Genomic DNA, 230686 nt, shown 5'->3' with positions numbered 1-230686 from the left:
CCGGCCGGCCGCTCCGTAGGACAGTTCGAGCCGAAGGAGCTTGCGCCGCTCGAGTTCCGACAGGTATCGCTGCGCGGTGGGGCGGCTGATCCCGAGGGCACGGGCCACATCTGTTGCGCCGAGCGGTGTCTCGTTCGACGTGACCGCCTGCAGGACCTTCGCCATGGTGACGGGAAGATCGTCGCCGGCCGGCCCGGTTGCGGCCGGGCGGAGCAGATTGAACAGCGAATCCACCGTCGCCTGGTCGGCCTGCGCCCCGACTTCCGACGTGAGCTGCTCGTGCCACCGCCGATAGGCCAGCAACTGCTGGGCCAGCGCGGGGAATCCGAACGGCTTGACCAGGTAGTACACCGCCCCCAGGCTCATCGCGGACCGGACCGTGGCCAGGTCCCGGGCGGCCGTGATGACAATGGTGTCCGGCGCATCTCCCTGCGCGGCAAGCTCTCTGAGCAGGGTGAGACCGTCCGTGTCCGGCAGATAGATGTCCAGGATCATCAGGTCCGGCCGGGTCGCGGTGACGGTCTCCGCCGCTTCGGCCGCGGTGTGAGCCTGTCCGATGCAGGTGAATCCGGGCACTCGCTCCACGCTGGCCGCGTGGATCCGGGCGACCTGGAAGTCGTCGTCGACGACCAGGGTCCGGATCACCGGTCGGCCCCGACCTTCGGCAGGTGTACCTCGAAGCGGGCGCCCGGCCCGGTGTTGACCACGATGCTGCCACCGGCCCGGGTCACCAACCGCCGGACCAGAGCCAAGCCGATGCCGCGGCGCCGATCGGACTGGGCGGCCTTGGTGCTGAAGCCGTCGTCGAAGATGCTCTGCCGGTGGACAGCGTCGATGCCAGGACCGTTGTCCTGCACCACGATGGTCAGAGCCTCGTCATCGGTGATCGTCACCTCGACCGCCCGCGGCGCGGGCCGCTGGGCCACGGCGTCGAGCCCGTTGTCGATCAGGTTGCCCAGTACCGTCATCACGTTCTGGGCGGTTGGGCCACTCGGGAGGTCCAGCCGTGAGTGCTCGGCGATGGTCAGGCTGATGTCGCGCTCGGCGGCGATGGTCTGCTTGGCCAGGAGCAGCGCGGCGATGATCGGCGGTGAGATGCGGGCCCGGAGATCCTCCCCGGTGCCCGTGTGGCCGGACGCGACGACGCCGTTGACGTAGCTCCGGGCTTCGGCGAACTCCTGCAGGTCGAGCAGGCCACCGATCACGTGGAGCCGGTTGGCGAACTCGTGCTCCTGCGCGCGGAGTGCCTTGGCCAACCCGGTCGCCGAGTCCAGTTCCCGGATCAGCCCTTCCATCTCGGTGCGGTCGCGCAGGGTGACCACGCTGCCGGCCGGCCGGCCGGCGATGACCACGGCCCGGTGGTTGACCACCAGGAGCGAATCGTCGGTGAGCACGACCAGGTCCGGGCCGCGCACCTCGCCGGTCAGGACGTCGCGCAGCCGCCCGGCGGGCACCTCGGCCGTGAGTGGCCGGCCGATCACCTGGGTGGACAGGCCCAACAGGCGCCGGGCCTCGTCGTTGAGCACGGTCACCCGGCCCCGGGCGTCGAACCCCAGCACTCCCTCCCGGACGCCGTGGAGCATGGCCTCACGCTCCTGCAGCAACGAGCTGATCTCGTTCAATTCCAGACCGAACGTCTTCCGTTTCATGGCCCGCGCCAGCAGCAGGGCAAGCGTGACCCCCAGCGCGAGCGCGATGGCGAGGTAGGTTGCGATGCTGCCCACCTGTGAGGCCAACGCGGCGCTGACCGTCGTCTCCAGGACGCCGACCGAAACCTGCCCGATCACCTCACCGGACGGCGCGAACACCGGCGCCTTACCGTTCGCCGATCGGCCCAGACTGCCGTTGTTGATTCCGACGTGGGTCTGCCCGTCCAGGACCTGAACCGGCTCCTCGAGGTACCGGCCGATCATGGCCGGGTTGGGGTGGGAGTACCTGCGGCCTGCGGCATCGGTGATCACCACGTAGGCGGCGCCGACGTCGTGCTGCAGACGCCCGGCGAGGCTCTGCAGACGGTGGTCCGGGTCACGCGCGATCAAATCCGCCCGGACCTCGGGGATGTCGGCCACCGCGCTGGCCGCGACGCGGGCCTGCTGCTCGTACTCCCGATCGAGCGCGGCGCTGGTCTGGCGCGTCTCCAGGACGCCGCCGATCACGGCCGTGAAGACCAGGACGCCGACCACCGACCAGAGCATCCAGGAGGCGATGGATCGCATGGGCGGGCCTCCGGTCAGTGTGCGTCGTCGCTGCGCGGATGCTGCCCGCGCCACCGTTCGCCCGAAGTGAATCACAGTTGCCAATCGGCTCCAAGCGGGGCTGAGCAGAATGCGCAGAAGTCCGACAAACGCGCAAATGGGCGAGCAGAACGCGTCATTTCCGTTCCGAACGAGCAAAACGACGAGTAGGGCGCAGAAACTTCCCCATGCCGGGCGACCACGCCATTGTCCTACCCAATCGGATCCACGAAGGAGAAACCGACGGTGACAATGACGACATCGAACGCAGGCCGGACAGTTCCGGCCATCGAGATCAAGGGCGCGACCAAGCGGTTCCGCACGCCCAAGGGCGGCATCTTCACGGCGCTGCAGGACTTCGACCTGACCATCGCACCGGGTGAGTTCTGTGCCGTGGTGGGACCGACCGGTTGTGGCAAATCGACCACCCTGACCCTGGTGTCCGGATTGGAGAAGGCCTCGGCGGGCACCGTCGAGGTCGACGGGCGAAAGGTCTCCGGCATCACCCCCGGAGTGGGATTCATGTTCCAGCAGGATGCGGTGTTCCCCTGGAAGTCGGTGCTGGACAACGTCGCCGCCGGTCCGAGATTCCGCGGCCAGTCGGGCGGTCAAGCCAACACGCTGGCCCGGGACTGGCTGCGGCGGGTCGGCCTGGCCGGCTTCGAGGACCGCTACCCACACCAGCTGTCGGGCGGGATGCGCAAGCGGGTGGCGTTGGCCCAGAGCCTGATCAACGAGCCGCGCGTGCTGTTGATGGACGAACCGTTCTCGGCGCTCGACGTGCAGACGCGGTCGATCATGTCCGACGAACTGCTCGGCCTGTGGGACCAGACCAGGCCGGCCGTCATCTTCGTGACCCACGATCTGGAGGAGGCGATCGCGTTGGCCGACAAGGTGGTGGTCCTGACCGCCGGCCCGGGCACGGTCAAGGCCGTGTTCCCGGTGAACCTGCCCCGGCCCCGCAGGGTGCAGGAGATCCGCTTCGACCCGGAGTTCATCGCGATCTACGAGAACATCTGGGAAGCGCTGCGCACGGAGGTCGAAACGGCCTACGCCCGGACCACCGCGGCGGTGACCGCATGATCGGGTCGGGACACGACGTCCGGACCGGCCGGGTGGACGACGCCTCGGACGAGCCCGGTTCGCCGCCGCCGGCATCAGTCGAGCGGCCCGCGCGGTCGGCGCGCGCACAGAACGTTCGGCGGCGGGTGTGGATGATGATCGCGCGGCTGGGCCTGGTGGCCGTCCTGCTCGGCTCCTGGGAGTGGGCCGTGAACAGCGGCCACGTCGATCCGTTCTTCTGGGGTCAACCGAGCCAGGTGTGGGCCACGCTCCGCGGTTGGATCACCCAGGGCACCGACCACGGATCGCTGGCCGAGCAGATCTCGATCACCCTCCAGGAAGCGGTGTACGGCTTTCTGATCGGTGTCGCGCTGGGTGTCGTGCTGGGCATCGGGCTCGGGAGCAACCGCTTCCTGGCCGATCTGCTCTCACCGTTCATCAAGGTGGCCAACTCCATCCCCCGCATCGTCCTGGGATCGATCTTCACGGTCGCCTTCGGGTTCGGGATCGAGTCCAAGGTCATCCTGGCCGCGGTGCTGGTGTTCTTCGGGGTCTTCTTCAACGCGTTCCAGGGCACCCGGGAGGTGGACCGGAATCTGGTCTCCAACGCCCGGATCCTGGGCGCGTCCCGGCTGCAGCTGACCCGCCAGGTGGTCCTCCCGTCGGCCTTCACCTGGATCCTGGCCAGCCTGCACATCAGTTTCGGTTTCGCCATGATCGGTGCGATCGTCGGCGAGATCCTCGGCGCCGACAAGGGTCTGGGCTTGCTGATCCGTAGCTCGCAGAACAACTTCGACATGAACGGCGTCCTCGCCGGCATGGTCGTCGTTGCCGTGATCGCGCTGGTCGCCGAGCTGGCGATCACCCTGCTCGAGAAGCGCATCCTGCGCTGGCGCCCGCCGGCCAGCTCGGCCGCCCAGGTGTCCGTCTGACCCGTTGATCCGGCCGCAATCCGCCCGCGGCCGGACGACCAGGCCGGGTTGCCCGCCCAATGCGGGCCACCCCGGCCGTCCGTACCACCCACCCCTCGAAAGGAACACAACGATGTCCTCCCCACGATGGAAACTCCTCCTGGCACTGACCGCGGTCGGGGCGCTGACCGTCACCGGCTGCGCGACCAAGTCGACCAGCTCCGCGGCCGCGGCCCCGGCCTCGTCACCGGCCGGCGCCTCCGGGGCCGCTCCGGCCGGCAGCTCGGCCGCGGCTGTCGCCAGCGCACCCGGTGTGAGCAGCTCCCCGGACCTGACCATCATGGTCGGCGGCATGTCCAAGCAGATCTATCTGCCCTACATGCTGGCCAAGCAACTGGGCTACTACGCGAAGGTCGGCATCAACGTGGCCCTCGTCGACGAGTCGGCCGGTGGGGATGCGACGACGAACATGCTGGCTGGCCAGGTCCAGGGCGTCGGCGGCTTCTACGACCACACGATCGTGTTGCAGGGCAAGGGGAAGTCAGCCGAATCGGTCGTCTCGATGTTGCAGAACCCGGGCGAGGTGGAGCTCTGCCGCACCGACCTCAAGGGCACCATCAAGTCGGCCGCCGATTTCAAGGGCCGCTCGCTGGGCATCACCGACACCGGTTCGTCCACCGACTTCCTGACCCAGTACCTCACCACCAAGGCCGGGGTCGACCCGTCCACCACCGTCCGCCGCGGCGTCGGAGCGGGCCAGACCTTCCTGGCCGCGATGAAGCAGAAGGCCATCGATTGCGGAATGACCACCGAACCGACCGTGTCCCAGGCGGTTTCGTCCGGTCTGGCCTACATCCTGCTGGACATGCGCAGCTCGGCCGGCGCGGTGGCCAACCTCGGCGGTAACTACCCGGCGACCTCGTTGTACATGCCGACTGACTACGTGAACTCGCACAAGGCGCTCGTCCAGAAGCTGGTCAACGCCTACGTGGCCACGCTGAAGTGGATCCAGACCCACAACGGGAGTCAGATCGCCGACGTCATGCCGTCGTCCTACTACGCCGGCGTCGGGAAGAAGGCCTACTCGGCCGCCCTGGACAGCGAGAAGGGCATCTTCAACCCGACCGGCCTGATGCCGACCGGTGGCCCGGCGACCTGCCTGGCCGTGCTCTCCGCGTTCAACCCGTCGGTCAAGGGCAAGACGATCGACACCAGCAAGACGTTCACCGACGAATTCGTCAAGGCGGCCACACCGATCAGCTGATCATCTTCCCACGGCGCCTCGCGCCCCCACCGGGAGTGAACCACCCAGCCTCGGGTGGTTCACTCCCGGTTGTTCGTCCCACCCGCTCCGGTGCCCGCGCGGACCAGGGCCCGGGGCAGCCGTGGTCCGGGTCAGTCCGGTCCGGGTCAGACCGCGGGCTCGGCGGACAGGTCGGCCAGCAGCCGGAGCAGGGTCCGCGCACCGAAACCCGTTGCCCCGTCGGAGGAGGCGTCGCCGATCCAGGCCGGACCGGCCATGTCGCAGTGAACCCACGGCACCGTGTCCGGGACGAACTCGCCGAGGAACAGCGCGGCGGTCAACGCCCGTCCCGAGTCGCGCAACGGATGGTTCCGCACGCCGGACGATGTCCGGACCTGGTCGAGGTACCGGGGGGCCCACGGCAGGCGCCACATCGGCTCCCCGGCCGCAGCCGCGGCTCGCAGCAGTTGGTCGGCCGCTCGGCCGTCGCGGGCCAACACCGCTCCGATCTCCGGCCCGAGGGCGACCTCGGCCTGGTAGGTCAGCGTCGCCAGGTCGACCAGCAGATCCGGCCGATCGGCGGCGGCCAGCGCGAGGGCATCGGCCAGGATCACCCGGCCCTCGAAATCGGTGTCCAGGATCTGGATCTCGGTCCCATTCCAGGCCGTCACCACGTCTCCCGGCCGGGCGGCCCCGGGGCCGGGCAGATTCTCCGCGAAGGGCAGCACCGCGTGCACGGTCAGTTCGCAACGGGCCCGCGCCAGGGCGCCCATGACGGCGAGAACCGTCGCCGCGCCGGCGACATCCAGTCGCATCGACTGCATCGCGGCCGGCGACTTGAGGGACAGCCCGCCGCTGTCGAAGGTGATGCCCTTGCCGACCAGGCTGACCACCGGCCGGCCGGCCGATCCCTGGTGGGTCAGCCGCACCATCCGCGGTCCGTTGACCGAACCGGCACCGATCGCGGTCAGCGCTCCGAACCCCTGTTCCGTGAGGTCCTGTGGGTCGAGAGTCTGACATGACAATCCGGTACGCGCGGCCAGGTCGGCCGCCCAGATCGCCGCCTGCTGCGGGGTCAGCACGTTCGCCGGTGCGCTGACCAGGCGGCGGGCCAGCCGGACGGTGTCGGCCGCGAGCAGGCCGTCGCCGGCGGCGATCGCGTCTCCGGGGGCGATGGCGAGCTGCATCGCCGGCTCGCCCGGGTAGCCAGTGGCCAGGCCGTCGACGACCGGTGCGGCCAGTTCTCCGGCGGATGCGCCGAATTCCAGCTGGTAGGCGCCGCCGGTCAGTTCGCGCCCGGCGATGGCTCCGGCCCGCCGTGCGGTCTCGCTGTTCGAGTCGTCGATCGGGCCCAGCCCGACGGTCAGGGTCCGGCCGGAGGCGTTGAGCTGACCCAGTTCCCCGGTGAAGGGCATCCAGATCGAACCCGGGTCGGTGACCTCCTCGGCGTGGACGAACCGGATGCGCCGATGCACCGGATCAGGCGCGGTGAGAGTCACCGGAGGGGCCGATCCGGCCAGCGCCGAGATGGCGTCCTCGATCTCGGCCGCTCGGTCTCGGGCCGACGACTTCATGGTCATGGTGGTCTCCACGGACTCGGTGCTGCACCGACCGTATCTCGATGCGGTTGAGCCGCAGTCTCTCGCGACCGAACGCGGGGCCGCTCGTGCGCATCGCACGCACCCGGACTCCCGCGGTATGCGGTGCGCACATCGACCATCGGGGTGCCCGTCCTAGCTTGAGCGCAATTCCAGCTCAGGCTTGAGCGCCAACGTCGACGGGGAGAGCTATGGCCCGATACCGAGTTTCGATGGACATCGGTGGCACGTTCACGGACGTGGTCACCTACGACGACAACACCGGGGTGTTCGCGGCCAGCAAGGCCTCGACGACCCCGGGCAATCTGAGCCAAGGGGTGCTCGCGGGCCTGGATTCCGTGGTGGACCAACCGTCCGACATCGGCTTCCTGGTGCACGGCACGACCCAGGGCCTCAACGCCTTCCTGGAACGGCGGGGCGTCCCGGTGCTGCTGCTGGCTACGGCCGGGGTGGAGGACAGCTACCACATCGCTCGCGGGCCGCGCACCCGCCTGTACGACCTGCACTACCGCAAGGCAGAACCGTTGGTACAGCGGCGGGACGTGCTCGGCATCGCCGGCCGGATCGCCGCCGACGGTTCGGAGCTGGTGGCGCTGGACGAGGACGCGGTGCGAGCGGCCGGCCACCGGGCCCGGTCGCATGGATACGGCGCGGTGGCGGTGGCGTTCCTGTTCAGCTACAAGAATCCGGCCCACGAGCTGCGGGCCAGGGAGATCCTGCTGGAGGAACTCGGCGAAGACTTCACCGTCTCCCTGTCGCACCAGGCGGCGAAGGAATGGCGGGAATACGAGCGGACCTCCTCGGCGGTCGTCGAGGCCTACACCGGGCCGATTGTCCGCCGCTACCTCAGCGAGCTGGAGGGCAAGCTCGTCGAGCGGAAGCTGGCGGTACCGCTGCACGTCATGCAGTCCTCGGGTGGCATCCTGACCGCCGAGTCGGCCCGCGCCCGGCCCTTGCAGACGCTGCTGTCCGGCCCGGTGGGCGGGGCCATCGCCTGCGCCGAACTCTCCCGTCAGACGTCGCGGCCGAACCTGATCGGGATCGACATGGGGGGCACCTCCTTCGACGTCTCGCTCATCGTCGACGGCGAGCCCGACGTCTCGGCCGAGGCGCACCTGGAGGGCCTGCCGATGCTGATGAGCGTGGTCAACATCCACACGGTGGGTGCCGGCGGCGGTTCCGTCGCCTGGTCCGAGGCGGGCGGCCTTCGGGTCGGACCCCGCTCGGCCGGTGCCCGGCCCGGGCCGGCCTGCTACGGGCGGGGCGGGACCGAGGCCACCGTCACCGACGCCAACCTGGTGCTGGGCCGGATCGACCCGAACGGATTCGCCGGTGGCCAGATGACGCTGGACACCGGGCTGGCCACCAAGGCGGTGTCGGACCTGGCCGAGCAGTTCTCGCTGTCCACCCTGGCCATGGCCGACGGCATCTGCGACGTGGCCAATTCCAAGATGGCGCAGGCGATCCGCACCATCACCGTGTCCCGTGGCATCGAGCCGCGTGACTCGGCGCTGGTTGCCTTCGGCGGGGCCGGACCGATGCACGCGGTCTTCCTGGCCCAGGAGCTGGGGATCGCCGAGACGATCGTGCCTCGGTTCCCGGGTGCCTTCTCGGCCTGGGGAATGCTGCAGACGCAGATCCGTCAGGACTACACCGAACCGTACTTCTTCCTCGATGAGGATCTCGATGTCGACGACATGGCGGCCGCGCTGACCCGGACCGAGCAGCTCGGGCTCGAGGCTCTCCTGCACGAGAGTGTCGAGCAGGACCGGCGTTCCGCCTCGCACGCGGTCGACATCCGTTATGCCGCACAGGAGTACACGCTCACCGTTCCGTTGCTGGGCGCACTCGAGCCCACCGAGCCCGGTTTCGTCAAGACGATCGGCGAGCGGTTCGCCGAACTGCACCAGGCCCGCTACGGCCACGCCAATCTCGGCGCGCCGATCGAATTCGTGATGCTGCGAACCACCGCGTTCGGCGACCTGGGCAAGCCGGCCCCGCAGCTGTGGCCGTCGGCCACCGGCACCGAATTCCCGCACGAGATCCGCCCGGTGACCTTCGGGGGCCGGACGCGGGATTCGATTGTGGTGCGCCGGGACGACCTGCTGGTCGGGCACACCCTGACCGGACCGGCCGTCGTCACCGAGGACACCGCGACCACCGTCGTCCCACCGGGTTGCACGGTCACCGTCGACGGAATCGGCTCGCTCATCATCAAGTCGCAGGAGAGCAAATGACCATCGCCACCGCCATCGACCCGGTCACCGTCGAGATCATCCGCAATGCGCTGAACTCCAGTGCGGACGACATGAACGCCACGCTGATCCGGTCCGCCTACACCCCGATCATCTACGAGGCGGGGGACTGCGTGGTCGCCCTGCTGGACGCGCAGCACCGGGTGCTGGGTCAGTCGGCCGGGCTGCCGATCTTCCTGGGCAACCTGGAGACCTGCACGCTGGCCACCGAGGAGCGCTTCGGTCGCGAGGTCTGGCAGCCGGGTGACGTCTGGATCCTGAACGACAGTTATCTGGGCGGAACTCATCTCAACGACGTGACGATTTTCGGGCCGGTGTTCGTCGGCGCGACGCTGGTCGGGTTCACCGCCTCCCGCGCGCACTGGATCGACGTCGGCTCCAAGGATCCGGGAGGCTCGATGGACTCGGTGACCATCTTCCAGGAAGGCCTGCGGATGGGGCCGCAGAAGCTCGTGTCGGGCGGCGTCGACGAGCGGTCGATCATTGACATCATCGTCACCAACGTGCGGTTCCCCTACCCGACGAGCGGTGACATGCACGCCATGATCGCCTGCATCAAGATGGGTGAGAAACGCCTGCAGGAGTTGGTGCTCCGGTTCGGCCTGGAGACCCTGGAGCAGGCTCGGGACGAGATCTTCCGACAGACCGAGGTCCTGGAGCGCGCGGTCATCGCTGCCATCCCGGACGGCAGCTACGCCAGCGAGGGCGTGCTGGACAACGACGGTATCGATCTGGACACCCCGGTTCCCATCCGGCTGACCATCACGGTGGACGGGGAGAACATCGACTTCGATGTCACCGAGTCCGCCGACCAGACCGTCGGGCCGGTGAACTGCGGTGTGGCGCAGGCGGTCTCGGCGCTGCGGGTGGGTTACAAGCTCCTGGTGAGCCCGGACCTGCCGGGCAACGGCGGGTCGTTCCGATCGATGACGACCCAGGTCCGACCGGGATCGGTGCTGGGCGCCCGCTCGCCCGCGGCCTGCCAGTGGTACTTCTCGCATCTGGGCCTGCTGATCGACATGGTGGCCCGGGCGCTGGCTCCGGTGCTGCCGGACCGGGTCGCCGGGGCCAGCCACGGCGACTCGATGATCATCCTCACCGCCGGGACCGACCCCAGGGTGCAGCGCGAGTTCGTCAGCCTGGAGGCCACCGTCGGTGGGTGGGGCGCCTGGGAGGGCTCCGACGGCGAGAGCGCGCTGATCAACAACGTGAACGGCTCGCTCAAGGACATCCCGATCGAGGTCTACGAGACCCGGTATCCGTGGCGCATCAACGAGTACCGCATCCGTCCGGATTCCGGCGGATCCGGCCGGTGGCGGGGCGGCAACGGCGTGATCCGCGAGTACGAGGCGCAGACCGACATGACGGTCTCGCTCTGGTTCGAACGGTCCCGGCAGCCGGCCTGGGGTCTGTTCGGCGGAGAGGACGCGGTCGGCCCGGACGTCGTGATCAACCCCGGGCGGCCCGACGAGCGGCGGATCCTCAAGGTCAACGGGATGAAGGTGCGCAAGGGCGACGTGGTGCGCTGCGCGACCGGCGGTGGCGGCGGGTACGGGGATCCGGTGGAACGCGCCTCGGCCGAGGTCAACGCCGACATCCTGGACCGGCATGTCAGTGCCGAGGCCGCCCGCAGCCGCTACGGGTTCGACCAGGAATAGACGCCGGGGCCTGCACCCGCACCGTGGGTGCGGGCCCCGGCCCTAGCGGGAATCGGACGCGTGCAGAGCGGCCAGCGCGTAACAGAGGACGTGCAGCGCGAGGCGCTGGCTCGGATCGTCGAAGACCAGGCCGAGTTGCTTGGCCCGCATGATCCGGGCCAGCACGGTGTTGCGGTGCACCCCCAGACGATGGGAGGCCTCGACCAGCGAGCCACCGCAATCCATCACGGCCAGCGCCGTGTCCACCAGGGCGACCCGATCGTGCGCGGCCATCAGATCACCCAGGCACAGGTCGGCGACCTTGGCGATCTCAACCGTCGGGAGCCAGGCCAGCGCGGCCGGCGCGCCGACCCCCTCGAACCACTGCACCTCCTGACGTCCGGACTGCCGGGCGACGTGTGCGGCCAGCCGGGCCTCGGCCACGGACCGCATCAATCCGGCCACGCCCGGATGGGCGCGGCCGACCCCGACGGCCAGGGCGAAGGTGTCGGCCGAGCCGGAGAAGCTGGAGAGAGCCTTGCGCAGCGGGGCGACGTCGGCCGGATCGGAACTGCTCTGCCAGGAGATCCAGCCGTCGTCCTCGGCGATCAGCGGCCAGGTCGGGCGGCCGCGCTGCCAGGCCGACCGGACGAGGTGGGTGAGCTCCTCCGGAGGGGGTCCGACCGAACGCAGCGGAGCGATCCAGACGGCCCGGTTCATGCCCTCCACCTGCCAGCCGAGATCGGTGCTCCACGAAGGAGTCTCGACCTCGGCCTCGACCTCGGGGGCGGGGAGGACCGCGGTACCGGCCAGCCGGCGCAGCATCCCGAAAGCGGCCGCCTCCTGCGCGGCGTGGGTGGCCGAGTTCAGCCGGGTCTGGGCCCAGGCGGCCAGCAGTGACGGCCGGGCCAGCTTGAGCAGGGCCTCGACCTGTGGCACCGGGACCGAGGCATTCACCGGCACTCCGGCGACCAGGGTGGCCCACGGTTCCCCCGGTCCGTTGACCGGTACCGTCACCTGCACCACGTCGGGCCGCTCATGCGTCGCGCCGGCCCGCCCGGCCAGCACCGCGTCACCGGCCACCAGGGCCACCGGGGTGCTGCCCAACTCGGCGTTCAGGACGCTGAGCACCCCCCGGATGCTGGTCTGCTCGGTCAGCTTCTCCGCGCACAATGCCTGACGCAGGGCGCGGGCGGCGGCCGGGGCGCTGATCTGCCCGGCCAGTTGCAGCGCGACGTCGACCGGGTCGGTGTCGATCAGCAGCAGGGACATGTTGAGCCGCGTGGCCAGCGCCGCACTGGAGGCGCCGGCCACCGCGGACGTGACGACGACCCCGGCGAAGTTGCGCTCCCAGGCCAGGTGCAGAGCCGCGGCGAGTGACCACCCGCCCGTCGCGGCCTCGGCGTGCAACACGACCAGCGAATGCGGGGGAGTGCGGCGCAACCGGTCGAACGTCTCGGCCAGCACGACCTGCGACACGGTCCGGGTTGGACCGGCCAGGTGCAGGACGGTGGCCGAGGCCAACGGCTCGATCCGCAGCAGGTCGGCCAGCATCAGAGGCAGGGTCGACGGACGCGGGCTCATCGTCGCCTCGGGTGCGGCAGCGGAATCCCGTGGGAGGCCAGGCCGACCATCGCCATGCCCTCCGGGGAGTACCAGATCGCGTCGGCCGGGGTGGCCAGTACATCGACCAGATCGCCCGGCTCGAGGCTGTCCAGGGTGGCCAGCACGCCCCGAGACGCGTCGAACAGGCAGAGCAGGTCCGGCGCCGCCGCCACCAGCTCGCCGTCGGCGAACACGGCGACGATCTCACTGCGCAACTCGATGCGCAGCTGCCGTCCGAGGCCGCCGATCTCCTGCACCACCAGGCTGGACGGGTGCGCCGGGATGGTCCAGTCGGTCGGCCGGGACAGGTGCTCGAGTTCCACGATGCGGCCCCGAGCGATCCGGCGGCACCCGATGATGGCGGCCAGCCGCACCAGCAGCTGGTCGGGGTCGGTGTACTGCAACAGGACGCGACCCACGTTGATCAACCGCGAGATGGTGCCGGGCAGCGCCGCGGTGCGGAGCACCCCGACGGTGGTCGGATAGGCCGCCAGCGCGGCCCAGCCGCCGAGCGCGTCCACGTTTCCGCGCAGGAGCCGGTCGGCCCGCGGGCCGGCCGGCGTCTGCACCAACACGCTCTCGCCGGTCGGTCCCTGGGCGACCAGGGGGGTCGCCGAGACGCCGGCCAGGTGCATGGACGTGTGGTGGATCAGCGCGAAGGTCCGGCCCATGCCGTCGGCGTCGATCAGGGGCACACCGAGCTGGGAGGCCGCCACCACCGGGACGAGGGCGCTCACCGTCGCCGCCGCGAGCGGATAGATGGCACCGAACCGGGTGTGGGTGACCCGCTCGATCTGCCGGACGGCCATGGCGAACTCGTTGCCGGACGGCGGTAGATCGGCCATCGCCGACCCGGATCCGATCACGCACAACGAGACGCAGGGGGTGCTGCGGGCCATCACCTCGGGTCGACGCAACGACACCGGACCGTTGCGGTCGAGCAGACCGATCAGCCAGGACGTCAGGGACGACTTGTTCGCATCGCCCACCGCCGGCGAGTAGAACTTCGCCCCCTCGAACAGGGCGGGCACGTCCTCGGACGAGATCGACGCGATCGCCCCCACGTACCCCGACGGTCGAACCTCGGCCGCGCTCACGGCGCCATCCGGTCGTAGACCTCGACCCGTCGCGGGTCGGTGTCCGGCGCCCCGGTGACCCTGACCCGGATCCGGACCGTGCCGGGCGGGCTGTACGGCACGGCGACGGTCGAGACCTCGGCCACGCAGGCGGTGCCGGGCGCGGCCCCGTTGGCCACGACGATGGCGTTGGCCCGTTCCTGCGCCTCCTCGCGCACCCGATCCAGTTCGTCGGCCGATTCGATGAACGCGAACTCGTCCAGCCACGAGGACGGTCGGCCGACCGCCGCCCCCACGCAGGCCAGCTCCACCGGGTCGCGCCCGGCCCGGATCACCGGCACGTCGGTCAACCGGCCGAGCCCGTCCTGGGAGGCGTCGCCCGGGTCGGGGGTGAGCACGGCGGTCGGAACGACGAGTTCGACGCCGAAGCCCGCCAGCTGTCCCGACCGGATGGCCACCAACCCGTTCCGGACGTCCCCCGCGACCTGGCCGGAGGGACGGGGGAGCAGGACGCGGCAGTCCGTGCGGCCGGCCAGATGTGCCGCGCCGGCGACCTGGATGGCGTCGGATGCGCCGAGTGCCACCACGGGCAGCGCGCGGACCCGCGACGACGTGCTGTACCCGCCGTCCCCACGGGCCACCCGCAGCGGCACCCCGGGCGCGCACCGGGACAGCACCTTCTCCCATCGGGAGAGCAGCAGCTCGGTGAGCGGGCCGAGAGCGCAGTCCAGAGCCGCGGTCGCTTCCCTGGCCACCAGTCCCTGCCCTCCGAAGTCACTCGCCACGGAGATCCTGGCCTGCGGCACCATGGCCTGGATCACGTTCGCCGCCTCCCGCTCGTGCAGCGGGCTGGCCTGCGACCCGGCCCCGACGATGGCGACGTCACGCAGGCCGACCTCGGCCAGCCGGGCCGCGATCAGGGCCAGGCCGGCGCGGTCCAGCGGGCAGAGTTCGTGGCCGAGCAGATCGTGGCCGCCGGCCACGCTGAACCGGTGCGCGATCAGCTGTTCCACCAGGCGGGCGGGCGAGCTGGCCAGGGCCGGATCGGTGGCCGGCACGGGCACGATCCGGACCACCGCCACGTGAGGCAGTTCCATGTCACCGTGCAGGACGGCGTCGAGCAGCACCTGCGAGAGGTCGATGGTGACCGCCTCCAGCGCGACGCCGGCCACCTCGACGATCCTCCCGACCAGTTCGGGGGCGTCACCGGGACCGTCGGGTACCGAACCGACGCTCACGACCTGTTCGTCGCGCAGCACCACTGCGTGGGATCGGCCCAGCTGCAGGCTGATCCCCGCATAGGCAGGGCCGCCGGCCCGGGAAGGCATGCCCTCGACATTAGCGTGCCCGATCGCCGGTCACCGGTTCCGTTTGCGCAGCAGACGGTCGACGGTCACCGCGAACAGGATCAGCGCACCCTGCACCACCTGCTGATAGGTGGTGTTCCAGCCCAGGAGGTTGAAACCGTTCCCGATCAGCGTGAGCAGGAAGGCTCCGACCACACCCCGCCAGATCGCACCTTCACCACCGAGGATGCTCGTCCCGCCGATGACGGCCGCCGCGATCGCGGTCAGTTCGATCCCGGTGGCCATGCTCGACTGGGCCGAACCGGCTCGTGAACACAGGATCAGGCCGGCCAGGGCCGAGCAGATGCCGCTGATGACGTAGGCCGACACCTGGACCGAGCCGACCCGGATACCCGAGAGCCGGGCCGCTTCGATGTTGCCGCCGACGGCGTACAGACGCCGCCCGAAGGTGGTGAACGCCACGGTCACGCCGATGATCACCACGACGACCGCGAAGACGATGGTGGCCCAGGTCAGACCGAAGATCGAGCCGGTGGTGAAGACGGAGAAGGCATCGGTCTGCGTTGCCAGTGGGTAGACGATCGCCCCTGAGGTGAGGATCACGGCCAGCCCGCGATAGATGATGCTGGTGGCCAGGGTGGCGATGAACGAGTTGACGCCGCTGCGGACCACGATCATGCCGGTGATCCAGCCGATCGCCGCGCCGACCAGGACCGAGGTGGCGAAGCCGAGCGTCACGGAGGTCATCCGGACGACCTGTACCCCGATGATGGACGAGAGGGCGAGCGAGGCACTGGCGGTCAGGTCGAACACTCCGGCCAGGATGCAGACGGTCGCGCCTGCGGCCAGCAGGCCGACGACCGCGCACTGGTCGAGCACGTTGATCGCGTTGGCCTTGCTGAAGAAGGTGTCGGTGCTCAGCGAGAGGGCGACGACGATTGCGACCAGGGCGATGACGATGCCGTAGTCGCGGAGCCGGACTCCCCGGCGCAGGGCCACGTCGGGCCGGGCCGACGTCGTCTCTTCGGTGGTGGACTGGACGGTCACGCTGGTTCTCCTTGGTCTCCGAAGGCTGCGGCGATGAGGACTTCGCGGGGTGTGCCCCGTGGGAACTCGGCCACCGCCCGTCCGTGCCGCATCACCATCACCCGATGCGACAGGCCGAGCAGTTCCTCGATCTCGGAGGACACGCAGATGACGGCCATGCCCTGCGCGGCGAGATCGACGATCAGTCGGTGGATCTGGCTCTTGGCCGCGACGTCGACGCCGCGGGTCGGTTCATCGATCAGCAGTGCGCGCGGCGAGCGCAGCAACCACTTCCCGAACAATGCCTTCTGCTGGTTGCCGCCCGACAGGGTGTCGATGGTGGCGTCGGCCCTGGCCGCGCGGACGTCGACCGAGGCCGACATCTTGGCCACCGCCGCCCGCTCGGCCGGCAGCCGGACGAACGGGCCGGTGCGGCGGGAGGCCAGCGATGCGAGGGCCATGTTCTCCCGCACCGACCTGACCATCACCAGGCCCTGCTCCTTGCGTGACTCCGGCACCAGCGCTATCCCGGCGGTCATGCTGCGGCGCGGGGTCGGCCGACCGAGGTTCTTGCCGTCCATCTCCACGGTGCCGGCGGTCGGACGGTCGGCACCGAAGAGCATGCGCAGGGTCTCGGTCCTCCCGCTGCCGACCAGCCCGGCGATACCGAGGATCTCGCCCGCCCGCACCTGCAGGTCGATGTCGTGGACCGGGCCCCGGGACAGGCCGCGGGCGGCGAGCACCACCGGTGCGGAGTCGGCCACCGGCGCCGGTTCCGGGTACAGCACATCGATCTCGCGACCGACCATCTGTTGCACCAGGCTGCGCGGGGTCTGACCGGCGGAGGGGCCGGTGGCCACCAGCGCGCCGTCCCGCAGCACCGTGATGCGGTCGGCCACGCCGAGCACCTCGTCCAGGAAATGGGAGACCAAAATGATGGTGGTGCCGCTGGCGGCCAGACGCCGGATCAGCGCGAGCAGGTTCTCCTTCTCGTGCTCGGCCAGCACGGCGGTCGGCTCGTCGAGAGCCAGTACGCGCGCCCCGCGGGCCAGCGACCGGAGGATCTCCACCTGTTGCTGGACGCCGTTGGGCAGCGTGTCGACACGAGCCGCGGGGTCGATGTCGAAGCCGGTGATCCCGATCAGCTCGTCGTACCGCTGACGATCGAGGTGGCTCTGCCGGAACCCACCGCGCTGCGACCACCGGGCGAGGAAGACGTTCTCCAGCACCGGTCGGGCCGGCACCAGCGTTCCCTCCTGCGAGATCAGGCTGACCCCATGGGCGATGGCGTCGCGCGGCCGCCCCAGTTGGACCCGTTCACCGTCGAACTGCACCGTGCCCTGGTCGGCGCGAACCGCACCGCCGAGGATCTTGAGCAGCGTGCTCTTGCCGGCGCCGTTCTCGCCCACCAGGCCGTGGACCTCGCCGGGTGCGATGTCGAGATCGATGTCGTGCAGGACAGTGACACCGCTGTAGCTCTTCCCGATCCCGCGGATGGAGATCTCGGGGGATCGCGTGCCGGACGCGTTCAAGTTTTCCGCTCCTGCCGTTGGTTGGACAGACGATGACCGGGGTGGGTATCGGGACGGCCGATACCCACCCCGGGGCGATCTCTCGCCGATCAGTCGGAGTAGTCCGCGGTCAGTCCGGCCAGCGTGGCCTTGGTTCCGAGGCATTCGAACGTGGTCAGCACGGTGCAGGCGTTCGACGCCACCGGCGGGTTGCCGCCGCGGGCCTTGAGCAGCCCGAGCTCGGCCGCCTTCGCGCCCTCCTTCTTCTCCGGCACATCGTAGGTGCCGAACCAGGTACCGGCCTCGACAAAGGCGAAGGCCTGGGTCGAACCGCCGTTGCCGACGAACTGGATGTTCTTGCCCTTGGCCAGCGGTGTGGCACCCTCGAGGGCCTGTGAGGAGCCGACCACCACGTTGATGTCCGGGTTGGACTGCAGCAGGTTCTGCATCGCGGTCCGGCCGGCGTCCGGGGTGTAGCCGCCGACCAGGTTGGAGACGACCTTCGCGGCGCCGCCGGCCTTGAGCGCGGCCACTGCGGCGTCGGTGCGGGCGCCGTCGAGCGGGTAGTTGGCGAAGCCCTGGAGGTAGGCGACCTTGCAGTCGGTGGCGTGACCGCCCGCCTTGCAGGCCTGCAGGGCCAGCTTGGCCAGGCCGACACCGTTGACCGTCGGCGGATCGATGATGTTGATGGTGCCCGGGATCTGCGGTTCGATGGTGTCGAACTTGCCACCGACCGGTGTGAATTCGATGACGACGGTGATGCCGGCGGCCAGGGCCTGCTTGACCGGGGTGGCGATGGCCGTCCCGTCATTGGCCTGGATGATCACGACGTCGAATCGCTTCGAGGTGACGGCGTCCTGGAGCTGGTTGACCTGGGTCGGCCCGTCGAAGTTGGAATCCAGGAACTCCGATGACGCATTGTGGGCGTTCGCATAGGACTGGACTCCGGCCCAGGCGGCCTGGGCGAACGAGTTGGCCTTGGCGAATCCGAAGAATCCGATCCGCAGCTTCTTGGATTCGTCGACCGACGTCGCGGCCGAGGAGCCGGCCACCGCGCTGGACACGGCACTGGTCATCGCACCGGAACTGCCCGCTGCGCCCGACGGTGCGGCCGAGGACGCAGAGGACACCGGGGCCCCGGCGGCGCTGGACACGACAGAGCTGCTGGACGAGCTCGACGAGCTGGACGTTGCGGTCGAGCTTGAGGAGCCGCAAGCGCTGAGCGTCAGTGCCAGGGCGGCAGTACCTACCGCCATCAATTTTGTGGTTCGGTTCACGCGGGTCACTCCTTGGCCGGTGGGTGGGCGGGTAACTGGATGGGCTGGGCGGCCCGATTCGGGTGGAAGTTCAGACGAACTCGTACAGTCTGCCAACGACAGGTTCGTCCGGCCCGATGTCCAGCAGTGCGACAAGCTGTTGGGACACAACGGATCGCCATGGATCGTCGATCCATCGCTGGTAGTCGGCCGCCGAGTCCCAGTCGGCGGTCACCAGGTGGGTCGAACCTGCGTCGTCGACGGATCGCAGCAGTACCGCCTCGCGGCAACCGTCGAACTCACGGGCCCGCTCGAGGACCCCTTGCTCCGCGTAGAAGTCCTCCAGCGCCTGGGCTTTGCCGGCTGCGGCGCGGAGGGTGAGAAGGCTGCGGATCACATGCACTCCCGGAGGGTGAGGTCATCGAGTGGGCAAATGCTGACCTGCCGCCCGCGTCGATCCATGTGCGCCGAGCACACTGCTTGCCGGTGCGGCTGTGCGCAGGCCGACCTGCTGGCTCGGAGGAGCGGCGGCCGGGTCACTCCGTGGCCGCCGGGCCGGGCCCGATGCCGGTTGACAGCCCCGGAAAACGTGTGTCACGGTGTGCTCCATTCCCCGCCGTGCCAACCGGTCGGGATGTTCTGCCGACATTCGGCGCGCTTCGGGCAAGCGCTTTCAACTGCTCTCGATCATTGATGCGGCACAACGGCTTTCCTCCTTGTGTCGACTCTGATCACGTGATTGGACAATCAGGAAGGCCTGTCAGCGATGAATCGCACCAGCCGGATCGCCATCGATGTCGGCGGCACGTTCACCGACGTCGTGGAACTCTCGTCGGATACCGGGGAGATCACCTTCGACAAGGTGCCGACCACCCCCGAGGAGCCCACCACCGGAGTACTCGCCGCATTCGGGGTGACCAAGGCGGCGCTGGACGAGGTGACCATGTTCACCCACGGCACCACCCTTGGCCTCAACGCCCTGCTCACCCGCAACGGTGCGCGGATGGCGGTGATCGGCACCCTCGGATTTCGAGACGTCTACCTGCTCGGACGGACCGACCGCCGTCCGATGTACAACCTGACCTATCGGCCGCCGACCGCCCTGCTCGAGCGGTACGACACGTTCGAGGTCCCGGAAAGGAGCCTGTTCGACGGCTCCGTGCACCGACCTCTGGACGTCCAGGCGGCGCGCCAGGTGGCCGCGACGGTGGCCGAGCGTGGCTACGACTCGGTGGCCGTCGCCTTCCTGCACTCCTACGCCAATCCGGCCCACGAGTTGCAGATGCGGGAGATCCTGGCCGAAGTAGCTCCGGACGTAGTGGTCTCGCTCTCGCACGAGCTGTCGCGGGAGTACCGCGAGTACGAGCGCACCAGCACCGCCGTGCTGGATGCCTACGTCAAACCCATCGTCCGGCGGTATCTCACCGCGCTGCAGGACCGGCTGGCCGACGGCGGCTTCGCCGGGCGCTTCCTGATGACCAGGTCCGGCGGTGGGGCGATGACCGCCCTGGCCGCTCGCGAGCAGCCGGTCAGCCTCATCCTCTCCGGCCCGGCCGGCGGCGTGATCGGCGCCGCCGCCTTCGCCCGGCTGATCGGCCAGCCCAATCTGATCACCATCGACATGGGTGGGACCAGCCTGGACGCGTCGTTGATCGTGGACAACGAGCCGGTGCTGCATCAGGGCGCCGAGTTCGAGTCACTGCCGATCAACACGCCCTCGCTGTACATCCACACCATCGGTGCCGGTGGCGGCTCCATCGCCTGGCTCGACGACGCCGGAGCGCTCCAGGTCGGTCCCCAGAGTGCCGGTGCGGCCCCGGGGCCGGCCTCCTACGGGCGAGGCGGGACCGCCGCCACGTTCACCGATGCGGCGCTGGCCGTCGGCTACATGGGGGCCGGAACGCCGCTGGGTGGTCGGCTCACCCTGGACGCCGATCTGGCCATCGGCGCCATCGCGCCGCTCGCGTCACAGCTGGAGATGGAGCCGTTGCAGCTGGCTCGCGGCATCGTCCGGATCTCGACCACGAAGATCATGGGTGCCGTCCGGGCCATCACGGTCGAGGTCGGCCGCGACCCGAAGGACTTCGCCCTGCTCTCGTTCGGTGGCGGTGGGGGCCTGGTGGCGCTCGACGTCGCCCGCGAACTCGGGATCGGCACCGTCGTGGTGCCGCCCGGCCAGGGCGCGTTCTCCGCCTTCGGCATGCTGATGGCCGATGTACAGCACGACTTCTCGCGGACGGCGGTGGTCGCGTTGGCCGACCTGGACACGTCGCTGCTGGACGCCGGCTACGGTCCGATGACCGAGCAGGCCCGGGCCGTCCTCACGGACGAGGGCTTCGAGCCCGCCGGTCAGGTGCTCCTGCGCAGTGTCGACGTGCGGTACAGCGGTCAGGAGCACACCGTCACCGTTCCGCTGCCGGAGGTCCCGGCCGCGCAGGTGGCCGCCTGGATCGAGAAGGAGTTCACGCAGCTGCACGAGCGCCAGTACGGACACGGGATGGACGACCCGATCGAACTGACCACGATGCGGCTGCGGGCCACCGGTCTGGTGGACAAGCCCACCCTGCCCAAGGTGGCCGTGCGGACATCGGGTGGTCCACTGGCCGCGGGAGCACGGGCGGTCTACCTCTCGCCCGAGGATCCGGCCGTTTCGTATGCGCTGTACTCCCGGGAGGATCTGCTGGGTGGCGACGAGATCGCCGGGCCGGCCGTCATTTCCGAGCACACCGCGACCACCGTCATGCACGTCGGCGATCACCTGCGGGTCGGTGAGTACGGCGAGCTGGTCATCACCGTCGCGCAATCGTCCACCGTCTCCGAACCGGCTGGGAAGGCCTGAACCACCATGAGCGATGCCATCACCACCGAGATCATCCGGCACGGCCTCCTCGCCGGCGCCGACGAAATGGCCCGCAATCTGTGTCGGACCGCCTACAACACCGTCGTCTACGAGATCCACGACTACGGGATCGGGATCCACGACGCGGCCGGCGACGTCGTGGCCGATGCCCCCGGTATCGCCGTGTTCACCCGCGGCAACGACCACGGCATCAAGGAGGCGATCAACTTCCTGGGCAAGGCGAAGATGTTGCCCGGCGACGTCTTCCTGCTGAACTACCCGTACTGGTCCTCCGCCCACACACTCGACCCGCTGGTCTTCGCGCCGGTCCACGTCGACGGGGAGATCATCGCCTTCGCCTCCTGCCGGATCCACGTCCTGGATCTGAAGCAGAAGGACCCCGGCTACGTGCTCGACTCCACCGACATGTACCAGGAAGGGCTGTTCTTCCCGGCCAGCAAGCTGTACCGCGAGGGTCAGCCGAACGAGGACATCTTCAACATCGTGCGGTACAACTCCCGGCTGCCCGAGCGGACCATCGGCGATCTCCAGGCCCAGGTGTCGGCCTGCATCACGGGGGTCCGGCGTACTCAGGAGATCGCGGCCAAGTACGGCACCTCGACCCTGGTGCAGGCGATGGAGGCGATCAACGACCACGGTGAGCGTCTGGCCCGGCTGGCCCTGGCCAAGTTGCCCAAGGGCACCTGGACCGCTCACGACTTCGTGGACTCCGACGGTATCGACCTCGATCGCCTGGTGAAGATGAACGTCACCGTCACCGTCACCGACACCGAGATGATCATCGACTGGACGGGCAGCGAGCGTGATGTCCGTGGCCCGATCAACCTGCCGGTCGGGCAGACCGAGGCGTTCTGCAGCCTGATCTTCAAATCACTGACCACGCCGGACACGTCGGTGGTGGCCGGCAACTTCCGGCCGCTGCGGGTGATCACCGAGCCGGGTTCGGTGATGCACGCGGTTCCGCCCATGCCCACCTTCACCCTGTGGACGGCCCTCATCGGCGGCGAGGTCGTCCTCAAGGCGCTGGCCAAGGGGATGCCGGACCTGGTGCCGGCCTGCTCCGGCGGTGACGTCTGCTCGATGATGGGCCTGGGGGTGAACCCCCGCAACGGGGAGTCCTGGCTGGAGGCGACCAACGAGGCGGTCGGGTTCGGCGGGCACGCCGGCGGTGACGGTTCCGACGGCATCATGCACCTGAGCGAACCCGGATGCCGGAACAACCCGGTGGAGGTGCTGGAGACCAAGTCGCCGATGTTCATCGAGTCCTACGGATACCGGCCGGACAGCGCCGGGGCCGGGCTGAACCGCGGTGGCGTCGGTGTGGGCCGGGTGTACCGGTTCACCGCGCCGTCCATCGGGATCTGCCTGGTGTACAAGACCAAGACCAAGCCGTGGGCCATCGGCGGCGGCCTGGAGGGCGACAACAACCACGTGATCCTCAACCCCGGCACGGACCGGGAGGTGCGGCAGGGCGGCAGCTACAACCACATGGGGGCGGGCGAAGTCCTGGTCAACAACACCGGTGGCGGCGGGGGCTACGGAAACCCGCTGCTCCGGGAACCGGCCCGGGTGGCCCGCGACGTGCGCAACGGGTTCGTCTCGGTGCTGGCGGCGGAACGTGACTACGGTGTGGTGGTGGATCCCTCGAGTTTCGCGGTCGACAACCTGGCCACGGCGGCGAGTCGGGCGGCGCGCCGGTGAGCACCCTCTCCATCGTCAACGGGCTGGTCTTCGACGGTGTCTCCAGTGAACTGATCGACGGCCCGGTGCATGTGGTCGACGGTCGCATCGCCTCGGTCGGCGGGCCGGTCCGGCCCGCCGACCGGGTCCTGGACGCCCGCGGCGGCACGGTGCTCCCGGGCCTGATCGATGCCCACTGCCACGCCTACGGCATCGATCTGAACATGCTGGCGCTGGAGTCGTTGCCATTGAGCTACGTCGCGCTGGCCGGGGCCCGGCGGCTGGCGGCGTCCCTGGCCCGCGGCTTCACCACCCTGCGCGATCCGTCCGGCGGCGACGCCGGACTGGCCCGGGCCATCGCCGAGGGTCTGATTCCCTCACCCCGCTACCTGTGGCTGGGGGCCGCCCTCAGCCAGACCGGCGGGCACGGCGATGCGCGGGGCCCGGACAGTGACGTCTGCGGGTGCGCCGCGCACACCTGTGAGGTGGTCGACGGCGTCGATCCGCTGCGCCGGGCGGTCCGGGATCGGTTCCGCCGCGGAGCGCACGCCATCAAGATCATGACCTCCGGCGGCGTGGTGTCGTTGACCGACCCGATCCGGATCCCCCAGTACTCGGCCGAGGAGATCCAGGTAGTCACCGCCGAGGCCGGCCGACGGGGAAGTTACGTTGCGGCGCATGCGTATTCGCCCGAGGCGATCCGGCACTCCATCGACAACGGCGTCCGGACCATCGAGCACGGAAACCTGCTGGACGCCGAGACCGCCGCGGCCATGGCGGCGACGGGGGCCTTCCTGGTGCCGACCCTGGTCACCTACGAGGCGATGGAGCGCCGGGGCGGCGACCTGGGCATGGCCGCGGTCTCCCGGCAGAAGAACAGCGAGGTGCTCGAGGCCGGTCGCAAGGCCGTGGAACTGGCCCGCGGTGCCGGTGTGCGGGTCGGCTTCGGCACCGACCTGATGGGGCCGCTGGAGGACGAACAACTCAACGGCCTGCGGGTCCAGGTCGAGGTGGACGGAGTCTTCCTGGCCCTGCAGTCGGCCACCTCGGTCAACGCCGATCTGATCCGCCGTCGTGACCTCGGGCGGGTCCAGGAAGGTTGCGTCGCCGATCTGCTGGTCGTGGACGCCAACGTCATGGACCAGCCGTCCGTGCTCTGGGCCGGTCCCGAACACCGCACCGTCATCCAGGGCGGCACCATCCTGACCTGACCCCGGGCTCGCGGACTCAACGGCCTGAGCTGACCCGAGTTTGGTGCCCGGCGACCCCGGAACGCCGGTCAGCTCAGGCCATGGGTGGCGAGGACGGCCGGGAGTGCGCTCCGCGGCACGCCGAGACCGTCGGGGCGCGGCCAGTGCACCGACACCTCGTCGAATCCGAGCCGGCCGAGGTGGTCCACGCACTCGGCGTAACGATCCCCGCTGGCGAACGGCCAGGCCTGGTCGACGCCGAACTGCGCGATCCGCCGGACCGAGCCGGCGGATCGGCCGGCCGCGGCCAACGCCTCGGTCAGACGCCGACTCTGATCCGCCAGGGCCTGGAACCAGTCCGGCTCCTCCACCTGGCCGCCGTACGGGCCGTAGGTCACCCAGGCCGCGCCGTGCTCGGCGACCAACGCGAACGCGCGGGGTCCGGCCGCGGCCACCGTGAACGGCACCCGTGGTTGTTGCACGCATCCGGGAAGCTGGAGCGCGTCGACGGCGGAGAACCGCTCGCCGCGGACGGTCGTCACCGGGTCACGCAGCAGCCGGTCCAGCAGGCCGATCCACTCGACGAACCGATCGGTTCGTTCCCGGCGGCTGCGTGGCGGGTCGCCGAGAACGGCGGCGTCCGGGCCCTCCGTCCCCGCGCCCAGCCCGATCTCCAGGCGACCGCCGGTCAGCTGGTCAAGGGTCATCAGTTCCTTGGCGAACGGAACCGGGTGCCGGAAGTTGGGCGTCGCCACCTGGATGCCCAACCGGACCGTCTGGGTCGTCACGGCCGCCGCGGCCAGGAGCGGAACACTTCCGTACCAAGGGTTGTCGCGCAGCAGCGGCCAGGTCAGATGGTCGTAGGTCCAGACGGTGCGCACGCCGGCGCGTTCGGCGTCGCGCACGTCGGCCAGGAACTCGGCCGGTGGATGCCGGTCCGGCAGCACGATAGCGGACAGGGCGGGGGTGGTGGTCATGCGTTGACTACAGCACGAATCCGCGCGGGAACGGGTCCCGCGGGTCCAACATGTACTGTGCGGTGCCGGTCACCCAGGCCCGGCCGGTGATCGTCGGGGTGACGGTCGGGATGCCGTTCAGTTCGCCCTGCTCGACCAGTCGACCGATGAAGTGCGTACCGATGAACGATTCGTTGTCGAAGTCGGTGTGCAGCTCCAGCTGCCCGCGGGCGTGCAGCTGGGCCATCCGGGCGCTGGTCCCGGTGCCGCACGGGGAGCGGTCGAACCACCCCGGGTAGATGGCCATGGCGTGCCGCGAGTGTTTGGCGTCCGAGCCGGGCGCGGCCAGGTAGACGTGATGGCAGCCGCCGATCTCGGGATTGCCCGGGTGCACCGGCCGGTCCTGCTCGTCGATCGCGGCCATGATCGACAGCCCGGCCGCGAGCATCTCGTCCTTGTTCCCCCGGTCGAACTCGATCCCCAGGTCGGCCAGATCGACGATGGCGTAGAAGTTGCCGCCGAAGGCCATGTCGTACCGCACCTTTCCGAACGGAGCGACCTCCACCGTGCGATCAAGGCCCAGTACGAACGACGGAACATTCGTCAGGGTCACCGATTCGGCGGCGCCGTCACGTACCTGGACCTCGGCGATCACCAGACCGGCCGGAGTGTCCAACCGGATGGTCGTGACCGGCTCGACGACCGGCACCATGCCCGTCTCGACCAGCACGGTCGCCACCCCGATGGTGCCGTGTCCGCACATCGGCAGGCACCCGGACACCTCGATGTAGAGCACGCCGAAGTCGGCGTCCGGGCGGGTCGGAGGCTGCAGGATGGCGCCGCTCATGGCGGCGTGGCCACGAGGTTCGTTCATCAGCAGTTCGCGCAGATGATCCAGATGCTCCAGGAAGTACGCCCGCCGCTCGAACATCGTGGCCCCGGGGATGGTGCCGACTCCACCGGTGATGACCCGGGTCGGCATGCCTTCGGTGTGCGAGTCCACGGAGTGGAACACTCGGCTGGTGCGCATCAGTGGCTGTCCTTCTTCTCGGGTTCGGATTCACGTGCGGATTCGGGTGCGGGATCGGACCGACGATGGTGTTGCGCCGCAAGCTCTCCGAGGGTGATCGGGGCGGCGATGGGCCGCCCGGCCACGCCCTGCAGATCGGAGGTACTGGGGGTACCGCCGGCCGCGTGGGCGACCAGGCAACTGGTGGCGTAGCCGCAGACGCGGCCCTGGCACAGGCCCATGCCCGGCCGCGCGTAGAGCTTGACCGCCCTGGAGTCGCCGGCGCCGAGGTGGGTCACGGCGTCGTCGATGGTGCCTCGGGTGACCTCTTCGCAGCGGCACACGATGGTGTTCCGGTCGGACCAGCTCATCCAGCCCGGCCGTACCGGATAGGCCAGGGCCAGCGCGGCGGCGAACCGGCGTTGGGCGGTCCGCCGGCGGCGCAAGCGAGTCAGGTCGGTCGCAGCGGCGAAACCCAGGTCTGCGGCGGCTTCCCGTCCGGCGATCTTGCCCTCGACGACGGCCAGGGCCGCGCCGCCGATGCCGGTGGCCTCTCCGGCCAGGAACACGCCGGGACGGCTGCTGCGTTGCCGGTCGTCGACGTCGGCCACCAGGCTGCCGTCCTGGTCCACCCTGGTCCGGCAGCCCAGCTGCACCGCGAGTTCCAGCTGCGGCGTGAAACCGTAACCGACGGCGAGGGTGTCGACCTCAAGGGTTCGTTCGGTGCCCGCGACGACCTCCCATGCGCGGTCCAGCCGCGCGACCCGCACCCCGGTGACGTCGCCGTCGCCGTGCGCCGCCACCACAGCCGTGTGCAGCCGGTACGGGATCCGGTGGCGGGCCAGGATCCTGGCGTAGTGCGCGCCCTCGGCCAGCTTGGCCGGATTCCCCAGAACGGCCAACGGGTGCCGGGCGAAGGCGGTCGGCGCCCCGCCCGCCTCGAAGACACCGACCACCCGGGCACCGGCCTCGGCCAGCCCCGCGGCGACGGCCAGCAGGAACGGACCGGTGCCCGCGACCGCGATCCGGGAGCCGGGCCGCACCCCGTGACCCTTCACGAGTGCCTGGGCCGCACCGGCGGTGAACACGCCGGGAAGGGTCCACCCGGGGAAGGGCAGCTGACGGTCGTAGGCACCGGTGGCCACCACGACCCGGCGGGCCAGCAGGGTGCGCAGCCCGGAGTCGGCCCTGGTGTTGACCCGGAACGTGCCGTCCGGCAACGTCTCCACCTGCCAGACCTGTTGGCCCGGCAGGTGCCGGACCAGTGCCTGGTACTCGTGCAGTTGTCGCGACAGCCGTTGGTACGTCGGCCATCCGGTGTGGTGGGAGCCGTCGTCGTCGGCGCGGTGCCGCCAGTACTGGCCGCCGGTGCGGGCGGCGGCATCGATCAGGGCCACCCGGGCCCCGGCCCGAGCGGCGGCCCCGGCCGCAGCCATTCCGGCCGGGCCGCCGCCCAGCACCGCGACGTCGAACGGACCGGACGCCTCGGCGTCAGCAGGTGAGGTCGGCATGACCGGCTCCGGACTGGCTGCTGATGCGGTCGTCGGGCTGGACCTCGACCAGACAGGCCCGTCTGTTGGGCACGTCGTTGACCGTCACCAGGCAATCGAAACAGATCCCGATGCCGCAGAAGATGCCGCGGGGGGCGCCGCCGATCCTGGTGGTGCGCCAGGACCGGTACCCGGCGGCGACCAGGGCCGCGCCGACGGACTGTCCGGGCGTGGCCGGAATCGGGCGGCCGTCGAAGGAAAAGTCGAACGGCGGCGGGGTCATAGCTCTACGGCCTCCGGAAACCTGTTGGGGCGGAACGGATCCAGCGACATCTCGGGTTCGGCCCCGGTGATCACCTGGGCGATCAGGCGGCCGGTCGCCATGGAGAGGCCGATGCCCGCCCCTTCGTGCCCGGTCGCCTGGATCAGGCCCGGGGCCCGTGGATCCGGGCCGATGACCGGTAGGTGGTCGGGGCAGTACGGCCGGAATCCGAGGTAGGTGCGGAGCAGGTTGACCCGGGCCAGGAAGGGGAAGACCTCCACCGCCTGCGCGGCCAGCTGCCGGATCACCGGAAGCGATATGGTCCGGTCGAACCCGACGCGCTCCCGGCTGGCCCCGATCAACACCGATCCGCTCTGCGTTCCCTCCACCACGACCGATGTCTCCAGCCCGGCGTCGCTGCTGGCCACATTGGCCACGTAGTCGGCGGTGTAGACCTTGTGCCGCACCACTCGGGGCAGCGGCTCGGTGACCAGGATGAAGCCGCGGCGGGGGAGTACCGGGATCGTGGCGCCGGCCATCTCGGCGATCCGGTCGGCCCAGGTCCCGGCGGCGTTGATCACCCACTTCGCCGACAGCTGGGGCAGGGTCGGCGAGTCGGTCCGCACACCGGTGACCGCCCCGTCCCGTCCTCGCGTCACACCGGTGACCGATGTCCCGGGTACCACCCGGACCCCTCGGTCCCGGGCGTACCGGACCAGCTGCGCGGTGGCCAGCATCGGCTGGACCTGGCTGTCCTGCGGGTAGAACGCCCCGCCGACGGCCGCTGCACTGACGTTGGGTTCCAGTTCCCGCAGCGACGCGGCGTCGAGGTCGACCGATTCGATCCCGGCCGCCCGCTGCTGCGCCGCGAGGTCACGCAGAGCGGTGGCGCTGTCGGTGGTCAGGGCGACCACCACCCCTCCCTTGCGCTGGTACTCGAACTTGTCCGCGCCCACCTCCTGCGCGACCTCCGACCACAGCCGGGACGACAGCAGGGCCAGGTCCAGTTCGGGCCCGGGTTCCTTGTCGGACAACAGGATGTTGCCCTCGCAGGAGGCGGTGGTACCGCCGCCGATCGGCCCGCGCTCGATCATCGTGACCGACAGTCCGGCCGCCGAGCAGAAGAACGCGCAGGCGGCACCGACCATCCCGGCCCCGATGATGACGACATCCGTGGTCGCGGTGGTCAATGGGCACCACCCGGGGTGGACGCGGCAGCCCAGGCGGTCTGCGCCGCCTGGGCGACGGCCAGATCCTGCCAGCCCATGCCGACGCTCTTGAAGACCGAGATCCCCGGTACCCCCGATTCGTCGAGAATCTCGGCCAGGCCGAGCAGATCCTGCGCCGCCAAGGCACCGGCGGCCACGGCCATGATCACGTCACCGGCCTCGCGGAGTGCCGTCGCTTTGTCCTCGACCACCACGGTGGAGGCCCGGCGGAAGACGTCGTCGTCGAGTTCACGCAGGGTGCTCTGGTGCGATCCGATGGCCACCACGCAGGCCCGTGCCGGTAGCTGGTCACCATGGAACAGCGGAGTCGACGCGGTGGTGGCACACAGCACGATGTCGCTGTCCCGCAACGAGTGTGCGGTACCGATCCCGGCCGGAACCCCGGCCGCCCGCAGCGCGTCGACCAGGCCAAGGGTGCGGTCCGGGTCGCGGCCGATGATCCGGACCGCGGACAGGGCCCTGATGCTGCCGATGGCGTGGACGTGAGCTGCCGCCTGGGGTCCCGTCCCGAACACGGTGAGCACCGCGGCATCCGGCGCGGCCAGTCGCGAGATCGCCAGCGCCGACACGGCCGGGGTCCGCAGGGACGTGAGGGCCGCTCCGTCGATCAGCATCTTCGGGGTCAGCGTCGCCGCGTCCAGCAGCAGGTACAGGCCCTGGATGCGGGGGAGGCCGGCAGTCGGATTCTCCGGCGCGATGCCCAGGATCTTGACGCCGACCGCCTCGGGTGACTCGGCCGGCATCAGGAGAAGCTCACCGGCACCGGCCCGAAGTACGCTGCGTGCCATCGACTTCGCCGGATCGAGACCGGCGCGCAGGGCATCGGCCAGGGCCTGCACGGCCACCGGCCAGGACAGCAGCGAGTGCAGGGTGGGTGAGTCCAGGTAGGGCAGAGCGGTCATGGTCAGGACGCGGCCTGTGTTGACGGGGCGTCGGTCGTGGCCGATCCCCAGTCCGTACGAATGTGCTCCAGGTGATCGACCATCAAGTGCTGCAGTCCTTCCGCGTCGCCGGCCACCATTGCGTCGAGCAGGAGCAGGTGCGACCGGGCCGTACGGGTGAGTTCGGCGCTGCCCAGCTGGGCCGCCAATTTCAGTTGCCGGGTCTGATCGCGCAACGACTTCACGGTGGCCGTCAGGCGCTCGTTGCCCAGGATGCGCAGCAGGTCGAGGTGAAAGGCCAGGTCCGCCTCCAGGTAGGCGACCATGTCCCCGGCCGCCACGGCCTCGACGATGTCGTCGGCCTTGGCCCGGAACTCAGCTTCCCGGGCCAGCACGGCCGGATGCCCGGCCAGGGACACCATGCTGGGGATCTCCAGGAGCGACCGCATCTGATAGATCTCCTGACGGTCGCTCTCGCCCAGCGGCAGCACCCGGTACCCACGGTTGCGGACCGCTTCCATCACACCCTGGTCGACCAGGGTCAGCAATGCCTCACGCACCGGGCTGGTGGACACGCCCAGCTCGCTCGCGATCGCGGCGGCCGAGTACAGCTCGCCCTCGACCAGGTCGCCGGTGATGAGGTTCTTCCGCAGGATGGCGAGCACCTTGTCCTTGAGACTGGACTGCTCGATGCGGCCGCCGAGGTCGTGCATCAACTGTCCCCGAGCCGGAGTTGGCCATCGATCCGGCGCGGGATGCCCAGGGTGTTCGCGTCGTCCAGGGCCGTGGGCAGTAGCTCGACCGGAAACCCTTGGTAGGCCACCGGTCGCAGGAACCGGTTGATGGCCGCGGTGCCCACTGAGGTGGTGGTGGGGGCGGTGGTGGCCGGGTACGGGCCGCCGTGCTGCTGGGCGTGGGTGACGCTGACCCCGGTGGGCCACTGGTTCCACAGCAGCCGTCCGGCCTTGGTGGTCAGTACGGCCATTAGGTCCGGCACCACGGCGTCGTCGGGCTCGCCGTGCACCGTGGCGGTGAGTTGGCCGTCGAGAATCTCGGCCGCCGCGAGCATGTCGGCATCCGTGCGGTAGGTGACCAACAGCACGGTCGGGCCGAAGCACTCGGTCAGCAGGGTCTCGGGATCGCTCAGCAGGGCGTCGACGGTGGTCCGCAGCACCGTCGGCGCCGGTGCGGTGTCGACCGCTCCCGATGTGAGTATCTCGACCTGCTCGTGGGTGGACAGTTGCTCGAGCACCTCGCGGTAGTGACTCTCGATGCGCGGGTTGAGCAGGGTCGCCGCCGGCGGCAGGTCGGCGTGCCCGAGGGCGTCGAGCAGGGCGCCGTGCCCGGGCAGGAACACAACGCCTGGCTTGGTGCAGAACTGCCCGGCGCCCAAGGTGAACGAGGTGACCAGACCGGCGGCGATGTCCGCCGGCCGGATCGCGGCCGCCGACTGCGTGACGAAGACCGGGTTCACGCTGCCCAGTTCGCCGTAGAACGGGATCGGCTCGCGGCGACCGTTGGCCAGATCGAACAGCGTTCGGCCGCCCCGGATCGACCCGGTGAAGGCCGCGGCCTTCACCCGTGGATCGGTCAGGGCCTGGCGACCGGCCTCGTCTCCGATGATCAGGGCGAACGCGTCGACCGGGGCGCCGACGTCGGCCAGTGCACCGACGACGACTTCTGCGGTGCGGACCGACAGGGCGGGATGTCCTGGGTGGGCCTTGACGATGACCGGGCATCCGGCGGCCAGAGCTGAAGCGGTGTCGCCGCCGGCGACACTGAACGCGAACGGGAAGTTGCTGGCCGCGAACACCAGCACCGGACCCAGCGGCTGCAGCATCCGCCGCAGATCCGGTCGCGGCGCGCCCATCGGCCAGCCCGGATCGGCGTGATCGATCCGCGCGTCCAGATAGGAACCTTCGGCCAGGACCGCCCCGAACAACCGGAGCTGGAACGCGGTGCGCTGGATCTCCCCGCGCAACCGGGCGTCTCCGAGGTGCGTTTCGGTGACGGCGATCTCGACCAGTTCGTCCGTGTTGGCGGTCAACGCATCGGCCACCGCGTTCAGCGCGTGGATGCGGTCCGAGGCGGACGTCCTGGCCCAGGCACTGGCTGCGGCGGCCGCGATCGCGCGGTCGACATCCGGCGCCGACGTCGACCCGGCGGTGTCGGACGGGGCCGACCCGGTGACGGTCACCGGTAACCCTTGGCCAGCACGGCTTCGGTCTCCTTGACGATCTGAGCGGCGGCCGCCGGAGCCAGCGGAGACCGCGGCGGTCGGCAGACGCCACCCTTGCGGCCGGCCACATCCATGGACAGTTTGATCGCCTGGACGAACTCGTGACGAGAATCCCAGCGCAGCAACGGGTGCAGGTCACGGTAGAGAGGAACGGCAGCGGCCCAGTCGGCCGGATCACTGGAGATCGCGAGCCGGTAGAGCTTGAGGCAATCGCGGGGGAGCGCGTTCGGATAGCCGGCCACCCAGCCGACGGCGCCGGCGATCCCCAGTTCCAGCAGCACGTCGTCGGCGCCGATGATCAGGTCGAGTTCCGGGGCCAGCTCACGGATCTCGTACGGACGGCGGACGTCGCCGGAGAATTCCTTGACGGCAACGATCAGGCCTTCGTGGAACAGCTGGGCCAGCAACTCGGGGACCAGGTCGACCTTGGTGTCGAAGGGATTGTTGTAGGCGACGACCGGCAGCCCGACCTGGGCCAGGACCCGGTAGTGCTCCACCACGGCCTCCGGTCCGGCCTTGTAGACGTTCGGCGGCAGAGCCAGGACCGACTGCGCTCCGGCTTCCGCGGCCTGCTCGACCCACCGCAGGGCCTGATGGCTGGAGTAGGCCGCGACTCCCGGCATGATCCCGAAACCGGCTGGTGCGGCGGCAACCGCGGTCTCGACGACCCGAGCCCGTTCCTCGTCGGACAGGGTCTGGTACTCCCCGAGCGATCCGTTGGCGGCGACGCCATCGATGCCGTTCTGGGCCAGCCACTGCACGTGCTCGGCGTAGGCGTCGTAGTCGACGCTCAGATCGTCGTTGAAGGGCAGTGCGGTGGCGACGTGGACGCCGCGCCAGGGGGTCGGGGTACCGGTCATTGAACGCATTCTCCTCGGGCAGGGCGGTGTGTAGCACGTAACATATTACCTATGGGAAGTCGACGCAACCTCGCCCGGCGGGCCGGACGACGTGGGACCGCGGTTCGGCCCAGCTACTGCGGGACGATGGCGCAACTGGTGGCACCCAGCGAGCGCCAGGCGTCGGCCAGAGCCGACCATTGTTGATCGACCGCGTCGAATGCATCGCTCAGTTGGGTTCGCAACGGTTCCGCGGTGACATCGTCCGGATTCAGCTGCCGGATCAGGTCGGCGAGGGCGTAATAGCGCCGGGTGAGCTCCTCGGCCGATCGGAACGCCGCCTCGATGTCGGCGCGACGTTCGTCCGGCACTCTGATGGCCCGGAGCCCGCCGATGATCACGGCGTAGTAATCGGGCGCTGCCTCCATCTGTCGGGCCGCGGCCTCGATATCGGGTGGCTGCTGAGTCAGAGCCTCCTGTGTCGCGTTATCCACCTGGCTGAAGTCGTTGCCCAACTGGGCCCGCTTGGAGTCGCAGACCGAATTGGCCGACTGGGCCCAATCGGCGAGCCGGTACGGCGCCGGCCGATTGTGGAGGGCCAGGTAGGTCGTGACGACGGTGCCCACGATGGCCACGACCGTCCCGATGACGGTCAACATTCCCTTCGCGGTCGACAGGAACGGCCGCCGCGGCGGGGGTTGGCCGCCCGGCAGTGCGGAGGGGAGCGCGCCACCTGGCGGCGGGGGTTGGCTGTCCGGCGGTGGCTTGTAGGTGAAGCCACCTGTGGATGGGGGTTGGCTGTCCGGCGGTGGGTTGTAGGTGAAGCCACCTGTGGATGGGGGTTGGCTGTCCGGCGGTGGGTTGTAGGTGAAGGCACCTGTGGATGGGGGTTGGCCGCCCGCCGGTGGGTTGGAGGCGAAGCCGTCCGGTGGGCCCGGCGGGTACGGAGAGTACGAGGGACCCGGCCGACCGGGCTGGTAGTCGGGTCTCACGTGTACCCACCTCTCGCCCGGGCCGTCGGGACTACCGGCCCTGCATCGTCGCTCCGGATAAACCCTGCTCGCTGCCAGCATCGGCCGCCACCGAAGATGGCTCCAGGGACTTTCGTCGTCTACCCATGGGGTCCAATGCCCCAGCCGAGGCGAGCTTCGGGTCAGCGGTGACCGGTCGGTTCGACGGAAGCGGCCTCGATCGGATCGCCCAGCCGCTGCGCTCGACCGCCGAACACCACCGCACAGCACAGGAACCACCCGTACCCGAGAACCAACCCCGCGATCACGTCGGTCAGCCAATGCACACCGAGCAGGGCCCGGCTGGTCGCGACCGCGGCCGCGATGAGGCCGGCCGCAGCCGCCAGCAAGGACCTGGCCACCCGAGGCAGACCCCGGCCGAGCACCAGCGCGATGGCCGGCCAGGCCATCGCGGCGGCGGCGGCGTGACCGGAGGGAAAGGACGGACCATCCCAGGGGACGAGTTGGGCCAGATCCGGGCGGGCCCGGTTCACGATCGACTTGAGGGCGTTGGCGATCAGCTTCTCCCCGCCCAGCACGGCCCCCAGGAAGAGGAACACGTCAAGCCGACGGTGGCGGAGGAAGTCGATGACGCCGGCCGCCAGCATGGCCGGAACGACGACCGAGGTCTCCCCGAAGTAGGTCACCACCTTGAGGAGACTCACCGTGCCCGAGGTCGCGTGGGTCACGCCCCACTGGGCGACGTTGTCGTCCCAGCCGGCGAGACCCCAGCGACGGTCGACCATGTCCAGCACCAACCCGACGACCAACGCCGCCGCGAAGGCCACGACCAGAGCGACGGTCAATGCGAACCCACCCGCCGCCCGGCGATCCATGCGCTGCCGTAGGAACCGGCGAGCCCGCGGATGGCGCGCCAGCCGGCGGGCCACGGCACGTTCGGCACCGACCGGATCGATCGGATCCGGCAGGCCGCGAACCGAGGACGCGGCGAAGATGAGCACCGCGACCACCAGCGCGACCGCGAAGACGGCGAGGGTGATGGGCATCAGAGCGCCGACTCTGCGCTCCCGGGCTGGACCCTCTCGGGCTCGCCGGGCCGGGTCGCGACCGGGGCGTCCAACCGTTGAGCCGATCCGTCGCCCCGTCGCGGAGCGGGCCCCCTGACCGGGTGCTCGGTCCGCATGGCTGCCGCTTGCTCGGTTGGCCCTGCGCCCGGCCCGAATGTGTGCCTCACGATCAGATACATGATGGCCACACAGGCCAGACCCAGTGCGGCTCCGCCCAGCACATCGGTCGGGTTGTGCACCCCTCGATAGACCCGGGACAGCCCGATCAGTACCGGCACCGTCAGGGCGAGGACCACCGTGACTATCCGGGCCCAGGTGGCGCGGAACCGCTCCAGCAGGACCACGGCGATCGCCGAGTACGCGGCGCCGGCAGCGGTATGGCCGGACGGGAAGCTGCTCATGACCGTGACCGGATCCAGCGCCGGAACGTCCGGCCGCGGGCGGCCGACCAGATGGGTGATGGTGAGGAACGCGAACCCCTCGAGCACGATGGCGCCGGCGATCAGCAGCGGCTCCCGCCACCGGCGGTACACCGCCAGCGCGATTGCCGTAGCCGCGACGGCGACGATGACCTTGACCAGGGTCTGACCCATCATGGATCCGACCTTCGTCCATTGGTTGCCGGCTGCCGTGCGGTGCTGGACGAACCAGATCAGGACGTCGTGGTCGGTGCGTACGACCCCGGTGTGCGCGAGGGGTCCGGTCAGCAGCAGCCCGAGGCCGGTCCACACGAGGGTCACCGCCACGTACGCGACCACTACGTAGACGGCCGTCAACTTCAGTGCTCTCCGTGTGTCCGGCACAACAGACCACCTCCTTCCCCCCTACGGTTCCCAATCGACGGACCGGCAACCGTCTTCCGTGAGGGTGGCGGCGTGGTCGGACCGACTGCCGCGTGTGCGTCTGCGGGACGGTAGGCGACTCGTCATACCGGGTGGGCACTTGTCATACCGTCGGCGAGATGACGAGTGCCGCCAGGCATTACGAGTGATCCCGGACCGTGCTGCGACGCGTCTGCGGATCACGACGCGGCGAGTCGCTCCGCCCGTCGGGCCTGCTGGACGGCCGGGTCGGGAACGGGGGCGGCGGCCAGCAACCGCCGCGTGTACGGATGCACCGGACGGCGCAGGATCTGTTCCCGCTCACCCTGTTCCACCACGAGTCCCTGCTCCATGACCGCGACGCGGTCGCAGAGTTGGTCGATGACGGCCAGGTCGTGGCTGATGAACAGGCAGGCGAACGCGTACTGCTGCTGCAGGTCCTCGATCAGCCGAAGTACGGCAGCCTGCACCGAGACGTCCAGGGCCGATGTGGGTTCGTCGGCGATCAACAACCGCGGTTCCAGGCTCACGGCACGAGCGATGCTGACCCGCTGCCGTTGACCACCGGAGAGCTCGTGCGGATATCGGTGGGCCCAGGCCGCCGGCAGCCGCACCGACTCGAGCAGCGAAGCCACCCGGGCCGACAACGCCGCACCGCGCAACCCGAGGTGCGCCCGGGACGGTTCCCCGATCGACTGTCCCACGGTGTATCTCGGATTGAGGCTGCCGGTCGGGTTCTGAAACACCACGCCGATCTGCTTACGCATGTCCCGCAGGGCGGAGCCGGAACGGCTGGCCAGGTCGACTCCCTCCACCCGGATCGTGCCTCCGGTCAGCGGGGCCAGACCGAGCACGGCTCGCCCGATGGTCGACTTGCCGGAGCCGGATTCGCCGACCAGACCGAGGATCTCGCCCGACTCGATGGACAGGTCAACGCCGCGCACCGCCCGGACGGCGGCTCGTCGTCCGGCGTAGGTCACGTGCAGATCGCTGATCTGAAGCGCCGGGCTGGGCCCAGAGCCGACCGCCGAACCCTCCGCTGCGGACAGGACGGTCTCGGCGACTCCCACCTCCGCTGCCACAGGCTGCCCGGCGACGAACGACGGCGCCGCATTGTGCCCGGCCGCGAACTTCGCCGCTGCACCATCCGCGTCGCCGTCGGCGAGCGCAGGATCCTCCGCGGCCCCGTCGGCGAGCGCAGAACCCTCCGGCGCCACACCTTCCAAGCGGGGAACGGCGGCCAGCAGGCGCCGGGTGTACTCCGCTTTCGGATCGGCGAACAGCTCGCCGGCGGGTGCCTGCTCCTCGATGATGCCGTCGTGCATCACCACCACCCGATCAGCGATGTCGGCCACCACGCCCATGTCGTGGGTGATGATCAGCACGGTGGTTCCCATGCGGGCGCGCAGATCCAGCAGCACGTCCAGCACCTCCTGCTGGACGGTGACGTCCAGCGCGGTGGTCGGCTCGTCGGCGATGAGAACATCCGGGTCGCACGACAGCGCCATGGCGATCATTACCCGCTGGCACTGCCCACCGGAGAACTGATGCGGGTACCAGCGCAGCCGCTGCCTCGGGTCGGGGATGCCGACCAGGCCGAGAATCTCCTCGGCCCGCTCGCGCGCCGCCGCTCGCTTGATCCCTGGGCGGTGCCGGCGGATCGCCTCCACGAGTTGGTATCCGACCGAGAAGACCGGGTCAAGGGCCCCGACCGGATCCTGGAAGATCAGTGCGATGCGATCGCCGCGGACGGCCCGCATCGCGGCTTCGTCCAGAGCCAGCAGGTCCACCCCGCCCAGGAGAATCCGGCCGCCGATGGTGGAGCCGCGGGGCAGCAGACGGACCGCGGCCAGTGCGGTGACCGTCTTGCCGGAACCCGACTCGCCGACCAGGGCGACCACTTCTCCGCGCTGCACATCGAAATCGATGCCGTGCACCACTTCGGTGCCTCTGCGCGAGTGAGCACCTTGACCGGGGAAGGTGATGGTGAGGTTCTGGAAGCTGAGCAGAGGCTCGGAGCTCATGACGGGTCCACCTTCGGGGCGACGTGCGAGGCCAGATGGGCGTGCCAGTCCCGCAGCATCGTCAGGTTGTAGCTGCCGAGCCAGTTCATGTACTCGGCCGCCACCTGGACCCGCCGGTCGGCCGTGGGGGCCAGCGACATTTCCTTCCGGGCGTTGTCCAGGACGGACTGCATGCGGTGCACCCACCGCCGTTCGGCCGACAGGAAGCCGCCCCAGACATCTTCGGCGGCGGCGAAGTAGTGCGAACGGTCGCCGGCCACCCGCAGCCGGCGGATGAACCCCTGTTCGACCAGGGCCCGGGTGGCCATGGAGATGGCGCCGGAGCCGGCTCCCAACGCATCGGCCAACTCGGCCGAGGACACCTTGTCGGCGCTGACGACCAGCAGGTAGGCCAGCACCCGGCCTTCCATCCGGCCCTGCCCGCTGGAGTGCCAGTTCTCCGAGAAGGCGTTGATGAACGCCTCGATCTCGGGCGAGAACTCAATGGCCATCGGGCGTCTCCTCTGCAGCCGGCTGCACACGGTCCTGCGCCGCCCGGCCCATCTGGGCCCGGCGGCGGGCGAGGAATGTCTCGACCGGCCACGACCGCATCCCGCCGACCACCGCCGAGGCGATCGATCCGTCCGCACTCCGCTCGAACTTGACCGTCTCGCCGGCCAGGGCATAGCCCGCCGACGGTACGACGGAGAGCGTGTCGGCGTCCAGGACCTGCAGGTAGGCGGCATCCGACGCGGGGTCGGCCATCCCTGGGTGCAGCAAGGCAAGGCGACCGCCGACGTCGACCACGTCCAGGTAACCGAAGCCAGCGGCCAGCCGGGTACCGAAACGGGTGCCGTCCAGTCCGTCCGGAATCGCCGGCCATTCGGAGCCGGCCTGCTGCGCCGTGACGGCCAGGTCGATCATGGCCAGCACGCCGACGGCCAGTTCGTGCGCCGGCCCGCCACTCTGGTTGGTCAGCACCGAGACCACCAGCTGATCCGCCGGATCGACGAACGTCCGGGTGATGAACCCGGGGAAACCGCCGCTGTGGCCGAAAGTCTTCCGCTGGCCGAGGGTGTGCAGCTCCAGACCCAGTCCGTAGCGGCCCTTCTCGACGCCCCGGACCTCGACGATGGACTCGGTTCGCTGCATCAACCGCTTCCCGGCGTCGCTGACCAGACGGTCGTCGCCGGGCAGATGAGCCGACGCGTAGGCGGTGAGGTCATCGGCGCAGGCGACGAAACCCGTGGCCGCTGACATCGCGCCGGTGGACGGGTTGCTCAAGGTGAACTGCTCGTCGAGGGCGTCCAGCCGGAGCGAGTGCCCGACCGCCAGCTCGTCCGGATCGATGCCGTCGACGTCCGGGTGCACCCGTGGCAGGTCCAGCTTGTCCATGATCGCGTGGCGGACGAATTCGTTGAAACCGACGCCGGAGGCCCGTTCGACGATCAACCCGATGACGGAGTAGCCGTAGTTGGAGTACTTGAAATGTAGGTCCGTGGCGAAGGTGGAGCCGTTGTGGCGCAACGCCTCCACCAGGCCGGTCTGATCCGGGAAGGCCCGGATCAACTGCCAGTAGTCACTGTCCTGTCCATCGCGGATGACGCCGGCCTGGTGGCCGAGCAGAGCTCGCACCGTGAGGCCGGCCAACTCGGTGTCCGCCAGTTCGGGTACCCACTGCGCAACCGTGTCGTCCAGGCGGATGACGCCGCGCTCGGTCAGGATCATGCACGCGGTGGAGGCGAAAGTCTTGGAGTGCGAGGCGATCCGAAAGAGGTGATCGGTCGTCAACGGCACCCCGCGCTCCTCGTCGGCGTGGCCGAGAGCGGCGCTGACGAGCAGTTCGCCGGCGACCCGGACGCTGATCTGCACTCCGGGTACTCGCAACATCCGGCGGCGCAGGTCGATCCAGCCCGGCAGCCACTGCGCCAGCGCCTGCACGGCGGCCTTGGTCGCGATGCTCGCGTCGGCGTCGGGGGTGGTGCCGGTCGGTGCGGTGAGCATGCCTGTCCTTGTCCTGTCCGGGGGGGTGGAGTCAACGGGTGCGGGGGTTGAGTGCGTCCCGCAGCAGGTCGCCGAGGGCGATCAAGCTCAGGACGGTCACGGTGAGAAAGACACTGGGGAACACCAGCATGTGAGGGTAGTTGTCGAACTGGGCCTGGGCCGACGCCAGTTGCAGGCCCCAGCTGATCGACGGCGATTCCAGGCCGACCCCCAGGAACGTGAGGGTCGATTCCGCGACGATCACGGCGCCGACCAGGATGGTGGACAACGCCAGCACCGGACCCATCGCGCCCGGTAGCACGTACCGCAGCAGGATCCGTCCGGTCCGCAGCCCCATCGCCCGGGCCGACATCACGTACTCCGCGTCGCGCACCTGGCGGACGCAGGTCCGCACCAGCCGGGCCATGCTCGGCCAGCTGAACAGGGCGAGCACGAGCGAGACGGTGACCGGTCCGCGGTCGTTCAGGCTGCCGAGCACGACCACCGCCCCGAGGAGGAACGGGAAGCCCAGGAACACGTCCGTCAGCCGGGCCAGGACGGAATCCACCCAACCGCCGAAGTATCCGGCCACTGTGCCCAGCAGCAATGCCACGATCAGGCAGAGGACGGTCGTCAGGACCCCGACACTGACCGACGTGCGGGTGCCGTAGATGACGCCGGAGTAGATGTCGCAGCCCTGCAGATCAAGTCCGAAGGGGTGGCCGGCCTCCGGCGGCAGCGCGCTGCTCAGCAGATCGCAGTCGGTCGGGTCGCCGTTGCCGAACCAGCCGGCGAACCACTGCGGGGCCAAGGAGATCAGCGCGAGCAGGCCGATCACCACGGCACAGATCCAGAACGTGGGACGGCGGCGGACGCTGCGCCAGAATCCGCGTCGGGTGACGGTGAGCTGTTCGGACTCGGTGGCCAGGGCGAGTTCGGTCATGGCAGAACTCCTGTCGGACGGTTGCTCTCAGGCACGGCGCATCCGCGGGTCGAGAGCGGAGTTGATGACGTCGACCAAGGCGCTGAGGACCAGGAAGATCAGGATCAGGGCCGTCGAGACACCCACCACGGTGGGCCCTTCGTGGTTGCGGATGGCCGAGAACAGCAGCCCGCCGATACCGGGCATGTTGAAGATGCCCTCCACGACGATGGCTCCGCCGAGCAGGTATCCCAGGTCGACGGCCAGGAACGTCAGCACCGGGATGCCGGCGTTCCGCAGAACGTGCACGCCGACCACCCGGCGGGCGCTCAAGCCCTTGGCCCACAGGGTCCGGACGTAGTCCGATTCCAGCGAGTCGATCACGCTGCCGCGCATCAGGCGGGAGACGGCAGCCAGACCGAACAGCGCGATCACGGCCCCCGGCAACAGGAATGCGACCGGCCAGCCCTCCTTGGTCCCGGCGATCGGGAACCAGCCCAGCCGTACGCCCAGGCCCAGTTGGGCGGTGACGGCGACCACGAAGATGGGCACCGACGACACCAGCACGGTGCCCAGCAGGATCAACCGGTCCGGCACCCGACCGCGGGTGAGTCCGGCGATGAGCCCGAGCGCACAACCGAACACCACCTCCAATGCCCACGCGGTCAGGGCCAGCACGATGGTTGTCGGCCAGCGGGAGGCCATCCGGGCGGCGACCGACCGGCCGGTGAAGTCGGTTCCCAGATCGAAGTGCAGGAGCCCGTTCAGGTATCGCACGTACTGCTGCCACAGCGGATCGTCCAGGTGGTAGCGGGCCCGCAGGGTGGCCACCACCGAGGCCGGCAACGGGCGGTCGCCGGCCAGGGTGGCGATCGGGTCACCTTTCAACGCGAAGACCAACGCGTAGATCAGGAAGGTGACCCCGAAGAACACGATCACCAGTTCGGCGACCCGACGAAGTACGGTTCTGAGCACGGTCTCAGCTGACCGTGACCTGCGACCAGACCGGGGAGCCCTGGGACGCGGGCAGCGCGGTGATCTTCTTCGAGGTGACGAACATGTACTTCTCGTAGAACATCGGGATGACCGGCAGGTCGCGGGCCAGGACCTTCTGCACCGCAACGTAACCGGCGACGGCCTTGGTCTGGTCGACCTGGGCGTTGGCCTGGTCGATCAGGTTCTTCACCTCGTCGGTGTAGTAGGCCGCACAGTTGGTGCAGCCGCCTCCACCCCCACCCTTGATGAAGAAGGCGTTCAGCGTGTTCTGCTGGCTCGGGTACAGCGCTCCCCACCGGGAGAAGTACGGGCCCTGCAACTTGGAATCGGCCCGTTGCTTGGCGAAGTCGGCGAAGTCGGTGGTGGCTTTCGTCGTCACGTCGGTGATGCCCAGGTTTCGTTTGATCTGGTTGGCGTAGGCCTTGTAGAGCTCGTCGAGACCGAAGCCGCCGGGATAGGTGATCACCATCGGTCCGGTCCAGCCGCCGGCTTCGGCCAGCAATTGCTTGGCCTTCACCGGGTTGTAGGTGCATGCCTCGCCGCAGGCGTTCGCCGGTGTCCCGGGCTCGGTGGGCGGGGTGAAGCTGGTGGCCGGGGTGTAGAGGCCGGCGTAGATCACCTTGTTGACCGCGTCGCGGTCGATGGACATCGAGATGGCTTGCCGCACCTTGACATTGGTGTAGCGCTTGTCCCACAGCGGCAGGCCGAGGAACGCGATGCCGGGGGCATCGTTGACGTGTAGCCGGTCGCCGAAGTCCTTCTGGGCGGAGGTGGCCTTGGCCGCGCCGATCCCGACGACGTCGATGTTGCCGGCCAGTGCGTCGTTGTACGCGGTGGCCGGATCGGTGTAGTTGCGGAAGGTGATCTTCGCGGTCTTGGCCGGCGTGCCCGCGTACTTCGGGTACGCGGTGACGACGATGTCCTGGTTCTCCTGGTGCGGCGAGGTCATCATGTAGGCGCCGTCACCGATGGGCTGCTTGTTGTAGGCGTCCAGGTTCTTGAACGCGGCCTTGGGCATCGGGAACAGGCCGGTCTGAGCCTGGCTGAGCTGCAGGGGGAACTGCCCGTCGGGGGAGATCAGCTTGACGGTGAAGGTGGTGGTGTCGACGACCTTCAGGCCGGACATGGTCTTGGTCTTGGGGGTTCCGGACTTGGGGTTGAGGTCGTCGTACCCGACGATCTTGGCCAGCTGGCCGGTGTTGGCCCAGGCATTCGGGCCGTAGGCGGTGGCGTTCCAGCCGTCGACGTAGGACTGAGCGGTCACCGGCTCGCCGTTGTGGAAGGTCCACCCCGGCTTGATCTTGATCGTCCAGTTGGTGGCATCGGTGGAGGTGACCGACTGCGCCTGGGCCATGCTGACGACACCGTCGGTGGAGACGTCGGTCAGCGAGGTGTAGAGCGCCATCACCTGGTCGTAGGCGGTGATCTGCTTGCCCGGGTTGAGATCTCCGGGTTCGGATTCGGACACGATGAACGACGAGTTCGGGTCCGGCTGCACCAGGGCTGCGCCGGAGGAGGATGCCGCACCGGACGTGGCCGACCCGGCGCTCGCGGCCGAACCGGAGGCGGCGCTGCTCGCCTGAGCCGTCGAACTCGGCGAGCTGGACGAGGCGGCGTCGTCGGAGCCACCGGAGACCGTGCAGCCGGCCAGGACCAGGGCCCCGGCGAGAGTGAGGGCGAAGCGGGTGCGCCGTGGGGGGCGACGCATCGTGTGGATCATCGAAAGACCTCCGTGAGGCTGGCAGGCTCGGGCCTCGGGCGGGCACCGAGGGGATGCGCCGACGACCACTGGCGACGCTGCTGCAATCCGAACATTCAAATATTTCTGAGACTTGCAGACGCTGTTTCCATCGTGTGAAGACGGACAACCTCCTGGTTGTCCGAATTGAGGACGCGGCTCAGGCCTGCCCACCAGGCTTGAGGTGAGTGAGCAGGTTCAAGACCTGTTGGCGGGTGAACGGTTTGGGCAGACCCCCGTGGGCCGGGGGATAGGTATCGGCATCGAGTACCGAGGTGAACACGACCCGGCACAACGGGTGGCTGCTCCGGACCTCGACGGCGACATCGTTCCCGCCGATTCCCGGTAGCCGAAGATCGATCACGGCCAGATCGAATACGTGGTCCTGCAGGCTCGCCACCGCCAGTTCACCGCTGGAGACGGCGACGACGTCGCAGTCCGCACCCTGGAGATGAGTGGAGAGCAGATAGAGCTGGTCCGGGTCGTCGTCCACGACGAGGACCTTCGGTCTCGCCCCGGTCGAGGTCGGCGCCGGCCGCTTCACAGCCACACCAGATGGGCGAAGATCATGATGCCGATGACCACCAGAGCGATCGCGGTCACCGACACCAGCCGGTACTCGGACCGCCGGTTCTGCTCGATCTCCCGCTGCAGTGACTCGGCGCTCAACAGGTCTTCACCGGTGTCGCGGACGTGGACCACGCTGTGCCGGCCACGCGGGATGCGGCTCATGCCATCACTCTGCCCGTCTTCTCCGTCTTGTCCCATACCTGCGCCGCGCCTCGCATCTCCTTGATGTAGGCGTCGAATGTGATGGCGCACAGGAGTGGGCCGTAGCCGACCAGATAGACCAGCAGGGACGTGAGGGCGGGACCGATATTGGCCTTCTCCGCCCGCTTCACGAGCCACGCGGCCAACATCGAGAGCGAGAGCCATCCGTAGACGCACAGAGTGATGATGTGCTGCACCGTGGTGGTCGGACGCACGTGCAGGAGATCCGGAACGGTCTGACGCATCAGCACGGGCGCGAAGGCAGTCACCATGATCACCAGGGAGATCACCCCGGGGAACATGAGAGCTTCGCGCCAGCTGCGTCGGCCGGTGCGCGGATCGAGTTGGGCCGTCATCAGGGTCTGCAGCACGTAGGAACCGGTGGCCAGGGCCCAGGTCTTGTGGAAGAGGGTGTCGGCCAACGAGGAGTCCACGACGTAGAGACCGAGGAGGCCCACCGACGCACCGATCATCAACAGCGGTAGCAGCAAGGTGGTGAACCAGAAGAGTCCGAAGCTGAATCCGCCGAGTTGTCGATGCCGCCACGGTCGGAACCACAGGTTCGAGTACCGCCGAGTCACCTGCACGTTGCCGCGCGCCCATCTCAGACGTTGCTTCCACAGGGCATCGATGCTGCCCGGCTCCTCGGCCAGCACCTCGGCGTGCGGTTCGAAGACCACCTTCCGGCCGCGCAGTTGGGTTTCGATCGTCGAGATGGTGTCCTCGGCCAGGGTACTGGTGTCGATGGCGCCGCCGATGGCGATCAGATTCTCCCGCGAGTGGAGTTGCGCCCCTCCGGCCAGACAGGCCAACGCACCGAGCACGTTCTGCGCCCTCCGAGACGCGGCCTGGGCGGCGGTGTATTCGAAGGCGATGAACCGCGTCAGGTAGTTGGGGTCCATGCTGCCCTCGCGGATGTAGGCCGTGACCGCGCCAACCGCCGGGTCGGCCAGGTGGGCCGTCATCCGGCGCAGCGAATTGGGTCGGTAGATCACGTCGGCGTCCATGATCAGGAGCGCCTGCATCCAGTCCTGTTGCAGGATTTCCCGGATACCGAAGTTGAGGGTGTGCGCCTTCCCCTCGCCGCCTTTGGCTCGGCGCAGGTGGAAGACCTTGCCGGGGTAGCGGGCGGCCCGGTCCAGGACGACCTCAGCCGTGTTGTCGGTACTGGCATCGTCGACGACGTAGATGCGGAGGCAGTCGGACGGGTACTCCAGAAGCATCAAACGGTCGATCGATGCGCCGACCACCGCGCCTTCGTTCCACGCGGGCACCACCACGGCGACTCTGGGCAGGTAAGGGGCGGCCGCCCGGTAGTGGTTGCGGAACGCGTGCAACGGGATCAGCAGGAATTGATAGACCCCGGCCGCAACGGGTAGCGATCCGAGAACGATCAGTGCGACGAAGAACACCGTGAGGGCCGCCGTCATGGTCGCTCCCCGGCGGTGGCACCCAGGATGTCCTCGACCCGCGGGTACCGGCCGATGGACGAGGCCGCGTGGCTGTCCGTCGATGCGACACAGGTTGCCCCAGCGTCCAGTAACACTCGCAGCGCTTCCGGACCTGGGCAGGCCCACTTCTCGTTGACCTCGATCAGGCACCCGGTGGCCACCGCCGCGGTGCCCAGGGCAGTCAGGTGGTCGGTCCCGATGTCGGACTCGGACAGGCCCACCTTCGGCAGGATCGAGAACGGGTGAGCCAATTGCGGTCGGGGGACCAGGTGCATGGCACGGATGGACGCCGTGATGAGCATGTCCACCAGATCCGATCCGGCCATTCCGTCCGCTCGTCGGCGCAGTGTTTCGGACGGGGACCAAGGACCACCGCGGCCGGGGAACTGGTGGTCGGCGATGAGCACCCGATCGAGACCGTTCGTCCCGAGAGGGAGATCCGGCGGCAGATCCAGACGCCCGCTGGCGTCGAGCATCTTGGTCTCGACTCCGGTCAGCAGGGTGATGCCTCCGCCGGCCAGGGTGGCGACCTCGGCCAGGAACTCCGGGACCCAGGTAGTGGAGGACCGGACGTGGTCAACCAGGCGGATCGTGTGCAGGCCGGCCCGGGCGGCGGCGCGCACGTTCTCGTCCAGGGTGCTGACGGCATCGTCGGAGAAGGTGGAGTGGACGTGATGGTCGCTGCGCAGGTCTGGCCGGGTGGGGGCGTCGGCGGGCGGGCGGCCCGGAGCCGCGTTCAAGGTCATTGCTCGGAAGCCGTGCTCGCCACTGCCAACCCCGATGTGTGGGCGTCGACGGAGATCTCGGCCGGTCGCAGGAAGATGTCCTCCAGATAGCGGACCACCGCAACCTCGGAAAAGTCGAGGGCCCGGGGGACATTGATGCCGACCATCATGTCCAGCGTCAGGCTCGGCATATCCACGCCGGCGGCGATGGTGAGCGGCAGCGACCCGGGGAAGCGCGGATTGACCTCCAGCAGGGACGCGGTGCCGGCGGCATCGAGCCGCAACTGCACATTGGCCACCGTGGTCATTCCCACGGCGACGGCGACCCGCCGCGCCGTCTGTTCGATGTCCTCGTCGTGCACGGTCTCGCCGGCCACGGCGACCCCGGAATCGATCCGTAGGCGTGATCGCGGCACGGCGGCGATGACGTGACCGTCCAACCCGCAGACCACATCCACCGAGAACTCGGCCCCGGGCAGGTAGTCCTGCACGATCCGGTCGTCGTCCGTCCCCAGCGCCAGTAGTTCCGCCTCCGAGGCGACCAGATGCACACCACGGGATCCGGCCCCGCGACGAGGCTTCACGATGACGGGATAGCTGCGTCCGACGGCGGCGCCGGGTCCCAGAAGATCGGTACGGGGTGTGGGCACCAGAGCTGAGCAGCGCAGAGCCAGCTCATACTTGTCCAGGCAGACCTCGAGCGTCTCCACCTGCGGTGAGGCGATCACGGTGCCGATCGCCGCGAACTCCGCTCGCCGCCGGGCCAGGGGGAGCAGTTCGACGTCGACCGTCGGGAAGAGAACGTCGATGTCGTCGGCCCGGCACATGTCCAGCAAGGTGTCGACGAACGCCGGATCGAGCCCGGGTGGAACCAGTCGCCGGCACGAGGGCTCGACCATGTACAGCCCACTGGCCAGTCGATCCATGTCGGCCGACACGATCTGCACATCGCCGCGCTTGCTCAGCGACCGCAGCACCGCAATCCCGGCGGGTCCACCGGTGCCGGTGATCATCACACGGACCGTCACTGGGTCACGCCCCAGTCGGCGTTGCCGAAGACCGTCGAGCCGTCGGTGTCAGGATCCGATCGAGCGGCCGCCGCCGGACCGGACACACCGGCGACGTCGCGGATCACCTCAAGAGGCTCGGCGCTGCGTCCGCCGCCGAACCGTGACCAATATCGAGCCGTGGCCAGGACGAAGTCCGGTTCCAGGTAGTCCCGGACGGACGCCTGCGACGAGAAGGCGGCCAACAAGGCCAATTTGGTGCTTTCGAACGTGTCGATGGGCGCAAATCGGTTGGGACGGAAGTCGACCGTGGCGGATGGACTCTGGAAACAGGCGAATGTCGGAACCTTTCGGGCGGCGACTGCCGCGGCCTGATGCACGGCCCGATGGTCCTGGTGCCGGTCGTGAATCGAGTGGGTGTACATGATCGTCGGCGATACCTCCGCGATCACCCGCTCGATCATTCCGACCGTGGGATCGCCCGAACTGATCTTCGTGTCCTCGAGATCCTCCATGAACAGCCGCGCCCCGATCAGCTCGGCGGCGGCCAGCGACTCGTGCTGGCGATCGTCGGCCGCACCCCCGCGGGCCCCGCGCGACAGCGTCAGGATGACCACCTGGTCACCGGCGGCCCGATGCGCGGCCATCAGGCCGCCGACGCCGATCTCGGCGTCGTCCGGATGGGCTCCGACGACCAGTACCACCTGGGCCGTTCGCGCCGACTCCCGGCTTCGCCCCAACGTCACCAGAGCGTTCACCTTCGCGATCAGGTCGGCGCTGTCCACCGGCTTCAGCACGAATTCGTCCACCTGGCTTCGCAGGGCGGTGATTGCGTAGTCGACCGACGCATGCGCCGTCATGACCATGATGGGCAGGTGCGGGTGACTGTCGCGGACGGACGCGGCGATCTGCAGACCGGTCAGTCCAGGTAGCTCGATGTCGGTCAGCAGTACGTCGAAGCCGCCGCCCCGGATCAGGGTGAGTGCCTCTTGGGGATCCGCGGTGTGCACCACCTCGAACCCGGCGCGCTTTTCCAGCACGATGCGCAGATACCCGGCCACGTCGAGGTCATCCTCGACGAGAAGAACACGAGCAACTGCAACCACGGTCACTTCCCTCTATCCACGCATTCACGGTTTCACCTGCATTACAACAGATTTGAATGCAGGTGCTCGGTACCGTGAGGTGGTCTACCCGATGGGGGTGAGCCCAGGGCACCAATAGTCACTGCGTGTGATCACGCAGACGGGCCCACCATCCGTTTGCCCGATGCCGCCGTCTGGATGTCGTGATGCCGAATCCCGGCGGTACCGGTACCCGCCACCGTCAGCGTCCGCCGACGGTCACCCCCCGTCCGGTCGCGAGCCGCGGTCACCATTGCGCGGACGCGGTCATCGGGCAGCGGTCACAACGAGAACACGACCCGCGCCGTCACCCGACCGGACAAGACCTCGTCCACGGCAGCGTTCACATCGTCGAGCCGGCGATCGACGACGACCACCCGCGTACGGCCGGCCTCGTGGAGCGCAAAGACGTCGGCCAGATCGTTGCGGTTGCCGACGATGGAGCCGATCACCGATTTGCCGCCGATCACCATGTCGAAGATCGGCACGTTCAATGCGGCGTCGTTGGCCGGTAGGGCGACGCAGACCAACCGCCCACCGCGGCGCAGGGAGCGAAAGGCCTGATCGAAAGACGCCGGGGACGCGGCGAGGGCGACCGCGACGTCGGCTCCGCCAAGGTCCTTGATCGCCTGGACCGGGTCGGTCGTGCTGGCGTTGATCACGTGGTCGGCGCCCAACTCGGTGGCCATGGCCAACTTGTCGTCCTGGATGTCGACGGCGATCACGAAGCCGCCGGCGATGCGCGCATATTGCAGGGCCAGGTGCCCAAGGCCACCGATCCCAAAGATCGCCACCGTCTCGGCGGGAGCGACCTTGGCGACCTTGATCGCCTTGTACGTGGTGACCCCGGCACACGTCAGAGGGGCGGCGTCCCGGGCCGAGATGCTGTCCGGGACCGGGTTGGCGAAAGCGGCGGCCACCACGGCATATTCGGCGAACGTGCCGTTGACCGAATACCCGGAGTTCTGTTGGGCTTCGCAGAGCGTTTCCCAGCCACTGATGCAATGGCGGCAGTGACCGCAGGCCGATCCGAGCCAGGCGATCGCGACCCGAGTGCCGATCGCGGGCTCGCTGACCCCACTCCCGAGCTTCTCGACGACCCCGATGCCCTCGTGACCGGGGATGAACGGTGGCGCCGGCTTGACCGGCCAGTCACCGTGCGCCGCATGGATATCGGTGTGGCAGAGCCCGCTGCACTCGATCCGCACCAGCACCTGACCGGGTCCCGGGTCCGGAATCGGCAGCTCCTGGATTTCCAGGGGGGACTCGAATCCGGTGACGACGGCAGCTTTCACGATGGTCTCCACAATCCACGACTGAACGGCATTTCCGTTCTCCAGTAGACGGTAGGTCGCCGTGCCCGGCGCCATCAGGGCCGTTGGTCCGGGCATCCTCGGGACCGGTTGTGGCGCCGAGGGGACCTTGGACCCTTCCGTCGGCGCGCCACATCGCCGAAGACAGGACCGACGAGGCCCAGGACACAGGAAGGTCCCGGGCCCCGCCGGTCGTAGTTCAGGGGGTGCGGACGGCGGGGAACCGATCCCAGGCCCGGTGCGCGCCCAGGAGTTGCAGGACCGCTGCGGCGACCTCGGCCGGAGTCCCGGTGGCGCTGCCCGGCGCCTCGGCCGGGAGCAGCGCCGGCGCCGATGTGCCTGCGCCGGGTGCGGTTCCGATGGCCTTCGCGTGCCGCCAGGCTTCGCCGATCATCTTCAGGACTCGTGGGTCCACTGTCGTTTCCGGTCCGCCTTCGGCGGCGCTCTTGGCGTCCAGGGACGGTACCGCGTCCGGGGCCGGCGGGGTGGCACCGACGATGATCAGAGCATCGAACTCGGTCGAGGCCGCGTTGGCGTAGGTCCGCTGTACCGCGATCACGCCGATCTTGCCCCCGCGCGGGCCCACCACGAGCGGCAGGACACCGGCCTTGGTCAGCGCGGCCCGTACGGCCTGGATGTCCTTCGCGTCGCTGTCGGGCCCGATGACGACGCCGACGATGCGCCCGGCCACCGGCCACGTCCCGCAGATCTGGCTCACCGCGGCGGTGGTGTCCGTCTCCGTCGGCGGCACGCTGGGCGCAGGGGCGGGGAGCCCGAGTCCATCGGCCACGCGCGCACACAGGTCGGCGTCGATGTTGGCCAATGCCAGCAGCTGTCGCTCCCTGACCGTCTGCTCGTAGCACTTGGACAGTTCGAAGGTGTACGCCGCGACGACGTGGTCCTGCTCGACCGGCGACAGCGAGCGGTAGAACATGGTCGCCTGTGTGAAGTGATCTTCGAACGTGAGCGGATTCTCGCGCACCTTCAGGGCCGCGGCGACCGGCGCCGGAATGTCGATGAACGGGTGGTCGCCGGGTCCGGCGGTGAACGGACAGCCACCGTCGAGAGAATGGGGTCGGTACGGGGCGACGCCGCCGTGTACGGCGTCCTGGTGCTGGCCGTCACGCAGCATGTCGTTGATCGGGGCATGGGCGCGGTTGATCGGAATCTGGTTCCAGTTCGGGCCTCCGAGCCGGGTGATCTGGGTATCCAGATAGGAGAACAGCCGGGCCTGCAGCAACGGGTCGTTGGTCACATCGATCCCGGGCGCCAGATTCGCGGGGTTGAAGGCGACCTGTTCGGTCTCGGCGAAGTAGTTGACCGGGTTGCGGTTCAGCGTCATCGTCCCGAGGACCTGTACCGGTGCCAGTTCCTCGGGCACGAACTTGGTCGGGTCGAGCAGATCGATCCCGGCGAACATCTCGTCTTCCGTGTCCGGCATGACCTGGACTCCGAGGTCCCATTCCGGGTAGTGACCGGATTCGATGGTGTCGGCCAGATCGCGTCGATGGAAGTCGGGGTCGTTGCCGTTGGTCAGCTGCGCCTCCTCCCAGGTCACCGAGTGAACACCCTGCTTCGGCTTCCAGTGGAACTTGACCAAGCAGGTCTGCCCGTCGGCGTTGATCAGGCGAAAGGTGTGGACCCCAAAGCCTTCCATCGTACGAAGCGAACGGGGAAGGCCACGGTCGGACATGTTCCACAGGGTGTGCGCCTGCGCCTCGGTGTGGAGGGATACGAAGTCCCAGAAGGTGTCGTGTGCGCTCTGCGCCTGCGGGATCTCGCGGTCGGGATGGGGTTTCGCCGCATGCACCACGTCCGGGAACTTGATTCCGTCCTGGATGAAGAACACCGGGATGTTGTTGCCCACCAGATCGTAGTTGCCCTCGTCGGTGTAGAACCGGGTGGCGAAGCCCCGGGTGTCGCGGGCCAGATCGGCCGAGCCGCGCGAGCCCAGCACGGTGGAGAACCGGACGAACACGGGCGTTTCGACACCGGCGCGCAGGAAGCCGGCCCGGCAGATGCTCTCGCCGGCACCGTTGCCGACGAAGACACCGTGAGCCGCGGCGCCGCGGGCGTGCACGACCCGCTCCGGAATTCTCTCGTGGTCGAAATGGCTGATCTTCTCCCGCAGGTGGTGATCCTGCAGCAAGGTCGGCCCGCGGGAGCCGACCTTCAGCGAATGATCCGTGTCCGCCAGGCGAGCACCGTGAGCGGTCGTCAAGAAGGCGCCCTGCTGGGCCACGTCGAGTCCCGACGCGGACGTCGGGGCACCGGTCGCGGTGCGGGGGTCCGGCCCTTGCTGGTCCGGTTTGGGCGGCAACGGCTCGACCGGTGTCATCGGTTCGGCCAACGATGGCGGCTGCACGCCGGGAGCTCCGGGGGCCAGCGGTTCGGGCTTCTTCGGATCCGACTTCTTCGAGACTGGCTTCTTCGATGCCAACGCGCACTCCCACTTTTGACGGCGACAGCCCTGGTGGGCTGCACGTCGCGTCGGTACCCGTTGGAGTAGGCGCTGGAACCCCGCGCCGTCCGGGGAATTCGAGGCCGGGTCGTCCGGCTCGGCGTCAGCCGCCGTTCCGACCCAGGAGGGCGGTGTGCGGATTCAACGAGCGACGCGGCGGCGCGGTCTGCGAAAGAGATGGGGCCACTGGCCGTACTGCTGGTCTCCGTCGGGCTGGGCCTGCAGAACGTTGCCGGCCGTCGGTGGGGTGGACGCATTGGAGAGGCCGGCCAATTTCATCAGCGGCGTGACCAGCAGGTCGAAAACGCTGGGCAGCAGGCGAAAGCCCGCGATGACGAAGCCGTTGGCGATGCCGACCGACCTGTCCCGTCGGGATGAGTTGAGACAGCCGACGACGGCCGCCGCCACCTTGTCCGGCGAGTCGACCGGCGGCGGGGGCCGGCCGTGCCAACCGAGGTAGCTGGCCGCCTGGCTGTAGGCCGGCGTGTTGACGCTGCCGGGCGAAACGAGGCTGACGTGCACGTCAGGCGTCTCTCGGGCCTCGATCTGCAAGATCCGGGCCAAACCCTGGACGCCCCACTTGCCGGTGACGTAGCTGCTCATCATGGGCACTGCGATCTTGCCGAGCAACGAGCCGACCAGGACCAGGTCACCGCGCCCCGGACGCCGACCGAAGTGCCGAAGGGCCGCTCTGGCCACGTTCGCGGTACCCAGCAGGTTGGTGGTGATGGCCTTGTCGAAGACCTCCACCGGCACGTCTGCGAACCGCCCGTAGGCGACCGCGGCCGCAGTGTTGACCACAGCGTCGATCCGGCCGAAGCGTTCCGCCGCGACGGTGAAGGCCGCGTCCACCGCTGCGGAATCACCCACGTCCGCCTCCACCACCAAGGTCGGCGCCCCCAACCGGACACACCGGGCCGCAGCCCGGTCCAGGCTGGGATGCGATCGAGCCACCAGGACCAGTGACCAACCCTCGGCCGCCAGGATGAGGGCGCTGGCCAGCCCGATGCCGCTGGACGCGCCCATCACCAACGCAACCTTGCTCGATCGAACCGGATTGTGTGCCATGTGCCCTCTTCCGCGTGGTGCTGACACCGAATCGGTGTGCGTCCGCAGTAGCCGCGCATCCGACCCTCGAAACACCGGAGATGCGATCGGGCGACTCCAGACATCCGTTTCCCCGGCCGGCAACCCGGGTACCGCCGATGCACCTCATCGTTGAAGAAGACAATCTCTGGAGACTACGTGAAAGCTGTTACCTGGCAGGGCAAACGCAATGTCCGCGTCGACAACGTCGATGACCCCCGACTCCTGGAACCGACCGACGCGATCGTGAAGATCACCTCGACCGCGATCTGCGGATCGGATCTACACCTCTACGAGGTGCTGGGCCCGTACATGGCCGCGGGTGACATCCTGGGGCACGAGCCCATGGGCATCGTCCAGGAGGTCGGGTCCGCGGTCACCAACATCGCCGTCGGCGATCGCGTGGTGATCCCCTTCAACATCTCCTGTGGTCACTGCTGGATGTGCGAACGCGGACTGCAGTCGCAGTGCGAGACCACTCAGGTGCGGAGCCAGGGCAAGGGCGCGGCCCTGTTCGGCTACACCTCCCTCTATGGATCGGTGCCGGGCGGACAAGCCGAGTATCTGCGGGTGCCGCAGGCCCAGTACGGACCGATCAAGGTGAGCCCCGACGGGCCGGACGAGAAGTACCTGTTCCTCTCCGACGTCCTGCCCACGGCATGGCAGGCCGTGCGGTACGCCGACGTCCCCGCCGGCGGCACGCTGGTTGTCTACGGTCTCGGTCCGGTCGGCCAGTTCGCCAGCCGCATCGGACGCCACCTGGGGTACCGCGTCGTCGCGGTGGAGCCGGTGCCGGAACGGCGCGCAATGGCCGAACGACACGGGGTCGAGGTCGTCGACCCGAGTGGGGTGGACGATGTGCCGGCGGCGTTGATCGAGATGACCGGTGGTCGGGGAGCGGACGCTGTCATCGACGCGGTCGGGATGGAGGCCCACGGCTCGCTCGGCGCGACGGTCGGCAAGCTGGCTCAGGCGGCGGCCGGACTCCTGCCGGATACGTTGGCGCAGAAGCTGATCGAGAATGTCGGCGTCGACCGGCTCACCGCCCTGCAGAACGCGATCGGCTCCGTACGCCGCGGCGGGACGGTTTCGATCAGCGGCGTGTACGGCGGAATCGCCGACCCGATGCCGATGATGGACCTGTTCGACAAGCAGATTCAGCTCCGGATGGGTCAGTGCAACGTCAAGAAGTGGATCGATGACCTCCTGCCGCTGGTCGAAGACGGCGCCGACCCGCTCGGGGTACTCGACCTGACCACCCACGCCGTGTCGATCGACGAGGCGCCGGAGGCCTACCAGATGTTCCAGCAGAAGACTGACGGTTGCGTCAAGGTCGTCCTGAAGCCGTAGCCGGCTGAGCACCGCCCGGCGAGCCGGCCGGTCCAGTGGGCGGGAGCAGACAGCTGCGCTCCCGCCCACCGATCGTCAGTGCGCTGAGCGCCCGGAACGTCCGCCGAACCGTCGGAACCCCAGTCCGAGCACGACCAGAGCGAATCCGGCGAGGATCAGGTCGACGGTGTCGACGCCGGTCCGGGCCAGGTTGTTGGAGTCGTCGACGTCAGTGGTCGGCGTCGTCGAGGCACTCGTGGGCAGAACGGCGCCACACGCGGCCGGCAGGGTCACCACTTCGCCCGGGGCGGCGGTGACCTGGGCGTGGATGTTGCTCGCGTCGGCCGCTGCGTTGTGCACGACCCGGCTGGGTCCGGGGACCCCTCCAGGGGGGCCCGGTGCTCCCGGCGGGCCTTGTGGGCCCTGCGGTCCGGCGGGTCCGGTCGGACCCTGTGGTCCCACCGGACCGGCGGGTCCGGTCGGACCAGCAAGCCCGACGGGCCCGGTGGGTCCGGCTACCCCGTCCGGTCCGGTCAACCCGGTCAGTCCTTGCGGGCCGGTCGCACCCCGAGGTCCGGTGGCTCCGGTGGTGCCCCGAGGGCCGGCCTTCCCGACGTCGCCGGTCTTGCCGGCCGGGCCATGCTGTCCCTGGGCTCCGACAACAGTGATCACGCAAGCGGCGGTGAAGGACGAACAGCCGGCGGCCGGTGACTGCACCAACGCGGCAACGGAATGCACGACGCGCCCCGGCCCGAATGCCAGAACGGGCCCGGGAGGCCCGGGAATTCCGATCGGGCCGGCCGGCCCGGTCGGGCCTTGGTCGCCGACGGGGCCGGCGGGACCTTGCGGTCCCTGGTCACCGGTCGGACCGGTCGGCCCGGCCGGCCCGGTCGGGCCTTGTGCTCCTTGCGCACCGGCCGGGCCACGAGGGCCAGTTGGACCCACGGCTCCGGTAGCGCCCTGCGCGCCCGTCACCCCGGCCGGGCCGGTGGCACCCTTGGCGCCGGCCGCACCAGCCGTCCCGGTCGCGCCGGCCGTCACCGTGACACACACCGTGCTGATCGTGCCGCAGCCGACGGGCGTCGTTGCCTCCTGGTGGACCATGCGGCTGGGGCCGCCGATCGGTCCCGGAGGGCCCGGGGGGCCGGCCGGGCCAGTTGGCCCGGTGTTGCCGATCGGACCGACGGGGCCCGCGGGGCCCTGTGGGCCCTGGGCACCAGCGGCGCCGACCGCACCCTGGGGGCCGGTGGGTCCGGCGATGCCGGCCACCCCGATGTCGCCCTGCGGGCCAGCGGCTCCGGTCGGACCCTTGTTTCCCACCGGCCCAGCCGCCCCGGCCGGACCGGTATTGCCCCGCGCCCCTACGGCTCCGGCCGGGCCGGTGGCCCCGGCGGGCGCGATTGGAGCGACACATTCGATTGACCCGGATTCAGGCGCCTCAGCGCTGGCCGGCTGGACGACGGCGAAATTGAACACGAGCAGACCTGCTGCGGTGGCCAAATAGGCGGCACTTCGACGGATCATCAAACGTCCCTCACGGTCTGTGCAAGCCGGCTGCGGCCAGTCGAGTGGAACATAGCCACGGAGTAAAGAATCTGCAAGGCAACCCAAGTCCGGCGAACGGCTCTGCGCACCTGAGACCGGCTGGGCCCAGCGTGCGCAGGAAGAATGCTCGGCGACGGCGGCTGGCGTCGGGCGGAACCACCACCGCAGCAGGCAGTTTCGTCAAGATTGCCCCCGTTACGATCGGACATGCCCCCACCTCATGGACATCGCGTAGCACGCCGGCCGAACCTGGGACACCCCCCTTTAGTGGACGCCGAACAGCGCGCCACGCGTCGCCCGTCACTCACAGCTATGAACGCGAGCCCCGCGGCGCCCGAAAGTGGAGAAGCCGCAAGGGCCGGCCGCGACGTTCGTCCTCAGCGGGAGGAGAATTTCACCTGAACGGTGGCCACATCGCTCAGTCCGGTCACTTTCACTGACCAGCCTTGCCCGGTCCACTCGCCGCTCCTGGGAGTCAGTAGGTCGAAGAACGGGGCGGTACCGACTTCGGTCAGTTGGCGTCGTCGGGGTCCGAGGCAGCGTGTGGCCTGATTGCATGCGGCCGGGGACTGGTCGATCAGAGTCACTGTCACCCCACCGGTGGGAAAGAAGCTGTCCAACCCGGACTTCGGCAGGTACTCCACGGTCAGGAACCGGTTGCTGTCGACCGGGAGCACCAGCAGGCGGGTACCACTGGCGCCCGTCGATGGACGCAGCGCAAACGTCTGCGCTGTGCCCTGGATCGGTTGATCGATGGCAACGTCGGACAGCGGCAGCCATCGCGCGGCCAATCGGTTGATGCCGAGCGTGTCCTGACCGTCCCGCCGACCGGGGTCGAAGGACCGCGGTGCGGCGCTGTTGCTCATCACATCAATTCCGCTGTTGTGGTCCTCACCGATATCGTCGCCGGAATGGGTCCAGCCCAGCATGTGTCCGAGTTCGTGCTCCTCGAGATCGACTGCGGGTTCCGGGCCCCAATCGGGATGGAAGTCGCTCGCGCCGACGTAGGCGCCTCGGCGGGTGGAGGCGGCCGGACAGCGGCTGAGCGGTCGTGAGGCACAGATGTAACCGATCGTGCCGAATCCACCCGCGGCGGTCGCCGCGTTCTCCGCGGTAGCGACGGCCAGCACACCGCTGGTGGTTGCGGCCGATGAGTTCAGGGCGGCATCGAGGCAATCCTGTGGCGACTCGTCGACGGTCATCTGGTGGATCCGCCCCGGGAGGAACGCCGGCTGGTAGGCCCCGTGAGACAGCTGCTGGTAGTACGCGGTCACATACTTGTTCAGCAGACCGCTCAGGACCGAGGGGTCCAGCGCCAATCGGAGGGTCGACCGGTTGAACGTCGGATCCGTGGCACCTTGGGGGACCTCGCACACCCAGACTTCGATGCGGTCGGTACCGAGAAAGGCGCTGGTGGACGAGAGAAAGTCATGCACCGAGGGCGGTAGCGAGTGTTCCAGCGTTGTGGTCGGCGAGCCAGGCGGTGCTGTGTTCGGGGGGCTGCTCGTCGCGGCGTTCGGGGGAGCATCGGTGGCCGAACTGCAGGCACCGACGGAGCTGATCAACAATACGGCCAGAACGATCCGCCATCGCCGACGTCTCGTGGGACTGAGGCGCATCTCGGCAGACTACGTGACTCCGGAAGTCCTGAATCCCGCGCCAACTCGGCCAAAGTCCCCGGCTGCGGGGGAGAGCCACGGAGGAGATGGTCACTCGCCTTCGAACGCGGCCACCGGCCAGCCGATCTCGGTGCGCCATTCCTCGGGTCGTGGGGTGTCGCGAGGACCGACGAGGTAGGTCTCCCGTACCTGCCCGGATGGCTGGAGATCGTGGTCGAGTGCCCAGTGGGCGAGTCGCCCGTAGGTGACGTCGATGTCGTCGTGGTCTCCGTGGTGAATGGTCACGGCCAGATCGGTGGCCGGCAGAGTCATCGCTCGTGCCCGTCCGGCGGTTGGCGGGTCGCCAATGGGTAGGAAGACGGTCAGCTCGCCGTGCTCGTCGGTGAAGATCGCGTTGTCGACCAGGCTGCCCGGCGGTCCTTCGGCGACGCGGCCCGCTGCGGCCAGCAGTTGGTCCAGTTCGGCCATGGCCCGGGCGTACCAGACCAGCAGGTCAGCCTGATCGAGCACGGCACTGATGGCCAGGACGGGCGTAGCCGGGACGAGTCGGCGGTCAACCCTCAGCTCGGCGGGCTGGGGTGCGAGCAGGCGGCGCAGCGCAGCAACCGAGTTCTGCGTCTGCGAGAGTCGTTCCTCGAGGCGGCGCAGATGGCCGGCAAGCAGATCTTGTCGGTGCCGTTCGTCCGCTGTGCCGACCAGGTCCGCGATCTCGCCGAGCGGCATGTCCAGGTCGCGCAACCGGCGGATCGTCTGGGCGGTGGCGATCTGGTCCGGGTCGTAGTAGCGGTAACCGGTCCACTCGTCCACCTCGGCCGGTGCCAGCAGACCTCCGTCGTGGTAGCGCCGCAGGGTCTTGACCGAAAGGTGGGTCATCGATGAGAACTGCCCGATCGTCAATCTCGTCTGCACGACACCAGTGTTGGCCCTCCCCCGGGGGAGACATCAGCATCGACATCATGACACCGCACGTAGACCAGATCGCCACCTACTTCACCCGCGCCTCCGGACCCGACCTGGACACCTACCTGGCCTTGTTCGCCGAAGACGCTGTCGTCGAGGACGAGGCACATCAGCATCGTGGCGTGGACGCCATCCGCACGTGGCGGAGCGGCACCCCGTCGGTCCGCTCCGAGGTGCTCGACACCTCGGTCGACGGCACCGGCAACGGCCAGATCGCACACGCCCGGATCAGCGGCGACTTCCCCGGGAGCCCGGTTGTCCTGGCCTACCGATTCCACTTCGACGACAGCGGGCACATCGCGTCACTGAGCATCCGGTTGCCGGAGACTTCTTGAGCGTCGCCGAGCCCGGTGCCCATCGGTTTCCCGGCCCGCGCACGAAGGTCAGGCCGACGGAGCGCTGACCCGCATTTGCGCAACGACCGGCGCGTTCATGGCTGCACGATGTTCGGTCTCACGAGACACGCGCACGCGCAGCAGATTTCGTCGCATCCGAGGCGTGACCGGCCGTCACGCCGTGGCGCGGCCCATCAGAGCGGGTGCGAGAATCGGCCGGCCGAACTGGTCCATCCGGCGGTACACGGCGGCCGCGCACCGTCACGGTGTCTGTGGGTTGGCCGTACAGGTGGGGTTCGCACCCAGCAGGCCCATGGCGGCCGTCCATGACGAGAGGGTGGACGACCATCCGTTCTCGGCGGACCTCAGACCGATGATGTACGAGCTGCCGAGCAGGCCGCTGAGCAGGCCGGACGAGAAGGCCGTCGTGTAGTTGCCGCCGGACGGGCCGGTGGTCGTCAAACCGGGGTTCCCGGCCAGGATCTCGGTGAGTCCCGACCCGCCATTCGTGTAGTAGTGAATGTTGGTGAGGGAGTAACCCGCGCCGATCGGAAGCTGCCAGGTGATGGTGACAACGGGGTTCGCACCCAGCAACCCCGACTGCAGCACACAGGCCGAGATCGTCGGTGGAGGAATGGTCTTGGCGCTGAAGGCGCCGGCGCCGAACTCGTTGTCGTTCCAACTCGCCGACGTCGCTGACGTGGCCGAGGGCAGGCTCGTCAGCAGCAACGTCAGGCCCGCACCGGCAATGGCGATTCGACGACGGTGAAACCTCATCGTCGGGACTCCGCCCACCGCTTGCCCATCGCGGCCAACGCCAAGCCGGCCGCAATGGCCGCGCAGGCGACCAGAACTGGTGGATACAGAGCAAGGCCGGTGGACGGCAGCCAGTTGCCCGGACCGACGTGCCCGTCGACCGGTTCGCCAAGGGCGCTGACCTCGATGACCACCTGGCCGCGCTCGCCGCGCACCGCGTTGGTCGCATCCGCGGCCAGGCTGACCGCCAGCAGAAGTTCGACGTCCCGTGGAACCGTTCCGTCCGGAAGCTGGATCTCAGCCTGGTGGTTGTGCCAGGCGACCGCAGTCATCGTCGGAGCGACATCGATGGCGATCGCCGGACAGTTGGCGCCCAGCCAGCGTGATGTACAGCCCCGAACGGAGAACGACAGGGATCCGTTCAGTCGTGAGTCCTGACCGCTCGGTGTTGTCACCCTCACGGACAACGACTCGAGCCTGACGGCGCTGGTCGTCACGCCGATCGGCCACTGCGCGGTCTGGCCCGGACCGAGCACATGGACGACTCCCGGCATCCGGTCGGAGACGTCCAACCCAGGATCGACGGGCGGCGTCTGCGGCCCGGCGAATGACCCGAACAGAGCGAGGGCCACCAGGGCCACCGGCAGGATCGTCATGACGCCCGATGCTTGGCGCGTCGGGCGCGACCTGACCCGTCGCGCGGCCAGAAGGCCCAGGTGACGAGAGCGCTGATCGTCAGTGTGACGGCCACCATCACCCAGCGTTCGGAGACCGCAACGATGACCGGCGCCAAACCGGCAGCGGATGTCAGCACCCGGCGGACCGTGGAAACGAGGTATGGCGCCGCATCCGGTGCCGGGTTTGCATCACCGCGCAAGGTCAGCCAGACCTGACCATCGGTCGCCGGTTTGATGGCGATGACCCGGTGGGTGATGGGAAGCCTCCCCGGGCGGTCCACGGTGACGACATCGCCGATCTCGACCTGGGCCGCTGGAATCTGCCTGACCAACGCCACCGATCCGGCCGGAATGGCCGGGGACATCGATCCCGTCTTGAACAGAATGAGGCTGATGTGGAATGTTGCCGCGAGTATGACCAGCACGATGCACAACACGCCGCCACCCGCGGCGAGGTTCAGCAGGGTGTTGCGGACGACAGAGCCGACCCGACTCCGTCGTCGTGGCGGATCGGCGTGGGGACCGACGTCCTCGACCTCGAGTGTGGTCACGGTCGAATCAGCTCGAAGTGGCAATGAGTTGCCAGATGATCGTGATGGCTTGTCCCTGCAGCGTGTTGTCGGCGCTGGCCAGCATGGAGACCTCGAAGCACAACTGCGAATTCGACGCACCGTTCGCGGTGACCGGCGTTGTCGACCCCGCGGTACCGATGGTGGCCGATGCGCTCGAGGACCCGACGACAAAGGTCGGCGTGCCGGTGAACGATGCGGCCGCGCACGTCCCGGTGAACGTGACAACCCGGTACTGGAGTCCGGCCGCCAGGGCGGTGTTGTTGGATGTGCCGCCCTGAAGCGCAAGGGTTCCGCTGACCGATCCGGGTTTCGTCCTGACGTACAGCGGGGCGTAGCGAACCGCCGTGGGGGACATCCCGCTGCCGTTGAAGGTCATGGAGGCGGCGGCGCCGGAGGTCCCATGGTCCGCCCAGACACTGCCGTCCAGCGACGATTGGATGTCGAACGAGCTGGTCGTGAAAGCGCCACTGACGTACTCGTTGTCCGTCCATGAAGCGAGGGTCGTCGCGGTGCCGATGCCGAGCACGAGGCCGCCGGCCAGCAGCGCGCGGATCAGTCGCCAGCGGTGCCCTCGGGCGATGCGGAGATGCTGTGCCATTTCGCCACGACCTACGGCTGGGAAACCGCGGTGAACTCCCAGGTCGCTGTGCCTGTCTGTCCCTGAACCAGTCCCGAATCGGCCGTCACGACGAAACAGAGGAACACGGGTGCGCCGGGCGCGGAGACCGGGCTTCCGGTGGTCAGCCCGAATGTCACGGATCCTGGGACGGTGCCCAGAACGGTCGCGGCCGGCACGAGATCGGTGCCCGTGGTCGCGGCCGAGCAACCCCAGGTCGCGGACTCGATGAGACGATAGGTAAGTCCGGTCAGTGAGCCGCCGCTTCCGCCGGCGGTGACCGTGACCACCGCCGGGCTGCTGGTATTGCCGGCCAGCCGGACGGCAAACGGTGCGTAAGTCGAATCGGCCGGAGCAAGATTGGCCGGATTGACCACAAAACCCAACGCCGCCCCGGGGGCACTCGCGTGATCGGCGAAGGAGACGCCGTCGGTGGAACTGCCCTGGAGATTGAATGACCCGGCAGCGAAGGTGCCAGTGGCGAACTCGGAGTCGTTCCAGGCCGCGAGCGTCACGATGGCACCGAGTCCGAGTACCAACCCTCCGGCCAGGAGCGCACGAAGTCGCCGTGAGCGATGGGACGTGATGGCGGCCATTGGCTGCTCCAAAGTTGGTGGCCGGGCATTCTCAGATCCGACGGTTCCAGCTGACCCGGGCGATCATGGTCGCACCATGTCGGAGGTATGTCCAAAGGTCGCGGATGATCCTGGGCTCAATCGATCACGAGAATGTGACAGCCTGTGCGACCAATCGTTCCCTCTTGATTCAACGACCAACGAGCGGTCACCCGGAGGAGTGGGCGCCACACGCCATGCACACTCAGGGTAGTGGGCGCTGTTCGGTCAGCAGCATTGATGCCTATAGGTTGTCGGCACCTATAGATACGCCAATTGCACCCTATCGAGTTGCTCCTTTGGCTCTGGATCGGCTGGCGCGGAATGACGTGCGCTATCGTTCGTGCTCGACACGACCGCCTTGCAGAATGCATGACCGCTCTTCGAACGGGTCCGCCACGCCTGACGATCCGGCCGCTCTGACCGCGCCCGACCGGGGCGCGGGGCTCCGCGCCTACCTGTCGGGGACGGTCGGCGTGCAGCCCGTTGGTGCTACGTCGGCGGTGGTGTCGATGGAATTGGCGGTTCGGCGTGACGGTGATGGTTCCGCTTGCGTGGCCCGGGTGTCCTCGGAGATGAGAAATGCCGCCGTCACGGCCGACGTGGTTGGCCTTCGTGCCCGACCAAGTAGGCCCGATTGACGTCGATCATGTGATCGAGCGCGCGAAGCGCAGCGGTGAGGGCGCCGATGGCTGAGGCGATGCGGGCCTGCTCCCGGGTCATGATCGCCAGTGAGCGGTGAGCCTCGTTGACGCTCGGGGTCACCAGACACGGAACCATGCCGGCGATCGTGCGGGTGCACAAGCCCGCTGCCAGGAACTCCTGGATGAGATGCACCCGGATGACGTGCGCATCCTCGAAGTGGCGCTGTCCGCTGGCGGCCCGCCTGCTGCTCAGCAGACCCTGTTGCTCGTAGTAGCGCAGCGAGCGCTGGCTCACCCCGGTCCGGGCGGACAACTCACCGATCCTCATCCAAGCCCCTAGTGCGGTGTAGCGTAAGTAGTTTGGCGGTTGTTTTTGGGACAATTGGTCATGCGGATACCGGCACTGGTGTTGCGGGATGGCGAGCGGAAGCAGTTGGAGAGCTGGGTGCGGTCCTCGTCGGTGCGGGCCGGTCTGGCGCAGCGGGCCAGGATCGTGCTGTTGGCCGCTGACGGCGTGTCCAACACCGAGATCGCCGAGCGGGTCGGGGTTTCCCGTCCGACGGTGACCGGGTGGCGGGCGCGGTATGCCAAGGACGGGATCGACGGTCTGTTCGACGAGCAACGTTCCGGCCGGCCCCGCCAGGTGGACCGGCTGAAGATCATCGCCACCACGTTGAGGCCGCCGCCGCAGCGGCTCGGGGTGACCCACTGGTCCTCCCGACTGCTGGCCCAGCATCTGAAGACCAGCAACAGCACCGTCGCCAAGGCCTGGCGCGAGGCCGGTGTTCAGCCGTGGCGGTCCGAGACGTTCAAATTCTCCACCGACCCGGAACTGATCGCCAAGGTCACCGACGTCGTCGGGCTCTACCTGGCCCCACCAGAAAACGCGGTGGTGCTCTGCGTCGACGAAAAATCGCAGATCCAGGCGCTGGACCGGACCGCGCCGATGCTGCCGATGCGACCTTTCGTGCCGGCCAAACGCACCCACGACTACGTCCGCCACGGCACCACCACCCTGTTCGCAGCGCTGGACATCGCCACCGGCACCGTCACCGGAATATGCCAACCCCGACACCGCCACCAGGAGTTCCTGCGGTTCCTCAAACAAGTCGCCAAGGCCTACCCCGACACCGACCTGCACCTGGTCATGGACAACTACGCCACCCACAAACGCATCGAAATCCGCGACTGGCTGGCTGACAACCCCCGCATCCACGTCCACTTCACCCCCACCTCCGCATCCTGGATGAACCTGGTCGAAGTGTGGTTCGGCATCATCGAACGACAAGCCATCCACCGCGGCACCTTCACCTCCGTCAGCCAACTCACCGGCAAGATCCGCGGCTTCATCAACGGCTGGAACGACCGCGCCCACCCGTTCGTCTGGACCAAAACAGCCGACCAGATCCTCACCAAAGCCATCCGCAAAACAACTTCAATCACAGACCACTAGTGCGTTCTGGGCCACAACCGCTTGCCTCTGACATCCATGACAACACCTAGCGTAGACCGCACCACGCCGCATCCAGCGGCCAAGAGGACGTGACGAAGAAGTGATCAAGTTCGCCTACATGATCAATCGGATCGACGGCATCAGTTACGACGAATTTGTCGATTATCACCGACAGCGCCACGCCCCATTGTTCACGTCGATTCCGGAGGCTAGGCAGTATGTCCGGAAGTACGCGGTGTCACACCCCGTTCCTGCCCCGGGCTATCCCGTCCCCGCTTTCGACGGGATGACCGAGATCTGGTTCGACAGTTGGGAAGACATCAACAACTTCTTCTCGTCCGCCAACTACAAGGAGTTGGTGCAGCCGGACGAGCGCACGTTCGTCGACCACGACTCGGTCGCTGTGATGGTCACCGAGGAGAAGGTCATCATTTCCTAACTCCGAATGGGCCCGGTGGGTGGCTGTTGAGGGCGACCGGTCGGCTGGAGTCGCCTGACGAGCGGCACAACTTCGTCTGTACGGTGGATTCTTGCGTGCCACCGTTACGCGAATTGCGCGCGCCGAGCTGGCCCCTCGTCGAAGCCGCTCTTCCGGTACGCCCCACTCGCAAGGCCAGACCCGTTGTGGTTACGGCTGACTGGATTCAGTAAGCTGGCACTGACGCGCCGCGTCGGGCGCGCACGACCGGGGGAGGGATTTCAGGTGGTCCGATCGTCATGGAAACTCAGCCTGACCATGGGGACGGTAGTCCTGGGGGCGCTCCTGGCGACCACGTCATCGGCGTCCGGTGCCGCACCCGAGCCGGAATCGACGCCATCCAGCACGGCTGACCAGACTGGAGCGACGGTACACATCCCCACGCTCGACGAAGCCAAGTCCTTCAGGTTCATGTCTCGGGAGCAGTACAAGGCCGCCTTCGGCGAGAAAGGGTTGGCCGCAGGACGGGCTCGGGCCGCGGCGATCGCCGCAGCCACCAACAACGCCAACGCGGAGGCGGACCCCCCGACAACCACTCACCAGGGCAACTGACGTCGGGGTTACGGCAGCGAACGACTTGGTTCCGCCGCCGTCACTTGGACTCAGCCGCCGGCTTCTCCGGCGCTGCTTGTCAGGGGCCGGATTCAGTGACCGGGCAAGGATCGTGGGGTATCTGTGATACTCGCACCGAAGCAGGTCCAGCCACCCACCCGATCGGCGAGTGGCTCGTTGCAGTGTTCGGACGCCGCGTCGTGTTGGGTGCTCCCTGCGTAGGCCGGCTCCGAGGGACGTGACGTGGGCGGCGAGGAGGTGGAAGTCGCTCCGGCTATCGTCGGCTCGGCTCCACCAAGAAGGCAGATGGCGACGATAAGTGCAGCTGTGCGGCCGATCTGCTGCCCGCCGAACCGATGCATATCGAACCGATGCATACCGAATCCCCGCCCCTACGGTCCTAGGCAGATTGAGCACCCCGGGAACAGGGTGCGCCCGTCCCTTGTCGACGTCAAGCCTTCGGCAGTACGAGTGCCCGGGGGAGTGTCCGGTGACGCGTCGACCACGGGTCACGATCTCAGGGGCCCGCCGAAGCTTCGGCTCGCTTGTCACGGCGCGGGAGGGGTGAGTACGGCCAGGATGTGGTCGACCACGGCCGCCGTGGCCGGCCAGGTCAGCGCCCCGGCGCGCACGACGCTCCACATCCGGCGTTCGACCGACCCAAGATCTAGCGGCACCGTTCGGACCCGCCGGGCGGCCGGCGCGTCGGCCACCATCACGCTCACGCCCTGCCCGGCCAGGACGAGATCCACGACCAGGTCGAGACTGTCGGCGCGGTGCCGGATGACGGGGGTCCAGCCGCCCAGGGCGCACAACCGCTGGGTCAGCTCGTCGTCGGCGGTGTCGCGGGAGTTCGCGATCCAGCCGGTCCCACGAAACCCGGCCAGATCGGCTGCCGTCCTGATCCGGTCGGGCACGTCGGCGTCGTTGGGCACGGCGAGCACCATCGGACTGCTGTGGATGAAGGTGTGCGGGTGCCGCCAGACCCGGGGGACGAGGGAGTACTCGTAGACGAACCCGAGATCGATCTGGTCGTCGTCGAGCAGCCCGATGACCTCGGGCGGTTCCCGTTCCTGCAGCTCCAGCTGCACGTCCGGATAGGCTTCGAGCAGCCCAGGGACCGCCGGGATCACATGCTGCTGCAGTGCCATCGTGTGCCCGGCGACCCGCACCAGGCCGTGCGGCTCGCTGCGCGCGGCCACGTCCAGTTCGGCCGCGGTCACAGCGGACAGGATGCCCACGCCGTGGTCGGCCAGCCGACGGCCTGCGGGTGTCAGCCGCACCCGCCGACCGGAAGCCTCCAGCAGCGGGACGCCGACCTGGCGTTCCAGAGCCGCGAGCTGCTGACTGACTGCGGACGTGCCGTATCCGGTAGCGGCGGCGACCGCGCCCATCGTGCCCCGACGGGACAACTCCACCAGGGCGCGAAGCTTGTCGAGGTCCACGCGGCCAATTATCCACTTCTTGCGGACGGTCTGTTGATGAACCTCCGCTGGACGCGAATGCTGTGGAACGATTGACTCAGGCCGTGAAGATCCCCGCCCCCGCATTGGCCATATCGGCCATGTTGTCCGTCCAACTCGGCTCGGCCTTGAGCACGCAGCTGTTTCAGGCGCTGACTCCGGCCGGCACCGCATGGCTGCGGCTGACGGTCGCCGGGGCCGTCCTGCTGGTACTCGCCCGGCCGCCGCTGTTTCGACTGCCGTGGCTGCTGCTGCGGAACACCCTCGGCCTGGGCGTGGTGACCGGCCTGCTGATGTTGATGTTCATCGAGGCGATCGCCCGTATCCCGCTCGGCACGGCGGTGGCCATCGAGTTCCTTGGGCCACTGAGCGTGGCCGCGCTTCGATGCCACCGCCAGTCGGCGCTGCTCTGGCCGGCGCTGGCGCTGGGCGGCGTACTCGGCCTGACCCAACCCTGGGTCGGTCATCTCGATCTGGTCGGCTGTGGATTCGCGGTCGCTTCCGGAATCAGTTGGGGCGGCTACATCCTGCTCACCCAGCGGGTCGGCTCGCAGCTGCCGGGCATGCAGGGGCTGGCCATCTCTCTCGGTACGGCGGCCGTCACGCTCGCCCCATGTGGACTGATGGCCGCGATCAGCGGGCTCACCGTGCCGATCGCGCTCCAGGGCATCGGCGTGGCGATCCTGGTGCCGTTGTTGCCCTTCGCATTCGAGATGCTGGCGCTGCGCCGGATGCGGGTGGCGGCCTTCGGCACCTTGATGGCCCTGGAACCGGCGATCGCCACCGTGCTCGGACTGGTGATCCTCACGCAGCGCCCGGATCTGCTGCAGTTGGTCGGTGTGGCGGCCGTCGTCGTCGCCGGGATCGGCGCGCAGCGCTCCGCTCCGGCTCCGGTGCCCGACGACGGGACGGCCTTGAGTCGTTCCAGTCGAAGCGATGTCGGATCGATCCGGCCGGCCGCTTCCGGTCAGCGCTGAACCGGACGCCCGCAGGGCCGGGGCGCCTCTAGGCCACCAGCCAGAATCCAGCTGCGTCCGATGCCGGACAGCCGCCGCTGGGCGAGGGTGTCCTCACACCGTGCGGCGCGAAGTTCGCTGCGACGGTCAACGGCAGCTACGGGTCGCCGTCGGCAACACACTGAAGTTCCACTGGACGGCCTCATCGGCGTCACCGATGGAAAGGTGTGGATCGATCTACTTAGCACGTTTCATCGAGACGGATACGCCGGTGTATATCCACGTGGGCAAGAATTGCGCGCCGAGATCGTCCCCGAATGAGGGTCTGGGCCGCAGTCGGGAAGGACCACTCCGCGCCGTTGCTGCCCAAACGGCCCATGGGCAGCCGGTACTTCGTGGACGCGACCACCGGCCTCACCCTCGAAGTTGAGCAGCAATGAGTGGCACTCCAGCCCACGGATCCTGAGCTGGCAATCCTCTTTGCACGGTCACTGAAGAACACTTGCGCCAGGTCTGAGACCGTCGAAGTCTGGACGCCTATGGCGGATAGGGGAACGGCCAAGTCCGGTTGCTTCGCGTTGTTAAAACTCGGGACTTCTGTCGAGGTGTTGACATAATCCGAAGGCCTCGATCAACCTGGGGTCGTCAACTGAAGTACCGAGAAGGGGCGTCGTGAAGAGGATGGTTCAGCCGACGAGCGGTGCGATCCGTGCGGCGAATCGGGTACGGGTCGTCGACGTGCTGCGGCATGCCGGATCGGCCACCCGTGCCGAACTGGCGGAACAGACGGGGTTGTCGCGCGCCACCATTTCCAGCCTGGTCGGCGATCTCGCCCAACGAGGCCTGGTGTCGGAACGCCGCAGCCGGTCCGAACACCGTCAAGGCCGTCCGACCGCCACCGTCGCCCTGAACCGATCGGCCGGGGTGGCCATCGCGGTCGACGTCGGGGTTCGTCATGTGGCGGTCGCCGTCGGTGACTTGTCGCGAACCGTGCTGACCGAGCGGTGGACCACTCTGCCTCGCGGCCACGGGGCCGCCAAGGGCATCGAGATCGTCGTTCGCAGCATCGAGGAGACCCTGAGCCAGGCCGCGGTCGAACCCGAGCAGCTGATCGGTGCCGCAATCAGCATCGCCGCACCCGTGGCGACCGACAGCGAACGGCTCCTGGTACCCGGGGTGCTGCCCGGCTGGAACGGATCCGAACTGGCCGGACGTGTTGCGCAGCAATGGAACATCCCCGTGGTGATGGAGAACGACGCCAACCTCGGAGCGCTGGCCGAAGCGGTCTCCCGGGGACACTCGGACGACGGCGATCTGCTCTACGTCAAGGTTGCGAGCCGCGTCGGACTCGGCGTTGCCTTCGGTTCCCAGGTGCATCGCGGACGGGACGGCTATGCCGGGGAACTCGGTCACGTGACGGCCGAACCCGACGGCGAACGGTGCTGGTGTGGCCGGCGGGGCTGCCTGGAGCTGTACGCCGGCGGCGACGGGATGCTGCGCCGACTCGGCCGCACCACCCTCGGTGTCAATTCGATCGCCCACCTGGTCGAGCAGGCGCGGGCGGGCCACCAGGAGGTGCTGCGCGTCATCTCCGATGGGGCCAAGGCGATGGGCCGAGCTCTGGCCAACGTCGCTCTGGTGATCAACCCGACGACCATCGTGCTGGGCGGCGAACTGGCCGCGCTCGGCGCGCTGCTGGCCGACCCGATCCGTGCCGAACTGACCACCATCCCATTCGGTCGTCCGATCAAGGTCTGCGTCTCCGAACTGGGTGGCCGAGCCTCCCTGGTCGGCGCGCTGGCCGTGGTCCTGACCGAGTCATCCCGGTTCGTCGACCGCTCTCAGACGTTGTCCAGCAACCGATCCGGAACGTCGCAGGTGCGTCTGTGACCGGTCGGCACTCCCGGCTGGAGCCTGGCCGCCGGTAGCGAATGTCTCCCACCAACTCGGCCCGCTCGGTCCGGGTGACCCGTCATCGAACAAAGGAGTTCATGCGTTGAAACGTTCTTCAGGAGTCTTCCGACGACTGCGATCGCAGAGACTGACGGTCGCCGTCGGTGTGTCTGTGCTCGCCGGGGCGGTCATGGCCATTCCGGCCCAAGCGGCGCAGGCGTCAGCCGCCCCCGCCGCCGCCGTCACCACCGCGGCGACCGGCGCCATCGTCTCCGGTAGCGCGCGATTCGAGGTGCTCTCTCCGACGCTCATCCGGACCGAGTACGCCGGCGACACCAAATTCGTCGACGATGCCACTTTCAATGCGATCGGCCGCGACTCTTTCACGGCGACCACACCCGTGGTCAGCACGGTGGACGGCTGGCTGACCATCAAGACCTCCGCCGTCACGCTGGCCTACAAGGTCGACTCAGGACCGTTCACCGCGGACAACCTGCGTCTCACCGAGGCCAACGGCACCCAGGCCGTGACCGCGGCGCCATGGGCCTCCATCACCGCTCCGACCTGCGCCTTCGGCACCCTGTGCGAGGCAGAGGATCTCGCCCTCAACGGCCTGACCCTGGCCACCGACCACAGTGGATACACCGGGCACGGATTCGTCGGTGGGTTCGCCAACGTCGGCGACTCGTTGTCCTTCACGGTCAACGTGCCCGCGGCTGGTGAGTACGACGTCGATGCCCGGTACGCCAACAGCACAGGTGGGGACGGAAAGAACGTCACGCGCACGTTGAGCGTCTCCGCCGACGGGGGAGCGGCCAGCACGTTGAGTCTGCCGACCACGGCCAATTGGGACAGCTGGAACGTCGCGAAGACGACGCTGACCCTGAGCGCCGGTGCCCACACCATCACCTTCACGCACACGGCCACCGACTCGGGCAACGTGAACTTCGACAGCGTAGCCGCGGTCACCACCGGTGACCCCTATCCGGGAGTGGCCGCACCGGTCGCCGCACCCTGCGATTTCGGCTCGATCTGCGAGTTGGACTCGGGCACGCTCGCCGGTGGCGCGAAGCTTGCCTTCGACCACAACAACTATTCCGGCACCGGATTCGTGGCCGGCATGGAGACCACCACGGCCACCGACATGCTGACCGTAACCGGAGTCCCGCCAGCCGGTCACTACCAACTGCAGCTGCGCTACGCGAACAACGTGGCCGGGGCCAAGGGCATCAAGTCGCGCCGCATCTCGATCACCGTCGGCTCGGCCGCCGCGACCACGGCCACGCTGGCCCCGACGAGCAGCTGGGACGCCTGGCGCACCGTCGCCATCCCGGTTGACCTGATCGCGGGTGACAACGTCGTGACTCTCGGATGTCCCGACGCCGACGGTTGCAACGTCAACCTGGACACTGCCGCTTTCACCACCACCAGCTCTGCCCTGCTCGACCCGCACGCACCGCTCGGCGGGTATCGCCGGAGCCTGGACGGCGTGGACGGGGGCGCACTCACCAACCCGGGCCTGCTCTACCAGGACGGCTGGTCGCTGATCGACGACACCGCGTCGGGCATCTTCAACACCTCCACGCGAGCGCTGACACCGCGCCCGACCCACGGGGGTACGCCGTATCAGGACGGCTACGTCTTCGGCTACGGCAAGGATTACGCCCAGGGCCTGCAGGATCTCGCGACCCTGACCGGACCGCCGAAACTGTTGCCGCGTTGGGCCTATGGCGTCTGGTACTCCGAGTACTACGACCGCACCGCGGCTGACTACCAGAACACCATCCTGCCGAAGTTCCGCTCCGAGGGTGTCCCGCTGGACGTTCTGGTCACCGACACCGACTTCAAGTCCCCGAACCAGTGGAACGGTTGGGAGATCGACACATCCAAGTTCCCGGACCCGGCGGCCTACTTCGCCTGGGCGCACGCCCAGGGTCTGCACACGTCACTCAACATCCACCCCAGCATCCTGGCCTCGGATCCGCAGTTCGCCCAGGCACAGGCCACGGCGAAGGGGAAGCTGCAGCCCGGCTCGTGCTCCGGCGGGGGCGCCAACTGCTACGTCTTCGATTTCGGTGATCCCGACCAGCTGCAGGCCTACCTGGACCTGCACAACACCATGCAGGCGGACGGCAACGACCTCTGGTGGCTCGACTGGTGCTGCGACTCGACAACGTCATCGCAGACGGGCATCTCGGGTGACGCCCTGATCAATCAGGCGTACGCCGACTACACGGCCAAGACGGTCGACCGCGGCTTCGCCTTCTCCCGCGCCTATGGATCATTGGCGACCGGCGGTTACGGCAACTCCGCTACCAGTTCCACCGGACCCTGGGCCGACAAGCGCACCACCCTGCACTTCACCGGTGACACCATCTCCGACTGGTCCACCCTGGCCTACGAGGTGGGCTATACGCCGGGTGAGTCCTCGGCCACCGGCATGGCTTCCATCAGCCACGACATAGGCGGGCACACCGGCGGCGCGCAGACCACCGGCAGTGAACCGAACAGCACCAAGCTGGCCGACGACCTGTACGCCCGGTGGGTGCAGCTGGGTACGTTCCAGCCCATCGACCGTCTGCACTCCAACCACAGCGACCGGTTGCCCTGGCAGTACGGGGCCGCGGCCGAATCCTCGGCCGACAAGTTCCTCAACCTGCGGGAAAAGCTCGTCCCCTACACCTATTCGCTGGCGCAGCAGTCGTCGACGACCGGCATGCCGATCGTGCGGGACCTCTACCTGCAGTACCCCGACCAGCAGGAGGCCTACGCCAACGACGACAGCGAGTACCTCTACGGCCCGGACGTACTCGTCGCCCCGGTGACGACGCCGGGCACGGGTTCGGTGACCACCAACGTGTGGTTCCCGGCCGGCAGCACGTGGACGGACTACTTCACCGGAAAGACCTACGCCGGTGGAACGACCGCCGCGGTCACCACCGATCTGTCCACCATGCCGGTGTTCATCAAGTCCGGCGGGATCATGACCACCCGCACCGACAACGTCGCCAACGATGTGCAGAACGCGCTGACCAAGGTGACGGTCACCGTCGCCGGCGGCGCCAACGGCGCCTACTCCCTCTACGAGGACAACGGCACGACGACCGACACCACACAGTCCGCCACCACTGCGATCAGCTACACCGAGAAGGCGGGGGTCAGCACCCTGAACATCGCGGCGGCCAAGGGTTCCTACGCCGGACAGGTCACCGATCGGCAGTGGACTGCACAGTTCACCAACGCGGACGCCCCGAAGTCGGTTTCCGTGAACGGAATCAAGCTCGCGGCCACCGCCTGGAAGTACGACGCGGCGACCCGCACGGTCACCGTGACGCTCGCGCCGCGCAAGGCGAACGTGGCGACCACCATCAGCTACAAGACGCACAACAACCCGCCGAAGGTGGCCCCGACGACCGTCACCACCCATGCGGGCAAGGCAATTCGCATTGCCGTCAAGGCCACCGATGCCGACGGCGACGCTCTGACGTACTCCTACAGCCGTCCCGCTCACGGAACCGTGTCCGGCTCGGGGGCCAACATCGTCTACACCCCGACGGGCAAGTTCGTCGGGACGGACAGCTTCCGCGTGACGGTCACCGACACGTCGAGGGCGACCGCCACCGCAGCCATCACGGTCAAGGTCGTCAACAGGGCGCCCACGGCCTCCGCCATCACCAAGAAGACAAAGGTGGCCACGCCCGTCTCGATCACCCTCAAGGGCGCCGACGCCGACCGCGATCCGTTGACCTACACGCACACCAAGCCGGCCCACGGCACGGTCACGGGCAGCGGCGCCAGCCTGCGGTACGCCCCATCACGCACTTTCTCCGGGGTTGACCACTTCAACTACACGGTCTCCGATCCGTTCGGCGGAAAGGTCACCCGGACCGTCAGGATCGACGTCTCGAAAGTGACCCCGGCGGTGGCCGTGACCATCTCGCCGCACACGATCACCACCAAGACACCGGCGGTGATCACCGTCCGGGCGCGTGTGCCCAACGGGGTGTCGGCCGGCACGGCGATCGTCACGGTCAAGGTGGGCCGCAAGACCCTCGCGCGCGGGCACCTCACGGCGGGTACGGTGAAACTGGCCCTGCCGCGTCTGGGCAAGGGCAGGTACTCACTGGCGGTGAGCGTTGCCCCGTCCAGGGTCACCCTCGCGGTGACGAAGAAGGTGATCATCACCGTCACCTGATCCGAATCACCATCAGATCCGCGGCCCGGCCACCGACTCAGGTGGACGGGCCGCGGTATCGATGCCGGCGCCAGGACTCCAGGTAGCCGCGCTCGCGTCAGGCCCGGAACTCCACCGGACGTTCCGGGCGCGCTTCGGCCAACGCGGTCAAGGCCGCCGCGATCGGGTAGTCCTTGCCGTACACCGGTTGGCCCGGCTGCTGGCGCCACGACTCTTCCAGGGGCCCGCCGTCGACCGGATCGAAGCCGAGGCTGTCGATCAGGTCGAACACTGCTGCCTTGGCCGGCCCGTCGGCGCCCGCGATCGGCAGCGCGATACGGCCGTCGGAACCCGCGGGCTTGCCGCTCTCCAGCAGGTGCTTCCACCAGATCCCGTTGAACACCTTGAACACCAGCTCTTTCGGCCACGCCAGGAACTCCGAGACCCACACGCTCTCCGGGGTGCCGGCCTCGATCTTCTCGATCCGGCCGTCACGCTGCTTCGGGTAGTAGTTGTTCGTCTCGATCACCGGCGCACCTTCCTTCGCGCCGTGCACGACGGTGTCCGCCAGGTCGGGGACGTTCTTCTGCGGAATGCTGATGATGACCAGGTCCGCACCGATGGCCGCCTCCGACGCCCACACCGCGGTCGCGCCGGTCTCTTCCGCCAGCTCGGCCAGCGTGAGCGGATCGCGTGAATTGGCCACCCGCACGTCATGTCCCAGGGCGGTCAGCCGCCTGGTCAACGTCCCGCCGATATGGCCGGCCCCGATGATTCCGATCTGCATGTCGCTCCTCGATCCTGGGCGAACCGCTCTGGTCATCGCCGTCATCTAGTGCCGACGCCGCCGAGGTCCCGGGAATTCCCGCGCGTCAGTATCTGGCTGGTCAGAAACCTGGCGCCTCGCGCCCGCGCGCCCCGGCGACCGTTGAGCACGCCGGCTTCGGCGAGGGTGAACGCAACGCTGCACAGCCCGACCAGCCACCGTTGCGTGGATTCTTGCGACCTGTGCTTTGCCTGGCACTCGCCCGTTGGGTCGACGATCGGCAAGACTGACGTCATGACTCCCGCGCCGACCGGCCCGATCAACACCCTGACCGCATTCGACTCGATCCGCGACCACTGGCAGCCGCGACGGCTGACCAGTGTCAACGACTACGACGTGAAGATCGCCAAGGTGCAGGGCGAGTTCGTCTGGCACACCCACCCCGATACGGACGAGCTGTTTCTGGTCGTCGCCGGCGAGCTCACCATCCAGCTGCGCGATCGCGACGTGGTGCTCGGGCCCAACGACGTGTTCGTCGTCCCTCGTGGCGTTGAACACTGCCCGAAGGCCGACGCCGAGACCTCGATCGTGATGTTCGAACCGAAGGGCACCATCAACACCGGCGACACCAGGAACGAGCGCACCGTATCCGTGCGTGAACTGCACTGAAGTCGTCGCCTCCGATGGGAACATCGCCTGACCGTCATCTCGGATGTTCCAGCCATGCTGTGGGGAGACGGGTTGCGCGAAGAACGGACCGCCCAGATCTTCGATGTCGGACTGCAGGACACGAACGAGTGGCTCGCCAAGATCTCGGCCACCCGGCCGTACCACCGTTGAATACTGGGGGTGGCTGACAGATCCATTTGAGAGAGTGACACTGGAGTGGTGATGAGTACCGATACCAAGGACAACCGGCCAACCCCCGCCGCCGTTCTCGAGTTGCTGACCGGGATCGCCCCCGAACCTTGGGATCCCTATGTGTGCCTCGAGCGGCTGGTGGAGCTGCGCGGCCGCCCGATCGTCATGGCTCAGGCGGCTCTGCCCCAGGACCTGGTCAGCACCGCACTACGCACCGAGACAACGGACTACGTCTTCATACCGCCGATGGATCTCGGCCGGGACCGCTCGATGATCGTTACGCACGGTCTGGCGCACCTGCTCCTGGAGCATCAGATGCCCGATCTGGACGAGTGGAGTCTGACCGCTCGCGATCGCGCCGACGGCCCCTATTGCGGCTATTCCGAAGAGGATGAGAGGGAAGCCGAGGACCTGGCCGTCGCGTTCGTCGACACCTTGACCATGCCGGCTACCTACGAGAACGGCCAGCAGGGCTGGGGCCTGGAGCCCCGACCCTGATGTAACGGGCTCGAACTGTCCGCCATCGGCCCTACCGACGGGTAGGTGCAGTGTCGATCGTTGGAGCAGGCCGGCAGATCGTAAGGTAGACCTTGGCGAGAACATCCTGCGCTCTACGAAGAGTTCAACCGGTTCCGGAGCGGAGCAGCACGTCACCCGCCCCACATTGTCACAATGAGTAGCCGTTCAGAGGGGCCATGACGATAAGAGCTGACGGAGAAGTGAAGGTGATGGCGCGGACTGCCGGCCCACGCCTACCTGAGACCTTCGCTCGCAAGCTGAGCGCGCTGTTCGCGTCGACCGTCCGCACAGCCACGGGTGACCCCTGGACCAACACCACGCTGGCCGAGGCCGTCACCGAAATCGGCGTGCCGGTGGTGCAGAGCTACATCAGTCAGCTGCGCCACGGCAAGCGAACAAACCCCTCGGCCGACCTGGTCGGGGCGATCGCGTCCGCTTTCGGCGTTCCCGTCGGCTACTTCTACGACGGCGAGGAAGCAACCCAGCGACAGATCGACGAGCAGCGCACGGTCAACGCGCTGCGCGCAGCCGGCGTCGAGAACGTCGCCTGGAGAGCGTCCGGTATATCGGCCCAAGGACTGGAGCAACTTGCGAAACTGGCCGACTACATCCGGGCCATGGAGGGGCTTCCACCCGCCGAGTAAGGCGGTCTGTTGGGCGGTGTTGGCCTGATCCGGGCGGTCGGCCTCGACCGTGCCGTGCAACGGCACAGTAGGCGGCTGTTCGGCGGTCCAGATCGACGTCGACGTTGTGCCCTGGCTAACGTGATCCGATGCGTTGCCGGGCCGCTCACGACCTACGTTTGTCACTGGCAGTCACACGTTCCTCAGGTTAGAGGCGGCCCATTGACCACGCGAGTGACTCGCGTCCCACCGTCAAAGTCGCCGATGAGAGTCCGTTCTGCGCTGGTCACGGTCAGTACCGCCGGACGATGGGTCATGCCTCAGGATGCAAGCTAGCCGTACCGAAGTACCGCATCCCTGCGCATCCTGAAGCATGAACACCCCTCGCGGTATCACTGTAGTGACACCCAAACATACCGGTTCCCGTCCGGAAACGTTCCATCGCCCCGCCCATGTTTGTGGCCTGCTCTCGCTGACCCACGGCACCGGAGGGGGAGAAGTCTGCGGCGAACTGGGCTCGCGCCACAGCCGAGCGGCAGCGAGGCCAGCCCTCGTCATTGAATGCGGATTCCCGTGCGACTCGCCGACGCTGCCGGCCGGCTGATGCGAGCCACTGACCCAGAGTCACCGCACGGCGTCTTCGACTACTCCATGTTCGTCAGCACGGGCGTCGTCCGGGTTGGGGTCATGTCCGCCAGCCATTGCGACCTTGGTGGGGTCGTGGAAGGGTTCCCTAGCATGACTGAGTTTGGATCGACAAGCCGGCAGCCTATGACCTCGATGGCTACGGAAGTCCGTTCGGAACCAACGCCCAATCCCGTGGGAGAGTCAATGGGCGGCGCCATCCCTGTCGCAGGTCTGCTTCGCGATTCCGGTCCTGGGGTCCTGCGACGGTTCCCGTCAGCGACCGCGGCGGGCGCCGGTTCCGAGCCAGGTCTGTTCATGTCATCGACTGACACAGTTCCGTCTTTGGCACGCAATGCGCCGCTGAACCACCCAGCCGGTCTCGCTGGAACGATCAGGCGTCAGCGTGACCTAAGGCCGGGTGCGTCTGTGGAGGCTTATGTTGACGGGACAGCAAAATGGGGGGAGGTTCAGAAGCTCAACGAGGCCCCCGGTTCGGTCAAGTATCAGGTCGCGAATACAGAGACAGGAGAAGTGTCCGAAGTTGCTGCCATCCGCTTGAAGCCGGTAAATGATGGTGACGAATTGAAGGTCGGCACAGCCGTGCGAGCAACTCCTTTTAGGCAGACATTCGATGCCGTGGTCAAGAACGTCGTGCAAGGTCCGACAAGGCAAGACTACGATGTCATGGTTCAATGGGAACAGGGTTGGCAGGTGCCAGAGGCATACCTTGAGCCGGGCGTTCCTGAGGCCGATGTCGAAGAGAAGGACTCGGAAACATTCAGGCCGGGCGAAGTGAAGAAGCGCGCGACGGCTGAGATTGAGCATTTCCGGCCAGGCGGTCAGGATGAATCGAACGCCGGCGAATATATTAAGCCTCAGGGCAAAATAGACATCACCAGTCACGCGCTTGGGTCCGGCATATACGGTGTTGCTGATGCGACGCACGAAATCAAGACTGCGGCAGGCAAGCTGGGCCCCTATACGACCGAGAAGATTCGCATCGACAACCCTTTGGTCGTTCAAAATGCATTGCATGGTCAAGAGCTTCAGGAACTCGGGAAGCGCGTGAATGGCATTGCGCAACGTTACCACGACACACCGGAAGGGGAACGAGGTGAAGTCTCAGAGCACGTAGCAGAAGATTCGGAAGAGCTCCTGAAATTGATGACCCGAGTATTTGGTCGCGCCGGGTTTGAGCCGCCTCCGCTTGCAGACGTCACAAAGGCATTGTCGATATTTGCAGATCGATACGCGGCACCCGAAAGCAAGTTCATCGATCAGCCCATGACAATCTTCCTTGCCGAGTTGTGCAAATTCGGAGGCGTCTACGGTGACGGCGAGTCCGGCCTTAACTCCTACCAAAAGGGCAGCGTCAAATTTGTTCCTCACGATCAGGAGATGCCTCGAAAGACTCGCGACGGTTTTGTTCATCAATTCGTGAAATAGCGTCTCGATCGCAAATAGACCCTTGGCTCATCGCGGCGGGCAGCCGAAACCGCGACTAATACGCCCTCGACGACGAGAAAGTCCCGACCGCCGGCGCCTTCTGGCAACGGGCCGAAGAGTTCTTCGCCGCCCACGGCATCGAGTCGGTCCGGCGGGTGCTCACGACAACGGTTCCTGTTACCGCGCCAAGACCAGCAACGACGATCTTGGTCCGGGGATCAAGCACACAGTCTGAGTTGCTCGAGCAGGCCGGCTTTGACGCTGAGCTCGATCGGGCCTCGTGTGCCGCCCCTTCGAGGAACGCGCGCTTCGGCACCGTGCGGCCGTCGTGGCCGCGGGCTCGTGTGACTGGTTATCCCGCAGGCGAGCGCCGGGTGGTTGGCACTCTCCGGTCGATTGCGGCGGCGGCGAGTTCGGTGCGGTTGGCGGTACCGAGCTTGGTGAAGATGTGCGAGAGGTGCGTCTTGACCGTGCCGCGGCTCATGAATAGGCGGGCAGCGATCTGCGGGTTGGTGAGGCCTTCGGTGATGAGGCGGACAACTTGGAGCTCGGTCGGGGTGAGGCTCGACCAGCCGGTGTTGGGTCTGCCGCGGCGGCCGCGGGCGCGGCGGGCGTATTCGACTCCCTGGTCGAGAGTGAGCCTGGCACCCTCGGCAGCCGCGCGGGCGAATGCTGGCTCACCCAGCGCTCGCCGGAGATCGGCGGCCGTACTGTCGTAGGCCCGCTGCTGGTCGGTTCCGCAGGGCAAACCGGACTTGGCGCGCGCCGACCCGGCCGCATACAGAACACGCACGTCATCGGGCGTTGGGCGGATGGCCGCACCAATGCGGGCAAGTGCTTCAAGGCTGTCGGGTTGGGCGGCTTGCAGGTCGTGGTCGACGCGAATGGTCAACGCCGCGTGGTGGAGTTCGACGGCGCGGGTGAGTCCGTCGGGTTCGGCGGCGGCGAGCTCGGCCTGTACGGCGTACGCCTCAGCCAGGGGACCGGGAAGCTGCAGACGTCGAGCGACATCAATCGCCCGACCGAGCACCGCCACCGCGTCGTCGCGCCGGCCGGCGGCGGCGAGTGCCGCACCGAGGCGGGGCAGCGCCCTACCGGCGAGCCAGGTCGCGACGCCCCGGTCGGTGGAGGCGGCGGCCCGCTGCAGCCACGCAATGGCGGCCTGGGGGTCACCTCTGCGCATCGACAGCATCGCGACGGCGTAGTGGAGGCCGGGTACGAATACCTCGTCTTCGACGCCTTCGACCAGGCGCAGCACAGGGTCGATCAACTCGGCCGCGCCGACGAGGTCGCCCGTCAGCGCCTTGATTTGCGCGAGCACAGAGCGGGCCAGACCGACGCGCAGGTGGTCGGCCAGGGGCTCGGCGACCAGCAGCGCCTGCGCGGCGAGGTCCAGCCCACGGGCCGGATCGCCGCCGGCCAGGGCTCCCTCGGCCTGGTAGGTCAGCACGGTGGACAGGACGCCTCGGTGGTGTTGCAGACACTGCTGGACGGTCGCATCGATGATCGCTTCGGCCTCGGCGTGCCGATCGCGCAGGTGAAGGATGATGGCCTGCAGCGCTCGTGCGCCACCGAGCACGAAGGTGTTTCGGCCCGCCCGGGCCGCGACGTGGGCCTGCTCGCACAGGCGCCACGCCTCGTCGAGGTCGGTGTAGAAGCAGCCGACGGCCAACAGGTTCAGGCCCAGCGCGCGCAGCCCTTCATCGCCGATCTCGGCGGCCAGTTCGACCGCTCGCGCGGCCGCGTCGTACTCGACGTCGAGCGGGCCGGCGGTGTCGGCGACGAGGGCAAGACCGGTCATGAGGCGCGCCTGAAGCCGGGAGCGCTCGTTCGGTGCGCGGTCGATCGCCCGGTGCAGGAAGTCGATTCCCTCCCGGCCGCGGCGATCGAGGTGCCAGAGCCATGCCAGTGACGCCGCCAACTCCCGGCCGGCGCGGGGCTCGTCCGCCGTGACACCCCACTCCAGCGCCGACCGCAGGTTGTCGTACTCGATGTGCAGTACCCGCCGCCACCGGTCGGCATCCACCTCCCGATCCGCTTCTGCCGCTTCGACGAACCGCAGGTACCAGGCGAGGTGCCGCTCGCGCAGCGCGGCGTGGTCCTCCGCCTCGACCAGGCGAGCCGCAGCGTACGCGCGGATCGTCTCCAGCAGCCGGTAGCGCGACTCGCCGCCCCGCTCCTCGGCCACCACCAGCGACTTGTCCACCAGCCGGCCAAGCGCCGGCAGGACCTCGGCGGCGGTCACTGTCCCACCGGCGCAGAGTGCACGCGCCGCGGCAAGCCCGAACGTACCGGCGAACACCGCGAGCCGGCGAAACACGACGCGGTCGATCTCGTCCAGCAGCGCGTGACTCCAGTCGATGGATCCGGCGAGCGTGCGTTGCCGCCGCTGCGCGCCACGAGGGCCCCGAACGAGCAGCGAGAACCGGTCGTCCAGGGCCGCCTCCACCTGCTGAGGCGGGAGAGTCCGCACCCACGCCGCGGCCAGTTCCAGCGCCAGCGGTATCCCGTCCAGGTGCGCCGCAATCGACCGGATCGCCGCCTCGTTGGACTCGTCGAGGGTGAACGACGGCTGCATCAGTCGCGCTCGATCCACGAACAGCGACAGCGCATCGTCGTCCGACAACGGTGGAACCCCCAGGACCGCCTCGCCCGGCACACCGAGCGGTTCGCGGCTGGTGACCAGGACGGCGATCTGCGGGCAGCCGCGCAGCACGGCCTCCACCGTGCTCGCGACACCGTCGAGCAGGTGTTCGGCGTTGTCGAGGCACAAAAGTGACCGCCAAGTGGTCAGGTGCGCACACAGCGTGGACAGGCGCCCGCCGACGGCCGGGGCGCCGACGGCGTCGGCGATGGTAGCGGCCACCGCCGTGCTCTCACTCACTGTGGCGAGGTCAACCCACCAGACGCCGTCGAGATACTGATCGGGCTGATCCGCGGCAACCTCCCCGGCCAACCTTGTCTTGCCCGCGCCGCCCGGCCCGGTCAGGGTCACGAGCCGGTGGCGCGCCAGCAGTCCAGCCGCCGTTTCGATCTCCGTGCTGCGTCCGATGAACGACGTCAACCCGACCACAAGATTGTTCGGCACCCGAATTGGCGATCGCGCTGCCTGGTCGTCTGCGCCGCTCATGGGCTACAGGATGCCAGGGGACCCGGCCCGCGCCACCGACCGTCGATCGGCCACCACCCGGCGGCGTATCGGCCACCTGGCAGATGATTCGCGACCGTGCGTCGTCCACGATTCGTTGCAGAGCCGAATCACGTGAGGATGTGGAGATCATGACGTTCACGCCAGTGCGAGCGGACGGACCGCTTGCCGTCTCGACCAGAAACCCTCGCTACTTCACCCCGGCCTCGGGGTCCGGCGCCGGCCGTGCCGTCTATCTGACCGGGTCACACATCTGGAACAACCTGCACGACGGCATGGGCCCGGGGCCAGATGGCCCGGACGAACCTGAGCAGATGGACTACCGGGCCTACCTGCGGTTTCTCATCGAACGGGGGCACAACTTCATCCGGCTCTGGCGCTGGGAGCAGGTCCGATCCCAGGCGGCCGGTGGGAACTACCACCTGAACATGACGCCCCAGCCGTGGATGCGGACCGGGCCTGGCACCGCGAAGGACGGCAAGCCCCGCTTCGACCTGCAGCGGCTCGACGAAGCGTTCTTCCAACGCCTCCGCGACCGGGTCGCGGCCGCCGGCGAGGTCGGGATCTACGTGGGCGTCATGCTGTTCGACGGCTGGGCGCTGCACCTCAGCCCGCCACCGGATCACATCGAGGGCCACCCGTTCCACGCAGGCAACAACGTCAACGGTATCTCCGCGAATTCGATCAACGACCTGCAGGTCCTACCGCTCGGTCCGCGCGTCCAGGCGCTCCAGGAGGCGTATGTCCGGAAGGTCGTCGACACCCTCCACGACCTTCCCAACCTGCTGTGGGAGGTGGCCAACGAGTCGTCCGGCGACGGAAAGGTGACCGACGAGTTCGCCGCGTTCCTGGGCATGGACAAGGCGCCGACGTGGGGCGACTCGACCGAGTGGCAGTACTGGGTGATCGACACCGTCAAGCGGCATGAGGCGGCGTGCGGCTACGACATGCATCCGATCGGCATGACCATGCAGTTTCCCGTGGCGGACCAGACCAAGGTGAACGACGCGCTGCTGGGAAGCCGCGCCGAGTGGATCTCGCCAGGCTACGACGATGAGATCTTTACCAATGGACGCCACCCGATGGCGCCGGGCTCGCCTGCCTCGCGCTGGTTCGCCGATCCGCCGATCGCCGACGGCGCCAAAGTGGTCATCAGTGACACCGACCATTACGCACCGGGACAGGGCGACGCACTGTGGGCGTGGAAGTCGTTCCTGCGCGGCCACCACCCCATCCTCATGGACTTCGGCCTGATCGCCGGGCTGGAGCCAGCCGGTGAGTCAACCGCCGACAGCGGTGTGCCGCCGTTCGAGTCCTACGAGCCGGCGCGGTGGGCGATGGGCGACACCCGCCGGTACGCCGAGCGCATCGGACTCATCGACATGTCCCCCCGGCGGGACAGCGCATCCACCGGCTATGTGCTGGCGAACCCCGGTTCGGAGTACCTCGTACTGGACCCGGACGGTGAAAACGGGGCGTTCACGGTCGACCTGCTGGACGGCGCCTACCAGGTCGAGTGGTTCGACATCACCAACCGGGAAACGACGGTGTGCGAGGCGCTTGACGTCAAGTCGGCGAGCACCGTCGAATTCTCTTCGCCGTTCCCGCCCGGTCCCGCGGTTCTGTACCTGAGCCGCGCCTAGGTGGGAGTACCTGTGGCCCGGACAACAGACCCTGGAGGAATTCGAATGAGCAAGGTTATCGCCGACATCTCAATGTCGCTGGACGGATACGTCACTGCGCCCGGGGTGGACCAGGAACACGGCCTCGGCATCGGCGGCGAGGCGATCCATGCGTGGGTGCTCGAGGAGCCCCGCTCTCCCGTCGACGAAGCGGTGCTGGCGCACAGCTTCGAGAGCACCGGCGCCGTGGTGATGGGGCGGCGGCTGTACGACATCGTGGACGGCCCGAACGGCTGGAACGACGACGTCGGGTACGGACACGACCAGAACCAATCGGCCGCACCGCCGTGCTTCGTCCTCACCCACCAGCCGCCCGCCCAGGTCCGGCTCGCGTCCAGGTTCCGGTTCGTGACCGAGGGAGTAGCGGCTGCCATCGACCAAGCCCGGTCGACGGCGGGTGAGAAGGACGTGGTCGTCATGGGCGGCGCGGACGTCATCGACCAGAGCCTGGGCGCGGGGTTGGTGGACGAACTCCGCATCCACCTGTCACCGCTGCTGCTCGGCGGCGGAACGCGGCTGTTCGATCTCGTCGGCCCGACCAGGCTGATCCAGCGGGAGGTCATCGGGTCCCCGCGGGCGACACACCTCACCTACGAGGTCGTCAGGGACTAGGCGGCCGTACGTCGTGATCAGGTCGCTGGTGGGGCTCGATGGCCCGTGCCCTGGCCTTATGGCTTCCGCCGCTGTGCCCATTTCTGTTCGGCACCGTCGGTGACCGAGTTCAGGCTTTGCATCGTCCAGTCCCGGGAGTTCCTGCCATGACAACCGATCTCGGGGCCCACGTGCGGGCCACCATCGACTCATTCTAGTGATGGTCACTGGCCATCAGTTGACGATCGTGAGCTCCATCCGTTCGCTGAGGAGTCGGCGTCCGTCGCCTAGGTCAAGTGGTGCGAGGAGACCCCAGGTCCCCAGGGGCACCATGTAGCCCAGCTCCGGCTTGATGCTGGCGGTGCAGACCAGCAGCGGGATACGGATGGTGCCGGCCGGAGCGGCGATGAAAGTGATCAGCGCCAACCTCTGGGCGCCGCAGAAGCCGCCGACGGTCGCGCCGGTCACTGGGTCGACACCGTCGGCGGTGATCTGACCATTGGTGTGGACATGCAGGGGCACGTTGCTCAGATTCGTGACATTGACGTGGTGGATGGCAGTCTGACCGCGCCTGATGCTGAGTGGACCATCGAGTGCTACCCGCAGCTCATGAGGGTCAGCGAACGTCGCTGGTCGGTGGTTCTTGTTGTGTTCGTCGGAGTGGGCTGTCATTGGGTAAATGAGTGCGCCGACGCGTAGGACGACGAGATTCCCGTACTTGTGATGGAGACGCTTGGCGAACTCCTCCGCGTCGGCCGCGAGTTGAATGTGCCATGGCGGGTGGCAGAACCTCTGTTCGGTCTGCGGGCTCATCTGTAGGACGCGCGGGCGGGCAAGGTGAAGTTCCTCCAATTCCCTGCGCAGTTGCTCCCAGGCCTCTAGCTCGGCGGGGTCGGATCGTTCGATCTGCACGGCGGCTTCGTCAATACCGAGTTGTCGTGCGATGGCTTGAATCGCTGCGGTGTCGGCCGGCTCGAGATTCAGCACCGACAACCGAACGACGTCGGGGCCGCCGAAGTACGAATCGGTCAGGCGGTCGCCGAACAGCGCCGATGCTTCCTCGAAGATTGGGCTGAGAGCAGCCTGCTTAGCCATGTCGCGCATGGCTTCCGCCCACGGCAACTGGTTCTCCTCCATGACCTCACCGTAGTCCCGATCGAAGGTGTCGGCTCCGTACCAGTGAGCGATCCTCCTCCGGAGCTCAGGACGCAGGCCGGCTGCCTGCCATGAGAAAGGTGTCCGGATCAAGCGCCTGTCACCCCTGTTTGACGACCTGCATGACCGTACCGTCGGGACCGAAGGCGGTGACCGTCACTGAACCAGCAGATACGGGCGCGACGAACACCCGGACCTGGGTACCGACCGGACTCAGGGTGACCGCAACTCCTTTGGGGCGCGCCGAGTCCTGCAACTGAACATGGTCCACCTTGCCGCTGGCGGCTCCCCAGATGGCATCACTTCTGGCCAACTGCGTACGCCCCGCGACCCGCAGTGGATCACTTGAGGAAGGCAGGAGCACTCCGCGGGCGCCGTTGGTGAGAAAGACCGCGCCGCCTGGGTAGGCCGCAAAGCACATCGAGCCGCCACCTGCACCGCCAAAACGACCGAATGCTGCAATCGGTGATCCGCTGAGCAGATCGCCGGGACCGGGCGGCCCGGTCTCGGTGCCCTCGACCACCTCGGTCGGTTGGGTGGGACAAGCAGGGCTGGCACTGCCCCCCGCTGGGAAGCTGTACGTGTCGGGTGTCGAGTCGGTCGCCGGTGGCACGACTGGAGTGCCCGCCGATTCGACCACGGGAACCGAAGTGGTCGGGGCCTCCGCCTGGACAGACCGTTGGCTGGCTGCCCTGCACCCGACCGTGGTCGCAGCGGCTATCAGCAGCAGTGAGGTTGCGGCAACGTGCTTGCGTGCTGACACCGGTACCTCCGCTTCACAACGGGCATGGGGTCACGCCCAGGTGAACGTACTTGAATGGCCACCGAGCGCGACCGCCTCCCATGATCTGGTCATGTACCTGACGGAGCCGCTCAGTCAACCGTTGCACCGGTTCGCAGCCGCTTGTCACCCCACCAGCCGGCCCTCACCACTCAACTCGATGCCCTGGCCGCGTTGGGCGTGGCTGCCGCCCCGGTCTGCGGGAGGCGATGGCGGCCTGCCGGGAAGGCGACACCTGGTCGTCCCAACTCGACCGGCTGGCCCGCTCGCTGTCTGATGCGCGGGCCGTCGCCCGCCGATCTGGTTTCCCCTGACGCAGTAGTGCGACCGACAGGGCTGTTGGCCGTTTCCGATGGATGGGCCCAGTGACACGGTTCCGTCGTGGATGAGGATCCCGTCATGACGACCGAACGGGGGTGACGATCCGCGTTCCGCAGCCGCACTCGCAGAGGTCGATTGCGGTGTCGAACTCCGTCGAGATTTACAGCAGGTTATGGGCTCTCGGTGACCTTGGCTTCGGTCACCGAAATTTTGGTGCGGTTCGATTCGCGGCGCATGTGCGAGTACATCTGGTGGCAGTGCTCGCCCTTTGACTGGAGCCACCGGCTCCGGAAACGATGCGGTCGGACGTGTGAGCGGCAGCAGCAGAGTTGCGCTTCAGTCGTGCTGATCAATGTTGAAGTCATAAGCGCCGCGGCTCGCGCCGGTGAGTGCCCGGGCTCACGATCATCGGGACCTTGTGCTCTATTGGGCCCGCAGGTTGAGGCGCTTCGCTTGGAGCGCATTGCTGGACCGAGCGGGTGCGCGCCACTGAGACGAGAGGAACGACTCGATGAAGGGTGTTGTTGGGGGGACGATCCTGTGTTTGGCGATCAGCCTGGGGCTGGGGATGGCGCCGGCCGCCACAGCGGCTGGACCGGGTACCGGCGTTGCCCGTGCGCAGGGGGCGCCAGCCCAGAGCGCCGCATGGTTGGCAGCCCCGGCCGGGATCGCAGACGCGCCGCTACCGGTCCTGCGCCAGGGCAGCAACAGTTCAACCCGGAAGGTGACGGTCCGATCTCTGCAGTATCTGCTCAACGCGCATGGAGCCGGTCTGGCGGTGGACGGCATCTTCGGGTGGAGGACCGCGGGCGCGGTGAAGACATTCCAACGCAGTCGACATCTCACGGTCGACGGCATCGTTGGGCAGCGGACGTGGCACGCCCTATTCGTCACCGTGCGGCAAGGGAGTACGGGACCAGCCGTGCGGGCCGTGCAGGATCAATTCGACGACCGCTATCTGCGGGCAGGGGGAGCTGCTTCTCTGGCTATTGACGGCATATTCGGCCCGCGGACGCTTCGAGCTGTGCTCTATTATCAGAACCGCGCCGCAGACTATAATCCGTTTCAGGTTGACGGGATCGTCGGCCCCCAGACATGGGCGGCGCTGATTCACGGTTACCTTCCCAGGGACTGAACGGCTCCTAGGTCAACATCTGCTCGCCGGACAGAGCGAACACGCACCAATGACGCCCGTGCCGCCTCACGGTGCAGCGGTGATCTGGTTACTCTCCTTGCGGCGGAACAGGTAGTACCCCATCGTGGCGCCCTTCACTGCGACGTTCTGGCCGGAGCTGAAGAACTTGTCGCGGCTCTGTTCGCCTTGGACTACGAATACGAATGAGCCGGTGATCAATTCCCACCCTTCGGTGATAATCGCGTTGAGGGTGGCAGTGGGGTCGTACACCTCCGTGGTATTCACGCTTCCGACCAGTGCGATGACGATGGCCTCCTGTGTCATCACCTCAAACTCCGTCTGGAACACCTGGTCGCCGTTGAGAAAGGATCGTCGGGCGCGGCCCGGTGGGCTATTCGCGAACTTGTCAGGGCCGGGACCGCGGAGTGCTCGCAGAGCGGCGGCCACGCCCTTGGTCTCTGTGGTGTCGACGGCGTCGGCCACGGCGACGTCGTCGTCGGTGACCTCGGTTGCGCCGTAATATTCACTGATCGGTTCGGTGGTGTGCTCGCAGTTGGCACAACGCAGCTGCTCGGTGCGGCGGCCGCGGAGCGGACAGCCGATCCGGACGCAGAATCGCTGCCCGAGTGGTGCGCTCATCGGTCGCTGAACGGGCCGTGGCGGTTCATGGCGGCAGAGTATCGCGATGGCAACTGCAGCGGTGGCCGGCCCCGGCCGGCAGTTCCCCGGATCCTCGCACCGAGTCGACTAGCCGAATGGACTGTCGGAGTCGTCAAGCACGTGCTGGAAGCGGCAGAGAGCGCGTGGGGTCGGCAGCTGCCCATCAACAAGGGTCAAGCTCCGCGAGCGTTACGAGCAAGTGAAGGTCCAGCGGCCGGTGCTGGTCGTCGGTGACCTGGCGTTCTCCACCGAGGCCGAGGGCGTCACCACGCCATCGCTGTCGGACCACCTGCTGGCCCAGGACACGGATCACGGTGATGACGTTGATCGACACCCGCCTGGCGATCGGGGAGATCGACGGTTGGGCCCGACAACGACATGCCACCGGATGCCAGGGCGGGCCGGGACACCATGCGGCTGCTGGATCGCGACGCACAGGCCGCCCACCGCAACATCTTTGCGCACCTGAGACCGGATCGGCAGGCGTCCCAGATTCCATTGGTGCAGGACCTTGTGACCGCCTCCGTCCGGCGGCACCATTTCCCCGCATCCCCCTGACGTCCGCGTACGTATCAGCCTGACTCCGCAGCGACGGCCTATGCCAGCCCGCAGCGTGGGCAGGGGGCTGCATCCCGCTCCCCGAGGAACTGCCCGCATCCGGCACAGACCAGTTCGAGCCAGCACACCGGATCGCCGGCCGGCTCCGAGGTGGGCCGGACGGGGGCCGCCGCCGTCACGCGCGGCGCTGCGGGGAGACCAGCGGGCGCGGTCGAGCCATCCGACAGGGCGTCGACCACGCTGGTCGACCATGCCCGCACAGCGGCCGCGTCGATTCCGAACGGCGGGATCCCCGGCAGCGCCTCCAGCGCACGGCTGCTGCGCTGCAGGAGGGCAACGGCGCCGCGGGTGTTGCCGCGGGCCAGATGCGTGACGCCGACAGCGAACTGGGCCAGCGCCTTCCACCATTCGCGCTCGGGCCCGTCGGACAGCTTCCACGCGTCCTCAAATACCTCGTGCGCGTGGAACGGATACCCGTCATCGAGAAGTCGCTGCGCCTCGAGCAGCGTTTCGACGGGTGTGCGGCGGACCCCCTCGGGCTGCCGTGCCACTCCGGCCGTTCCGTAGGGGAGTGGCCGACCCAACTTGTCGCGTGGCCGGGCATTGCGGGCCGTTCCGGCCTGATCACGATCGCGCGCACCGGCGCCTGAGGTCGTCACCCTGTCAGTCTGCCCTGGCCCGGAGCACACCGAGCGCCGCGAGGCTCACCAAGGGGTTGCTCCGCCGCAGCCCGGTCGGGCCCCAGTCGGCGTAGCTGTGCCGGCTCGCAACCCGGTCGGCGCGGGGAGCGTTCGGTTCCTCCAGGGGGAAACCACCGTCGGGAAGTTGCTTGGATGCCAGCAGGGCCAGGGCGTCGGCGCAGCGAGGGTCGTCCAGCCGACCCAGATCGGCCATCACTTCCAACGCGAACAGCACGTCGTAGAACTGGATCGGATAGTGGATCCGGTCGACGCGGCCGCCCCACTTCGGCTTGATCGGGCTGCCGTCGCCCCTGCGCCACAGCAGTCTCCGGGAAAGCACCAGCTCAGCGACACGCTGCGCGGCGTCCAACGACGGCTGGTGCTGGTGGGCTCGTCCGTAGGCCCACAGGCCACGCGCCGGGATCAGCGACTCCTGGAACGATGAAGTCCTGACCTGGGGACGCTTGTCGCAGTTCCAGCCGCCGTCCGGCCATTGCCATCCGATCAGCCGGTCCACCAGCGCACGAGTGCGATCGCCTTCCAGCCCCAAGCGCACCGAGTACCGGATGGCGTTTCCGTCCATCGAGGCGCAGTGTCGCACCCGCTGGTCCTCGCCGGCGTAGATCGCCGTCAACGGCGGCCGGAGGAAGTGGCTCGAAAGGAGCCAACCGTAGACGCGGTGTACCAACGGAAGCAGGGTCTCATCGCCGGGCGGATATCCGATCATGGCTAGGCTGGTCAATGTCCAGTGCGGTCCCTGCCATTTGCGATAGGTGTGAGCGAGGGTCTTCTCGTCCTGTTCGAAGATGCGCAGCAGGGCACGCGCCATGGGCGATCCGGCGATCCGCGCGCGGACTGCCCGAGCCTGGGCCGACGTCGGCGCGATCCCGGCCACCTGACCGGCCCGGTGGGCCACTACCGGGTCACTCGACTGGACCAGCGCACTGACGAGGGCGTCTGCCGTCGCCCGACGCTCGCCAAGAATGTCCGCAGCCGCGTGCATATCCGACGATAGCTGCGGTGGTCGACAGGCCGCCACCCTTGAAGCTGTGGTCGCACGGAAGACGAGCCGCTACCCGTGCACATCGTAGTTGATGTGCCCCGCGTATCGGGCCGAAAAGCCGGTACCACTCGGCGCCGTGACGGTGACGTCGTAGTAGCCGCGAGCGGTCGGCCAGTCGACGGTGCGGGAAGCACCGCCGGTCAACCAGATCTCCTGGGCTGCTCCGCTGAAGTCGTTCGGAGACAGAATGAACCGGACCGCCGTGTGACCGTCGTTGCGCAGGCTTAAACGGAGCAGCGGCTTGGTACCGGAGACCAGGGTAGCCGTCACCGCCGGCGCGGCTACGTTCTTCCGGCCCGCCCGGATCACCTCGCCGGCGAAGGCGCGCACAAATCCATCCGGGCCGTAGATCGAGAACCTGTACTTCCCATCTGTTTTGGTGACGTCCCACTGGTACTTCCGTTCGGAGTCCTTAGCCACCAGGAAGGGTGTGGCCTGGAAGGGCAGGTAGGCATCGGGCAGCACGGTCATGCTCAGAGCGTCATCGCCGGCGTTGCTCATCGTGGCGGTGACCAGGCCCTTGACGCGGTCGACGATGATGTCGCAGTGCGGCTGGTAGCCGGTCGGCCGATGCGGCCGGGTGCCCGATTCCTGGGTCGGCATCGATTGCTGGCCGACCGCGGGCGCGCTGACGGCCGGCTTCGACCGCCCGGCGTCCGAGGCCACGATCAGCGGCACCGTGTCTGGCAACTGCGGGACAGTGAAGTCCGGATTGGCGAAGTCGAAGGCCTTTGTCAGGTCGCCGGACACCTGGCGTCGCCAGTTGCTGATGTTCGTCTCCTTGACTCCGGTCCAGGTCTCCAGGAACTGCAGCATCGAGGTGTGGTCGTAGACGTTCGAGTCGACGAAACCGCCACGGGTCCACGGCGAGGCCACCAGCATCGGTACCCGGGCGCCGAAGCCGATGGGTAGGCCGGAGACGAACTCGTCGGGGGTCCCCGCTTCCGGTGTCGGCGGCAGCACGTGGTCGAAGTAGCCGTCGTTCTCGTCATAGGTGACGAACAGCGCCGAGGATTCCCACACGTCGGTGTTCGCCATCATCGCCTGCAGTATCGCGTCGATGTAGTGTGCGCCGTAGTCGGGACTGGCCGACGGATGCTCGCAGTATCCGTAAGGCGCGACCACCCAGGAAACCCTCGGCAATGTGCCCGCTTTGCAGGCTGCCTCGAACTCGGCGAGCACGTGGTGGACATGGTTCGGACCGAGTGGGGTGTTGGCGTTCGGCTGCCAGGGCCGCACCCCACCCCGTTGTGCCAGTTGCTGTTCGGCGGGATCGGCGGAGTTCATCGAGTCGTGGTAGGCGTTGAAGAACCACAGGGGGTTGTCGCCGTAGTCGCCTACCCAGGAATCCGCGCCGCTCCCGTCGCCGACCTCGTTGTTGTTGTAGACCTGCCAGCTGACACCGGCGTCCTGCAGGCGCTCTGGGTAGGTCTTGTAGCTCTCGATGGCGACGTAGTCCGAGGGATTGTCGGTCCGGTCGTCGCTGGTGCCGGTCCAGAAGTACAGCCGGTTGGGCGATGTCGGCCCGTTGAGTGCGCAGTGGTAGTTGTCGCACACGGTGAACGCGTCGGCCAGTGCGTAGTGGTACGGCAGGTCGTCCCGGGTGAAGTACCCCATGGTCTGCGCTCCCTTGGCCGGGACCCAGCGATCCCAGGCGCCGTCGGCGGCGGCCGAATGCCCTGATGACCAGTCGTGCGGCAGGCCACCGGCGTTCTGGGAGTCGAACTTCGAGGTGTCCATCCGAAATGGAAGCAGGGCACCACCGTCGGTGCGGGACGGTGTCGGTTGGTGGAACACCGACTTGCCGGTCGGCAATTGCAACGCCTGCTTGTCGGCGAATCCGCGTACACCTTGCAGGCTGCCGAAATAGTGGTCGAACGACCGGTTCTCCTGCATCAGGATCACGACATGCTTCAGGTCGTTCATCGTCCCGGTGCGAGTCGGTGGGGTCACGGCGGGCCGGTGGGCGCTGATGTTCCGGGTCGCCGCTGAGATGCCGAACACCGATGCTGCCGTGGCTGTCCCGGCCAGGGTGGTGGCGAGCCGCAACACGGCTCGGCGACTCATGCCGAAACGCAGGGCGGACTCGACGTCATTTTCATCCATGGCTTTCCCCTTTTGCGCTGTGGACATTTGTCCTTCGGATTGCTGGTCGGCGTGCTCAGGCATGGCGACCCCGTCGGCGACGGGCCAGCAGGACGCCGAGGACGATCAGGCCCGTGCCGATCAGAATTGGCAGGCCGATCGCGAAGCCGGTGAACGCCAGGGGATTCGCCGGCACTGATGACGTTGTTGCCGCGGACGTGGGGACCAGCACGCCACTCGTTCCGCCAGGTGTGCCCGACGAATTCACCGACGCTGCCGTCACCGTCAGCGCCGCCATTGCGATCGTGCCGCCGACCCGCACCAGTGCGATCTGATGGGCCCCGACGGGAGTGCCCGCCGGGATGGTAAAGCTCTGCGAGCTCCCGCCGTGCAGATCGACGGTCAACGCTCCCAGCAGCACCGGTTGCGAATGCAGATACACCTGGAACGAAGTCCGCGCCGGCGCGTCGCTGACGGTCACGATGACGGAACCGCCTTGGGGAACAGTGGTCTTGTTGAGCCGGAGCAACAGGTGTCCGGAATCGGTGGTCGAGGTGCTCGGATTCCTGGAGGTGCCGGTCGAAGCCGTTGTTGGCGTCGTCGGCGACACGGGGGTTGACGGACGACCGGTAGAGGGGGCGCTGCTGGTCGGCTTGGTCGTACTGGTCGGAGATGTCGGCGGAGTCGGGGTGCCGAGCGAGAAGGTGGTCACGGCGGCTTCGTGGTCGCTGGTCCAGTCGTTCGCGGACACGTCGGGTTCCGGCGTCGGCCAACCGGTCGCCAAATCGTGTGCTTCCACCACGTTGAGTCCGCCCGCGTAGTCGACATAATCGATCCGGTCTTGCGGCTCCTGGCCGGTGGGCGAGGTGTGGGTAAGTTGTACCGGCGACCAGGTATTCGCGGGGTCAGCTGCCGGGTCGGGGCTGTAGTCCCGGTAGGAGTCGACCAGACCTGCGGCCTGCAGGGCGCGCGGGACTGGCCAGGCCACGGCACCGGCTTGACAGTGGGAGGCGGAAGTGGCGGCGGTCCAGTCCTTTTCGGACGGCGAGGCCAGGTCGCCGAGCAGGATTACCGGCGCCGTCCCGGCCCTGGCCAGGTCAGGCGCCATGGCCGCGGTCAGCGCCTTAGCCTGCGCGTACCGCGTGGTGGTCGTCTCGTGTACCGCCAGATCGGTGGCCGAGTTGAAGCAGGCTCGGTCGGGCCCGTAGTCGCTCTCGTCGAGGTGCGCAGTCCACACCCGGATCGCCCTGGTGCCCACCGTGATCGTGGCCGCCGCCGCCGGTAGGGTCACGCTCGGCACGACCGTGGAGGAGATCGGAAACGCGCTGATCAAACCGACGTCGCCAGCGCTCTGGTAGGAATACCAACCCAGATCGTCGGCCAACTTGGCGGCAGTGGTGCCAGCTGATTCCTGCACGCCGATCACCGTCAGGCCGTCGTCGACGATCGCCGCAAGTTCCTTGTGTTCGGCATCGTCCACGTGAGTTCCTGCGTCCCATAGGTTCCAGGTAGCCGCGACGATCACCGGGGGGGTACCGGCCGCGACCACCGGAACATCCAGGCTCAGCCGGCCGGTGTCGCCCTTGCCGTCATCGGCCAACACGGTGATGGAGCCGGGGTGCACTGGGACCCCGGCCGGCGCGGTGCCGGTCACCACTCCGGCCGAGGAGACCTTCAGCCAGTCGTCTCCCGACTCTTTGGTGAAGGTGACGCCGGTCGAATCGCCCGTCCAGAGTGCCGAGATCTTCTGGGAAACTGGCGCTCCGACAGTGTGTGGGGTCAGCGGGAAGTCGTCGGTGACGAAATGCGGTCCGGTCGTACCAGTCACCGGTGGCGCGGCCGCGACCGTGAAAAGGATCGGCTGAGCCAGCCAGGTGTAGCCGTCGTCGTAGAGGAAGTAGGCCACGTGCTTGCCCACACCGAGCGATGCGGCGCTGAAAGTCACTGTGCCGGACGCGTTTCCGGTGTACGACCAGACGGTGGACGATTGGTGGGAGGTCTGGTCGTAGGGACCGCCGTTGGGGTCGGCATACAGGCCCACCCAGTTGTTGGCGGCCACCTTGGTGGTCGAGTAGGTGAAAGTAAGGGTGTCATCGACGGTCGGGTTGGCCGGCGATAGCTTGAAGGTGCCCGACGCAGGAGCGGTCGAGGTGGTCGAAGTCGTGGTTGTGGTGGTGACCGGCGGAGCGGCCGGGAGCAGGTAGAAGCTGACTGGTACCGCCAGCCACTGGTAGCCGTCCTGATAGAGCAGATAGGCGGACTTCACCCCCGCCGTCATGCTGGTGGTGGCCAGCGTCAAGGTGCCGGTGGCCGACTTGACGTAGTCCCACACGGTCGCTGCGGCGCCCTTAGCTTGATTCACTGGACCGTCGGCCGGGTTGTCGTAGGCCCCGATCCAGTTCTTCGGGTCGGGGGTCGCCGTCGCATAGGAGAAGGTGATCGGATCGCCGACCTCTGGATGCGGCGTGGTCAAGGTCAACGTGCCGGTCGGCACGGTCGCACCGGCCGCCAGCAAGGTGAACGCAACCGGGTCGGCCAACCACGTGTAGCCGTCTTTGGCGAGGAAGTACGCGACCTTCGATCCGGCCGTCATGCCGGTGGTCGGCAGCGTTGCGATGCCGTTGACCGTGGTCACGTAGACGTAGTGGGTGGATGCCTTGTGATAGGCCTGATCAAACGGTCCGTCGCTGGGGTGGTCATAGATGGCCACCCAGTTCCTCCCGTCAACCTCGGCCGCCGTGGTGGCGAATGCGAAGGTCAGTGTGTCGCCGACCTTAGGATTGGCCGTGCTCAGCGCCAACGTTCCGTCCGGCGCTGTCACCGGCGAGGCCGCGGTCGCGCCGGGGACGACGGCCAGCATCCCGAACGCCGTGGTCGCGAGCACCAACAGAACGCCGCAGATGAAGCTGATCCAGGTGCCGCGCTTGGCCGCTGGACGTTGATTGGAACCCATGGTGCTCCCCGACAGATTTGATGAACTTGTCCGTACAAGTTCGGCCAGACAGCAGGACTGTAAGGAGCAAAGGTGACGAACAAGTGACCGGCGAACAACATCCACACAGCGGCGTCGATCTTCACCCGATTGGCAATGATGCTCGGCTCCGCCGCCACGAACTGATTGCCCAGGGACTCTCCCGGGCGATATCCAACGGCTTGTTTCCCCCCGGGAGCACGCTCCCGTCCGAGTCGGAACTGGCGGATACCTACGGCGCCTCACGCGGCACCGTTCGGCGGGCGTTACTCACCCTGGCTGCCAACGGGCTCATCGCCACCCGCCAAGGTGCCCGCAGAGTGGTGCTCGATTCCCCGTTTCCACAGACGTTTTCAGAGCTCAAGAGCTTTGCCGAGTGGGCGAGCGGAATCGGTCGTGCACCGGGCGGACACTTCGTCACGCGACGTATCGACAAGGCAGGCACCACTGCGGCGGAGGCTCTGCAGATCGCGCTCGACGCCCCATTGCTCTACACCGTCCGGCTCCGGTTGCTCGACGGCCGGCCGATCTTTGTCGAGCGGTGCTGGTATCCGGAATGGCTCATCCAGGCCGTGCTGGAACTGGACGCCGACTGCCCGTCGGTCACGCTGGCTCTTCGGGAAAGCCGCGGCCTGGTGCTCGCGTCCGGCTCGCACCTGATCGATGTGGTCGACGCCGACGCCGAAGACGTCGAGCTACTGGGCGTCGCGGCCGGTGATCCGGTGCTGCGCCGGCGAGGGGTCACCCGGCGGCCGGACGGAACCCCCTGCGACTACACCGACGATCACTACGTGAAAGGTTCGGTGACCTTCGGTATCCAGAACTCGGTCTCCAGTAATCTGTTGTCTCGCCAATTCGCAGGCGACTGACCAGCCGGGGTTCGACTCGATCGGAGGTGTCCTCGCGCTTCGTCGAGTTGATCCCGGATCTGGTTGCGGTACTTCGCGACGGGCCGCCCCTTCGCATGTGGGCTGGCAAGCACCGCCCGGAGCTCTACCTCACCTGAAGGACAGCATCTTCGTGATGATCCTGGTCGTTCTGTTCGCGCCACTCGTCGTCGTCTTGATCCTGGCCGCCGTCTTCGCCTTCAACGTCGCCGACTTCCTCATCGGCATCGTGCTGGAGATCCTGGCGGTCGCGCTGATCGCGGCGCCGCTGGTCGAGCACGACCGCGCCGAAGGGATCCGCCGGCAGATGTGGCTAAACGCCGCCGGCCGCGAGGTCGGCGCGACCAAGCAGCTCGGCGACTATGGTCCGGTCATCGCCGGCTGACTGGCATCCCGTGCTGGGGCAGGCCCGCCGCACCTTCGGACCTACGCCGGCCAGCCGCAATGGATGGACGGGTTCAGGATCTGACTGCCCCACAGTTGTGAGCGCTCGAGCTCAGTGAGGTGCGCGGCATCGGCCGCATCTGTCCACTGGCTGTTGATGGTGGAGATGTGGGACTCGATGATCTCGCGGGCCTCGTCGGGATCAAGCTGATACTCACGTGCGGCCCGCAGGCAGACCTCCAGCCTGCTGGCCCTGGACCCGTCCCGGCCGATCGCCATCGCCTGTGCGGCCTCCCCGCCCGATCGCACCTGCGGGCACAGGTCAAAGGCCGGCGTGAGGGCCAGCAGGTGGCCGTCCCAGAACGCGGCATGGTTGCGGGCGTGATCGTCGGTGTCACGTTGAACACGATGCGGCCGAACAGCTCTCGGAGCGTCGCTCGGGGCTTGGTGAAACCGGAACGAACCGCGTCCGCCAGGTCCGGATAGGTGGCGTACCTGGCCATCATCTCGTCCAGTTGGGGGATGGTCAGTACAGAAATCAACATGCGACGCTGCCCGGAGCGCCCGACCCGATCGAACCGCTCGACCATCAGTACGTCCCTGCCGGCCGAGCTGATAACCCGCGTGTCGGGAACGTGCAGACCGACACGACGCGCGAGTTCCATACCGACCGCTTCGGCCTTGACAACCGGATATGGATCGGTGGTAGAGGAGAGCTTAGCGATCCAGTTTCGGCTCCCGTCGGACAGCAGGACTTTCGGGCGGGCGCCGCCGACCGAAGTTCCCTTGAGCAGTGCCTCCGCCAGAGGCTCGGACAGAACCTGTCCCTGCTCCCGCAACCAAGCGGCTTCCTGGAGCTCACTGAGCTCGGCAGTTTCGACCCGTGGGCGGTACTCGGTTGCTCTGTGCTGGAAGTCCAGCGCGCCGATTCGATCGGACCCGGATTCCAGCAGGTAGGTGAGTTGATCGATGTCGCCGGTGTCGGACTCGGCCGTCAGGTGGCCGGCGCGCCGCGCCAAGATGACGCGCTGCCCCCATGCGTCCGGACCGGCGTCGCGGATGCACGAGGCGATGTTCAGGCCGGGAAGGGGTTCTAGGCGTCCCCGACGAAGTGGCAGTTCAGGCTCGTACAGCGAGACGGCGTCGCTGCGGGCGAGACGACGCCTACATTCGCGGTCTGACCAAGTTCGCGGCCAGTATCGCCGCCGAACGCACCGCCGTGTCGAAGCGATTGGGCCTGGCCGGCAATCGGATCACCTTCGACGGTGTGAAGATCGTTGTCTCTTTCGGAGGCTCGCCACAGGCCCTACCGCAGCGGTCCCCGTCCTAAACTGGCTGGGTCCGGTCCTACTAGCGGAGTTTCCGCAGGTCACACTGGTGTCCGAGGGGGGACTTGAACCCCCACGCCCTTGCGGGCACTAGCACCTCAAGCTAGCGCGTCTGCCATTCCGCCACCCGGACCGGGTCGCTCTGCGCCATGGTGCGCAGTGCGATCGCCAACATTACTTCACCAGGACTCAAACCGAAGAACCCGCTGGTCAGGGGCGCTCCGTAGGGCGTCCTGGGCGGCTCCGGCCGAGCCGGGCCACGCCCGCCCGACACGCCTCAGTTGCCACGGTGGTAGGAAAGCACCATGCCCGATACGGAGTCACCCGCAAGCCAGCCGATCCAACGCACCGTTGCCACCGACGAGGTCGTGCAGCTCTGCAGCGAGTTGATCCGCTTCGAGTCGGTGAACACCGGCGACCCGGACACCATCGGCGACGGGGAGGCCCAAACCGCCCGCTACATCCAGCAGAAGCTGGAAGACGTCGGCTACGAGACCATCTACATCGAGTCCGCCCCGGGCCGCGGCAACGTCGTCTGCCGACTCGAAGGGGCCGATCGCGTCCGCGGGGCCTTGCTGATCCACGGGCACGTCGATGTCGTACCGGCTGACGCGTCGGAGTGGACGGTCCACCCGTTTTCCGGCGCGGTCCAGGACGGCTACGTCTGGGGGCGGGGCGCGGTGGACATGAAGGACATGGTCGCGATGACCCTGGCCGTGGCCCGCGAGTTCAAGAGTTCCGGGATCGTGCCGCCCCGCGACGTGATCTTCGCGTTCGTCTCCGACGAGGAGGCCGGTGGCACCTGGGGTGCCCAGTGGCTGGTCGACTTCTACCCGGAGTTGTTCGCCGACGCCACCGAGGCGATCTCGGAGGTCGGCGGCTTCTCCATCACCCTGGATGACGCCCGCCGCGCCTACCTGGTGGCGGCGGCCGAGAAGGGCGTCGCCTGGGCTCATCTCAAGGCGACCGGCCGGGCTGGCCACGGCTCGATGATCAACGACGACAACGCCGTCACCCGGATCGCAAACGCCGTCTCGCGACTCGGCTCCTACGACTTCCCGCTCACCATGACGGCCACCGTCCGCAGCTTCCTGGACAAGATCCACGAGCTGACCGGGCTGGAATTCCCCGAGGACGACCTGGCCGGGTCCATCGCCAAGCTCGGGCCGGTGTCGCGGATCGTCAACGCCACGCTCCGCAACACGGCCACCCCGACCATGCTCAAGGCCGGTTACAAGGCCAACGTCATCCCGTCGACGGCCGAGGCGACCGTCGACTGCCGGGTGCTCCCCGGATCGGAGGAGCACTTCCGTGAGCAGATCGCCGAGATCGTCGGCGACGGCATCGAGATCACCTGGACCTGGCAGCCGCCGTTGGAGGTTCCGTTCGAAGGCCCGCTCGTCGAGGCCATGAAGGACGCGCTGACCGCCGAGGACCCAGGCGCGCACCCGGTGCCCTACATGCTCTCCGGCGGCACCGACAACAAGGCGTTCGCCCGCCTCGGCATCGCCGGCTACGGCTTCTCGCCGCTCCGGCTGCCGCCGGAGCTGGACTTCGCTTCGCTGTTCCACGGGGTGGACGAACGGGTTCCGGTGGAGTCCCTGACGTTCGGCACCCGGGTGCTGGACCGCTTGCTGCGCAACTGCTGACCGCACAGCCGGCCGGGGCGCGGGCCCGAGCTCGGCCTAGGTGGCCACACCAGTTGACCCGGCGCACACCGGTTCTCGGCGCGGCAATGGGTGTGGGCCCGGTCAGCTGGTGTCGATCGAGTCAACGAGTGTTGGACCGGATCAACGGGTGTGGGCTTGACGGCGGCTCGCTGCCACACCGGTTCGTCGCCGCCACACCGGCTCTCGGCTCGGCAACGGGTGTGGACCGGATCAACGGGTGTGGGCCGGGTCTACGACCGTGCGGGGCTGGGCCGACGGATGCGCCTGGTCAAGGGGTGTGCTCCGGACCGCGGGTCAATGCCACACCGGCTCGTCGCGGCCACACCGGTTCTCGGCTCGGCAACCAGTGTGGGCCGGGTCAACCGGTGTGAGGCGGTCCACGACCGGCCCGCGGCCAACCCGGGTCAGGCGGCCGGCCCACTCACGGGCCAGACACGAAGTGCCGGACCAGGGCGGTGGTGACGGCGGCGGCGAAGACCACGACCAGGAACGGCGCGCGTCGCCAGATGGCCAGGCCGGCTATGGCAACTCCCGCGAGGCGGGCGTCAAGATGGATCGACTGCCCGCGGCCGACCGTCTGCACGGCGATCAACGCCGCCAGCAGCACCACTGGTACCAGGGCCGCGACGCGCTGCACCCGCGGGCGGGCCAGGACGGTGGGCGGGACCGACATCCCGGCCAACTTGAACAGGTAGACCCCGAGCCCGGCGACGAGCACGGCGGCCCAGATCACGAGGCCGCCCTCCACGGCCAGGTGCCGACCGCGATGCCGAAGCCCGCCGCGACCAGGACCGGGATGCCGGGCGGCAGCAGGGGAGTGGTCGCCACCGCGATGAGCGCCGCCGCCAGTGCGATCGCCCATGGCTCACGACCGCGCAGTCGCGGGGCGATCAATGCCATGAAAGCGGCCGGAACGGCGGCATCCAGTCCGAGTACCCCGGGATCGGCCAGGGCGGAGGCCCCGACCGCCCCGATCAGCGTCCCGACGTTCCACAGCACGAACACCCCGATGCCGGTCGCGTAGAAGGCGAGCCGTCCGGCGCGGACCGAGGACCGCCCGAACGACATCGCGCTGGACTCGTCGATGACGACTTGCGCGGCCAGCACCCGGCGCCAGCCGCGAACGTCCAACAGTGCGGACAACCTCAAGCCGTACAACGCGTTCCGCGCGCCGAGCATCACGGCGGTGGCCGCCCCGGCCCACGGCGACCCGCCGCCGGCGATCACCCCGACCATGCCGAACTGGCTGCCCCCGGAAAACATCAGCAAGGACAGGGTCATGGTCAACCAGATGCTCAGGCCGCTGGACGACGAGATGGCGCCGAAGGAGATGGCATACGCGCCGGTGGCCGCGGCTACGCCCAGGGAATCCCGCAGGACGGGCTTGCGTTCGTCCCGCCACGGGTCACTCGGAGAGGATGCTGACGCCGCCTCGGGCACTACTGCGTCACCGCGAAGATCACCGCAAGCGCCGGCGGCAGGAACTGGATGGCGGCGGCCCTGGTCTTGTCCCGGCCGGTGGTCAGCAGAACGACAGCGGCGCCGGCCATGCACAGACACCCGAACAGCACGATCGCCCGCCCCGCGCTCTCGTGGTCGACCGAGACGATCAGCCCGACCACCACTCCGATGGCCAGGAAGAGGTTGTAGAAACCCTGGTTGTAGGCCATCGGCCGGATCGTGTCGGCGTCCTGTTGGCTCCGGATACCGAAGCGGGCCCAGACCTTCGGCCGGGTCCACAGAATGCTCTCGAACACGAAGAAGACCACGTGCAGGACGGCCGCGAGCGCGGCGAGGACAACAGCGAGCAACGGCACGAGCCGACCGACCTTTCAGGCACACAGGCCGACGATCAGGCGATCGACAGCGAGCAGATCCTATCGATCCGCAATGCCTCCCGGCCCGGCCGGTGATGCCTCCCGGCGCGATCGGCCGCGCCGCGCCAGAACGCCACGCCGGGCGCGCCATGCCGCCCGTACCACCGCGGACCGAGCGGTCCGGGAAGGCCACGTTGCCCGGCGGTCCATCAGGGCGTCAGGTCTGGCAGCATGCCGGGGACCGGCGGAGCGCGCCGACCGAGAGGGCAACGTTGCCCGGGATCCGTCAGGGCGTCAGGTCCGGCAGCATGCCGGGGGACCGGCGGCGGCGCATCCACACGCGCCGGCTCCCGTCCTCGAACCGCAGTACGCGATCCAATTCCCATCCGGCGAACTCGGCCCGGATCGACAGCATGGTGGCGGCCGCGGATCGGCTGGTGGTGGCGTCGATGCGCAGGCCCTGGTACTCGAACTCGGCATTGGCCTGGGCCGGCGTCGGGTAGTAGCTCCAGCGTGGGCGTGACGGCCGGCGGCCGGCTTCGAGGTCCAAGGGCCCGATCACCTCCTGTATCGGTGACGGCCGGCTCGGCCGTCGATCACCTCATCATCCTCCGCCGGCCGGCGCGGGACGGAAGGACACAAGGATCGCGCGTCGAGGTCTGGAGAGTCGGTTCGGACCGACCTAACCTGGAGGAATGAGTACGGCATCGGAGGAGGAACCCCCGCAACCGGCCGCTGGGCCCCGAGCCCATGTCATGGCGGTGCAGGGAGTCGCGAACCTGCTGGTCCGGGGCCTGTTGCGGACCCCACTGGTCTCCCGGCTCATCAGCCGGGAACTGGTCACCGTCTATGTGGTGGGTCGCAAATCCGGCCGCCACTACACGGTCCCGGTGGCGTACACCATCCACGACGGGGCGGTGCTGATCGGCACGCCCTTCGGGTGGGGACGGAACCTGCGCACCGGGCAGCCGGTGAACATCCGCCTCAAGGGCAGACTGCGCACGGCCGACGTCGAGGCGTTCACCGACGAGCCCCACGTCGTGGAGCACTACGCGCTGATATCGCGGGCAAAACGCAACTTCGCGAAGTTCAACCAGATCCGCATCGACGCCGACGGTGAACCGAACGCCGAGGATCTGCATCTGGCCTGGGCCGCCGGAGCCAGGGCGTTCCGCCTGACGCCCCGCTGACCACGCGCCCCGCTGACCACGCCTGCTCCCGCCCAGCAGGTCCCGCCCAGCTGATCCCGACCCAGCAGGTCCCGACCCAGCAGGTCCCGACCCAGCAGGTCCCGACCCAGCAGGTCCCGACCCAGCAGGTCCCGACCCAGCAGGTCCCGACCCAGCAGGTCCCGACCCAGCAGGTCCCGACCCAGCAGGTCCCGATCCAGCAGATCCGAACCCGCGATCATTGAGCCTCCGGCTCCGGCTCGGCATCCGAGGCCGGCGCGGCGCCCTCGCGCAGCAGCGCCGCCAACCGGGTGCGCCGCGGCAGTTCGCCGACCGATCGGACCGCCCGGGCCAGCATCGGACCGGCCGCGTGGATGATCGACAGGTGCCTCCGGGCCCGGGTCAGCGCCGTGTAGATGAGCGGGCGGGACAGCATGGCCCCGGCCTCGGGCGGCATCACGGCAACCACCGCCTCCCACTCGCTGCCCTGGGCGCGGTGCACGGTGATGGCCCAGCCGTGCAACAGGTCGCTCAGCGACTTGCCGGAGATGTCGGACTCGCCGGTGGTGAAGGCCACTCGCAGCGAGTTGTCGCCGGTCGAGACGACCGTGCCGACCTCGCCGTTGGCGTAGCCGGTGGGTTCGGCGTCCAGATGATTCGCCGTGGCCACCACCCGATCCCCGACATCGAACCCGCGGACGGCGCCGCGACCGGGGTTGAGCACCGCCTTCAGCGCCTTGTTCAGGGCCTGCGTCCCGGCCGGCCCCTTGTGGACCGGGGTGACCACCTGCAACTGATCGGCGGTGGTACCGAAAACCCTTGGAATGGAGTCGGTCACCAGCTGCACAACCCGGCGGGCACCGTCCTCGGACCCGCGGGCGGGCACGATGACCACCTCCCGATCCGGGTCGTCGACCGGCACCAGGTCGCCCTCCCGGACGGCGGTGGCCAGGCGGGCGATGGCCCCGCCCTCGGTCTGGCGGTAGAGGGTCTTGAGTTCGGTGACCGGGATGACGCCGCTGTCGATCAGGTCGCCGAGCACCCGGCCCGGCCCGATCGACGGCAGCTGGGCCGGGTCGCCGACGATGACCAGGTGCGTCTGGTCCTTGAGCGCCGACAACAGTGCCGCCGCCAGTTCGACGTCCAGCATGGACGCCTCGTCCACCACCACCAGTTGCGCGTCGAGCGGGTTGTCCGCGCCGTGGTCGAACCCGGCCGAGGCCGAACCGGTGGCCCGTCGTGCCCCCAGCAGCCGGTGGATGGTGGACGCGGGGGAGCCGGCCAGTTCCTCCAGCCGCTTCGCGGCCCGTCCGGTCGGGGCGGCCAGGGCGATGTCGACGCTGACGCGGTGGCACAGCGCGACCACAGCGGCGATGGTCCGGCTCTTCCCGGTCCCCGGACCGCCGGTGAGGATCGAAACGCCATGGGTCGCAGCGTGTGTCACCGCACCCGCCTGAACCACGTCCAGGTCCTGGACGACATTCTTCACCGCTCGTTCCCCGGCCAGGGAGTGCGCGGTCGAGGTGAGCCGCAGCAGGTGCTCGGCGATGTCGTTCTCGGCCTGGGCCAGGACCTTGCGGGCCACCCACGGCTCGAGGGCCGGCCCGGTCGCCGAATCGGCCGCCGCGGAGGCGTCGGGCGCCGAAACGCCGTCCACGCCGACCGGAGCGGGGCCAGGAACCGCGAGGATCAGGTCGGCGTCGACCGCTGCGCGGATGGCCGTCGGCGCGTCGACGCCGAAGGGGCGCAAGGCATCCGCGACCTGCTGCACCGAGGCGGCGGTGTGCCCCTGACGCGCGAACCGGGCCAGCGTCCAGTCGACCAGCGAACGTCCGCGACGGGGGTCGCCGCGTTGCACCTTCGGATCAAGGGCCAGCGCCACCCGGTCGGCCTGGGCCACGGTGGCGTCGGGCAACGCCAGGAGCCGCCACGGATCCTCGGCCAGCTGGTCGGCTGCGTCGTCGCCGAGGGCCTCCATCAGCCGGCCGGCCCACCGGACCGGGATCTCCTGCGGCACCAGTAGTTGCGCGACGGCGTAGGCCTGGCCGGCACCGATCCACGAGGTGTAGATCCGGTCGGCACGCTTCGGGGTCATCTTGGGCAGCGCCGTCAACGCGGCCACCGTCACCTTGGACGCCGAGGTGATGCCTCCCTCGACCAGCGACTGGGCCACCGCCTGACCAACGCCCGGCCACAGGCCGGACGCGGCGAATTCGGTGAACACGTTCAGGGACGGACCTTGGTCGGGAAACGAGGACATTACTGCGATTCGTCGCCGGCATCGGGCGAGCTGACGTCCTCCAGGGCGGCCCGGATCTCGGCCGGCAGGGTGATCTCGGTGGCGGCCAGGGAACCGAGCAGCTGGGCGTTGTCCCGCGCCCCGACGATCGCCGACGCCACCCCGCGGCGGTCCCGGACCCAGGCGCAGGCCACGGCCAGCGGCGAGGTCCCCAGCCCCTCGGCCGCGGTGGCCACGGCCTCCACGATGCGGGCCGCGTCCGGACCGAGATGCCGGCCGACGTACCGGGCGAAATGCGGTGACGCACCGCGGGAGTCGGCCGGGGTTCCGTGCCGGTACTTCCCGGTCAGCACACCGCGACCGAGCGGCGCCCAGGCCAGCAGGCCGATGCCGTGCAAGGCCGCGGCGGGCAGCAGTGACTCCTCCGCCGCGCGCTCGACGAGCGAGTACTCGGCCTCGGTGGCCACCACCGGACAGCCCGCCCCGCGCAGCCAGGTGGCCATGGTGGCCAGCTGCCACCCGGCGTAGCCGGACAGCCCGATGTAGGACGCACGGCCCGAGTCGACGGCGCGCTGGAGCGCCGAACAGGTCTCCTCGAACGGAAGGGTGGTGTCGAAGCCGTGGACCTGCCACAGGTCGACGTGATCGGTGTTGAGGCGCTGCAACGACCCGTCCAGCGCGGCCAGCAACCGGCCGCGAGCCCCGCCGACCCCCACCGTCGTGGTGGCCAGCACCACGTCGGCCCGCGGAATGACGTCGGGCACCAACGTCCCGATGATCGACTCGGCGTCGCCGTCGCCGTAGACGTTGGACGTGTCGATCAGTGTGCCTCCGGCGGCGACGAAGGCCTCGAGCTGGGCGGCGGCATCGTCCGCGTCGGTGTCCCGGCCCCACGTCATGGTGCCCAGACCGAGCCGGGACACCTCCAGCCCGCTGCGCCCGACCCGCCGAGAATCCATGGCTGCCAACTTATGGCATCTGCGGTGGTTCTCCCGGACGCCGTCGGCAAGACACGCCCTGACCCGTCGGTGGCCCAATCGGAGCCGGCAACGCAGAATCGACACGGCCGGCCGGTAGCGTCATGACCCATGCGACTCGGACTGAACCTCGGTTACGTGACCTCGGCCGCGGAGCTGCACGACAACCTGGAACTGGCCCGCGCGGCCGACCGGATCGGCTACGACGTCGTCTGGGCGGCCGAGGCCTATGGAAGTGACGCCGTCACCGTGCTGGCCGCGATCGCGGCGACCACCGAACGGATCGACATCGGCTCGGCCGTCCTGCAGATCCCCGGGCGTACCCCGGCCATGACCGCCATGACGGCGGCCACGCTGGACGCCCTGTCCAACGGCCGGTTCCGGCTCGGCCTGGGCGTCTCCGGGCCCCAGGTGTCCGAGGGCTGGCACGGTGTCCCGTTCAACGACCCGCTCGGCCGGACCCGGGAGTACGTGCAGATCGTCCAGCAGGGCCTGGCCCGTCGCCGGGTCACCGCGGGCGGCCAGCACTTCACCCTGCCGCTGCCCGACGGACCCGGCAAGTCCCTGGTCCTGTCCCTGCAACCGGTCCGCTCGAAGGTGCCGTTGTACCTGGCCGCCGTCGGTCCGAAGAACCTGACCCTGACCGGCGAGATCGCCGACGGCTGGCTGGCCATCTTCTTCGACCCGGCCACCGGGTCTGAGCACATCGAGCGCATCCGGGCCGGAGCGGCCTCAGCCGGGCGCGACCCCGACGCCCTCGACATCTCGGTGCAGGCCACCCTGGCCATCGACAACGATCCGGGGCGGGCGGCGCTGCTGGTGCGGCCCACCGCGGCGCTCTACATCGGTGGCATGGGGTCGAAGAAGGTGAACTTCTATCACGGCATCGCCACCGCGATGGGGTTCGAGGCCCAGGCCGACGAGGTCCAGGAGAGGTTCCTCTCCCGTGACTACCAGGGCGCGGCTGCGGCCGTCCCGTTCGAGTTCATCGACCGCACCAGTCTCATCGGCACCGCCGACCGCATCGTCGAGCGTCTGAAGACGCTCGCCTCTCAAGGAGTCACCACCGTGAACGTCTCACCCGCCCATCCGGACCCGAAGGTGCGTCTCGACGCGCTGGAGACCACCTTCGCCGCCGCGACCGCGGCCGGAGTACTCGCGTGACCCTGATCGCCGCGATCATCCTCGGCATCGTCGAGGGCCTGACCGAATTCCTGCCCATCTCCTCCACGGCCCACCTCACCGTGGTGTCCAAGATGCTCGGCTACGACATCCAGGACCCTGGTATCACCGCGTTCACGGCCGTGATCCAGGTCGGCGCGATCATCGCCGTGATCATCTACTTCTGGTCCGACATCGCCCGGTTGTTCGTGGCCTGGATCCGCGGCCTGTTCAACAAGGCGCACCGCCAGGAGCCGGACTATCGGATGGCCTGGCTGGTCGTCATCGGGTCGCTGCCGATCGCGCTGGTCGGATTCGCATTGCGGCACTTCATCTCCGACCAGTTGCGGAGCATCTGGATCATCGCCTTCGCCCTGATCCTGTGGGGCATCGTCATGCTGTACGCCGAGGCGGTGGCCAAGCAGGACCGCCCGGAGGCCCAGCTCAACCTGGTCGACGTGCTGCTGATCGGCTTCGGGCAGTGCCTGGCCCTGATCCCGGGTGTCTCCCGGTCCGGTGCCACCATCTCGATCGGTCTGATCCGTGGCCTCGACCGCGTGGCCGCGACCCGCCTGTCGTTCCTGCTCGGCATCCCGGCGCTCATCGGGGCGGGTGCCTTCGAGCTTCCGTCCGCGCTCAAGACGCAGGTCGCGACGGCCGACCACCCGCACCCGGTGCACGTGGGTCTGGCACCCACCCTGCTGGCCACCGTCGTGGCCTTCGCCGTCGCCTACGTGTCGGTGGCCTGGCTGCTGAAGTTCGTCTCCGGTCACAGCATCGCGAACTTCGTCTGGTATCGATGGGTGGTCGGCGTCGCGCTGATCATCGTGCTGTTCGCCGGTGGCCTGAAGTGAGCAGGGAGACCGGATGATCTTGGACATCAGTGCAGGGCCCGGCGTCAGCGCCGCGACCATGGCCGGAGCGCTCCGATGAGCACCGTCATCCTGCTCCGGCACGGCCGGTCCACGGCCAACGTGGCCGGAGTGCTGGCCGGCCGCACCCCAGGAGTACTGCTCGACGACGTCGGGCGTGAGCAGGCGGCGGCCGTCGCCGAGCGGCTGCGTGGTCTCACCCTTGACGCGCTGGTCAGCTCGCCGATGGACCGATGCCGACAGACCCTGGAGCCGCTCGCGGCCCTCACCGGGTTGGAGGTGCGGATCGAAGCGAGGCTGGCGGAGGTCGACTACGGGGACTGGACGGGCCGGACCCTGGGCGATCTGTCCGGCGAGGAGCTCTGGCGCACGGTCCAGACCCACCCGTCGGCCGCGGTCTTCCCCGGCGGCGAGGGTCTGGCCGCCGTCGGCGTGAGAGCCGTCGCCGCGATCCGTGAACTGGTCGCGGAACTGGGCCCGGACGCCGTCATCCTGGTCTGCTCGCACGGCGACGTGATCAAGGCCGTGCTGGCCGACGCCCTCGGCCTGCACCTCGACGGATTCCAACGGATCGTGGTGGCGCCGGCGTCCTTGTCGGTGGTGCGGTACACCCCATTGCGGCCGTTCGTCGAGCGGGTGAACGACTCCGGGGAGCTCGGTTCGTTACGCCCTGCGCCGAAACCGGAAGGCGTCCCGGCCGCTGCAGGCGGCGCGGTGAACGGGTCCGGCGGCCGGCATCATTTCGACGACAACAGCAGTTCGGACGCGATTCCGGGCGGAGTGGCCGGGTGAAGCGCGGCCGTCTTCGGGGTCCCGGTGTGACGGATACGACGTCCCACCGCCGGAGAGCGGTTGGCATAAGCTCGGATGTGCCATGACACGACAGGTCCACGTCTTCCGCTCACCCGATCGCTTCCTCGCCGGAACCATCGGGCAGCCAGGCGAACGCGAATTCTTCCTCCAGGTCGCCGACGGGCGCCGAGTGCTCTCCGTCGCCTGTGAAAAGCAGCAGGTCGCCGTGCTCGCCGATCGTCTCGGCTCGTTGATCACCGAGGTGGCCAGGCGCTTCGATGTGGCCACCCCCGAGGCCGGCTTCCCGCCGGGGCACGTCGGCGATCCCGGCCTGACCCTGGCCACTCCGGTCGACGCGGAATTCCGGGTCGGCACCATGGGGCTGGCCTGGGACGGCGAGGAATCGCAGGTCATCGTCGAGCTGCTGGCGTTGACCGACGAGGAGGTCGGCGAGGACATCGTTCTCGAGGACCGCGAGGACGGGCCCGACGCACTGCGGGTCTTCCTCACCCTGGCCGAGGCCAGCGACTTCGCCCGCCGGGCCGAACTGGTGGTGTCGGCCGGACGCCCGCCGTGCCCCCTGTGCGCCAACCCGCTCGATCCCGAAGGGCACGTCTGCCCACGGCTGAACGGCTACCACCGCGGTGCCAACGGCTGAGCCCACCCCGCCCGGTGACGCAGCACCACCGGACGTCGGGGTCCTGGAGGACGAACAGGTCCGCGACGTGCTCACCCGGGGCACCATCGACATCACCGGACGCCTCACTGACGCGTCGAACCTGACCCTGCTGGCCAGCTGCACCCTCGACGGGGTGGAACTGGAGTGCGTCTACAAGCCGATCCGCGGCGAGCGGCCGCTGTGGGACTTCCCGGACGGGACGCTGGCCCACCGCGAGGTCGCGGCCCGCCGCATCGCCGAGTACGCCGGATGGGACTGCGTCCCGCTCACCATCATGCGGTCGGGGCCCTACGGGGCCGGCATGGTGCAACGTTGGATCGATCAGCCCGAGGACGGGGCGGAACTGGTCGACCTGGTTCCGGAGGACGACGTGCCGAGCGGGTGGCTGCCGGTGCTGCGGGCGGTGGACGTCAGCGGCTCGGACATCGCCGTCGTCCACGCCGACGACCCGAAGCTGAAGGTACTGGCCGGGTTCGACGTGGTGGTGAACAACGCGGACCGCAAGGGATCGCACATTCTTCTGACCGGCGACGGCCGGGTCCTCGGAGTGGACCACGGACTGTGCTTCCACGTCGACGACAAGTTGCGCACCATCCTGTGGGGCTGGGCCGGGACCCCGCTGCCGGACGCGGTTCTGGAGGGGGTGCACCGGTTGGCCAAGGGCATGTCCGCTGACCTGCGTACCGAGATGCACGACTACATGACCATCGGCGAGGTGGACGCACTGGCGAAGCGGATCGACCTGCTCGAGATGTACCCGATCTATCCGATGCCGCCCCGCGGGCGGACCCCGATCCCATGGCCGCCGCTGTGACCGCCCGGACCGGACGGTGAGCCGGTTCACCGACCCGATCGCCGGCTTCGGCCGCACCTTCGCCCGAACCGCCGCCGGCATGACGATGGATCTGGCCAGCGCCGCCGCGCGGGCCGGTGAGGTCGCGGTCGACACCGTCACCGGCCGGGACCGCGGGGTCGGTGTGCTGCGCGTTCAGGTGTTGATCCTGACCGACGAGGCCGGAACCGCGCTGAGCACACCCGAGCAGATCACCCCGGCCCTGACCGCGGCCGACCGGATCCTTCGCGCCGGGACCGGCGTGCGGGTCCGCGTCACCGGGATTCGTACCATCGCCGAGGTCCCTCCGGCGGCGGCGCTGGACCCGCGGGCCAACCGGGGGCTGGTGGTCGATGACATCCTGGGCCGCACCGAGTTCTATCGCCGTCATCTGCGGGATCGCGACGGACCGGCGGACCCGGCGTTCGTCGGCGCGCCGATCACGGTGATCGTGGTCCGGGAGATCGCCGGGCACACCACCGGGTGTTCGCTGGGCATCTCGGCCGACTGGGTGATCACCCAGGCCTCGTTGTACAACGCCGCCAGCGAGAACAGCTACGACGAGACCGTCCTCGCCCACGAACTCGGCCACGCCCTGAACCTGCCGCACCATCGCGACCGGACGAATCTGATGTTCCCCGAGTCGTCCCCGCCGCACCGGGTCCGGGGAACGGCCCTGAGCCGATGGCAGCGAGGCGTGGTCCAGGCCAACCGTCACGTGCTGCCGGGCGGACGCGAACCGGGACGGTCCGGTCCGGCCTCCGACCTTGGATAGTGTGAGCGGGTGCGTTCCTGGCCGACTCCTCCCGTTCCGTCCCTTCCACGCGCGACCGGAGGTGCGGCTTCCGGCGACATCCTGAGTCTGTACGACTCGTCGACCGGAACCGTCCGGGCCACCCGCCCCGGCCCGGTGGCCACGATCTACGTGTGCGGCATCACGCCCTACGACTCGACGCACCTCGGCCACGCGGCCACCTACCTCACCTTTGATCTGGTGCAACGGATGTGGCTCGACGCCGGCCATCGGGTGCACTACGTGCAGAACATCACCGACATCGACGACCCGCTGCTGGAACGGGCGGAGCGCGACGGGATCGACTGGGAGGACTTGGCGGCCGAGCAGATCGAGTTGTTCCGGCAGGACATGACGGCGCTGCGCGTGCTGCCACCGACGGACTACATCGGTGCGGTCGAGGCGATGGACGAGGTCTCGGCCGCGGTGGCCGCCCTGCTGGACTCCGGTGCGGCCTACCGGGTGGCCGACGACGAGTTCCCGGACGTCTACTTCGACATCGAGGCCTCGGGCCGGTTCGGGTACGAGTCCCGCTACGACGAGACGACGATGAATCGGTTCTTCGCCGAGCGTGGGGGAGACCCGGGCCGGGCCGGCAAGAAGCACGAGCTCGACCCGCTGCTGTGGCGGATGGCCCGGCCCGGGGAGCCGTCATGGGAGTCGCCGCTGGGAGCCGGACGGGCCGGCTGGCACATCGAGTGCGCCGCCATCGCCGGCAACCGGCTCGGCGTGCTCACGCACGGCGCGACGATCGATGTGCAGGGCGGCGGCAGCGACCTGATCTTCCCGCACCACGAATGTTCGGCCGCCCACGCGGAGGTGCTGGCCGGTGTCGACCGGTTCGCCCAGCACTACACCCACGCCGGAATGATCGGACTCGACGGCGAGAAGATGTCGAAGTCAAGGGGCAACCTGGTCTTCGTGTCGAAACTGCGCGCCGACGGCGTCGACCCGCGGGCCATCCGGCTGGCGTTGTTCGCCGGCCACTACCGGCAGGACCGCTTCTGGGACGACGGTCTGCTGACCACCGCCACCGAGCGTCTCGCGGCGTGGTCGTCGGCGGCGGTTCGCGTCGGCGCTCCCGCCACGACCGTCGTGGCCGACCTGCGGGCCGCGCTGGCCGACGATCTCGACACCCCGGCCGCCTTGGCCGCCCTCGACGTCTGGGCCGCGGACGGCTCTCTGGACGGCGCACTGGTGGCCACCGCGGTCGACGCCCTCCTGGGCGTGGACCTGGTCTAGCGGGCGGGGATCACCCGGCGCGGGTGAACTCCGTGCTCCCGGCCAACAGGCCCACCCGGCGCAGCAGACCGGCCGCCTGGGCCACCGCCGGAGTCTGCGTCTCGTCCAGGCGCAATGCGGCCTCCAGCAGGTCGCGCAGCACGACCAGATCGGTGCGCTCCCGAGCCCGCCGGAGTCCGGCGGCCAGAACGAACGGCGCGAGGGCCTCCTGGCGGGGCCGGTCGATGGCGCGGAATGCCGCCTCCCACTCCGCGTCCCTGGGCGGGAGCAGCTGGACCAACTCGGGCACCACCCCGCCTGAGGCGCGGCGCCCCGGGACGGCCGACGCCGGCGCGCGGTCATCAGCCAGCGCGGCCGCGCAGGCCAGGCCGAGGGCCAGGGTCGGGTGATAGCTGGTGCTGACCATGTAGTCGAGCTGTTCATCCGACGGGAGGGCCTGGTGGGCCGCGGCCGAGTAGTCCGGGCCGGGCAGGAAGCCCAGACGATCCTGTTTCTGGGCGAGCAGGTTGAAACAGAACACGGCGGTCGCGCTCCACGGAATGCCGAGCATGGGCCACGTCCACAGGAGTTCGGCCGCCAGGTCGTCCCGGCCCTGATCCATGGCGACCGCCAGTCCGGCATCGGCGTCCCGCGCGATGTCGCGTGACGACCGGGGCAGCACGCCGTGACGCCGCCCGAGGTCCGACAGGTACAGGACGACGTGACTGAAGGCGGCGAGGTCGTCGGCCTGCGCGTTGAGGACGTCCAGCGGGCGGCCGAAGGTGCTGCGCGCCAGTACTTCGCGGCTCAGGTCAAGGGCTGATTGGTTGCCGCGCATGACATCTCGCAACCACTGCAGTTCCAGCGTGCGATGCGGCAGTCGCTCCGGGCCGTCCAGGCCCTCGGCCAACGCGTCGAGCAGCAGGCGATCCCGGATGGGGTCCGCGTGCCCGGCGGCGCGGAGCTGGATGTGCACGACGGCGTGGTCGAGCGCGCGACCCGGGTCCAGACACAAGGCGGTCAGCAGGGACTCGTCCTGGGCATCGACCAGTTGGGCGGTCAGCCGCCGGGACGCCTCGCCGATCAACGGGTGGGCGGCGGCCGCGATCGCGCTGCCCCGCAACAGCATCGCCGCGTCCGCCTGCACCGACGCAGCCGACGGCGGAGGTACCCGTCCGCCGTCGTCGACGGCCCAGATCTGGTGCCCGGACGAGGACACCTCGAGCGCATGCGAGGCGAACGAATGGGCCAGAACCACGCGGGCGGCCAGGTCGGCCCGGCTCCGCTGTGCGGGCCGGCGGGAGGCAGGGGAATCCGTGCGGGAACGGTCGCGGACCGATGTCAACCTGCACCCCCGATTCCTGATGCTGATCGGTGGACCCGCAGGACCGGCACGTCGCCCCGATGACGCGGATCCCGGTGTCTGCCAGTCCTCATGGCGTCGACCCCTCCTCACAGACGGCGATCGCCGTACATCAGGAAGGACGACTCCGCACACGCCCAGATACGCATTCCGCGCGAATTCACGCGAAAGCCGAGCCGGACCGGATTCGAACCATCCCGCCGGTCAGGCCGGCACGCTCAGGCAGTCACGCATGCGGATCAAACCGTCGCGCATTCTGGTCTTGATCGTCGGCAGGGCGGCGCCGAGCAGCTCACCCACCTCGCGTTGCGTGTGACCGCCGAAGTAGGCCAGCGTGATCGACTCACGCTGCAGCGGAGTCAGTGTGTCGAGACATTCGCGGACCTCCGCCGCCTCCGCCTCTTGGATGACGGAGTCGGCCACCGAGTCGACGTCGCGGTCGAAGTTCGCGATCGTCGTGCGCAGGTCGCGCGCCCGTGACGCCTGCGCGTGCCGCACGCGATCCACCGAACGCCCGTGGGTGATCGTCATGATCCAGGACGCGGCCGTCCCGCGACTCCGGTCGAACCGGGGCGCCCGCTGCCAGATCTCCAGGAAGATCTCCTGAGCCACCTCCTCGGCGTGGCTGGGATCCCGCAGGATCCGGTTGGCCAGGCCGAACACCCGAGCCGCGAAGTACCCGTACAGGACGGAGAACGCGGCGCGGTCACCGGTCGCCACCCGCAACAGGAGGGTCTCGGCGGACTGGTCGACGCGATCGGGGACCGCGTCATGTTGGGTGTCGCCCCCCGGGGAGACCACCTGGCCGTCCTGTCTCAAAGGTGCACTCCATGTCCGGGGCTCGGCACGCCGTCATCGCAGCGAGAACCCACGTGGGAACCTCGGACAACAGGCGTGTCCGGGAAGTGCCCCTCGGCGGCCACGCGCAAACGGCCCCGAACGGGTGGACGTCAGCGCGTCGGACGGCGCATCCGCCAGCCGAGCATCAGCTCGCCCACGCCTCGGACCAGGAAGCCGATACCGGCGATCAGCGCCACGGTGACGATGGCCGCCGCCGGGGAAACGAGCAGGACCACGGCGGCCACGATCGACAGGACCCCCAAGGTCCCGAACCAGAGCCGGTTCGCCGGTGAAGCCGCGGCCACGAACAGGTCCGCGACACCGGTCATGACGAACCACAGAGAGCAGCCGAGGATGATCGCCCAGACGCCCGCCCCGGGATGGAAGATGCAGATCAGGCCGGCGATGACGGCGATGGCGCCCACGACCCAGGTGAACGCCGGACTGCCGCCGGAGCGACGTACCGCCGACCCGACGGCGATGGCCGCCAGGCCGGCCATCAGGAGCATGAGACCGAAGATCAGCGCCAGGGCCAGCACGGTGATGCCCGGCCACACCAGCGCGATGAGACCGGCCACGATGTCGAGGCTGCCGAGTACCAGCAGGTGGCTGCTGCTGTAGGAACGTCCCAGAAGGCGACCACCGAGCGGGCGGGACGCCAGGGGATCGGATCCGAGCGAGTTGGACATGTTCGCGCCCTTTCTGAACGGCCAGTGATCAACTTGTGGTCATTGTCCCAGGGCGCACGTCGGAGGGCGTGTACACCCTCCCGGAGCCGGTGTGTGCCTACGTGGCGGCCGGCGTCGGGTGTTCGGGTGCGGCCTACCGGCGTGAATCGCCCGGCTTCGGACCGCGGCGGCGGAGGTACCGCTCGAACTCCGCCGCGATCGACTCACCCGAGGCCGGTTTCAATGGCTCGTCGGCCTCGTCCCGTTCCTCCAGCGCCTTGATGTACTCGGAGATCTCCTCGTCCTCGGCGGCGATCTGGCTGACCTCGACCTCCCACTCGTCGGCCTGCTCGGGCAGGCCACCCAGTGGCACCTCGATGTCGAGGACCTCCTCGACCCGGTGCAGCAGGGCCAGGGTCGCCTTGGGTGACGGAGCCTGTGAGACGTAGTGCGGCACCGACGCCCAGAACGACAGCGCCGGGATCCCCACCTGGACACAGGCGTCCTGGAACACGCCGGAGATACCGGTCGGACCCTCGTAGCGGGAACTGGTCAGACCGAGCCGCTCGGCCGTCGGCTGGTCGTAGGCCGAGCCACTGACCTGCACCGGGCGGGTGTGCGGTACGTCGGCCAGCAGCGCGCCGAGCGTGATGACGCTGCTCACCTCGTGGGCCAGCGCGATGTCCAGGAGTTCCTGGCAGAAGGCCTTCCACCGGAAGTTCGGTTCGATCCCGTGGACCAGGATGACGTCCTGCGCAGCGGCCGGCAGTCGGCACGCCGAGAGCCGGGTGGTCGGCCATTCGATGGTCCGGGTCACGCCCTCGATCAGCTTGACAGTGGGCCGGCTGACCTGGAAGTCGTAGAACCCCTCCGGGTCCAATTCGGCGAGCGGTGCCGCGTCCCAGACCAGGCCCAGTTGTTCGACCGCCGACGTCGCCGCGTCCCCGGCGTCGTTCCACCCCTCGAAGGCGGCGATCATCACCGGGCTGCGCAGGGACCCGACAGGCGGTGTTCCGAAGGCTTCACTCACGCCGCTCACACTACGTCGATCACACCTGGCGCGACGTGCCGGCGACCCCGGGTCGGCCGCGCGGACCACCGGCGAGGGCCGGCCGGTCGGCTGCGGCCAACTATTGTTCCAGGGGTGACGATGCCTCCCGCCGCCGGTCGACTCGATGCTGTGCTGTTCGACATGGACGGCACGCTGACCGATTCCGAACGATTGTGGACCATCGCCCTGGAGCAGGTGGCCGAGTACTACGGCGGACAACTCAGCAGCTCGGCCCGCGAAGCGATGGTCGGTCAGGACATGTGGGCCACCATCGACCTCCTCCATCAGGAGGTGCGGGTGGACGCCCGGCCGACCGACACGGCGAAGATGTTGACCGACCGGACGATGGACATCTTCCGCAACGGCCTGCCGTTCAAGGACGGGGCGCCGGAGTTGCTCAAGGCGGTGCGGGCGGCCGGTCTGCGCACGGCCCTGGTGACCGCTACCTACCGCGAACTGGTGGACGTCGCCCTCGACACCCTGGGGCACGACAGCTTCGACGCCGTCGTCTGTGGCGACGAGGTGGCGGCCAACAAGCCGGACCCGGCCCCGTACCTGCGAGCCCTGCAGTTGCTCGATCTACCGGCCGCCGAGTGCCTGGTGATCGAGGATTCACCGACCGGGTCCCGGTCCGCCGTGAGCGCCGGCATCGGCGTCCTGGTGGTCCCGTCCGAGATGCCGGTGCCGGCGGCGCCGGGTTTGTTCTTCGCCGACACCTTGGTCGGGGTCGATGTCGACCGCCTGCGCACGGTGCACGGCGAGCTGCTCGCCGAGCGGGCCGGGTGCCTGAACCTCGGCTGATCCTGATCCGGGTATCCCTCTGGCCCCGTCCTTCCGCGGACGGCGGTTGTCTATCACTCCCTGAGTGGCCACGGCCTCCAGCCGGACGAAATCTCTCCTAGTCGTGCCCGCGCCGTGGCGAGCGCGTGAGCCGGATAGGCATCGGCGGTCGCCTTCCCCGCCTGCTCGCCGTATTCGGTCGTCACCGCAAATCGCACCGGCAAGCGGGCGCCCGGTGCGTAGGTTTCCCGGTAGCGGCCGGCCACCACCGCGGACACCAGACGCTCGAGTTGTTCGACCTGCCCGACGGCCGTGTCGTCGCAGGCGTCACAGCCGCACGGCGGGTACGCGAAGGCGTGGAGAAGCCCCGCATGCACGATGACACCGGGATAGGCCGTGAAGCCGAAGGTCAACGGAGCGGCAGCGCCATCGTTCGGGGTCAACCGGACTACCCGGGCCAGATCCGGTTGCCGCGTGAAGTCGGCCGCTTGGGCCGCGTCCCCACTGACCTGGACGGCGTAGGTTTCCGCCAGGTACTCGACAAGGGCGTCGGCTACCAGGTGCAGCGGCTGGAACCTCTCGGAGTGGCGGTCGAGCCCGTAGGCCTCCGGTGGTGGACCGTCCCACCCCCACCGCGCCCCGTACTAGATCACGACGCCCTTGTCGTCCCGGAACACCGGATCCGTCCAGGCGGGTCGTACGAAGCCGAGCATCCGCTCACGGTAGCCACGGACCGATCGCGCCCGCGAGTTGTTTGATCACAAGGGTCGGGCCTCCCGGGACGGGGCGGGTTCCGCATCCCGGAGTACGAGGACCCAGAACGTCAGGACCTCGCCGACCCATCTCGGTCGGCGAGGTCCTGACGTGCATGTCGCGTGACGGCCGCCGGAGGCGAACCGGCACCCCTCGGGTCAGCCTCCGGGCCGTTGGAACCCGTTCGGGATGCCATTGAAGTTGCCCCGGCCGGCTCCGGCACCGTTGGTGCCCAGCCCACCAAGGCCGACCCGAGTGGTCGTGGCCGAACTGCTGGCCAGCGGCTGGTTCAGATCGGCGATCACGACCTCCTGCCCGGCCTTCAGACCGGAGGTGATCTGGGTGAGATCGGTTCCGACGGCGCCCACCTGGACCACGGTCGCGGTGGGTGTCCCGTTCTGCATCACCGAGACCGTGTGGACCGCGCCGGTGGTGGTGACGGCCGAGGTCGGCACGGTCAACACGTTCGACACGTTGGCCAGGGTGATCAGCGCCGATGCACCGGCGCCCTGGTACAGCGTCTGGATGGTGCGGTCCAACAGCACCGTGATCGGGTACGTGGTCGTGCCGGACGACGACGAACTGCTGAGGATGCCGATGTAGGTCACCTTGCCGGAGATCGCGGTGGTGCTGCCGTTCACCGTGACCTCGGCCTTGTCTCCGACCTTGAGCTGGTCGATCAAGGTGAGACTGACCGAGGTGGACAGCTCGTACTGACCGGGACCCAGGATCGTGATGATGCTGGTGGTCGAGTTCGCGCTGACCGAGTCACCCTTGGCCATGGCCACTGATGCCACGGTCCCGGCAATCGGGCTCGTCAGTACGGCGGCCTTCAGGTTCTGCTGAGCCACCGTGATGTTCGCACCATCCAAGTCGATCTGAGCCTGGTCGGCCGCGATGTCGGCGGCGGTCGGGACCTTGCTCGTCTGTGCACCCGATCCGGAGAATCCCGAGCCCGAACTCCCCGAACCGGAGCCCGCCGTCGAACCGGAGCCGGCCGCCGAATCGGAGCCGGCCGCCGAGCCGGAGCCGGCCGCGGAACCGGAGCCGGACGGAGCAGAGCCGGCATTGCCGGAGCCGCTGGCGCCCGACCCTGCGCTGAAGCCGCTGCCGCCGGCCGCGGCGGACGTCGCGACCGCACCCGCCGTACCAGGCACCGAGCCGGTGCCCGCCCCGGGCGCCGCCGCTGAACCACTGCCTCGGCTCGGGGAGGAACCCGACCCGGTCGCCGCCCCGGTGCCGGGAGCCGACCCATTGCCGGTGCCCCGGCCAGGACCGGTGTTCGAACCGCCACCGTGGGTGCCGGTCGGAGCGGCGGGACCCGAGGTCGTCGGTGCGGGGCCGTTACCGGATGTCCCGGGGCCCCCGCCCGAACCCGACGGGCGGCCCGACGTGGCCGAGATGAGCTTGTCCAGCGTGACCAGGTTCTGGGCCTGCTGGGTCTCGTACTGCGAGAGTGTCGTCTGGTCCTTGAGCACCGCCGCCACGGCCGTCTGGCACTGCGCCAGGGCCGAGGCCGGAGCCAGGGTCGACGACGTCGCGGTGGTCGGTGTCGTCTCCGTCGAGCTGGTCGCGGTGTCCGAACCGCTGGTCGCCGTGGCGGTGGTGGCGTCGATCGCCCGATAGGCCGCCTGCGCGGCGGTCAGGCCGTTGCCACGGCCGACCACGACGTCCTCGATGGCGGCCTGGAGGGAAGGTGTCACCACGACGTAGGCGGCCGGCTGCGCGGTGGCGGTCGAAGTTTCGGTCGTGGTGGCCGTCGTGGTTTCGGTGGTGGTGGCCGTCGCCGTGGTGGTGGAGCGTTGGGTGGCCGTCTCGGTCTGCGTCGTCGACGCGGTCACCGTGGTCGGCACCGTCACCGTCACCGTCACCGGATCCGGAGTCACCGTCACGGTCGACGGAGCGGCGGTCGGGCTCGTGTCCGAGGATGACGCGCTGGTCGTGTCGGTCGGCGACGTCGCCAAGGTCATGGTGGAGATGGGCGTGCACGCGGTCAACGCCGTCTCGGTCTTGACCATGGCCAGGAGAGAGTCGATCTTCTGCTGCATCATGATGACGGCCTGCTGGGCCTTCTTCAGGTCGCCCGCGTTGGTGGTCGGTTGGCTGGACGTCGGCGTCGAGGCTGTGGGGGGAGCGGTCTGATGCCGGCTCGAGGTGGGCGGCGCGGCCGCCGAACTGGACGGCGCGGCGGCCGAGGTCGACGGCGCCACCGCGGGGCTGGCGGGTGCACTAGCTGTTGTCTTGGCACCGGTGCCGGGCGCGCCGGCACCGGAGCCACCGGACGACCCGGCACCGCCGCCGCCGCCGGCCGCGCCGGAGCCGGAGGAACCGGAGCCGGAGGCACCGGAGCCGGACGAGCCCGACCCGGAGCCGGAGCCGGAGGCACCCGACCCGGACGAGCCGGAGCCGGACGAACCGGAGCCACCCGACGATCCGGCAGCCGCGCCCGCGGCCGTCGTCGTGGTCGCGGTCGTGGTGGGGACGGCGCTCTCGGCCGCGCCGGCCGCCTGGGCGGCGAGATCGGTGGCCAGCGCCCGCTTGTCGGCGGCCAGGGTTGCTTCGGCGTCACTGACCGCCGACTTCAGGGCGGTCGGGTCCAGATTGGCGATGACCTGGCCGGCCTTCACCGTCTGCCCGACCTGCACGCCGACGGACGCGACGGTACCCGAGACGGAGAACGCCGACGTCGACTGCTTGACGTAGGAGATCGTGCCCGACGACGTCGTCGTCTGATCCACCGATCCCATGCCGGCGATGGCCGTCCGGTAGCCGGACGCCTTGGCGGTGCTGCTGGCGAAGGCGATGCCCCCGCCGATCACCAGCAGGCCGCCGATGGCGATGGCGGCGACGGTCGACCTACGTCGCCGGAGCCGCCGGCTCCGCGCTCTCGCGGCCGGACTGACCATTTCAGCCATTGGTGGTCACCGGACCGGAGCCGCTGGAACCGTTCCGTCCGCCGAAGCCGCCGGCTCCGAAACCGGCGGTGCAACCGGTGGTGCTGGCCGGGCTCAGTGCGATCGACGTGGCGGCGACGGCGCCGGTGGAGTCGGTCTTGCCGATCGCGGTCGCGCACAGACCGACCTTCAGCGCCGTGGACTTGGCCTTGGCTGTCTCGGTGTACTCGGTCTTCGAGTTGACCGTCACGGTGACCTTCGAGGCCGTGGCGGCGGACGAGGTCGTTCGCGCGGTCGGCTGGACCACGATCGCCGAGGCGCTCACCGACGTGACCTTGCCGGACGTGCGCTCACCGAAGCCGGCGAACGTCCCCCGTCCAGCGGTGCCACCGGGGACACCGGTCGGCATCGCCCCGCCGGTCGGCATGGCGCCGGACGGCATGGCGCCGGTCGGCATCGCACCGGAGGGCATGGCCCCCGACGGGCGTGCCCCGGAACCGCCGGGGAAGTCGGCACCGCCGAAACCGCCCTCACACTTCCCCGAGACCGGAGCCGCGATCTGGACGGCGGTGGCCGTGAGGGCAGTGACCGGCGCCCTCGTGGTCGGTGCGGTCGCCGCCCCGGACGTCGGGGCCGATCCGCCCGAAGCCCCCGCCTGCCCGGTGGTGGTGCCCGCCGCGATCGCCGTCACGCAGTCGCCGACCTTGACGTCGGCCAACGCCTTCTTCACCGTCTGCGTGAAGGTGGTCGCCGACGTGTAGTTCACCGTGGTCTGGGCGCTGGTGCTCTGCACCTGCAACGAATTCCCCGACAACGCGGCGATGGTGCCCGAGGCCGCGGGCCGGATACCGCCGGCGTTTGCTCCGCCGGTTCCGTTCGCCCCGCCGGTCCCACCGCCGCCTGCGGATCCGGCCGGCACGCCGGCCGCGGCGACCGTCGACGACGCCGAGGGGGCGGTGCTCGCCGAGGAACTACCGCAGGCCACCAGGGACCCGGCCAGTACGAGGGCCGCAGCGCCGAGGGCCAGCGGCTTGGACCAGGACCACGACCGGAACGGGGCGGGGGACGGAGTGATCAGGGTGTTCGTCATGGCGGGATCCTTCATTTCAGTGGCGACCGGAGAGGCCGACCGATGGGGCGAGGAAGTGGGGTCGATATGTCGGGTCGGGCCGTGGAACCGCATGACGCCGGCGCGCATCATTCGCTGCGCAATGCATCGATCGGGGCCATCCGGGCGGCCCGGGCCGCCGGGTAGACGCCGAAGATCATGCCGATGGCCACCGCGATGACGATGGAACCGCCGACGGCCAGGGGGGAGATGACCAGTTCGGTCGTGATGAAGTGCGGCAGCACCTTGGCCCCGACGATGCCCAGGACGGCGCCGAGCAGGCCGCCGGCCAGGCCGAGGATCGTGGCTTCGACCAGGAACTGCCGCCGAATGGCCGACGGGGGCGCACCCAATGCCTTGCGGAGACCGATCTCCCTGGTCCGCTCGCTCACCGACACCAACATGATGTTCATGACTCCGATCCCGCCGACCAGCAGGGACAGCGCGGCGATCCCGGTCAGCAGGACGGTCAGGGTCTTGCTCACCGATGTGGCCGTGTCCAGCAGGGACTCCTGACTGGCGATGCTGAAGTCGGCCGACGTGCTCGACGTGATGTGGTGCAGTTGCAACAGCAGCGCCGTGGCTTCCTGGTCGGCCGCCGAGAGCTGGTCGGACGAAGCGGCCTGGATGTAGATGGTCGACACCGAGTTCTTGGTGGTGCCGCCGACCACCCGGTTGGCCGCGGTGGCCAGTGGGACGACGGCCTGGTCGTCGAGGCTCGAGGAGGAGTCCGACCCGGCGGAGGCCAGGACGCCGACCACGGTGAATTCGATGTTGTTGACGGTGAAGGTCTGTCCGACCACATCGGTGCGGCCGTACAGCTCGGTGGCGGTCTGGGATCCGATCACCGCGACCGTGGCCTGGGCGTCGTCATCGTCCTGGGTGATGAACCGGCCACTGGACAGAGTGCGGGACCGGACGTCCAACCACGAGGCCGTCGTGCCGACGACCGAGGTGGTCCAGTTGGTCGAGCCGTTGGTCAGCGACTCCGATGCCGTCTTGACCGGAGCCACCGCCCCGATGTCCGGAGCGGCCACCTTGGAGGCCAGCGCCTTGGCGTCGACGGTGGTCAGGGTCGACGCCGAGCCGAATCCACCGCGAATACCGGCGCTCGAGGTGGTGCTGCCCGGGGAGACGATCAGCAGGTTGCTGCCCAGGGAGCTGATCTGGGCCCCGACCTGCTTCTGGCTGCCCAGTCCGAGCCCGACGGTGAGGATCACGGCGGCGATGCCGATCAGGATCCCGAGCATGGTCAGTCCCGAGCGCAGCCGGTGGGAGATGATGGAACCCCAGCCCGTGCGCAGTGTTTCCAGGAGCCTCACGCGGTTACGCCCTTCTGGTGGGCGCCGGCGGGGGCCAGTTCCTGGCCGATCTCCGGGTGGGCCGAGTCGGACTGGATGACCCCGTCCCGCACCCGGACGATTCGCCGGGCGCGCTCGGCCACCTCGAGTTCGTGGGTGATCAGGACGATCGTCCGCCCCTGCTCGTGCAACTCGTCGAACAGTGACAGTGCGTCCTCGGTGGCTGTGGAGTCCAGGTTCCCGGTCGGCTCGTCGGCCAGGATCAGCGCCGGATCCCCGACCAGGGCGCGAGCCACCGCGACCCGTTGTTGCTGACCACCGGAGAGCTCGCCCGGCTTGTGGTTGACCCGGCTCTCCAGACCGACGCGGCGGAGGGCTTCGATCGCCTTCGCCCGGCGGATGCCCTTCGGCGCACCGGAATAGATCATCGGGAGTTCCACGTTCCGCCAGGCCGACAGTGACGGCAGTAGGTGGAACTGCTGGAAGACGAAGCCGATCCGCCGGTTCCGGATCTCCGCCAGGTCGATCTCGTCCATCTGGCTGACGTCCTCACCGGCCAGGTAGTAGGAGCCGGACGACAGGACGTCCAGGCATCCGATGATGTGCATCAGGGTCGACTTTCCGGACCCGGACGGACCCATGATCGCCACGTACTCGCCTTCGTCGATGCGCAGTGAGACCCCGTCCAATGCCCGGACCTCCAGCGAGCCGGTGGCGTAGACCTTGGTCACGTCGTGCAGGCTGATCACCGAACCGTCCGCGGCGATGCTGGGCAGCTCGGCCGACGGTGTCGTCTCGGTGCGGTTCCTCCCTGGTGCCGGGTGCACCGGAATCTGGTCAGTGGCAGCCGGATCGGGTTCCAGGATGTCCAGTCCCTGATTGCCGGTGGTACCCCACGGGGCGGGGGCGACAAACGCCTCGCCCGGTTGGGTGGACTCGGGTACGGCGACGGCCTTGGTTCTTCTCGCCATGTCAGCCACCGTTTCCGGGAATGCCGCCCGAGCCGCCACCGGGGAAGCCGCTCGCCCCGCCGGGGAAACCGCTGGCCCCGCCGGGGAACCCGCTCGCGCCACCGGACAAATTGGCCCCGTCGGCGCCGGGGAATCCGTTTGCCCCGCCGTTGCCGAAGCCGCCGGAGCCGCCGGTCCCGGTCCGCCCGGTTCCCGCCCGGCCGGCCCCGGTGGTGACCGTTTCGAGCACCTGATCACCCTCGGACAGGCCCTTCAGGATCTGGGTGACGCCGTTCCCGACGGCGCCGGTGGTGACGGGGGTCGAGACCTGTTTGCCGTTCACCTTCTGGTACACGACCGTGCCGCTGTTGGTGATGTGGATGGCGCCGGTCGGGACGGTCAGCACGTTGGTCAGCTGCTTGTAGATCAGGGTCACCGTGGCCGAGGCGCCGTCGTGCATCCCGGTGGGGCTGCCGGTGATGGCGACCACCACCGGGTAGCTGGAGGTGGAGCCGGTGCTGGTGGAGATCAGCCCGACCGAGCTGACGGTCCCGAAGACCGGGGTGACGGAATTGCCGATGGTCAACTGGGCCTGGATGCCTTTCTTGATCAGGTCGACCGAGCTGTCGTCGACCGTGACCTTCGCCTCCCAGCTGGTCGTGGAGACGATCACGAACGGCGGGTCGCTGGACGAACTGCTCGACGAGTTGGACGTCTGGCTGCCGGAGCCGCCGGGGAGCGCACCCGCTCCGGAGGCTGAACCGGTGCCGGCACCCGACGTAGAGCTCGAGGACGAGTTGCTCCCGGAGGTGGTCGACGTCGTGCCCGTCACCGAATCGCCGACGGCGACGTTCACCGTGGCGACCATGCCGGTGATGGGGGAGACCAGGGTGGACGAGTTCAGTGCGGTCTGAGCGGTGGTGACATCACTCTGGGCCGTGGTGACGGCCGCCTTGGTCGAGGTGACATTGGCCTTGTCGGCCACCAGGTTCGCCTCGGCCGTCGCGAGTTGAGCCTTCGCCGAGAGGAGCTGGTTGTTGGCTGTGGTGTCGTCCGTGGTGTCGCTGGTGTCGGCCGCCGTGCTCACCGCGTCCTCGGCGTCCTGCACGGCCGTCTTCGCGGTCGTGATGGACGTGTTGTCAGTGGTCACCGACGCTTCGGCGGCGGCCACCTTGGCCCGGGCCGAGGCCAGCGACGCCTTCGCCGACGCGAGCGAGGCCTTGAGGCTGACCGTGTCGACGGTGCCCAGGACCTGGCCCTTCGTGACCTTCTGGCCCTCGGTGACCTTGACCGACGTCACCCGGCCGGAGGCGCCGAAGCTGACGTTGTCCTGGACGGCCGGGGTGACGGTCCCGGACGCGGAAACGGTGGATTGGATGGTGCTCAGGCTCGCCGCGACCGAGCGGGTCACCGAAGTGGCCGAGGTGGCCGTGCTCGACGCGTTGGTCTTGTGGAAGTACCACCAGGCTCCGCCACCGCCGACCAGGACGATCACCACCACGGCGGTGATCCAGGGTCGGGTCCGTATCTTCAGCCACATCGCAGCCATTCATCACCTTCAGGCTCAGGGGACCGGTCCTACATGGCCCTGGCGGGCGTCCGGCTTCCTGAAGTTAGGTGTGATGTCTGGCGCGGCACGGTGGATGCGCTGAGCGGCACCTGTGACCAACTGTGCGGGACCTGTGGATCGGGCCCCATTCCGGCCCAACTTCGCTCAGACAGCGTCCAGGATGACCGCCGTCCGGGCCGGCAGGAACACCTGTCCTGCGTCCAGCACGACGCCCGACTTCGTCGCCAGCAGCACCCGAGCCGCCCCAACGGGTACGGACCGCGACACGTCGGCGAAGTTGAACACCATGCGCAGACCGCCTCGCTCGACCACCAGCCATCGCTCGTCGTCATCGTGGCGGGTGAGCACCCGACCGAGCCGGGGATCGGTCAGATCCGAGTACTCGCGACGGAGCCCGGCCAGTCGGCGGTACAGCTCCAGGACGGACGCGTGGTGACCGGTGGCGGACTCGTCCCAGTTCAGCTTCGACGCGGCGAACGTCTTGGGGTCCTGCGGGTCCGGCACTTCGTTCGGGTCCCAGCCCATCCGGGCGAACTCGGCGATGCGCCCCTCGGCGGTCGCCTTCCCGAGGTCTGGTTCGGGATGGGAGGTGAAGAACTGCCAGGGCGTGGACGCCGCCCACTCCTCACCCATGAACAGCATCGGGGTGAACGGACTGGTGAAGACCAGGGTGGCGGCCAGAGCCAGGGAGTCGGCGTCGACCTGGGTCGAGAGCCGGTCACCGATCGCCCGGTTGCCGATCTGATCGTGGTCCTGCGCGAACACAACGAAGCGTGAGGCCGGCGTCGTGTGGGCCTCCACCTCACGCCCGTGGTTGCGGCCCCGGAAGCTGGAATAGGTCCCGTCGTGGAAGAAGGCGCGCCGCAGCACCTTCGCAATGTCACCCATGGAGCCGAAATCGCGGTAGTAGCCGGTCTTCTCGCCGGTCAGGGCGACGTGCAGGACGTGGTGGAAGTCGTCGCTCCACTGGGCGTCGAGGCCGTATCCGCCGGCCTCGGGCGACGTGATCAGCCGCGGGTCGTTCAGGTCGGACTCGGCGATCAGGGTCAGCGGCCGGCCGACATGGGCCGACAGGACCTTGACCTGCTGCGCCATCTCGGAGAGCAGGTGATCCGCGCGGTGGTCGACCAGGGCGTGCACGGCGTCCAGCCGCAGACCGTCGACGTGGTAGTCGCGCAGCCACATCAGTGCGTTGTCGATGATGTACTCGCGCACCGTGTCCGAGCCCGGACCGTCCAGGTTGACCGAGGTACCCCAGGTGTTGGCGTGCTCCTCGTGCAGGTACGGGCCGTACTCGGGCAGGTAGTTGCCGCTGGGGCCCAGGTGGTTGTAGACGACGTCCTGGATGACGGCCAGCCCCCGTTGGTGACAGGCGTCGACCAGGCGCTGGTAGCCCGCCGGCCCGCCGTACGCCTCGTGCACCGCGTACCAGAGAACGCCGTCGTAACCCCAGTTGTGGACGCCGTTGAAGCCGTTGACCGGCAACAGTTCGACGAAGTCGACCCCGAGGGAGACCAGGTGGTCGAGCTTGCCGATGGCCGCGTCGAAGGTGCCTTCGGCGGTGAACGTCCCGATGTGCAACTCGTAGATCAGACCGCCGGCCAGCTGACGTCCGGTCCAGTCGCTGTCCTGCCACCGGTGGGCGGTGCGGTCGAAGGTCGCCGAGAGTCCGTGCACACCGTCGGGCTGCCGCAATGACCGCGGGTCGGGCCGCACGTCGTCGGCACCGTCCAGCCGGAAGCCGTAGCGGACCAGGTCGTCGGTCTCGACCCGGGCCGCCCACCATCCGTCGTCCGAGCCGGCCATCGCGATGTCGGTGCCGGCGCCCTGGTCCTGAAGGACCAGGTCGACCCGAGCCGCGCGGGGCGCCCAGACCCGGAAATCCTGTGGCATGTCAGCCTTTCCGAACAAGTAGGGCGACCGGATACGTCGCCAGTAGGTCCTCGACCGGGGTCCCGCCGCTGAGCGGAGAGCCCTGCGCGCCGCGGAGCACGTCGGTCCAGGTGCCGGGGGGCAGCGTGAGCCAGGTGTCGGCCCAACCGCCCCGCTCGGCCAGGCCGACCGGCAGCCGGGTGCCGACCGCGATCACACCGCCCCGGTCGAAGGCGACGAGATGGTCGGCCGCCTCGCCCGTGGCCACCAGCGGGGCGTAGCCGGAGAACAGATCGGGACGGTCCCGCCGCAGCCGCAGGGCGGCCGAGACGACGTGCAGCTTGGCCGCGCCGGAGTCGTCCACCGGCGGCAGCCAACCCCCGTCGATGCGCTGGAGCAGTGATTCGGCCACGCGGTGGTCCACCGGGCGGCGGTTGTCCGGGTCGACCAGGGAGTCCTCCCACAACTCGGTGCCCTGATACACATCGGGAACCCCGGGTCCCAGGAGCTGGAGCAGCTTGGCCGACAGCGAATTGGACCGCCCCGGCCCGATCAGCCGGGCCGCCAGGGCGGCCAGGTCGGCGTGCAGATCGACGTCGTCGAACACCGCGTCCACCAGCCGGTGCATGGTCGTCTCGAACGTCTGGTCCGCATCGATCCAGCCAGTGGAGGTGCCGGCCTCCCGGGCCGCCTTCTCGGCATAGGCGTGCAGCCGTTCCCGGCTCGCCGGCCACGCTCCGATGACGGCCTGCCACAGCAGGTTGGCCAGCGGGCCGTCGGCCAGGGGAGCGCGGCGGTTCCAGCGCCGGACGGCCTCGGCCCAGTCGTCGGGCATCTCGGAGATCACGCTGATCCGGGCGCGGACGTCCTCGCCGCGTTTCGTATCGTGCGTGGACAGGGTGGTCATGGTGTGCGGCGTCGAGGTCGCCCGCAGCGCCTGGATCTGGTGGAACCGGGTCGGCGTGACGGCGAACTCGCTCGGCTCGGCCCCGACCTCGGTCAGGCTGGTCAACCGGGTCCACCGATAGAACGCGGTGTCCTCGACGCCCTTGGCCATCACCATGCCCGACGTCTGCTGGAAGCGGGTCGCCAATTCCGTGTCACCGGCCCGGAGCCGGTCGGCCAGGGTCTCCAGGCTGGAGGCCAACCGCGGGCGGCGGTGGATGGCGGTGGCCAGGGCGGCGTCCAGATCGGAGCGGCCGTCCGGCAGGTAGGTCCGGTACACCGCGAACGACGACAGGAGCTCGGCCAGCGCGTCGGCGGCATCGGGCACGTCCGGCGCCAGCCGGGCCAGCCGCAGCACCTCGGAACGCAGGATGCCGTCGGCAATGGCCCGCTTGGTGCGGCCTGTCATCTTCGTCCAGTCGACGTAGGCGCCGCCGCGAAGTTCGGCGTCCAACTCGTCCAGCGCCGTCTCACCTGCCGGGTCGACGAACAGCCGGTCGAGAATGGCGAGCGCGTCGTAGCCGGTCGTGCCGTGGCATTCCCAGTCAGCGGGCAGACGCTCGTCGCCCTCGAGGATCTTCTCGACCAGCACGTAGGCCGGCCCGACCAGGGCCCGCAACATCCGCAGGTAGCCGGCCGGGTCGGCCAGTCCGTCCGGATGGTCGACCCGCAGACCGTCCACCCAGCCCTGCTCGAACCAGGCCTTGATCTCCGAATGCGACGAGGCGAAGACGTCCGGGAGTTCGACTCGGATCCCGGCCAGGGTGCTGACCGCAAAGAACCGCCGGTAGTTCAGCTCGGCGTCGGCCCGACGGTAGTTGACCAGCTCGTAGTGCTGACGGTCGTGCACCTCCCGTGCCGAGCCGGCCGACGTGCCGTCGGCGATCGGGAAGCGGTGCTCGTAGTAGACCAGCTCGTTTCCCTCGATCTTGAGTGCGTCGAGCTCGGCATCTCCGTCGCCCAGAACGGGCACGCGGAGGCGGCCGTGGCCGAACTCCCAGTCGATGTCGAAGCAGTGGGCGAACTCCGAGGCCGGCCCCTTGGCCAGGACGTCCCACCACCAGAGCGAATGCTTCGGGGTAGCCACCCCCACGTGATTGGGGACGATGTCGGCCAGCACCCCGAGGCCGGCCGAGTGGGCGGCGTCGCTGAACGCGGCGAGCCCGCCCCGGTCGCCCCGGGCGGTGTCGGTGCGCCCGTGGTCGACCACGTCGTATCCGTGGTCCGACCCCGGTTCGGACTCGAGGATGGGCGACAGATAGGCCCAGTCGACCCCCAGCCGCGCCAGGTACGGCACTTTCGCCGCGGCCCCGTGCAGATCGTTGTCGGCGGTGATCTGCAGCCGGTAGGTGGAGCGGGGAATTCTCGGGCCGGTCATGACGATTCGGTGTCGCCGCTGTTGGTGCGCCGTCGTGGCGCGGCCTTGGTGCTCGGTCGCTTCGGGGTGGCGGCCCGGCGCCGCCGGGGAGCCGGAACCGCCGGTTCCTCCTCGGCCGGAGTCGACTCGTGAGTCACCACGCTCTGCTCCACCGGCTCGGTCGCAGCGGCGGCGGACGTCGGCACCGGCACCGGAGGGACTGCCGGAACCGCGGCGGCAGCGGTGGGCACGGGCGGCAGACTGCTGGCGGCCAGTGCCTGCAGCACGACCAGTCCCTTGGCCGGGACCGGGATCTTCTCCGACGCGGCGGTCGCCTCGGTCGATTCCGGCATCCCCGCGGTGTCGACCACGCACGTCCAGCCGGGCGCGAACTCCTCCGGCGGCAGGACGAAGTCGAGGGTCTCGTCGTGGGCGTTGAACAACATCAGGAACGAGTCGTCGATCACCCGGCCCCCGCGGCGGTCCATGCCACGGATCCCGTTGCCGTTCAGGAACACCCCGACCGACCGACCGAAGCCGGAGTCCCAGTCCTCCGGGGACATCACTGCACCGCTCGGGTTGATCCACACGATGTCGGGCAGCGGCTCGCCCTCCCCGCGGGTGACCGGCCGGCCGTCGAAGAACCCCCGGCGACGGAACGTGGGATGTTGCTTGCGCAACCGGGCCAGCGAGGCGGTGAACTCGACCAGAGAGAGATCGGCGTTCGCCCAGTCGACCCAGGCCAGCTCCGAGTCCTGGCAGTAGACGTTGTTGTTGCCGTGCTGGGTCCGGCCCAGCTCGTCGCCGTGCGCGATCATCGGAACACCCTGGGACAGCAGCAGAGTGGCCAGGAAGTTCCGGCGCTGGCGGTTGCGCAGGTCGAGCACCGCCGGGTCGTCCGTCGGGCCCTCGACCCCGCAGTTCCACGACCGGTTGTGGGATTCACCGTCGTTGTTGTTCTCTCCGTTGGCCTGGTTGTGCTTCTCGTTGTAGGAGACCAGGTCGTTCAGGGTGAACCCGTCGTGCGCGACGACGAAGTTGATGGAGGCCACCGGGCGGCGACCCGACGTCTCGTACAGGTCGGCCGACCCGGTCAGCCGGGACGCGAATTCGCCCAGGGTGGCCGGCTCACCGCGCCAGAAGTCACGGACGGTGTCGCGGTACTTGCCGTTCCATTCGGTCCACTGCGGCGGGAAGTTGCCGACCTGGTATCCGCCCGGGCCCAGATCCCAGGGCTCGGCGATCAGTTTCACCTGGGACACGATGGGGTCCTGCTGGACGAGTTCGAAGAAGGTGGACAGCCGGTCGACGTCGTAGAACTCACGGGCCAGGGTGGCCGCCAGGTCGAACCGGAAGCCGTCGACGTGCATCTCGGTCACCCAGTAGCGCAACGAATCCATGATCAGCTGCAGCGAGTGCGGGTGCCGGACGTTGAACGAGTTCCCGGTCCCGGTGTAGTCCATGTAGTACTGCTCGTCGTCCTCGACCAGGCGGTAGTAGGCGGCGTTGTCGATGCCTCGGAACGAGATCGTCGGGCCGAAGTGGTTGCCCTCCGCGGTGTGGTTGTAGACGACGTCGAGAATCACCTCGATGCCGGCGGCATGCATGGCCTTCACCATCGCCTTGAACTCCTGCACCTGCTGGCCACGGTCGCCGAAGGCGGAATATGCGTTGTGCGGTGCGAAGAACCCGATGGTGTTGTAGCCCCAGTAGTTGGACAGGCCCTTGTCGACCAGCGTGGCGTCCTGGACGAACTGGTGGACCGGCATCAGCTCGATGGCGGTGGCCCCGAGCCGGGTCAGGTGGTCGATGACGGCCGGATGGGCCAGCCCGGCGTAGGTGCCGCGCTGGTTCTCGGGCACCTCCGGGTGCAGCTGCGTGAGGCCCTTGACGTGCGTCTCGTAGATGACGCTCTCGTTGTAGGGGATCCGCAGGATCCGGTCGCCGGTCCAGTCGAAGAACGGGTTGATGACCACCGAGCGCATCGTGTGCGCCGCGGAATCGCTGTCGTTGCGGGAGTTGACGTCGCCGATGTTGTAGGACAGCACCGACGGGTCGCTGTCGACCTGCCCGGTCACCGACTTGGCGTACGGATCCAGCAGGAGCTTGTTCGGGTTGCACCGATGACCGCGGGGCGGGTCGTACGGACCGTGCACCCGGTAGCCGTAGCTCTGGCCGGGTTGCACCGTCGGCAAATAGCAGTGCCAGACGTACGCGTCGACCTCTGGCATCGTGATCCGCGTCTCGGTTCCGTCGTCGTCGAGCAGGCACAGCTCGACCTTCTCGGCCACCTCGCTGAAGATCGCGAAGTTCGTTCCCGTTCCGTCGAACGTCGCCCCGAGGGGATAGGCGGTGCCGGGCCAGATTTCCATGACGCTCCTTGATGTTGCGCGCCGACTGGTCGGCGCACGCGTGTTGGTGGGCCGACGGTGGGAGTGAGGCCAGTCCGTCGAACCGTCAACACACTAGCCACCCGGTCGTGCCGCAGGTGGCCATCTGTTGATCCTTCATGACCGATCCGACGCCGTCCGAAACGTTCTGACACCGTCAGTGTGGCGCTCGTGACTCACGGGCGGCAGCTGCGAGGACTGAAACCCCGGCCGCGAAGTCGATCACGCTGTCGGGCCGCTGGATTACCCTCGGCGCTGTGCCAGATCCATCGACGTACCGCCCGGCGACCGGGACCATTCCGGACTCGCCCGGCGTCTACAAGTTCCGCGACCCGACCGGGCGGGTCATCTACGTCGGCAAGGCGAAGAGCCTGCGCCAGCGCCTGAACTCTTACTTCGCCGACCTGTCCGGACTGCACCCACGGACGGCCCAGATGGTCACAACGGCCGGCTCGGTCGAGTGGACCGTGGTGTCCACCGAGGTCGAGGCACTGCAGCTGGAATACAACTGGATCAAGGAGTTCGACCCGCGGTTCAACGTCCGCTACCGGGACGACAAGTCCTACCCCGAGTTGGCCGTCACCCTCGGCGAGGAGTTCCCGCGGCTGCAGGTGATGCGCGGGGCCCACCGCAAGGGCGTCCGCTACTTCGGGCCGTACGCCCACGCCTGGGCGATCCGGGAAACCCTCGACCTGTTGCTCAGGGTGTTCCCGGCGCGGACCTGCTCCTCGGGCGTGTTCAAACGTTCGGCCCAGATCGGCCGGCCGTGTCTGCTGGGCTACATCGGCAAGTGCTCGGCACCGTGCACCGGCGCGGTCTCGGCCGAGGAACACCGGCAGATCGTCGACGACTTCTGTGACTTCATGGCCGGCAAGGCCGATCCGATGATCCGCCGGCTGGAGAAGGAGATGTCGACCGCCGCGGCCGAGCTCGACTTCGAGAAGGCGGCCCGGCTCCGGGACGATCTCGGGGCGCTCCGGCGCGCGGTGGAGAAGCAGGCAGTCGTCCTTGGCGACGGCACCGATGCGGACGTGATCGGCATCGCCGCCGATGATCTCCTGGCCTCGGTCCAGGTCTTCCACGTCCGCGGCGGCCGGGTGCGCGGACAGCGCGGCTGGATCGTGGACGTCGACGCCGAAACCGCCGGCGACGGCCTGGACGGCCCAGAGGGAGGCACCGGCGGCACCGGCCGCCTGGTGGAGAACTTCCTGTTGCAGTTCTACGGGCAACGGGCGGCCGACGAAGGCGCGTCCGCCGTGCCGAAGGAGATCCTGATCCCGGCCGTCCCGTCCGACGGCGACGAGATGGTGCAGTGGCTGGCCGACCTGCGCGGAGGCCGGGTGTCCCTGCGCGTCGCCCAGCGGGGCGACAAGAAGGACCTGGCCCTGACGGTCAAGCGGAACGCCGCCGAAGCCCTGGCCCAGCACCGCCTCAAGCGGGCCAGCGACCTGACCGCACGGTCGGCCGCCCTGATGGAGGTGGCGGACACCCTCGGGATGGACGCCGCTCCGTTGCGGATCGAGTGCATCGACATCTCGCACGTGCAGGGCACCAACGTGGTGGCATCGCTGGTCGTCTTCGAGGACGGCTTGCCCAAGCGCAGCGACTACCGGAGGTTCGCCATCCGGGAGAAGCCCGGTGACGACGTCGCGTCGATCGCGGAGGTGGTGCGGCGGCGCTTCACCCACGGGGTCACCGGCCGGATCGCCGACCTGGACTCGGAATTCACCGCCCCGCCGACGCCGGTCCCGGCCGAACCGGGCCGCCCGACGGCCATCGATCCGGACACCGGCCGGGTCCGCCGGTTCGCCTACCCGCCGCAGCTGCTGGTCGTCGACGGCGGTGCCCCACAGGTCAACGCGGCGGCCGCCGTCCTGGCCGACCTCGGGATCGCCGACGTGACGGTGTGCGGACTGGCCAAGCGGCTGGAGGAGATCTGGGTGCCGGGCGAGGACGACCCGGTGATCTTTCCGCGAACCAGCGAGGCGTTGTACCTGCTGCAGCGGCTGCGGGACGAGGCGCACCGGTTCGCCATCACCTACCACCGGGCCAAACGCTCGAAGTCGATGACCCAGTCGGCGCTGGACGGCGTGGCCGGGCTCGGCCAGACCCGGCGCACGGCCCTGATCAAACACTTCGGCTCACTGACCCAATTGCGGCTCGCCGATGCCGAGAAAATCGCCGCCGTACCGGGAATCGGCCGGATGACCGCTCAGTCGGTTTACGCCGCGCTGCACCCCGAAGAGGCGGGCCCTCCGGAGGAGCCACCTGGTGGATCGGCCCTGGCCGATGACGCTGCGCCGGCACCGGAGGCCGGGGTCCTTGACGCGTCGGACAGTCTGTACATGACCAGCACCGGACAAGCGAGCACAACATGACTGGACACGGCTTGAGCGAGCAGGTACCCACCCGTCCCAACAGCGACCACGGCGACCACGGGCCGGTCGGAATCGAGGTGGCGATCGTGTCCGGGCTGTCCGGGGCCGGACGGTCGACCGCGGCGAAATGCCTGGAGGATCTCGGCTGGTTCGTGGTCGACAACCTGCCGCCGGAACTCATCGCCACCATGGTGGATCTCGGATCGCGGGCCCGGGGCGGACTGACCAAGATCGCCGTCGTGCTGGACGTGCGTTCACGTGCGTTCACCGAGGACCTGGCCTCGGTGATCAAGGACCTGGACGCCGCCGGGTACCGCCCGCGGGTGTTGTTCCTGGAGGCCAGCGACGCCTCGCTGATCCGCCGGTTCGAGGCGAACCGCCGCGAGCATCCGTTGCAGGGCGGCGGCCGGCTGGCCGACGGGATCCGCACCGAGCGGGCGCTGCTGGGCGCCCTCCGGGACGAGGCCGACGTCATCATCGACACCACCGAGCTGTCCGTGCACCAGCTGCGCGAGAAGGTCGAGCACGGCTTCACCGTCGGGCCGCGGTCCGCCACGCTGACCGTCCTGAGCTTCGGCTACAAGTACGGGTTGCCGCTGGACGCCGACCTGGTCATCGACATGCGTTTCCTACCGAACCCGTTCTGGATCCCGGAGCTTCGCGATCTGACCGGCAAGGACGAGCCGGTGTCGGCCTACGTGCTGTCCCAGGAAGGCGCCGGCGAGTTCCTGGAGCGGTACGTCGAACTCTTCGGGCTGATCAGCGGGGGCTATCAACGAGAGGGCAAGCGGTACCTGACGCTGGCTGTCGGCTGCACCGGTGGTAAGCACCGGTCGGTGGCGGTGGCGGAGGAACTCGGGACCCGCCTGGCCGGCGACAACCTCTCCGTGCAGGTCGTGCACCGCGACCTCGGCCGCGAGTGAATCGCCGCCTCAAGGTCGTGTCCCTCGGTGGCGGACACGGCCTCTACGCCATGTTGTCCGCCCTGGTCAGACTGGATGTCGACATCACCGCAGTGGTGACCGTGGCCGACGACGGCGGCTCCTCGGGCCGGTTGCGTCGCGAGGTTCCCGGCATCGTCCCGCCGGGCGATCTCCGGATGGCGCTGGCCGCGTTGGCCGCACCCGACGCCGAGGGTGAGCTGTGGGCCACCACCCTCCAGCACCGGTTCGCCGGGGAAGGGGCCCTGACCGGACATCCAGTCGGGAACATCCTGCTGGTCGGCCTGACCCAGGTGCTCGGCAGCACGGTGGCCGCCCTCGACGCCCTGGGTGCGGTGCTCAGCACGCGGGGCCGGGTGCTGCCGATGTCGGCGGTCCCGCTGGACATCGTGGCCGAGGTCGAAGGACTCGAGGACGACGCCGCGGCGGTCCGCCGGATCCGCGGTCAGGTGGCGGTGGCGGCGACTCCGGGGCGGGTGCGCACGGTGACCCTGGAGCCGGCCGACGCCCCCGGGTGCCCGGAAGCGATCTCGGCCATTGCCGCCGCCGATCTGGTGATCCTCGGCCCTGGCTCCTGGTTCACCAGCGTGCTTCCGCACCTGATGCTGCCGGACATCACCCGCGCTCTCGTCACGTCACCGGCGCACCGGCTGGTGGTGCTCAACCTGGCGCCGCAACCGGGGGAGACCGAGGGATTCTCGCCCGAGCAGCACCTGGACGTACTCTCCCAACACGCACCTGGCTTCCGCATCGACACGGTCCTGGCCGACCGGGCCGCGGTGCCGCTGCCCGGTCGGCTCGCGGCGGCCGCCACCCGGATCGGGGCGAGCCTGGACCTCGCGTCCATCGCCTATCCTGGCACCGCTCGGCACGATCCGGTGGCTCTGGCGGCAGCGCTCGAGCCGGTGTTGGACCGGGCACAATTTGGCTCCGGAACCAATCCGGACCCCACTGCGGCAACGAACAGCGTTGATCCCGGTCGCTCGGCCGGGGCGCGCAGTGCGGGACCGATCACGTGACCAGAGCTCTACGACGAATGGGGTGTGGCGCCGCATGGCGATGACTGCCGCGGTGAAGGACGAGCTCAGCCGGGTCACGGTCGCGAAGGTCTCCGCCCGCAAGGCCGAGGTGTCCACCGTCCTGCGGTTCGCCGGCGGGCTGCACATCGTCGCCGGTCGGGTGATCGTGGAGGCCGAGCTGGACACCGGAGCGGTCGCCCGCCGCCTGCGACGCGACATCGGCGAGCTCTACGGGCACACGGCCGAGGTCCAGGTCCTGTCGGCGTCGGGCATCCGCAAGACCGCCCGGTTCGTACTGCGCGTGGTCGCGGGTGGGGACCAATTGGCCCGACAGACCGGCCTGCTCGACCAGCGGGGGCGCCCGGTCCGTGGTCTGCCGGCCCAGATCGTCGCCGGCTCCCTGGCCGACGCCGAAGCAGCCTGGCGGGGAGCCTTCCTGGCCCATGGGTCGCTCACCGAACCGGGCCGGAGTGCGTCCCTGGAGATCACCTGCCCCGGGCCGGAGGCGGCCTACGCGCTGGTCGGTGCGGCCCGTCGGATGGGTATCCAGTCCAAGGCCCGTGAGGTCCGCGGCGCCGACCGGGTGGTCGTGCGCGACGGTGACGCCATTGCCGTCCTGCTCACCCGGCTCGGCGCCCACACCTGTGTGCTGGCCTGGGAGGAACGCCGGATGCGGCGCGAGGTGCGCGCCACGGCCAACCGGCTGGCCAACTTCGACGACGCGAACCTGCGGCGCTCGGCCCGGGCCGCCGTCGCGGCCAAGGCGCGAGTGGAGCGGGCGCTGGCCATCCTGGGCGACGAAGCTCCGGAACACCTGTCCGAGGCGGGCAAGCTGCGTATCGCCCACGGTCAGGCCTCCCTGGAGGAACTCGGCCAGCTGGCCGACCCGCCGATGACGAAGGATGCCATCGCCGGCCGCATCCGCCGTCTGCTCACCATGGCCGACAAGCGGGCCCAGGACGACGGCATACCGGACACGGAGTCGGCGGTCACACCGGACATGCTGGACGGCTGACCCGCCCCACCCGGCCCGGTCCATCGCGAGCGGTTGACCCGAACCCGCGGTCGGAGAATGCCACCGGTGCATCATGTTTCGGGGGTATTTCGGGGCCGGTTTCAGTAGAACCCTGATCAGCCGATACAGTGAGCATGTCGCCCCCGGCGCTGTGGGCGGTGTCACTTGATCGATCCGGTACGGGTCAGCGGGACGCGGCCGGGCAATCCACGAAGAAGGGCTGACACACGTGACTGTGCGCGTCGGAGTGAACGGATTTGGCCGAATCGGCCGCAACTTCTGGCGGGCGCTCGACTCGCTTGACCACGATGTCGAGATCGTCGCCGTCAATGACCTGACGGACACCAAGACGCTCGCCCACCTGCTGAAGTACGACACCATCCTCGGCAAGCTCAAGCACGAGGTGGTGGCCGGCGACGGCGTCATCACCATCGACGGCAAGGAACTCAAGGTTCTGTCCGATCGCGACCCGGGCGCCCTGCCCTGGGGTGACCTCGGAGTCGACATCGTCATCGAGTCGACCGGCCACTTCACCAAGGCCGAAGGCGCGGGCAAGCACCTCGCCGGCGGAGCCAAGAAGGTCATCATCTCCGCGCCGGCCACCGGCGAGGATCTGACCGTGGTCATGGGTGTCAACGACCACGTGTACGACGGCAGCCAGACGATCCTGTCCAACGCCTCCTGCACCACGAACTGTGTCGCTCCGATGGCCAAGGTGCTGAACGACAACTTCGGCATCGTCAAGGGCCTCATGACGACGATCCACGCGTACACCAACGACCAGGTCATCCTGGACTTCCCGCACTCGGATCTCCGTCGGGCCCGCGCGGCCGCGCAGAACATCATCCCCACCTCGACCGGTGCCGCCAAGGCCACCGCGCTGGTGCTTCCGGAGCTCAAGGGCAAGCTGCACGGCTACGCGCTGCGCGTCCCGGTGATGGACGGGTCGGTCACCGACCTGACCGTCGAGCTGTCCAAGTCGGTCACCGTCGACGACATCAACGACGCGTTCAAGGCGGCGTCGGAGTCCGGCCCGCTGGCGCCGTACATCGCCTACTCGACCGATCCGATCGTGTCCTCGGACATTGTCGGCGCCCCGGTCTCGGTGACCTTCGATTCGCCGCTGACCCTGGTGCTCGAGGGCAACATGGCCAAGATCGTCGGCTGGTACGACAACGAGTGGGGCTACTCCAACCGCCTCGCCGACTTCACGGCCCTGGTCGCCTCGAAGCTCTGAGCTGGTTCCGATCTGCGTTCTGATCGGCTGCACCTGATCTGATTGCCCCGGCATGGATCAACTTCCTCGTTCTGGGACCAGGGTGACGCGAGTCGCCAATTTCGTCCATGCCTGAGAAGTTGATCCATGCCGGGGCCTGCTCATGCCTGGGGCCGTCCGCGGTTCCGGCGCACCCCACGAATCGGTACCCACCACGACTCAAGGAGCCCCATTCTCGTGCACACCCTCGACGACCTGCTCGCCATCGGCGTGTCCGGCCGAACGGTGCTCGTCCGCTCGGACCTCAACGTCCCGCTCGACGGCACCACCATCACCGACGACGGCCGCATCCGCGCGTCGTTGCCGACGTTGCAGGCGCTCACCTCGGCCGGCGCGAAGGTTGTCGTGACGGCCCACCTCGGCCGCCCGAAGGGTGCGCCGGAGGAGCGTTACTCCCTCGCCCCGGTCGCCGCACGGTTGACCGATGTGCTCGGCGCACCGGTCACGTTCGCCACCGATCTGGTGGGGGAGTCGGCCGCCTCCACGGTCGCGGCCCTGCCCGCCGGCGGTGTCGCCCTGCTGGAGAACGTCCGGTTCGATGCGCGCGAGACGTCCAAGAACGAAGCCGACCGCCAGGAACTGGCCCGGGCCCTGGTGCATCTGGTCGGCGGGGACGCCGCCTTCGTCTCCGACGGATTCGGGGTCGTCCACCGCAAGCAGGCTTCGGTGTACGACGTGGCCCAGCTGCTCCCGCACTACGCCGGATACCTGGTGTCCGAGGAGACGGCCGTCCTGCACAAGCTCACTGTGGATCCCGAGCGGCCGTACGTGGTGATCCTCGGTGGATCGAAGGTCTCGGACAAGCTGGGCGTCATCACGGCGCTGCTGCCGCAGGTCGACTCCCTGCTCATCGGCGGTGGCATGGCCTACACGTTCCTCGCGGCCCAGGGCCACGGCGTCGGCAAGTCCCTGCTGCAGGCCGACCAGATCGACACCTGCCGCGGGCTGCTCGAGCAGCACGGCGACAAGATCCTGTTGCCCACCGACTTCGTGATCGCCGACGACTTCGCGCCCGATGCCAACACCGACATCGTCGGCGCCGACGCCATCCCGGACGCCTGGCAGGGTCTGGACATCGGTCCGGCCACCCGCCAGGCCTTCGCCGCCGTCATCGCCACCGCGGCCACCATCTTCTGGAACGGCCCGGTCGGGGTGTTCGAGATGCCGGCCTTCAGCGCCGGCACCAAGGCGATCGCCGACGCGATCGCCGCCGGTTCCTCGTTCTCCGTGGTCGGCGGCGGCGACTCGGCCGCGGCCGTGCGCACCCTGGGCGTGGACGAGTCCGGATTCACCCACATCTCCACCGGGGGCGGTGCGTCCCTGGAATTCCTCGAAGGCGCCACGCTGCCCGGTCTCTCAGTCCTGGAGGCCTGAACCCTGTGACAACTCAAAACTCGACCAAGCCCGCCGGGCGCAAGCTCCTCATCGCCGGCAACTGGAAGATGAACCTCAACCACCTCGAGGCCATCGCCCTGGTGCAGAAGATCGCCTTCACGCTGCCGGAGAAGTACTACAACAAGGTCGAGGTGGCGGTGTTCCCGCCGTTCACCGACCTGCGTTCGGTCCAGACCCTGGTCGACGGCGACAAGTTGAGCATCGTCTACGGCGCGCAGGACCTGTCGCCGAAGGACTCCGGGGCCTACACCGGGGACATCGCCGGCCCGATGCTGGCCAAGCTGGGCTGTTCCTACGTGCTGGTCGGCCACTCGGAGCGGCGCGAACTGCCGGGCGAGACCGACGAACTGCTGGCCCGGAAGGTCGAGGCCGTCTACCGCAACGGGATGGCCCCGATCCTGTGTGTCGGCGAGGGTCTTGACGTCCGTGAGGCGGGCAACCAGATCAGCCACTCCGTGGCCCAGCTGCACGCCGCGCTCGAGCACGTCACCCTCGAACAGGCAGCCACCCTGGTCCTGGCCTACGAACCGATCTGGGCCATCGGGACAGGACGGGTGGCCACCCCGGCCGACGCGCAGGAGGTCTGCTCCGCGCTTCGCGTCGCACTGGCCGAGAGGTACACGCCGGAGATCGCGGCCGGCGCCCGGATCCTCTACGGCGGCTCGGTGAAGTCGGGCAACGTGGCCGAGATCGTGGCCCAGCCCGATGTCGACGGCGCGCTCGTCGGCGGGGCGTCGCTGGACGGCACCGAGTTCGCCTCCCTGGCCGCGAACGCCGTCGGCATCCTGGCCTGAGCTCCGGACGTCCTGCGAAGCGCGAGCTCGGCCCTTCGCAGGACGTCCGCCGGCCCGCCTGCCCGGCTGAGCACCGGTGGCAGGCTAGACTCGTCGCGTAACGCGCCGCCCTTCTGTCCGGGTTTCTCTAGCACGCTAGGCAGTCATGAAAACGTTTCTGGATATTCTCCTGATCATCACCAGCCTCGCGCTGATGGCCCTGATCCTGTTGCACCGCGGCAAAGGTGGCGGTCTCTCGTCCCTGTTCGGCGGCAGCATGCAGAGCTCGCTGTCCGGGTCGTCCGTGGTGGAGAAGAACCTCGACCGGCTCACGTTGTTCGTCACCATGATCTGGCTCGTCTCGATCGTCGGCGTCGGACTGATCATCAAGGTCGGCGCCTGACCTTCGCACCGCTCGGATCGGCGTTCGTCCACCAACCGGTACGGAAGAGGCGGGTATGGCAGCCGGAAATCCCATTCGCGGATCTCGGATCGGCGCGGGCCCGATGGGCGAGTCCCATCGCGGCGAGGCGGTGCAGCGCCACCGGCTGGACTTCTACTGCGCGAACGGCCACGCGACCCGGCTGTCGTTCGCCGTCGACGCGGACCTCCCGGAAACCTGGGACTGCCCACGGTGCGGGCTGCCGGCCGGCCTGGACAGCCAGTCGCCGCCGGAGACGCCGCGGAACGAGCCCTACAAGTCCCACCTCGCCTACGTCAAGGAACGCCGGAGCGACGAGGACGGCGAGGCCCTGCTGGCCGAGGCTCTGGCCCGGATCAACGACAAGCGCACGCCCAAGGCCTGAACCGCGTGCTCAGAGGTATTTGAGCATCCGCGTGTTGCCCAGGGTATTCGGCTTCACGTGCGGCAGATCCAGGAATTCGGCCACTCCGGCGTCGTAGGACGACCGCAGTTCGGCGAACGACTCCGGGGTCAGGTCCAGTTCCTCGATCGGTTCGAACCCCATGGCCGCGAAGAACGACACCTCGAAGGTCAGCACGAACAACCGGGTGAGTCCCATCCGTCGGGCCTCGGCGATGATCGCCTCGCACACGGCGCGACCGAGCCCCCTGGTTCGCGAGCTCGGATCGGTGGCGACCGTCCGGATCTCGCCCAGGTCCTCCCAGAGCACGTGGAGCGCACCGCAGGCCAGCACACGCCCGCCGGACTCGGCGACCCAGAACTCGGTGACGTCCTCGAACAGGTTGGCCAGCGTCTTCTCCAGGAGGATGGCGCCGGCGTAGTAGTCGACGAGCTCCTTGATGCGCCGGACGTCCCCGGCCCGCGCCCGATGGACGGTGATGGGGGTGGAGGAGGGGGCCACGGTCTCGGAAGAGCTCACAACTAGGTAGCTTATCCACTCCTAGGTATAACTATCCACTCACGGTCGCTCGTTCGCCTCCGGACGGCCTGTCCGGCGGTCAGGCGGTGGGTCGGGCGGCGACTACGCTGAGGTCGTGCTTCCTGTGTCTTCCGCGCCTCCTGCGGCACCTGCTCCAGCTGTCACGACGCCGGAATCGGCGGCCCGTGGTTCCGGATCGCGGGTATCGCTGATCACGCTGGGCTGTGCCCGCAACGAGGTGGACTCTTCCGAGATCGCCGGACGGCTGGCCGGCGGCGGATACGAACTCGTCGAGGACGGCGCACCGGCCGACGTGATCGTGGTCAACACCTGCGCATTCGTGGCGAGCGCCAAGAAGGACTCCATCGACACTGTGCTGGCCGCGGCCGACACCGGGGCGAAGGTCGTCGCGGTCGGTTGCCTGGCCGAGCGCTACGGCAACGAGCTGGCCGCCGCCCTGCCCGAGGCGGACGCGGTGCTGGGCTTCGACTCCTACCCCGATCTGGCCGCACTGCTCGGCGACGTCATCGACGGGCACAAGCCGACGTCGCACGTCCCGGTCGATCGACGAACCCTGCTGCCGATCTCGCCGACGTCGCGCCCGGCGGCGGCCAACTCGGTATCGGTTCCCGGGCACAGCCCGCGTCCGGCCTCCGGGCTCGACACAGCCGGTCCGGCCAGTGGCCCGGTGCTCGTCCGCAAACTCCTGCACGCCGGTCCGGTCGCCCCGCTGAAGATCGCGTCCGGCTGCGACCGCCGTTGCACCTTCTGCGCCATCCCGGCCTTTCGGGGCTCCTTCGTGTCCCGGCCGGCCGAGGAGATCATCGCCGAGGCCGCCTGGTTGGCCGGGCAAGGGGTTCGCGAGATCGTCCTGGTCAGCGAGAACTCGACCTCGTACGGCAAGGACCTGCCCGGCGACGGACAGCTCGAGCGCCTCCTGGCCGGCCTCGCCCGCGTGCCAGGCATCGTCCGGGTCCGGCTGTCCTATCTGCAGCCCGCCGAGACGAAGGCGTCGCTGGTGACGGCGATCGCCGACCTGGACGGCGTGGCCGACTACTACGACATGTCCTTCCAGCACGCATCGGAGACCGTACTGCGGCGCATGAAGCGCTTCGGATCCAAGGACTCCTTCCTGGGGCTGACCGCGCAGATCCGCGCGGCCGCACCCGAGGCGGGCATCCGATCCAACGTCATCGTCGGCTTCCCGGGCGAGACGGCCGCGGAGCTGGCCGACCTCGAGGAGTTCCTGATCGGGGCCCGGATGGACGCGGTCGGTGTGTTCGGCTACTCCGACGAGGACGGAACGGCCGCACTCGACCTGCCGGGCAAGATCGACGACGACGAGATCGCCGATCGGGTCGAGCGGATCACCTCCCTGGTCGAGGAGCTCACGTCGCAGCGCGCCGAGGACCGGATCGGGACCATGGTCAGCGCGCTGGTCGACGACCTGAGTGACGGCGTCGTCGGACGGGGCGAGCACCAGGCCCCCGAGGTCGACGGAAGCACCACGCTGCTGGGTGCCGAAGGGGTGCTGCTGGGCGACGTCGTGCGGGCCCGGGTGGTCGCGACCGACGGCATCGACCTGATCGCCGAGCTGGTGGAGGTTCTGCCCGCCCCGGTGCCGGCCGGCGGCGTCGACGCCCTGCGGGCCGGGAGCTGAGAGGAATGGCCGAGCAGCCGCGCGTGTCGTTGGTGAATCTCCCCAACGCCCTGACCGTCCTGCGGCTGGTCCTGGTCCCGGTGTTCCTGCTGGCCCTGTTCGCCGGGGGCGGCCACCACACGTCGTTCCGTTGGCTGGCCTGGGCGATCTTCGCGGTGGCCGCCATCACCGACCGGTTCGACGGCCACATCGCCCGCAAACGAGGGCAGGTCACCGACTTCGGCAAGATCGCCGATCCGATGGCCGACAAGGCCCTCACCGGGTCCGCGTTGATCGGGCTGTCGATGCTGGGTGATCTCGCCTGGTGGGTCACCGTGGTCATCCTGGTCCGGGAGATCGGGATCACGCTGCTCAGATTCGCCGTCATCCGGTACGGCGTCATCGCGGCCAGCCCAGGCGGGAAGGCCAAGACCCTGGTGCAGATCATCGCCATCGGCCTCTACGTGCTGCCCCTCCCGCATGCCCTCCACTGGGTCGCCATGAGCTTCATGATCGTCGCCGTCATCCTCACCGTCGTGACGGGTGTCGACTACCTGGTACGGGCGGCCACCCTGGTCAGCAAACCCCGCAACCCGACGTCCAACAACCCGGGCTGAGCCGTGGACAGCCCGCTCGGCTCGTTGGTCGGATGGCCGGGGGACCAGCTGACCACCCTGGTGCGGCGGCTCGCTGCCCAAGGCCTGACGGTCGCGTGCGCTGAGTCGTTGACCGGTGGTCTGCTGTGCGCGGTGCTGACCGAGATCCCCGGCGTCTCCGCCGTGCTCCGCGGCGGTCTGGTGGTGTACGCGACCGATCTGAAGGGCAGCCTGGCCGGAGTCGATCCGGACCTGCTGGCCACCCGCGGACCGGTCGACCCGGAGGTGGCGGCCCAGTTGGCCGACGGCGCCCGGCGGGCGTGCGGTGCCACGATCGGGATTGGCCTGACCGGGGTGGCCGGACCTGACCCGCAGAACGGCGTTCCGGTGGGCACCTGGCACGTCGCCCTGGCCGGCCCGGGCGGCACCGCGCAGCGGTCCGGCCACCCGTCGGGCGGACGGCCGACGCGCGGAGCCGTCCGGGTGGCCGCTGTGCGTGCCGCTCTGGATCTGCTGGCGGAACTCACCTCGGCGCCCGGCGCGACGGCAGCGCCCTGACCTGCGGCGCAGGGGGATTCGCGGGCTGACCTGGGAGGAAACGGCCCGGCAATGTCCCGAGAACGGAACATTTACGCGCATTCCCACGTTTTTACCTATGTCAATCCTCCGCCTCGTCGGTCCTGTCGGGGTCGCGGAGTACCTTGAACACACCGCAGGTGGCGGCAGTGCCGCCGGCGGTCCGCGACATCGGATAGAACGAGAACCGACCTGACCGAGAACCGATCAGTGGGAGGAGGTGCGACATGTTGCTTCGCGATGCTTTGGGGGAGACCCTGCGTGATGCGAGAACCAGTCAGAACCGGACCCTGAGGGACGTGTCCACAGCGGCGAATGTGTCGTTGGGTTACCTCTCCGAGGTCGAGCGTGGACGTAAAGAGGCCTCCAGCGAGCTGCTGGCCTCGATCTGCGACGCGTTGGATCTGCAGATGTCAGACGTACTGGACACCGTCAGCCGCAACCTGCGGACGGACTCGCGCATCGCGGCGGCGAAGAACCGTGTGATCGCGAACTCCTCGAAGCCCGGCCTGGGCGGCGGCGGCGATCACCGGTCGGTCGACACGAATCTGCGGATCGTGCTGCCCTACGGAGCCGGCCGCGCCGAGGCGTCCGTCGCCTGAGCGTGACCGCTCTCCGGTGTTGACTCGGATCGAGGAGCCACAGTGCTGGTCTACTCGATGAGCGTCTCGTTGGACGGCTTCGTCACCGACCGCACCGACTCGTTCCGATGGACGGTCCCGGACGAGGAGCTGTTCGGTTACCACCTCGAGCAGGTCAGCAGCCTCGGCGGATATCTGACCGGCCGCCGGCTCTACGAGGTGATGCTCCCCTGGGAGACGGATCCGACGATGCGGGCCACCGAACTCGGGGACCGGTTCGCCGACGTCTGGGGTGCGCTCGGCAAGGTCGTGTTCAGCCGCACGCTCGAGCACGTCGAAGGTAACGCCCGGCTCGCCGCCGGATCGGTGGCGCAGGAGATCGCGACCGCACTCGACTCGACCGACCAGGACATCTCGATCGGCGGCGCCGACCTGGCCGCCGCGGCGATCGCACTTGATCTGGTCGACGAACTGCGCATGTTCCGCTGTCCGGTCGTGCTCGGTGGCGGGACGTCTTACCTCCCGCCCGTCCGCTCGCAGATGCGGTTCGGCCTGGTTCAGACCAGGACTTTCGGGACGGGCGTGATCTACGAGCGTTACCGCCGGATCCGCCCGCCGACGTCCGGCCCGGACCCCCGGCGCTCCACCGATGCTCCGGGGACCTCTACCGTTCACCCATGAACTTCACCCAAGAGGCCGCGGTTCTCGGCCCGGCCCTGACCGACCTGCGCCGCCGCCTGCACGCCGTTCCGGAGGTCGGGCTGCAGCTGCCGACGACGCAGCGGGTCCTGCTCGACGAGCTGGACGGCCTCGGCCTGGAAATCACCACGGGGACCGACCTGACCTCGATCGTCGCCGTGCTGCGCGGAGGACGGCCCGGCCCGTTGGTGCTGCTGCGCGGGGACATGGACGCGCTGCCGGTGGTCGAGCGGTCCGGTGAGGCGTTCGCCCCGGCCGCTGATTCACCCTTCCGGGACGCGATGCACGCATGCGGCCACGACCTGCACATGGCCGGCCTCGTCGGCGCGGTGCGCCTGCTCGCGGCGCACCGCGCCGAACTGGCCGGGGACGTGCTGTTCATGTTCCAGCCGGGCGAGGAAGGGCACGACGGTGCCGGACGGATGCTCGACGAGGGCCTCCTGGGCGCGGCCGGACGACCGATCGACGCGGCCTACGGGCTGCACGTGTTCTCCGCGGGCTTCCCGCATGCGGTGTTCGCGGCCCGGGCCGGGACCCTGATGGCCGCGTCGGCCGGGCTGGAGGTCAGGGTGATCGGCGCCGGCACCCACGGCTCGATGCCGCACCGTGGCCGCGACCCGATCCCGGTCGCGTGCGAGATCGTCACCGCGCTGCAGACCCTGGTCACCCGCCAGTTCGACGTGTTCGACCCGGTGGTGATCACGGTGGGTTCGTTCCACTCGGGCACCAAGCGCAACGTCATCCCGGACGACGCGGTCTTCGACGCGACGGTCCGCAGCTTCAGCCCGGGAGCGGCCGCGGACGTCGCCCGGAAGTCGGTGGCACTGTGCGAGGGCATCGCGGCGGCGCACGGCCTGCGGGCCGAGGTCACGTTCATTGCCGAGTACCCGGTGACGGTCAACGACGACGCGGAGTTCGACTTCGCCGCGGCCACCATCAGGGACCTGTTCGGCGACCGCCGTTTTATGGACCTGCCGAATCCGCTCTCCGGTTCGGAGGACTTCTCCCGGGTGCTGGACGCAGTACCGGGGGCATACGTGTTCCTCGGGGCGGGGGTCGGTGACGACTTCGAGCGCGCCCCGACCAACCACTCTCCGTTGGCGGCCTTCGATGACAGCGTGCTCGGCGATGGGGCCGCGCTGCTGGCCGAACTCGCCGTCCGCCGGATGGCCCGGGGCTGAGTCAGGCCCTGGTGTGAGCCAGGGCGGCCAAGGCATTCAGGGTGTCGTGGGCCCGGTCGGCCGGGACGAACAGGTGGTCGTGGTGGTATCCGGCGATCACGTTGCAGGAGATACCGTCCCGGGTCAGCGCCGTGGAGATGGCGGCGGTCAGACCGACCGCCTCCAGCGCCGACGGCACCTTCAGCGTGATCCATGCGCACGGGAACACACCGGCGATACCGAATTGGTCGGCCTGCTCCCGCGGTAGGACCAGGGTGGTGCCCTCGCTCTCGGCCACCATCACCACCGGGTCAATCCCCAGCGGCACGTCCTCGACCGAACAATAGAGGTACTCGCCCGGGTGCAACTCCGGTTCGAGGGCGCCCAGCAGTTCCGTCAGGTCGGTGACCGGCTCGGGACGGCGCCGGTAGGTGACGAACGAGAAGCCGTCGCGATGTTCGACCCGGATGCGTTCCCAGTCCGCCGGTGCGATGGCCGGGAAGCGCGTGTCACCGGCCAGTTCCAGCTCGATGTGGGTGATCTCGAGCCGGTCGGCCAGCCCGATGCTCTGGGCGTAGATCTCACCGCCGCCGATGACGAACACGTCCTGGTCGGGCACCAGCGCGAGGGCGTCGGGGAGGGAGTGGACCGCCTCGACGCCGTCGCGCGAGAAGCCCGTCGAGCGGGTGACGACGATCGTCCGGCGACCCGGCAGTGGCCGCCCGATGGAGTCGAACGTCTTACGTCCCATGATGATCGGGTGACCCGTCGTCAGGTTCTTGAAGCGCCGGAGATCCTCGGAGTTGCGCCAGGCCAGATCGCCACCGTCCCCGATGACCCCGTTCTCCGCGACGGACGCGATCAAGGTGATGCTCATACGGCGATCGGGGCCTTGATCCCGGGGTACGGGTCGTAGTTGTGCAGGGCGATGTCGGCGTAGTCGTAGGCGTCCAGGTCGGCCACCCCGTCGGCCAGGGTCAGGGTCGGCAGTGGACGCGGCGTGCGGGTCAGCTGCAGACGCGCCTGCTCGAAATGGTTGCTGTACAGGTGGGCGTCACCGAAGGTGTGCACGAAGTCGCCCGGCACCAACCCGACGGCCTTGGCCACCATCTCGGTCAGCAGGGCGTAGGAGGCGATGTTGAACGGCACACCGAGGAAGACGTCCGCCGATCGCTGGTAGAGCTGGCACGAGAGCCGGCCCTGCGCGACGTAGAACTGGAACATGGTGTGACAGGGCGGGAGGGCCATCTCGTCGACCTCGGCCACGTTCCACGCCGACACGATGTGGCGGCGGGAGTCCGGGTTGGTCCGCAGTGAGTGCAGAACGTTGGCGATCTGGTCGATGTGGCGTCCGTCCGGCGCCGGCCACGATCGCCACTGGCTGCCGTAGACCGGACCCAGCTCCCCGTCGGCGTCGGCCCATTCGTCCCAGATGGTCACGCCGCGTTCCTGCAGCCACCGGACGTTGGTCGATCCCTTCAGGAACCAGAGCAACTCGATCGCCACCGATTTGAAGTGCACCTTCTTGGTGGTGACGAGCGGGAAACCCTTCGACAGGTCGAACCGCATCTGGTGCCCGAACACGCTGCGGGTACCGGTACCCGTGCGGTCCTGCTTGTCGACGCCGGTGGTGAGGATGCGGTCCATCAGGTCCAAGTACTGCTGCATGAGCGGAAGCCTACGTGGGGTGGACGACAGTCGTGGTGTCCCCGCCGGGGCGGGTCGCCGGGTCCGGAGCCGGCATCGATCGGCAACACGAGCGCCCGCAACGGCAATCACGGCGAAACGTGACTCACCTAGGTTTCACATGTCCGCATGTCCAGGCCGGTCACCAAGACGCGGGTGCACGACCGGGCTCACCGCGGGAGCCGGCACCCACCCGTACTCCCCAGACCTGACCCTCCGAGGAGCCGCACCATGACCCAGCTCGACGAACGTCCTGGCCTCGCCGCACAGGCGGCCCATCCGGTGGACCAGGTGCCGGCCGCCCCGAAGTTGATCGTGCTGGCCCTGCAGCATCTGTTCATCATGTACGCCGGCGCGGTCGCCGTGCCGTTCATCGTGGGCAACGCACTCGGCCTCAGCCAGAAGGACATCGCGATCCTGGTCAACATGGACCTGCTGGTCTCCGGGATCTGCACGATCCTGCAGGCCGCCGGCCTCTACAAGCTCAAGTGGGCCGGCAGTCGCCTCCCGATCATCGCGGGCGCCACCTTCACGGTGTTGTCGCCGATGCTCACCATCGCCTTCGCCAACGGCGGCGCCTACGCCGGCGGTCTGGCCACCGTCTACGGTTCGCTGCTGGTGGCCGGGGTGTTCGGCCTGCTCATCGCGCGGCCGTTCTCGATGATGATCCGGTTCTTCCCCCCGCTGGTCTCCGGCACCGTCATCGCCATCATCGGTCTGTCCCTGATCGGCGTCGACATCACCCTCATCACCGGTGACGCCACGGTCACGCAGGTGCTCGACCACTACCCGAGTGCGGCGGAGCTGGCCGGCGGCAGTGTGAAGGCCGGCAGCGCCACGGGGACCTGGGACATCGTTACGGCCAACCCGGACTACGCCAAGCCGTCGTTCATCGGTCTGGCCATGCTGGTCATCCTCGTGATCATCCTGATCAGCCGGTTCGCGCCGGGTTTCGCCGGCCAACTCGCCGTCCTGGTCGCGGTCGTCGTCGGGGTCGTCGTGGCGTGGCCGATGGGTCTGCTCGACTTCCACGAGGTCGGTTCGGCCAGTTGGTTCGGGATCGCGGCCCCGTTCCACTTCGGTGCGCCGCAATTCCATTTCTCGGCCATCGTGTCGATGTGCATCGTGGTGCTGGTCACCTACACCGAATCCACGGCCGACACCGTCGCCGTGGCCGAGATGACCGATTCGGACCTGCCGCCCAAGCGCCTGGCCGCCGGGCTGGCCGTCGATGGCTTCTCCTTCGTGCTGGCCGGCTTCATGAATTCGTTCCCGGACACCGCCTACGCCGAGAACGTCGGGCTGCTGGGCATCACGAAGGTCCGCAGCCGGTGGGTGGTGGCCCTGTGCGGCGTCTTCCTGGTGATCCTCGGGGTGATACCGAAGATGGGCGCCATCATCGCCGCGTTGCCGGACCAGGTCATCGGCGGCGCCGCCACGGTCATGTTCGCCATGGTCACCGTGGTCGGTATCCAGACCCTGTCCAAGGTCTCGTTCCGGGACAACCACAACCTGCTGATCGTCGCCGTGTCGCTGTCCGTCGGCATGGCACCGGCCCTGTTCACGTCGTTCTACTCGAAGTTTCCGGAGTGGTTCCAGACGATCTTCGGATCGGCCATCACCTCGACCGTGATCGTCGTGTTCGTGCTGAACCTGCTGTTCAACCACTTCGGACATCGCGGTGAGCCGGAGGCGCTGGAGACGGCGGTCCACGAAGGGGCCTACGCCCCGGGCATCCCCAACGACGGGGTGAACGTCTCCGACGGATATCCGGAGAACTGGCAGAAGGAACCCGGCGTCGTCGCCCGCGGCGCGGACGCCGACGCCCGGTAGTCGCGCCGGGCCCGGTAGTCGCGCCGGCTGCCGGCCGCGCATGCCGGGAACGTTCGGGCCGGCCCGTCGTCTGTCCGGCCTCGACCCGGTGCACCGGATACGGTGGGACGGATGTTCCCCGGCGATGTCAGGAGGTCGAAGCCGATGACGGGTGAATCGATCGGCGACGCCGCCGAAGACCGCGCCGAGTCGTTCGCCGTCGACCTGCTCGACGACGAGGCCCACGCCCCGCTGACCGCGATCATCTGGGCCAGGCGCCTTGCGTTCACCGGCATCGTCGGCGTCGTCCTGGCCGTCCTGTCCATCGGCTATCTGCACGTCGCCGCGCCCAGCCGGGCAATGAACCCGCTGTCCAGGACGATCAGCGAATACGCGCTGTACCCCAACGGCTGGATCTTCAGTTGGGGAGTGGTCGTCCTCGCCGTGGCCTCGATGCTGGTGCTGGCCGCCCTCGTGCTCCGCGAGATCGTGCCGTGGCGATCCTGGGGTTCGCTGATGACCCTGATGTGGTCGATCGGCCTGATCGGGCTGGTCGTGTTCCCCAAACAGGGATTCGACAACGACCCGTCGGTGGCCGGCCGGGTGCACTGGACGTGGACCCTGATCGCGTTCTTCTCCTTGCCCATCGGGACCAGCCTGGTGTGCTGGCATCACCGGAACCTGGCCGGACGGTGGCCGCGCTGGGCGCTGCGGTTGTCGATGATCTCCGGTGGCTGGTTCATCGTGCTGACCCTGCAGACGATCCTGTCCGCTCTCACGCCCATCGAGGCCTGGCGGCTGGTCGGTCTGGTGGAGCGGGGGCTGTCCCTGACCGAGATGGCGGTGGTCGTCGTGCTCGGACTGTGGGTGTGGCACGACAGCGGACCGGCGGTCGTCCTGGACGAGACCTGACCCACGCCGGAAGCGCTGGGTGATTTCCGGCCAACCCCCATCGCGCGGGCCGGGCGGCCACTAGTCTGCGGTGCGTGGATTGGAACCTGAACACCTGCGCCCGGCGCGGTCACGAGACCTACGCCCCGGACGAACCCGGGCTGCGGGATCGGCTGTGCGTGCAGACCCCGGCCGGGGAAGCCTGGCGATGCCTGCGCTGCGCGACCTACGTGGTCGGGGCTCCGAAGGGATCCGGGAAGGCCGACGACGCCCCCGAGGTGCCTCGCGGTCGGCTGTTGCGCGACCGCCGCCTCATGCGGCTACTGGCCGCCGAGCGGGTGATACGCGGCCTGGGGCTGGCCGGCCTGGCCGTGCTGGTCTTCGTGTTCCGCAAGTCGCGCGGCAACCTGCAGGATTCGTTCAATCGGGACCTCCCGCTGTTGCGCCCGTTGGCCGACCAGATCGGTTGGAACATCGACGATTCCAAGATCGTCCGGGGGATCAACGACGTCTTCTCCCTGTCGGAGAGGACGCTGACCTGGATCGCCGTCGGGTTGATCGCCTACGCCGTTCTGCAGTTCGTCGAGGGCACCGGACTGTGGCTGATGAAACGGTGGGGGGAGTATTTCGCGGTCGTGGCGACCAGCATCTTCCTGCCGCTGGAGGTCTACGAACTCACCGAACGGGTCACCTGGCTCCGGATCGTCCTGTTCCTGGTCAACGTCGCGGCCGTTGTCTGGCTGATCTGGAGCAAGCGCCTGTTCGGGTTCCGCGGCGGCGGCCGCGCCTTCCACGCCGAGCACCACGCCGAGAGCCTGATGACGGTCGAGCGGGCCGCCGCGGCCGAGACGGCCGTGCCGGCCGTGTGAACGCCGGCTACCAGAGACCGGCGGACGCCTCGGGAGCCGGATCGGCATAGGCCGGCCGGCGGCCGGTGTAGAGCACACCGAGTCGCTGCGTGGCCCGGGTGACGGCCACGTACAGGTCGTTCCGGCCCTTCGGCGACTGCTCGACGATCAGGTCGGGTTCGACCAGGATCACCGAATCGAATTCCAGACCCTTGGCCTCCCGGACCGTCATCACCACCACCGGTCGGGCGACGTCGTGGCCCGGGCCGGCCGCCGGCACCAACTCCGCCACGCGGGTCGTCACCTGCTCGTAGAGCGCATCGGGCACCAGCACGGCCAGGTGCTGCTCGCCGCCCAGCGCCAGGTCCTGCGCCGCCCGGAGGGCGGTCTGCTCGACCAGCGTCTCGGACGAGGTGTGCTGCCACCAGGGCAGTACGCCGGTCGATCGGACCGAGGTCGGGGCGGTGAGCTTCGGGTCGATCGACGCCAGAATCCGATCGGCCACGGCAGTGATCTCCGCCGGCGTCCGGTAGTTGACGGTCAATTCCTCGAAGCGCCAGTCGCGCCCCACGTAGGGCCGGAGTACGGATCCCCAGGACGACGCGCCCGCCGCATCCCCGGTCTGGGCCAGGTCGCCGACCAACGTCATCGACTTGACCGGGCAGCGGCGCATCACGACCCGCCAGGCCATCGGCGACAGTTCCTGCGCCTCGTCGACCACCACGTGCCCGTAGGTCCATTCGCGGTCGGCCCCGGCCCGTTCGGCCGTTGACGTCAGCGACACCGCGTCCTCCTGCAACTCCACCAGGTCGGCCGCGCTGACCATGCCGAGGAACCCGTCGGCGCCGGTGCCCTCGTCGGAGGCCTCGCCGCCCTCGCCGAGCATGTCGAGCACGCTCTGCGCGTACTCCTCGCGCTGTTCGCGGTCGCGGGTCGCCGCGGCCATCACCAGCCGGTCGTCCTGCCCGAGCAACTCGGCCGCTTCGTCGAGCAGCGGCACGTCCGATTGGGAGAACGTCTGGGTGGGAGCAGCGGCCAGCAGCAGGTCCCGTTCGGCGTCACTCAGGAACGGAGCGGCCAACCGCAGCCGGGCCGGGGAGGCGAACAGGTCGCGGACCAGGGTCTGCGCGGTGAGGGCGGGCCAGATGGTGGACAGCGCGGCCTGCAGGTCCTCGTCCGACCGCAGGTCGCGTCGGATGTCCTCGAAGTCGTCGGAGGTCAGCGGGATCGCCGCGGCCAACCCTTCGCGGTGGCGGCGGGCGACCTGCCGGGCCAACTGGTCGAACACCGACTTGAGGAAGACCTGGCGGGCCCGGTTGTGCGGACGGCGCGATTGCCAGGCCCGTTCCTGGGCACGGGAGAGCAGCTGCCGGTCCAGTCGCAGATCGCCTCCGGCGTACTTCACGGTGATGGTGGTCTTCGGCACCCGCTGCCGGTCCAGCACGGCATTGGCGATCACCTTGGCCATGTTCAGCCGGCCCTTGAGCACCGCCACCCGCGAGGACTCGACACGCTCGGCCCGCACGCCCGGGAACAGATCACCGACTGTCGAGAGCACCACCGCGTTCTCGCCGAGCGAGGGCAGGACCTGGCCGATGTAGGTCAGGAACGTCCGGTTCGGGCCGATCACCAGCACTCCACGGTTGGCCAGCTGCCCACGGTGGGTGTACAGCAGGTACGCCGTGCGATGCAGGGCCACCGCGGTCTTGCCGGTGCCGGGCCCGCCCTGGACGACCAGGATGCCGGCGCGGTCGGCCCGGATGATCCGGTCCTGCTCGGCCTGGATGGTCTCGACGATGTCGCCCATCCGGCCGGTCCGCGGAGCGTTCAGCGCGGCCAGCAGCGCCGCCTCACCGGTGAGACCGGAAGCGCTGACCGCGGCCAGCGCCGGGTCATCGGGGGACAGGCCGGTGAGGTCGAGGTACTCGTCGGAGATCGACTCGACGATCCGGCGCCGGATGCGCAGGTGCCGCCGCCGCCGGACGCCGAGGGGCGCGGCCGCGGTGGCCACATAGAACGGTCGGGCCGACGGGGCCCGCCAGTCCATCAGCAGCTGCTCGCGGTCCTCTCCCTCGGAGAAGATGCCCATCCGCCCGATGTGCATGGACTGGCCGTCGACCGAGTCCAGCCGCCCGAAACACAGTTTGTCCTCGGCCACGTTCAGGTCGACCAGGGTCTGGGCGTGCCCGGCGTAGGCGATGTCGCGCTGCACCCGGCCGCCGGGCGTGCCGTCACTGTCGCGCAGGTAGGTGTCGCGAAGGCGGACCGTCTCCTCGCGCATGCGATCGAGCCGCCGGTACAGGTTGGTGATGAAACCCTGCTCGGCCAGGAGTTCGGTGCCCTCGGTCCCGGTCAACGCATCTCACCTCCCACCGCAGTCGAACGACGCCGGCCCCCAGGAGGCCGCGGACTACCTTCCCAGATGGACGACCGCTGGAGCCAATCACCGGACGGGACGGTCACCGGTCGCGATGGGAGAGCGGTCATACTGGCACGCGTGGCGGACACCGGGAGCGACGCATTGCCCAGGGCGAACCTGCTGGCCGACTGCTCTCGTTGTTTCGGATTGTGTTGTGTCGCACTACCGTTCACCGCCTCCGCGGACTTCGCCGTCACCAAGGCAGCCGGCGAGCCGTGCCGCAATCTGGCCGCCGACTCCGGTTGCCGCATCCACTCGTCACTGCGGCAGCGCGGGTTCGCCGGGTGCACGGTCTACGACTGCTTCGGGGCCGGACAACAAGTGGCCCAGGTCACCTACGCCGGGCGGAGCTGGCGCGATGATCCTGGGTCGGCGGCGCAGATGTTCGCGGTCTTCCCGGTCGTGCGTCAACTGCACGAACTGCTCTGGTATCTGCAGGAGGCGATCGAGAAATCGGCCGGAGAACTGCGGGTCCGGGCGGCCGATCTGCAGACCGCCACGGCCGCGCTGACCGGGCTGCCGGCACCGGAGCTGCTCGAGGTTGATGTGGCCACTCACCGCGACCGGGTCAACCAGGTGCTCCTGGAGGTCAGCACGCTGGTCCGCGCCGACCGGCCGCAGAAGAGCCGACGCGGAGCGGATCTGGTCGGTGCGCGCCTGCGTGGGGCCGACCTGCGCGGAGCGAACCTCCGCGGCGCCTACCTGATCGGCGCCGACCTCCGCTCAGCGGATCTGCGCGAAGCCGACCTGATCGGGGCCGACCTGCGCGGAGCGGATCTGCGCCGGGCCGACCTGTCGACCGCCCTGTTCCTGACCCAGTTCCAGCTCAATGCGGCCCACGGCGATGCCGTGACGGCCATCCCGGCGGTGCTGACCCGGCCCGGTGACTGGACCAGCCCGCAGTAGCCTCGATGCGCACAGGTTCGTCCCGAACACCCTTCACGACACCAGAGCGAGGATCTCCATGACCGGCCAGCCCGATTTCGACACCATCATCACGCTGCTCGAGATCGTCGAAGGTCGCGATCCGGCCGCCACATCGGTGACGCGGTTCGACGAGGACCACGAGGTGCTGCTCAGCACCCAGGCCGAGGTGGTGGAGTCGCTGGCCGGCGATGCCCCGGCGGAGCTGGACAAGGACGAAATGCGGGCCCTGCTCGACCGGATCGAACAGGACATCGACCGGAACCGGGAGCTGCGGTCGGCGGTCGCCGCGCGGCAGGCTTCCGCGCCCGGCGTCTGATCCGCCCGCACCACAAGCGTTGCGCTCAGACCAGCGTCCACGAGCGCACGACGTGCCGAAGTCGTTCCGCGCCAACCGGTTCCATGTCGACGAGGGTCGCCTGACGCAGATGCAGCCGGTCGCCGGGGTGCACCCGGGCCGCCTTCGTCATGGTGATGTGCGGACGGTAGTGGTTTCCGGTGTACTCGGGATCGTCGAACACGCCGCCGATCCCGATGATCGCCCCCAGCAGGGCCCGATGCAGTCCGGCCAGGATCGGTGACGGCTCCAGGAGCGAGACCGGGATGGCCCCGGACCGGCCGAAGCCCTCGTCCGGACCAGCGGTCACGGTGAACGCCGGCACCGATCGCATCACCGGCTCGACGGCACCGACCACGGTGGGCAGCTCGGCGTCGATCACGAAGGTAGGCGCCACCGTCACGTGCAGCGGCCAGTCGTTCAGGTGCCATCCGGCGCCGAGCGGCAGCGGATCGAGCGGGAGCACCACCACCAGCCGCGGCATCACACCGCGCCGAGATAGACCCAGCGGCCGTTCTCGCGGACGAACCGGCTGTTCTCCCGTTGCTCACCGCGGCGGCCGTTGGCCCGGTACCGGGCGACGAACGCAACAGTGCCGACCTGGTCCAGTAGTCCGCCGGCGTGGCGACCTTCGACGGTGAGCCCGGTCCAGCGGATCTCGGGGTCGAAGTCGACGGCCCCGGGCCGGGTACTGGGATGCCACGACTCGAGCAGGTACGTCGACTCCCGCCGGACGAACGCCGAGTACCGCGCGCGCATCAACCGCTCTGCGGTCGGCGCGGTCGAGACTCCTCGGTGCAGGGGACCGCAGCATTCGTCGTAGCCGGCTCCGCTACCGCACGGGCAGGCCGTCACGGCCGGGCCGGCGCAGACCATCGAGCTCTCGATGTGCGCATGGCCCGACCATAACAACGGCCCGCCGGGCGGCGGCCCAGGGTGTGTCCGGTGGGCCATCTCGATGTCGGTCGGCCATGATGAACGGCAATGAACGGGTTGACGCAGGACCTCGCCGACTTCATCACGGCCTCCCCGACGCCGTACCACGCGGTCGCTCAGGGCGGCGCCCGGTTGCGGGCGGCCGGATTCACCGAGCAGGACGAGGCCGTGGCCGGGGAGCGGGGCCCGGGCGGGCGCTATCTGGTGCGCGACGGCACGCTGCTGGCCTGGTCCGTGCCTGCCGGCGCCGGCCCAGGCACCCCGATCCGGGTGTTCGCGGCCCACACCGACTCGCCGACGCTCAAGGTCAAGCCGCGCCCCGACGTCGGCCGGGCCGGCTGGCGTCAGGTCGCGGTCGAGGTCTACGGGGGAGCGCTGTACAACTCCTGGCTCGATCGCGACCTCGGGCTGGCCGGACGCCTCGCGCGGTTCGACGGGTCGACCGTCCTGGTCAACATCGACCGCCCGGTGCTGCGGGTGCCGCAGCTGGCGGTACACCTGGACCGCGCCGTGAACCAGGGCCTGACCCTGGACGCCCAGCAGCACCTGCTCCCGATCTGGGGACTCGGGGATCCGACCGCCGGTGAATTCCTGGCGTTCGTCGCCGGCGAGGCCGGACTCGATCCGGCCGACGTCGCCGGACACGATCTGGTGGTGCACGATCTCACCCCGCCGGCGACCCTGGGCCGGCACCAGGAGCTGTTGGCCGCACCGCGTCTGGACAACCTGGTCTCGGTGCACGCCGGGCTCAGCGCCCTCATCGCCGCCGCCGAGGTTTCCGACATGATTTCCGTGTTCGTCGGTTTCGACCACGAGGAGATCGGCAGCGACACCGCGACCGGCGCGTCGGGGCCGCTACTGGAGAACCTGCTGACCTGGCTGGCCGGCGGGTTCGACGCACGGGGGCAGGCATTCGCCCGGTCGCGGTGCCTGTCGGTGGACGTCACCCACGCCGCCCATCCGAACTACCTGGACCGCCACGATCCGACGCATCAGGCGCTGCCCAACGCCGGCCCCACCCTGAAGGTCAACGCCAACCAGCGGTATGCCACCGATGCGCCCGGGGCGGCGGCCTGGCACCGGGCCTGCCGGGACGCCGGGGTGCCCAGCCAGGTGTTCGTCGGGAAGAACACCGTGCCGTGCGGGAGCACCGTTGGCCCATTGATCGCCACCCGGTTGGGCATCCGGACCGTCGACGTCGGCATCCCGGTGCTGTCCATGCACTCGGCCCGGGAACTGTGCGGGGTCGACGATCCCGGACACCTGGTCGCCGCCGCCACCGCCTTCCTCATCGACGCGCGATGAGCGCCGCATCCGAAGTGCGCGCCTCCTACGACACGGTCGCGGTGGACTACGAGGCACTGCTGCGGGACGAACTGGACGGGCGTCCCCTCGAACGTGCCCTGCTCACCGCGTTCGCCGAAATGGTGGGAGCCGGTCCGGTCGCGGACGTCGGCTGCGGCCCCGGCCGGGTGGCCGCCCACCTGCAGGCCCTTGGTCTGGACGTGTTCGGGATCGATCTTTCGCCGGGGATGGTCGACGTGGCCCGGGCGGCGCATCCGGGGATCCGCTTCGAGGTGTCCTCCATGACGGCACTGGATGTCGCCGACGGTGGGCTGGCGGGCGTACTGGCCTGGTATTCGGTCGTGCACATGCCGGACAGTGAGCTCCCGGCCGTTTTCGGCGAGTTCGCCCGTGTGCTTCGGCCCGGTGGTTCGGTGTTGCTCGCGTTCCATCTCGGGGACGATCCGGTGCACCTGGACCACGCCTACGGGCATCCGTTGTCGCTCGACGTGCACCCGCATCAGCCGGATCACGTCGCGTCGATGCTGAGCGACGCCGGGTTCGGCCTGCTCGCCACCATGGTGAGAGCCCCGGACGGGCCCGAGAAGCGCCCCCGGGCGTACCTGCTGGCCACCCTCGAACGGGTGACGTGCCACCCCGACATCGATGACAGGTGACCGACCGCGTCCCACGCGTCCCAGTGCCCTGGCCGGGTCGTCAGCCGGTCAGGACCACCAGGCTCTGGGTGGCCCTGGTCATCGCCACGTATCGATCGACCGCTCCTTCGATCCCGCCACCGAATGCCCCAGGGTCGACCAGGACCACCAGGTCGAACTCCAGGCCCTTGGACAGTTCCGGCGTCAACCGAGTGACTCGCGGATTCCCGGAGAATTCGAGGTGGGCGCCGCCGTCGGCGATGACGCAGGCGATGCCGTCATCGTGGGCGGCCTCCCACTCGGCGATGACCGCGTTCAACTCGGAGACCGCGGCGTGCCGGACCGGCCGGCCGCTGCGGCGGACCGAGGTCGGGACGTTGGCGTCCGGCAGCACAGCACGGATCACCGGCTCGGCCTCGACCATGACCTCCGCGGGCGTCCGGTAGTTGATGCTCAGCGACGCGAGTTCGATCTGGCTGAGCCCGATCCGCTGCAGTCGCTCGACCCACGATTCGGTGAAACCGTGCCGGGCCTGAGCTCGGTCGCCGACGACGGTGAAGCTCCGAGAGGGACAGCGCAGCAACAGCATCTGCCACTCTGCGTCGGTCAACTCCTGGGCTTCGTCGACGACGATGTGAGCGAACGGACCGGCCAGCCGATCGGTCTCGTCGCCGGGCGGGACGAAGTTGTCGGACAGCGTGTTCTGCAGGTCGTCGCCGCGCAGCATCGACATCACCATCAACTCGGAGTCGTCGGCGGCGATCAGGTCCTTCACCACCCGGTCCATCAGTTCGCCTCCGGCCGCGAGCGCGGCCGCCTCCTGGCGGCGCCGGGCGGCGGCCCGCGAGTCGCCCAACCGGTGCCGGGCCGCGTCCAGCAACGGCAGATCTGACACGGTCCAGGCCTGCGGCTGCGACCGTTGAAGTCGTCGGACATCATCGGGACCGAGCCAGGGCGCGCACTTGCGGAGGTAGGCCGGCACCGACCAGAGATCCCCGACGAGGTCGGCCGGCTCGATCAGTGGCCATGCCTGGTTGAGTGCGGAGCGCAATTCCCGGTTCTGCCGCAACGAGTTTCCGATCTCCTCGGCCGAAGCATCGCTGTCGTCCTTGTCGACCGCAATGCTGATCAGGGCCTGACAGATCTCCTCCCGCGCCTCGTTGTGGCCGGTTCCGGGATTCGGCGCATCGAAGGCGTCGGCCCAGTCGTCCGGGGTCAGCACGATGTCCGACCACTCGGTCCCCACCGTCATCGGCCGGGTCGGCGGTTCCTCGTAGAAGCGGACGGCCTCCTCGATGGCCGCGACCATCCGCACTGACGACTTCAGCCGCGCCACCCGCGGATCATCCTCGGCCGGGGCCGCCTCGCCCTCGGGGAGCAGATCCCGCAGGATGCAGGTCTGCACGCCCTCTTCGCCGAGACTGGGCAGCACGTCGGCCACGTAGTTCAGGTACGGCCGATGCGGGCCGACGAACAGCACCCCGCCGCGGCGGTGTCCGAGCCGCGGATCGGAATACAGCAGATACGCCGTCCGGTGCAGGGCGACGACCGTCTTGCCCGTTCCTGGTCCCCCGTCGACCACCAGCGCGCCTCGTGATCCGGCGCGGATGATCGCGTCCTGGTCGGCGGCGATCGTGCCCAGGACGTCGCGCATCTGCGGGGATCGGTCGGCCCCGAGGCTAGCGATGAACGCGGATTGGTCGTCCAGCGCGGCGCGGGTCCGGAGCCCGTCCGCGGTGAACACCTCGTCCCAGTAGTCGCTGATCCGGCCCCGGTGCCAGCGGTAGCGACGACGGCTGGCCAGACCCATCGGGTCGGCGTGGGTGGCGCCGAAGAACGGCTCGGCGATGGGGGAGCGCCAATCGACCAGCAGGCGGCGCCCATCGGCGTCGGTGAGCCCCAGCCGGCCGATGTACACCGGCTCGGGATCGCCGTCGCGGACCATACGCCCGAGAGTCAGGTCGAGCCCGAATCGGCGCAACGGCCGCAACCGGGCCGTCAGCCGGTGGATCTCCTCGTCCCGCTCCATGGCCTCCTGCCCCTGGCCGCCCCGGGCCCGTCGCGCGGTGTCCAGGCGCGCCGACAACTCGGCGATCGTCCGCTGCAGGTTGTCGGCGATCTCGGCGAAATGCCGCTCGTCGTCACCGATCAGAGCCGGGTCGGCTTTGGCGAAGAGGCGGTCGGGAAGGGCGAAAGCGCTGGTCGTGCGCTGGTTCATAGTCCTCAACTCCGGACGGTTGTTTGCGCTGGTTCTGGCCTCGGCCGGCCATTCTGCGCCGCCACCGGGGCCTTGCCGCAAGGCCCCCGGTCCGCTATATGTTGAAAGGGGAAAGAGTTCTCCACCTCCGGCCGGTCGGGCGCGCACGTCCGCCCCGGGCCCGATGAGCCGGGTCGATTGCCGTCGGACCCCCCCGAAACGACCGCGGAGCGGTACCCGACGACGAGGTCGGGTACCGCTCCGCGGTCGGGTTGTCTTCTACTTGATGGTGATCTTGGTCCCGGCGGTGGTGACCCCGTCGGACCCGGTAGCGGTGACGCTCATGGCCCCGGTCGGCGAGTCGGCCGGAATGACGACGGTGACCTTGGCGCCGCCCTTGACATCGGTCATCACCGAGGTGGTGTTCGTGCCGTAGGTGATCTGCACGTTGTCGTAACGGTCGTAACCGGCCACCGTGAACGTGACCGGCGAACCGGCCTTGACCGTCGAGGCGCTGGCCTTGACCGAGGTGATCACGTCGGCATTGATCGTCGCGGAGACCGTCTTGACCGCAGTGACGTTGCCGGCCGCATCGGTGGCCCGGTAGGCGATGGTGTACGTGCCCACCTGATCCAGGACGAGCGGATCGCTGCCCGCCGTGACCCAGTCACCACCGTTGATCTGGTACTGGATGCTCTGGACACCTGAGTAGGTGTCGGTCGCGGTGAACAGGAACGACAGTGGATTGCGAGGCGTTCCCGTGCTCACGTCCGGGGTGCGGGTGAGGGCCACAACGGGCTTGGTCTTGTCGATCTTGACCACCGTCTCGGTGGTGGATCCGCCGACCAGGTTGCCCTTGCTGTCCAGCACCCGGGTGTCCAGCGTGGTCGCCCCGTTGGCGCTGAGGGCCAACGGCTTGGAGTAGTTGGTCCAGACGCCGTCATTGAGGCTGAACTGCACCTTCTGGCCGACCTGGGGGGCGGAGAGGGTGACCGTTACGTTCTGGGTGTACCAACCGGCCGCCGAGGGGGCGACGGCCGACGTCAGGGTGACCGTGGCCGCTGACGCCGGGTTGGTCACGTTGCCGGTGGCCGTTGACGTGGCCGAGGCTCCGATGTACCCGGACTTGTTGCCGGTGACGGTGACCGAGATGTGCTGGCCGGCATCAGATGAGGTCGGCGTGTAGGTGTTCCCGCCGGCGCCGACGATCGGCGACCCGTTGGACAGCCACTGGTAGGTCAGGATCGCGTCCGACGGGGACCAGGTGCCCGGGTCGGCGGTCAGGGTGCTCCCCACGACGGCGGAACCGGTGACGGTCGGGGTACCGGCGATCACCACCCCCTGGACCATGCTGGTCGGGGCCGAGGTGGCGGAGGCGGTGGTGTAGCCGTCCTTAGTCGCCGTCACCTGAACCGAGACCTGGTTGCCGATGTCGGAAGTGGTCGGGGTGTAGGTCGACCCGGTGGCGCCGGAGACGGCAGCGCCGCTCGACAACCACTGATAGGACAGCGACACATCCGACGGAGCCCAGGTTCCGGGATCCGCGGTGAGGGTGACGCCCACCACCGGGTCACCGGAGATGTCCGGCGTCCCCGCCGTGATGGCGCCGGGAGCAACGGTGATGTTCTGGACGGCATCCGGTGCCGGCTGGTAGGTGTCGTTGCCGCCCTGCGATGCCGTGATGGCGCAGGCGCCAGGGGCGACCGCGTGGGCCGAGCCGTCGACGACGGTGCAGGATCCGGTCGCCGTGTAGGTGACCGCCAACCCGGAGGTTGCGGTGGCGGTCAGCGCGACGTCCGGCTGCCCCACGGTGAGGGCCCCGACCGTCGGGAAAGTGATGCTCTGCATCGTGCGGGTATCCGCAGCCGTCAGCTTCCAGAAGTGATCCGCCGTCGCCGTATCGGTGGCCGTGGTGGAGGTGGTCGCAGCGCCGTTGACGATGCCGGCGTTCTGCGCGTGGGCCGAGGAGTCGACGACGGTGGCCCCTGATGCTTCGTCGAACTTGTAGTAGGCAACGTTGCCGGCGCCGGCCTGTCCGGCGGCCAGGGCCGCGACCTCGGTGGCGGACAGGGCTCGGTCGTAGATGTTGAAGTCATCCACGGAGCCGTTCAGCGCGGGATCGCTGTACTGCGACTTGCCGATGTAGTTGCGGGTGCTCTGACCGAAGGCCGACGGGTGCACCGTCATGGCGGTGTTGGTGGCCACGACCTGTCCGTTGACGTACATGGTGCCGGTGGTTCCGGCCACGGTGATCGTCACCAGGGACCACTGGTTGAGCGGTAGCAGCTTGGTGCTGCTGTTGAGTCGCTGCTCGCCCCCGCCGCCGCTGGTCGTGATGGCGTAGCGCAGCTCGGTGCCGTCGCTGATGGTCAGGAACATGCTGGCGTTGCTGCTGGAGCCGATGTCGAACACCCGCTGCCAGCTGGTGTTGCTGGCCGGGTTCACCCAGGTCGACACGGTGTAGTCGCCGGTCAACGAGCTCACCACACCGGTCGGCAGGCTCACGTAGGCACTGGTGTTGCAGAAGTTGAGCGATCCGCTTCCGATCTTGCCGGCCGCCCGCGCTCCGGCCGCGGTGCAGGCCGAGGTGGAGGAGCCGTCCGTCCACTGGACCACCTGGGCGCCGCCCGCCTTGCTCATCCCGGTCACGGCCAGGACGTATCCGGAGCCGAAGTTGGTGAGGCGGTAGTTGCCCTTCCCGTCGGGAACGGCCTGCCACAGGTAGTTGTTGGACCCGTCGTCGGCAGAGGTCGCGGCCGGGGCGCCGTTTCCGGAGGCGCCGTTCTGCACGGTCAGGTACTGGCCGGTGCTGTTGTTGACGATCTTGTACAGCCCGGCGCCGGCGTCGACCAGCTTCCACACCTGGGTGGCCTTGGTGCTGTCGAGAGCGGTCTGGTCGACCGGGGCGGCCGGGGACCCGAGATCCATGGCCAGGCCGGAGTTCACGTTCGTGAACGTGTAGCCACCGGTCAGCGTGGGGGTCGAGGCCTTGGCCGGGGTGACGACGACGTGGTACCCGTAGGCCGGGTTCATCACGATCGGAACGGTGATGGAACCGTCGGCACCGACCTGATAGGTGGTCTCGGAGACGGTGATCGGGCCGTTGACGCCGGTGGTGCGTCCGTAGGTCGGGCTGACCTCGAGCTTGACGTCGACACTGGAGCCCAGGGCCGTGGCGTTCAGGCCGGTGATGTTCACCGCGGCCGGGCCGGTGGTACCGCCAGTGATGACGTCCAGTTCCTTGGCATCGGCGGTCAGCGAGGCGGCAGCATCGAAGTTGTTGTTGCCGGGTGGGGTGGTGGTCACCATGTTGCCGCTCATGTCGGCGTACCACTTGTACATCCAGTAGGCACCGTTCGGCGTCGCGCCGTCACCGGTGAGCAGATCGCCGAGTTGGCCGGACCTGTTCCAGAACGGCAGTTCCGCGTTCCGGATACCCAAACGTTCGAACTTGGCGATGTAGCCCACCAGCGAGCCGGGGATACCCACCTCGGCGGTGGTCGCGTACTCCTCGATGTCGATGGGAAGACGGGCGATGCCGAGCTTGTCCTCGAGAGCTTCGACGGTGGCGACATCTCCGGCGATCTTCGACGACCGGATCAATTCGTGCCAGGCCAGGATGTCCGGCATGGTGTTGGTCGCCTTGGCGACCGTGAGGAAGTTCTCCATGTCGTTGATGTTGTCCGAGAAGCTGGGCCCCTGAATCGGTGTCGTGGGATCCAGGCTGCGGATCAGCCGGTAGGTGTGCACCCAGAAGTCCTCGAAGGTGCCGTTGGACGACAACCAGGTGCCATCGGGTTCGTTCCACGGTGCCCAGGCGGCGAGGTTGGTCATTCCGGTGGCCTTGACCTTGGCGATCTCGTTGGTCACCACCGAGTCCCAGTTGGACCAGCTGAACTGGTACGGCCAGCCGGGGTAGTAGTCCGACAGCCGGTCGACGACCTTGGCGCCGGCGGCGGCAGCCTTCTGCCACGTCACCCCGATGTCGCCGGTGGCCTGCTGGGTGCCACCGATAGGCTTCATCACGAACTCGCTGGGCTTGATCGCCTGGACCAGACTGTCCGCCGGGGTGGTGGCGTCGGCCAGGCCGTAGAGGCTGCCGGAGGCCACGTGCGTGACCGGGCGGAAGGCCGAGTCGGCGTGCACCACGATGGTGTTGGAGGCCGACACGGGTGCCGGATCGGCGAATGCGTTCGGGGCCAGGACGGTCGCTCCGAACGCGACGACGGTGCAGGCGACCAGGGCGGCCGCTGTGCGGGCCCGACCATTCGATTTCAGTAAAGCACGGGTCATGCTGATGCTCCTTTGCATGTTGACCAATGAGAAATGACCACGTCCCTGTTTCGCAGCCCGGCACCGGCCCTACCGCGCCGGTGCAGCTGCAATTCACCCCGCGAGTTCAGGGGCAATCGGGAAACGGCGCGAGGGCCGGACCAGGCAACCATGTCGCCTGCTTCCGGGAAGCTCGGCGTGTCGCCTGTCCTCCGCGAAAGTTGAGTCCTGGCCCAGTCCGAACGATGTGATGCCGGGGCCCAGACGGGCCGGCGGATCGATTCTTCGACTCCGATGAATTCAATGATGTGTCAGTCGGCCCACTCCTTTGTGTGCGCGTCGAACCGGTTCGATTCCATGATGATCATACGGACGGTGTGTGTTGCTGACAAGGTCTTCACACCGAACAGATCTGATTCAGGCGACGACCTCGGCCGAATCCGGGACGGCGAGGCGCATGCGGTCCTCGTGTTCGGCGGCCAGAATGAGGTAGGCGCTCGCAGTCCAGGTGTAGGCCCGGTCGCGCAGGCCGGCGCCGGTCAGCGCGTCGAAGTTCTCGGCGAAGCCGGACTTCTCGCACAGTCGGCGGAATCGGTCACTGATGTCGTCGGCCAGGCCGACGTGCCCGGCCCGGCGCAGGCCGTTCTCCACCAATACCGTGGACGGCGCCCAGATCGGGCCCCGCCAGTACCCGTCCGGCTCGTAGTGCGGGGAGTTGGGCGGCTCGGTGGACACGCCCCATTCGGTCAGGTGAACCTTGATGCCGTCGGCCAGCCGGTCGGCGATCTGCGCGGGAAGCCGGGCACCGAGGGTGATTGGTAGCAGGTTCAACAGGCTTGCGCACCGGGTGATCTCGCCCGTGTTCGGGTTCCGGGCACCGAAACCCGACCCGTCCCACAGGTGATCGATCATGGCCTGCTGGATGGCGTCGGCCAGGACCGACCACTCCTCGCTGTCGGCCACCAGGCCGAGTTCGGTGGCCAGTTCGGCCAGGGTGGACAGCGTCTGGACCAGGAACCCGGCCAGGTCGGCGGTTTCCAGGACACGCGCCGGGTCGAACGTGGTGGCGTTGTCCCAGCCACTGTCGTTCCCGTGCTGGTAATGCGGCAGTTCGCGGTCGGGCGCCCGACGCGCGTCGAGCCAGAAGCGGGCCCAGAAGGCCAGCTTCCAGTAGATGTCGGTCAGGGCCTGGACGTCGAGATCCTGTGCCAGGTGACGACGCAGAGTCCGGAGGGCCCAGCCGTGAATGGGTGGCTTGACGAAGTTGTAGAGCCGCTCGGAGTGGGCAACCGAGTCCGGCAACGCACCGCGGGGATCCTGATGGTCGAACGGGGTGAGGAACTGATCGAGCGCCAGCTCGGGCCGGCCGCCCGCCAGGGCCACCGCGTTGAAGCAGTGGTCCCAGCTCCACACCTTGTCCATCCAGTGTTTGCTCATCAGCACCGACGGTCGCTGCAGGAACCCGGCCGGGTTGACCGTGGCCGACCACAGGACGTACGCCGCCAGGTCCGCGGCGGGGGTCCGTTGGGTCCGCCACGGCGCCACATCGGCCAAGAACTTGGTGAACTCGGCTCGGACCGCGTCCTCGACCAGAGCGAAGCTGCCGCCGGAAACGTATGGCCGACGCGAGGTCTCGAATTCTTCGACGGCGATCTCCCAGGAGCCGGAATCGGCCGGCTCGATCACCGCCCCGCGCTCGGCGGTCCCCAGGGCCTGGTCACCGACCACCGTGAGGCGGCCGGACAACGTTGTGATCCGATAGCGGCGCCCCGACTGGTAGTGCGTGTAGACCAACGATCCGTCAATCGGGTCGCGGAAGAAGTAGGGTCCGCTGAACGGGGTCAGAGCCGGTTCCGCGGCGACCACCTTCAGGGCCAGGCCGCGGCCGCGCAGGCGCACGGTGTCGGTCGTTTCGAACGCGGCATCGATCTGCCCTTCCGCGTGCCGCCAGGTCAGCGTGGCCGGATCGGCCTCCCAGACAGTCTCGACGCGCTCGCCGTCGACCTGGGGGACCAGCGACAGGATCGCGTGCATACCGGTCTGGTGCGTGACCAGATGGAGGTCCTCGGCAAACCGATGCAGGCCGACCACGGGCGAGATGTCCAGCCACGATCCGTATCGGGAGAAGGGAATCTCGTCGAGCGAGAACGTGGGGTGGCCGGATTCTGGTTCGTGCGGGCGCATGGGAATCTCCGTCATGGTCGTGATCTCGTTCGCTGGTGCAACCGGCCGCCGTCGGTGACGGCGGCCGGTCGGTTGGTGCGTGCTCAGTCCTTGACGGCGCCGGCCGTGACGCCGGCCGCCACGTACCGCTGAGCCAGGATGAGCAGGACGGCGGCGGGAATCGAGGCAACCACCGCGGTCGCCATGATCGAGTTCCAGTCCTGGTTGTTGTTGCCGATGTAGTGGTAGATGCCCAGGGTGATCGGCTGCCGATCGCCGCCGCTGTCCAGGGTGGAGGCGAAGACGAAGTCGGACCAGGACCACAGGAAGGCGAACAACGAGACCGTCACGGCGGCGTTGCGGGACAACGGCATCACCACCGACAGGAACACCCGCATCGTGCCGGCCCCGTCCATTTTCGCCGCCTGGATCAGCTCGCCCGGAATACCGGACATGAAGGCCGTGAAGATGAGTACGCCGAACGGAACGGCCAGCGTGGAGTCGGCGATGATCAGGCCCCACCAGTGATTGGTGATGTGGAGATTGATGAAGATGGCGTAGAAGCCCATCGCCATGATCACCCCCGGGATCATCTGCGCGATGAGCAGGATGAAGCTCAGTGCGCTTCCGCCCCGGGGCCGCAGTTTGGCCAGGGCATATCCGGCCGGCGCGGCCAGCAGCAGCGTCAGGATCACCGTGCCCAGGCCGACGAGCAGGCTGGTCAACAGGTAGGGCACCTGGTCGTGCAGCACCGCTTGATACCCGGCGAAGGTGGCGTGCAGGGGGAACCAGCTCGGCGGTGTCTTGCGCATCTGGTTCGGCGGCGTCAGCGAGACGTTGATCATCCAGTAGATCGGGAACAGCATGATCGCCGTGAGCACGAGGCCCACGACCGTGTTCACGCCGCCGCGACGCCGGCGACCGCCCGCACGTCCCGGCGCGCGGGGCACTGAAGTCGTTCGCCCTCTGAGGGTCCCGGTGGTCATGACGCCTCCTGGCTGCGCTGCACCCGCAGGTAGATGAACCCGAAGATGACCGCGATGATGATGAGCAGGTTGCCGACGGCGGCGCCCGGGCCGAACTTGGGCACCAGGGTGCCGAATCCCAGCCGGTAGGACCAGGTCGCCAGCGTGGTGGACGCGTCGCCCGGGCCGCCCTTGGTCATGATCCAGATGATGTCGAAGACCTTCAGGGTGTAGACGAAGCCGAGCAGCAACGTGATGGCCGACACCGGCCGCAGGAGCGGGAAGGTGATGTAGCGGAAGGCTTTCCAGGCGGTGGCGCCGTCCAGGGAGCCGGCCTCGTAGAGATCGGCCGAGATGTTCTGCAGGCCGCTGTAGAGCACGACCAGATTGAACGGGATCCCGATCCAGATGTTGGCCAGGATCACCGAGGTCAGCGCCCACTGGGGTGATGTCAGCCAGTTGACCGGGCTCACCCCGAACCACGACAGGGCCGAGTTGATCACCCCGGAATCGGAGTTGAACATCCACGACCAGGTGGAGGCCGAGACGATCAACGGCAGCAGCCAGGGGATCAGGAACAGTGCGCGCAGCGTGGTCGACAGCGGGAATCTGCGGATGAAGAACACGGCCAGCGCCAGCCCGATCGCGAACTGGAAGACCAGCGAGACGATCGTGAACAGGAAGGTGTGGACCAGAGCCGGCCAGAATGTCGGGTTGTGAAAGGCGAGCGTGTAGTTCTTGAAACCGGTGAAGTCGGCATTCCCGTCGATGAAGGACCGGACCGTGTAGTTGCGCAACGAGAGATCGATGTTGCGGTACAGCGGATAGGCGTAGAAGACGAGCAGGTAGACGACGATCGGGGACAGGAAACCCCACGCTGCCCATTGTCCGGACCGGCTCCGGGCCGGCCGCCCCGGCTGCGGAGCCGTTTCAGGCTCAGCAGCCGGGGCGGCCGGGTGTCCGGCGCGGGAGGTGATGGTCATCGTTGACATGTCCCTTCTGCCGATGGGCGGTAGCCGGGCAGTCGATTCGGTACTGGAAGGCGGAGAATGCGGGCCGGCGGTACTACTGGGCGGACGACGCGGTGGACTGAGCGGCCTTCATGGCGTCGGCCGGCGAACTGGACCCGGACAGGGCCGCCTGGACAGCGCCCCACATCGGCTCGGAGATCTTCGGGTACTTGGTGCCGAGATTGTCACTGGTGCGACCCTTGGCCGCCTTGACCGCAGCGACCCAGGGAGTCAGGGCCGCGTTGGCGGCCGTCTGCTTGGCCTGCACCGAGTCAAGAGCCGACACGTAGGACAGGGTGGTGTCCGTCTTCAGGGCGTTGGCCGGAGCCGAGAGGCACTCCACCACCTTGGTCGACGCGGCGTCCATCGAGGTGTCCTTCTGCACCGGCTCGGTGACGAACTCGCCACCGGTCGGCGCGGGTGCAGTGCCGCCGTTCTGGGCCGGAACGGGGATCACGCCGTACGCGAAGCCGGTCTTCGCGGCGTTGGCCAACTGCCAGGTGCCGTTCTCGCTGAACGCGAAGTCGCCGGCGGCGAACTCCTGCCAGCTGGTGGTCTGGGTGTTGTTGATGACGGAGTTCGGGGCATAGCCCTTCTTGAGCCAATCGGTCCACAGCTGCAGTGCGGCCGTGCCCGAGGTCAGGTCGGTCAGCTTGCCACCCGAGCCCCAGAACCAGGGGAGGAACTGGAAGCTGCCCTCCTCGGTTCCGATCGCGGAGAAGGTGATGCCCTTCTTGCCCGCCGCCTTGACCTTGGCCAATGCGGCGGTCAAGGACGTCCAGTCCTTGACGGTGGCGATGTCGACGCCGGCCGCCTTGAGCACGTCCTTGTTGTAGTAGAGGGCAAGGGTGTTGGCCCCGATGGGGACGCCGTAGGTCTTTCCGTTCAGCTGGCCGGCGGCCAGGATGTTCGGCTCGAATGCGCTGGTGTCCAGCTTGAGGTCTTCGGTGGTGTTCAGGACGCCGGCGTCGGCCAGGGTCGACACCACTGGATTGTCGACGATCAGCACATTCGGGGCCACGCCCTGCTGAGCCGCCAACAGGGTCTTGGTGGTCAGATCAGTGGTGTCGAAGCCGGTCCGCTTCACCTTGACACCGGCTTGGGTGCCGCAGCTGTCGAGCAGCTTCACCCAATCGGAGTTGTTGTCGAACTGGGGGTAGGGATCCCAGATCTGGACCGTCCCACCCGAGCCACCGGCGGGCGCCGATGCGGCGGCCGAACCAGCGGCGCTGGAAGAGCTTCCGGCCGAAGCCGCGGAACTGGGTGACGACGAGGGCGCAGCGGCGCTCGATGCGGCACTGGACGACGAACCGCCGGCGGCGCCGGCCGTGCTGCTTGACGAACACGCAGCCAGCGAACCGGCCACGGTAATTGCCATGCACGCCGTCATCAGGGTACGTCGGGTGTTGGAGGAGCGAGCCACGTTGATCCTTCCCGGGGTGGAATTGTGATTGCGCCGTCAAACAGGCAATCGACCGGACCTGCGCCTTTCTCGACGCCAATCCTCGATCCCTGTCGAACCGGTTCGACGGACGTGACGTGACGTTAGTCCACTGTCATCTCCGACACAAGAGCGACGCGAGCGGAATTCCCGACGGGCGGCTAGCGACGCCGGTTCCGGGCAGCGGGCCGCTTTGCCGGCCCGACACTGCCGCGATCGACGAATGGCGTGCTGAACAGTTCACGGACCGGTTCGGTCTCGACATCGCCGATACGAGCCAGCAGGGTCTGGACGGCCTTGGCCGCCATTGGCGCCGCGGGCACGTCCGCGGCCGTCACGGGCGGGCTGGTGCGGGCGGCGACCCGCGGCGGGGCCACCGCGATGACCGACATGTCGTCGGGGACAGATCGGCCGTCGGCCGCCAGGGCATCCATCAGGGCGGCTAACGACCGGTCGTTAACGCTGACCACCCCGGTTACCTTGGGGTCCAGGTCCAGGATCTGCCGCAGGCTCTGTTCGCCCGCGCCGTCATCCTCGTCGCAACAGGCCATCACCCCGTGGAGGCCCAGGTCGGCGCAGGCCGCCTCGAACCCTGCCTTGGCGTTGACCGACAGGCAGTAGCCCTTGTCCAGCATCTCCTGCGGCCGGTTGACCAGCGCGATGTGGCGGTGCCCCTGAGCGGCCAGCCGTTCGACGGCCTCCCGGACCAGACCCTCGTAGTTGGTGTCGACCCAGTCGTGTTCCGTGTCGTGTCCGGCCCGGCCGATCGTGATGAACGGGAAGCCTTGAGCCATCAGCATTTCCACCCGCGGGTCGGAAATCAAGGTCTCCATCAGGATGATCCCGTCGACCCGCCGCTCCATCACCAACCGCTCTAGGGCGGACTGCCGCTCCCCGCCGCCACTGGGCGACAGGAGGGTGTCGAACTCGTCCTCGGCGGCGGCCTCGGCGATCGCGCCGACGAACTGCATGATCTCGATACTGAGATGGTGGTGCAGTCGGGGGACCGCCAGGGCCAGGGTCCGGGTGGAGCCGTTGGACAGGGCCCGGGCGGTCGCACTGGGCCGGTAGTTGGCCTGATCGATGATGGCCATCACCCTGGCCCGGGTGGCCGCGCCGATCTGCCGCTTGCCACTCAGGACGTAGCTGACGGTGCTCCGAGAGACCCCGGCCTGCTGCGCGATATGACCGATGTTCATCTCAGGATCCTTCCGCTCGTCGCTGTCTCGACCCTACAAGGGTCGGGCCCACCGCAGACGCTGTGCGCAGCGGATCCTGCGGTGTGTCTGATTTGCCCGGTCGCCCGGGTGCACCTACACTCATCGAACCGGTTCGACATCTTCCCCGCAACCGGTTCGATTATGGCCCGTCCCGACGAAATCGGAAATGACCGCCCACCGGCGGCGACGGATCGCCGACGAGTCGGACGTCCTCGAGGAAGGGCATCGGGCCCGGGTGCCCGCGACGGTCGGCGGACGACGACCTATTCTGCGGTCAACTCCGAACCGGCTCGATCTGGTTCCGCTCCCGGCAAAGGACAACTCGATGGCAGAAGCACTCACGGCGGGCACCCGCGATGCGATCACGCAGCGGCGTACGTCGTTGGGGATCGAACTCGGCTCGACGCGCATCAAGGCCGTGCTGATCGGTCCGGACCACGAGACGATCGCCGTCAGCGGACACTCCTGGGAGAACGAGTATCGCGACGGCCTCTGGACCTATTCCCTGGACGCGGTCTGGACCGGACTGCAGCACTGCGTCGCCGAGCTGCTGACCGAGGTACGCACGAGCTACGGCGTCGAACTCACCGGAGTCGGCGCGCTGGGCGTGTCGGCGATGATGCACGGCTACCTCGCGTTCGGGGCCGCCGACGAGTTGCTCACCCCGTTCCGGACCTGGCGCAACACCAACACCGGCGACGCCGCCGAAGAGCTCAGCGCCCGGTTCGGCCACAACATCCCCCACCGCTGGAGCATCGCCCACCTGTACCAGGCGCTGATCGACGGCGAGCCCCACGTCGGTCGGATCGCCCATCTCACCACCCTGGCCGGCTACGTCCACTGGCAGCTCACCGGCGAGAAGGTGATCGGAGTCGGGGACGCCAGCGGCATGTTTCCCATCGATGTCGCCACCGGCGACTACGACGCCACCATGCTCGACATCTTCGACAACCTGGCCGCACCACGCGGCCTGTCGAGCCCCGTCCGGGATCTGCTACCGACCGTCCGCACGGCCGGCGCTCCGGCCGGACACCTTTCCGCAGCCGGCGCTCGCCTTCTCGATCCGACCGGGACGCTGACCGACGGCGCGACCATGTGCCCCCCCGAGGGCGATGCCGGCACCGGCATGGTCGCCACCAACTCGGTCGCCCCCCGCACCGGCAACGTCAGCGCCGGGACGAGCATCTTCGCCATGGTCGTGCTCGAGCACAAGCTCCGAAGCGCACACCCCGAACTGGACCTGGTCACCACCCCCGCGGGCGATCTGGTGGCGATGGTGCACTGCAACAACGGGGCCAGCGAACTGGACGCCTGGGCATCGGTGTTCACCGAGCTGACCGTCGCACTCGGGCTGCCCGCCGACAAGTCGGCGGTCTTCGAAGCGTTGATGCGCTCCGCGCTCACCGGCGATCCTGATTGCGGAGGCTTGCTGGCCTACAACTACCTGTCCGGTGAACCCATCACCGACCTGGAAGAAGGCCGGCCGCTGGTGGTGCGAACGCCCGGAAGCTCGCTCACCCTGGCCAACTTCATGCGCAGCCAGATCTTCGCGTCCCTGGCCACCCTGCGGATCGGGATGGACATCCTGCAGAAGTCCGAGAACGTGGGCGTCAGCGCCATGTTCGCGCACGGAGGGCTGTTCCGCACCGAGGGCGTCGGCCAGCGTCTACTGGCCGCCGCCATCAACACGCCGGTGTCGGTCAGCGCCACCGCCACCGAAGGTGGAGCCTGGGGCATTGCCGTGCTGGCCGCGTTCGGCGCACAGGGGCGGGGCCGGAGCCTGGCCGAATACCTGCAGCATGAGGTGTTCGCCGCCACGACCCTGCAGACCGTCGAACCGGATCCGGACGACCGAGCGGGCTTCGACGAGTTCCTGGGACGTTTCGTTGCCGGTCTGCCCATCGAGCAGGCCGCCGTCCGGCACAGCTGACCCCGAGTCGGCGTGGAGTCACTCCGGCCGGGCGTCGTGTCTGGCCGGTCGAGGGGAACCCACAGCCACGCGCACTACGGTGTCAAGGTGAACCGTAATGCGGCGTGGAGCTGGGGCCGCCGCCATCCGCTGCTCTGCGACGCCGCGTTGGGTCTTCTTGCCGTCTCCGTCACGAGTTCCGCGTCCCTGTACGGCCCGCACGCGACGACCCATCAGGTCGGCACGGCGGGTGCGCTGGCGTCGGTGCTCTGCGTCGCGCTGGTCACCGTTCGGCGAATATGGCCGATTCCGGCGCTGCTCGCGGTCTCGGTGATCACTCTGGTCACACTGTCGTTCTCGCTGCCCGCTGGGTTCACCGGCGGTGCCATCCTGCTGGCGGCCTGGACGGTGGCGGTACGCACCCGGTCCGCGGTGTCGCTGACCCTGTGCGGATCGATCTCGGCCGCCCTTCTGGTCAGGGTGCTGGTGGCGGAGGGCTTCGGCGGCCTGAGAGCGGAGAACCTGAACCTGATCATCCTGACCCTGCTCGCCGCGGCGGCCGGGATCGCCGTCCGGGACCGCCGGGCCTACCTCGCCGCGCTGGTCGATCGAGCCGACCGGGCCGAGCGCACCAGGGAGACCGAGGCGGCCCGCCGGGTGGCGGAGGAGCGGTTGCGGATCGCCCGCGATCTGCACGATTCGCTGGCCCACCACATGGCGGTGGTCAACGTGCAGACCGGCGTGGCCGCCCATCTGCTCCGAGCCGATCCGGACGTCGCGGAAGCGGCGCTGGGGCACGCCCGAACGGCGGCCGGGCAGGTCCTGGACGAACTCGGGACCGTGCTGGGCGTGCTGCGCAGTCAGGGGGAGGACGAATCGACGGAGCCCGCACCAAGTCTGGCCCGGATCGCAACTCTGGTCGATGCCGTGCGCGCCTCCGGTATGGACGTGCGCTCGACGGTCGTCGGCCGACCCCGCCGGCTTCCACCCGCGGTCGACCAGGCCGCCTTCCGGCTGGTGCAGGAGGCGCTGACGAACGCGCAGAAGCACGCCCCCGGCAGTCAGGTGCAACTCACCATCGAATTCGGGCCGTCCGAGGTGATCCTGCTGGTGCTCAACGGCGCGTCGCCCGACAACGCCGCCCCCGCGGCGGGGGAGGACGGTTCGGGGTTCGGGCTGGCCGGCATGCGGGAGCGGTGCGCCGCGGTCGCCGGCCGGTTGCAGACCGGATTTCTCGCCGACGGCGGGTTCCGGGTCTTCGCCGCGCTGCCGGCCTCGGCGCTCGCAGATCCCGAATCGTCCGATCCCGAATCGTCCGGTCCCGGGCCGACGGATGCCGGGCCGACGGATGCCGGCCCGGCGCGTGCCACCCCATCGACGGCGCCTCCGGTCGCCGTCACGCGGGCGGGGCGGCGATGACCATCCGCGTGCTCATCGCCGACGACCAGGCCCTGATCCGCGGGGGCTTCCGCGCGATCATCGGCAGCGCCCCGGACATGCAGGTGGTCGGCGAGGCGGCCGACGGCCGGGAGGCGGTCGCGCTCACCCGAGAACTCCATCCCGACGTGGTCGTGATGGATGTGCGGATGCCCGAACTCGACGGCATCGCCGCGACCCGGGCCATTTGTGCCGACTCCGGCTGTTCGGATACCAGAATCCTCATCCTGACCACGTTCGAACTGGACGAGCACGTCGCCGGGGCGCTGCGCGCGGGAGCCAGCGGCTTCCTCGGCAAAGGCGTGGCCCCCGTCGAGTTGCTGGACGGCATCCGGCTGGTCGCCCGCGGTGAGTCCCTGCTCTCACCGGCGGCCACCCGCAGTCTGATCGGCCGGTTCCTGGCCAGCCCGCAACAGTCGGGCCACCAACCGGAGCGGCTCGCGGCCCTCACCGTCCGGGAGCGGGAGGTGGTCGGCCTGGTGGCGGCCGGTCTGTCCAACGAGGAGATCGCCGCGAGCCTGGTGCTCTCGCCCCTGACGGCCAAGACCCACGTCAACCGGGCGATGCTGAAGCTGGGCGTCCGGGATCGGGCGGCCCTGGTCGTGCTGGCCTATCAGTCCGGGCTGGTGGCGCCGGGGGCGGTGAGGCACGCGGGCGAACCCTGACCCGCGGCAAGGGAAGTACTGCCGCCGCAGTAGCGGTAAGTGTCCGCCACCGGACGACGACACGGACCGCGTCGGACGGTTGACTGGGATGCATGATCGAAGTCGTCAACCTGTCCAAGCGTTACGGCGACACCCTCGCCGTCGATGCACTCGAATTCACCGTTCGCCCCGGCATCGTCACCGGGTTCCTCGGCCCCAACGGGGCCGGCAAGTCCACCACCATGCGGATGATCATGGGCCTGGACCGCCCGACCACCGGCCATGCCTTGGTCAACGGCAAGTCGCTGGCCGACCACCGGGCACCCCTGCACGAGGTCGGCGCCCTCCTCGAGGCCAAGGGCGTCCACCCCGGGCGGTCCGCTCGCGACCATCTCCTGGGGCTGGCCGCCACCACCGGCATCTCGGTTCGCCGGGTGGACGAGGTACTGGAACTGGTCGGACTGACCGAGGTGGCCCGCAAGCGGGCCGGGGCCTTCTCCCTCGGAATGGGCCAGCGGCTCGGCATCGCCGCGGCACTGCTCGGTGACCCGGCGGTGGTGATGCTGGACGAGCCGGTCAACGGCCTCGACCCCGAGGGTGTGCGGTGGATCCGCTACCTGTTGCAGGACCTCGCCGCCGAGGGTCGCACCGTCTTCGTCTCGTCCCACCTGATGAACGAGATGGCCGTCACCGCAGAGCATCTGATCATCGTCGGTCGCGGTCGGCTGATCGCCGACGTGTCGTTGGCCGACTTCACCGCGCAGTCGGCCCGCAACAGCGTGCTCGTGCGCAGTGACCGGCTCGGCGACCTGCGACCCCTGCTGCTCGGCGACGGCGTGTCCATCACCGATAACGGCGACGACGCGCTGGAGGTGGTGGGTGTGACGCCCCGCGAAATCGGCGAAAGGGCAGCTGCCGCAGGCATTCCGCTACACGAGCTCACTCCCGTGCGCGCATCGTTGGAGGACGCCTTCATGGAGCTGACCGGCGATTCCGTCCAGTACCACGGCACTTCGGCCCACCCCCAGGAGCACGCAGCATGAGCACCGTCACGACCGCGCCGGACGCCACACGGGCGCCCTCGACCGCTGAAAAATCCGAGTTGGCGGTCACCTTCCCCCGGGTGGTCAGATCGGAGTGGATCAAGCTGCGTTCGGTTCGCTCCATCGTCATCACTTTGCTCGCATCGGCTGTGGTGATGATCGGCATCGGCGTCCTGGCCGCCAGTGTGAAGGCCGGCAATCTGACCACGGCCGGTACCAACCGGCCCGGGGGCGGCTCGGGGCTCGGTTCGGACTCCACCGGGATCTCGCTGGCCGGCGTACAACTCGCCCAGTTGATCGTGGCGATCGTCGGTGTGCTCCTGGTGACCTCGGAGTACTCCACCGGGTCGATCCGGGGGACGCTGGCGGCGGTACCCAAGCGATGGCCGGTCCTGGCGGCCAAAGTGGCCGTCTTCGGTGGAGTGACCTTCATCGTCGAACTGGTGGCGGTCTTCATCGCCTTCTTCGCGGGCCAGGCCATCCTGGGCAGCAAGGGGGTCTCGCTCGGTGACGCCGGTGTCCTGCAGGCGGTGATCGGCGCCGCGGTCTACCTGACCGGCACCGGACTGCTGGGGGTGGCCCTGGGATTCCTGTTGCGCAGCACGGCTTCCGGCATCGCCGTGGCGGTGGCCGCCTTCTTCCTGCTGCCCGGCATCCTCGGATTGTTCTCCACCCGCATCCAGGACGACATCCGCCCCTATCTGCCGTCCAGCGCCGGAACCTCGCTGACGTCGGTGACGCACAGCGTCCAGTACCTGAACTACTGGCCGGCCCTGCTGTTACTGGTGGCCTACGTGGTGGTGCTCGGCGGGGCGGCCCTGCTGCGGATGATCCGCAGCGACGCCAACTAGGCCGGTCCCGGCGGCGCAGGACGGAGAGCCCTTCCTGCGCCGCCGGTTTCGTCGGAGGACCAACGGCGGCGTCAGGCCGGGGACCGCCCGGTCAACGGCCGGAAGGTCTTGATCAGGTCGGACGTCCACAGTTCCGGGATCTCCCACGGGATGAAGTGACCGCCCCCGGCGTGGGCATTGATGTTGACGTGGTTGTACCAAGCAGCCCGGTCGCCGGCCAGGAAGGACGCGATGCGTTCCTCCGAAGTGGTCACCCCGGGCGGGTTCTCGTAGTCGACGAAGGTGATCCCGGTCGGGGCCTGCACCACGGGCATCCGATCGTGCGACGGAACCCATGGGTAGCGATTGTTGTTGGCGTAGGTGCGGATCGAACTTCCGATCGAGTTCCCGGTCCAGTAGATCGTGGCGTGGGTCAGCAACTCGTCCCGGGTGAACACCGAGAAGATGTCGCCGCCGTTGTCGGACCAGTTCATCCACCGTTCCAGGATCCAGGCGAGCATGCCCGCGGGGGAGTCGGCCAGACCGTAGGCCAGTGTGCTGGGAGCCAGCATGTGGGCCGCGAGGTGCACCGCAAATCGCCGCTCGATCTCGATCAGTCTCCGGCGCTGCCCGTCCGGCCATTCCGGCGGGATGGGTCGCCCGCCGGAGAAGTCCCAGGCGCGGTCGCCGGTGAAGAAGTCGAGCCTGAGCGCTGATCCGATGTGGATGCCGTACAACTCGTCGGCGTACTTGTGACCGAGTTGCCCAGCGATCAGAGCTCCGACGTCACAGCCGGCCGCGGCATACCGGCGGTGGCCCAGGGTCTGGGTCATCAGCTCGTGCCAGACGTCGGCGATCTTCCAGAAGTTCATGTCCGGCCGGGTCGGGGTCGAGTACCCGAATCCCGGCAGGGACGGAACGATGACGTCGAAGGCGTCCGCGGGATCACCGCCGAACGCCGCCGGGTCCGCGAGCCGGTCGATGACCTTCGACCAGTGCCAGAAGGTCCAGGGCCAGCCGTGACTGAGGATCAGCGGGGTGGGGGCGGGACCCACGCCCGGCTTGCGCATGAAGTGGACACGGACCCCCGACACGTCGACCCGGTAGTGCTCATAGGCGTTCATGGCGCGCTCGGCGGTCCGCCAGTCGTAGCCATCGGCCCAGTACTGCACCAGATCCTGGAGCTGGGTTCGACGGACGCCGTACCGCCCGTCCTCGTTCCCGGTGTCGTCGGGCCAGTTCGTGGCCCGCAGGCGGGCTCGCAGATCCTCGAGAACCGAGTCTTGGACGGCGATCGGCGTCTGCGTCAGGTTCTCGGGGGCGGGAGCCATTCGGCAATCCTCTCCTGGTCTGAGACGGTTCGGACCCGTGCGGGACAGCGTGTGCAGCAGCGGGATCGGCCTCGAGAATTCGTCGGCTTACATCGGGCGAACGGCCATGACGAGGTCCCGTCCGCTCGGCGAGTGATCGCCGCCGGAATCTGGCCCGGACACCGGGAAAGATCTCCATGGTTCCGCGGATCCAGATGATCACCAGGATCACCCACAACACCATCAGGTCCACGACGTCGCGCGGCGTCCACGGCCGCGCGATCGACTGGTAGGCCAGGAACGGGAAGTTCTCCGGGGGCGCCACCCGGGCGAAGTGGCCCCAGTAGTGGTAGATCCGGGTCAGCACCACCCCGCCGGCGATGTTGTAGACGGTGGCCCAACCGAACCCGATGATGTAGCACGCCAACAGCGGCCACACCGAGTACTGCACACCGAAGCTCACGGCCAGCACCAGAAAGGTGATCAACGACCAGGCGACTGCAGGCAGGACGGTGACCGGCCGTCGCCACACCGCGATCGCCGGGACGACCGCGGCGATCACCACCGACAGGGAGCGGCCCGGACCAGCGAGGAACCGCACCCACCAGGGATCGCCCACCCAGTGACCCAGCTGCAGAATGCCCCATGCGGATGGGCCGGTCCCGGCGTACCCGATCACGTCGTGAAGCACGGCATGGAACTGGCCGATCAAAGCGGGGCCCCAGGTCAACACCAGGACCACGCCCGTCAGACCCACGAACCGGTAGAAGTCCACCCGACGGGTCCGCCACGCATAGACCGCCAGTGCCGGAATCACGACCATCGGAATGATCTTCACGCCCACCGCCGCCGCGATCACCGCACCGGCCAAACCCGGCCGCCGCCCGTCGATGAGCACCCACAGGGCCAGGAACGTCAAGAAGGTGAACACCGGATCCGTATTGCCGTGGAACCCTGCCACCCAGAACAGCACCGGACTGGCCGCCACCGAAGCTGCGGCCCAGGTCGCCTCCCGCAGGCTCCGCCGACGCCGCAACAGGGCAAACACCACATAGGCCGAACCGACATCGGCCAAGCTGGACACCGCACGAATGGTGAACCGATAGGGGATACCGGCCGACTGCAGGAGATTGACGACCCACAGGTAGTAGCCGACCAGCGGCGGATGGTTGTAGAGCGGACCCGAGGTCACCGCATAGATCCCCACCGGTCCGTGCTGCCGCTCCCAATCGACGAAGTCACCCCAGAACAGAATGTCCGTGGATCCCAGGGTGTTGGCCGCGAGCCACAACTTGCACACTAGAACCGGCACTGCAACCAGGAGAATCACCCGCCGAGCTCGCTTCACGGGGGCGGCCGCCGCCGGAGATCCCGCCCCCCACTTGTCCCACGTCATCGGCGGAAGATACCCCGGATCAGTCCTTCGATCGGCCATGTCCGGCCACCGGCGCGGCACAAGAGGCCGAGTGCGAGATGTTCCTGGATCTGGGCCGTCCGTGCCGACCGGTGCTGACCCCGTGGGTCCGGACACGGCGGGGATCGGGCGTCGTCCCGTTGTGTGCCATGGTGATCAGCATGACCCAGCTCGTCGTCTCCGCGTTGTTGTTCGACCTCGACGGCACTCTCGTCGACTCCACCGCCAGCGTCGAGCGGAACTGGCACAAACTGGCCGACGGCATCGAGATGCCGTGGGAGGACGTTGCGCCGTGGATCCATGGCATTCCGGTCCGCCAGGTGCTCGCGCGGTTGCGGCCGGAGATGCCCGTCGAGGACGTCGAATACTGGCACCACTTCATGGTGGAAGCAGAATCCAGCGACACGGGCGATGTGATGCCCATTCCCGGTGCCGTGGCCGCGTGGGACGTCCTGCCGACCAGCCGATGGGCGATCGTCACCAGTGGCGGACTCCGGCTGGCGACATCGCGGATCCGGGCGGCGGGCTTGCCGATGCCCAGGTACCTGATCACCGCGGACGACGTAGCAGTCGGAAAGCCGAACCCGGCGCCGTATCTCATGGGTGCCGAGAAGGTCGGCTTTCCGCCGTCCCGTTGTCTGGCCTTCGAGGACGCGCCGGCCGGAATCGCCTCCGCTCGTGCCGCCGGGGTCCCGGTGATCGGGATCGCCACCAATCACGGTGATCTCGGCGTCGCGACGGTGCGTGATCTGAGCGAGGTCGAGTTCTCGGCCGACCGCACGGGTGTCGTCGTCACCTACTGAGCGGTCGGAGGTGTCGGGCGGACGTCCGGATCGTGACCCATCAGGATCGCCCCGGAGATGACTCCGACGAGGTGACCGGCGCGTGGCGCCAGCGCAGGCTGATCGTAGGGCCATGCAAGTGCAGCGTGACGCACGACGCACTGCTCGGTAGCCGGTGCTGCCAGCGGTCGCGGGTCCTAGTCTCGATCCCTGATTGCGACGTCGAGTGCGCTCATCAGCTGCGACAGGCGGGACCTTCCTTGCGGTGCAGCCGGATATCGTCGAAGCACATCAGGAACAGGGGACTCGGCTCGCCCGGCGAGAGCGCCGATATCGTGGCGCCCGGCCGCGCCCTGGGTAGCCGCTCGCAGCTCGGCCACTCGGGCAGCACAGGCCGCGGCGCGGAGAATGTGACCGACCTGCGTTGCTCTTGCGATCGGGTGAAGGTAGGCGGCGGCCGCGGCGTCGCCGCAAGCGAGAGCGGCCAGCTGCGCTACTTCCGCGGACATGTCCTTGGCCGCTCGGTGTGCTGCGACGGCGGTCGTTCGTTGGAGATTCGTCCGGACAGCCCCGTCGGCAAACGCTCGCGCCGCGTTGAGTGCTTGCCGGGGCCGCGCGTCCTCCGGGGCCTCCGTCTCGAACTCGGGAAGCAGGCTCTGCGCGCAGTGGGTCGCAAAGCGGACCACCGCTCGCAGCTCGTCCATCGTCAGGTCGAAGTCGCCGCCGTTCGGTGAGGTCATGCATCTATTGTCACGGCCGTCAATGCCCTTGCGCGTCAAGTGACGCGGAATGTCAATGATGCGCCGTGAAGCGGAATCTCGACCGGCACGGCGCCACCATGGCCACCGGTCTTTGGTCGCTCGAGCCGCGCGTCTACGCCAGCGCGAGAACGAGGCCGGACGCGACGAGTACCGCCGCCGTGAGTCCGTGCACGCCCAGCGCCGTCGCAAGCTTCCCGCCATTGGTGCGGACGATGAACGCATCCCCGAGGGCGGTGAGCGCAGCGGCGGTCAGAGCCCAGCCGAGAGCATGCGTACCGGCGCCGGCCCAGACGGCCAGTACCACCACCCCGGACGTGATGTCCCGGACGCCCTTGATCTCGGTCAGGGCACGAACGTTGCCCGGAGCCACTCCGAAGTCGATCGTCGCCTTCCGTGGCGACAGGATGAAGCGGATGCCGAGACCGATGATGGCGACAGCGGCTATGACGGCGATGACGAGTGCGGCAACATGCATGATGAAGAGCCCTTCCAGGTTGTCTAACGGCGTTATCTAACGATGGTAGTCTACATACATGTCTCCTCGCCCCGCACCGGATCTCAACTCGAGGCGCGACCAGGTCATTCGGGTCGCCCGCGACGTCGCCGAGCGTGACGGCTGGCCTGCGGTCACGATGCGGCGCCTGGCCGGCGAGCTCGGCGTGACCCAGCCGGTCCTCTACTCGGCCTTTGACAGCAGGCAGGCGCTCGTCGACGCAGTGGCGCTCACCGGCTTCAGCGACGTCGCTGCCGCACTCGACGCAGTCGACGCCACACCCATGTCACGGATGCGCGCCTACCTCGACTTCGCGGCGGCGCACCCGCGCGTCTACGAGGCGATGTTCTCGCTGCCCTCCGGGTTGGCGTTCGCGGCCGACGACACCCCTGAACCCCTGCAACGTGCCTTCGCCGGCATCCGCGAGGCATTTCCCGACGCCGACGGCACCCGGGCGGAGGTTGCCTGGGCGGCGCTGCACGGCCTGGCCACCCTCCAGGCCGGCGGCCGCCTGCCGGAGAGGTTGGCGCAGGCGCGGCTCGACCTCACGCACCGCATGCTCACCGACCCCAGCACCGATCACCGGACGGGTGCGCCGCCAAAAGACGCGTCGTAACAGCGATCGCACGGACGCTGTCCTCAAGGGCACGCTGCAGCCCGCGTCCGAGCCTTCCCTTGCCGGTCGTGGCCGTATCAAACCGGGTCCGGACTCCTGCGACAGAGGGATGTCCGTCGTACGGAGTTTCACCCCAACGCCGACGCCGATGGCTTCGTACGAGTAATTCTTGCAGCATCGGAGTATTCACCGCTCCCGGAAGTGTACGAGGGTAGATACTGAAGGTCCTACGCCTTTTCAAAGGAGTTTGCTCGATGACGATACAAATGACTGTCTCCCGTTCACCGCCGGTCATGAACATGATCTGGTCCGTCACTAGTCGATCAACTTTCCCATAATTGGAATAGTTCGAGGATTGGATTTGCTATGAGTGGTGGATATGTCTCGTTCTACAATGCATCGTCAGTCTTTTCTGATGCTGAACTGCAATCCGTGGTACCGGACCTGCAGTCGCAGATCTCCAATGAGTTCTGGTGGTATTGGGGTATAGACTGCTACCTGGACATCAACGGGTGGGGCGCGCCGATCATCATTGTCGATTATCCGGGAGCAAGTGACCCGCAAGGGGCTCTCGGATACCACTGGATCGACAACAACTTCCAACCGTACGCGGTCATTTTCGCCGGACTGTGCAACGACTACGGGTACGCCGTCTCCGGTGTGCTGTCGCACGAGCTGATGGAGATGGCTGCCGATCAGCAGGCGGATACCTGGGCCCTCTACGATTTCGGTGATGGGACAGGCATCATCATCATTCAGGAGGTCGCCGACCCCTGCGAGAACTCCCTGTACTACGAGGCACCCAACGGCAACATCGTGAGTGACTTCGCATTGCCCGGATGGTGGCAACCGGGCTACCCGTACCAGGTCGACTTCCTCGGCGCGATCTCCGGCCCGTGGGCTCTGGCCTCGGGCGGATACATCACCTACGACTACATCACCCTTGGTCCCTACCAGCAGGCGTTCGGCGCCAAGCTTCCTGCCACGAAGGACCCGCAACGTGACCTGGCACGGTTGGCGGAGCTGTCCCGCCAGCGGATCGCTGCCAGTGGAAACGCGCGGGTGGATACCGTGGCCCGCTTGCGTGGGCACCAGGAGGCCGCCGGGCAAAAGCAGTTGCTGGACACTTCCGGCCGCCCGTTAGGGAAGGGCCCGGACAACGGCGCGGCCCGGAGGGTACAGGCCCCGATGGTCGAGGAGACCGGGCGCGGTGCCTCCAAGATCACCGTCGTGAAGCGGGCAGACGTCCCGCAGATCAGCCGGCAGGGTGGCCAGACCAGCGGGGTTCCGGATGCGGTCACGCAAGCCCGCTCGTCGCAGCCTGCGGGCCGGCGGGTGAGCACCCCGCGTGCCCGAGAGCAGCGAGCGGCCGGCCCGAAAGTGCAAACGCCGGCGAACACCTGAATCCTCGTCTGAGGCGGGATGCCGCATCGGCTGAGCCCCAGACATCCGTCAGGACCACCGTGCCGCCCCCCGGGCGGTAGGAGGACGCGCGGTGGCTCCGGGCTGGGCTGCTCGGCGTGGACCTCGGATGGTCCATTCTTTTGTCGTGATCAAATCAGCGGACAGAATTCGGCACAGGGAGGCGGCCTGTCGCGAAGTTGTTGTGAAACTGCGAGGAACAGCCGTGCCGAACCGGTTCCAGGATTCCCAAGATCGGCTCTGTGGCCGTTCGGCTCGCATTTTCGAGAGAACTGTGGGTCAGCGGCCTGACGGCGCGCCAAGGCGCACAACGACCGTCTCGCCCTCCGCAACCGGGTGGAAGCCAGGAAAGGATCATCGGGCTGGTGACGGCGGCGGCGCGCCTACCGGCAGTAGCCGCAGGTAGTGCTCCAGTCGACCGACGGCGAAGTCGACGAAGCTGTCCGCATCCAACAGCCGACAATGCGCCCGGCCGATCTGGCCCACCGTCGTTGTTCCGAGTTCCTCGAATTCCAGGCCGACGCGCGGAAAGAGGGTGTCAAGGTCATCGGCGACGTCGGGCGCCTCGATCCAGACTCGTTCCCCCTGGACCCTCATCGGGAACCGCCGCAGCTTTCGTCGATGCAATGGGCAAAGGCTCTCAGCGTGGTGCAGGAAGGTGTTGCGGTTGTGGCCCACCCCGAGCAGCAGAATGCGGCCGTTCAATCTGCGAACAGCAGCGAACGGAGATTGGCGGCCGACGGCGTAGCCAAGGGTTTGTTTCGCAACGATCTCTGCCGCCGCAGGTCCCTGCGCGATCACCGACACCTGCGGATGAGTGCTGCGCACCGTGTCCGCGGACTTGCGCAGTGCCTCGGAGATCGCGCCCATCTGGCTGGGGCCGGTCGCGTCGAAGTCGGGGACGGCGTCACGCCCGTGTTGGGTCTGGGCACAAAGTCCGCTGGTCTGCGGTGATGGATCAGCGATCCGCGGTGTGAACGCCGGCATCACCAGCGTGCCCGACCGACCGACGGCGGTGCGAAGACTAGAGATGATGCCCTGAGCACCGAGGTGAACTGGGCCGAACGCCGACAGTGAGCCGTGGACCATCAGCACGTCTCCCGGGCGCACGCCAAGTTCTTGCCAGGACCCGGCCAGGTCTTCATTACTCAGTGCCGGTTGGGATGACATCACTCCATCTTGTCCAAAGTCCGACACCTTGCCAACCGGCGCGAGTGCGGACGACGGGATGAGCTCCTCGCTGCTTCGGCTAACAGAGACCGGCTGCACGCACGCGCCGGCCCGCCCGATTCGATCTGTAGCTCTCTGGCTTCTTCTCCGGGGTTGGCTTGCGAAGGCGTCGGAAGCTCAACAGATCAGGTGTCGCCGCGGAATACCTTCTTGGCCACGGCCATGGCTGCCATGGCTTTTGGCCAGCCGGCGTAGAAGGCCAGGTGGGTGATGGCGGCGATCAGTTCCTCCTCGGTGGCACCGTTGTCCTCGGCGTAGCCGAGGTGGTAGGCGAGTGGGTCGGTGTTGCCGGAGGTGACCAGGGCGGCGATGGTGACCAGGCTCCGGTCACGTGGGGCCAGGGCCGGGTCCTTCCACACGTCGCCGAACAGGACGTCGTCGGTGTAGTTGGCCAGGGCCGGCGCGAAGTCGCCGAACATCTTCTGCGCGCCGGACGGCTGCGGGGTCGTCACATTGACCTCCTCAAGATCATTCAGGGTTGGGGTCCTGTGGTGATGGATGGCGTCGTGGGTCAGTGCTCGACGAGGGCCATGTGCTGCTCGTTGTACCGGTCACCGGCGACGCCGACCCGGGCAACCATGGTGTTCAGGTCCGACACGTCGTCGGCCGACAACCCCACCGCGGTGGCGCCGGCGTTCTCGGCGACCCGTTCGATGCGGCGGGTGCCAGGGATCGGGACGATCCAACTGTGCTGGGCCAACAGCCAGGCCAGCGCGACCTGACCGGGGGTGGCATCTTTCGACCTGGCGAGTTCGGTGACGTGGTCGATTAGAGTCTGGTTGGTGGTGCGGTTGCCGGTGCTAAACCGCGGGATCGTGCTGCGCACATCGCCAGCGGTGAACTGCGTGGTGTGATCGACGGTGCCGGTCAGGAAACCCTTCCCCAGTGGACTGAACGGCACAAAACCGATGCCCAGTTCGGTCAGGGTCGGCAGCACCTCGGCCTCGGGATCGCGGGTCCACAGCGAGTATTCGCTCTGCACCGCGGTCACCGGGTACACCGTATGGGCTCGCCGGATCGTCGCGGCAGAGGCCTCGGACAGTCCGAAGTGACGAACCTTCCCGGCGGCGACAAGTTCACCGACGGCACCGGCGACGTCCTCGATCGGCACCGCCGGGTCGACCCGGTGTTGATAGAACAGGTCCAGGACGTCCACGCCGAGACGCTGCAGGGAGGCGTCGGCGACTCGGCAGATCTGCTCCGGTCGGCTGTTGAGCCCGATGGACTTGCCGTCCTCGATCTGCCACCCGAATTTGGTGGCGATGACGACCTGGTCCCGGATCGGCGCCAGCGCTTCGCCGACCAACTCTTCGTTGACGTACGGGCCGTACACCTCGGCGGTGTCGAAGAACGTGACCCCCAGATCGACGGACCCGCGGAGCACGCTGATCATCTCTTCCCGGCTGCCCGGATTGGGGCCGTAACTCTGCGACATTCCCATGCAGCCCATGCCGATCGCCGAGACCTCGAGTCCCTGGCCCAATATGCGCGTGTGCATCTGCTCGTTCCTTTCAAATCAAATCGGCGGTGGCGGCCGACGGAGTCGGCCGCAAAGTGATGGCCCGGGTGGCCGGAGTGGTCATCGCGACGTGCCCGCCGCGGCCGTACTTGTGTCTGCGGAAAGGTTCGTCGGGGTGGCGGACCAGCTGGCCAGCAGGCGTAGTGCTTCGTCGGTGCCGGTGCCCGGCTGTGGGGTGTAGACCAGCAGGGACAGTCCCTGCTCGGCGAACAGGTCAAGCGCCTGGTAGGCCAGGTAGAGATCCCCGACGTCGGGGTGGTGGAAATGCTTCTTGCCGCTGTAGTGCTGCTTGACGTTGTGGGCGGCCCACCGCTGCCGGAACTCCGACGATCGGGTCGACAGGACACCGACGAGCGCGGTCAGGTCCTCGTCGTATGGTTCCCGGCCCGCCTCCGAGCGCAGAATGGCGACGGTGTCGTCGGCTGCGCGGTCCCAATCCGGGTAGAACCGGCGCGCGCGATCATCGAGGAACGCGAAGCGGGCCAGGTTCGGCGGCTCGATCCGGTCCTGGAACATCTCTTCGTACACGGCACGGCCCAACAAGTTGGTGCCCAGCACATCCAGGCGGCCGTTGCGGACGAATGCCGGGCCGCCGGTGAACGCGTCGAGGGTGGCCTGCACCTCCGGGCGGACCTGCTGCGGGCGGTGCCTGGCCCGCTTGCGCGGCGCCCCTTGCGCGCGGGCCAGGTCGAACAGATGTGCCCGTTCGGCCTCGTCCAGCTGCAGGGCACGTCCGATCGAGTCCAGCACTGAATCGGAAGCGCCGCGCAGGTTGCCGCGCTCGAGACGGGTGTAGTACTCGACGCTAACTCCGGCCAGCACAGCGACTTCGCGGCGACGTAGTCCGGGAACCCGGCGCAGGGTGCGGTCGTCGACCAGGCCGGCGTCGGCCGGGGTGATGCGCCCACGGCGGGAGACCAAGAAGCCATGCACCTCGCTGCCGTTGTCCATGGCTTCGACGTTAAACCCGCAGCCCGCAGGGGTGGGAGCTTCTGCTGTTACCCCTCACGGCAGACCACCTCACGACAATCCGGGCGAACCGGCCAGTCGGGACAGCTCGGTAGGGCTCACCTTGGGCCAAGATCCGGATCCGCTCCGGGTTGTCGACGAGTTCGCAGAGCACCCTTGGATCGCCGTTGAACGGCGGGAAGTTCGGTCGCCACAAACTCTCAACGCTGCCGAACCAATGGCGTGGCCAGGTGGGCATTCGCCGCCCGTGTTGATGCCGTCCCAGTCATCCCGGTAGCGGGAGGCGGCCCGACCTCCGACCCCTGTAGGTGCACTTTTGTTCCCACGATGAGTCGAGGGGCAGCAGGGGATTGGAGCGAGTTGAGTTGTCGGGAACCTAGTGATCTCGATCGGTCGGATCCGGGCGGTCAGCCGGGTGGACGGGTCCAGGCACCAAGCCAGCACCGACGGCCATCGACCGTATCCGGCGGTCAGATCCGGGTGACCGGCCCCGGGGATGACATCGGTGTCGGGGCGGCCGGGATACTCCTGATCGATGGGTGCACAGGCCACCGGCCCGTGTTCAAGTCAGAGCGCCGACGGCCCGAGCGATGACCAACAAGGAGGTCAGCAGCGCGGCGGTCGCCTGGATGCCCATCAAGATCTTGAAGCGGCTGGACAGGGGCATAGTGTCAGTCGGGCCGAACGCGCTGGAATTGGTCACGGACAGGTAGAAGTAGTCGACAAAGGTCGGCATCCAGTCGGCCACCTTGCTGGAGCCACGCGACACCTCGACGACGGTGTCCCGGTCCTCGTCGTGCGAGAAACGTACGTCGGCCAACGGGATCTGGTTGCGCGGCAGCTGGCTTCGGGCCACCGGACCGCCGCGGTCGAGCTCCCAGTAGAGCAGTCCGAAGGCGATCACGTTGGTCACCCAGACCTGCAGCGCGGCCAGCAACAGACCGCTGCCGGACTTGACGCTGCTGTTGACCAGCTGGTGGATCAACAGCCCGAGAGCCGTGACGTTGGCGACCGCAATGAGGATGGCCAGTCCGATCGAGGCGCGCCGCGACCACCGCGTCTCGCGTGTCAGCCGCCACGGGTTGGTGCCGATGAGTGCCACCAGCAGGGCCAGTTCGAGGATCGGGACCAGCAGTCTCGGACCGAGCAGCAGTGGCCCGGGCAGGAGGGCGTAGAGCAGACCGGCGAGCACGACGGCCAGGGCCGGCGGCAGCCGGTTCTCACCGCGCCCATCCTGCCGGGAACGGTGTCCGGGGTGGGCCGACACCGGTATCTCTTCCTCGTTGTTGTTCTGACCGGGCATGGGGTCAGCTTCGCACCTGGGGGTCGGGCCCGCGGGGCGTGGGCGGCTCTAGCCATCGAGGTCGGCCAGCTGGTGCAGTCCGGAGCGCTGGCCGTTCGCCGCCCGCACGCCCTAGTCGACGGCCCGGGGATGTTGGTCGAGACTCATCTGACGACAGGATCTGACGGTGGTCTACCGGCGATCGACGGCTCCTTATCGCCCAGGGTGGCCGGGTGGCCGGGCTGCGAATGGCTCGATATGACCTGGCGGCGACGGGCCCGTCGAGGGCTGCAGAGTTCGAGGCCGGCCAGGCTCAGCGCGTACCGTGCGGGAATGACCGAGCGGTCACTACCGGAGATGGCCGAGGTTCAATCGACCTGGCGACTCATGACCACGCGCGCGAAACTCGAGATCCTCGTCATCTGCGACGCATTCGCCCCTGCACGCCGTTTTCGCGCTCGAGCACCTGCTCTTTTCGCGGCCGCCCGGTTCCGAACGCTCGTTCAACCTCATCCCTTGCGGGATCGACCCGACACGATGTGACCCTTCTACCCATCTGCCGCTGGAGGGTTTGCGACCGGGGGGCGACCTGATCCCGGCCGACCGGTTGCTGAAGATGGTCATCGGTAGCCTGGCCAGCCGGTTTCGGGCGCTCTCGCGGGGCCGACGACTCCTACGCCCTGGTCAGCGTCGTGCTCGGAACTCCGTGCGATACCGCTGCGGGGGAATTCCGTGCGCGCGCGCGAACGACCGCGAGAACGCGAACTCCGATTGGTACCCGACTGCTCGAGCGATCTCGTGCACGCGTCCGCCGGTCTCGCGCAGCCGGTGTGCGGCGAGGTCCATCCGCCAACGCGTCAGGTAGGCCGAGGGCGTGGTTCCCACCGTGGCCGTGAAGCGGCGGCTGAGCGTGGCGCGGGAGACGTGCGCGATCGAGGCGAGTTCGGGAAGGGTCCAGTGATGCTCGGGCCGATCGTGCAGCGCTGACAGGACGAGACCGACAACCGGGTCGGCCAGACCTCGGAGCCATGACGCATCCGTGAAATCGTTCTCCAGCAGCCAGCAACGAAGCACCTGGATGAGCAGCACTTCCACGAGCCGGTCGATGATCGTCTGGGATGCCATGCGTGGCTCTGACGTCTCGTCGCTGAGCAGACGAATGGTGGATGCCACCGATCCCTGGGCAGCTGCCGCCGGTATCGAGATGATCTCCGGCAGCAGGTCGAACAACGGCACACCGCTGGCTGGATCGTGAGCGTAAAAAGCGCACAGCACCCGAGTCGGCGCTGGCCTGTCACCGAGCAGGAGGACGTCACCCGGCTCCTGACTCCGGGCGTACGCCATCCGGTCGAACGGAACGAGCGGTTCGTCGGGGTCGCTGGCGAAACCATGAGCAGCGCCCCGGGGCAGGAGGACGACATCACCTGGCATGAGTCGCACGGTCGGGTGGCCCGGCACAGTGAGGTAGGCCACCCCTTCGGTGACCGCGTGGAAGGCCGCCTCGGAAACGGCGTCGACCTGTACTCCCCAGCGAGCGCCCGCATCGATCGGCGCGGTGAGGGATCCGCGCACGCCGGCCACTGCAAGTACATCTTCAAGTGGTGTCACCTTCCGATGCTACCAACATGCTCAGAATAGACACTTGTTGAGACGAATGGGCATGAGATCGATCCGCTGAGTCATTCCGCTGCTCACCTGCAGTTCGTACGCTCGATATTGCGGTCAGGGAGCCAGTCAGGGTCCCGGCGCACGAACAGCGAGGAAATCGACCTATGTCACGAGTATTGATAGTTCTCTCGGGAGCGCGCGTCTGGAGCCAGAGGAACGGAGTGCAGCGTCCCACGGGGTTCTGGGCCGAGGAGTTCGCCGTTCCGCATCAGCTGCTCTCCGAGGCCGGCGTTGACGTCACCGTCGCCACTCCGGGCGGCCGAGTCCCGGCAGCGGATCAGGTGAGCCTCTCGGCTGCCGGGAACAACGGTGACGCGGCGAAGGCGGATCAGTTCGCGGACTACCTACGTTCGGTGCAGCACGTGCTCGATGCCCCGGAGCGCCTGGAAGACATCGACCCGGCCGCCTTCGACGGAGTTCTCATTCCCGGCGGACACGGTCCGATGCAGGACCTCGCCGTCGACCCCGATATCGGTCGCATCCTGATCGCGATGCTCCCCGACCCGACAAAGATCGTCGCCTCGCTCTGTCATGGCCCAGCGAGTTTCCTCGCCGCAGGCGACGACACGAGTTGGTTGTTCACCGGCCGGCGGATGACTGCATTCACCGACCAAGAGGAACAGCAGACTGGCCTGGACGCCAATGCCCCATGGCTGCTCGAGAGCCGACTGCGGGCCGGCGGAGCGACCGTGACCGGGGGCGTCGCCTGGCAGTCGCACATCGAAGTGGACGGCAACCTGATCACCGGCCAGAACCCGGCATCCGGCGAGGCGGTCGCCCGGACCCTCATCGAATTGCTCGGTTAATCCGGTCGGATCACCGCAGGCCGGACAGCTGACCCGCAACACTCAGAGTGCTGCGGGTCAGCAGGCGTGCTCGTCGAATGTAGATGCTCGGCTGCAGTGTCATCGGACTGGGCGTCTGTCGATTTGCTGTGGGCGGCAGCGGCCGACTGAGGTGATCGGGCCGAGGCGCTTGTCCATCCCCATCAAGATCGGCGGAGCGTTGGCGACAAGCAACTCCCGGCGCACTCAAAAGGGACTCGGACCCGCAGACGCGGATAGCCTCCGAACCGGGGGCCGCCCAGGCGTTCTCGGCGAACAACTCCGGCTGGTCGGCCACGCCGAGGACGACCAACGCTGGTTTCTACCGGTCGAGCCCGGCCCGGATAGCCCTGTGCTGACCGTGACAGGTCCGTACGCTCTGCTGTGGGGCCCGTCGCGTCAAGGTCGCGCCGTGTTTGGGATGATCCGGCCAGTGGGGCGACGGGCAGGCGGGGTGGCGAACGCCGGCTGGCGGCAGACCTTCGAGCCACACCGGCTCGCCAGGGGCAGGACGGCGGACCGAACCGTTGCCGACCGCGGCGAGGACCGTCGAAAACAAAGCACTACTGTGCCGTCGGTTTGATGAGTTTCAACAGCCAGAGCCACCGAAGAGAAAGCGCTGACGTAGAACGGCAGTTGGGTAGTCCGGCTCCCACCCTCGCCCATGAATCGTTCAGCAGGAAGCAATTACGGCCGTGGATAATATCCCTGGCCATCTGAGATGGGCAAGGGTCCGTTTCCCGCCGCTGCCGGCCGCGGGCCCTGGCGCTCCGAAGCGCGAACTTGCGTCCGCGCAGCGCGATGCGCGGAGACCGGCAAGCTGCCGTAGATGGCGCCAACTGGAACTACATCGCCCTGTCCACGATGGATCTCTCTCTACTGCGTCAAGCCCTAACCAAACGAACCCTGGAGTTCTTCGGCTTGACTCAACGCTTCGCAGGCGCGCCTGGCGTCTGCGCATCCTGCTGACGGCGGTTGGTCGCTTGGCCACTGAGTGCGCGCCTACCATGCTGACGCAATAGGCCCGCCGCGCGTAGGATGCAGCCGTCCGCGCGTGAACGAAGATTGAATCTGTCGACCGAGCGAGGTACCGACGTTGCACCCGAACGAACCGTGGCTAGGCATTGAATCTTGGCTCGCTGTGCATGCACGCGCCACGTTCGATGGACTCCGTCCTGGTGCCACCAATGCGGATGTCGATGCGTTGGAGAGTCTTCTTCAGCAGACTTTGCCGAGCCAACTGCGGGCGTTCCTACTTGTGCATAATGGTGCTGATGTGGCCGGACCGCAGAATCGGCACTTTGGCTGGGTCCTTCCGGGAGGCGAATCTCTAGGTGTTCATGAAATTGGTGAAAACTGGTCGCTTATGACGGGTATCGGCGAAACATTGCGCCAGGAGTACCCAGACGAATATGACGAAAGTGCCGGTGCCGCGGCGGCCACGCCAGGCCTTTACTTTCTGCCTTCGTTCATCCCGATCGTTGATCAACTGGATGGCAACTATCTCTTTGTAGACAATCGGCGCGGCGAGAGCACGGGGTGCGTGGGCATATGGTCGAAAGATGACGTGCCCTACTTTCCGCCGGAGTGGTCATCGGTCGACCTCTTTCTTGAGTCGACCAGGCTCGCCCTCGTCACCGGGAAAGTGGCCTGCATCTATCGGCCAGTCGTCGAGGAGCAGGCGCTCGACTGGGAGTTCGCCATGCCTGAAGGTACTTAAGCCGTCAACGAAGTGGTGATGATGCGACCTTGTCCATCGACGGTGGTGCATGTGAGAGCTGTGGTGCACGAGATCGATAGGAGGCCGCCGGGGGCGGTGGTGAGTTGACTTGGGGCGCTCCAGGTAGTGCCGGTGAAGACGGTCTAGTCCATGTCGTGGGTCCTGTCGATCGACAAGCCGGTCGGGTCGTGCCACCAGCTCAGGATGTCGGGTCCAATGTCGGTGACGTTGGAGGAACCGACGACGGCGCACCGTTGGACATACCCGCGGTTGATGGGGTGGTGAGTGTCGTCGTGGTCGTCAGGCCGTAGCCGGCGAGCGTCGGCATCTCACCCGAGGCGGTGTATCGGCCGTTGGTGGCGATTGGGCACGCGGAATCGTTGATCTTGACGGTCACGGATGGACCTGAGGGGTAGACGAACACGACTATCACCACAACACGCGGCGAGATGAAGCAGTGACGGGCACCGACGCGGAGCCCGTTCAGTCCAGCGACCGTTGCGGCCAGATCACGTCCGGTCAACGTCCCGGACTGGTGGAGCTTCAACCCGCCGGTCGTGGCCGCTGCATCGTAGGGGGTGCCGCGTGTCCCGTATTGGCACACAACGGCTGAAGTGGGTGTGTCAGGCACCATCACCTTGTCCGCTCCGGCACGCGCAGCACCCTGCGGCCACGCGTCGACCTGACCTGCGCACGAGGGCAAGGTCGGAGCAGCAACATCAGGGGCGCTGGGTCGCGCGAGCAACAACGCCGCAACGACGATCGTCGCCACCGCCGCCGCGACCGCCGCCACTGGCACGAACCATCGCACAGGACTTACAGAGGTCACGGAATCCGACGACGCCTCAGGGACCACCGCACCGGCAGGGGCGTTGGCCGCCATCCGAGACAAAGCCGCACGGACAGCCGTTTCCAACTCGGAGTTACTGGACTCTCGACTACCTTTCACATCAAACGCCACGAACAACACCACCCTCGGTCTGAATCGGATCGGGCTGTTCACGCACTACCGACGCGGTCGCCCGCAGCTTGGCCAGAGCTCGGCTGCTCTGACTCTTCACCGTGCCCACCGAACAGCCCATCGCTTCCGCGGCGTCCGTCTCGGTGAGATCCAGGTAGTAGCGCAAGATCAACACCGCTCGCTGCCGTGGAGGCAGCAACCGAATCGCCGCCTCCAACGACAGCCGCGATGCCACGTCCGGTGACTCGTGTTCGCCCTCGGGGACATCAGCATGGGGATGCTCCCCGGACCACAACCGGCGGCGCCAGCTGACAAACCGGGTAAACATCACCTGATAGACGTAGCCATCGACGTTCGACACCGTGCTGACCCGAGCCCACCGCTGCCACACCCGCAGCAACGTCGCCTGCACCAAGTCCTCAGCCAGCTCAGCATCACCGGTCAGCAAATAGGCAGCGCGCACCAGCCCTGGCCGGTGCGCCCGCGCATACTCCTCGAAGCCCTCAGCGGTCACGTCTGTGTTCCCATCAATAGTCACCTCTACCTGATGAACGCGGCAGCTGCCATGAAAGGTTGCCTGGCAACGTTGACCAGGCGCCCGCCGTGCCGATCCGCAGGTGCCGACGGGCTGACCGTTCGGACTCCTACTGGTGCTCTGAGACGCCGCACCGTCCCCAAAGAGGTGTAGTCGGGGAGAGGACGCCTACCTCGCCGACTGCAGGTAGACCCGTCACCTCGTGGTTGGGGACGAGTCGACCGAGGCGGGGTGTGTCCGATAAACGGTGGATCTGGATCTGGGTCATGGTTGGTTGCTGCTCGGGGTGATGCGTCCTTCGAAGGTGATCGCGAAGGCGTTGAGCGCCGGCTTCCACCTCATCGTCCATCGTGCTCTGCCCTTGCCGGTGGGGTCCAGTGATCTGGTCGCCAGGTACAGACATTTCAGCGCGGCCTGCTCGTTGGGGAAGTGTCCGCGGGCTCGCATCGACCGGCGATAGCGGGCGTTCAACGATTCAATGGCGTTGGTGGAACAGAAGATCCGTCTGATCTCCACGTCGTAGTCCAGGAACGGCACGAACTCCGACCATGCCGACTGCCACAGCTTGGCGATCGCCGGGTACGGCGTTCCCCACTTCTCGCAGAACTCGTCCCGCCGCAGCGTCACCTCCGGTTCTGACGCCGCGGTGTAGACCGGTTTGAGGTCGGAAGCGATTGCCCCCCAATACTTCTTCGACGCATATCGGAAGGTGTTGCGGATCAGGTGGATGATGCACTGCTGCACGGTGGCCAGCGCCCACACCGTGTTGATCGCCTCGGGCAGGCCTTTCAACCCGTCGCACACTGCGATGCAGACATCGGCGACGCCGCGGTTCTTCACCTCGGTGAGCACCCCGAGCCAAAACTTCGCGCCCTCACCGCCGTCGCCGGCCCAGATGCCCAGGATGTCCCGTTCACCGCCGGTGGTGACCCCGATGACCACGTACATCGGTTTGTTCCGGACCTGCCCGTCGCGGACCTTCACCACGATCGCGTCGATGAACACGGCTGCGTAGACCTGGCGGTTTCTAGCGAACGTTGCGAATCATTGAGTTGCCAGTCGGCGGTCCCATCGTCGCATGAGCTGTGCTGGTGTGCGATCCGCCAGGCACAGGCGTGGTCGCGAGTTCATTTCCGCTGTTACCTGAGCGAGGTGGGCGGCGGTGATGAGCGAGAGGTCGGTGCCCTTCGGAAAGTACTGTCTCAAGAGGCCGTTGGTGTTTTCGTTGCTGCCTCGCTGCCAGGGTGAGTGTGGATCCGCGAAGTAGATTTTGATCTTGGTGGCCCGTTCGATCCGGTCGTGGTGAAACATCTCGTTGCCCTGGTCCCAGGTCAGTGTGCGACGCAGCGCTGGTGGCATGCCGGCGAACACAGCGATCAGTGCGTCACCGACGGATTGGGCCGAATGTCCGTCGGGCAGTGGGACCAGGACGGTGTGTCTGGTCTTGCGTTCGACCAGTGTTGCGATCGCAGACCGTTGTCCCGCACCGATGATGAGGTCACCTTCCCAGTGACCGACCTGACCGCGACGCTCGACCACGGCCGGCCGGCTTGAGATCGACTTCATCTTGGTCAACTGCTTCATCGCGCCTTCACGGGTTCGGCCCCTACCTCTGCGGTGGCGGTAGATACGGGCCGTACGCAGGTTGCTAGGGGTCGCGGCGCAGATCAGCCCGCGGTAGACGCCCGCGTAGATGGTCTCGGCGCAGACGTGCCAATCGGGTCGATTGCGGTAGCGGCGCCGCAGCCATCGACTGATCTGTCCCGGCGACCATCGGGTCTTGAGCTTGCCGGCGACCACTGCGCGAAGTTGGTCGTCCGCGGCGAATCGGTGCGGCTTGGGTCGCCGACGTCGCTCGTGGGCTTGGTTGTGGGCGAACCACGGCTGATATCTGCCGTCGGCCTTGCTGTTCCTGGCGATCTCCCGATAAACGGTCTGGAAGCTGCGACCGATGCGGGCAGCGATCGACTTCACCGGCTCTCCCCGGGCCAGCCCGTCGGCGATCTCGATCCGGTCGTCCTGATTGAGGTAGCGGTTGCTGATCGGCGTATCGACATAGCTCACGCTGCCAGCGTCGATGAACCACAGCGATCCGCAGCTCAAGGACACGCCGACCATCTCCGACGCCGCAGCCCCGGACAGGCCAGTTCGGATCAGCTCAAAATATCGTCGTTTGACCGCAGCCGGCATCTTGTTGGCAGCGAATCTAGGCATGTCGTACTCCGCTCGTCAGGATTCACGACGTTCGCTAGAAACCGCCCGCGGTCCAACGGCCGGTTAAACCACTCGTTCATCTCCTCCACCACCTTGTCGGTGATCTTGGAAATCGTGTCCCGCGAGATCGACGCCCCATAGACCTCGGCGAAGTGGGCAGAGATCTCACCGGTCGTCAAACCCCTTGCCGTCAACGACAAGACGATCTGATCGACCCCGGTCAGCCGGCGCTGCCGCTTCCGCACGATCTGCGGATCAAACGAGGCGTCGGTGTCCCGCGGGACGTCGATCTGCACCGGACCGATCTCCGTCAACACCGTCTTGGTTCGCACGCCGTTGCGGGAATTGCCGCCCTCCCGGCCGGCATAGTCGTGCTTGTCATAGCCCAGGTGCTCGGACATCTCCGCCTCCAAGGCGGTCTCCAACACCCGTTTGGTGATCTGGTTCAACAGCCCACCCGGGCCCACCAGGTCGATGCCCTGCGCCCTGGCCTGGACAAGGAGCGTTCGGCCAGCTGCTGCTGGTCCACCACCTCATCAGCCGTCACAGCGTCAATGGTGTCAGTCATGATCTGCTACCTCTCGGTCAGACCAAACCCAGATCCACCGTTAAACCGACAGTCCCGACCGTGCCCGGCGGAACCCAACCGACAGTGCGGAGTTGAGTTTCTGTTCACTGCTCCAGACGATGAAGGTGCGAATCGCGTGCCGGGTGGTCGTGCCGCCTGCGGGCCATTCGTCGATATCCGTCGCAGGTGGTGCCATTTCGCGAACTGTTCGAGGGGCCGCCGGACGGTGGGATCATCGATTGAATCGAGGCGGTGCTGCAGCCATCGTTCGAAGTGAGCGAGGTCGGGATGGCGGCGGGGGAGTAGGCCGTGGTGGACCAGAAGTTCGCGAATGTGTTCTCGCGCGGGACTCGCCCGGGCGTCGTCGAAGCCGTCGTGGTTGAGCCCGGCCAACGACCATATCGATCAGCGCGATGAGGCCGACCGGGACACAGTGGTCGGCATTCTCGACGTCGAGATCGCCGGCCACGTTGCCACCATCGGCACCATCGCGACCCACCCTGGCCCGCGTGCCGTCGAGTACTCGTTCAAATCCACGAACAAGAGCAACGTCAACGGCACCGGCTTCGCCTATCTGACCTCCGGCCCTGGGCAGGTCGGAACGAATGGATCGTGGACCCAGGGCAACGGAAAGAACTACAAGGGCACGGTACTCACCGTCGGCGTCGGTATGGGTGTCGTGATCTACGTGCCGCCCTACAACGGCGACCGCATGTGGGACGGCGGCAAAACCAAGGACGCCAACTGCAGCGCCACGACCTGCCACTACTAGAGATCAACCTCCGTTAACCTTTATCGATGACCATGTACCTGGACTGGACACCGATCGACCAGGCGACCATCGACTTGGCCGGCACCGACCTGGCGACCGCGGTCGCCGGCCGGGTGCCTCTGGATGGGCGAGACACCACCCAGGTACTCGAACGAGTCGACGTGAGCAGCGGGTGGCGGGAAATTTACGACGGGCCCGTCCCAGAAATCGGGCACGAACCCAACGAAACCCGTCCCCGTTGCCTCCGTTTCGCCGCTCCCGCCCCGGAGGGCAGCGACGGCTGGACATCGCTGACCTTCCAGATGCAGGAGAATGGCGAGTGGAGCACCATCTGCTCACCCTGGACCGCTGTGTACGAAGAAGGCGCCTGAGATCCACGGCACGGCAAGACGCCGACCGAGGTCTCTATCGTACCCGGGCGCCATGATGGTCGGCATGATCAAGGCACCAAAGCGCTGCATATTCTGCGGGCGGACGGGTCAGATGACGGAAGAGCACGCCTGGTCGCAGTGGCTGGGCGCGGGCATATCCGTCTGCGTTTCGTCAAGACTTGTGGCCCCACCCGTCGCCACGAATTCTGGCCCCGGCTGGACAGGCTGGAGCGCACTGCTTGATGCTTGGGGTGGACGCAGGGGACCCATCGGTTTCCGGATGGGTTGATGGAGGGACGGTCGGACATGCCGGAACAGGAGGTGGCCTGGACGGGGCGTCGACTCGACGTGATCGCGGCTCTTGACCGGCTAGCAACGATCAACCACGCCAACGTCTCGGACTGGCCCGATCTAACAAATGCCGTTCATTGGCTCATTGATGACACTTGGTGGGATCACCATCCGCCAGAAGAGGAGATTGGCTTGATTCTGCGGGATCAGACCGAGGCGGCTTCTATCAGCCTCGTTGTCGAGGCTGTATTGGTCGTTCTTGGGGACGTTCCTGTCGGCAGCCCGGATCGGGACTGTCTTGATCACCCTCGGTGGGACGATGTCGCCTCATTGGCGGTGGCGAGTCGCGATCTGATGGCCCGGCCAGTTTGAGGTTTGTTGGCTCCGCTATGTCGGTTGCGGCTTGGTCTTGCTGCCGAGACGGTATGACTGGCTGCCGGTTTCGATGATGTGGGCGTTGAAGGTGACGCGGTCGACGATGGCCGCGACGAGGCGGGCGTCGGTGAACACCGATCCCCATTCGCTGAACGGCAAATTTGTTGCCAATCCGATGGAGGCCCGTTCCTCCCGTTCGGTGATCACCTGGAACAGCAACTCGGCCCCTCTGGGGTCGATTTTGACGTATCCGACCTCATCGAGAAGGAGAAGATCCAGACGGCCGTAGCGGCCGACAACCCTTGACAGAACTCGTTCGTCGGCCGCTTCGACCAGTTCGTTGACCAGTTGGGCGGTGGTGACGTAGCGGACCCTGCGGCCTTGTTCGCAGGCCGCCAACCCGAGACCGATGAGTAGGTGCGACTTGCCGGTCCCGGAGTCCCCGAGCAGTACCACCGGTTCACCGGCGGCCAGGTAACCACCTTTGGCCAAGGTGGCCAGCTGCGCCGGTTGCAGGCCGGGGACCTGCTCGACCTTGAAGTCGGCGAGGCGCTTCAGCCGGGGGAAGTGGGCGTCGTTGATCCGGCGGGTCCGGCGCCGTTCGGACCGGTCATCGACCTCGGCTGCAGATATGGCCACCCTGGCGGCGGAACGCCACGGGACGCGCGACGTGCATCCGAATCGACTGCCCGAGCAATGCCGGCGATGATTGCGTAGAAGAGCAGATAGATTGGACACCAGCACAGCGCAGCCAGGACCGCGTCGAGAACCGAGAGGTTCACCTGACCAGTCGCGACAGCGACGAGCAGAATCGCCGCCACCACGCTGACCACGATAGGGCCGCCGCGCATCCAACGACGCCGAGCGGTATCTGACAGGCCGCGTCGCGGACCGACCGGTGGCGCAGCGTACGGAATCACAGGCGCAGCGTAACCGACAGGTAGAGGGCCGGAAAGCTTCCCGTCACAAACCCAATTAGCCTCCCCGTCGCGCGGATACGATCTGTCTGTCGCCACCGGCGGCCAGCACAGCAAGGCCTAGCGCAACTGCCGGACCAGCCGGACCGCCTGCTCCTTCTCCGCAGGCGAATACCGACGGGTGGTCGGCTTGCCCGGTGAAACCTCAGATCCCATGACTCCATCCTCGTCCCCAAGGTCAAGAGTCTCCACCGGAGCCAGTGCGGTTCACACCGGCAGGTCAACCACGCCCCGCAAAACCAAGATCAACTTGCCCCCGCGAAGGACCACCGCCAGCCCCCGGTCGGTGGATCCAGGTTAACGGTGTGACGCAGGATAACGATGTCGCCCAGGTCAATGCCGGTCGCGGCCAGGATATGGCCCAGCCGCAGGTCGCCGGCAACGGTCGCAGGGATCACCTCGCCAACGTAGCCGGGCGTGCGCCCAGCAGGACGCGTTGGCGCTCCACCCGCGTCGGATCTGGCTCCGTGGGCAGGTTGCCTGTCGTGGACAACACCCCCGAGTCGCCCGGCGGACGCCGCCTCACCCTGGCCGAGGTGGGCGACGAACTCAGCGTGTCGGTGTCCCAGGTCTATGCGCTGGTCCGGACCGGGGAGCTGGTCGGCATCCAGATCGGTGGCCGCGGTCAGTGGCGGGTGGAACGGGTCAAGCTCGTGGAATACATCGCCGAGGCCTACCGCCGCGCTGCGGCTTCGCTGGCCGAGCTATCCAGTGAACTGCCGTCGGATGCCACCTGACCGCGGTGGTGTCTTCCGCACCGGAGGGCCGGCGATCCGGGTCACCTGGTCCCAGTGCCAGACATCTCAGCGGCTCCTGCCTTGGCGGGAGGCCGGTCTCCCGCGGAACGTTGCCGGTAGGGATTCCGCTGTTCATCGGCGCACAGGTGTCGCTCGGCGGGTCCGGTGACTGGCTCGGTTTCGCTCAAGTCGATCAGCCGATCGTCAACCATGATCAACCCTTCGAGGAGCGCCTGACGCTGCCGATCTCCGACGAGCAGCTCGCGGTCCTTGAAGACCGCCGGGCCGGTGCTGACCTGACCTTCCACGTTCAGTTCCACGTGACGCTGGGGTACCCGCGGACCGATGGGCCCCCGCTGTGGCCGAGCAGCAGCAACCATGACCAGCAACTGTTGATCCAGGGTGGTACCTGGGAGCGGCTTTTGGCGCAAACTTCTTCCGGCTTCTCCCTGGCGATCGTCGTCCCCGTACCGCTGGGCCAGGACTCCGCGGCGGTCAAGGCGGGGGACCACCTCCGAACGGCTCTGCGCAAACTCACGGCGGGCGAATACGACGACGCCGTTGTCAGCGCCCGGAAAGCTATCGAAACATTGGGCAGCCCTGGAGAGAGCGAGAAGGCCATCGTGAGCACCACGAAGGCCGATGAACGCACCCTTGCCCAGCGCAGCACCATGCTGCGTCATGCGCTGTTCAACTTGGCAAGCCCGGCAGCGCACGGCGATGAAAATGCCTCCGAAATCCATTGGGACAGAGCCGGTGCCATGTCTGTGATCGCAGGCGTCTCCACCCTCGTCGCAACGTGGAACCGACAGTAGTCCTCACTTGACCGGTGGCGCGGAATGGCCGGGCAGGTCGTCCCCACAGGCTGGGGTCCACCGGGCACCATCGCTCCGCTCCTAGCTCTGCCGGTCGCGCCGCACTTCAAACCCCAACACACACCCTATGTGGCACCACCTGTGCTATGGTTTTGAAGTGAAGATCGTCCGGACCACTCACTTTCAGCAGGAGCAGGCCGCCGACGAGATCACCGAGTCGGAGATCGCGCTTGCGTGGATGCGTCCGGAGCTGGAACGTGAGTCTCAGGACCATCCGGGCGCTGTGGTGCGTACGGCGACGGTGCCCGATGGATCGCGGGTGACCGTGGTCGGTCGCAGCTCCAGTGAGACCCTGATTTTCATCACCACCTGGAGGCATTGATGAACGTGACAATTGATCTGGTCGCCGACGCCGCGTCGATGGTGTGGGGCGAGCGCGCCAAGGGTGCCAGCCAGGTGGTGGACGTCCCGGGCCGGGGTGTGCGGCTGCTGCTGTCGGCGGCCGGTGATGTGGTCGGAGTGGAGGTGCTGGGCTGGAGTCAGCGCACCGCCGATCCGTCGGAGGTCGCCGTCCGGGTCGCCGGGGTCGCCGAGATCCTGGACGACTCCGACCCGTTGGCGGTTGCGCTGGCTGAACTGGACGCTGCACCGCAGGTTCCGGTCGGCAAACCGGTCGACGAGCACGGCCAGCCGATGCTCGGGGTGCGGGAGGCGGCCGAACTGATCGGCAAAGATCGGTCGTGGATCATCCGGCAACTCAACGCCGGGGCGTTGCGGGGCCGCAAGATCGGGTCGGAATGGTGGATCGCAAAGGACTGGGCCATTGAATACCGGGACCGCACCGGCCCGGCACCGACCGCGCGCCTGGCCCACTGAGACCACCGGGGCGGGGGCGATGACCATGGCGGCCCGTCGGTGAGCCGCAGTGACCGCGGCCGGGTCGAGGTGATCATCACGCTGCCGGCGGACACGTTGCGGCAGGCGATCACCACGGCGCTGCCGTTGCTCGAGCAGGCCGGCGACGTCCCGGTCATCTCCCTCGAGGTGATGACCACCGACGAGTTCGACACCCGCAACGGAATCGATCCGATTCCCGACCTGGTGTCGGTCTCCGGCGCGGCCGAGCTGCTGGGCGTGACCCGCACCCGGGTGCAACAGCTGATCGACGAGGGCAAGCTGCCCGGATCCATGGTCGGCCGGACCTACGTGATCCCCCGCGCCGCGGTCTTTAAGCAGCTGGCCTCGCAGAACAGCGGGCGGCTGCCGCGCTGACGTGGACTGCTCCGCTCAGGGGTCGCCGTCATGAGCACATACACCGAGGATCCGTGGGTCCTGGCGACCCCAGGACGCGATCGTAACGGCGGTCCTGACCTTCGTTCCGGAGGCCACCGGATGCACCGTCGAAGTTCGGCCGCACCGCAGGGGGCAGCGACGGCCGGACGCAGCGGTGACCTTCGAGTACAACCCGAGCTTCGTCGGCGGCGAGGGCCCCGACTGAGCCGGGGAGCAGCCCCGTACCGAACTGGAGTAGAAGCGACATGCGTCAGATGGTCGTCTGCAGTCAACGTTAGATGACCAGGGGCGTGATGTGGTACAGACTCATGATGTAACGCACCGGTGTGTAGTACGTCGTATGCTTATCTGCGGTTGATCCAATTATCTCGCCGCGTGCGAGGGAGTTGCCGTTGGAATCCAGGGTTTCGACAGGCCCACCACTATCGCCGTCAACCGCGGTTACTGCGCTCGCATTATGGCAGATGGACAGCTGGCATGTTTCGACACCATCGCTAAATGTAATACATTTACCGTTCGCCTGAATGAGTGTGTTACACACCTCGCCTGTTACTGCGCCATCGACGCAGATTTTACCGCCAATAGAATCACTTGTGTTATAGCCTGAAACGTAACGCGATGTACCATTCGAATTTCCGCCCCAAACCAAGGCTACCCCGCCCGTTGGAATCAGCAATGAGTCATATCCACCATGGTCTTGGAAGTTCGAGTTGGAGCCATGGCCAACTACCCGAGTATTGTTTTGAAAGAGATCACCGTTGGAGCCGCAGTGACCGGCAGTTAACATGAAGTCCGCCCCGTTGGCGTCCCGGAACATGAACGCTCCTGAGCATATCACCGAGATGTTGATGAGAAGGTCGCCGCCTGACCACGGCGGAAAGTCTGACCCACGAGTGGCTCTGCGCGATGGGTATGCCATGCTTTCGGTACTGACCGAAACAACATCCGAGCCGTACCTTGCGATTATTTCGGCAGCGATAGCGGAGTCGTACTTGTTGAGTACAATGGAGATCTTGTTCGTGGAAGAGTCGGGGCCGTACTGAACCATAGAGGCCCCCTGACTCCTCCAGTACGCTTGGTCCAAGCTGATTTGGTCCTGCACCTTTTGCAAATCCGCAACCGAGTGCGCAACTGTCTCAAGGTGGACAGCAACGGGTCCTACCAGCGCTGCGGCGCTGGCGAGCAGGCTGGATGTGACAGGCCCACTTATTTGCACGGTCAGAGAACCGTCATCATTGACGACCGTCTGACTCATGAGACCCGGGTGGTCGGTAGCCCACTGGGTAGTGAGTCGGTCTGCTGCCGTTAACGCAGCAAAATTTGCGGGATCGTACGAACTTGCCTTACTTGTCTCGGGATTCGGTATCTTCTCGGACGGTATGGGGGGGCCTGGTGTGGGCGACGGTCCGGCAGTCGACGCGCTTGCATTGTGGGGCAGTGCGATCATTGCACTGACGACCAACAAACAAGAAGCAGTAACCATTTGTCGGCGCGATTTAGCCCAATACTTTGCCATTCACGTCCTCCTGCGGTCGTGGGAAAGCTCACATACTCTCGGAGAGTAGTCCCGGCAACACTTTGCGTCAAGGGCCACCGAGGCTCTGATTTGAGTTAGCGTTTTAGCCATAACTGCCAACGCTGGCGGGTATGCAGATGCGTTGTGTGCGAATCCGCGCAGCGGCAGACCCGCAAGCCGGTGTTTTTTGGCTGCGGATCATGAACGAGGCCCTGCCACCTTTCAGATCAGGTTTGTGCTGGCGGTCGTTTGCCCCACCGGCCGCGTCCCGGCCGCGACGCGAGCCACTTGCGCACGGCCTTCTCGTCGTACATCGGGGTGCGGCTATCTGGCCATTCGGTTTCCGGCAGCCGCAGGTCCTGCCCGGTGCTTTGCCGGTAGTGCCGCATCGCCGACCGGAACGTGGTGACCGGCATCTGGGCCAGGGCAGCGGCTTCCCGCGTGCTCAGTTTCCGGATCCGCGGGGGCATGAACAGCACGCTAACGTGCCGTTCTCATTCGGGGGAAACGGCCGCCGCCGCGGCCTGGGGGCGGCCTCACCGGGACGCGAACTCAACACGTTCCAATCCTGGAGGACCCAGCCGTTGGCCGGGGCGACCTGGTCGATCTGTTGCTCGACGACGCCGGGTCCCCGTCCCGTGGGAGTGTCGCTGCTCATGGTGTCTCACCTTTCCAAGTAAGCAACGTGATTGCTGAGACAATTGCACCGTAGCGTGCGATTGTAACCCTATACAAAGGCGCGCTAGCGTGCTATTCTGTTACGAGCTTCCGGCACGCATATTCGCTGTCGGGCAATCACTTTCCTGGGGAGATTCAAATGGCTGGGGACACAGTTATCACCGTCGTCGGGAACCTGACAGGCGACCCGGAGTTGCGGTTCGTCGCGTCCGGTGCCGCGGTCTGCAACTTCACCGTCGCCTCCACTGCGCGGACGTTCGACCGCGTGAAGAACGAGTGGGTCGACGGGGAGGCCTTGTTCCTGCGGTGCAACCTGTGGCGCCAGCAGGCCGAGAACGTCGCCGAATCCGTGACCCGAGGATCCCGGGTCATCGTGACTGGCCGGCTCAAGCAGCGGTCATTCCAGACGAAGGAAGGCGAGAAGCGCACCGTCGTCGAGCTGGAGGTCGACGAGATCGGCCCGTCGCTGCGCTACGCGACCGCCAAGATCAACCGCGCCAACCGCGGCCCGGGCGGCACCGGGCAGGGGGCCCCGGCTGACCGAATACCGCTGTCGCCGTAGGCCAGGTATTCCAAGGCGTGCGGCTGGCTGCAGTCGATTGCCTGGTCGCCGTTCCAGTCCAGGGCCGGTGTGCAGATGCCGAGTTGGTCACGTTGCTGGCCTGTGTGCAGCGCGTTGCGGATGGAGCTGTTGTACCGCGGGGCAGTTGAGGCCGGGGCAGTGGCGGTCGCCTGGGCCGGCTGCGGCAGCTGCAGGGTCATGCGTTTCGTCAAGACTTGTGGCCCCACCCGTCGCCACGAATTCTGGCCCCGGTTGGACCGGCTGGAGCGCACTGCTTGATGCTTGGGGTGGACGCAGGGGACCCATCGGTTTCCGGATGGGTTGATGGAGGGACGGTCGGACATGCCGGAACAGGAGGTGGCCTGGACGGGGCGTCGACTCGACGTGATCGCGGCTCTTGACCGGCTAGCAACGATCAACCACGCCAACGTCTCGGACTGGCCCGATCTAACAAATGCCGTTCATTGGCTCATTGATGACACTTGGTGGGATCACCATCCGCCAGAAGAGGAGATTGGCTTGATTCTGCGGGATCAGACCGAGGCGGCTTCTATCAGCCTCGTTGTCGAGGCTGTATTGGTCGTTCTTGGGGACGTTCCTGTCGGCAGCCCGGATCGGGACTGTCTTGATCACCCTCGGTGGGACGATGTCGCCTCATTGGCGGTGGCGAGTCGCGATCTGATGGCCCGGCCAGTTTGAGGTTTGTTGGCTCCGCTATGTCGGTTGCGGCTTGGTCTTGCTGCCGAGACGGTATGACTGGCTGCCGGTTTCGATGATGTGGGCGTTGAAGGTGACGCGGTCGACGATGGCCGCGACGAGGCGGGCGTCGGTGAACACCGATCCCCATTCGCTGAACGGCAAATTTGTTGCCAATCCGATGGAGGCCCGTTCCTCCCGTTCGGTGATCACCTGGAACAGCAACTCGGCCCCTCTGGGGTCGATTTTGACGTATCCGACCTCATCGAGAAGGAGAAGATCCAGACGGCCGTAGCGGCCGACAACCCTTGACAGAACTCGTTCGTCGGCCGCTTCGACCAGTTCGTTGACCAGTTGGGCGGTGGTGACGTAGCGGACCCTGCGGCCTTGTTCGCAGGCCGCCAACCCGAGACCGATGAGTAGGTGCGACTTGCCGGTCCCGGAGTCCCCGAGCAGTACCACCGGTTCACCGGCGGCCAGGTAACCACCTTTGGCCAAGGTGGCCAGCTGCGCCGGTTGCAGGCCGGGGACCTGCTCGACCTTGAAGTCGGCGAGGCGCTTCAGCCGGGGGAAGTGGGCGTCGTTGATCCGGCGGGTCCGGCGCCGTTCGGACCGGTCATCGACCTCCGCGGCCAGCACTTCGGCGAGGTACCCCAGGTGGGATTGCCTTTCTCGCAGGGCGATCTCGGCCAACCGGACCGCTTCCGTGCGGACGGTCGGCAGATGAAGTTCGCGGGCAGCGGCCCCGATGCAGGCTTGCGCCGCCGCATCGACGGTGGACGTGGTCGTGGTCATGGTCGGCTCCCGATCAGCAGTTGATCGTAGGCGGTCAACGTCGGTGCGGGCCGGTCGTATCGGGACAACGCCCCGATCGGCACCACCGGCGCAATGTGGTTGACGGTGTGGGTGCGGGCGTCGATGATCACTGCGGCCGGATCCAGCACCGACCCGGCGACGGCGCGGTCCATCGCACCCGTCAGCGCCGCGGCGGGCATCGACCGGGGCGCCAGCAAGATCTCCACCAGCGCGCGGGTGCCGGCGGCGTCGCCCTTCGCCGTCCGGACGGCGTCCCAATATCGTTGGTGGATGGCGGTGAACGCGCCGCTGCGGCGGGCCTGGACCAGTGCGGTTGCTCCGGGCAGCGCACCGGGTTTGATCTTCAGGATCTCCAGGTAGTGATCCAGAACCAGGCACTCGGTGAGCCGGCCGACGGCCCGTTCGTGCTCCGCGATCATGGCGGATCCATCGAGAATCTGCACTGCGGAGGCGGACAGCCGGATCGTCAACCGGCGTCCGGCGTAGCGGGCAGGGACAGAGTAGAACGATTGCCGCACCGACACTCTGGCCCTGGAGTCGACCCGGGCCGTCAGTAGCCGGGCCGGGTCGAACGGCTCCGTCGGGACTGGGAGCAGGGTGAGTTTCTCCAGCTCGAAGGCCGCGCCGATTGTGCAGTGCCGGCCGGTGATGACGCGGTTCTCATCGGCCAGGTCCGCGGCGCGGACCAGCTCGTTCAACCCGGCCAGCGACGCCGCGGCCGGGACGGGAACCAGGTGGTTGCGGCGGAACCGGCCGATCTCACCCTCCACCCCACCCTTTTCGTGAGCGCCAGTAATGCCAGGAATGCAGAAGAAGGAATCGAAGCCATAGTGACTGCGCAGGGCGATGAACCGCTCCGACTCGTCCCGGTCCCGACCTTTGCAGACCCGGGTCACTGCGGGTTTGAGATTGTCGTAGCGGATCCGGCCTGGGATACCCCCGAAGTGCTGGAACGCCAACACGTGTCCCTCCAGGAACGCCTCCTGAGCCTGGGTGGCGAACACGACGTGGAAGGCCCGGCCGGAGCAGGACAGTCGCATCACGAACATCCACAACTTCACCGGCGTCCCGCCGGTGCCGGCCCACAGTTCGCCGAAGTCGACCTCCGCCTCGGCCCCCGGCAGGTGCGTCTGCGGCACCGACACCTCCACCCGGATCAGGCCCAACTCGACCCGTCGGCGGGCGACATAGCGGGACACCGTCGTCTCCGATACTGCCGCCTGGTGCTCGGCGATCAGCCGTTGCCAGACCCGCCGGGCGGTGTGCCGCTGCTTGCGGGGGGCGAGCTTGTCGGCCTCCAACCACCCGTCGATCACCGCGGTCCACGGCGCAATCGCCGGCTGCAGCCGCGGCGGATAGACCTTCCGCGGCGGCGGTACCGCCGCCTCCAACGCTTGGCGCACCGTCCGGCGGTGCACATGATGCCGGTCCGCCAACTCCCGGATCGACAGGTCCTCCCGTGTCCGGTCCTTCCGGATCGTTTCGAACAGTTCCACTCGTGATCGCATCCCTGACCGACCTTCACGTCGCAGCAACAACCGACGTGAACATCGCAGAACAAGGTGGGGCCAATATTCGTGCCGACACACCGCCCCCACCGAGCAGACCCGGGCACCACCTCAGCCGGGGCCAGAATTCATGCCGATCAAGGGCTCAGCTGGGGCCACCACAGGTGACCACACCCAACCACCGGGATGGCCCGCTCCACCGTCTACCAGGCCCTGGAAACGTTGGCCGCGTTCAGCCTCGTCGAGCAGCAAGGCGGCCGATGGACCATCGTGGCCACCACCAGCCTCGCCGTCTTGGCCGAAGCCCTGGGATGCGCCGCCGACATGGGGGAGCGGCTGGCGGCCCAGCGACTCGAGCGGGCTGCCTTTCGGCGTGTGATGAAGGTGGTTGACCGGCATCTTGAGACGATGGTGCCCGATGAGCTGCTAATCGATCCCGGCTCAGACAGCGAGACCGCCCTGGACCTACTGGAGCGGATACTCGGGGCCCGGCGCGTGGCTTGACCCCATCCGACCCTGAACCGATAGGACAGTCCATGACCGATCGACGCAGCCCCTGAAAGCGATAGCGGAATCCACGCCGTGAACGCACACCCCATTCCGAGACTGATGTCGATATGGCTCAGATCACTGGTCTTGCATGAGCGACCTCGCGGCCGCCGCGCTCATACCTGGCGTACTACTTCGGTCGACAAATTCGGTGCTTCGCCAAACGTGGGCGCCCGCTATCCAAAGCAAGGCCACATACCCGGTCAGAAACACCCATCCAGTCAGATACACAGCGCCGTAGCCACCGCCCCAGCAAAGCCCCAGCGCGGCGATGACGAAAGTTGACCATCCAGCGAACCAACCGCCGGCCACCCATCGGGTGCGCAGCACCGAGTCGGGGTTCCGCTGACGCATGGCGGCTATCACAGCCGCGACGGTGAGGACTACTACGGGGATCAAAACACCGGGAGCGGTGAACAAGTCGCGCATGGCGGAACCGAACACGTCTGACCCGTGTACGAACACCGGCCACTCGGCCAGGCTGATCAAGCACGCCAGCAGCCACGGAACCACGGCCAAGGCGGCAAGGTCAACCAGACGTCGAATCATGACACCAGCGTAAGCCGCCCCCAGGTCGCTGATGGCGCTTACTTGATCCTCCTCACCCCTGATCATTGAAACTCCCCATCCTACTGCTCGGCACGGTTGGTCGAGGATCCGCATCTGTGGCCGACAGCCTTGTTCGACGAGGTCGTCAAGCTCGGCTATGCGCGGTCGTATCCGTCGTTCACCCGCGCAGACGATCACTGGCACCTCTGCATATCACGGTTCGACGTATTCGTTGCTGCTTTGAACTACTGCGGGGGGCCACAGCTATGGCTCCAACGAGCTCAAGCGTGCCCGACCAGGCGGATTTGTCACCAGCGAATGCGGCCCTAGAGATGCGATCATGGTCGGTATGGACCGTCTCCCCGCCCATGAATCAGAGCACACGGTCGAGTGGTTGAAGCAGACGGGCCAGACCTCTGGATTCGTGACCGGGTTCGACCCCGACGGTTGGCCGGCCAACGCGTGGTTGTTGCACGCGATGTATCAGAACCAAGCGCTGGCCGGTCTGGGAACACACCACGATGCTCGCCGATCAGCGATCGACCGTGGCGCTGTGGAACCGGTGATCATCGGCGAGGTCGACCTGGATGCGTCATCCACCGTGACCGGGGTGCCGCTCGGGTATGTCGCCCGCCCGGACGCTAACTGGGAAAGGCTGCGGTGGAGGGAGTATCTCGAGCAGACTGGTGACCCGCTCGAATCGCTCCACGATGTGCCGCCGAGCACTCAGTGGTTCCCTCGCGGATCGTGGCCCGTATCAATCTCGCCGCCGCCGGAGGGTTCGCTCGACGAGGTGACCTGGTCTGCCCTTATCGACGTCCTTGTCGAGGCCACGACCGTGGGACAGGAGTGCTATGCCTTCTATGGCAGCTTGCCGAGCCGGGATTTCGAAGCCGTCGAGGTATGGAGAGGGCCTGTCAAGTCTTTGGGGACGGTGCTCGAATCGAGCCGGCACGACTTCACTCCGACGAATGTCTGGGCCGTGGATCGAAGCTGGTTCGTCTACACCGATTACGATTTGTTAGCGACCAAGATCAGCGGACCACGCCTACTGATCGATCGATTGATGAGCCGTCCTGATGTCGAAGCGGTGTTCTGGAAGCGTTCGGCAGAGGGTTATTCCTAGGTCTGGCGTTGACGAGGCGACGCGCCTGTTCGCGCCTCAAGCTAGTCCTGTCATCAGATGAACGAACGGTGCACCTGATGCACCATGATGACAATACCTGCAGGTCAGCTTCCTGCGCTCAGGGCTGTACTGACGTCCAGTCGGCCCAGTTGGTCGTAACCTTGTGACATCCAGACCGCCTACTGACCCCATCGCCGCAGGTCAGCGGCAGGAGCCGCCCAACGCCGGACAGCCGTAGCACAGCACGGCAAGTTTCATCAGATGCAATACGCAGACGATGACCTGACATAATGTACATTATCGGCAATACATGACGGCCTGGTTGTGGGCCAGGATGTGAACCGCCGCACGGTCCCGTGCCCGCCACACTGTCCCGTGCCGTACTGCCGCCACACGGACCGCGATGACCGAACCACGCTCAGTCCGGGATCGAAAACGCATTCAGGCCAATGCCGCTCGCCGGAATCTTGATGATGGGTTGGCTGTCCGGACCGACCAAACCTCTGTGGCGTCGAGATCCGAACGCCTCGGCTTGGCACCCAGACACAATCAGGCGATGCCGATCGCAGGAAACTTGACGCTGGCCGTCCGGACGAGCAGGCACCTGGATCCACCCAATCTGCGCCGACCACTTCTGGCCCGGCAACTTGCCGCCTACCTGGCATCCTTTCGTCACAGTGACGTTTTATCCTCCGTCTGAACCGCGCTGCCGGAGCAACCTGGCTCCGGAAGTTGCCCCGACGTGGCACGCACCAGCAGCTCGTGGAAGGTGACGCGTTCCTGGCTCGTCAGTCCACGCAACACCTCATCCTCGGCGCGGCTGAGCCGGCCCTGAGTGGCATCGAGTTCGTGCTCGCCGCTGGCCGACAGCTCGACGATGTGGCGGCGGCGGTCGGCTGGATCGCGGCGCCGGACGATGAGTCCACGCTCCTCCAACTCGTTCAGCAATCCGACGACGTTGCTGGGGTCAAGCCTCAGAATCTCGGACAGGCCCTGCTGGCTGGAAGAACCTTGCTCGCGGAGCATCCGCAGCGCGAAGAAGTGTCGGGGCCGCAGCCCGCTCGGCTCCAGGGACGATTCGGCGGCACGACGGCCAAGGCGGGCCAGATGGTCCAGGAGCGGAAGCGAGTGCTGCTGGGCGATCGGTGTCTTCCTCATTCCCCAAGCATACCGCCCACTGCATCAGTCACTTGTTGCTCACCACTCGTTGGTGCTCTACCATCGATTTATGAAGCAAACGCCGTTCCCTTCCCCATCGACGTGCGACATCACCACCTCCAAGTGGGTGGTCTGATGTTCATCGCTGCGGTGATCGTGTCCGCCCTACTGGTAGCTGTGCTGCTCGGCTCCGGCCGAGCCAAACTGGTCCGCGAGAAGGCCGTAGTGGAAATGATGGCCACGGTCGGCTTTCCGGAGGACAGGCTCTGGCTGCTGGCCGGCGCCGAGTTCGTCGGCGCCGTCGGGCTGGTGGGTGGGCTCTTCTGGGCCCCGCTCGGCATTGCCGCTGCGATCGGTGTGATCCTGTACTTCGCCGGGGCTATCGGCTCACACCTGCGGGTGCGTGACTACAAGGGCATCGCACCCGCCACCGGCCTGCTCCTGTTCGCCGTCTCGACACTGGTACTCCGGGTGGCCTCGCTTGGTCGCTAGTACCGCCCCTCGTCTTGCGCACGGTTTCCACTGACTCGCCCAAACCACTGTCATACAACAATTCTGGAGGTTCGCCATGCACGTATTCGTTACCGGAGCGTCGGGGTGGGTCGGCCGAGGCGTCGTCCCTGAACTGATCGCCGCCGGGCACACGGTCACCGGGCTGGCCCGCTCGGATGCCGCCGCCAAGACTCTACGAGCCGCGGGGGCCGATGTCCGAGACGGATCACTCGACGACCTCGACATCTTGCGCGCCGCCGCTGCCACGGCCGATGGCGTGGTCCACCTTGCGTTCAAGCACGACCTCGCCTTTGGCGGCGACTTCGCCGGCGCCACTGCCGCCGACCGGGTGGCGATCGAGACATTCGGCGATGTTCTTGCCGGCACTGACAAGCCGTTCGTCATCGCCTCCGGCATCCTCGGTGTCCTGGGGCTCCCGCCCGGGATCGTCGCCACCGAGCGAGACGGGCTCGCGGGAGCGGGCGGCGCCACCGACGTTCCGATCGCCGGTGGCGAGGGGCGGATCGGCAACGCCAACTACACCCTTGCGCTCGCCGACCGAGGGGTTCGCTCCTCAGTCGTCCGGCTGCCGCCGGCGACACACGGTGTCGGCGACAACGGATTCATGCCGGTCGCCATCGGCCTGGCGCGCGAGCAGGGCGCCGCAGCTTACGTCGGGGACGGCGCCAACCGCTGGCCCGCCGTCCACCGCGATGACGCCGCGCGGCTGTTCCGCCTGGCCCTCGAGTCAGCACCACCCGGGTCGGTACTGCACGCGGTCGGCGATGAAGGCGTCCCGATCCGCGAGATCGCCGAGATCTTTGCCCATCGTCTTGGCGTGCCCGCCGTCTCCGTCACCCCCGAGGAGGTCGGAAACTACGTCGGGTTCCTCGCCGGCTTCTGGGGCTTCGACGGGCCCGCATCAGCGAAGACCACCCACGACCTGCTCGGATGGCGACCCACCCAGCCCGGACTGATCAGCGACCTCAAGGACGGGGCCTACTTCGGGTGAGGCCACGTCGCGCCTTGTCGCGACTGTGAGTTGTCGGCGTCGAGGAAGACGTAGGGACGCCCTGACCTGCCCTTCGGGCAGGGCCGAGTTCGGACACCTCGACGCCGACAGAATCCTCCCGCTCACCCGAACACATCAGATCGGTCCCGCTCCACGAAGCAGGGGCGGTAACAACGCGGCTCCAGCTGGAATGGCACCCTGCCCGACGGAGTCTTCCGGGTTGTAGAGCGCGCACACCTTCAACGACAGACACCCACATCCGATGCAGGAGTCGAGACGGTCGCGCAGAGCCTCGATCGCAGCGATCTTGTCGTCCAGGCGCTTCCGCCAGTGTCGCGAGATCCGCCGCCAGTCACCCGGGGTCGGCGTCCGTGATTGCGGCAACTGAGCCAGTTCCACGCGGACTTCCTCCAGCGACAGACCGACGTTGCGGGCCGCCTTGATGAAGGCCAGCCGACGCAGGACCTGACGCTCGTACCGCCGCTGTCCGCCGCTCGATCGACTGGCTTCCATGAGACCCTCACGCTCGTAGAACCTCAACGCGGAAGCAGCAAAGCCGCTGCGGTGAGCCACTTCCGCTACCGTCAGCAGCTGTTGGTCCGACACGTCACCAATCTACCAAACCGGAAGTTCACTTCAAGTAATGAAACCGCACGCCGGTTGACGCTGGCTCCAGCTTGACGTTGACCACGAGACGGGAACGCCGGAGCGGGCCCGGCGTGTCGGCACCGGAGACCCACAGCCTGGCGTGCCTTCCGATCACCCACGACGGCCGCCGGCTCGGATGGGGGTCACCGGCGGTTCGCCCACCGGTGTGGGCAACGACATGAATCATCAGGCCAATTGCGGCTGCACAGTTGCTAGAGTCTGCAAGTGCAAGATTCTGCTGGTTCGATCTGAGCGTTGCGATGAGGAGCTCGAGCGGCCGAGGGCCGCGGAAGCACGTCATCGAATCGCAGTGGTGAGGAATCAGGTCGGAGCCGGCTGTGAACGGGAGTCGATGTGAGCGCGCCTCTGTACCAACTCAAGGCCGAGTTCTTCCGGACGCTGGGGCATCCGGCGCGGGTCCGGGTCCTCGAGTTGCTGGGCCAACGGGAACATGCAGTGTCCGAGCTGTTGCCGGAGCTCGGTATCGAGGCGGCGAGTCTGTCCCAGCAGTTGGCCGTTCTTCGCCGGGCCGGGTTGGTGACCACCCGCAAGGAGGGATCGTCGGTGTTCTACTCGTTGACCAGCCCAAAGGTGGCCGAACTGCTGGCTGTGGCCCGGCAGATCCTCACCGGGGTCATCTCCGGACAGATGGAACTGCTCAAGGACCTGGCCAGCCCGATCTCCGAGCCACCGGCAACGCTGCCGCCGGTCAAGGCCAGGAAGACAAGGACCGCCCGCACCGCGGTCGGATAGGCCCCCCCATCGCATCGCTCTGTTTTGTCAACTGCCCGGCGTCGTGTCGGGCTCGCCGGATCGGGATCGGAGTCACGTGCTAGGTATCTGGCGGCGGATCCGCGCCACCGGCCGGGCCGCCGAACCGCCCCTGCCCGCACCGCAGGAGCGCCACCCCATTGCCGCCGAGCTGGGTGGTTCGGTGCAGATCCGGCACGTCGACGCGGGCTCCTGCAACGGCTGTGAGGTCGAGATCGCGTCGGCGTTCGGCCCGGTGTACGACGCCGAGCGGTACGGGGCACGGCTGGTCGCCTCGCCCCGGCACGCTGACGTGCTGATGGTCACCGGGGTGATCACCCGCAACATGACCGAGCCGCTGCGACGCACCCACGAGGCCCTCTCCGACCCGAAAGCGGTACTGGCGATCGGCGACTGCGCCCACAACTGCGGCGTCTTCGCCGGTGCCTACGGCGTCACCGGAGCCGTGTCCGATGTGCTGAGGGTGGATCTGGGTGTGCGCGGGTGCCCGCCGCGCCCCGAGGCCATCATCGAGGGAATCCGCAGGCTGACCGGCCGATGACCCTGGTGGCGTGGACATTGGCTATCGCGGTCGGCCTGGGGTTGCTCAGCTGCGGCGGCGGGGCGGCTCTACCGCGGCGATGGCGGGCCCGAGTGGTCGGCGTGGGCACGGCGGCGGCCGGCTCGTCCGGGGTCCTGACCGGAATCGCCGCGCTCGGTGGCCACGGACTCACGGTGAAGCTGCCGGATCTGCTTCCGCTGTCCGGAGTCTGGATCACCGTCGATCCGCTGTCCGGCGTATTCATGGCGGCGACCGGCGGTGTCGCCGTAGCCACCGGCATATACGGGATCAGTTACGGCCGGCACGGGCTGGACGGTCGCGGCGTCCAGGTGGCATTTCCCTTGTTCGTCACGGCCATGCTGCTCGTTCCGATCGCGGCCAGCGTCGGCGCGTTCCTGCTGTGCTGGGAGCTGATGGCGCTGACCTCTCTCCTGCTGGTGCTGGCCGAGCATCGCCGACGGCCTGCCGTGGCGTCCGCCGGCCGCTGGTATGCGGTGATGACACATCTCGCACTGCTGGCGATCCTGTCCGGCCTGATGCTGCTGGCCGGGCACGCCGCGGATGACTCGTTCCCGGCGTTGCGGATCGCCGCCGCTCAACTCTCCCCCGGTCTGCGGGGCCTGATCTTCCTGCTGGCGTTGATCGGGTTTGCCTCCAAGGCCGGAATCGTCCCGCTGCATGCCTGGTTACCCCGGGCGCACCCGGAGGCCCCCAGTCACGTGTCGGCCTTGATGTCGGCGGCCATGGTGAGCATGGGGATCTACGGCATCCTGCGCACCGGATTCGACCTGCTCGGCGGCGGCGCCCGTTGGTGGTGGCTGCTGGTGCTCGCCCTGGGCGGCATCTCGGCCATCTACGGCATCCTGCAGGCCGCGATCAGCACTGACCTGAAGACGCTGCTGGGCTATTCCACCACCGAGAACATGGGCCTGGTCCTGGTCGGGGTGGGCGCGGCGGGGATCTTCCACTCCGCCGGCCAGCCGGCGTTGGCCGGATTGGCGATCGCGGCGGCCCTCTTGCACGTGATCAATCACGCCGGGTTCAAGACGCTGCTGTTCCTGGCCGCCGGCTCGGTTCTGTACGCGACCGGCACCCGCGATCTGGACCAGCTGGGCGGACTGCGTCCGCGGATGCCGGCCACCACGGCCGCCTTCGGTCTGGGCGCGCTGGTGGCCTCGGCGTTGCCGCCGGGAGCGGCCTTCGTCAGTGAGTGGTTGTTGCTGCAGGCGCTGATCCACGGGCTGCCCGCCGCCGGGGTGGCGACCGCCATCGCCATGCCGCTGGCCGTCGCGGCGGTGGCGTTGACCGCCGGGTTGTCCGTGGCCACCTTCGTCAAGGCCTTCGGCATCGGCTTCCTCGCCCGGCCCCGCAGCGCCGCGGCCGCAACAGCGGCCGAAAGCCCGGCCGGGATGATCGCCGGGATGGCGGTCGCCGCCACCGGGTGCGTCGCGTTGGCCTTGTCACCGACGGTCATCCTGCCCGGACTGAGCCGGGTCGGTTCGACGCTGCTGGGATCCGGCACACCAGCAGCCCGGAACGGGTTGACCGTGCGGCTGGTCGGCGTGGCCGGCTCGCTGTCCCCCATCATCCTGACGGTGGCTCTACTGCTGGCGCTCGGGGTGGCCGCCGGCACCGTGCGGGCGGTCAGCACCCGGCGGTCCCGACGGGACACCCGGCTGTGGGACGGCGGCGCCGGTCCGCTGAGCGCGCGGATGGAGTACACCGCAACCTCGTTCGCCGAGCCCTTGCAGCGGGTCTTCGATGACGTGCTGCAAGCCGAACAGGACGTCGATGTCACCCACCTCGCCGAGTCGCAGTACCTGGTGGCGGCCGTGGAGTACCACCGTCGGGTCCCGGATCGGGTGGAGCGGCGGTTGTACGAGCCGATCCTGAGGTTCACCGCCGCCTGGGGCAAGGTCGGTACGCGGCTCGCGCCCGGCAGCATCCACCGCTACCTGGGTTACGGTTTCTACTCCCTGTTGGCCCTCCTGCTGTATCTGGTGGTGACCAGGTGAGCGCCCCGACGGCGGTCGTGGCCCTGGTTCAGCCGGTCCTGGTCCTGGCGCTCTCGCCCCTGCTGGTGGGGATGATGCGGCAGATCCGGGCCCGGCTCGAGGGCCGCGTGGGGCCGGGCCCGGCCCAGCCCTGGCGGGATCTGCGCAAGCAGCTGCGCAAACAGCCCGCCGCACCGCGGGGTACCAGCGAGGTCTACCGCACCGCGCCCCTGCTCCTGATGGCCACCACCCTGGTGGTGACGGTGGCCGTCCCGTTCATCTCCACCACCTCGCTGTTGGACTCGATCGGTGACCTGTTCGTGGTCATCGCGCTGCTGACGCTGGGGACCGTCGCGTTGGCCCTGGCCGGCTTGGACACCGGTACCGCGTTCGGCGGCATGGGGGCCAGCCGGGAGACCACGATCGTCGCGCTGGTCGAACCCACCCTGCTGGTGTCGGTGTTCGCGCTGTCGGTCCGGGTCGGATCGACGAACCTGGGCGCGATCATCGCCTCCACCGTGGCCGAACCGTCCCAGGTGATCTCCCCGGTCAGCCTGCTCGCGGCGGTCGCCCTCGCGGTCGCGATCATCGCCGAAACCGGGCGACTGCCGGTCGACAACCCGTCCACTCACCTGGAACTGACGATGATCCACGAGGCGATGGTCCTGGAATACGCCGGCCCGGACCTGGCCCTGATCGAATGGGCCTCGGCCATGCGCCTCGGAGTGTTCCTGGGGCTGCTGGCGAACCTGTTCCTGCCCTGGGGCATCGCCACCAGCGCCGCACCGGCCGCGCTGCTGCTCGGTGTCGTTGCGTTCGTCGTGAAGGTCGCACTGCTGGGAGCGGTCCTGGCCGCCGGCGAGGTGTTCCTGGTCAAACTGCGGCTGTTCCGGGTGCCGGAACTGCTGGCCGGGTCCTTCGTACTCGGCCTGTTGGCCGTCGCCGCGTCGTTCTTCCTGGCCTGACCGTCGTCGTTCCACCCACCCCAACGGCCCGAGGAGTCCCGTGAAGTTCACGAACACGAAAGGGAGACGATGAGCACCACGCTGTATGTCGAGTTGCTCGACATCCCCTGCGGGGCGCTGCTGCTGACCGCGGTGCTGATCCTGTGGCGCCGGGAACTGTCCGCAGTGACCACCGTCTTCGCGGTGCAGGGGGTCGCACTGGCCGCGACGGTCGGGGTGTTGGCGGTGCAGCAACGCGACACCGAACTGGGTGTGGTCGCGGTCGGGTTGCTCATCCTGCGGGCCGGGGTGCTCCCCTGGCTCCTGCGCCGTGCCCTGGCCGGCGCCGGGCAGGCCCAACGGGAACTGCGACCACTGGTCAACGTGGTGGCCTCGCTGTTGGTCGCCGGGGGCCTGACCCTTCTGGCCTACGCGGTCAGCCAACCGTTGATCGCGCTGGCCCCGTCGCCGGCCACGCACGCGATCCCGGTCGGCCTGGCGGTGGTCCTGATCGGCTTCTTCGTGCTGATCAGCCGTCGGCTCGCGCTGTCCCAACTCGTCGGTTTCCTGCTGATGGACAACGGCATCACCACTGTCGCGTTCCTGACCACCTCGGGCGTCGGACTGGTCGTCGAGCTGGGCCTGTCGTTGGACGTGGTGTTGGTCGTGGTGGTCCTGCAGATCCTCAACGCCCGGATCCGGGCCGCCTTCGGGGGCACCGACCTGGACGAACTGCGCGAGTTGCACGACTGATGGCCACCGCCCCGATCGTCCTGCCCATCGCGGTCCCCGCGGTGACGGCAGCGGTCTACGCGCTGGTCCGCTGGCGGCCGGCCATGACGTGGCTGGCCCCGCTGGCCGCTCTGAGCACTCTGGCCGTCGCCATCGTCAACGCCATCACGGTGACCGGTTCCGGCCCGGTGCAGGCCATGGGCGGCCTGCTGCGCCTGGATGCACTCAGTGCCTACATGCTGGTCGTCATCGGCGTGATCGCCAGCATCACCACCCTGGCCACTCCCGGATACCTGCGGGTCGAGGTGGCCGCCGAGCGCGCCACCGGCCACACCTGCGCCCGGCACAACATGCTGGTGCAACTGTTCCTGGCGGTGATGGCACTGGCCGTGCTGGCCGCGAATCTGGGCGTGCTGTGGGTCGCCGTCGAGGCGACCACGATCGTCACCGCCTTCCTGGTCGGGGAACGCCGCGATCGCCGTGCCATCGAGGCCGCGTGGAAGTACGTGGTGATCTGCTCGGCCGGGATCGCCCTGGCCCTGCTCGGCGTGGTACTGCTCAATTTCGCCTCCCGGCAGACCGGTTCGGGGGCCGGACTGGACTGGGGCTCGCTGCTGGCCGCGGCCGGACGCCTCGACCCCGGGGTGACCCGGCTGGCCGTGGTGTTGCTGATCGTCGGATTCGGTACCAAGGCCGGCCTGGCCCCGTTGCACGCCTGGGTTCCCAGCGCCTACAGCCAGGCCCCGGCCCCGGTCGCGGCCTTGATGTCGGGGGTTCTGTCCTCCGTGGGCTTCTACGCGGTCCTGCGGGTCAAAGCCATCGCCGACGCCGTCCTCGGAGTCGGCCTGAGCCGCGGGCTGCTGCTGGTTCTGGCCATGGCGTCACTACTGATCGCAGCGTCGCTGCTGCAGGCCCAGCGGGATTACCGGCGGATGCTGGCCTACTCCAGCATCGAGCACATGGGCCTGATCGCCCTGGGCGCCGCCGTCGGCACGCCGCTGGCCATCGCCGCGGTGCTGCTGCACATCCTGGGACACGGCATCGCCAAGACAGTGCTGTTCCTGACCGCCGGTCGGATCCAGCAGAGCACCGGCAGCACGAGCATCACTTCGGTGGCCGGGCTGGCCGGCCGATACCCGCTGCTGGCCGGATGTTTCGGGCTCGGCGTCGCCGCCCTCATCGGTCTGCCGCCGTTCAGCCTGTTCGCGAGCGAACTGGGCATCTTCCGCGCCGGCTTCGCTTCCCCGGTGGCCTGGGTCATGGCCCCGGCGCTGCTCCTGGTCATCTTCATCGCGGCCGCGCTGTTCGTACACACCAGCCGGATGCTGTTGGGCGCCGATCCGGACGGGGAATCCCCGGGCCCGGCCCTCGTCAGCGCCGACCGGACCGCCGATCACCCAGCCGCATCGGCGAAGACGGCAGTGGCCACCCGACGGGCCCTGTTGTCCCGCACCACCACCGCCGTCCTGATCGGCGCGCTGACCGGGTCGGCGGTGCTCGGCCTGTCGGCGTGGCCGCTGCACGGCCTGCTGAGTCTGGCCGCCGCGGCCCTCCAGAGATGAGTTGCCGATGAACGCCGAGACCGCCCCCGAGCCCGCATCGCGCAATGTCGGACGCCCGGTCGGCCACCACCGCACCGCATTCACCGTCACCAGCGACAAGCTGCCCAGCTACGCACAGGTGTTGCTGGGTCGCGGGTTTCGGCTCGCCCTGGTCGCCGGGCATGACGATCAGGGCGGGTTGCGGGCCGTGTATCTGTTCACCGACCAGGACACCGACCGGCGAGTGGAACTGCACGTGCCGATGCCGCGCAGCCACCCGCATCTGGCCAGCCTGGCCCGGATCTCGTTCCCGGCCGGTCGTTTCGAGCGGGAGATGCGGGACCTGTTCGGAATCGTCCCCGACGATCACCCCCTGCCAGCGCGGCTCGTCCGGCACTTCCACTGGCCCAAGGGGTGGTACCCCATGCTCACCGACGCCGGCGAACCCCCGACCTTCGGCGACGTTGACGGCCCCTACGAATTCCGCACCGTGGAAGGGCCCGGCGTCTACGAGATCCCGGTCGGTCCCGTCCACGCCGGCCTGATCGAGCCCGGCCACTTCCGGTTCTCCGTTGTCGGCGAAACGATCCTCAATCTCAAGGCCCGATTGTGGTTCGTGCACCGCGGCATCGAGAAGCTCTTCGAGGGCCGCGTTCCGGCGGGCGGGCTCGAACTGGCCGAGAGGGTCTCCGGAGACACCTCCGTGGGGCACACACTGGCCTTCTGCCGTGCCGTCGAGGATGCCCTGGATCTACCGGTACCGGTGGCCGCACAACAGATCCGGGTGGTCCTGCTGGAGTTGGAGCGGATCTACAACCACGTCACCGATCTCGGCGCGCTGTGCAACGACACCGGGTACTCCGTTCTCAACGCGCAAGCGCTCCGGCTCCGGGAGGAGTTGCTGCGGATCAACGACGCCGTCACCGCGCACCGGCTCCTGCGAGGGGCGATCACTCCGGGGGGCGCCGCCGTCATGGCCCTACCCGATCCGGTCCAGCTGAGCCGGATCGGTGCGGACATGGCGAGTCTGGTGGCGCTCGCGCTGGATCACAGCGTCCTGCTGGACCGGCTCACCGGCACCGCCGTCCTGACCCGCCAACAGGCCACCGACATCGGCGTCCTTGGCTTCGCGGCCCGGGCCAGTGGTCTGCAGGTCGACGCCCGCCGCGACGACCCGGCCGCCCACATCCACCACCCGCGAATCGACCCGGCCCCCGGCGACGGCGATGTGCTGTCCCGCTTCATGATCCGCGCCCAGGAGATCGACGCCTCGATCGCCACCATCAACGCCCTCGTGATCGCCGGCCCCCGAACGGCGCCGGCGCCGGCCCTGCCGGCAGTGCCCGGCCCGCCACGGTCGGGGGTGGGCATCGTCGAGGGGTGGCGCGGCACCATCGTGCACCGCATCGAACTGGCCGGCGACGGCACCCTGAGCCGGGTAAAGATCGTCGACCCGTCCTTCTTCAACTGGCCCGCCCTGCCGGTCGCGCTGCAGAACACGATCGTCCCGGACTTCCCGCTGGCCAACAAGAGCTTCAACCTGTCCTACGCCGGCAACGACCTCTGACCCAACCGCACACCAGGCCACCGCACCCGAGCCTCGATTCGGCGACGCCCGGCGGGCGGGGGCTCGGTTGTCGAGCGGTCGTCGTTCGCCGGCCCACTCCCCTGGCCGCCAGGTCAGCGCAGCCGGATCCGTTGGTGACGAGGCAATTTGTCGACCACCAGGTCGAAGGAGTCTTGGATCATCTCCAGGACCAACTCGTCCGGAACCGAGCCGTCGAGGGAGACGGTGTTCCAGTGCCGCTTGTTCAGGTGGTAGCCGGGCACGACCGCCGGGTAGGCGGCCCGCAGGGTCACGGCGATCTCCGGATCGCATTTGACGCTGATCTGCAGAGGCGGCGGCGCGGCCAGGGCGCTGAGCAGGAAGATCTTCCCGGCCACCTTGAAGGTGCAGACCTGCGGCACCGAGCCGAACGGGTAGTCCTCGCGGACGTCCGGCAGGTCAAGGCAGTAGGCCCGAACGGCCGCTGCACCCAGCATCGGTCCTCCTCAGTCCAGCTCGCCCCGGAGGAACGAGATGTCCGCGCTCTGCCCGTCGCCGGGCGTCTCGACGATCACGTCCGACCCGGCCCCGCGGCAGACGGCGGCGATCTGCTCGGCCGCGATGGTTCCCGAGTCGAAGTTGGCATGGCGATCGGCGCCGGAGTCGAACTCGTCCCGGCTGCTGTTGGCGTGCACCAGGTCGATCCGGCCGGTGATCGCCATGACCCGTTCGACCACGGTGGTCAGATCTTCGCCGCCGGCGTACGCGTGGCAGGTGTCGAGGCAGAATCCGACGCCGAACTCGCCGACGGCATCCCACAGCCGGGCCAGCCGGTCGAAGCGGCGAGCGATCGCGTGATTCCCGCCGGCGGTGTTCTCGATCAGGATCGGCAGCGGGAACTGCTCCCGTTCGAAGGCCTTGTGCCAGTTGGCGAAGCCGCGGTCCAGCTCGTCATCGGAACTGACGTGACCGCCGTGCACGATCAGCCCTTTCGCACCGATGTCGGCCGCGGCCGCCGCGTGCTGGGAAAGGATCTTGCGGCTGGGGATCCGGATGCGGTTGTTCGTCGTCGCCACGTTGACGATGTACGGGGCGTGGATGTAGATCGGGATGTCGGCCGCCCGGATCGCGTCGGCGTGCGCATGCTCGACCGGCTTCTTCCAGCCCTGCGGATCGGCCAGGAAGAACTGGGCGGCGCCGGCCCCGACGGCCGCGGCGGCCGGCAACGGATCGGCGGAATCGACGTGCGCACCAATGGCAACCATGTCGACAACGCTAGCCGAACCCCCCGACAGTCAGAGCCGGTCCCTGGCACCGGACCACCGCGATCCGGAGCAAAGGCCCCACCGCCGCGGCCGGGCGGGGCTCTCTGGGCGAAGGGGTCACCGATCGGCCGGGACGACGGTTCTATCGTTGAGGCATGGAAGACACCACACCGACCCGGTCCGACTCGGTCGTCGTCCGCGACAACACCGTCGAGGACCGGTTCGAGCTGTTCGTCAACGGGGCGCCCGCCGGCCTGCTGGACTACCGCGTGGAGGGGGACAACTATGCGCTCGTCCACACCGAGATCGATTCGGATTTCGAGGGCCGCGGCCTCGGCTCGCAACTGATCAGCCACACGCTCGACCAGATCCGGGCCGGTGGCCACGGGATGCTGCCGATCTGCCCGTTCGTCCTGTCCTACGTGCAACGTCACCCGGAGTACCTGGATCTGGTCCCGGCCCGCTACCGAGCGCGATTCGACCTACCGGCACACTGATTTCGCCCGTCGGCCCGAACTGCGTCGGGGTTTGGCACTATGGTCGCAGAAACCGTCTCACGCCCATTCGGGACCGGACTGGGTGGGACGGATCAACGGGGAGGGAATCCATGGCCAGGACCGTGGCGAAGAAGCGTGTGACATTTCCGGGGATCAGTTCGCGGGCCTGGGAGCATCCGGCCGATCGGTCGGCCCTGGTCGCCCTGCGCGCGGTACCGGGGTTCGACACCGTCCTCAAGGCCCTGGCCGGTCTGTTCCGGGAACGCAAGCACCGGTTGATGTATCTGTCGTCCGCGGTCAAGGTGAGCGACCGGCAGTTCGCCGAGATCGATCGCCTGCTCAGTGATGCCACCGCTACCTTGGATTCGCCCAAACGCCCTGAGTTGTATATCAGGCAGGATCCGGCCGCGGTGGCCATGTGCATCGGTATGGACGAGCCGTTCATCGTCATCAGCACGGGAATGGTCGACCTCCTGGACGACCCGGACGAGATCCGGTGGGTGATCGGACACGAACTCGGCCACGCCATGAGCGGCCACGCCGTCTACCAGACCATGTTGTTCCACCTGCTGCGCATCGCCGACAACCTGGGATGGATGCCGCTCGGTGGTCTGGCCCTGCGCGCCATCATCGCGGCGCTGTACGAGTGGAGCCGCAAGGCCGAGCTGTCGGCCGACCGCGCGGGGATGTTGGTGGCCCAGGATCCGCAGGTGCCGCTGCGCGTCTTCATGAAGCTGGCCGGCGGAGCGTCCCTTGGCAAGATGGACACCGTCGCCTTCCTCGAGCAGGCCGCCGAGTACGAAGCGGCCGGCGACATCCGGGACGGCGTCCTCAAGCTGATGAACCTGGAACGGCAATCGCATCCGTTCTCGGTGGTCCGTGCGGCCGAGATCCGCAAATGGGTCGAGAGCGGCGACTACAAGCAGATCATGGCGGGCGACTACCCAAGACGCGAGGACGACTCCAAGGCATCGATCTCCGAGGAGATCAAGGCGGCCGCCAAGAGCTACCGGGACGGGTTCAACAACTCGAACGATCCACTGACGCAGACCGCCCGCAGCGTGGGCAAAGACTTCGGCGGGGCCGCGCAGAACGTCGGGCAAAGCCTCGCCGACACGTTGACCGGCCTGTGGAAGCGATTCGACACGAGCACCGGCGCGACCGGGGAGCCGGCGGACGACACACCGCCGGACGACGATCCGAAGGGTGATTCGGGCAAGAAGGGCAAGCCGGGCAAGTAGCCGCCCGGGCGGCACCGGAAGATGGACCGATGCTCTCCCGCCGCTGGGTCTTCCTGACCGTCCTGACCACCGTCCTGCTGTTGCTGCACGGGGTTCCCTGGTGGGGGTTGGTGATGATGCCCCACTGGCCGTCGCCCGCCACGGCCATCGGGACGGCGGCCGCGGTGGTTGCCCTGCTCGGCTTCCCGCTCGTCATGTGGCTGGGGCACAAGCAGGGCGGCCGCGACCGGCTGGCCGCGGCCGGCGACACGTGGCTCGGCATCATCTGGCAGCTTTTCGCGTGGAGCATTTTCGGCGGACTGGTCGAGGCGGTGCTGGCCGTCGCCGGAATGCACGGGACCACCCCGAACCGATGGGCCGCGGTGGCCGTACTGGTCTGGGTGGTCGGCCTCTGCCTGTGGGGCACCTGGCAGGCCAGACGGGTGCCGCGGGTGGTCAACCAGGAGGTGACGCTCCCGCGGCTGGGCGCGGCGTTCGACGGGCTGCGCCTCGTCCTGATCGCGGACACGCACTACGGCCCGATCAACCGGGCCCGGTGGTCGGCCGGAATGGTGGCCCGGGTCAACCAGTTGCGACCGGACATCCTCGCCCACGCCGGTGATCTCGCGGACGGGTCGGTGGCCCGGCGCCGTCTGCAGGTGGCCCCGCTGGGTGACGCGAAGGCCACCCTGGCCCGGGTGTACATCACCGGCAACCACGAATACATGTCCGGCGCGGCCGAGTGGGTGGCCCACATGGATCAACTGGGCTGGACCGTCCTGCGCAATCGACACGTCGTGCTCGAGCGGGACGGCGATCGCCTGGTACTGGCCGGGATCGACGATCTGACCGCCAAGGGGTCAGGGGTGCCGGGGCACGGAGCGGATCTGGCCACGGCCCTGGCCGACGCCGACCCCGACCTGCCGGTGATCCTGCTCGCCCACCAACCGAAGTCCGTCCGGCTGTCCGCCCCGCTGGGCGTCGGCCTGCAGTTGTCCGGGCACACCCACGGCGGTCAGATGTGGCCGTTCCATCTGGTGGTCCGAGCGGAACAGGGCGCGCTGCACGGCCTCTCCCACCACGGCGAGGGGACGCAGCTGTACACGAGCCGAGGGAGCGGCTTCTGGGGACCGCCGTTCCGCATCTTCGCCCCCAGCGAGATCACGCTGCTGACCTTGCGAAGCGGGGACCACCCCACCACGACCTGACCGAGAAGGGACCGGGTGCCGAGTCGCCTCGGGGCGACAGACCGAAATGGCTCCAGCCAGCCCGGGGGGCTGCGGTAGTCCACAACGGCTCTTACTGATGTGAGGCCCGGGGACTTGCCGGCACCCGGTCAACCGATCAAACGGGCAACCGGCCTCCTGGGTTCCCGGCCCGGCGGACTGGGCTCAGCGGATCCGCTCGGCCGCCCGCGCGGCCACGAGCATCTCGGCGACCAGCGGACCCAGCTCGGCCGCCGACGCACCTTCCAGCAGAGCGGTGGAGACGTCCTCGGCCGCACACCGGGCCTGGTACAGGCGGTCAGCCAGATCGTCGCGCTCGTCGACGGTCAGCACCACCGCGTCGGATGGCAGTTCGCCACGCTGCAGCGCGTTGCGGTTCTCGTATGCCCGTTGTCGACAGGATTGGGTGCAGTAGCGACGCCGGCGCCCGACCGTCCCGGCGGACGGGAGCTCGCGTCCGCACCAGCCGCACCGGGCCGGAGCCCGACCGGCGGCCGGCGCGATCATCGCGGATTCCACGGCAGGCATCCGATCACGGTAAACCAAGGGCCGTCGGCAAACCGACCGCGACATGACAGACTTCTGTCCCATGACGGCCTACCTCGACGGATCGGGCCCGCGTGCCTTCGCCCACCGTGGTTGGCACATCGGCGATCTCGCCGGCTGCGAGAACTCCATGGCCGCCTTCCGGCGGGCGGTCGACGAGGGCTACGGGTACCTGGAGACGGACGTCCACGCCACGGCCGACGGAGTGCTCGTCGCCTTCCACGACTCCCACCTGGACAGGGTCACCGACAGGCGGGGCCGGATCGCCGACCTGCGGTGGGATCAGGTCAGGCAGGCCCGAATCGGTGGGCGGGAGCCGATACCCCTGATGGCCGACGTCCTGGCCGCGTTCCCGACCACCCGCTTCAACATCGACCCCAAGTCGGACCGCGCGGTCGGGCCGCTGATCGACCTGCTCCGGGCCTCCGGAGCCCTGGACCGAGTGGGGCTCGGTTCGTTCTCCGACCGTCGGCTGACCACCCTGCGGCAGGCCCTCGGCCCAGGTGTGGCGACGTCTCTCGGGCCACGTGGAGTGGGCCGTCTGGCCGCGTCGGCACGCCTGCACATCACACCCAGGACGCCCGGCGCCCTGGCCGCTCAGGTCCCGGTCCGGTACGGCCCGGTCGGCGTGGTCAATCCGGCCTTCGTGGCGGCCGCCCACCGGTCCGGCATCGAGGTGCACGTCTGGACGATCAACGAGGCCGACGAGATGCGGCGACTCCTCGACCTGGGTGTCGACGGCATCATGACCGACCGCCCTGACGTACTCCGATCCGTCCTGAACGAGCGCGGTCAGTGGAACCCCGCCTGACACAGCCGTCCGGATCGGCCGCGCCGCATTCGGCTCCCCGCCCAGGCAGTGCGTACAGTCCGCTGGTGCCCAGTCCGCTCAGCTCTGCTCCCCCGGTCACCGCGACGACGCCATTGCCAAGCGGGCGGGTGCGGGACGCACGGATCACGTCGGCCGCGTCCGGCCCGCGATGAGCGCTCCGGATCCGGCGACCCCCCTGCCCGATCAGTTGGGTGCCGGCGGTGAAGCTCCCGGGGTTCTGAAGTTCTTCTACGGACCGATGGACTGCGGCAAGTCGACGCTGGCGCTCCAGCTCGACCACAACCGCGGCAAGGCCGGCTTCCGCGGACTGCTGCTCACCCGCTACGACCGGTCAGCCATCCCCCAGATCAGCTCCCGCGTCGGGATCGTCAAGCCGGCGACCGAAGTCGACGACCGCGAGGACCTGGCCGAACTGGTCGGCCGGTCCTGGGCGGCCGGCGTCCGCGTCGACTACCTGATCGTGGACGAGGCCCAGTTCTTCACCCCGGCCCAGGTGGAGCAGATGGCACAGCTGGCCGACGACTCCGGTATCGACGTCTACGCCTTCGGAATCGCCACGGATTTCCTCGGCAATTTGTTCCCGGGGTCGGCGCGGTTGTTCGAGCTCGCCGACGAATCAGTGCCCCTGCAGGTCGAGGTGCTGTGCTGGTGCGGCCGGCCGGGCCGGTTCAACGCGCGGGTGGTGGACGGGGTGGTGGCCAAGTCCGGGGCCCGGGTCGTC

General features: G+C 68.1%; 207 protein-coding genes, 1 tRNA gene and 10 pseudogenes (2 of these 218 only partly in view). 99 read left to right on the top strand and 119 right to left on the bottom strand.

Going from position 1 to position 230686, the window contains the following annotated elements; translation table 11 throughout:
• Positions 1–645 carry the 5' portion of a response regulator gene (locus BLS97_RS19525; RefSeq protein WP_090479376.1) on the bottom strand. The gene continues 30 nt to the left of window position 1, outside the view, so the window shows 645 of its 675 coding nt (coding positions 1–645); it begins with the start codon at positions 643–645; its stop codon lies beyond the left edge, outside the window.
• Complete coding sequence (locus BLS97_RS19520; RefSeq protein ID WP_090479373.1) at positions 642–2216, bottom strand: ATP-binding protein; 1575 nt, start codon at positions 2214–2216, stop codon at positions 642–644. Before BLS97_RS19520 ends, BLS97_RS19525 begins: the two co-directional genes overlap by 4 nt.
• Positions 2217–2486: 270 nt before the next feature.
• Between BLS97_RS19520 and BLS97_RS19515 the strand changes: the two genes are divergently transcribed.
• The 3 genes from BLS97_RS19515 to BLS97_RS19505 all read left to right on the top strand — a co-directional run bounded on the left by BLS97_RS19515 (position 2487) and on the right by BLS97_RS19505 (position 5471).
• Complete coding sequence (locus tag BLS97_RS19515; protein ID WP_090479370.1) at positions 2487–3317, top strand: ABC transporter ATP-binding protein; 831 nt, start codon at positions 2487–2489, stop codon at positions 3315–3317.
• Positions 3314–4228, top strand: coding sequence for an ABC transporter permease (locus BLS97_RS19510; RefSeq protein WP_090479367.1), 915 nt, complete (start codon positions 3314–3316; stop codon positions 4226–4228). The genes BLS97_RS19515 and BLS97_RS19510 overlap by 4 nt, the downstream gene beginning before the upstream one ends.
• Before the next feature lie 112 nt (positions 4229–4340).
• The gene (locus BLS97_RS19505) at positions 4341–5471 is read left to right on the top strand and encodes an ABC transporter substrate-binding protein (protein ID WP_197676282.1); all 1131 of its coding nucleotides are present in this window, start codon (positions 4341–4343) and stop codon (positions 5469–5471) included.
• A 146-nt stretch (positions 5472–5617) separates the two neighbouring features.
• On the opposite strand, the gene BLS97_RS19500 is transcribed toward BLS97_RS19505, so the two are convergent.
• The gene (locus tag BLS97_RS19500) at positions 5618–7030 is read right to left on the bottom strand and encodes a M17 family metallopeptidase (protein ID WP_157695554.1); all 1413 of its coding nucleotides are present in this window, start codon (positions 7028–7030) and stop codon (positions 5618–5620) included.
• 230 nt (positions 7031–7260) lie between these two features.
• On the opposite strand from BLS97_RS19500, the gene BLS97_RS19495 reads away from it, so the two are divergent.
• Complete coding sequence (locus tag BLS97_RS19495) at positions 7261–9285, top strand: hydantoinase/oxoprolinase family protein (protein ID WP_090479361.1); 2025 nt, start codon at positions 7261–7263, stop codon at positions 9283–9285.
• Positions 9282–10961, top strand: a complete 1680-nt coding sequence (locus BLS97_RS19490; protein ID WP_090479358.1) for a hydantoinase B/oxoprolinase family protein — start codon at positions 9282–9284, stop codon at positions 10959–10961. The genes BLS97_RS19495 and BLS97_RS19490 overlap by 4 nt, the downstream gene beginning before the upstream one ends.
• Positions 10962–11003: 42 nt before the next feature.
• On the opposite strand, the gene BLS97_RS19485 is transcribed toward BLS97_RS19490, so the two are convergent.
• From BLS97_RS19485 to BLS97_RS19460, 7 genes are all read right to left on the bottom strand, one after another.
• On the bottom strand, positions 11004–12524 hold the full coding sequence (locus BLS97_RS19485; RefSeq protein WP_090479355.1) for a PucR family transcriptional regulator: 1521 nt from the start codon (positions 12522–12524) through the stop codon (positions 11004–11006).
• Entirely contained in the window at positions 12521–13642 is a 1122-nt protein-coding gene (locus tag BLS97_RS23055) for a DUF917 domain-containing protein (RefSeq protein WP_157695553.1), read from the bottom strand. Before BLS97_RS23055 ends, BLS97_RS19485 begins: the two co-directional genes overlap by 4 nt.
• Positions 13639–14949, bottom strand: coding sequence for a hydantoinase/oxoprolinase family protein (locus BLS97_RS23050; RefSeq protein WP_157695552.1), 1311 nt, complete (start codon positions 14947–14949; stop codon positions 13639–13641). Before BLS97_RS23050 ends, BLS97_RS23055 begins: the two co-directional genes overlap by 4 nt.
• 30 nt (positions 14950–14979) lie before the next feature.
• Positions 14980–15975, bottom strand: a complete 996-nt coding sequence (locus BLS97_RS19475; protein ID WP_090479352.1) for an ABC transporter permease — start codon at positions 15973–15975, stop codon at positions 14980–14982.
• Positions 15972–17486 carry a sugar ABC transporter ATP-binding protein gene (locus BLS97_RS19470; protein ID WP_197676280.1) on the bottom strand — a complete coding sequence of 505 codons (1515 nt, stop codon included), beginning with the start codon at positions 17484–17486 and terminating at the stop codon, positions 15972–15974. Before BLS97_RS19470 ends, BLS97_RS19475 begins: the two co-directional genes overlap by 4 nt.
• A gap of 89 nt (positions 17487–17575) precedes the next feature.
• A complete protein-coding gene (locus tag BLS97_RS19465; protein WP_197676279.1) occupies positions 17576–18619 on the bottom strand; it encodes a sugar ABC transporter substrate-binding protein in 1044 nt (347 codons plus the stop codon).
• Between the two features lie 193 nt (positions 18620–18812).
• Positions 18813–19118: an antibiotic biosynthesis monooxygenase family protein gene (locus BLS97_RS19460; protein ID WP_157695551.1), complete on the bottom strand. Its 306-nt coding sequence runs from the start codon at positions 19116–19118 to the stop codon at positions 18813–18815.
• 369 nt (positions 19119–19487) lie between these two features.
• Between BLS97_RS19460 and BLS97_RS19455 the strand changes: the two genes are divergently transcribed.
• From BLS97_RS19455 to BLS97_RS19445, 3 genes are read left to right on the top strand one after another with little or no spacing between them, the layout of a single operon-like run.
• Complete coding sequence (locus BLS97_RS19455) at positions 19488–21560, top strand: hydantoinase/oxoprolinase family protein (RefSeq protein ID WP_090482682.1); 2073 nt, start codon at positions 19488–19490, stop codon at positions 21558–21560.
• A gap of 6 nt (positions 21561–21566) precedes the next feature.
• Positions 21567–23282: a hydantoinase B/oxoprolinase family protein gene (locus BLS97_RS19450; protein ID WP_090479337.1), complete on the top strand. Its 1716-nt coding sequence runs from the start codon at positions 21567–21569 to the stop codon at positions 23280–23282.
• Entirely contained in the window at positions 23279–24472 is a 1194-nt protein-coding gene (locus BLS97_RS19445) for a metal-dependent hydrolase family protein (RefSeq protein WP_090479334.1), read from the top strand. The genes BLS97_RS19450 and BLS97_RS19445 overlap by 4 nt, the downstream gene beginning before the upstream one ends.
• A gap of 68 nt (positions 24473–24540) precedes the next feature.
• Here the strand turns inward: BLS97_RS19445 and BLS97_RS19440 are convergent, their stop codons facing one another.
• The 27 genes from BLS97_RS19440 to BLS97_RS19310 form a co-directional block, all read right to left on the bottom strand.
• Positions 24541–25428 (bottom strand): LLM class flavin-dependent oxidoreductase, encoded by an 888-nt coding sequence (locus BLS97_RS19440; RefSeq protein ID WP_090479329.1) that lies wholly within the window; start codon positions 25426–25428, stop codon positions 24541–24543.
• A gap of 7 nt (positions 25429–25435) precedes the next feature.
• Entirely contained in the window at positions 25436–26437 is a 1002-nt protein-coding gene (locus BLS97_RS19435; RefSeq protein WP_090479326.1) for a proline racemase family protein, read from the bottom strand.
• Positions 26437–27927 carry an FAD/NAD(P)-dependent oxidoreductase gene (locus BLS97_RS19430; protein WP_090479323.1) on the bottom strand — a complete coding sequence of 497 codons (1491 nt, stop codon included), beginning with the start codon at positions 27925–27927 and terminating at the stop codon, positions 26437–26439. Before BLS97_RS19430 ends, BLS97_RS19435 begins: the two co-directional genes overlap by 1 nt.
• Positions 27908–28189, bottom strand: a complete 282-nt coding sequence (locus BLS97_RS19425) for a (2Fe-2S)-binding protein (RefSeq protein ID WP_090479320.1) — start codon at positions 28187–28189, stop codon at positions 27908–27910. Before BLS97_RS19425 ends, BLS97_RS19430 begins: the two co-directional genes overlap by 20 nt.
• Complete coding sequence (locus BLS97_RS19420) at positions 28186–29358, bottom strand: NAD(P)/FAD-dependent oxidoreductase (RefSeq protein ID WP_197676278.1); 1173 nt, start codon at positions 29356–29358, stop codon at positions 28186–28188. The genes BLS97_RS19425 and BLS97_RS19420 overlap by 4 nt, the downstream gene beginning before the upstream one ends.
• A complete protein-coding gene (locus tag BLS97_RS19415; RefSeq protein WP_090479316.1) occupies positions 29355–30299 on the bottom strand; it encodes an ornithine cyclodeaminase family protein in 945 nt (314 codons plus the stop codon). The genes BLS97_RS19420 and BLS97_RS19415 overlap by 4 nt, the downstream gene beginning before the upstream one ends.
• A 2-nt stretch (positions 30300–30301) precedes the next feature.
• On the bottom strand, positions 30302–30991 hold the full coding sequence (locus BLS97_RS19410) for a GntR family transcriptional regulator (protein WP_090479312.1): 690 nt from the start codon (positions 30989–30991) through the stop codon (positions 30302–30304).
• Positions 30991–32475, bottom strand: a complete 1485-nt coding sequence (locus BLS97_RS19405; protein WP_090479309.1) for an aldehyde dehydrogenase (NADP(+)) — start codon at positions 32473–32475, stop codon at positions 30991–30993. The genes BLS97_RS19410 and BLS97_RS19405 overlap by 1 nt, the downstream gene beginning before the upstream one ends.
• Positions 32472–33377 (bottom strand): dihydrodipicolinate synthase family protein, encoded by a 906-nt coding sequence (locus BLS97_RS19400; protein ID WP_090479305.1) that lies wholly within the window; start codon positions 33375–33377, stop codon positions 32472–32474. The genes BLS97_RS19405 and BLS97_RS19400 overlap by 4 nt, the downstream gene beginning before the upstream one ends.
• A gap of 113 nt (positions 33378–33490) precedes the next feature.
• Positions 33491–34015: a hypothetical protein gene (locus tag BLS97_RS19395; RefSeq protein WP_090479300.1), complete on the bottom strand. Its 525-nt coding sequence runs from the start codon at positions 34013–34015 to the stop codon at positions 33491–33493.
• Between the two features lie 494 nt (positions 34016–34509).
• Positions 34510–35373 (bottom strand): phosphatase PAP2 family protein, encoded by an 864-nt coding sequence (locus tag BLS97_RS19390; RefSeq protein WP_090479296.1) that lies wholly within the window; start codon positions 35371–35373, stop codon positions 34510–34512.
• Positions 35373–36170, bottom strand: coding sequence for a phosphatase PAP2 family protein (locus tag BLS97_RS19385; protein WP_157695550.1), 798 nt, complete (start codon positions 36168–36170; stop codon positions 35373–35375). The genes BLS97_RS19390 and BLS97_RS19385 overlap by 1 nt, the downstream gene beginning before the upstream one ends.
• Before the next feature lie 245 nt (positions 36171–36415).
• Positions 36416–38239 carry a dipeptide ABC transporter ATP-binding protein gene (locus BLS97_RS19380; protein WP_090479291.1) on the bottom strand — a complete coding sequence of 608 codons (1824 nt, stop codon included), beginning with the start codon at positions 38237–38239 and terminating at the stop codon, positions 36416–36418.
• Positions 38236–38730 (bottom strand): GbsR/MarR family transcriptional regulator, encoded by a 495-nt coding sequence (locus BLS97_RS19375; protein ID WP_090479288.1) that lies wholly within the window; start codon positions 38728–38730, stop codon positions 38236–38238. Before BLS97_RS19375 ends, BLS97_RS19380 begins: the two co-directional genes overlap by 4 nt.
• The gene (locus tag BLS97_RS19370) at positions 38720–40222 is read right to left on the bottom strand and encodes a serine hydrolase domain-containing protein (protein WP_090479286.1); all 1503 of its coding nucleotides are present in this window, start codon (positions 40220–40222) and stop codon (positions 38720–38722) included. The genes BLS97_RS19375 and BLS97_RS19370 overlap by 11 nt, the downstream gene beginning before the upstream one ends.
• A 31-nt stretch (positions 40223–40253) precedes the next feature.
• Positions 40254–41144, bottom strand: coding sequence for an ABC transporter permease (locus BLS97_RS19365; RefSeq protein WP_090479285.1), 891 nt, complete (start codon positions 41142–41144; stop codon positions 40254–40256).
• 27 nt (positions 41145–41171) lie between these two features.
• A complete protein-coding gene (locus BLS97_RS19360; protein ID WP_090479282.1) occupies positions 41172–42098 on the bottom strand; it encodes an ABC transporter permease in 927 nt (308 codons plus the stop codon).
• 4 nt (positions 42099–42102) lie between these two features.
• Positions 42103–43827 (bottom strand): peptide ABC transporter substrate-binding protein, encoded by a 1725-nt coding sequence (locus tag BLS97_RS19355; RefSeq protein ID WP_090479279.1) that lies wholly within the window; start codon positions 43825–43827, stop codon positions 42103–42105.
• Between the two features lie 190 nt (positions 43828–44017).
• Complete coding sequence (locus tag BLS97_RS19350; protein WP_157695549.1) at positions 44018–44350, bottom strand: response regulator; 333 nt, start codon at positions 44348–44350, stop codon at positions 44018–44020.
• A 47-nt stretch (positions 44351–44397) separates the two neighbouring features.
• A complete protein-coding gene (locus BLS97_RS19345) occupies positions 44398–44589 on the bottom strand; it encodes a hypothetical protein (protein ID WP_090479272.1) in 192 nt (63 codons plus the stop codon).
• Positions 44586–46058: a glycosyltransferase gene (locus BLS97_RS19340; RefSeq protein WP_090479268.1), complete on the bottom strand. Its 1473-nt coding sequence runs from the start codon at positions 46056–46058 to the stop codon at positions 44586–44588. The genes BLS97_RS19345 and BLS97_RS19340 overlap by 4 nt, the downstream gene beginning before the upstream one ends.
• Positions 46055–46825, bottom strand: a complete 771-nt coding sequence (locus BLS97_RS19335) for a PHP domain-containing protein (protein ID WP_090479265.1) — start codon at positions 46823–46825, stop codon at positions 46055–46057. The genes BLS97_RS19340 and BLS97_RS19335 overlap by 4 nt, the downstream gene beginning before the upstream one ends.
• On the bottom strand, positions 46822–47817 hold the full coding sequence (locus BLS97_RS19330; protein WP_090482676.1) for an ATP-grasp domain-containing protein: 996 nt from the start codon (positions 47815–47817) through the stop codon (positions 46822–46824). The genes BLS97_RS19335 and BLS97_RS19330 overlap by 4 nt, the downstream gene beginning before the upstream one ends.
• 11 nt (positions 47818–47828) lie before the next feature.
• Positions 47829–48917, bottom strand: coding sequence for a response regulator (locus BLS97_RS19325; protein ID WP_197676277.1), 1089 nt, complete (start codon positions 48915–48917; stop codon positions 47829–47831).
• A gap of 299 nt (positions 48918–49216) precedes the next feature.
• Positions 49217–50230 carry a zinc-dependent alcohol dehydrogenase gene (locus BLS97_RS19320; RefSeq protein ID WP_090482673.1) on the bottom strand — a complete coding sequence of 338 codons (1014 nt, stop codon included), beginning with the start codon at positions 50228–50230 and terminating at the stop codon, positions 49217–49219.
• A gap of 217 nt (positions 50231–50447) precedes the next feature.
• A complete protein-coding gene (locus BLS97_RS19315; RefSeq protein WP_269457463.1) occupies positions 50448–52688 on the bottom strand; it encodes a catalase in 2241 nt (746 codons plus the stop codon).
• A gap of 162 nt (positions 52689–52850) precedes the next feature.
• A complete protein-coding gene (locus BLS97_RS19310) occupies positions 52851–53777 on the bottom strand; it encodes an SDR family NAD(P)-dependent oxidoreductase (protein WP_090479258.1) in 927 nt (308 codons plus the stop codon).
• 177 nt (positions 53778–53954) lie between these two features.
• On the opposite strand from BLS97_RS19310, the gene BLS97_RS19305 reads away from it, so the two are divergent.
• Positions 53955–55145, top strand: a complete 1191-nt coding sequence (locus BLS97_RS19305; RefSeq protein ID WP_090479254.1) for a zinc-dependent alcohol dehydrogenase — start codon at positions 53955–53957, stop codon at positions 55143–55145.
• A gap of 75 nt (positions 55146–55220) precedes the next feature.
• On the opposite strand, the gene BLS97_RS24040 is transcribed toward BLS97_RS19305, so the two are convergent.
• Positions 55221–55484, bottom strand: coding sequence for a hypothetical protein (locus BLS97_RS24040; RefSeq protein WP_231988607.1), 264 nt, complete (start codon positions 55482–55484; stop codon positions 55221–55223).
• A 735-nt stretch (positions 55485–56219) separates the two neighbouring features.
• Here BLS97_RS24040 and BLS97_RS24295 point away from each other — a divergent pair.
• Positions 56220–56546: a hypothetical protein gene (locus BLS97_RS24295; RefSeq protein ID WP_269457462.1), complete on the top strand. Its 327-nt coding sequence runs from the start codon at positions 56220–56222 to the stop codon at positions 56544–56546.
• A 500-nt stretch (positions 56547–57046) separates the two neighbouring features.
• On the opposite strand, the gene BLS97_RS19295 is transcribed toward BLS97_RS24295, so the two are convergent.
• Positions 57047–58288, bottom strand: a complete 1242-nt coding sequence (locus BLS97_RS19295; protein WP_157695548.1) for a hypothetical protein — start codon at positions 58286–58288, stop codon at positions 57047–57049.
• Positions 58289–58378: 90 nt separating this feature from the next.
• The gene (locus BLS97_RS19290) at positions 58379–59197 is read right to left on the bottom strand and encodes a MerR family transcriptional regulator (RefSeq protein WP_090479243.1); all 819 of its coding nucleotides are present in this window, start codon (positions 59195–59197) and stop codon (positions 58379–58381) included.
• A gap of 47 nt (positions 59198–59244) precedes the next feature.
• Here BLS97_RS19290 and BLS97_RS19285 point away from each other — a divergent pair, with 47 nt between their 5' ends.
• A complete protein-coding gene (locus tag BLS97_RS19285; protein WP_090479239.1) occupies positions 59245–59583 on the top strand; it encodes a nuclear transport factor 2 family protein in 339 nt (112 codons plus the stop codon).
• 261 nt (positions 59584–59844) lie between these two features.
• Here the strand turns inward: BLS97_RS19285 and BLS97_RS19280 are convergent, their stop codons facing one another.
• The 6 genes from BLS97_RS19280 to BLS97_RS19255 form a co-directional block, all read right to left on the bottom strand.
• Entirely contained in the window at positions 59845–60360 is a 516-nt protein-coding gene (locus BLS97_RS19280) for a hypothetical protein (protein WP_157695547.1), read from the bottom strand.
• Positions 60357–60995 carry a hypothetical protein gene (locus BLS97_RS19275; protein WP_090479235.1) on the bottom strand — a complete coding sequence of 213 codons (639 nt, stop codon included), beginning with the start codon at positions 60993–60995 and terminating at the stop codon, positions 60357–60359. The genes BLS97_RS19280 and BLS97_RS19275 overlap by 4 nt, the downstream gene beginning before the upstream one ends.
• On the bottom strand, positions 60992–61567 hold the full coding sequence (locus BLS97_RS19270; protein ID WP_090479232.1) for a signal peptidase I: 576 nt from the start codon (positions 61565–61567) through the stop codon (positions 60992–60994). Before BLS97_RS19270 ends, BLS97_RS19275 begins: the two co-directional genes overlap by 4 nt.
• Positions 61568–61574: 7 nt before the next feature.
• Complete coding sequence (locus tag BLS97_RS19265) at positions 61575–62186, bottom strand: SipW-dependent-type signal peptide-containing protein (RefSeq protein ID WP_090479230.1); 612 nt, start codon at positions 62184–62186, stop codon at positions 61575–61577.
• Positions 62187–62197: 11 nt separating this feature from the next.
• On the bottom strand, positions 62198–62800 hold the full coding sequence (locus BLS97_RS19260; RefSeq protein WP_090479227.1) for a SipW-dependent-type signal peptide-containing protein: 603 nt from the start codon (positions 62798–62800) through the stop codon (positions 62198–62200).
• Between the two features lie 609 nt (positions 62801–63409).
• Positions 63410–63790, bottom strand: a complete 381-nt coding sequence (locus tag BLS97_RS19255) for a MerR family transcriptional regulator (protein WP_090479224.1) — start codon at positions 63788–63790, stop codon at positions 63410–63412.
• Between the two features lie 60 nt (positions 63791–63850).
• On the opposite strand from BLS97_RS19255, the gene BLS97_RS19250 reads away from it, so the two are divergent.
• The 3 genes from BLS97_RS19250 (at position 63851) to BLS97_RS19240 (ending at position 65945) form a co-directional block, all read left to right on the top strand.
• A complete protein-coding gene (locus tag BLS97_RS19250) occupies positions 63851–64915 on the top strand; it encodes an IS630 family transposase (protein ID WP_090479219.1) in 1065 nt (354 codons plus the stop codon).
• A 100-nt stretch (positions 64916–65015) separates the two neighbouring features.
• Positions 65016–65354, top strand: a complete 339-nt coding sequence (locus tag BLS97_RS19245) for an EthD domain-containing protein (RefSeq protein WP_090479215.1) — start codon at positions 65016–65018, stop codon at positions 65352–65354.
• Between the two features lie 264 nt (positions 65355–65618).
• On the top strand, positions 65619–65945 hold the full coding sequence (locus tag BLS97_RS19240) for a hypothetical protein (RefSeq protein ID WP_157695546.1): 327 nt from the start codon (positions 65619–65621) through the stop codon (positions 65943–65945).
• A gap of 548 nt (positions 65946–66493) precedes the next feature.
• Here BLS97_RS19240 and BLS97_RS23045 read toward each other — a convergent pair.
• Positions 66494–67390 carry a LysR family transcriptional regulator gene (locus BLS97_RS23045; protein ID WP_172832308.1) on the bottom strand — a complete coding sequence of 299 codons (897 nt, stop codon included), beginning with the start codon at positions 67388–67390 and terminating at the stop codon, positions 66494–66496.
• An 83-nt stretch (positions 67391–67473) separates the two neighbouring features.
• On the opposite strand from BLS97_RS23045, the gene BLS97_RS19225 reads away from it, so the two are divergent.
• The 5 genes and pseudogenes from BLS97_RS19225 (at position 67474) to BLS97_RS24610 (ending at position 74452) form a co-directional block, all read left to right on the top strand.
• Complete coding sequence (locus tag BLS97_RS19225) at positions 67474–68385, top strand: EamA family transporter (RefSeq protein WP_197676275.1); 912 nt, start codon at positions 67474–67476, stop codon at positions 68383–68385.
• Between the two features lie 296 nt (positions 68386–68681).
• Positions 68682–68804 carry a hypothetical protein gene (locus BLS97_RS24290; RefSeq protein ID WP_269457460.1) on the top strand — a complete coding sequence of 41 codons (123 nt, stop codon included), beginning with the start codon at positions 68682–68684 and terminating at the stop codon, positions 68802–68804.
• A 241-nt stretch (positions 68805–69045) separates the two neighbouring features.
• The gene (locus BLS97_RS19220) at positions 69046–70254 is read left to right on the top strand and encodes an ROK family transcriptional regulator (RefSeq protein WP_090479209.1); all 1209 of its coding nucleotides are present in this window, start codon (positions 69046–69048) and stop codon (positions 70252–70254) included.
• Positions 70255–70447: 193 nt separating this feature from the next.
• Positions 70448–73630 (top strand): annotated as a pseudogene (locus tag BLS97_RS19215) (TIM-barrel domain-containing protein); the annotation flags it as partial.
• On the top strand, positions 73613–74452 hold the full coding sequence (locus tag BLS97_RS24610; protein WP_407938072.1) for an Ig-like domain-containing protein: 840 nt from the start codon (positions 73613–73615) through the stop codon (positions 74450–74452). The pseudogene BLS97_RS19215 and the gene BLS97_RS24610, both read left to right, overlap by 18 nt.
• Positions 74453–74549: 97 nt before the next feature.
• Here the strand turns inward: BLS97_RS24610 and BLS97_RS19210 are convergent, their stop codons facing one another.
• Complete coding sequence (locus tag BLS97_RS19210; protein WP_090479205.1) at positions 74550–75218, bottom strand: NADPH-dependent F420 reductase; 669 nt, start codon at positions 75216–75218, stop codon at positions 74550–74552.
• 273 nt (positions 75219–75491) lie between these two features.
• Here BLS97_RS19210 and BLS97_RS19200 point away from each other — a divergent pair, with 273 nt between their 5' ends.
• The 5 genes and pseudogenes from BLS97_RS19200 to BLS97_RS24670 all read left to right on the top strand — a co-directional run.
• The gene (locus tag BLS97_RS19200) at positions 75492–75866 is read left to right on the top strand and encodes a cupin domain-containing protein (RefSeq protein ID WP_090479197.1); all 375 of its coding nucleotides are present in this window, start codon (positions 75492–75494) and stop codon (positions 75864–75866) included.
• A gap of 222 nt (positions 75867–76088) precedes the next feature.
• Positions 76089–76556 (top strand): hypothetical protein, encoded by a 468-nt coding sequence (locus BLS97_RS19195; protein WP_157695543.1) that lies wholly within the window; start codon positions 76089–76091, stop codon positions 76554–76556.
• Between the two features lie 230 nt (positions 76557–76786).
• A complete protein-coding gene (locus BLS97_RS19190; protein WP_231988201.1) occupies positions 76787–77221 on the top strand; it encodes a helix-turn-helix domain-containing protein in 435 nt (144 codons plus the stop codon).
• Positions 77222–78169: 948 nt separating this feature from the next.
• The gene (locus BLS97_RS23040; RefSeq protein WP_157695541.1) at positions 78170–79273 is read left to right on the top strand and encodes a hypothetical protein; all 1104 of its coding nucleotides are present in this window, start codon (positions 78170–78172) and stop codon (positions 79271–79273) included.
• Between the two features lie 65 nt (positions 79274–79338).
• A pseudogene (locus BLS97_RS24670) lies at positions 79339–79484 on the top strand (IS481 family transposase); the annotation flags it as partial.
• A gap of 141 nt (positions 79485–79625) precedes the next feature.
• Here the strand turns inward: BLS97_RS24670 and BLS97_RS19185 are convergent.
• Positions 79626–82337 carry a helix-turn-helix transcriptional regulator gene (locus BLS97_RS19185; protein WP_172832306.1) on the bottom strand — a complete coding sequence of 904 codons (2712 nt, stop codon included), beginning with the start codon at positions 82335–82337 and terminating at the stop codon, positions 79626–79628.
• Positions 82338–82552: 215 nt separating this feature from the next.
• Between BLS97_RS19185 and BLS97_RS19180 the strand changes: the two genes are divergently transcribed.
• Together BLS97_RS19180 and BLS97_RS19175 are read left to right on the top strand one after the other, a co-directional pair.
• Positions 82553–84064, top strand: coding sequence for a hypothetical protein (locus tag BLS97_RS19180; protein ID WP_157695540.1), 1512 nt, complete (start codon positions 82553–82555; stop codon positions 84062–84064).
• Positions 84065–84109: 45 nt separating this feature from the next.
• Positions 84110–84715 (top strand): dihydrofolate reductase family protein, encoded by a 606-nt coding sequence (locus BLS97_RS19175; protein ID WP_090479176.1) that lies wholly within the window; start codon positions 84110–84112, stop codon positions 84713–84715.
• 213 nt (positions 84716–84928) lie between these two features.
• Here the strand turns inward: BLS97_RS19175 and BLS97_RS19170 are convergent, their stop codons facing one another.
• Positions 84929–85831 carry a hypothetical protein gene (locus BLS97_RS19170; RefSeq protein WP_090479173.1) on the bottom strand — a complete coding sequence of 301 codons (903 nt, stop codon included), beginning with the start codon at positions 85829–85831 and terminating at the stop codon, positions 84929–84931.
• Positions 85832–85949: 118 nt separating this feature from the next.
• Positions 85950–86372, bottom strand: coding sequence for a hypothetical protein (locus tag BLS97_RS19165; RefSeq protein WP_090479169.1), 423 nt, complete (start codon positions 86370–86372; stop codon positions 85950–85952).
• A 381-nt stretch (positions 86373–86753) separates the two neighbouring features.
• On the opposite strand from BLS97_RS19165, the pseudogene BLS97_RS24665 reads away from it, so the two are divergent.
• A pseudogene (locus BLS97_RS24665) lies at positions 86754–86923 on the top strand (recombinase family protein); the annotation flags it as partial.
• A 16-nt stretch (positions 86924–86939) separates the two neighbouring features.
• On the opposite strand, the pseudogene BLS97_RS24605 reads toward BLS97_RS24665, so the two are convergent.
• Positions 86940–87002, bottom strand: a pseudogene (locus tag BLS97_RS24605) (DUF6527 family protein); the annotation flags it as partial.
• Between the two features lie 598 nt (positions 87003–87600).
• On the opposite strand from BLS97_RS24605, the gene BLS97_RS19160 reads away from it, so the two are divergent.
• On the top strand, positions 87601–88086 hold the full coding sequence (locus BLS97_RS19160) for a peptidoglycan-binding domain-containing protein (RefSeq protein ID WP_407938071.1): 486 nt from the start codon (positions 87601–87603) through the stop codon (positions 88084–88086).
• Positions 88087–88152: 66 nt separating this feature from the next.
• Here the strand turns inward: BLS97_RS19160 and BLS97_RS19155 are convergent, their stop codons facing one another.
• The 5 genes from BLS97_RS19155 to BLS97_RS19130 form a co-directional block, all read right to left on the bottom strand.
• On the bottom strand, positions 88153–88725 hold the full coding sequence (locus tag BLS97_RS19155; RefSeq protein WP_090479166.1) for a hypothetical protein: 573 nt from the start codon (positions 88723–88725) through the stop codon (positions 88153–88155).
• Positions 88726–89342: 617 nt separating this feature from the next.
• Positions 89343–89963, bottom strand: a complete 621-nt coding sequence (locus tag BLS97_RS19145) for a DUF309 domain-containing protein (protein ID WP_090479158.1) — start codon at positions 89961–89963, stop codon at positions 89343–89345.
• Between the two features lie 4 nt (positions 89964–89967).
• Positions 89968–90987 carry a hypothetical protein gene (locus BLS97_RS19140; protein WP_090479155.1) on the bottom strand — a complete coding sequence of 340 codons (1020 nt, stop codon included), beginning with the start codon at positions 90985–90987 and terminating at the stop codon, positions 89968–89970.
• A gap of 69 nt (positions 90988–91056) precedes the next feature.
• Complete coding sequence (locus BLS97_RS19135) at positions 91057–93153, bottom strand: phosphocholine-specific phospholipase C (protein WP_197676273.1); 2097 nt, start codon at positions 93151–93153, stop codon at positions 91057–91059.
• A 55-nt stretch (positions 93154–93208) separates the two neighbouring features.
• Positions 93209–96085: an endonuclease/exonuclease/phosphatase family protein gene (locus tag BLS97_RS19130; protein ID WP_090479148.1), complete on the bottom strand. Its 2877-nt coding sequence runs from the start codon at positions 96083–96085 to the stop codon at positions 93209–93211.
• An 83-nt stretch (positions 96086–96168) separates the two neighbouring features.
• On the opposite strand from BLS97_RS19130, the gene BLS97_RS19125 reads away from it, so the two are divergent.
• Both BLS97_RS19125 and BLS97_RS19120 read left to right on the top strand, forming a co-directional pair.
• Positions 96169–96972: a GntR family transcriptional regulator gene (locus BLS97_RS19125; protein WP_172832305.1), complete on the top strand. Its 804-nt coding sequence runs from the start codon at positions 96169–96171 to the stop codon at positions 96970–96972.
• 154 nt (positions 96973–97126) lie between these two features.
• The gene (locus tag BLS97_RS19120; protein WP_090479141.1) at positions 97127–97375 is read left to right on the top strand and encodes a hypothetical protein; all 249 of its coding nucleotides are present in this window, start codon (positions 97127–97129) and stop codon (positions 97373–97375) included.
• Positions 97376–97416: 41 nt separating this feature from the next.
• On the opposite strand, the pseudogene BLS97_RS19115 reads toward BLS97_RS19120, so the two are convergent.
• Positions 97417–98099, bottom strand: a pseudogene (locus tag BLS97_RS19115) (type II toxin-antitoxin system HipA family toxin).
• Between BLS97_RS19115 and BLS97_RS24025 the strand changes: the two are divergent.
• On the top strand, positions 98010–98471 hold the full coding sequence (locus tag BLS97_RS24025; RefSeq protein ID WP_231988606.1) for a hypothetical protein: 462 nt from the start codon (positions 98010–98012) through the stop codon (positions 98469–98471). The pseudogene BLS97_RS19115 and the gene BLS97_RS24025 overlap by 90 nt on opposite strands.
• Positions 98472–98749: 278 nt before the next feature.
• Here BLS97_RS24025 and BLS97_RS19110 read toward each other — a convergent pair.
• Positions 98750–98835, bottom strand: a tRNA-Leu gene (locus BLS97_RS19110).
• Between the two features lie 172 nt (positions 98836–99007).
• On the opposite strand from BLS97_RS19110, the gene BLS97_RS19105 reads away from it, so the two are divergent.
• Complete coding sequence (locus BLS97_RS19105) at positions 99008–100351, top strand: M20/M25/M40 family metallo-hydrolase (RefSeq protein ID WP_090479134.1); 1344 nt, start codon at positions 99008–99010, stop codon at positions 100349–100351.
• Positions 100352–100793: 442 nt separating this feature from the next.
• Here BLS97_RS19105 and BLS97_RS19100 read toward each other — a convergent pair whose 3' ends face one another.
• The 4 genes from BLS97_RS19100 to BLS97_RS19085 all read right to left on the bottom strand — a co-directional run bounded on the left by BLS97_RS19100 (position 100794) and on the right by BLS97_RS19085 (position 102739).
• Positions 100794–101105, bottom strand: coding sequence for an AzlD domain-containing protein (locus BLS97_RS19100; RefSeq protein ID WP_172832184.1), 312 nt, complete (start codon positions 101103–101105; stop codon positions 100794–100796).
• A complete protein-coding gene (locus BLS97_RS19095) occupies positions 101102–101812 on the bottom strand; it encodes an AzlC family ABC transporter permease (protein WP_090479128.1) in 711 nt (236 codons plus the stop codon). The genes BLS97_RS19100 and BLS97_RS19095 overlap by 4 nt, the downstream gene beginning before the upstream one ends.
• Positions 101812–102189, bottom strand: a complete 378-nt coding sequence (locus tag BLS97_RS19090; RefSeq protein WP_090479125.1) for a DUF1304 domain-containing protein — start codon at positions 102187–102189, stop codon at positions 101812–101814. The genes BLS97_RS19095 and BLS97_RS19090 overlap by 1 nt, the downstream gene beginning before the upstream one ends.
• A gap of 286 nt (positions 102190–102475) precedes the next feature.
• Positions 102476–102739, bottom strand: a complete 264-nt coding sequence (locus BLS97_RS19085) for a DUF5703 family protein (RefSeq protein ID WP_157695538.1) — start codon at positions 102737–102739, stop codon at positions 102476–102478.
• 145 nt (positions 102740–102884) lie between these two features.
• Here BLS97_RS19085 and BLS97_RS19080 point away from each other — a divergent pair, with 145 nt between their 5' ends.
• The gene (locus BLS97_RS19080) at positions 102885–103379 is read left to right on the top strand and encodes a PNPOx family protein (protein WP_197676272.1); all 495 of its coding nucleotides are present in this window, start codon (positions 102885–102887) and stop codon (positions 103377–103379) included.
• A 217-nt stretch (positions 103380–103596) separates the two neighbouring features.
• Here BLS97_RS19080 and BLS97_RS19070 read toward each other — a convergent pair whose 3' ends face one another.
• Both BLS97_RS19070 and BLS97_RS19065 read right to left on the bottom strand, forming a co-directional pair.
• Entirely contained in the window at positions 103597–105618 is a 2022-nt protein-coding gene (locus BLS97_RS19070; RefSeq protein ID WP_090479116.1) for an AAA family ATPase, read from the bottom strand.
• Entirely contained in the window at positions 105618–106556 is a 939-nt protein-coding gene (locus BLS97_RS19065; RefSeq protein WP_090479113.1) for an aldo/keto reductase, read from the bottom strand. Before BLS97_RS19065 ends, BLS97_RS19070 begins: the two co-directional genes overlap by 1 nt.
• A 129-nt stretch (positions 106557–106685) precedes the next feature.
• On the opposite strand from BLS97_RS19065, the gene BLS97_RS19060 reads away from it, so the two are divergent.
• The 7 genes from BLS97_RS19060 to mshC all read left to right on the top strand — a co-directional run bounded on the left by BLS97_RS19060 (position 106686) and on the right by mshC (position 112945).
• A complete protein-coding gene (locus BLS97_RS19060; protein WP_090479110.1) occupies positions 106686–107738 on the top strand; it encodes an LLM class F420-dependent oxidoreductase in 1053 nt (350 codons plus the stop codon).
• On the top strand, positions 107735–108589 hold the full coding sequence (locus BLS97_RS19055) for an undecaprenyl-diphosphate phosphatase (protein WP_090479107.1): 855 nt from the start codon (positions 107735–107737) through the stop codon (positions 108587–108589). Before BLS97_RS19060 ends, BLS97_RS19055 begins: the two co-directional genes overlap by 4 nt.
• Positions 108590–108664: 75 nt before the next feature.
• Positions 108665–109399: an MSMEG_4193 family putative phosphomutase gene (locus BLS97_RS19050; RefSeq protein WP_090479104.1), complete on the top strand. Its 735-nt coding sequence runs from the start codon at positions 108665–108667 to the stop codon at positions 109397–109399.
• Positions 109400–109481: 82 nt separating this feature from the next.
• A complete protein-coding gene (locus BLS97_RS19045; RefSeq protein ID WP_090479101.1) occupies positions 109482–110057 on the top strand; it encodes a DUF3090 domain-containing protein in 576 nt (191 codons plus the stop codon).
• Positions 110044–110892: an SCO1664 family protein gene (locus BLS97_RS19040; protein ID WP_231988200.1), complete on the top strand. Its 849-nt coding sequence runs from the start codon at positions 110044–110046 to the stop codon at positions 110890–110892. Before BLS97_RS19045 ends, BLS97_RS19040 begins: the two co-directional genes overlap by 14 nt.
• A gap of 16 nt (positions 110893–110908) precedes the next feature.
• On the top strand, positions 110909–111685 hold the full coding sequence (locus BLS97_RS19035; protein WP_090479098.1) for a matrixin family metalloprotease: 777 nt from the start codon (positions 110909–110911) through the stop codon (positions 111683–111685).
• 9 nt (positions 111686–111694) lie between these two features.
• Positions 111695–112945: a cysteine--1-D-myo-inosityl 2-amino-2-deoxy-alpha-D-glucopyranoside ligase gene (mshC, locus tag BLS97_RS19030; protein WP_090479095.1), complete on the top strand. Its 1251-nt coding sequence runs from the start codon at positions 111695–111697 to the stop codon at positions 112943–112945.
• Positions 112946–112955: 10 nt separating this feature from the next.
• Here mshC and BLS97_RS19025 read toward each other — a convergent pair whose 3' ends face one another.
• The 4 genes from BLS97_RS19025 to BLS97_RS19010 form a co-directional block, all read right to left on the bottom strand.
• Positions 112956–114269 (bottom strand): DUF6895 family protein, encoded by a 1314-nt coding sequence (locus BLS97_RS19025; protein WP_157695537.1) that lies wholly within the window; start codon positions 114267–114269, stop codon positions 112956–112958.
• Between the two features lie 222 nt (positions 114270–114491).
• A complete protein-coding gene (gene sigK / locus BLS97_RS19020; RefSeq protein ID WP_231988199.1) occupies positions 114492–115106 on the bottom strand; it encodes an ECF RNA polymerase sigma factor SigK in 615 nt (204 codons plus the stop codon).
• Positions 115107–115237: 131 nt separating this feature from the next.
• Complete coding sequence (locus BLS97_RS19015; RefSeq protein WP_090479086.1) at positions 115238–115816, bottom strand: HdeD family acid-resistance protein; 579 nt, start codon at positions 115814–115816, stop codon at positions 115238–115240.
• 133 nt (positions 115817–115949) lie between these two features.
• Positions 115950–116774 (bottom strand): PAC2 family protein, encoded by an 825-nt coding sequence (locus BLS97_RS19010; protein WP_090482652.1) that lies wholly within the window; start codon positions 116772–116774, stop codon positions 115950–115952.
• Between the two features lie 201 nt (positions 116775–116975).
• Between BLS97_RS19010 and BLS97_RS19005 the strand changes: the two genes are divergently transcribed.
• Entirely contained in the window at positions 116976–117647 is a 672-nt protein-coding gene (locus tag BLS97_RS19005) for an HAD family hydrolase (RefSeq protein WP_407938070.1), read from the top strand.
• Between the two features lie 53 nt (positions 117648–117700).
• Here BLS97_RS19005 and BLS97_RS19000 read toward each other — a convergent pair.
• The 9 genes and pseudogenes from BLS97_RS19000 to glgX form a co-directional block, all read right to left on the bottom strand.
• Positions 117701–118258, bottom strand: a pseudogene (locus BLS97_RS19000) (DUF6226 family protein); the annotation flags it as partial.
• A gap of 279 nt (positions 118259–118537) precedes the next feature.
• Positions 118538–121294, bottom strand: a complete 2757-nt coding sequence (locus tag BLS97_RS24285) for an HlyD family efflux transporter periplasmic adaptor subunit (protein WP_157695535.1) — start codon at positions 121292–121294, stop codon at positions 118538–118540.
• Positions 121287–122363, bottom strand: a complete 1077-nt coding sequence (locus BLS97_RS18990) for a DUF5666 domain-containing protein (protein WP_157695534.1) — start codon at positions 122361–122363, stop codon at positions 121287–121289. The genes BLS97_RS24285 and BLS97_RS18990 overlap by 8 nt, the downstream gene beginning before the upstream one ends.
• 107 nt (positions 122364–122470) lie before the next feature.
• The gene (locus BLS97_RS18985) at positions 122471–123703 is read right to left on the bottom strand and encodes an ABC transporter permease (protein ID WP_090479070.1); all 1233 of its coding nucleotides are present in this window, start codon (positions 123701–123703) and stop codon (positions 122471–122473) included.
• Positions 123700–124653 (bottom strand): ABC transporter ATP-binding protein, encoded by a 954-nt coding sequence (locus BLS97_RS18980; protein ID WP_090479067.1) that lies wholly within the window; start codon positions 124651–124653, stop codon positions 123700–123702. Before BLS97_RS18980 ends, BLS97_RS18985 begins: the two co-directional genes overlap by 4 nt.
• 1 nt (position 124654) lies before the next feature.
• Positions 124655–126181, bottom strand: a complete 1527-nt coding sequence (locus BLS97_RS18975; RefSeq protein ID WP_090479064.1) for an efflux RND transporter periplasmic adaptor subunit — start codon at positions 126179–126181, stop codon at positions 124655–124657.
• 165 nt (positions 126182–126346) lie between these two features.
• Positions 126347–128095: a malto-oligosyltrehalose trehalohydrolase gene (treZ, locus tag BLS97_RS18970; protein WP_090479062.1), complete on the bottom strand. Its 1749-nt coding sequence runs from the start codon at positions 128093–128095 to the stop codon at positions 126347–126349.
• A gap of 1 nt (position 128096) precedes the next feature.
• Positions 128097–130397, bottom strand: a complete 2301-nt coding sequence (gene treY, locus BLS97_RS18965; protein WP_090479059.1) for a malto-oligosyltrehalose synthase — start codon at positions 130395–130397, stop codon at positions 128097–128099.
• Positions 130394–132748, bottom strand: coding sequence for a glycogen debranching protein GlgX (gene glgX / locus BLS97_RS18960; protein ID WP_090479057.1), 2355 nt, complete (start codon positions 132746–132748; stop codon positions 130394–130396). The genes treY and glgX overlap by 4 nt, the downstream gene beginning before the upstream one ends.
• Before the next feature lie 275 nt (positions 132749–133023).
• On the opposite strand from glgX, the gene uvrC reads away from it, so the two are divergent.
• The 9 genes from uvrC (at position 133024) to BLS97_RS18915 (ending at position 142369) form a co-directional block, all read left to right on the top strand.
• Positions 133024–135144: an excinuclease ABC subunit UvrC gene (gene uvrC, locus BLS97_RS18955; protein ID WP_090479054.1), complete on the top strand. Its 2121-nt coding sequence runs from the start codon at positions 133024–133026 to the stop codon at positions 135142–135144.
• The gene (gene rapZ, locus BLS97_RS18950; protein ID WP_090479050.1) at positions 135141–136067 is read left to right on the top strand and encodes an RNase adapter RapZ; all 927 of its coding nucleotides are present in this window, start codon (positions 135141–135143) and stop codon (positions 136065–136067) included. Before uvrC ends, rapZ begins: the two co-directional genes overlap by 4 nt.
• Positions 136064–137104: a gluconeogenesis factor YvcK family protein gene (locus tag BLS97_RS18945; protein WP_090479047.1), complete on the top strand. Its 1041-nt coding sequence runs from the start codon at positions 136064–136066 to the stop codon at positions 137102–137104. Before rapZ ends, BLS97_RS18945 begins: the two co-directional genes overlap by 4 nt.
• Positions 137105–137138: 34 nt before the next feature.
• Positions 137139–138119 carry a DNA-binding protein WhiA gene (whiA, locus tag BLS97_RS18940; protein ID WP_090479044.1) on the top strand — a complete coding sequence of 327 codons (981 nt, stop codon included), beginning with the start codon at positions 137139–137141 and terminating at the stop codon, positions 138117–138119.
• Positions 138120–138348: 229 nt separating this feature from the next.
• Positions 138349–139356, top strand: coding sequence for a type I glyceraldehyde-3-phosphate dehydrogenase (gap, locus tag BLS97_RS18935; protein ID WP_090479041.1), 1008 nt, complete (start codon positions 138349–138351; stop codon positions 139354–139356).
• Between the two features lie 216 nt (positions 139357–139572).
• Complete coding sequence (locus tag BLS97_RS18930; protein WP_172832304.1) at positions 139573–140769, top strand: phosphoglycerate kinase; 1197 nt, start codon at positions 139573–139575, stop codon at positions 140767–140769.
• A gap of 5 nt (positions 140770–140774) precedes the next feature.
• Positions 140775–141584 (top strand): triose-phosphate isomerase, encoded by an 810-nt coding sequence (gene tpiA / locus BLS97_RS18925; protein WP_231988197.1) that lies wholly within the window; start codon positions 140775–140777, stop codon positions 141582–141584.
• Between the two features lie 145 nt (positions 141585–141729).
• Positions 141730–141966, top strand: a complete 237-nt coding sequence (gene secG / locus BLS97_RS18920; RefSeq protein ID WP_090479038.1) for a preprotein translocase subunit SecG — start codon at positions 141730–141732, stop codon at positions 141964–141966.
• 55 nt (positions 141967–142021) lie between these two features.
• The gene (locus BLS97_RS18915; protein ID WP_090479035.1) at positions 142022–142369 is read left to right on the top strand and encodes an RNA polymerase-binding protein RbpA; all 348 of its coding nucleotides are present in this window, start codon (positions 142022–142024) and stop codon (positions 142367–142369) included.
• 9 nt (positions 142370–142378) lie between these two features.
• Here the strand turns inward: BLS97_RS18915 and BLS97_RS18910 are convergent, their stop codons facing one another.
• Complete coding sequence (locus BLS97_RS18910; RefSeq protein WP_090479032.1) at positions 142379–142906, bottom strand: amino-acid N-acetyltransferase; 528 nt, start codon at positions 142904–142906, stop codon at positions 142379–142381.
• A 124-nt stretch (positions 142907–143030) separates the two neighbouring features.
• On the opposite strand from BLS97_RS18910, the gene rimO reads away from it, so the two are divergent.
• From rimO to BLS97_RS18880, 6 genes are all read left to right on the top strand, one after another.
• Positions 143031–144566, top strand: coding sequence for a 30S ribosomal protein S12 methylthiotransferase RimO (gene rimO / locus BLS97_RS18905; RefSeq protein ID WP_197676654.1), 1536 nt, complete (start codon positions 143031–143033; stop codon positions 144564–144566).
• Positions 144567–144571: 5 nt separating this feature from the next.
• Entirely contained in the window at positions 144572–145162 is a 591-nt protein-coding gene (gene pgsA, locus BLS97_RS18900) for a CDP-diacylglycerol--glycerol-3-phosphate 3-phosphatidyltransferase (RefSeq protein WP_090479029.1), read from the top strand.
• A gap of 3 nt (positions 145163–145165) precedes the next feature.
• The gene (locus tag BLS97_RS18895; RefSeq protein WP_231988194.1) at positions 145166–145699 is read left to right on the top strand and encodes a CinA family protein; all 534 of its coding nucleotides are present in this window, start codon (positions 145166–145168) and stop codon (positions 145697–145699) included.
• Positions 145700–145944: 245 nt separating this feature from the next.
• Positions 145945–146319, top strand: a complete 375-nt coding sequence (locus tag BLS97_RS18890) for a helix-turn-helix domain-containing protein (RefSeq protein WP_090479024.1) — start codon at positions 145945–145947, stop codon at positions 146317–146319.
• 42 nt (positions 146320–146361) lie between these two features.
• Positions 146362–146979, top strand: a complete 618-nt coding sequence (locus tag BLS97_RS18885; protein ID WP_090479021.1) for a dihydrofolate reductase family protein — start codon at positions 146362–146364, stop codon at positions 146977–146979.
• Entirely contained in the window at positions 146976–148178 is a 1203-nt protein-coding gene (locus tag BLS97_RS18880) for a M20 metallopeptidase family protein (RefSeq protein WP_090479018.1), read from the top strand. Before BLS97_RS18885 ends, BLS97_RS18880 begins: the two co-directional genes overlap by 4 nt.
• Before the next feature lies 1 nt (position 148179).
• Here the strand turns inward: BLS97_RS18880 and BLS97_RS24010 are convergent, their stop codons facing one another.
• Both BLS97_RS24010 and BLS97_RS18870 read right to left on the bottom strand, forming a co-directional pair.
• Positions 148180–149034 carry an ACT domain-containing protein gene (locus tag BLS97_RS24010; protein ID WP_090479013.1) on the bottom strand — a complete coding sequence of 285 codons (855 nt, stop codon included), beginning with the start codon at positions 149032–149034 and terminating at the stop codon, positions 148180–148182.
• Positions 149031–149825: a thymidylate synthase gene (locus BLS97_RS18870; RefSeq protein ID WP_090479010.1), complete on the bottom strand. Its 795-nt coding sequence runs from the start codon at positions 149823–149825 to the stop codon at positions 149031–149033. The genes BLS97_RS24010 and BLS97_RS18870 overlap by 4 nt, the downstream gene beginning before the upstream one ends.
• A gap of 249 nt (positions 149826–150074) precedes the next feature.
• Between BLS97_RS18870 and BLS97_RS18865 the strand changes: the two genes are divergently transcribed.
• The 3 genes from BLS97_RS18865 (at position 150075) to BLS97_RS18855 (ending at position 153415) form a co-directional block, all read left to right on the top strand.
• Positions 150075–151676, top strand: a complete 1602-nt coding sequence (locus BLS97_RS18865) for a nucleobase:cation symporter-2 family protein (RefSeq protein WP_090479007.1) — start codon at positions 150075–150077, stop codon at positions 151674–151676.
• Positions 151677–151820: 144 nt separating this feature from the next.
• Entirely contained in the window at positions 151821–152567 is a 747-nt protein-coding gene (locus BLS97_RS18860) for a DUF998 domain-containing protein (RefSeq protein WP_157695533.1), read from the top strand.
• A 74-nt stretch (positions 152568–152641) separates the two neighbouring features.
• Positions 152642–153415, top strand: coding sequence for a DUF2127 domain-containing protein (locus BLS97_RS18855; protein ID WP_090479001.1), 774 nt, complete (start codon positions 152642–152644; stop codon positions 153413–153415).
• Positions 153416–153422: 7 nt separating this feature from the next.
• On the opposite strand, the gene BLS97_RS18850 is transcribed toward BLS97_RS18855, so the two are convergent.
• Complete coding sequence (locus BLS97_RS18850) at positions 153423–155750, bottom strand: HelD family protein (protein WP_231988193.1); 2328 nt, start codon at positions 155748–155750, stop codon at positions 153423–153425.
• 141 nt (positions 155751–155891) lie between these two features.
• Between BLS97_RS18850 and BLS97_RS18845 the strand changes: the two genes are divergently transcribed.
• A complete protein-coding gene (locus tag BLS97_RS18845; protein WP_231988192.1) occupies positions 155892–156719 on the top strand; it encodes a pentapeptide repeat-containing protein in 828 nt (275 codons plus the stop codon).
• A 58-nt stretch (positions 156720–156777) separates the two neighbouring features.
• Positions 156778–157056: a hypothetical protein gene (locus BLS97_RS18840; protein WP_090478996.1), complete on the top strand. Its 279-nt coding sequence runs from the start codon at positions 156778–156780 to the stop codon at positions 157054–157056.
• A gap of 25 nt (positions 157057–157081) precedes the next feature.
• On the opposite strand, the gene BLS97_RS18835 is transcribed toward BLS97_RS18840, so the two are convergent.
• The 3 genes and pseudogenes from BLS97_RS18835 to BLS97_RS24600 form a co-directional block, all read right to left on the bottom strand.
• A complete protein-coding gene (locus tag BLS97_RS18835) occupies positions 157082–157558 on the bottom strand; it encodes a 2'-5' RNA ligase family protein (protein WP_090478993.1) in 477 nt (158 codons plus the stop codon).
• The gene (locus BLS97_RS18830) at positions 157558–157833 is read right to left on the bottom strand and encodes a YchJ family protein (protein ID WP_231988584.1); all 276 of its coding nucleotides are present in this window, start codon (positions 157831–157833) and stop codon (positions 157558–157560) included. Before BLS97_RS18830 ends, BLS97_RS18835 begins: the two co-directional genes overlap by 1 nt.
• A 60-nt stretch (positions 157834–157893) precedes the next feature.
• A pseudogene (locus BLS97_RS24600) lies at positions 157894–157950 on the bottom strand (hypothetical protein); the annotation flags it as partial.
• A 108-nt stretch (positions 157951–158058) separates the two neighbouring features.
• Between BLS97_RS24600 and BLS97_RS18825 the strand changes: the two are divergent.
• Together BLS97_RS18825 and BLS97_RS18820 are read left to right on the top strand one after the other, a co-directional pair.
• The gene (locus BLS97_RS18825; protein ID WP_090478988.1) at positions 158059–159315 is read left to right on the top strand and encodes a M18 family aminopeptidase; all 1257 of its coding nucleotides are present in this window, start codon (positions 158059–158061) and stop codon (positions 159313–159315) included.
• Positions 159312–159971, top strand: a complete 660-nt coding sequence (locus BLS97_RS18820) for a class I SAM-dependent DNA methyltransferase (RefSeq protein WP_090478986.1) — start codon at positions 159312–159314, stop codon at positions 159969–159971. Before BLS97_RS18825 ends, BLS97_RS18820 begins: the two co-directional genes overlap by 4 nt.
• Positions 159972–160011: 40 nt before the next feature.
• Here BLS97_RS18820 and helR read toward each other — a convergent pair whose 3' ends face one another.
• The 7 genes from helR to BLS97_RS18785 all read right to left on the bottom strand — a co-directional run bounded on the left by helR (position 160012) and on the right by BLS97_RS18785 (position 173197).
• A complete protein-coding gene (gene helR / locus BLS97_RS18815; RefSeq protein ID WP_090478983.1) occupies positions 160012–162168 on the bottom strand; it encodes an RNA polymerase recycling motor ATPase HelR in 2157 nt (718 codons plus the stop codon).
• A 258-nt stretch (positions 162169–162426) separates the two neighbouring features.
• Positions 162427–166440, bottom strand: coding sequence for a LamG-like jellyroll fold domain-containing protein (locus BLS97_RS23285; protein WP_172832303.1), 4014 nt, complete (start codon positions 166438–166440; stop codon positions 162427–162429).
• A gap of 396 nt (positions 166441–166836) precedes the next feature.
• Positions 166837–168618, bottom strand: coding sequence for an amylo-alpha-1,6-glucosidase (locus BLS97_RS18805; RefSeq protein WP_197676270.1), 1782 nt, complete (start codon positions 168616–168618; stop codon positions 166837–166839).
• Between the two features lie 68 nt (positions 168619–168686).
• Positions 168687–169448, bottom strand: coding sequence for a carbohydrate ABC transporter permease (locus BLS97_RS18800; RefSeq protein ID WP_407938069.1), 762 nt, complete (start codon positions 169446–169448; stop codon positions 168687–168689).
• Positions 169449–169564: 116 nt separating this feature from the next.
• Positions 169565–170530: a carbohydrate ABC transporter permease gene (locus tag BLS97_RS18795; protein WP_090482634.1), complete on the bottom strand. Its 966-nt coding sequence runs from the start codon at positions 170528–170530 to the stop codon at positions 169565–169567.
• 82 nt (positions 170531–170612) lie between these two features.
• Positions 170613–171935, bottom strand: a complete 1323-nt coding sequence (locus tag BLS97_RS18790) for a sugar ABC transporter substrate-binding protein (protein ID WP_090478974.1) — start codon at positions 171933–171935, stop codon at positions 170613–170615.
• Positions 171936–172159: 224 nt separating this feature from the next.
• A complete protein-coding gene (locus tag BLS97_RS18785) occupies positions 172160–173197 on the bottom strand; it encodes a LacI family DNA-binding transcriptional regulator (RefSeq protein ID WP_090478969.1) in 1038 nt (345 codons plus the stop codon).
• A gap of 346 nt (positions 173198–173543) precedes the next feature.
• Here BLS97_RS18785 and BLS97_RS18780 point away from each other — a divergent pair, with 346 nt between their 5' ends.
• The 5 genes from BLS97_RS18780 (at position 173544) to BLS97_RS18760 (ending at position 179102) form a co-directional block, all read left to right on the top strand.
• Positions 173544–175148 carry a xylulokinase gene (locus BLS97_RS18780; RefSeq protein WP_090482631.1) on the top strand — a complete coding sequence of 535 codons (1605 nt, stop codon included), beginning with the start codon at positions 173544–173546 and terminating at the stop codon, positions 175146–175148.
• Positions 175149–175235: 87 nt separating this feature from the next.
• Positions 175236–176546, top strand: coding sequence for a sensor histidine kinase (locus BLS97_RS18775; RefSeq protein ID WP_157695532.1), 1311 nt, complete (start codon positions 175236–175238; stop codon positions 176544–176546).
• Positions 176543–177229 carry a response regulator transcription factor gene (locus BLS97_RS18770; RefSeq protein WP_090478963.1) on the top strand — a complete coding sequence of 229 codons (687 nt, stop codon included), beginning with the start codon at positions 176543–176545 and terminating at the stop codon, positions 177227–177229. The genes BLS97_RS18775 and BLS97_RS18770 overlap by 4 nt, the downstream gene beginning before the upstream one ends.
• A gap of 92 nt (positions 177230–177321) precedes the next feature.
• Complete coding sequence (locus BLS97_RS18765; RefSeq protein ID WP_090478960.1) at positions 177322–178251, top strand: ABC transporter ATP-binding protein; 930 nt, start codon at positions 177322–177324, stop codon at positions 178249–178251.
• A complete protein-coding gene (locus tag BLS97_RS18760; protein WP_090478957.1) occupies positions 178248–179102 on the top strand; it encodes an ABC-2 transporter permease in 855 nt (284 codons plus the stop codon). The genes BLS97_RS18765 and BLS97_RS18760 overlap by 4 nt, the downstream gene beginning before the upstream one ends.
• A gap of 71 nt (positions 179103–179173) precedes the next feature.
• Here the strand turns inward: BLS97_RS18760 and BLS97_RS18755 are convergent, their stop codons facing one another.
• Both BLS97_RS18755 and BLS97_RS24000 read right to left on the bottom strand, forming a co-directional pair.
• A complete protein-coding gene (locus BLS97_RS18755) occupies positions 179174–180412 on the bottom strand; it encodes an epoxide hydrolase family protein (RefSeq protein WP_090478954.1) in 1239 nt (412 codons plus the stop codon).
• 454 nt (positions 180413–180866) lie between these two features.
• Positions 180867–181787: pseudogene (locus BLS97_RS24000) on the bottom strand (glycosyltransferase family 39 protein); the annotation flags it as partial.
• A 179-nt stretch (positions 181788–181966) separates the two neighbouring features.
• Here BLS97_RS24000 and BLS97_RS18745 point away from each other — a divergent pair.
• Complete coding sequence (locus tag BLS97_RS18745; RefSeq protein WP_157695530.1) at positions 181967–182608, top strand: HAD-IA family hydrolase; 642 nt, start codon at positions 181967–181969, stop codon at positions 182606–182608.
• A 176-nt stretch (positions 182609–182784) separates the two neighbouring features.
• On the opposite strand, the gene BLS97_RS18740 is transcribed toward BLS97_RS18745, so the two are convergent.
• The gene (locus tag BLS97_RS18740) at positions 182785–183327 is read right to left on the bottom strand and encodes a putative immunity protein (protein WP_090478942.1); all 543 of its coding nucleotides are present in this window, start codon (positions 183325–183327) and stop codon (positions 182785–182787) included.
• 133 nt (positions 183328–183460) lie between these two features.
• Positions 183461–183823 (bottom strand): DUF4267 domain-containing protein, encoded by a 363-nt coding sequence (locus BLS97_RS18735; RefSeq protein ID WP_090478939.1) that lies wholly within the window; start codon positions 183821–183823, stop codon positions 183461–183463.
• A 58-nt stretch (positions 183824–183881) separates the two neighbouring features.
• Here BLS97_RS18735 and BLS97_RS18730 point away from each other — a divergent pair, with 58 nt between their 5' ends.
• Positions 183882–184457, top strand: coding sequence for a TetR/AcrR family transcriptional regulator (locus tag BLS97_RS18730; protein ID WP_090478936.1), 576 nt, complete (start codon positions 183882–183884; stop codon positions 184455–184457).
• Between the two features lie 366 nt (positions 184458–184823).
• Positions 184824–185861 (top strand): hypothetical protein, encoded by a 1038-nt coding sequence (locus BLS97_RS18725; protein WP_157695529.1) that lies wholly within the window; start codon positions 184824–184826, stop codon positions 185859–185861.
• 372 nt (positions 185862–186233) lie between these two features.
• On the opposite strand, the gene BLS97_RS18720 is transcribed toward BLS97_RS18725, so the two are convergent.
• From BLS97_RS18720 to BLS97_RS18690, 6 genes are all read right to left on the bottom strand, one after another.
• A complete protein-coding gene (locus BLS97_RS18720) occupies positions 186234–187076 on the bottom strand; it encodes an aminoglycoside N(3)-acetyltransferase (RefSeq protein WP_231988190.1) in 843 nt (280 codons plus the stop codon).
• 158 nt (positions 187077–187234) lie between these two features.
• The gene (locus BLS97_RS18715; RefSeq protein ID WP_090482628.1) at positions 187235–187528 is read right to left on the bottom strand and encodes a carboxymuconolactone decarboxylase family protein; all 294 of its coding nucleotides are present in this window, start codon (positions 187526–187528) and stop codon (positions 187235–187237) included.
• A gap of 92 nt (positions 187529–187620) precedes the next feature.
• Positions 187621–188607, bottom strand: coding sequence for an aldo/keto reductase (locus BLS97_RS18710; RefSeq protein ID WP_090478925.1), 987 nt, complete (start codon positions 188605–188607; stop codon positions 187621–187623).
• 81 nt (positions 188608–188688) lie between these two features.
• Entirely contained in the window at positions 188689–189579 is an 891-nt protein-coding gene (locus tag BLS97_RS18705) for a helix-turn-helix transcriptional regulator (RefSeq protein WP_090478921.1), read from the bottom strand.
• A 580-nt stretch (positions 189580–190159) separates the two neighbouring features.
• The gene (locus BLS97_RS18695; RefSeq protein WP_197676266.1) at positions 190160–190900 is read right to left on the bottom strand and encodes a hypothetical protein; all 741 of its coding nucleotides are present in this window, start codon (positions 190898–190900) and stop codon (positions 190160–190162) included.
• A 663-nt stretch (positions 190901–191563) separates the two neighbouring features.
• Positions 191564–192487, bottom strand: a complete 924-nt coding sequence (locus tag BLS97_RS18690; RefSeq protein WP_090478918.1) for an AraC family transcriptional regulator — start codon at positions 192485–192487, stop codon at positions 191564–191566.
• A gap of 221 nt (positions 192488–192708) precedes the next feature.
• Between BLS97_RS18690 and BLS97_RS18685 the strand changes: the two genes are divergently transcribed.
• On the top strand, positions 192709–193353 hold the full coding sequence (locus BLS97_RS18685) for a type 1 glutamine amidotransferase domain-containing protein (protein ID WP_231988188.1): 645 nt from the start codon (positions 192709–192711) through the stop codon (positions 193351–193353).
• 1114 nt (positions 193354–194467) lie between these two features.
• A complete protein-coding gene (locus tag BLS97_RS18680) occupies positions 194468–195091 on the top strand; it encodes an SMI1/KNR4 family protein (RefSeq protein WP_157695528.1) in 624 nt (207 codons plus the stop codon).
• 199 nt (positions 195092–195290) lie between these two features.
• Here the strand turns inward: BLS97_RS18680 and BLS97_RS23030 are convergent, their stop codons facing one another.
• From BLS97_RS23030 to BLS97_RS18655, 5 genes and pseudogenes are all read right to left on the bottom strand, one after another.
• Positions 195291–196052 carry a hypothetical protein gene (locus tag BLS97_RS23030; RefSeq protein ID WP_157695527.1) on the bottom strand — a complete coding sequence of 254 codons (762 nt, stop codon included), beginning with the start codon at positions 196050–196052 and terminating at the stop codon, positions 195291–195293.
• The gene (locus BLS97_RS18670) at positions 196042–196566 is read right to left on the bottom strand and encodes a SigE family RNA polymerase sigma factor (RefSeq protein ID WP_197676265.1); all 525 of its coding nucleotides are present in this window, start codon (positions 196564–196566) and stop codon (positions 196042–196044) included. The genes BLS97_RS23030 and BLS97_RS18670 overlap by 11 nt, the downstream gene beginning before the upstream one ends.
• A 285-nt stretch (positions 196567–196851) precedes the next feature.
• A pseudogene (locus BLS97_RS18665) lies at positions 196852–197607 on the bottom strand (IS256 family transposase); the annotation flags it as partial.
• Between the two features lie 24 nt (positions 197608–197631).
• Entirely contained in the window at positions 197632–198801 is a 1170-nt protein-coding gene (locus BLS97_RS18660) for an IS30 family transposase (protein ID WP_090476049.1), read from the bottom strand.
• Positions 198802–198851: 50 nt separating this feature from the next.
• Positions 198852–199310 (bottom strand): annotated as a pseudogene (locus BLS97_RS18655) (transposase); the annotation flags it as partial.
• A 390-nt stretch (positions 199311–199700) separates the two neighbouring features.
• Between BLS97_RS18655 and BLS97_RS18650 the strand changes: the two are divergent.
• The 3 genes from BLS97_RS18650 to BLS97_RS18640 all read left to right on the top strand — a co-directional run bounded on the left by BLS97_RS18650 (position 199701) and on the right by BLS97_RS18640 (position 201175).
• The gene (locus tag BLS97_RS18650) at positions 199701–200141 is read left to right on the top strand and encodes a hypothetical protein (RefSeq protein WP_157695526.1); all 441 of its coding nucleotides are present in this window, start codon (positions 199701–199703) and stop codon (positions 200139–200141) included.
• A 26-nt stretch (positions 200142–200167) separates the two neighbouring features.
• Complete coding sequence (locus BLS97_RS18645; protein WP_157695525.1) at positions 200168–200512, top strand: hypothetical protein; 345 nt, start codon at positions 200168–200170, stop codon at positions 200510–200512.
• Between the two features lie 306 nt (positions 200513–200818).
• Complete coding sequence (locus BLS97_RS18640) at positions 200819–201175, top strand: SCO4402 family protein (RefSeq protein WP_157695291.1); 357 nt, start codon at positions 200819–200821, stop codon at positions 201173–201175.
• A 15-nt stretch (positions 201176–201190) separates the two neighbouring features.
• Here BLS97_RS18640 and istB (BLS97_RS18635) read toward each other — a convergent pair whose 3' ends face one another.
• On the bottom strand, positions 201191–201817 hold the full coding sequence (gene istB, locus BLS97_RS18635; protein WP_197676264.1) for an IS21-like element helper ATPase IstB: 627 nt from the start codon (positions 201815–201817) through the stop codon (positions 201191–201193).
• A 583-nt stretch (positions 201818–202400) separates the two neighbouring features.
• A complete protein-coding gene (locus BLS97_RS23280) occupies positions 202401–202553 on the bottom strand; it encodes a hypothetical protein (protein WP_172832183.1) in 153 nt (50 codons plus the stop codon).
• A gap of 87 nt (positions 202554–202640) precedes the next feature.
• Here BLS97_RS23280 and BLS97_RS18630 point away from each other — a divergent pair, with 87 nt between their 5' ends.
• The 5 genes from BLS97_RS18630 to BLS97_RS18610 all read left to right on the top strand — a co-directional run bounded on the left by BLS97_RS18630 (position 202641) and on the right by BLS97_RS18610 (position 204979).
• Positions 202641–202892: a helix-turn-helix domain-containing protein gene (locus tag BLS97_RS18630; RefSeq protein WP_231988187.1), complete on the top strand. Its 252-nt coding sequence runs from the start codon at positions 202641–202643 to the stop codon at positions 202890–202892.
• Between the two features lie 110 nt (positions 202893–203002).
• On the top strand, positions 203003–203707 hold the full coding sequence (locus BLS97_RS18625; protein WP_157695524.1) for a hypothetical protein: 705 nt from the start codon (positions 203003–203005) through the stop codon (positions 203705–203707).
• A gap of 157 nt (positions 203708–203864) precedes the next feature.
• A complete protein-coding gene (locus tag BLS97_RS18620) occupies positions 203865–204089 on the top strand; it encodes a hypothetical protein (RefSeq protein ID WP_090478890.1) in 225 nt (74 codons plus the stop codon).
• Positions 204089–204583 carry a helix-turn-helix domain-containing protein gene (locus tag BLS97_RS18615; protein ID WP_090478887.1) on the top strand — a complete coding sequence of 165 codons (495 nt, stop codon included), beginning with the start codon at positions 204089–204091 and terminating at the stop codon, positions 204581–204583. Before BLS97_RS18620 ends, BLS97_RS18615 begins: the two co-directional genes overlap by 1 nt.
• A 39-nt stretch (positions 204584–204622) precedes the next feature.
• Positions 204623–204979, top strand: a complete 357-nt coding sequence (locus tag BLS97_RS18610; RefSeq protein ID WP_090478884.1) for an excisionase family DNA-binding protein — start codon at positions 204623–204625, stop codon at positions 204977–204979.
• Between the two features lie 295 nt (positions 204980–205274).
• On the opposite strand, the gene BLS97_RS23025 is transcribed toward BLS97_RS18610, so the two are convergent.
• On the bottom strand, positions 205275–206255 hold the full coding sequence (locus tag BLS97_RS23025) for a chymotrypsin family serine protease (protein ID WP_157695523.1): 981 nt from the start codon (positions 206253–206255) through the stop codon (positions 205275–205277).
• A 488-nt stretch (positions 206256–206743) separates the two neighbouring features.
• The gene (locus tag BLS97_RS18600) at positions 206744–206986 is read right to left on the bottom strand and encodes a hypothetical protein (RefSeq protein ID WP_157695522.1); all 243 of its coding nucleotides are present in this window, start codon (positions 206984–206986) and stop codon (positions 206744–206746) included.
• A 347-nt stretch (positions 206987–207333) separates the two neighbouring features.
• Between BLS97_RS18600 and BLS97_RS18595 the strand changes: the two genes are divergently transcribed.
• Both BLS97_RS18595 and BLS97_RS18590 read left to right on the top strand, forming a co-directional pair.
• A complete protein-coding gene (locus BLS97_RS18595; protein ID WP_090478875.1) occupies positions 207334–207756 on the top strand; it encodes a single-stranded DNA-binding protein in 423 nt (140 codons plus the stop codon).
• 342 nt (positions 207757–208098) lie between these two features.
• Positions 208099–208455 carry an SCO4402 family protein gene (locus tag BLS97_RS18590; protein WP_157695291.1) on the top strand — a complete coding sequence of 119 codons (357 nt, stop codon included), beginning with the start codon at positions 208099–208101 and terminating at the stop codon, positions 208453–208455.
• Between the two features lie 15 nt (positions 208456–208470).
• Here BLS97_RS18590 and istB (BLS97_RS18585) read toward each other — a convergent pair whose 3' ends face one another.
• Positions 208471–209247 (bottom strand): IS21-like element helper ATPase IstB, encoded by a 777-nt coding sequence (gene istB / locus BLS97_RS18585; RefSeq protein WP_090475530.1) that lies wholly within the window; start codon positions 209245–209247, stop codon positions 208471–208473.
• Positions 209244–210776 carry an IS21 family transposase gene (gene istA / locus BLS97_RS18580; protein ID WP_090478872.1) on the bottom strand — a complete coding sequence of 511 codons (1533 nt, stop codon included), beginning with the start codon at positions 210774–210776 and terminating at the stop codon, positions 209244–209246. The genes istB (BLS97_RS18585) and istA overlap by 4 nt, the downstream gene beginning before the upstream one ends.
• Before the next feature lie 186 nt (positions 210777–210962).
• Between istA and BLS97_RS18575 the strand changes: the two genes are divergently transcribed.
• The gene (locus tag BLS97_RS18575) at positions 210963–211280 is read left to right on the top strand and encodes a hypothetical protein (RefSeq protein WP_090478870.1); all 318 of its coding nucleotides are present in this window, start codon (positions 210963–210965) and stop codon (positions 211278–211280) included.
• A 123-nt stretch (positions 211281–211403) separates the two neighbouring features.
• Here BLS97_RS18575 and BLS97_RS18570 read toward each other — a convergent pair whose 3' ends face one another.
• Positions 211404–211874, bottom strand: coding sequence for a hypothetical protein (locus BLS97_RS18570; protein ID WP_157695521.1), 471 nt, complete (start codon positions 211872–211874; stop codon positions 211404–211406).
• 349 nt (positions 211875–212223) lie between these two features.
• Here BLS97_RS18570 and BLS97_RS18565 point away from each other — a divergent pair, with 349 nt between their 5' ends.
• A complete protein-coding gene (locus tag BLS97_RS18565; RefSeq protein ID WP_157695520.1) occupies positions 212224–213000 on the top strand; it encodes a hypothetical protein in 777 nt (258 codons plus the stop codon).
• Positions 213001–213672: 672 nt separating this feature from the next.
• Here the strand turns inward: BLS97_RS18565 and BLS97_RS18560 are convergent.
• Positions 213673–214158, bottom strand: a complete 486-nt coding sequence (locus BLS97_RS18560; protein WP_090478860.1) for a MarR family winged helix-turn-helix transcriptional regulator — start codon at positions 214156–214158, stop codon at positions 213673–213675.
• Between the two features lie 135 nt (positions 214159–214293).
• Here BLS97_RS18560 and BLS97_RS18555 point away from each other — a divergent pair, with 135 nt between their 5' ends.
• Together BLS97_RS18555 and BLS97_RS18550 are read left to right on the top strand one after the other, a co-directional pair.
• Positions 214294–214650, top strand: a complete 357-nt coding sequence (locus tag BLS97_RS18555) for a DoxX family protein (protein WP_090482619.1) — start codon at positions 214294–214296, stop codon at positions 214648–214650.
• Positions 214651–214726: 76 nt separating this feature from the next.
• Positions 214727–215662 (top strand): SDR family oxidoreductase, encoded by a 936-nt coding sequence (locus BLS97_RS18550; RefSeq protein ID WP_090478857.1) that lies wholly within the window; start codon positions 214727–214729, stop codon positions 215660–215662.
• Positions 215663–215797: 135 nt separating this feature from the next.
• Here BLS97_RS18550 and soxR read toward each other — a convergent pair whose 3' ends face one another.
• Positions 215798–216268, bottom strand: coding sequence for a redox-sensitive transcriptional activator SoxR (soxR, locus tag BLS97_RS18545; protein WP_090478854.1), 471 nt, complete (start codon positions 216266–216268; stop codon positions 215798–215800).
• A 396-nt stretch (positions 216269–216664) separates the two neighbouring features.
• Between soxR and BLS97_RS18540 the strand changes: the two genes are divergently transcribed.
• The 7 genes from BLS97_RS18540 (at position 216665) to BLS97_RS18510 (ending at position 224400) form a co-directional block, all read left to right on the top strand.
• Positions 216665–217063, top strand: a complete 399-nt coding sequence (locus BLS97_RS18540; protein ID WP_090478851.1) for an ArsR/SmtB family transcription factor — start codon at positions 216665–216667, stop codon at positions 217061–217063.
• A gap of 76 nt (positions 217064–217139) precedes the next feature.
• Positions 217140–217622 (top strand): NADH-quinone oxidoreductase subunit B family protein, encoded by a 483-nt coding sequence (locus BLS97_RS18535; protein ID WP_090478848.1) that lies wholly within the window; start codon positions 217140–217142, stop codon positions 217620–217622.
• Entirely contained in the window at positions 217619–219637 is a 2019-nt protein-coding gene (locus BLS97_RS18530) for a proton-conducting transporter transmembrane domain-containing protein (RefSeq protein ID WP_090478845.1), read from the top strand. Before BLS97_RS18535 ends, BLS97_RS18530 begins: the two co-directional genes overlap by 4 nt.
• Positions 219634–220581: a respiratory chain complex I subunit 1 family protein gene (locus BLS97_RS18525; protein WP_090478842.1), complete on the top strand. Its 948-nt coding sequence runs from the start codon at positions 219634–219636 to the stop codon at positions 220579–220581. Before BLS97_RS18530 ends, BLS97_RS18525 begins: the two co-directional genes overlap by 4 nt.
• Before the next feature lie 69 nt (positions 220582–220650).
• Positions 220651–221313 carry a hypothetical protein gene (locus BLS97_RS18520; RefSeq protein WP_090478839.1) on the top strand — a complete coding sequence of 221 codons (663 nt, stop codon included), beginning with the start codon at positions 220651–220653 and terminating at the stop codon, positions 221311–221313.
• Entirely contained in the window at positions 221313–222854 is a 1542-nt protein-coding gene (locus tag BLS97_RS18515; RefSeq protein WP_090478837.1) for a proton-conducting transporter transmembrane domain-containing protein, read from the top strand. The genes BLS97_RS18520 and BLS97_RS18515 overlap by 1 nt, the downstream gene beginning before the upstream one ends.
• 7 nt (positions 222855–222861) lie before the next feature.
• On the top strand, positions 222862–224400 hold the full coding sequence (locus tag BLS97_RS18510; protein ID WP_090482615.1) for a hydrogenase large subunit: 1539 nt from the start codon (positions 222862–222864) through the stop codon (positions 224398–224400).
• 113 nt (positions 224401–224513) lie between these two features.
• On the opposite strand, the gene BLS97_RS18505 is transcribed toward BLS97_RS18510, so the two are convergent.
• Both BLS97_RS18505 and BLS97_RS18500 read right to left on the bottom strand, forming a co-directional pair.
• A complete protein-coding gene (locus BLS97_RS18505) occupies positions 224514–224876 on the bottom strand; it encodes an MmcQ/YjbR family DNA-binding protein (RefSeq protein ID WP_090478834.1) in 363 nt (120 codons plus the stop codon).
• 9 nt (positions 224877–224885) lie between these two features.
• Complete coding sequence (locus tag BLS97_RS18500; protein WP_090478832.1) at positions 224886–225644, bottom strand: deoxyribonuclease IV; 759 nt, start codon at positions 225642–225644, stop codon at positions 224886–224888.
• A gap of 155 nt (positions 225645–225799) precedes the next feature.
• Between BLS97_RS18500 and BLS97_RS18495 the strand changes: the two genes are divergently transcribed.
• The 3 genes from BLS97_RS18495 to BLS97_RS18485 all read left to right on the top strand — a co-directional run bounded on the left by BLS97_RS18495 (position 225800) and on the right by BLS97_RS18485 (position 228569).
• Positions 225800–226141 (top strand): GNAT family N-acetyltransferase, encoded by a 342-nt coding sequence (locus BLS97_RS18495; protein WP_090478828.1) that lies wholly within the window; start codon positions 225800–225802, stop codon positions 226139–226141.
• A 110-nt stretch (positions 226142–226251) separates the two neighbouring features.
• The gene (locus tag BLS97_RS18490) at positions 226252–227382 is read left to right on the top strand and encodes a M48 family metallopeptidase (protein WP_090478826.1); all 1131 of its coding nucleotides are present in this window, start codon (positions 226252–226254) and stop codon (positions 227380–227382) included.
• Between the two features lie 29 nt (positions 227383–227411).
• The gene (locus tag BLS97_RS18485; RefSeq protein WP_090478823.1) at positions 227412–228569 is read left to right on the top strand and encodes a metallophosphoesterase; all 1158 of its coding nucleotides are present in this window, start codon (positions 227412–227414) and stop codon (positions 228567–228569) included.
• A gap of 183 nt (positions 228570–228752) precedes the next feature.
• Here BLS97_RS18485 and BLS97_RS18480 read toward each other — a convergent pair whose 3' ends face one another.
• The gene (locus tag BLS97_RS18480; RefSeq protein ID WP_090478820.1) at positions 228753–229115 is read right to left on the bottom strand and encodes a hypothetical protein; all 363 of its coding nucleotides are present in this window, start codon (positions 229113–229115) and stop codon (positions 228753–228755) included.
• A gap of 61 nt (positions 229116–229176) precedes the next feature.
• Here BLS97_RS18480 and BLS97_RS18475 point away from each other — a divergent pair, with 61 nt between their 5' ends.
• Together BLS97_RS18475 and BLS97_RS18470 are read left to right on the top strand one after the other, a co-directional pair.
• The gene (locus BLS97_RS18475) at positions 229177–229944 is read left to right on the top strand and encodes a glycerophosphodiester phosphodiesterase (protein WP_090478817.1); all 768 of its coding nucleotides are present in this window, start codon (positions 229177–229179) and stop codon (positions 229942–229944) included.
• 169 nt (positions 229945–230113) lie between these two features.
• Positions 230114–230686: the 5' portion of a thymidine kinase gene (locus tag BLS97_RS18470; RefSeq protein WP_090478814.1), read on the top strand. 117 nt of this gene lie beyond the right edge of the window; 573 of the gene's 690 nt are visible here — the first part of the coding sequence; it begins with the start codon at positions 230114–230116; its stop codon lies off the right edge, out of view.

Source organism: Nakamurella panacisegetis, from assembly GCF_900104535.1.
GTDB lineage: Bacteria > Actinomycetota > Actinomycetes > Mycobacteriales > Nakamurellaceae > Nakamurella > Nakamurella panacisegetis.
This window is presented reverse-complemented; position numbering and strand designations above follow the sequence as displayed.

Coding starts and splice junctions, on each gene's coding strand:
- BLS97_RS19520 (WP_090479373.1), bottom strand. CDS start 2,216: ATGCGATCCATCGCCTCCTGGATGCTCTGGTCGGTGGTCGGCGTCCTG.
- BLS97_RS19515 (WP_090479370.1), top strand. CDS start 2,487: ATGACGACATCGAACGCAGGCCGGACAGTTCCGGCCATCGAGATCAAG.
- BLS97_RS19510 (WP_090479367.1), top strand. CDS start 3,314: ATGATCGGGTCGGGACACGACGTCCGGACCGGCCGGGTGGACGACGCC.
- BLS97_RS19505 (WP_197676282.1), top strand. CDS start 4,341: ATGTCCTCCCCACGATGGAAACTCCTCCTGGCACTGACCGCGGTCGGG.
- BLS97_RS19500 (WP_157695554.1), bottom strand. CDS start 7,030: ATGACCATGAAGTCGTCGGCCCGAGACCGAGCGGCCGAGATCGAGGAC.
- BLS97_RS19495 (WP_090479361.1), top strand. CDS start 7,261: ATGGACATCGGTGGCACGTTCACGGACGTGGTCACCTACGACGACAAC.
- BLS97_RS19490 (WP_090479358.1), top strand. CDS start 9,282: ATGACCATCGCCACCGCCATCGACCCGGTCACCGTCGAGATCATCCGC.
- BLS97_RS19485 (WP_090479355.1), bottom strand. CDS start 12,524: ATGAGCCCGCGTCCGTCGACCCTGCCTCTGATGCTGGCCGACCTGCTG.
- BLS97_RS23050 (WP_157695552.1), bottom strand. CDS start 14,949: ATGCCTTCCCGGGCCGGCGGCCCTGCCTATGCGGGGATCAGCCTGCAG.
- BLS97_RS19455 (WP_090482682.1), top strand. CDS start 19,488: ATGAATCGCACCAGCCGGATCGCCATCGATGTCGGCGGCACGTTCACC.
- BLS97_RS19450 (WP_090479337.1), top strand. CDS start 21,567: ATGAGCGATGCCATCACCACCGAGATCATCCGGCACGGCCTCCTCGCC.
- BLS97_RS19440 (WP_090479329.1), bottom strand. CDS start 25,428: ATGACCACCACCCCCGCCCTGTCCGCTATCGTGCTGCCGGACCGGCAT.
- BLS97_RS19435 (WP_090479326.1), bottom strand. CDS start 26,437: ATGCGCACCAGCCGAGTGTTCCACTCCGTGGACTCGCACACCGAAGGC.
- BLS97_RS19430 (WP_090479323.1), bottom strand. CDS start 27,927: ATGCCGACCTCACCTGCTGACGCCGAGGCGTCCGGTCCGTTCGACGTC.
- BLS97_RS19425 (WP_090479320.1), bottom strand. CDS start 28,189: ATGACCCCGCCGCCGTTCGACTTTTCCTTCGACGGCCGCCCGATTCCG.
- BLS97_RS19415 (WP_090479316.1), bottom strand. CDS start 30,299: ATGACCGCTCTGCCCTACCTGGACTCACCCACCCTGCACTCGCTGCTG.
- BLS97_RS19410 (WP_090479312.1), bottom strand. CDS start 30,991: ATGCACGACCTCGGCGGCCGCATCGAGCAGTCCAGTCTCAAGGACAAG.
- BLS97_RS19400 (WP_090479305.1), bottom strand. CDS start 33,377: ATGACCGGTACCCCGACCCCCTGGCGCGGCGTCCACGTCGCCACCGCA.
- BLS97_RS19395 (WP_090479300.1), bottom strand. CDS start 34,015: ATGTTGACCGTCATCGGGACGGTCGTGGCCATCGTGGGCACCGTCGTC.
- BLS97_RS19390 (WP_090479296.1), bottom strand. CDS start 35,373: ATGCCCATCACCCTCGCCGTCTTCGCGGTCGCGCTGGTGGTCGCGGTG.
- BLS97_RS19380 (WP_090479291.1), bottom strand. CDS start 38,239: ATGAGCTCCGAGCCTCTGCTCAGCTTCCAGAACCTCACCATCACCTTC.
- BLS97_RS19375 (WP_090479288.1), bottom strand. CDS start 38,730: ATGGCCATTGAGTTCTCGCCCGAGATCGAGGCGTTCATCAACGCCTTC.
- BLS97_RS19370 (WP_090479286.1), bottom strand. CDS start 40,222: ATGCTCACCGCACCGACCGGCACCACCCCCGACGCCGACGCGAGCATC.
- BLS97_RS19365 (WP_090479285.1), bottom strand. CDS start 41,144: ATGACCGAACTCGCCCTGGCCACCGAGTCCGAACAGCTCACCGTCACC.
- BLS97_RS19355 (WP_090479279.1), bottom strand. CDS start 43,827: ATGCGTCGCCCCCCACGGCGCACCCGCTTCGCCCTCACTCTCGCCGGG.
- BLS97_RS19345 (WP_090479272.1), bottom strand. CDS start 44,589: ATGAGCCGCATCCCGCGTGGCCGGCACAGCGTGGTCCACGTCCGCGAC.
- BLS97_RS19340 (WP_090479268.1), bottom strand. CDS start 46,058: ATGACGGCGGCCCTCACGGTGTTCTTCGTCGCACTGATCGTTCTCGGA.
- BLS97_RS19335 (WP_090479265.1), bottom strand. CDS start 46,825: ATGACCTTGAACGCGGCTCCGGGCCGCCCGCCCGCCGACGCCCCCACC.
- BLS97_RS19330 (WP_090482676.1), bottom strand. CDS start 47,817: ATGATCACCGGCACCGGTGGACCCGCCGGGATTGCGGTGCTGCGGTCG.
- BLS97_RS19310 (WP_090479258.1), bottom strand. CDS start 53,777: ATGGCACACAATCCGGTTCGATCGAGCAAGGTTGCGTTGGTGATGGGC.
- BLS97_RS19295 (WP_157695548.1), bottom strand. CDS start 58,288: ATGCGCCTCAGTCCCACGAGACGTCGGCGATGGCGGATCGTTCTGGCC.
- BLS97_RS19285 (WP_090479239.1), top strand. CDS start 59,245: ATGACACCGCACGTAGACCAGATCGCCACCTACTTCACCCGCGCCTCC.
- BLS97_RS19280 (WP_157695547.1), bottom strand. CDS start 60,360: ATGAGGTTTCACCGTCGTCGAATCGCCATTGCCGGTGCGGGCCTGACG.
- BLS97_RS19275 (WP_090479235.1), bottom strand. CDS start 60,995: ATGACGATCCTGCCGGTGGCCCTGGTGGCCCTCGCTCTGTTCGGGTCA.
- BLS97_RS19265 (WP_090479230.1), bottom strand. CDS start 62,186: ATGGCACAGCATCTCCGCATCGCCCGAGGGCACCGCTGGCGACTGATC.
- BLS97_RS19260 (WP_090479227.1), bottom strand. CDS start 62,800: ATGGCCGCCATCACGTCCCATCGCTCACGGCGACTTCGTGCGCTCCTG.
- BLS97_RS19255 (WP_090479224.1), bottom strand. CDS start 63,790: ATGAGGATCGGTGAGTTGTCCGCCCGGACCGGGGTGAGCCAGCGCTCG.
- BLS97_RS19250 (WP_090479219.1), top strand. CDS start 63,851: ATGCGGATACCGGCACTGGTGTTGCGGGATGGCGAGCGGAAGCAGTTG.
- BLS97_RS24290 (WP_269457460.1), top strand. CDS start 68,682: ATGAGGGTCTGGGCCGCAGTCGGGAAGGACCACTCCGCGCCGTTGCTG.
- BLS97_RS19220 (WP_090479209.1), top strand. CDS start 69,046: ATGGTTCAGCCGACGAGCGGTGCGATCCGTGCGGCGAATCGGGTACGG.
- BLS97_RS19210 (WP_090479205.1), bottom strand. CDS start 75,218: ATGCAGATCGGAATCATCGGGGCCGGCCATATCGGCGGGACGTTGACC.
- BLS97_RS19200 (WP_090479197.1), top strand. CDS start 75,492: ATGACTCCCGCGCCGACCGGCCCGATCAACACCCTGACCGCATTCGAC.
- BLS97_RS19195 (WP_157695543.1), top strand. CDS start 76,089: ATGAGTACCGATACCAAGGACAACCGGCCAACCCCCGCCGCCGTTCTC.
- BLS97_RS19190 (WP_231988201.1), top strand. CDS start 76,787: ATGGCGCGGACTGCCGGCCCACGCCTACCTGAGACCTTCGCTCGCAAG.
- BLS97_RS19180 (WP_157695540.1), top strand. CDS start 82,553: ATGACGTTCACGCCAGTGCGAGCGGACGGACCGCTTGCCGTCTCGACC.
- BLS97_RS19175 (WP_090479176.1), top strand. CDS start 84,110: ATGAGCAAGGTTATCGCCGACATCTCAATGTCGCTGGACGGATACGTC.
- BLS97_RS19170 (WP_090479173.1), bottom strand. CDS start 85,831: ATGGAGGAGAACCAGTTGCCGTGGGCGGAAGCCATGCGCGACATGGCT.
- BLS97_RS19155 (WP_090479166.1), bottom strand. CDS start 88,725: ATGAGCGCACCACTCGGGCAGCGATTCTGCGTCCGGATCGGCTGTCCG.
- BLS97_RS19140 (WP_090479155.1), bottom strand. CDS start 90,987: ATGCACGCGGCTGCGGACATTCTTGGCGAGCGTCGGGCGACGGCAGAC.
- BLS97_RS19135 (WP_197676273.1), bottom strand. CDS start 93,153: ATGGATGAAAATGACGTCGAGTCCGCCCTGCGTTTCGGCATGAGTCGC.
- BLS97_RS19130 (WP_090479148.1), bottom strand. CDS start 96,085: ATGGGTTCCAATCAACGTCCAGCGGCCAAGCGCGGCACCTGGATCAGC.
- BLS97_RS19120 (WP_090479141.1), top strand. CDS start 97,127: ATGATCCTGGTCGTTCTGTTCGCGCCACTCGTCGTCGTCTTGATCCTG.
- BLS97_RS19105 (WP_090479134.1), top strand. CDS start 99,008: ATGCCCGATACGGAGTCACCCGCAAGCCAGCCGATCCAACGCACCGTT.
- BLS97_RS19080 (WP_197676272.1), top strand. CDS start 102,885: ATGAGTACGGCATCGGAGGAGGAACCCCCGCAACCGGCCGCTGGGCCC.
- BLS97_RS19070 (WP_090479116.1), bottom strand. CDS start 105,618: ATGTCCTCGTTTCCCGACCAAGGTCCGTCCCTGAACGTGTTCACCGAA.
- BLS97_RS19065 (WP_090479113.1), bottom strand. CDS start 106,556: ATGGATTCTCGGCGGGTCGGGCGCAGCGGGCTGGAGGTGTCCCGGCTC.
- BLS97_RS19060 (WP_090479110.1), top strand. CDS start 106,686: ATGCGACTCGGACTGAACCTCGGTTACGTGACCTCGGCCGCGGAGCTG.
- BLS97_RS19050 (WP_090479104.1), top strand. CDS start 108,665: ATGAGCACCGTCATCCTGCTCCGGCACGGCCGGTCCACGGCCAACGTG.
- BLS97_RS19045 (WP_090479101.1), top strand. CDS start 109,482: ATGACACGACAGGTCCACGTCTTCCGCTCACCCGATCGCTTCCTCGCC.
- BLS97_RS19015 (WP_090479086.1), bottom strand. CDS start 115,816: ATGTCCAACTCGCTCGGATCCGATCCCCTGGCGTCCCGCCCGCTCGGT.
- BLS97_RS19010 (WP_090482652.1), bottom strand. CDS start 116,774: ATGATCGCCGCCTTCGAGGGGTGGAACGACGCCGGGGACGCGGCGACG.
- BLS97_RS24285 (WP_157695535.1), bottom strand. CDS start 121,294: ATGGCTGAAATGGTCAGTCCGGCCGCGAGAGCGCGGAGCCGGCGGCTC.
- BLS97_RS18990 (WP_157695534.1), bottom strand. CDS start 122,363: ATGACGAACACCCTGATCACTCCGTCCCCCGCCCCGTTCCGGTCGTGG.
- BLS97_RS18980 (WP_090479067.1), bottom strand. CDS start 124,653: ATGGCGAGAAGAACCAAGGCCGTCGCCGTACCCGAGTCCACCCAACCG.
- BLS97_RS18975 (WP_090479064.1), bottom strand. CDS start 126,181: ATGGCTGCGATGTGGCTGAAGATACGGACCCGACCCTGGATCACCGCC.
- treZ (WP_090479062.1), bottom strand. CDS start 128,095: ATGCCACAGGATTTCCGGGTCTGGGCGCCCCGCGCGGCTCGGGTCGAC.
- treY (WP_090479059.1), bottom strand. CDS start 130,397: ATGACCGGCCCGAGAATTCCCCGCTCCACCTACCGGCTGCAGATCACC.
- glgX (WP_090479057.1), bottom strand. CDS start 132,748: ATGGAAATCTGGCCCGGCACCGCCTATCCCCTCGGGGCGACGTTCGAC.
- rapZ (WP_090479050.1), top strand. CDS start 135,141: ATGACTGGACACGGCTTGAGCGAGCAGGTACCCACCCGTCCCAACAGC.
- whiA (WP_090479044.1), top strand. CDS start 137,139: ATGGCGATGACTGCCGCGGTGAAGGACGAGCTCAGCCGGGTCACGGTC.
- secG (WP_090479038.1), top strand. CDS start 141,730: ATGAAAACGTTTCTGGATATTCTCCTGATCATCACCAGCCTCGCGCTG.
- BLS97_RS18915 (WP_090479035.1), top strand. CDS start 142,022: ATGGCAGCCGGAAATCCCATTCGCGGATCTCGGATCGGCGCGGGCCCG.
- pgsA (WP_090479029.1), top strand. CDS start 144,572: ATGGCCGAGCAGCCGCGCGTGTCGTTGGTGAATCTCCCCAACGCCCTG.
- BLS97_RS18890 (WP_090479024.1), top strand. CDS start 145,945: ATGTTGCTTCGCGATGCTTTGGGGGAGACCCTGCGTGATGCGAGAACC.
- BLS97_RS18880 (WP_090479018.1), top strand. CDS start 146,976: ATGAACTTCACCCAAGAGGCCGCGGTTCTCGGCCCGGCCCTGACCGAC.
- BLS97_RS24010 (WP_090479013.1), bottom strand. CDS start 149,034: ATGAGCATCACCTTGATCGCGTCCGTCGCGGAGAACGGGGTCATCGGG.
- BLS97_RS18870 (WP_090479010.1), bottom strand. CDS start 149,825: ATGCAGCAGTACTTGGACCTGATGGACCGCATCCTCACCACCGGCGTC.
- BLS97_RS18865 (WP_090479007.1), top strand. CDS start 150,075: ATGACCCAGCTCGACGAACGTCCTGGCCTCGCCGCACAGGCGGCCCAT.
- BLS97_RS18860 (WP_157695533.1), top strand. CDS start 151,821: ATGACGGGTGAATCGATCGGCGACGCCGCCGAAGACCGCGCCGAGTCG.
- BLS97_RS18840 (WP_090478996.1), top strand. CDS start 156,778: ATGACCGGCCAGCCCGATTTCGACACCATCATCACGCTGCTCGAGATC.
- BLS97_RS18835 (WP_090478993.1), bottom strand. CDS start 157,558: ATGCCGCGGCTGGTGGTGGTGCTCCCGCTCGATCCGCTGCCGCTCGGC.
- BLS97_RS18830 (WP_231988584.1), bottom strand. CDS start 157,833: ATGCGCGCGCGGTACTCGGCGTTCGTCCGGCGGGAGTCGACGTACCTG.
- BLS97_RS18825 (WP_090478988.1), top strand. CDS start 158,059: ATGAACGGGTTGACGCAGGACCTCGCCGACTTCATCACGGCCTCCCCG.
- BLS97_RS18820 (WP_090478986.1), top strand. CDS start 159,312: ATGAGCGCCGCATCCGAAGTGCGCGCCTCCTACGACACGGTCGCGGTG.
- helR (WP_090478983.1), bottom strand. CDS start 162,168: ATGAACCAGCGCACGACCAGCGCTTTCGCCCTTCCCGACCGCCTCTTC.
- BLS97_RS23285 (WP_172832303.1), bottom strand. CDS start 166,440: ATGACCCGTGCTTTACTGAAATCGAATGGTCGGGCCCGCACAGCGGCC.
- BLS97_RS18805 (WP_197676270.1), bottom strand. CDS start 168,618: ATGACGGAGATTCCCATGCGCCCGCACGAACCAGAATCCGGCCACCCC.
- BLS97_RS18800 (WP_407938069.1), bottom strand. CDS start 169,448: ATGCTGTTCCCGATCTACTGGATGATCAACGTCTCGCTGACGCCGCCG.
- BLS97_RS18795 (WP_090482634.1), bottom strand. CDS start 170,530: ATGACCATCACCTCCCGCGCCGGACACCCGGCCGCCCCGGCTGCTGAG.
- BLS97_RS18790 (WP_090478974.1), bottom strand. CDS start 171,935: ATGGCAATTACCGTGGCCGGTTCGCTGGCTGCGTGTTCGTCAAGCAGC.
- BLS97_RS18785 (WP_090478969.1), bottom strand. CDS start 173,197: ATGAACATCGGTCATATCGCGCAGCAGGCCGGGGTCTCTCGGAGCACC.
- BLS97_RS18780 (WP_090482631.1), top strand. CDS start 173,544: ATGGCAGAAGCACTCACGGCGGGCACCCGCGATGCGATCACGCAGCGG.
- BLS97_RS18770 (WP_090478963.1), top strand. CDS start 176,543: ATGACCATCCGCGTGCTCATCGCCGACGACCAGGCCCTGATCCGCGGG.
- BLS97_RS18765 (WP_090478960.1), top strand. CDS start 177,322: ATGATCGAAGTCGTCAACCTGTCCAAGCGTTACGGCGACACCCTCGCC.
- BLS97_RS18760 (WP_090478957.1), top strand. CDS start 178,248: ATGAGCACCGTCACGACCGCGCCGGACGCCACACGGGCGCCCTCGACC.
- BLS97_RS18755 (WP_090478954.1), bottom strand. CDS start 180,412: ATGGCTCCCGCCCCCGAGAACCTGACGCAGACGCCGATCGCCGTCCAA.
- BLS97_RS18745 (WP_157695530.1), top strand. CDS start 181,967: ATGACCCAGCTCGTCGTCTCCGCGTTGTTGTTCGACCTCGACGGCACT.
- BLS97_RS18740 (WP_090478942.1), bottom strand. CDS start 183,327: ATGACCTCACCGAACGGCGGCGACTTCGACCTGACGATGGACGAGCTG.
- BLS97_RS18735 (WP_090478939.1), bottom strand. CDS start 183,823: ATGCATGTTGCCGCACTCGTCATCGCCGTCATAGCCGCTGTCGCCATC.
- BLS97_RS18730 (WP_090478936.1), top strand. CDS start 183,882: ATGTCTCCTCGCCCCGCACCGGATCTCAACTCGAGGCGCGACCAGGTC.
- BLS97_RS18725 (WP_157695529.1), top strand. CDS start 184,824: ATGAGTGGTGGATATGTCTCGTTCTACAATGCATCGTCAGTCTTTTCT.
- BLS97_RS18715 (WP_090482628.1), bottom strand. CDS start 187,528: ATGTTCGGCGACTTCGCGCCGGCCCTGGCCAACTACACCGACGACGTC.
- BLS97_RS18710 (WP_090478925.1), bottom strand. CDS start 188,607: ATGCACACGCGCATATTGGGCCAGGGACTCGAGGTCTCGGCGATCGGC.
- BLS97_RS18705 (WP_090478921.1), bottom strand. CDS start 189,579: ATGGACAACGGCAGCGAGGTGCATGGCTTCTTGGTCTCCCGCCGTGGG.
- BLS97_RS18695 (WP_197676266.1), bottom strand. CDS start 190,900: ATGCCCGGTCAGAACAACAACGAGGAAGAGATACCGGTGTCGGCCCAC.
- BLS97_RS18660 (WP_090476049.1), bottom strand. CDS start 198,801: ATGCCTAGATTCGCTGCCAACAAGATGCCGGCTGCGGTCAAACGACGA.
- BLS97_RS18650 (WP_157695526.1), top strand. CDS start 199,701: ATGTGTTCTCGCGCGGGACTCGCCCGGGCGTCGTCGAAGCCGTCGTGG.
- BLS97_RS18645 (WP_157695525.1), top strand. CDS start 200,168: ATGACCATGTACCTGGACTGGACACCGATCGACCAGGCGACCATCGAC.
- BLS97_RS18640 (WP_157695291.1), top strand. CDS start 200,819: ATGCCGGAACAGGAGGTGGCCTGGACGGGGCGTCGACTCGACGTGATC.
- BLS97_RS18615 (WP_090478887.1), top strand. CDS start 204,089: ATGAACGTGACAATTGATCTGGTCGCCGACGCCGCGTCGATGGTGTGG.
- BLS97_RS23025 (WP_157695523.1), bottom strand. CDS start 206,255: ATGAGTCAGACGGTCGTCAATGATGACGGTTCTCTGACCGTGCAAATA.
- BLS97_RS18600 (WP_157695522.1), bottom strand. CDS start 206,986: ATGCCCCCGCGGATCCGGAAACTGAGCACGCGGGAAGCCGCTGCCCTG.
- BLS97_RS18595 (WP_090478875.1), top strand. CDS start 207,334: ATGGCTGGGGACACAGTTATCACCGTCGTCGGGAACCTGACAGGCGAC.
- BLS97_RS18590 (WP_157695291.1), top strand. CDS start 208,099: ATGCCGGAACAGGAGGTGGCCTGGACGGGGCGTCGACTCGACGTGATC.
- istB (WP_090475530.1), bottom strand. CDS start 209,247: ATGACCACGACCACGTCCACCGTCGATGCGGCGGCGCAAGCCTGCATC.
- istA (WP_090478872.1), bottom strand. CDS start 210,776: ATGCGATCACGAGTGGAACTGTTCGAAACGATCCGGAAGGACCGGACA.
- BLS97_RS18575 (WP_090478870.1), top strand. CDS start 210,963: ATGGCCCGCTCCACCGTCTACCAGGCCCTGGAAACGTTGGCCGCGTTC.
- BLS97_RS18570 (WP_157695521.1), bottom strand. CDS start 211,874: ATGATTCGACGTCTGGTTGACCTTGCCGCCTTGGCCGTGGTTCCGTGG.
- BLS97_RS18565 (WP_157695520.1), top strand. CDS start 212,224: ATGGACCGTCTCCCCGCCCATGAATCAGAGCACACGGTCGAGTGGTTG.
- BLS97_RS18560 (WP_090478860.1), bottom strand. CDS start 214,158: ATGAGGAAGACACCGATCGCCCAGCAGCACTCGCTTCCGCTCCTGGAC.
- BLS97_RS18555 (WP_090482619.1), top strand. CDS start 214,294: ATGTTCATCGCTGCGGTGATCGTGTCCGCCCTACTGGTAGCTGTGCTG.
- BLS97_RS18550 (WP_090478857.1), top strand. CDS start 214,727: ATGCACGTATTCGTTACCGGAGCGTCGGGGTGGGTCGGCCGAGGCGTC.
- BLS97_RS18530 (WP_090478845.1), top strand. CDS start 217,619: ATGACCCTGGTGGCGTGGACATTGGCTATCGCGGTCGGCCTGGGGTTG.
- BLS97_RS18520 (WP_090478839.1), top strand. CDS start 220,651: ATGAGCACCACGCTGTATGTCGAGTTGCTCGACATCCCCTGCGGGGCG.
- BLS97_RS18515 (WP_090478837.1), top strand. CDS start 221,313: ATGGCCACCGCCCCGATCGTCCTGCCCATCGCGGTCCCCGCGGTGACG.
- BLS97_RS18510 (WP_090482615.1), top strand. CDS start 222,862: ATGAACGCCGAGACCGCCCCCGAGCCCGCATCGCGCAATGTCGGACGC.
- BLS97_RS18505 (WP_090478834.1), bottom strand. CDS start 224,876: ATGCTGGGTGCAGCGGCCGTTCGGGCCTACTGCCTTGACCTGCCGGAC.
- BLS97_RS18500 (WP_090478832.1), bottom strand. CDS start 225,644: ATGGTTGCCATTGGTGCGCACGTCGATTCCGCCGATCCGTTGCCGGCC.
- BLS97_RS18495 (WP_090478828.1), top strand. CDS start 225,800: ATGGAAGACACCACACCGACCCGGTCCGACTCGGTCGTCGTCCGCGAC.
- BLS97_RS18490 (WP_090478826.1), top strand. CDS start 226,252: ATGGCCAGGACCGTGGCGAAGAAGCGTGTGACATTTCCGGGGATCAGT.
- BLS97_RS18485 (WP_090478823.1), top strand. CDS start 227,412: ATGCTCTCCCGCCGCTGGGTCTTCCTGACCGTCCTGACCACCGTCCTG.
- BLS97_RS18480 (WP_090478820.1), bottom strand. CDS start 229,115: ATGCCTGCCGTGGAATCCGCGATGATCGCGCCGGCCGCCGGTCGGGCT.
- BLS97_RS18475 (WP_090478817.1), top strand. CDS start 229,177: ATGACGGCCTACCTCGACGGATCGGGCCCGCGTGCCTTCGCCCACCGT.